The following is a 199,470-nucleotide window of genomic DNA, read 5'->3' as shown; positions in this document are numbered from 1 at the left end:
AGGGCGGGGCCTTTCCCGGTGCGGGCTCAGACGAGCGAGCGCAGCACGTACTGCAGGATCCCGCCGTTGCGGTAGTAGTCGGCCTCACCGGGCGTGTCGATGCGGACGTCGGCGTCGAACGAGATCGGCGCCTTGTCCGAGCCATCCGTCGGCGTGGCCACGACGTGCACGGTCTTGGGGATCGTGCCGTCGTTGAGCTGGGTGATCCCGGTGAACGCGAACGACTCGGTGCCGTCCAGGCCGAGGCTGTCGGCGCTCTGGCCGGCCGGGAACTGCAGCGGGATCACGCCCATGCCGATCAGGTTCGACCGGTGGATGCGCTCGAAGCTCTCGGCGATGACCGCGCGCACACCCAGCAGGGTCGTGCCCTTGGCCGCCCAGTCGCGGGACGAGCCCGACCCGTACTCCTTGCCGGCCAGCACGACCAGCGGGATGCCGGCGGCCTGGTAGTTCTCGGACGCGTCGTAGATGAACGCCTGCGGGCCGCCGTCCTGCGTGAAGTCGCGGGTGTACCCGCCCTCCACGCCGTCCAGCAGCTGGTTGCGCAAGCCGGATGTTCGCGAACGTGCCGCGGATCATCACCTCGTGATTGCCGCGGCGCGAGCCGTAGGAGTTGAAGTCCTTGCGGTCCACTCCGTGCGCGCTCAGGTACTGACCGGCCGGGCTGTCGGCCTTGATCGAACCGGCCGGCGAGATGTGGTCGGTGGTGACCGAGTCGCCGAGCTTGGCGAGCACCCGGGCGCCGCTGATGTCCTGCACCGGCTCGGGCTGGGCGGTCATCCCCTCGAAGTACGGGGGCTTGCGCACGTAGGTCGAGGAGTCCTCCCACTCGAACACGGCGCCGGTCGGCGTCGGCAGCGACCGCCAGCGGTCGTCGCCGTCGAAGACCGACGAGTACTCGCGGTCGAACATGTCGGTCGAGATCGACGAGTCGATCGTCGACTGCACCTCCGCGGCATCCGGCCAGATGTCCTTCAGGAACACGTCGTTGCCGTCCGTGTCGCTGCCCAGCGCGTCCACGTCGAAGTCGAAGTTCATCGACCCGGCCAGAGCGTACGCGATCACCAGGGGCGGCGAGGCGAGGTAGTTCATCTTCACGTCCGGGTTGATCCGGCCCTCGAAGTTGCGGTTGCCCGACAGCACTGCGGTCACCGCCAGATCGCTCTCGTTGACGGCGGCCGAGATCTCCTCGATCAGCGGCCCGGAGTTGCCGATGCAGGTGGTGCAAGCCGTAGCCGACCGTGTAGAACCCCAAGGTTTCGAGGTCTTCGGTCAGTCCGGACTTGTTGTAGTACTCGGTGACCACCTTCGATCCCGGGGCCAGCGTGGTCTTCACCCACGGCTTGACCTTCAGGCCGCGGCGGGCCGCGTTGCGGGCGAGCAGGCCGGCCGCGAGCATCACCGACGGGTTCGAGGTGTTCGTGCAGGACGTGATCGCCGCGATCGTGACCGCACCGTGGTCGATCGTGAACTCCTCGCCATCGGCCAGCGTCACCGGCGTGGGCTTGGATGCCGTGGCCGGGGCGTGCGAGTGGTGCGAGTGGTGATGGTGGCTGGATGCCGACTCCGGCGTGTTCGAGGGCGGGTCGGAGGCGGGGAACGACTCCGCCACCTCGAGGTCGACCAGATCGTGCTCGGCATCCGCGTAGTTGAGCAGGTCCTTCTCGAACCGCTGCTTGGACTCGCTGAGCAGGATCCGGTCCTGGGGCCGCTTCGGGCCGGCGATCGAGGGGACCACGGTCGACAGGTCCAGCTCGAGGTACTCGCTGAACACCGGCTCGACGGCCGGGTCGTGCCAGAGGGTCTGCTCCTTCGAGTACGCCTCGACGAGGGCGACCTGGTCGGCGCTTGCGGCCGGTCAGCCGCAGGTAGTCGAGGGTGACGTCGTCGATCGGGAAGATCGCGGCGGTCGAGCCGAACTCGGGGCTCATGTTGCCGATCGTGGCGCGGTTGGCCAGCGGCACGGAAGCCACGCCCTCGCCGTAGAACTCCACGAACTTGCCGACCACGCCGTGCTTGCGCAGCATGTCGGTGATCGTGAGCACGACGTCGGTGGCGGTCACGCCGGCCGGGATCTCGCCGCTGAGCTTGAAGCCGACCACGCGCGGGATGAGCATCGACACGGGCTGGCCCAGCATCGCCGCCTCGGCCTCGATGCCGCCGACGCCCCAGCCCAGCACACCCAGGCCGTTGACCATCGTGGTGTGCGAGTCGGTGCCGACGAGGGTGTCGGGGTAGGCGCGCAGGATGCCGTCGACCTCGCGCGTGAACGTCACGCGCGCCAAGTACTCGATGTTGACCTGGTGGACGATGCCGGTCCCCGGGGGCACGACCTTGAAGTCGTCGAATGCGGTCTGGCCCCAGCGCAGGAACTGGTAGCGCTCGCCGTTGCGCTGGTACTCGATCTCGACATTGCGCTCGAACGCGTCCGGCGTGCCGAACAGGTCGGCGATCACGGAGTGGTCGATGACCAGCTCGGCGGGCGAGAGCGGGTTGATCTTCGTGGGGTCTCCCCGAGATCGGCCATCGCCTCGCGCATCGTGGCGAGATCGACGATGCAGGGCACGCCGGTGAAGTCCTGCATCACCACGCGGGCGGGGGTGAACTGGATCTCGGTGCTCGGCTCGGCCGCGGCATCCCATGAGCCCAGGGCCTGGATCTGCTCCTTGGTGACGTTCGCGCCGTCCTCGGTGCGCAGAAGGTTCTCCAGGAGCACCTTGAGACTGAACGGGAGCTTCTCGACGCCGGGGACGGCATCGATGCGGAAGATCTCGTAGTCGGTGCTCCCGACCGTCAGGGTGCTCTTGGCACCGAAGCTGTCAACAGTGGACACGTCTCGTCTCCTTCGTCGGCGGCGGGTATGCGGACGATCGCCCGCGATCCCTTCTTCCTATTTATCTTGACGTCAAGATAAATGTATCACTCGTCGTGCGCGCCGCCGGCCTCGGACGCGCCGTCCGCCGGCTTCGGATACAGTCCGCGCACGGCCAGCCAGGTCACCGCCACCATGGGGGCGAACAGCGGCAGTCCCATGGCGATCTTCAGCGTGCCGAGGGCGGTCACCTGCTCGGTGAGGAACAGCGGCAGCTCGACGGCGAGTCGCGCGGCGAACAGCGCGGCCCACGCGATCGTGAGCCAGAAGAAGGCGCGGCGCTTGCGCCGGTCGGCACGCCAGCGGGTGCCGTCGTTCATGAGCCAGCCGACGGCCAGACCGATCAGCGGCCAGCCGACGAGCGCCGAGATGAGCATCGCGCTGCCGTACAGCCCGTTCGTGATCAGCCCGAACACGAAGTTGTCGGCGGCGCGGCCGGTCCACAGTGCCAGCGCCGCGGCCGCGGCCGTGGCGATCAGACCGCCCACCGCTGCGGACGCGCTCGATCGCGTGATCAGCCGCACGAGGGTGAACACGACGGCCAGGCCCACGGACAGTCCGGCGGCCAGCCACAGGTCGCCCTTCTGCGTCGCCTGGTCGACGGTGATCGTCCACACCACGACGAAGACGAGCGTGGGCAGCACCGACTCGAGGATGCCCCGCCATCCGCCGATCGCATGCCAGACCAGGTGTCCGGTGCTCGTCGACTGGTTCGGGTCCAGGCCGGCCCGGCGGGCGGCGCCGCCGAGGGCGGCACCGAGCAGGTCGGATGTCGCGGGCTGTTCGTCCTGCGGATCGGTCACGCCGCCCCCGGGGTGGAGGGCATCTTCAACGGGATGAGGTCGCGCGGGGGCATGGGCGAACCGCCGCGGACCACGACGATCGAGCGGAAGAGATCCTCGAGCTTGGCCGCGGCATCGATGTCGGCCGTCGCCGCGCCGCCGATCACACCGCGCAGGAACCATCGCGGGCCGTCCACGCCGATGAAGCGGGCCAGGCGCCGGCCGGCCGCACCGTCGGTGCCCACCACGGGCACCTCGGCCAGCAGCTCGGCCCCCAGGGGGCCCTCACGCTCCTCCACGCGGCCGCCCTGCTGGCGCACCTGCTGGCGGATCTGATCGCGCGTCTCGTCCCACAGACCGGTCGACCGGGGAGCCGCGAACGGCTGCACCTGCAGCGTCGAGTCGGCATAGTCCAGGCCCACCGCGACGATGCGCTGCGACTGCTCCTCGACCTCGAGTCGCAGGTTCAGCCCCTCACGCGGCAGGATCTTGATCCCGCCGAGATCGATGTAGGGGCGGACCGGGTTGGCCTCGGAGTCGTCGAACGGGCCGACCGCCGAGCGGTCGCCCGGGGCGGACTTGTGAGGACCCGCGTCGGGGGTCGCATCGGTCATCAGGAGTTCCTCGTCTCGTTCTGGTAGCCCGTGGAGCCGAATCCGCCTTCGCCGCGCACGCTGTCGGGCAGCGTGTCGACGGGGACGAACCGGGCGCGCGAGACCGGCATGACGATCAGCTTGCGCGATCCGGTCGCCCGCCGCGATGTCGTACGGCTCGCGCGCGTCGGTGTTCAGCAGCGTGACCTTCAGCTCGCCCCGGTAGCCGGCGTCCACCGTTCCCGGTGCGTTCACGATCGTGATGCCGTGCTTGGTGGCCAGTCCGCTGCGCGGCACCACGAAGGCCACATGTCCGTCGGGCAGCGCGATCCGCACCCCGGTGCCCACCAGCGCCCGCTCGCCGGGGCCGAGGCGGAGCGCCTCGGTCGATACCAGATCGGCGCCCGCATCGCCGGGATGTGCGTACGCTGGGAGCACGGGCGCGATAATGGGGACGTCCACGGTTTCGGTCACTCCACGAGGGTAATGCAGAAGACATCAGCCGGTATCACGCACGCTGCCGGGACGACGTACCGCGAGCGACTCACCCCTTCACTGTGGGTGATCGTGTCCGCCGCGGTCGCCGCGCCGATGGCGACGATGGTGTTCGTCCCGTTCGACCAGACGCTGGCGCTCGTGATCGGCATCCTGGTCGCGGTCGCGATCATCGCCGCCCTGCTGACGGCCGCGCCGGTCGTCGAGGTGCGGGACGGGCTGCTGCGCGCCGGACGCGCCCGCATCCCGGTCGAGATGCTCGGCGAGGTGACCTGGTTCACCGGACCCGAGGCGCGCGAACTGCGCGGACCCGGTCTGCCGCGCGGGGCGTGGCACCTGATTCGCGGCGGGATCGACGGAGCGATCCGGGTCGGCGTGATCGACCCCGACGATCCCACCCCGTCCTGGGTGGTGTCCTCGCGCACGCCCGACCGGCTGGCCGCCGCGGTCCGCCGCGCGCAGGCGCGCGCCGCCGACCGCGGCTGAGCAGCCGTCAGGCCGCGCAGTCGATGCAGATCGGCCCGGCGTTGTCCTCGTGGTCCAGCTGGGAGCGGTGCTTCACCAGGAAGCAGCTCATGCACGTGAACTCGTCCTCCTGCGGCGGCAGCACGACGACGTCCAGCTCGAGGTCGGACAAGTCCGCGCCCGGGAGTTCGAAGCCCGAGGGGTTGTCGGAATCCTCGACGTCGACCGATCCGGACAGCTTGTCCGGTACCCGCTCTTTCAGGGCCTCGATCGACTCGCTGTCGTCCTCGTTCTTGCGCGGTGCGTCGTAATCGGTGGCCATTCCCTCAGGTCTCTACTTTCCCCATTGTGTGGTGCCGCTGCCCGATCGGGGCGGCGACAGTTTGCACGACGTCGGCGCATTTCGCAAATGCGGGGTTGCGAGATCCGCTTCACACTCGTGATCGTGCCGTGAAACAGGCGGCGCGCCCGCGATATTCCCGCCGTGCGCGCCCGCGCATGCGAACATGGGCCCACACCCGCAGATGGAAAGGCGCGGTTCGCATGGAACAGCTGAGAGTCATCGGATCAGAAGACGACGCGCTCGTGCTCGCGACCGAATCCGGGCAGCGCTTCACGCTCGTCGTGGATGACGTTCTGCGCGCCGAGCTCAAGCGCTCCCACCGGCACAGCGAGCGCACCGAGCCGCGTGGCGCCCGCCCCAGTCCACGCGATATCCAGGCGCGCGTGCGCGCGGGGATGTCGGCGGCCGAGGTCGCCGAGGCGCTGGACGTCACCGTCGAGGATGTCGCCCGCTACGAGGCTCCGGTGCTCGCCGAGCGGGAGCACATGGTCGGCCAGGCGCTGGCGGTGCCGGTGCTGGTGGCCGGCGACCTCGACGACGCCACGCCGACGTTCGGCGGGGCCGTGCGGGCGAAGCTCGCCGAGGCGGACGCCACCGGTGAACGCTGGACCAGCTGGAAGGAGCTCACCGGCTGGGTGCTCAAGCTCGAGTTCACCGCCTCCGGGGTGGACCATGATGCCCGGTGGGGCTTCGACCCGCGGCGCAGCACGCTGTCGCCGCTGAACGCCGACGCCACCCAGCTCTCGCGTCAGGGCTCGCTGCCGGACGGCCTGATCCCGCGGCTGCGGGCGCTGGACACGCCCGAGCCGAAGGACGACTCCCGGTTCGACAGCGGCGCATTCGGCCCGCGTCGACTCCGGCCCGACACCGACGCGGCGGCGGGCGCCGAAAGTGCGGCCTCCCCCGCGGCCCAGGATGCCGCGATCAACCGCGCACCGGAGCAGTCGCAGACCTCCAGCGAGACCGCCGACCTGCTCGAAGCCCTGCGCCGGCGCCGCGGACAGCGGGCGCCCCTGCCCGTGGACGAGGACGACACGTCCTCTGCACCGGCGCCGACGCCGTCTCCGCAGCCGGTGGCGCTATTCGACGCCTTCGAAGCGGGCTACGACGGCAGTGAGGACTCCTCCGGCGAGGACGAGCCGACCGCCGGCGATCGCACTGAGGCATCCGTCGGCGACGGACGCCGCAAGGGCCGCCCCGCGATGCCGTCGTGGGACGAGATCGTGTTCGGCGCACGTACCGAGGACAGCTGATCCGGCATCACGAGCGGGCGAACGCGCCCAGTCGGACCAGCGGCACGGTGCGTTCCTGGTCGGTCATCGAGCCGTGCTGGCCGATCATCCGCTTGCGGCTTCTTGTCCGGCTCGCGGTCGTCGTAGTAGGCCACGCCAGCGCGGGCGGCCACGAGCACGTCGCCGATCCGCGGCCGGACGGCCGGGTCGACATCTCCGAACAGGCCGGCCGCGATCGCCTCGTCCCGGGTGAGCACCCAGGACCGCGCTCCTTCGGCCTCCTGCCACCGGTCCCGCACGGCCGTCGCACGCCCGGGCTCGGCGTGCAGGTGCAGCATCCGCGGCTCACCGGCCACGTGCCGGACGTCGTCGGCGAGATCGTCGCCGACCCCGAACAGCACCTGGCGATGACGCGGCACGTCGACCATGCCGTGATCGGCGGTGATCACCGCCCCCGCACCCGCCGGCAGGGCCGCGCCGAGGGCCCGGGCCGCGGCATCCACCTGCTCGAGCGCCGCCAACCACTCCTCGGACTCCCAGCCGTGCTTGTGCCCTGTCGCATCCAGACTCGACGTGTACACGTAGATCAGCGCACCGGGGTGGCGCCCGGCCAGGTCGGCGGCGAGCTGGACCCGCTCCAGTACGGTCGGCGCCGGGAACATCTGCCCTCCGCGCAGCGTGGCCTCGGTGAACCCCGAGCCGACGAACGCCGGCTTGGAGACGACGAAGCAGGGCCGGCCGGCGGCCGCCTCCCGCGCGAGGATGGGCTCGGCGCGCTGCCAGTGCAGCGGATCGATGTGGCCGTCCTCCCAGCCCTTGAGCTGGTTGACCACGCGGTCGTGCTCCGGGTCGTGGACGCGATACCCGACGATGCCGTGCTGCCCGGGTCGACGCCGGTCAGCAGACTGGTCAGGGCCGCCGCGGTGGTCGAGGGGAAGACGGTGCGGGCAACGTCACGGCGGGAGCGCACGGTGCTGAGGAAGCGGGCGTGGCCGGCCCGCGCCGACAGGTTGTGCGCGCCCAGCCCGTCCACGACGAACACGATCGCGCTGGAAGCCGGCGCGAACCACTCCGAGCGTCCGTCCAGTGCCGCCAGCAGCTCTGGCACGACGTCGGTGAGGCTCCGGGCACCCGGCGAGTCGGCCGGTAGGCTGATGGTCATCGGGGCCAGTCTCGCATACGGTGTGCGGCTGTGTCCGTCCCGCGAGACCCGGAAGAAGCATGCCTGCCAAGACCCCGCCGCCGACCCCTGCCGCCGAGCGCATCGAGGACGTCGACGTCTCAGCGGAGATGCAGGGGTCGTACCTCGAGTACGCCTACTCGGTGATCTACTCCCGCGCCCTGCCGGATGCGCGCGACGGCCTCAAGCCCGTGCAGCGGCGGATCCTGTTCCAGATGGCCGAGATGGGCCTGCGCCCCGACCGGGGGCACGTGAAGAGCGCCCGGGTCGTCGGCGAGGTGATGGGCAAGCTCCACCCGCACGGCGACACCGCGATCTACGACGCGCTGGTCCGGCTCGCCCAGCCGTTCACGCTGCGCGTGCCGCTGGTGGACGGACACGGCAACTTCGGCTCGCTCGATGACGGTCCGGCGGCCGCCCGATACACCGAGGCACGACTGGCGCCCCCGGCTCTGGCGCTGACGGAGAGCCTGGACGAGGACGTCGTCGACTTCATCCCCAACTACGACGGCCAGTTCCAGCAGCCCGAGGTGCTGCCTGCCGCGTTCCCGAACCTGCTCGTGAACGGGGCATCCGGCATCGCCGTGGGCATGGCCACCAACATGGCCCCGCACAACCTGATCGAGGTGATCTCGGCGGCCGTGCACCTGCTGGAGAACCCGGATGCCACGGTCGAGGAGCTGATGGAGTTCGTGCCCGGCCCGGACCTGCCCGGCGGCGGCATCATCACCGGCGTGGACGGCATCAAAGAGGCCTACCAGACCGGTCGCGGCAGCTTCCGCACCCGAGCGAAGGTCTCGGTCGAGTCGATCGGCCCGCGCAAGACCGGCCTGGTGGTCACCGAGCTGCCGTATCTGGTGGGTCCGGAGCGGGTGACCGAGAAGGTCAAGGATGCCGTCACCGCGAAGAAGCTGATGGGCATCGCGGACATCAACGACTACACCGATCGGCACCGCGGCCTGCAGCTGGTCATCACCGTGAAGACCGGGTTCGACCCGCACGCCGTACTGGAGCACCTGTACCGGCTCACGCCCCTGGAGGAGTCGTTCTCGATCAACAACGTCGCCCTGGTCGACGGGCAGCCGCAGACGCTCGGACTGCGCGAGATGCTCCGGGTGTACCTGGACCACCGCATCCGCGTCGTGACGCGGCGCAGCGAGTACCGGCTGGCACGGCGTCGCGATCGGCTGCACCTGGTTGAAGGCCTGCTGATCGCGATCCTCGACATCGACGAGGTCATCCAGGTGATCCGCGGATCCGACGACAGCGAGCAGGCCCGGACCCGGCTTGCGCTCGGTGTTCGACCTGTCCGAGCTGCAGGCGGAGTACATCCTCGAGCTTGCGTCTGCGTCGCCTGACGAAGTTCTCCCGGATCGAGCTGGAGGCCGAGCGCGATCAGCTCAACGCCGAGATCGAGGAGCTGGTCCGGCTGCTCGGCGACGAGGTGCTGCTGCGCCGACAGGTGGCCACCGAGCTGGATGCCGCCGCCGAGGCGTACGGCACGCCCCGGCGCACGCTGCTGCTGGATGGCGGTCCCATCCGCCCGCGCAGCGCCAAGCCGTCCACCGCCGACCTGCAGATCGCGGACACGCCGTGCCGTGTGTTCCTCTCCGCCACCGGGCGGATGGTGCGGGCGGACCTGTTCGAGGGCGCGGGCATCGTGACGCCCGCGCGCCGGTCGAAGCACGATGCGATCCGCGCGAGCGTGGACGTCACCACCCGTGGCGAGCTGGGAGCGGTCACCACCGCGGGACGGCTCGTCCGCTTCTCCCCGTGGATCTGCCGTCCGTCCCGGGCAACTCGGTGCAGCTGGCGGCCGGAACCCGCGTCGACCAGTACCTGGCCCTGGCCAAGGACGAGCACGTCGTCTCGATCGTCCCGCTCGTCGACGAGCCCGTGATCGCGCTGGGCACGGCCCTGGGCGTGGTCAAGCGGGTCGCCGCCGGCGAGATCGCGAACAAGCCCGAGGTCGACGTCATCGCGCTCAAGCCCGGCGATGCCGTCGTCGGCGCCGTTCCGGCCCCCGACGACGCCGAACTCGTGTTCGTGACGTCCGATGCGCAGCTGCTGCGGTTCTCCGCGGCATCCGTGCGTCCCCAGGGCCGCGGCGCGGGCGGCATGGCGGGGATGCGCGTCTCCGCCGGCGAGCGCGTCGTGTTCTTCGGCACGGTTCCGGCAGATGCCGGGGCGGCCGTGGTGGTGACCGTCGCCGGCTCGAGCCAGGCGCTGGCCGGCGCCGATCCCGGCTCGGCCAAGGTGTCGGACTTCGGCGAGATCCCGGCCAAGGGCCGCGGGACCGGGGGCGTGCGGGTGCACCGGTTCCTGAAGGGCGAGGACGGTCTGCGGCTGGCCTGGGTCGGCGAGTCGGCCCGTGCCGTCGGCACCGACGGCGGGGTGCGCCCGCTGCCCGCGGACGGCGCGAAGCGGGATGCCTCGGGTCAGCCGCTGGACGCGGTCATCGGCGCCCTCGGCACCGCGGTGCGCTGACGCCCACCGAACGCGGGTATGTGATCGAGCCGTGTGCGTGCTGCCCCTGCTCGCGGCCGGCGCGGCGATCATTCTGGCGGGCTCGGCGGCTACGCGTCGATCCGCTCGCGGACCAGGCGGTGGCTCGACTCCACGATGAATGACCGACGCGGCGCGACCTCGCTGCCCATCAGCATCTCGAAGACCGCGGAGGCCCCCTCGGCATCCTCCACCCCCACCCGGCGCAGCGTGCGCCCGCCGGGATCCATGGTGGTCGTGGCGAGCTGGTCGGCGTCCATCTCACCCAGGCCCTTGTAGCGCTTGCACCGGCTCCTGCCAGCGCCGTCCGGACTTGGTCAGTCGCGCGAGCAGCGTGTCCGAGCTCCTGCTCGCTATAGGTGTACATCGTCTCGTTCGGCTTGGACCCGGGGTTGATCGCGATGACCCGGTGCAGCGGCGGCACCGCGGCGAACACGCGCCCGTCCTCGATGAGGGGGCGCATGTAGCGGAAGAACAGCGTGAGCAGGCAGGGTGCGGATGTGCGCGCCGTCGACGTCGGCATCGCTCATCATGATGATCTTGCCGTAGCGGGCCGCGCTCAGGTCGAACGATCGTCCGGACCCCGCGCCCACCGACTGGATGATCGCGGCGCACTCGGCGTTCGAGAGCATGTCGCCGATCGACGCCTTCTGCACGTTGAGGATCTTGCCGCGGATCGGCAGCAGGGCCTGGTGCTCGCTGTTGCGGGCCAGCTTGGCCGTGCCCAGCGCCGAATCGCCCTCGACGATGAACAGCTCCGAGATCCCGACCTCGTTCGAGCGGCAGTCCACGAGCTTCACCGGAAGCGAGGAGGACTCCAGTGCGGTCTTGCGACGCTGGGTCTCTTTGTGCGCGCGCGCCGAGATGCGCGCCTTCATCTCCGCGACGATCTTGTCCAGGCAGCTGCCGAGGACTGCACCTTGTCGTCGCGCTTGGACGAGGTCAGCTGCGCGGTCAGCTGCGCGTTCACGACGTTGGAGACGATCTGGCGGACCGCCGGCGTGCCCAGCACCTCTTTCGTCTGCCCTTCGAACTGGGGCTCGGGCAACCGGACCGTCAGCACGACGGTGAGCCCGGCGAGCATGTCGTCCTTCTCGATCTTGTCGTTGCCGACCTTGAGCTTGCGGGAGTTCTGCTCGATCTGCGCGCGGATGGCCTTCATCAGGCCCTGTTCGAACCCCTGCTGGTGCGTGCCGCCCTTGGGCGTCGCGATGATGTTCACGAACGAGCGCAGCGTGGTGTCGTACCCGGTGCCCCAGCGCGCGGCGATGTCGACATCGCAGCGTCGCTCGACCTCGGTGGGCACCATCGCCCCGGTCGGCTCGAGCACCGGCACCGTCTCGGTGAACGTCCCGGAGCCGGTGAGCCGCCACGTGTCGGTGACCGGCGCGTCCGGCGCCAGGTACTCGGCGAACTCCGAGATGCCGCCGTCGAACCGGAACATCGATTCGATCGGCTCGAAGCCCTCGGCGGTCTCGCGCTCGTCCCGGATCACCATCTCCAGGCCCGGCACCAGGAACGCGGTCTGCCGCATCCGCTGCTCCAGCTCGGTGAAGCCGAACGTCGAGTCGCGCGTGAAGATCTGCGGATCCGCCCAGTAGCGGATGCGGGTGCCGGTCAGGCCCTTGGCGACCCGGCCGATCGAGCCCAGCTTGCTCGCTTTGTCGAACGGCGTGAACGGCGCGTCCGGACCGTCCCCGGCGAAGGTGCCCGGCTCGCCCCGCCGGAACGACATCGCCCAGGTCTTGCCCTCGCGGTCGACCTCGACATCCAGTCGCGCCGACAGGGCGTTCACGACCGACGCGCCCACGCCGTGCAGACCGCCCGACGCGGCGTACGAGCCGGTGCCGAACTTGCCGCCGGCGTGCAGCTTGGTGAACACCACCTCGACCCCGGACAACCCGGTCCGCGGCTCGATGTCGACTGGGATTCCGCGGGCGCGGTCGCGCACCTCGACGCTGCCGTCGGCATACAGGACGACCTCGATCCGGGTGCCGAAGCCGCCGAGCGCCTCGTCCACCGAGTTGTCGATGATCTCCCAGAGGCAGTGCATCAGACCGCGGGAGTCGGTCGATCCGACGTACATCCCGGGACGCTTGCGCACCGCTTCCAGGCCCTCGAGCACCTGCAGATGATGGGCGGAGTACTCAGCGGTCACAATCCTCAAGGTTATCCCGTGGGAGCGGCTCTCCCGCGAAGAGACACGGCCCGGCCCGCCTGCGCTACGCGCTGAGCGAAACCCGCCCGGTTCCGGGCATCGCCCCAGGCCGCCCGTGGTTGTATTTCATGAACGGACCGCGATCAGCACGAGGAGGCAGACCATGAGCACACTCACGACACCCGAAGAGCAGAGCCTCGTCGACTACCGTCTGACCGCGATGGATCGGTGCGACGCCTGCGGCGCCCAGGCCTACATCTCCGCGGAGGTCAACGGCAGCGAGCTGCTGTTCTGCGCCCACCACGGTCGCAAGTACGAGGCGAAGCTCGCGAGCGTCGCCACCTCGTGGCACGACGAGACGGCCCGTCTCGACGAGGGCTGATCCGACCTCAGTCGACCGACCGGTAGTGCCGGGGAAGTCGCGGCGACACCCGCAGGACGACCTCTTCGCCGATGGTGTCCAGCAGTTCGGCGATGTCGGTCGCCGAGCTCGGGCGCCGCCGCCGAACAGGGCGACGTCGTCGCCGACGGATGCCGCGTCCCAGCCGTCGACGGTGGATGACGTGGGTCCGATCTCGCGGAGCCGCCGACTCCCGGCGGGCGTCGCGACATCCAGCCGGTCCGCGAGCCGGGAGTCCAGACCGTCCAGGTATCCGATCCCGAGCGTCACGCTCTGCCGGTCCACCGCGATGACGGGCGCGATCAGGGTCGCGATCGGGCGGATGCCGAGATATGCGTCGTCGGGTCCGCCGGCGGGCCGGATGCCGTAGGCGAAGGCACCGATCCGCACCAGATCGAACCGGAACTCGGCGCGGGCGAACGCGGCCGCGCTGGCCGCGAGGTGCCGCAAGCGGGCGACCCCCGAACGCCGACGCCGCGTGCTCGAACGCCGCACGGGAGGCGTCGTCCTCGGCGTCCGACGCCTCGGCGATGTGGCTCCACACGCCTTCCACCCGGAGCAGGCCGCCGGCCTCGGCATCCCGTGCCGTTGCCACGGCGTCGGACCAGTCCTCCGGACGGATGCCGTTGCGGTGCAGTCCGGTGTCGGCCTTCAGATGCACGCGCACGGGTCGTCCCGCCGCGCGGCCGCCTGCGGCGGCCTGCCGCACCAGCTCTCGGTGCCCAGCCCCAGCTCGATGTCGGCACCGAGCGCGGCCTGGACATCCGCGTCGTCGTACACCGTCCAGGCGATGATGCGCGGGCCCGGGCCGGTCAGGCGTCGCACGTCGACCGCCGTGGCCACGTCGAATGTGCCGAACCAGCCGATCCCGGCATCCGCGGCCGCCTGCACGATCGGCGCGAGCCCATGCCCGTACGCGTCGTCCTTGACCACCAGGAGGTGCTCGGCCGGGGCGACGGTGCGCCGGATCGTGCGCAGATTCGCGACGAACGCCGCCAGGTCGATCTCGAGCCGGGCCGTCATCGCAGGTCCCGTCGCTGCGCGCGCGCCCCGACGAGGCTGACGATCTCAGCCGGGGTGAGGCCGGTCTCGTCCGTCCATTCCGCGAGGCTCGGCTCGTGGTCGGCGGGGTCGCCGAAGAACACGACCTCGTCCCCCGCGGAGGCATCGGTCTGATCCAGGGCGATCACGCACGCGTCCATGGCCACGCGCCCGATGATCCGTGCGAAGCCGTCGGCGACGCGCACGCGCGCATGGTTGCCGACCGCCCGTACGACGCCCTGCGCGTAGCCGCCGCAGACGAGCCCGATGATCATGTCGTCGTCGGCGCGGAAGGTGTAGCCGTACGACACGCCCTCCCCCGCTCGCAGCGCTTGGTGCTCAGCAGGCTGCCGCGCAGTGACATGACGGGCCGTGACATGACGGGCCGTGACATGACGGGCTGCGACATGACCGGCTGCGATGCGCCGGGCAGGCCCCACAGTGCGCGCGGGTCGGCGTCGGGCTCGGCGGTCGTGGTCACCAGCGCGTCCGGGAGGTCGGCGACCGCCGCCCGCTCCTCCTCGTCCACGCGCACGCGCAGGCCGGCCGCTGTCACCGTGACGGCGCAGGCGGCAAGGCCGTGGCCCCACGCATCGCGGCGCAGATCGGCGCACGATGCACCGGCCTCGCGCAGACCACGGGCGTTGCCATCCAGCGCCGGGTGCGAGATCACGGCGCGCACCGGAGCGGAGCGCGGTGCGGTCGGAGCGGTCATCGCGCTACCAGGTCATCACGGCTTCGTGCTCGGGACGAGATCCCGTGCGGATGCCGGTCGCGGTCACGCGCGTCTCATACAGCCCGGGGATCCAGTTGCCCTCGATCAGCAGCGGCCCGTCCGGACCGACCGCGACATCCCAGCCGACGTAGGGGACTTCCGGCACGACGCGGGCGGCCGCATCGATGAGCGCGACCACCTCGTCCCATCGCGGCACCCGGAAGTCGGGGATCGAGGCCCCGGAGTCGGGATGCACCGGGTAGAACGTGTTGCTCTTGCCCGAGTGGCCGATGCCCACCGCGCGGCCGTCGTGATCGAGCATGGTGAAGAAGCCGCCCCAGGTGAACTGATCGCTGACCGCACCGCGGCCGAACTTCTGCACGCGCGAGACGATGTGCACGTGGGTGCCGTCGAAGTACGACACCAGCCGGGTGGTGTTGACCGTTCCCGCGCAGTATGCCGCCAGGTACGGATGCTGGACGATGGCCTCTTCGACCAGGACCTGGCCCTTGGCCACCAGCTCGGCGTGGAACGACGGCCAGTCGGTGACATCCGCCGCCTGGTAGCGGAAGACGCCGTGGCCCTCGCGGCTGACCGGCTCCTTCGCGATGAGCACGGGATGCCGCGCGGCGAACTCGGCGAGCTGGTCCGGGCCGGCCTCTTCCAGATCGAGCCACTCCCGGCCGGTGAACTCCGCGAACCGCCGGTGGAATCGGCGCTTGTCGGCGAACACCTCGGCCGCCTCGGGATCGTTCAGGCGCTTCGCGATGTGGTGCTGGATCAGCGAGGTCATGAACGTCTTGCGCTCGCGCCTGTTCAGCGCTGCGAAGTCGGCCTCGTAGTAGTCGATGAACGCCGTGTCGTGGAATGCGGCGGCCCAGAGCATGTCGGCCGCGACCGCCGGAGTCCACTTGCCCTGCTCGCGTGCGATCTGACGGGCCAGCCCGGTCACGCGCGAGGGTTGGAACCGACGCACCCGGCCGAGGAGGTAGTTCACTCGTGCAGACAGGTCGATCTTCATCTGGTCGGGGGTCGCCTTCCGGTTCCGTGAGCACGCGGCCGGACGCGCTGGATGCCGGCTGCGGGATCCCGCCAGCATACCCGCCGGCCCCTGCGGGACTGCTGATCCGGAGCGCTCGGCGAACGCTCGAACACCCCGTGATACGTTCGAGCGCATGGGTCAACTCGCCATGCGTCTGCGCTATCTCGCCGACCGTGCCCGCCACCTGAGCCCCGCGAATCTGGCCGAGTTCACCGACCAGGTCAAGCGGGTCTCGAAGGCCCCGACCCCGGTCATCATCGCCGACATGCTGTGGTGCTCCGTGCGCTACGACATGGGCTTCCGCGACTATGCGGTGTGGGACATCCGACTGCTGAAGGCGCGTGAACGCAAGACCTGGATGACCCACCCCAAGTCATTCCGCATCACCAAGCTCCTGAACAGCCCGACGGCGAAGGAACTGGTCGAGGACAAGCCGCGGTTCTATCGCGACTTCGACGCGGACATCCGCCGCGAGTGGATCGACGTCGCGACCGCCGATCCGGACCGGATCAGCGCATTCCTCGGACGGCATGAATACGTCCTGGCCAAGCCCGTGGGCGGGTTCGGGGGCGCCGGCATCGACCGCATCGCGACCTCCGACATCGACGACGTCGACGCCTGGCGCACGCAGCAGGTGGCTCGGGGCCAGACGCTGCTGGAGGAGATCCTCCCCCAGCACGCCGACCTCGCCGCGGTCTATCCGGGCAGCGTGAACACGGTTCGGCTGGTGACCTTTCTGGATCCGGCCGGCGTATTCCATGTGATCGCCGCGGTGCTGCGCATCGGCAATGGCGGCGTGATCGACAACTTCGCCGGCGGCGGGATGTTCACGATGCTCGATGACGACGGCGTGGCCCTCTACCCGGGCGTGGACAAGCAGAGTCACGTGTACGAGCGCCATCCGGTCACGGGCGTCCAGATCGAGGGCCTGCGGGTGCCGATGTATGCCGAGGCGCTGCAGATGGTGGAGCGGCTCTCGCGCCGGCTTCCGCAGGTCCCGTACATGGGCTGGGACATCGCGATCACCCCAGACGGGCCGGCGGTCATCGAGGCCAACCACAACTCCAGCGTGTTCCAGATGAAGCCGACGGTCTCGGGCGTGCGCACCGGACTGCTCTCGCGCTATCGAGACGCCACCGGCCTCGACCTGTAGAGGCTGATCCCGACCCGGGACTCCGCCGGCGCCGCGTCAGAAGGGTGCAGGGTCGCGGGCGAGGGCGTGTCTGTGTCGTGGTTCGTCGGTGATCAGCGCGATGGGTTGGAATCTGACGGTGCCGGGTGGTCGGGTGTGGTGGACGCGTCCGGTGGGTGCGGTCCATTCCAGGATCCCGCCGGGCCGCTGGATGACGACCCAGTCGGTCTCGTGCTTGAGGGTGTGGTGGCGTTTGCACAGGTGTGCCAGGTTGCACAGACACGTCTGCCCGCCCTCGGCGTACGCGACAGTGTGGTCGATGTCGCATTTGTGGGCGGGGCGGCGGCAGCCGGGGAACCGGCAGTGCTCATCCCGCACCCGCAACAACAGCCGCTGTCGCTTCGAGGGCCGGTACCGGTCCACACTGGTCGGGACCCCGGTGCACGGGTCGGTGAACACCCGGGTCCACGCCCGGGCCGCCCCGGCCAGGTCCCGGGCGGTCTGGTCATCGATCGCCCCGAACCCGGTCACGGTCGCCCCGCCGGCGGTCTGCCCGGTCAGGGTGCCGGCCGGGATCGTGACCTGCACCGTCCCGGTGATCGCCCCGAGGTTCTCTTTGGCCTGCTCGGTGGTGCCGTGCCCGTCGGGGACGTTGGTCAGCAGCAGGTCAGTGAACACGTCCGCCATGATCTGCGACCGGGTCCGCTCATCAACCACCACCTCCCCAGACCCGGCCTCCTCAGACCCGGCCTCCTCAGACCCGGCCTCTTCAGACGGGGCATCATCGCTGCCGCCGTCCGCGACGCCGTCCGAGTCCGCGTCCGTGTCGGCGTCGGCTTTGGCACGGTCGCTGTTCGGGTCTGCATCCGCGTTCGCGTCGGCGTCGGCACGGTCGCCGTTCGGGTCTGACCCGGCGTTCGCATCCGCGTTCGCATCGGCGGCCGCAGCCGCGGCTTGGGCTTGGGCGCGGTCGGCGGCGTTCTGTTCGTACAGCTGATCGGCCATCTCCTGCAGCCGGTTCACGATCCCGACACCCTGGGTGGTGGGCAGGTCCGCGGTGATCCGGGCAAGCCCCGGCTCCAACTCCCGCACCGTCACTTTGCGGCGTGTGATCGCGTCCCGGACCCGCTGCTGGGTGCCTTCCGGGTCCAGCCGGGACACCAGCCCGGACAGCGCCGGCCGCAGTTGGGCCGGGGTCATCTCCCCCGCCATATCCACAGCGACCGCCTCGTACTGACGGCGCACCTGATCGTCCTCGATCACCGCACCGGTCTCCGCGATCAACGTCGCATGCTCCGGCCAGATCCGGCCGTCGCTGGCCTCGCACAACGTCTCGTAGAACCGGTGGGTCAGGCTCCACGCCTGCGACACCTTCCGCGCCACCTGCCACTCACTGAGCCGCAACGCGGCCGCGACCTCGGCATACACCTCCCGCATCCCCAACTGCGACGAGGCTGTGACCGCCCCGTCCCCGTCCCGGACCGCGCGTTCCCGCTCCCGTTCCTCGACCACCCCGGCGACCCGCTCGAAGAAGAACATCTCCGCCGCGAACGCGGATGCAGCCCGCTCCCGCGACCCGGCCAGATGATCGATGATCTCGTCCAACTCCGACAGCACCGCAGACCGGCCCGCAGACGATGATGACATCAGCGAAACCTCCGGTCTGTTCCTCGGTGAACTACCCTCAGTGTATCGAACGAAGCTTCGCCATGTCAATGGTCAATCACTGATTATCCCGTCAGATCGGTCGGTATCAGCATCCCCCATCCTTGCCTTCAGGTGTGACCCAGATACGAACAAAGCGGCGGCTCACCGCCCCGCGCCGACGCAAGCCCGCACGACCTTCATCTGTCCCCGATGCACGTGAAACGCCGGCTTCGCGTACATCAGCGACAGCTGAACGCAGAGGTCGCCATGCACAATCCGTCGCGCGGAGCGGCGCAGGGCGATCAGACCGCGCGGACGATGCCCAGCGGAGTCGACTCGTGGCCCTGACCGAGCGGGTTGTCCCTCAGGATCGCCCGCAGCCGGTGTTCGCCGGCCTTGTCCAGCGTGGAGCCGAGGATGTTCCCACCGAGGTCGTTGATGTCGACCACAGCCACATCGCAGACGCCGCCCAGCAGAGAGCGCAGCCGGGCCGACACCTCGCGCGGACGCTCGGGGCCCAGCACGACCGCCTCGTTGTACGGCGGGATCGTATGGGCGGTCGGGCCGTCGATGGCGCGCGCCCGGTCACCGGCCACGCGGTAGAAGTCGCCCTTGCGGCCGAACAGCTTGGTCACCGCCGAGACGCCGGCGGCGAAGAGGATGCGAATGGTGCCGCATTCGCGCAGCGCCATCTCCATCGTCTCGGGCATGCCCAGGCCGATGCCGTACGGCGTGCGGGTGACGTACTTCGACAGGAAGACCGCCAGCCGACGGGGCTGGATCTCGCTGACCGGGAAGGACCGTCCCTGGGTGATCGCGACGATCTTCTCGGTCACGAAGAGGATGTCACCGGAGCGGACCTGGTCGGCGGCGTGCTCCCGCACGAACACGTCGAGGTCATCACCAGGCATCACCACGCGCGTACGGATCGGGATCCGCGCGTACGACGCACCGTCGATCGTGACGGTGAGTGCCTTGCCGGTGTTGGCCTCGCCGCTCACTCGAGGTAATCCCGCAGCGACTGCGAACGGGACGGATGCCGCAGCTTGGCCATCGTCTTCGACTCGATCTGGCGAATCCGCTCACGCGTCACGCCGAACGTGTCTCCGATCTGGTCGAGGGTCTTCGGCTGGCCGTCGCCGAGGCCGAACCGCATGCGGATCACGCCCGCCTCGCGCTCGGACAGCGAGTCCAGGAGCGACTCCAGCTGGCGCTGCAGGCATCGTGAAGCCGACGGCATCCGCCGGCACGACCGCCTCGGTGTCCTCGATCAGGTCGCCGAACTCGCTGTCGCCGTCCTCGCCCAGCGGGGTGTGCAGCGAGATCGGCTCACGGCCGTACTTCTGCACCTCCACGACCTTCTCGGGCGTCATGTCCAGCTCGCGGCTGAGCTCCTCGGGTGTGGGCTCGCGGCCCAGGTCCTGCAGCATCTGGCGCTGCACGCGGGCGAGCTTGTTGATGACCTCGACCATGTGCACCGGGATGCGGATGGTGCGCGCCTGGTCGGCCATGGCCCGGGTGATCGCCTGACGGATCCACCAGGTGGCGTAGGTGGAGAACTTGAAACCCTTCGTGTAGTCGAACTTCTCGACCGCACGGATCAGACCCAGGTTCCCCTCCTGGATGAGGTCCAGGAACTGCATGCCGCGCCCGGTGTAGCGCTTGGCCAGGGAGACGACCAGACGCAGGTTGGCGCCCAGCAGGTGGCTCTTCGCACGCTGCCCGTCGCGGGCGACCCACTGCAGGTCCAGTCCCAGCTTGGCGGACTTCTCCGCCGCGGACATGTGCGACAGCTTCTCCTCTGCGAACAGGCCGGCCTCGATCCGCATGGCCAGCTCGACCTCTTCGGCCGCGTTCAGCAGCGGCACCTTGCCGATCTGCTTCAGGTAGTCCTTGACCGGGTCGGCGGTGGCGCCGGTGATCTGCGCCGAGTAGACCGGGACATCCTCTTCGTCCTTCGATGAGATGACGATCGCGCCGGAGGGCAGCGGCTCGGTGAATTCCTTCTTCTTCGCCTCGCCGTGCTCGTCCTCGTCATCGTCGTCGGGGGCGTCCGCGTCGGCGGTGCTCTTGTCCGTCGTGTTCTTGGCGTCGACGGCGCCATCGATCTCGTCCTCCTCGACGGTGTCGTCGTCGGAGGACTTCTTGGCCGTGCTCTTCTTCGCGGCCGGCTTCTTGGCCGCCGGCTTCTTGGCAGCGGGCTTCTTCGCCGCCGCAGTCTTGGCGGCGGGCTTGGCGGAGGACGCCTTCTTCGTGGGCTCTTCGGCCACGGCGACATCCGCCGAGACCTCTTCGACGTCGGTGTCCTTCGCGCGGGAACGGGTGGTGGTCTTCGTGCCTGCGGTCACGTTTCGCCTTTCACCGGGGGCCTGTCACGACTCCCCCGGTCGGTTTCGGACATTAGTGTCGGTTTCGGACACTAGTAAGACCCTTGTCAAGTCCGCTTCCGGAGGGATGCGGGTGCTGACAACGGGTCGGTGATCCATTGTCGCACATCCCAGGCGTGATCCTGGACGTGTGGATGGGGACCTCCAAGAGGGAAAACGTCCCGTCCATCCGCAATATTCCGTCGCTCGCGCCGGACGCCGAGGTCAGGACAGCGGACCGCCGCGGCCGTCATCTGCGGGCGGGCGGCTGGCGAGGAAGCGCTCCAGCTCGGCGGCGAGTTCGTCGGCGCTGGGCAGATCGCCGGTGTGGACCATCGGCGCCGCGTTCGTCGAGCCCGCCATGTAGGCGTCGTAGCGCTCCTCGAGCCCGCCCAGCATGCGGGTCAGGTCCTCGTTCTCCTGCACCTGCTCCTGCACCCGCTGCAGGAACTCGCGGTTGCGCGCGCGCAGATCGTCGCCGGCGAACACCAGTCCGGTCGCCGCGGTGATGCTGTCGAGTGCGGCCAGCGTCGCCGCCGGATACTCGGTGTCGCCCAGATAGTGCGGGACCAGCAGCACGAATCCGGCGACCGGCACCTCCGCCTCGGCGAACCGGTGCTCGAGCAGGTGGCCGATCGTCCCGGGCACCTGGGTGTGCGGGCGCCAGACGGAATGCGCCTCGGTGAGGGCGGCGCGCGTCCCGCTGACCGTGGTGCTGATCGGGCGGGTGTGCGGAACCGGCATCGGGATGGCATGCAGCCAGGTCACGGACGCCACCGCGTACTCGGCCGCCAGTGCCAGCACCGCGCGCGCGAACCCCTCCCAGACGAAGTCCGGCTCGTAGCCGGCCAGCAGCAGGAACGGCTGACCCAGCGCGTCGCGCACCAGGGACAGCTCGAGCTGGGACGGCCGGTACCCGGTGATCCGCTCGCCGTCGAAGGTGACCAGCGGACGCCGTGCGCGATAGTCGAGCAGCACGTCGTTGTCGAAGACGACGAGCGGGATGGGATCGAGGTCGTCGCGCATGAGGTCGATCAGCTGCGAGACGGCGCCGCCCGCATCGGTGAACCCGGTGAGGGCGATGACCAGCGGCAGTCCCCGCGGGACCGGCGGCGCGGACGCCGCACGATCGAACAGCGGCGCGTTCTGGGGCATGCCTCCACTCTAGAAGGCCGCCACCGCCCGGGTCCGGCATACCGCTCTCAGCGAACAGGCCCGTGCCGCGCCCGACTCCGGCGCCCGTCGGCCGATCCGGGCGCTCGTAGGATGGGGGCCATGCCGTTCCCGAAGCTGGCGTCCAGCAGCGCCGCCGTCCGTGAATCCGACGCAGATCTGGTGATCCTGGCGCTTCCGCCGTTGGAGCAGGCGGACCTGGACGACAGTCCCGGACTGGCCGGAGCGCTGGAGGCGGTCGGCTTCACCGGCGAGACCGGTGCGGTCCACCGCATCCCCCATCCCGCCGCCGAAGCGCAGCGGCTGGCCGTCGTCGGGACCGGCGCGGCACCCGGCCCGGACGACGTGCGCGATGCCGTGGGCGCGGCCGTGCGGACCCTGACCGGCTTCGAGAGCGTCGCGGTCAGCGTGCCCGGGGTCGACGCGGAGCGGCAGCGCGCCGCCGCCGAGGGTGCGGCCCTCGGCGGCTACTGGTTCGACGACTACAAGAGCGGCACGGACCGGCGGCGGCGCGCACGCCGCGTGACCGTCCACGCCTCCGAGCTGACCGACGCCGACATCGCCCGCATCGACGCCGCCGCATCGGCGGTCGCGCTGGTGAAGGACCTCACCTCCACGCCGGCGCAGTGGCTCGGGCCGGCCGACCTCGCCGACCGGGCACGGGACGCGGTCGCCGAGCTGCCGATCCGGGTGACCGTGCTTGATGAGCAGGAGCTCGCCGACCAAGGCTTCGGCGGCATCCTCGGCGTGGGCCAGGGCTCGACGCGCCCGCCCCGGCTGGTGCGGCTGGAGTATGCACCGGCGGGCGCGCACCGGCACGTGGCGCTGGTGGGCAAGGGCATCACGTTCGACACCGGCGGGCTGTCGCTGAAGCCGCCGGCCTCGATGGTCGGGATGAAGTCGGACATGTGCGGGGCGGCCACCGTCCTGGCGGTCACCCGGGCGGCGGCCGCGCTGGATCTGCCGGTCCGGATCACGGCGTGGATGTGCATCGCGGACAATATGCCGTCCGGCTCGGCGATCCGTCCAGGCGACGTGCTGCGCACGCTCGGCGGGACGAGCGTGGAAGTGCGCAACACGGATGCCGAGGGCCGCCTGGTGCTCGCCGACGGCCTGGTCGCCGCCAGCCGGGAGAAGCCCGACGTGATCGTCGATGTGGCGACCCTCACGGGAGCGATCGTGGTGGCGCTCGGCCACCGCCACACCGGGGTGATGGGCTCCGACGACGCGGTCGACCGGTTCCTGTCCGCCGCCGCGCGCACCGGCGAGCAGGCGTGGCCGCTGCCGCTGCCGGCGCACATGGAGAAGGAGCTGGACTCCCCCATCGCCGACCTGCAGAACGCGAAGATCGGCGACCGCTCGGGCGGATCGCTGTTCGCGGGGCTGTTCCTGCAGCGCTTCGTCGGCCGCGTGTCGGATGCCGACGACGCCCCCCGCATCCCCTGGATGCACCTCGACATCGCCGGATCCGGCGAGAACCCCGGCGCCCCGTACGGCTTCACGGACAAGGGCCCGACCGGCTCGACCGTGCGGGCGCTCATCTCATTCCTCGAAGAAGCGGAGCAGTGATGGCAGAGCACACCTACGACATCGTCGTCCTCGGCGGCGGGAGCGGCGGATACGCCGCGGCGCTGCGCGCGGCCGAACTCGGCAAGAGCGTCGCGCTGGTCGAGAAGGACAAGGTGGGCGGCACCTGCCTGCACCGCGGGTGCATCCCGACCAAGGCCCTGCTGCACGCGGCCGAGGTCGCCGACGCCGCGCGGGATTCGGCATCCTTCGGCGTCCGCGCCTCCCTGGACGGCATCGACGTGGCGGGGCTGCGTGCGTACCGCGAGGGGATCGTCGCGAAGAAGTACAAGGGCCTGCAGGGGCTGGTCTCAGCCCGCGGGATCACCGTCGTCGCCGGCATGGGGATGCTCGAGCCGGATCGGTCTGTGCGCGTGGGCGAGGACACCCTGCGCGGCACCGATGTCATCCTGGCCACCGGCTCGTACAGCCGCACGCTTCCGGGGCTGGAGATCGGCGGACGGGTCATCACCAGCGAGCAGGCACTGGGCCTGGACGAAGTGCCGGCGAAGGTCGCAGTGCTCGGCGGCGGCGTGATCGGGGTCGAGTTCGCCAGCGTGTGGCGCTCGTTCGGGGCCGAGGTCACGGTGATCGAGGCGCTGGACCATCTGCTCCCCAACGAGGACATCGCCCTGAGCAAGGGGCTCGAGCGAGCGTTCCGCAAGCGCGGCATCGCATACTCGCTCGGTGTGCGGTTCGCCTCGGCCACTCAGACGGATGACACGGTGACCGTGACGCTCGAGGACGGCAAGACGATCGAGGCGGATTACCTGCTGGTGGCCGTCGGGCGGGGCCCGGTGACCGCCGATCTCGGCTACGAGGAGGCGGGCGTCGTACTGGACCGGGGCTTCGTCACGACCGACGACCGGCTTGCGCACCGACGTTCCGCACGTGTGGGCGGTGGGAGACATCGTGCCCGGCCTGCAGTTGGCCCATCGCGGGTTCCAGCAGGGCATCTTCGTGGCCGAGCAGATCGCCGGGCTCGATCCGCTCCCCGTGCCGGAGACGCAGATCCCGAAGATCACCTACTGCAGCCCCGAGGTCGCCTCGGTCGGACTCACCGAGGCGCAGGCCGTCCAGGCCCACGGTGCGGACGCGATCCGCGCCTATGAATACAGCCTCGCCGGCAACGGCAAGAGCGAGATCATCGGCACGACCGGGCTGGTCAAGGTCGTCCGTCGCGTGGACGGGCCCATCCTCGGTGTGCACCTGCTCGGGGACCGCGTGGGCGAGCTGATCACCGAAGGCCAGCTCGCGGTCGGGTGGGAGGCGCACCCGGAGGACATCGCCCCGCTCATCCATGCGCACCCCACCCAGAGCGAGGCGCTCGGCGAGGCATTCCTCGCGCTGGCGGGAAAGCCGCTGCACGCGCTCTGACAGCGCGACCGTGGCCGCATCACTAAGCTAGATCCGACATCTGCTTTCTGAAGGAGACATACCCATGAGCACTTCCGTGGTCCTCCCCGCGCTCGGTGAGAGCGTCACCGAGGGAACGGTCACCCGCTGGCTCAAGAACGTCGGGGACACCGTCCAGGAGGACGAGGGCCTGCTCGAGATCTCCACGGACAAGGTGGACACCGAGATCCCGTCGCCGATCAGCGGCGTTCTCGAGGAGATCTTGGTCGCCGAGGACGAGACCGTCGAGGTCGGCGCGATCCTGGCGAAGATCGGCGATGGCTCCGGCAGCGCGGCGGAGCCCGCGACCGAGGCGGCCGAAGAGGCACCGGCAGAGTCCGCTCCGGCGGCCGAGGCAGCGCCCGGCAGAGCCCGCCCCGGCGGAGCCGGCACCGGCAGAGCCCGCACCCGCCGAGGCGGCGGCCCCGGCCGAGCCGGAGGCGTCCTCCGGCGAAGGCAAGGACGTGGTCCTGCCGGAACTCGGCGAGAGCGTCACCGAGGGCACGGTCACCCGCTGGCTCAAGCAGGTCGGCGACACGGTCGAGACCGACGAGGCCCTGCTGGAGATCTCCACCGACAAGGTGGACACCGAGATCCCGTCGCCGTTCGCCGGCGTCGTGCAGGAGATCTTCGTCGCCGAGGACGAGACCGTCGCCGTGGGCGCTCCCCTGGCGCGCATCGGCGCCGCCGGCTCCGCCCCCGCCGCGCCGACTCAGCAGGCTCCGAAGCAGGAAGCCCCGAAGCAGGAAGCGCCGAAGCAGGAAGCGCCGAAGCAGGAGGCCCCGGCATCCGCACCGCAGACCGCCCCGGCGCCGCCAGCCCAGACTTCCCCGGCTCCCGCCGCGCCCGCTCCCGCAGCGGCCGCCGCTGTCGGCGGCGATGACGAGATCACGTATGTGACTCCCCTGGTGCGTCGCCTCGCTCAGCAGCAGGGCGTGGACCTCAGCACGGTGAAGGGCACCGGGGTGGGCGGACGCATCCGCAAGGAGGATGTGCTCAAGGCCGCCCAGGCCGCGTCCGAGCCCGCCGCGACGGCGGCGCCCGCCGCGGCCGCTCCGGTCGAGGTCTCGCCGCTGCGCGGCACCACACAGCCGATGTCGCGACTGCGCAAGGTGCTGGCCGAGCGTGCGGTCGCCTCGATGCAGCAGACCGCGCAAGCTGACCACCGTCATCGAGGTGGACGTGACGCGTCTGGCGGTGCTGCGTGACCGGGTCAAGGCCGACTTCCTCGCCAAGACCGGCGACAAGCTGTCGTTCCTGCCGTTCTTCGCCGTTGCCGCCGCCGAGGCTCTGCAGGCCTACCCCGTGGTCAACGCGACGGTCGACACCGACAAGATCGTGTACCCGGCGGCGGAGAACCTGTCCATCGCGGTCGACACCGAGCGTGGCCTCCTCACGCCGGTGATCCGGGATGCCGGGGCGAAGAACATCGCCGAGATCGCGCACGAGATCGCCGACCTCGCCGCCCGCACCCGCGACAACAAGCTGAAGCCGGACGAGCTGGCCGGTGGCACATTCACGCTGACCAACACCGGTTCGCGCGGTGCGCTCTTCGACACCCCGGTGGTGTTCCTGCCACAGTCGGCGATCCTGGGCACCGGCGCCGTGGTGAAGCGGCCGGGAGTGGTCCAGGTCGACGGGAAGGACGCCATCGCGGTCCGCTCCTACGTGTACCTCGCGCTGTCCTACGATCACCGGATCGTCGACGGTGCCGACGCCGCCCGCTTCCTCAGCGCGATGAAGTCGCGCCTCGAGGCCGGCGCCTTCGAGGCGAACCTCGGCATCTGAACGCCCTCATCGCTGCTCCGCGACGGCGCGCACGTCGCGGAGCAGCCATTCTTCGTCCGTGCGCACCGCGACGATGAGCTGATCCGGCCCGGTGCCGTCCTTCGCGCGCACGCGCAGCACGGCCGCACCGCCGTAGTCATCCACCAGTGACACGGTGCGCTCGTCCGGCGCACGGGCGGCGGCACCGTCGGGGAAGACCGCGGCGGGATCCTCCTGGCTGCGAGCCCGACACGCGGCATCCGCGCACCCGGCCCGGGCATCCAGCAGCGCGGTCACGGCGGTCAGCGCATCCACCGGCGCCGCGGTCTTCTCTCTGGTGCTCGGCGCCGGCGTCGGCCGGGCGGCACCCCCTGACTCGGTGGCGTGCGCCGTGGCCGCGGTGGTCGTCCCCTCGGCGACCGCCGACGAGGGTCCGGGCTCGGGCCAGAGAAGTCCCACTGCCAGCACTCCTGCCGCGACGCCCGAGGCCAGAAGGACGGGATGCCGGCGCCTGCCCGGACGATCCGCGCGCAGGCGCCGCCACACCGACGTCGCCGCATCCGACACCATCTCGCCGATGCCCCGATCGACGTGCGCCAGCATCGGCTCCCACCAGCGGGTCGATGCGGCGCTCGGGACGGCAGGGGCGGGATCGGCGCGGCCGGCCGCCGCCCGACGCGCGCGCATCGGGGCGAACGCGGTCGTGGCCAGCGGCGCCGGGGCGGCCGCCGCGAAGAGCTGCCGTTCGACCTCGGGCACCCCGCGGTCCAGCGCCCTCGGCTCGGCCAGCAGCTCGGCGGCCCGGTCGATGGCCGCCCGCAGGCGGGAGTCGTCGGCATCCGGCCGCACCTCCCCCACCAGGGCGCTTGCCGCATCCAGAATCGGTGCTCGCATCCGCCTCACCGGATCCATCGGCGACCAGCAGCGGCCGCCCGTCGTCGGTCAGCCACCACACCCCCGCCCACACCCGGGTCCGCTCGCCGGGCGCGGCCGCGGCGATGGCCTCCGCCGTGCCCCGCAGCACGCTCACCACGAGGGTCACCAGCTCACCCGGCGACAGCGGCAGGTCGGCCTCGTGGCGGCGACGCAGGAACCCGTCGACCCGCTCGGTGCACAGCGGCATCACGACGTCGTGGCCGTCCCGGGTGCGCACCAGATCGATCGGCGCCGCGATGTGCCCGACGGCCGCCGCACGCCACGCCCACCCGGCCGCCAGCTCGCCGGCGGCGACAAGGAGCGCCGTCCGGCCGTCCCGGTCGTGGACGAGCGCGCCCGGCCACGGTGCCTGCGGCGGGGCGATCGCGCGGATCCGGCGCGGCCCGGTCGGCAGGGCCATCCGTCCGGATGGCATCTGTATGGTGCTGTCCTCGTCCATGACCCCAGTGTTCTCGCCCGCGCGCACGGTCGCGGATGGATTCACCGGATCTGTGGACGGTGCCCGGCTCCTCCCCGGCTGGGGAGGAGCCGGGGAGGAAAGGTAGGCTGGTGGGCATGGCCGCACGCAGTCCCCAGCCGGAGAAGAAGCCGAACTTCTTCTCGAGCTCAAGTCCCTCTTCACCTTCACCAGGGAAGTCTTCCCCTGGCTGCCCTGGGCCCTGATCGGCATCCTCATCGTCGGCATCTGGGTGGGCATCCTGGTCGGCTTCCTGCTTCCGCCGGTCGCCGTGTGGAGCATCATCCTGTGGGGGTTCACCGGCCTGCTGTTCGGCATCCTGGCCTCGCTGATGACGATGACGCGGCTGTCGACGAAGGCGATGTACCAGAAGATCGACGGCCGTCCCGGCGCGGTCGGCCACGTCGTCTCGACCTCGCTCGGACGCAAGCTGGTCGGCCAGTGACACCCCGGTCGGCGTGAACCCGAAGACGCAGGAGGCGGTCTATCGCGCCGTCGGCCGCGGCGGGATCGTGGTCATCGGCGAGGGATCGCGAGGTCGGCTCACCCGTCTCGTGAACGAGGAGCGCTCCAAGGCCAAGCGCGTCGCCAGCGGCGTTCCGATCACGGTGCTGTACGTGGGTCACGGACCCGAGGACGTCGCGATCGGCGATCTCGCCAAGACCGTGAAGAAGCTGCCCAAGGCGATCAACCGGGGAACGCAGGCTGCGGTCATCAAGCGCCTCGAGTCCGTGTCCCAGTCGCTGGCGTCGCTGCCGATCCCGAAGGGGATCGACCCGATGCGCGCCCGGGCACCGCGGCCGCGCTGACCGGCGCGAGTCGCGCTCAGACCCGGATCAGGACGGTGCCGGCCGCCTTGTCGTGCAGACCGCGGCGATCGGCGTCCCAGATCAAGGCCGGCACGATCAGGAACAGCAGCGCGGTGCGCACCAGCGGCCGCCACAGGCCCACCCAGCCGCCGTGCACCCGCATCAGCCGCAGTCCGACCAGGCGGTGTCCGGGGCTTCCGCCGATGGTCGGGATGAACACGATCTGCACGATCGCGAACACGATGTTCGTCGCCACCGGGTCGGCCACGATCACCCCCGTCACCGGGGCGGTGGAGTGGAAGAACGCATAGCCGATCAGGCCGGCCGTGGCCAGGTCGATCGCCAGCGCCGCGACCCGACGGCCGAACCGCGCCACGCTGGTCGGACCGTTCTCGGGCAGTCCCAATCGGGCGCCGGGATACGAGGGCGCAGTGGCATCGGGCACCGTTCCAGCCTAGACGTCCGTGTAACATGCCGGAAACATCCGGGATACGGCCGGGCAACGCTGCTTCGATAGGTTTGATCGTGTCCGCGCCCCGTGCGCGACCGACCCCATCCCACCCCTACAGGGAGAAATATGTTCACGGAGCCCGCCGAGGTCCTGAAGTACATCACCGACGAGGACGTCAAATTCCTCGACATCCGATTCACGGACCTTCCGGGTGTGCAGCAGCACTTCAACATCCCCGCGTCCACCGTCGACGAGGAGTTCTTCAGCGTCGGTCAGCTGTTCGACGGATCGTCGATCCGGGGCTTCGCGAACATCCACGAGTCCGACATGCAGCTGATCCCGGATGTCACGACCGCCTACGTCGATCCGTTCCGCGAGGCCAAGACGCTGATCATGCTCTTCGACATCTACAACCCGCGCACCGGCGAGATCTACGGCAAGGACCCGCGCCAGGTCGCCAAGAAGGCGGAGAAGTACCTCGCCTCGACCGGGATCGCCGACACCGCGTTCTTCGCCCCCGAGGCCGAGTTCTACATCTTCGACGACGTCCGCTACGAGGTGAAGGAGAACTCGAGCTTCTACTCGGTCGACTCCGAAGAGGGCGCCTGGAACACCGGGCGGGTGGAAGAGTCCGGCAACCTCGCCAACAAGACCCCGTTCAAGGGCGGCTACTTCCCGGTGGCCCCGGTCGACAAGACCGCGGATCTGCGCGACGACATCAGCCTGCGCCTGATCGAGTCGGGGCTGGAGCTGGAGCGGGCCCACCACGAGGTCGGCACCGGCGGGCAGCAGGAGATCAACTACCGCTTCGACACCATGGTGCACGCGGCCGACGACATCCTGAAGTTCAAGTACATCGTGAAGAACACCGCCGAGGAGTGGGGCAAGGTCGCGACCTTCATGCCCAAGCCCCTGTTCGGCGACAACGGGTCGGGCATGCACACGCACCAGTCGCTGTGGCTCGGCGGCGACCCGCTGTTCTACGACGAGAAGGGGTACGGCGGACTCAGCGACATCGCGCGCTGGTACATCGGCGGCCTGCTCAAGCACGCCGACGCGGTGCTCGCGTTCACCAACCCGACGCTGAACAGCTACCACCGGCTGGTCAAGGGCTTCGAGGCGCCGGTGAACCTCGTCTACTCGGCGGGCAACCGCTCGGCGGCCATCCGCATTCCGATCACCGGCTCGAACCCGAAAGCCAAGCGCATCGAATTCCGCGCACCGGATGCCTCGGGCAACCCGTACCTCGCGTTCGCCGCGCAAGCTGATGGCGGGCCTGGACGGGATCAAGAACCGCATCGAGCCGCACGAGCCCATCGACAAGGACCTGTACGAGCTGCCGCCCGAGGAGGCCAAGAACATCCCGCAGGTGCCGAACTCGCTGCAGGACTCGCTGGACGCCCTCGCCGCCGACCACGCGTTCCTGCTCGAGGGCGGCGTGTTCTCCGAAGAGCTCATCCAGACCTGGATCGAGTACAAGGTCGAGAACGAGATCAAGCCGCTCGCGCAGCGTCCGCACCCCTTCGAGTACGAGCTGTACTTCGGGGTCTGACGTCGGACACGGCGAAGGGGCCCGGACGGTGTCCGGGCCCCTTCGCCGTGGGTCGGATCAGCCGTAGAACAGCTTCTCGAACTCCCGCCGGGCGCGCCGGGACGCCCGCATCCAGGCCTCCTCGACGGCGGTGGCCGACCGGGGCGGGTACTCCAGGAGCCGGCCGATCCCGTCCAGCTGCCGACGGTCCGACGGCAGGACGTCGCTGGTCTGGCCGCCCAACAGCGTGTTGGCCGACCGCAGCCGGCCCGCGAGCCGCCAGGCTTCCGTGAACCGGCGGGCCGCGGCATCCGGCACGAAGCCGGCCGCGGTGGCGGCGCGCAGCGCGCCGAGAGTGGCCGTGGTGCGCAATTCGGGATGCGCGTGCCCGTGCTCGAGCTGGATCAGCTGGACCAGCCACTCGACATCGCTGAGCCCGCCCGGTCCGAGCTTGAGGTGCCGCTCGGGCGCCGCACCCTGCGGCAGCCGCTCCGCCTCGACCCGCGCCTTGATCCGCTTGATCTCCCGCAGGTCGCTCTCGCGCACCGCCGCGGGATAGCGCACCTGGTCGGCCAGCGCCATGAAGTCGGCTATCAGCTCCGGACTGCCGGCGACCCCGCGCGCCCGCAGCAGGGCCTGAGCCTCCCACGAGACCGACCAGCGGCGGTAGTACTCGCGGTACGCGTCCAGCGAGCGCACCATCGGGCCGTTCCTGCCCTCGGGGCGCAGGTCGGCGTCCAGGTCCAACGGCACCCGGTGGTCCTCCGCGTGCTCCCGCAGCCCGGCGACGAGCCGGCGGGCCAGGAGCGCCGCCCGCTCCGGCTCGACGTCGCCGGCGCGGAACACGAACAGCACGTCGGCGTCGGACCCGAAACCGAGCTCGGCCCCGCCGAACCGGCCCATCGCGATGATCGCGAACTCCAGCGACCGCTCGTCCTCCGGCACCACCTCCCGGTATACGGCGTCCAGCAGCGCCTGGATCGTGACCTCGGTGATGATCGTCAGTGCCTGCGCCAGCTCCTCCAGCGTGAGCGCTCCGAGGACGGTCGCCATCGCGGTGCGCAGCGCTCGCGGCGGCGCAGCGCGCGCACCGATCGCAGGGCCGGCCCGATGTCGCGGTGCCGCAGGCGGATCGCCCGGGCCTCCTGCTCCAGCGCCGCCGCCTCGCGCGGACGCAGCCGCGCAGCGTCGTCGAGCCAGGCGACGGACTCCGGGATCCACTCCATCAGCTCGCCGATGTACCGCGATCCGGACAGCACGCGGGTCAGGCTCTCGGCCGCGCCGGACGAATCGCGCAGGCATCCGCAGGAACCACGGCGTGTCGCCGAGCCGCTCGCTGATCCGCCGGAACGCGATCAGCCCGTAGTCCGGGTCGACGCCGTCGGCGAACCAGCGGATCATGATCGGCATCAGGTGCCGCTGGATCGTCGTCTTCCGGCTGATGCCGGTCGTCAGCGCCGCGATGTGCCGAAGCGCCCCCGCGGGATCGACGAATCCGATCGCCGCGAGCCGATCGTGCGCCTGACCGGTCGACAGGCTCCGCTCCTGCTCGGGCAGCGAGGCCACCGCCGACAGCAGCGGACGGTAGAACAGCCGGACGTGGATGTCGCGCACCTCGCGCTTGACCCTCTCCCACAGCGTCCAGACCGCCTCGCCGCTCTCGGCCAGGCCGCTGGCCCGGGCCAGGACCCGCCGATCCTCCGGCCGGGCGGGCATCAGATGCGTGCGCCGCAGCCCGCGCAACTGCACCCGGTGCTCGAGGACCCGCAGCGTCCGGTAGTCCCGGTCGAACGCGGCGGCGTCCGCCCGTCCGATGTAGCCCTCGCGCACCAGTGCGGCCAGGGCGTCCAGCGTCCCGCGCTGGCGGATGGCCGGGTCGGTCAGCCCGTGCACCAGCTCGGCAAGCCGCACGGTGAACTCCACATCCCGGATGCCGCCCGGGCCGAGCTTGAGCTGGTAGGCGACATCCTCGTCCGGGATGTTGTCGGTCACCCGCTCGCGCATCCGCTGGACGCTCTCGACGAAGTCGGTCCGAGCCGCGCTGTTCCAGACGCGCTCGTGCACCGCGCTCACGTACTCGTCGCCCAGAGCGAGGTCGCCGGCCACCGGGCGCGCCTTCAGCAGCGCCTGGAACTCCCAGCTGCGCGCCCAGCGGTCGTAATACGACAGGTGCGACTCGACGGTGCGCACCAGCGCCCCCTGCTTGCCCTCGGGGCGCAGGTTCGCATCCACCTCCCACAGCGGCGGCTCGATCTCCATTCCCGAGATGCCGCGCATGGTCTGAACCGCCAGTCGGGTGGCGATGTCGATCGTGCGGCTCTCGGACAGCTCCGCCGGGGCGTCCGCAGCGGCGCCGGCGACGAAGATGACGTCCACGTCGCTCACGTAGTTGAGCTCGCTCGCGCCGCACTTGCCCATCCCGATGATCGCCAGCCGCACCGCGGCGACCTGGTCGCGGGGGAACAGCGACAGCTCGCCGCCCTCGGCCACCCGCGTGCGGGCGATGCTCAGGGCGGCGTCCAGGGCGGCGCCGGCGGCGTCGGCGAGAGCCCGCGAAACCTCGGCCACCGCCTCGATCGCGTCGTCGCTGAGCAGGTCGAACACGGCGATGCGGGCCAGGAGGCGACGGTAGCGGATGCGCAAGCGCCACCCACGTCTGCTCGGTGCCCGCCGGCGTGAAGCCGTCCCGCGCGCCGACGGCATCCCTCAGCTCGGCGTAGAGCTCCTCCCGGGCGGGCAGCGTCGGGTGCGGCACGCACAGGTCCGCCAGGGCGTCGGGATGCCGGAGGTAGAAGTCGCCGAAGCCGTGCGAGGCGCCCACCAGCGCCCAGGCGGCCCGACTCCCCTGCGGGTCCGCCAGCGTCGCGGCGACGGCCGCGGCGTCCCGCCCCGCCACCCGCGCGAGCGCGTCCAGTGCCTCGTCCGGGTCCGCGGCGCCCCCGGCGGACCGCGCCAGCGCGTCGCGGGCGAGCCCGGTCGCTGTGCTCAACTCGTCCAGGCGCGCGTCGGCGGCGGCGAGTTGGGTGAACCCGAGGCGGGCGAGCGCGGTCAGCCCGGATGCGCGATCTGCCGACGCCATCGGGCTCCTAGAGCATCTCGAGGTTGCGTGCCAGCTCGAACGGGGTGACCTGTGCGCGGTATTCCTCCCACTCGCGCCGCTTGTTCAGCAGGACGTAGTTGAACACCTGCTCGCCGAGTGTCTCGGCCACCAGCTCCGAGTCCTGCATGTACTCCAGTGCGTGGTCCAGGCTCGCCGGCAGCGGGGCGAATCCGAGTGCCCGCCGCTCGGCGTCCGAGAGCGACCACACGTTGTCCTCGGCCTCGCCCGGCAGCTCGTAGCCCTCTTCGATGCCCTTCAGCCCGGCCGCCAGGAGCAGCGCGTAGGCCAGATACGGATTGGCCGCCGAGTCCAGCGCACGGTACTCGACCCGCGACGACTGGCCCTTGGTCGGCTTGTACATCGGCACCCGCACCAGGGCGGACCGGTTGTTGTGTCCCCAGCAGATGAAGCTCGGGGCCTCGTCGCCGCCCCACAGCCGCTTGTACGAGTTCACGAACTGGTTGGTCACCGCCGCGATCTCGTTCGCGTGCCGCAGGCCCTGCGATGAACTGGCGTCCGACCTGGGACAGCTGGTACTGGCCGCCCTCCTCGTAGAACGCGTTGACGTCGCCTTCGAACAGGGACATGTGCGTGTGCATGCCGCTGCCCGGCTGCCCGCCCAGCGGCTTCGGCATGAACGTCGCGTAGACGCCCTGCTCGATGGCCACCTCCTTGACGACCGTGCGGAACGTCATGATGTTGTCGGCCGTGGTCAGCGCGTCCGCATAACGCAGGTCGATCTCGTTCTGACCCGGACCGCCCTCGTGGTGGCTGTACTCCACCGAGATGCCCAGGTCCTCCAGCATCCGCACCGACCGGCGGCGGAAGTCGTGTGCCGTCCCGCCGGGGACGTTGTCGAAGTAGCCGGCCGAGTCGACCGGGACCGGGCCCTTGGGGCCGATCTTCGACGACTTCAGCAGATAGAACTCGATCTCGGGGTGGGTGTAGAACGTGAACCCGGCGTCTGCCGCCTTGGCCAGGGTGCGCTTGAGCACGTGTCGCGGGTCGGCGACCGCCGGCTGTCCGTCCGGGGTCGTCACGTCGCAGAACATCCGCGCCGTCGGGTCGATCTCACCCCGCCACGGCAGGATCTGGAACGTCGTGGGGTCGGGATTGGCCAGCAGGTCCGACTCGTACGAACGGGTCAGCCCCTCGATCGCCGATCCGTCGAAGCCGATCCCCTCGGTGAACGCCCCCTCCACCTCGGCTGGTGCGATCGCCACCGATTTGAGGGTGCCCACGACATCCGTGAACCACAGCCGCACGAACTTCACGCCGCGCTCTTCGATCGTGCGCAGCACGAAGTCTCGCTGCTTGTCCATAGATCTTCCCTCCCCGTGCGCGCCCTGCGGCGCGGTGGCGTTCAGCCTTCGTCGCCGGCTGCCGGTGCCGCCGGAACCCCAGTCGTCCTCACGACGCTCTTCCTCGGCCCACTTCCGCGAACGCTCCCGGATGACCTCGGGGGCGCGTGCCGCCTCCTCGGCGGTGTCGAACGGGCCGGCACGATCGGGGGCGGGGGCCTGCATGCCGCGCTCCACCTCGCCGGTGACGAGATTGAACCAGAACTTGTCGTCGTTCTCTGCCACGATGCCTCCTCGATGCCGCCGGATCCGGGACCGACCGCGGTGCCGGGTCGTGGTTCGATCCTACTGACCGCGCGTGCGCGAAACAGGGCGGAATCGGCTCGACGGTCTGGATAGGCTGGAGACATGGCAGCAGAGACGACCCGTGCGGTCGGAGTGGACATCGGCGGCACCGGCATCAAGGGCGGCATCGTCGACCTGCGCGAGGGCCGGCTGCTCAGCGAGCGGATCAAGGTCGCGACCCCGACGGGCGCCAAGCCGGCCGACGTGCTGGCCGCCGTCAAGGAGGTCCTGTCGACGCTGGACGTGGCCGAGGAGCGGATGCCGCTGGGCGTGGCCTTCCCCGCGATCGTGAAGAACGGGCGGACGCTGTCGGCGGCGAACGTGGCCGAGGACTGGGTCGGGTTCGAGGCGGAGAAGTTCTTCGAGGACGGCCTGGGCCGCGACATCCACTTCGCCAACGACGCGGACGTCGCCGGCATCGCCGAGGTGCGCTACGGCGCGGCACAGGGACGGGACGGCCTGGTGCTGCTGACGACCCTCGGCACGGGGATCGGAACGGCGATGATCCACAACGGGATCCTGGTGCCGAACACCGAGCTCGGGCACCTGCAGCGCGCCGGACACAAGCACGACGCCGAGCACTACACCGCCTACTCGGCGATGGAGCGCGAGAGCCTCAGCTGGAAGAAGTGGGCGGCTCGCCTGCAGTGGTACTACGAGCATCTGCAGTTCCTGTTCAGCCCGGACCTGTTCGTGGTCGGCGGCGGCGTCTCCAAGCACGCCGACGAGTTCCTGCCGCTGCTCGAGCTGGACACGCCGATCCTTCCCGCCGTGCATCGCAACAACGCCGGCATCATCGGCGCGGCCGCGCTCGCCGCGGACTGAGCGCACGCGCGGGCACAGACCCGACGGACGAGGCGAATGGGCCGGCCTGTACGCCGGGTTCTGTCCGGGGGCTCGCGCCCCGTGGATGGTCATCTCTCTCGGCGATGCGTTGCCGCACCGCTCCAGCGGCCTACCCGGGGACTCGGCGGGCCGCGTCAACATCCCCTGTATGGCCTTGCTCCGGGCGAGGTTTGCCGTGCGGGTCGCGTCACCGCGACCCCGGTGGTCTCTTACACCGCCCTTTCACCCTTACCGGGACGAACCCGGCGGTCTGCTCTCTGTGGCACTTTCTCGCGGATCACTCCGGGTGGGTGTTGCCCACCGCCCTGCCCTGTGGAGCCCGGACGTTCCTCGGCGCGAGGCGGCGAACCGCCCGCGACGCGACCATCCAGCCGACCCATTCGCGTGTCCGAGCCTAGCCGCTCGCATCCGGATCCGGCGCGTCGGCCCCTCGTCCCCGGAGACGTTGTGCGCTAGACTGCCGGTGCACCCCGACTGGGGAGGGTGCCGTCGGCCATGGGGATGGTCGATTTATTGCCTACTGGGGAGGCAGCGATGTTTCGCAAGACCGCAGCGGTTCCGAGCAGTGGCCGCGCTCATGATCCTCGGCGCCGGATCGGCCGCATTCGCAGCCGATGGCAGCGCCGACGATTCGGGAAGCTCCACGAGCACCGATTCGAACTACACGCCACGGACGCCGACCTCGCCCTCGCTGGCCGGATCCACCGCCTTGAGCGAGTGCGTGGGCGACGTGCCGCGCATCTCATTCAGCGTGGTCCTGACCGACCCGGATGACATCGCCACCGGGCACGAGGTCACGCTGGTGTTCTCGGACGGCACGCACACGCTCCCGCTCGACCTCGGTCCGCTGGTGAACAACAAGCTGTCCGGCACCGTGCTCTGGCCCGGAGCGACCACCGATGCCCAGGGGAACGGCCTGACCTGGCCCGGATGGGAGCTGGTGAACGGTCAGCAGACGCAGACCGGCGGCAACTTCGGCTGGACGCGGGGGAACATCACCGCGACCATCAAGGTGAACCCCGAGCTGTCCGTGCCGCTGTCGTACCCGCCTGCCACCTCGGCATGCGCTGCGCCGGGCGTGGCATCGGCCGCCTCGATCCTGCCGGTGACGGGTCTGAACGTCCCCGTCGTGCCGATCGCGATCGGCGGCGGGATCGTGCTCCTCGCGGGCGCCGGGCGCTGCTGGCGCGGCGGCTTGCGTCGCAGCTGACCGATGGCCAGCATGGTCCGGGGGCGGCGACGCTCCGCCCCCTGGTATGCGCTCGGCCTGGTCCTCGCACTGTGCATCCTCGCGGCAGCCGTCGTCTGGGTGGGCGTGCGCGCGGTCATGGTCAAGGGCGAGGTGGACGCGATCCAGTCGCTCACCTCGCGGATGAGCACCGCGATCGCGGACCGCGACCTGAACGAACTCGGCACCGTCAACGACGAACTGGCCGTGCACGCGCGGCGCGCGGTCGAGCTGACGGCCGATCCGCTGTGGACCACCGCCGAGCTCCTGCCGGTGGCCGGCCCGAACCTGGCCGCCGTCCGGGTCGCCGCGAACGCCGTCGACACGGTCAGCGCCGATGTGGTCTCGCCGATCCTGGACGTGGCCGCGTCCCTCGGCGATGCCCAGGGCCCGTCGAACCAGGCGCTGGATGCCGCGGTCGGCGCGGACGGCCCGCTCGACCACGCGGCATCCGCTCTGCACCGCGCCGCGACCCGGCTGGCCGGCATCCCGGCCACGGCGCTCATCACGCCCGTCGCCTCCGGCGTCGCCCAGCTCACCGACCTCGTCGGCAACGCGGACGCCGTGCTGCAGCCGCTGGCCTCGTCGGCCGGCGCCCTGCCGCTGCTCCTGGGCACCGATCAACCGCAGACGATCCTGCTGATGGTGCAGAACCCGGCCGAGCTTGCGCACGGGCGGCGGCATCACCGGCACCTTCGTCCAGATGCGGGCCGCCGACGGCCGCTTCACCATGCAGAAGATGACCGACTCGTCGGCGTTCCACTACCGCACCCGTCAGATCGCCCCCATCCCCGACGCGCTCACCGCGCTGTACGGGAACGTGATCGGGCGGTTCGTGCAGGACACCACGATCCCGGCCGACTTCTCGCTCACGGCCCGGCTGGCCTCGGCCTGGTGGACCGCGCACGGCGGGGCCGCGCCGGACGCGGTCATCTCGATCGACCCGATCGTGCTGGAGTCGCTGCTGGCGGTGACCGGACCGGTCACGCTGGGGGACGGCAGCACGCTCAGCGCCGACAACCTGGTCCAGCGCGTGCTCGTCGATCCCTACCTGACGATGACCTCCGAGCAGCAGGCGTCGTTCTTCGCGCAGTCCACCGCCTCGGTGTTCGCGCGCGTGTTCACGCACGGGATGTCGCCGGTGGAATGGGCCGAAGCGCTCGCCCAGCCCATCCAGGACGACCGCATCTCGGTGTGGAGCGCGGACGCCGACGCCCAGAAATCCATCGCCTCGGGCCCCCTCGGCGGTCCGCTGGTGCGTCAGCGGCTGGCCGGCGACTCCGCCTACGCGGTGTATTTCAACGACAACACCGGCGGCAAGATGGCCCCGTACATGACCACGGCGATCTCGGTGGCCCAGGGCACATGTCGTGCCGACGGCAAGCACACGGTGGCCGTGTCGGTCTCATTGACCAGCACCGCGCCGAAGGACGCCGGGACGATGCCGATCAGCATGACCGGCGGCGGACTGTGGGGCGTCGGCGCCGGCGACATCGGCATGAACGTCACGGTCGCCGCCCCCGCGGGCGCGTTCTTCGGCGGCGTGACGGTGGACGGCAAGGTCAACCCGTCGGCGAACGAGGATGCCGAGGGCCACCCCAGCAGCATCACGCACGTGAATCTGCAAGCCCGGTGAGACGAACGTGCTGACGTTCCGCTTCGTGGTGGACGACGACGCGCAGGCCCAGATCGTGCACACGCCGATGCTCACCGCACCGGAGGTGACCCGCACGCCGCTGCGCTGCGAGTGAGCGTCAATCCTTCTGCGCGGTCGGGGCGATCTTCAGGTCGAGCGGGAAGTCGATCGGGAACCCGCCGAACAGCAGCCGGCCGGCGGATGCCGCCGCTTCGCCGACGATCGCCGCGGCGGCATCCGCATACCGCTTGCGGCGTGTGCACGATCAGCTCGTCGTGCAGGAAGAACGCCAGGTGGGGCACGCGGGCCAGCGCAGCTCCCGATCGCGGGGCGGCCTCGGCATCCGGGACCGGAGGCAGCTGCGCGAGACGCGATCTGACCTCGCCCAGCCAGGCCAGCGCCCATTCGGCCGCGGTGCCCTGCACGACGAAGTTGCGCGTGAACCGGCCCCGATCCCCGGCGTCCCGACGTGCCCGATCGCGCTCGGCGGCCGTGCCGGTCTCGTCGGCGGCCAGCCGCTGCGTCTGCATCCACCGCGGTGACGCCGGCGGGCACGAGCGACCGAGCCAGGTCGACACGACGCCGCCGTCCGCTCCGACCCGGGCCGCGTCGTCGACCAGGCCCATCGCGCGCGGGTACGCCCGGCGCAAGCCGCGGCAGCAGCCGCCCGCTCTCGCCGGTGGTGGACCCGTACATCGCGCCCAGCATCGCCACCTTCGCCTCGGCGCGGGTGGCCACCGCCCCGCTGTCCACGATGCCGGCGTACAGATCGTGGCCATGCGCCGCGTCGGCGAGCCGGCGGTCGCTGGACATGCCCGCCAGCACCCGCGGCTCCAGCTGGGCGACATCGGCCACCACGAAGGTCCATCCCGCGTCGGCCCGCACCGCGGCCCGAAGACGGCGAGGGATCTGCAGTGCGCCGCCGCCGGAGGACGCCCACCGCCCGGTGACCACGCCGGCCGGCAGGTAGACCGGCCGGAACCGCCCGTCCTGCACCCACTCCGCCAGCCAAGCCCAGCCGTTCGCGCTCAGCAGTCGGCTCAGGCGCTTGTACTCCAGCAGGGGCTCGATCACGGGGTGGTCGAACTCCCGCAGCTCCCACTTCGCCGTGGTGCGGGCGGGCACGCCCACCCGATGCAGACTGCGCAGCAGCTTGGCCGGCGAGTCCAGGCTCGCCTGCGGATCCTCCAGCAGCAGGCGGATGTCGGCGCCGAGGGCGACCATCCGCTCCGGCACTCCCCCGGCGTGAGGGCGACGGCCGAGGATCTCCTCGAGCATCCGCTCGTGCGCGGGGACGTCCCACGGCAGTCCGCCGGCCCGCATCTCGGCGGCCACCAGGGCGCCGGCCGACTCGGCCGCGCACAGCAGATCGATCCGGCCCGGCTCCCGCGCCGAGCGCGTCGCCGCCCGCTGCCGCACGAACTCGCGCAGCGCGCCGTCCAGATCGTCGGGCGTCCCGGATGCCGCGGCCGAGTCCTCGCCGAGCGAGAACAGCGCCTGATCGGCCTCGTCCGACGGGCCGGGTGCGGCATCCCACTCGCGCGCATCGCGGATCGCGTCGGTCTCGGTGACGAGCTCGCTGTCCCGGAGGATCGCGTGGCACAGGCGCAGATCCCGGCAGCGGCGCACCCGGACCCCGGCCGCCAGCAGCGGCGGATAGCGCCGTGCCGTGTCGGACCAGACCCAGCGCGGCGGAGCGGGTCCGCTCTCGGCGTCGGAGACGAACCGAGGGAAGGCCGACGCATCCAGCCGCTGCCGGCGGTGCTCGACGCCATCCGCGTCCAGGTGTGCCAGCTCGACGTCTTCGCCGTCACGGCCGACGACGATGCACGCGTCCGCCGGGGCGCTCACCGGTCTCGCGCGGTGGTCACAGCCCCGACTCTTCGGTGCGCACCAGGATGCACCCGCACTCGGGGCAGTTCACCACGGCATCCTCGGCCGCCTGCCGCATGGCGGCCAGATCGGTGCCGGACAGGACCATGTTGCAAGCCCTCGCACGTCTGCGCGCGCAGAGCGGCGGCCCCGACGCTGCGCAGGGCTGCGCGGTCGTACGCGGCGATCAGCTCGCCCGGCAGCTCGGCGGCGATGGCGGCACGGTCGCGCGTGGCGGCCTCGAGCTGTGCGGTCGCCTCGGCGACCGCCGTCTTGCCCTCGGCGCTGAGGCGACTGCCCTCGTCGTTGACCTCGGCCACCAGCGCCGCCTGCGCGGCGACCGCGGACTCGGCCTCTTCGAGCCGTTCCATCAGCTCCAGCTGCATGTCCTCCAGGTCGCTCTTGCGCCGGGCGAGCGAGGCGAGCTCGCTCTCCAGCCCCTGGGCGTCCTTCACGCTCGAGACCGTGTTCAGTCGCTGCGCATCGCGTTCGCTGCGCGCGTCGACCACGGCGATGTCGGATTCGACCCGGCCCAGCTCGGCCTGCACCCCGTCACGACTGCCCTGCAGCGCGGTGAGCTCCTGCGTCAGCGTCTGCCGCTGGCTGACGAGTTCGCGCACGCGCGCGGCCTGGGCCGGACTGCTGCGGGCGTGTTCGGCCTGCCGGATACGGGTGTCGAGTTCGGCCACATCGAGGAGGCGGCGCTTGCGCGGGCTGTGCGTTCACGTGGGCCCTGCCGGGATCGAACCGACGACATCCACGGTGTAAACGTGGCGCTCTACCAGCTGAGCTAAAGGCCCGTGCCGCAAGTCTACGAGAGGGCGCGCCCATCCGGTGGCGCGGCGCCGGCGCCGCGGGACGTCGCAGCCGCCTCGAGTCGCTAGGCTGGTGCGCGGTGTGCCATCCGCGTCGACCCCGGCGGTGCACGCCCGAAGCCCGCAGCCGACGCAATCCGCCGGCCGAAGAAAGGTCACCCGTGACTGTCCACGATCAGGATCCGTACTCCCAGGGCCCCCTCGACAGCGACCCCGACGAGACCGGCGAGTGGCAGGAGTCGCTCCAGCAGCTGGTCCAGGCCAAGGGAGCCGGCCGCGGCCGCGAGATCATGCTGAGCCTGCTGAAGAGCTCGAAGGAGCTCCGGCTCGGCGTGCCGATGGTGCCGACCACCGACTACGTCAACACCATCGCCCCAGAGAACGAGGCCCCGTTCCCCGGCGACGAGGAGCTCGAGCGCCGCTACCGCTCCTGGATCCGCTGGAACGCCGCCATCACGGTGCACCGCGCCCAGCGCCCCGGCATCGGGGTGGGCGGCCACATCTCCACCTATGCGTCCTCCGCGTCGCTGTACGAAGTCGGCTTCAACCACTTCTTCCGCGGACAGGACCACCCCTCCGGCGGCGACCAGATCTTCTTCCAGGGGCACGCCTCGCCCGGCATGTACGCCCGCGCCTTCCTCGAGGGGCGCCTCAGCGAAGACCAGCTGGACGGATTCCGCCAGGAGAAGTCGCAGGCTCCCCACGGCATCCCGTCCTACCCGCACCCGCGGCTGATGCCGGAGTTCTGGCAGTTCCCGACGGTGTCGATGGGCCTCGGCCCGATCAATGCGATCTACCAGGCCATGGCCAACCGGTACCTGACCAACCGCGGGATCAAGGACGTGTCCGACGGTCGTGTGTGGGCGTTCCTCGGCGACGGCGAGCTCGATGAGGTGGAGAGCCGCGGCCAGCTGCAGGTCGCCGCCAACGAGGGCCTGGACAACCTGACGTTCGTGGTCAACTGCAACCTGCAGCGCCTGGACGGACCGGTGCGCGGCAACGGGAAGATCATCCAGGAGCTGGAGAGCTTCTTCCGCGGCGCCGGCTGGAACGTGATCAAGGTCATCTGGGGCCGGGAGTGGGACGACCTGCTGGCCCGCGACGTCGACGGCGCGCTGCTGAACCTGATGAATGTGACCCCCGACGGCGATTATCAGACCTACAAGGCCGAGAGCGGCGCCTACGTGCGCGAGCACTTCTTCGGCCGCGACGAGCGCGCCCGCGCCCTGGTCGAGGGCTTCACCGACGACCAGGTCTGGAACCTGCGCCGCGGCGGGCACGACTACCGCAAGGTCTATGCGGCGTTCCAGGCCGCCACCGAGCACAAGGGCCAGCCCACCGTCATCCTCGCCAAGACGATCAAGGGCTACGGCCTGGGCGCGCACTTCGAGGGGCGCAATGCGACGCACCAGATGAAGAAGATGACGCTGGAGGACCTCAAGCAGTTCCGCGACGCGATGCACATCCCGTTCACGGACGCGCAAGCTCGAGGAGAACCCGTACCTGCCGCCGTACTACAACCCCGGGGCCCAGGACGAGACGGTCCAGTACATGCTCGAGCGCCGTCGTGCGCTGGGCGGGTTCGTCCCCGAGCGGCGCACGACGCACGTGGACCTGGCCCTCCCGGATGATGCGGCGTACGCACTGCCGAAGAAGGGGTCGGGCACGCAGGAGATCGCCACCACGATGGCGTTCGTCCGGCTGCTGAAGGACCTGCTGCGGACGAAGGACTTCGGCCACCGGATCGTGCCGATCATCCCGGACGAGGCGCGCACCTTCGGCATCGACGCCTTCTTCCCGACCGCGAAGATCTACAACCCGAACGGCCAGCACTACACCTCGGTGGACCGCGAGCTGCTGCTGGCGTACAAGGAGAGCGCACAGGGGCAGATCCTGCACGTCGGCATCAACGAGGCCGGGGCGATGGCCGCCTTCACGGCGACCGGAACCTCGTATTCCACGCACGGCGAGCCACTGATCCCGGTCTACATCTTCTACTCGATGTTCGGCTTCCAGCGCACCGGCGACGCGAACTGGGCCGCCGGCGACCAGATGGCGCGCGGCTTCGTGATCGGCGCCACCGCCGGGCGCACCACGCTCACCGGCGAGGGCTGCAGCACGCCGACGGGCATTCGCCGCTGCTGGCCTCCACCAACCCGGCCACCGTGGCGTACGACCCGGCCTACGGCTACGAGATCGCGCACATCGTCCGCGCGGGCCTGGACCGGATGTACGGCGGGCAGCATCCCGACCCCAACGTCATGTACTACCTCACGGTCTACAACGAGCCGATGGTGCAGCCGGCCGAGCCCGAGGACGTGGACGTCGACGGCATCCTCCACGGCATCCATCGCATCGCCTCGGCCGACGGCGACGGCCCCCGCGCCCAGCTGATGGCGTCCGGCGTCGGCGTGGCCTGGGCGCTGGAGGCCCGGGCAAGCTGCTGCGCGAGGACTGGGGCGTGCAGGCGGATGTCTGGAGTGTGACCAGCTGGTCCGAGCTGCGCCGCGACGGCCTGGCCGCCGACGAGCACAACTTCCTGCATCCCGACCGGGAGCCGCGGACCGCGTACCTCACCCGCAAGCTGGAGGGCGCCGAGGGCCCGGTGGTCGCCGTCAGCGACTTCATGCACGCGGTGCAGGACCAGATCCGTCCGTGGGTGCCGAACCGCTTCGCCACCCTCGGCGCCGACGGGTTCGGCTTCAGCGACACGCGGGCCGCCGCGCGCCGATTCTTCAAGATCGACGGGCCGTCCATCGTGGTGCGCACGCTGCAGGCCCTCGCCGAGCAGGGCGCGGTCGACCGGAGCCTGTCGGTGCAGGCGATCGAGAAGTACCGTCTGCACGACGTCACCGCCGGCACCAGCGGCAACGCGGGCGGCGAGAGCTGATCCCGCGATGATCAGCGAGAGCGCCCCCACGGGAAAGGCGGAGACCCTCGTCTGGCTCCGTCGCCTTTCGGGCGACCTCGCCACGGCGACGATCAACCGCCTCGAGCAGTCCCTGCCGTGGTACGCCGAGATGCCGCCGGCGCGGCGCTCCGCGGTGGGGCTGGTGGCGCAGGCCGGGATCACCTCGTTCATCCAGTGGTACGAGGATCCGGACTCCACCCCATGGATCGCGGCGGACATCTTCGCGGCCGCGCCCCGCGAGCTGCCGCGAGCGTCAGTCTGACGCAGACGCTCGCAGCTGATCCGGGTCACCGTCGAGGTCACCGAGGAGAAGGTCGCCGGCCGCGGCGAGCATCTCCGCGAGGCGATCCTGCTGTACTCGCGCGAGGTCGCCTTCGCCGCCGCCGACGTCTACGCGCGGGCCGCCGAGGCCCGTGGACTGTGGGACGCGCGGCTCGAGGCCCTGGTCGTCGACTCCATCCTCACCGGGGGCGCCGACGAGGAGCTGCCCAGCCGCATCGCCGCCCTGGGCTGGCACGGCCACGGCGAGGTGGCGGTCCTGGTGGGCACCACTCCCCCGATGTTCGACGTCGACCAGCTTGCGCCGCACCGCCCGCAAGCTCGGGGTGGATGTGCTGATCGGCGTCCAAGGCTCCCGACTCGTGCTGGTGATCGGCCGGGCCGAGCTGCGCGGGCCGGACGACCCCGCGACCGAGCTGCCGTTCCTCCAGATCGCCGAGCACCTCGAGCCCGGATTCGGCACCGGCCACCTCGTGCTCGGGCCGACGGTGGCCGCGCTCGTGGACGCCGGGCAGAGCGCCCGCGCGGCCCTGGCCGGCTTCGCCGTCGCTCGCTCGTGGCGGCACGCGCCGCGCCCGGTCGAGGCGGACGACCTGCTCCCCGAGCGCGCGCTGGCCGGAGATCAGCTGGCGAAGAACACCCTGGTGGAGAAGATCTTCCGGCCGCTGCAGAACCACAGCACCGATCTGGTCACGACGCTGTGGAGCTATCTGGACAACGGCCGGTCGCTGGAGGCGACGGCCCGGGAGCTGTTCGTGCACCCGAACACGGTGCGCTACCGGCTCAAGCGCGTCTCCGAGGTGATCGGGTGGGATGCCACGGGTCCACGGGAGGCGCTGATCCTGCAGACCGCGCTCATCCTGGGCGCCATCGGCACCGACGCGACCCGTCGGAAGGCCCCCGCAGGGCCTCGCACCCGCTGAGCCCTGTGGAGCAGGCACAAACGTTCCTGACATTCTTGTGCGGTCTCTGCCAGTTGGACGTCCCAGGGTTTGGCAGGATGGGAAAGTGATCATCGCCGTCTTCCCCGGTCAGGGCGCGCAGTCCCCCGGCTTCCTCGCTCCCTGGCTCGAACTGGACGGCGCGCGCGAGCGCCTGCAGGAGTTCTCCGACCATGCGCGCGTCGACCTCGTGGCCGCGGGAACCGAGTGGGATGCCGAGCGCATCCGCGACACCAAGGTCGCCCAGCCGCTGATCGTGGCGGCGAGCCTGCTGTCCTACGCCGCCCTGACCGCCGATGCCCGCCCCGCCGGTGTCGCCGGACACTCGGTCGGAGAGCTGGCCGCGCTGGCCGCCGCCGGCGTCGTCGCCCCGGCGGACGCGCTGGAGCTGGTGGGCACCCGCGGGCGGGCGATGGCCGAAGCCGCCGCGGCGGCCCAGACCGGCATGAGCGCCATCGTCGGCGGCGACGAGGCCACCGTCCTGGCGGCGCTGCAGACGCATCGCCTCACCCCGGCCAACTACAACGGCGGCGGCCAGATCGTCGCCGCCGGAGCGCTGTCCGACCTCGCCGAGCTGGCCGCCGACGCCCCCCGGGGCGCCCGCGTGATCCCGCTGCAGGTCGCGGGCGCCTTCCACACCGGCTACATGGCGCCGGCCGTGGACACCCTGCGCGCCGCCGCCGCCGAGGTGACGGCATCCGATCCGGCCCTGACACTGTGGACCAACAGCGACGGCTCCGTCGTGGACTCCGGTGCCGCGGCCATCGACCTGATGGTGGCGCAGGTCGCCTCGCCCGTGCGGTGGGACCTGTGCATGGCGTCCTTCGCCGACCACGGAGTGACCGGGATCGTCGAACTCGCCCCCGCCGGCACCCTCGTCGGCCTCGCCAAGCGCGCCCTGCGCGGCGTGCCGAGCGTGGCGGTCAAGACGCCCGACGACCTCGCGGCCGCGACCGCACTGCTGACCGGAGAAGCCGCATGAGCATCAGCCTGACCCAGCCCACCGGGCCCGCCCACACCCGCATCTACGCGTACGGCGCGGCCCGCGGTGAGAACGTCGTCCCCAACGACGACCTGGTCGGTCCGATCGATTCCAGCGACGAGTGGATCCGGCAGCGCACCGGCATCATCACGCGCGTGCGCGCCGGCCACGACACGAGCGCCATCGAGCTGGGCACGGATGCGGCCCGCGAGGCGGTCGAGCGCTCCGGCATCCCGGCCGACAAGATCGACGCCGTCATCGTCGCCACCATCAGCAACCCGAAGCAGACACCGTCGGTCTCGGCCATCGTCGCCGACCGCATCGGCGCGAATCCCGCCGCCGCCTACGATCTGAACGCCGCCTGCGCGGGCTTCGCCTACGGCGTCGCGCAGGCGGACGCCCTCATCCGCGGGGGCATCGCGACCTACGCCGTGGTGGTCGGCGTCGAGAAGCTCAGCGACCTCGTCGACCCCACCGACCGCAGCATCTCGTTCCTGCTCGGCGACGGCGCCGGCGCGGCGGTGGTCGGGCCGAGCGAGACCCCCGGCATCGGTCCCACCGTCTGGGGCTCGGACGGCTCGAAGGCCGAGCTGGTCGGCATGAACGCCACCCTCACCGAGTTCCGCGACGGCACCGTGCCCTGGCCGACGCTGCGGCAGGAGGGGCCTTCGGTGTTCCGCTGGGCCGTGTGGGACATGGTCAAGGTGGCCCGGCGCGCGCTGGAGGCGGCCGGTGTCGAGGCCGCGGACCTGGCCGCGTTCATCCCACATCAGGCCAACCTGCGCATCATCGACGAGTTCGCCAAGCAGCTCAAGCTCCCGGACACCGTCACGATCGCCCACGACATCGAGACCACCGGCAACACATCGGCGGCATCCATCCCGCTGGCGACCCACCGGCTCGCTGCAGGAGCATCCGGAGCTGTCCGGCGGGCTCGCGCTGCAGATCGGGTTCGGCGCCGGGCTCGTCTTCGGCGCGCAGGTCGTCGTGCTCCCCTGACCGGAACGCACTCGACCATAGACTTGTCCACGGCCCGCCGGGCCTCGTCCCCTGAAGAATCCAGAACAAGGAGCAGAAATGGCATTCACCAACGATGAGGTCCTCGCCGGCCTTGCCGAGCTGATCACCGACGAGACGGGGATCTCCGCCGACGAGGTGGCGCTGGAGAAGTCGTTCACCGACGACCTGGACATCGACTCGATCTCGATGATGACGATCGTCGTCAACGCCGAGGAGAAGTTCGGCGTCACCATCCCCGACGACGAGGTGAAGAACCTCAAGACCGTCGGCGACGCCGTCACGTACATCAGCACGCACCAGGAGTGACCGCATCCGGTGGGGGCAGTCCGCCCCCACCGGCACCCCACATCACGAGGAACCCCACATGAGCACGTCCCGCATCGTCGTCACCGGCATCGGCGCTTCGACTCCCCTGGGAGGCACCGCGCCCGAAAGCTGGTCCGCCCTGCTGAACGGCGCAAGCGGCGCCCACACCCTCCCCTACGACTGGGTGGAGGAGTACCAGCTGCCGGTCACGTTCGCGGCCGAGGGCATCGTCCGTCCGGAGAGCGTTCTGGCCCGTCCCCTCGCCAAGCGTCTGGACCCGTCTTCGCAGTTCGCCATGGTCGCGGCGCTGGAAGCCTGGGCGGACGCCGGCGCTCCCGAGGTCGATCCGGAGCGGCTGGGCGTCGACTTCGCGACCGGCATCGGCGGACTGTGGACCCTGCTGGATGCGTGGGACACGCTGCGCGAGAAGGGCCCCCGCCGCGTGATGCCGATGACGGTCCCGATGCTGATGCCCAACGCCGCGGCCGGCAACATCTCCCTCCACTTCGGCGCACGCGCGTTCGCGCGCACGGTCGCCAGCGCCTGCGCCTCGAGCACCGAGTCGATCGCGAACGCCATCGAACACCTGCAGGACGGACTTGCCGACGTCGTGATCGCCGGCGGCACCGAATCGGCCATCCACCCGCTGACGATGGCGGCGTTCGCCTCGATGCAGGCCCTGTCCCGCCGCAACGACGACCCCGAGCACGCGTCGCGGCCGGGCAGCATCGACCGGGACGGCTTCGTGATGGGCGAAGGGTCGGCCGTGCTGATCCTGGAGACCGAGGAGCACGCCAAGGCCCGCGGCGCCAAGATCTACGCCTACGCGGCCGGCGGCGGGGTGACCGCCGACTCGTACCACATCACCGCGAACGACCCCGAGGGGCACGGCGCCGCGCGCGCGGTGCGGATGGCGCTCGAGGCGGCGGATGCCTCGCCCGACGACATCACGCACATCAACGCGCACGCCACCTCCACCCCGGTCGGCGACCCGAACGAGTACCAGGCGCTCAAGCAGGTCTTCGGCGACCGGATCGACGAGATCCCGGTGTCGGCCACCAAGGCGTCCACCGGACACCTGCTCGGCGGCACGGGTGCGCTCGAGGCGGTGTTCACCATCCTCGCGATCACGAACCGTCAGGCGCCTCCGACGATCAATCTGACTGAGCAGGACCCCGAGGTGCCCTTCCGGATCTCCGGCGACGTGCAGCCCCTCGGAGAGGGCCCGCAAGCTCGCGATCAGCAACTCGTTCGGCTTCGGCGGACACAACGCGGTGGTCGCGTTCGCGTCCTCCTGATCCGCAGAAACGCAGACTCCCCACGGCAGCAGTGCCGTGGGGAGTTGTTCTCAGCCGACCTTGTGCAGCCACACCACCGGCGCATCGTCGGATGCGTGCCGGAACGGCTCCAGTTCATCGTCCCAGGCCGACCCGAGGGCGATCTGCAGCTCGCGCTCCAGCTCGGCCACATCGCCGGCGGCCACGTCCATGGCGTAGCGCAGCCGGTCCTCGCCGATCACGACGTTGCCGGCGGAGTCGGTCTGCGCATAGTGGATGCCCAGCCCGGGGGTGTGCATCCAGCGTCCGCCGTCGCTGCGCGGTGTCGGGTCCTCGGTGACCTCGAAGCGCAGGTGCTCCCAGCCGCGGATCGCGGTCGCCAGGGCCGCCCCGGTGCCGGCCGGCCCCTCCCAGTAGAACTCCGCACGTCGGCTGCCGCCGAGCACCGGCTGGTCGGCCCAGTCGAAGCTCGTCGCACGCCCAAGAGCGCGTCCTACCGCCCACTCCAAGTGGGGGCACAATGCGCGTGGCGCGGAGTGGATCAGAATCACTCCACGCGATGGTGTCGCCGCCATGATCTCTCCGTTTCGTCAGGTACGTCTTCCCCTACGACCTGACCGGATGCGGCGGCGTGCTGTTCTGTTGTCTGCGCTCATTATCGCCCGCCGACACGGGAATCACAAGCCTGTGATTCCCGTGTCGGCGGGCCGGACGATCAGGCTTCGCTCATGGCCCGGACCTCGGCCTGCCCCTTGGCGGCGTAGTATGCCGCGCGCGCAGCATCCTTCCGCGCCTGCTCGGCGTAGCCGGCATCGAGGATCTCCTGGTCGACCGGGACGCTGTCGACCCGATTGCGGCCGTTGTACTTCTCGATGTATGCGTCCAGCTCGGGCCCGCTGGTCCACGAGGTGATGAGGTTGTACCGCGGCTCGGAGCCCAGGTGGGTCGTCGCGTGCCACAGTCGCTGGGTGTCGATGATCAGCTGCGCGCCGGCCGGCAGCGCGATGCGGACCTCGCCCTGCGGGTCGGTGCGGTTCTCGCGCAGCACGAAGAAGCTGTCCTTGTCGTCGGTCAGGTTGAAGAACCCGCGCACGACCCAGCCGGTCCCGTCCGGGTTCAGCCGGTTGTTGTCATCCTGGTGCAGGTTGTAGAGGCACTCCCCGTACGGGGTGGGCTCGAGCTCGATCACCCGGCAGCGCCCGACGTTGGCGCCCGGCTCCTGTGCGCGGCGGGTCAGGTTCGGCGCCTTCGCGACCTGCGACTCGATCCACACGCCGTCCTTGTCGGTGCGCGGCGGCTTGTGGTTCCAGAAGCCGTTGCACTCGATCTCACCGAACGCGCTGGCCAGCGGCGCGAAGCGGGTGTCGCCCGAGGACTTCCAGTCGACATACTCGATGTCGAGCCACTCCTTGGGGTCGAGCTCCTGGTTGTAGCTGTCCAGGACGACATAGCCGGTCTCCTCGAGAGCGGCGGACTTGATGTAACCCATGATGAGGATCATGACCTTTCGTAGAGGGCCAGCGAAGTTTTTACAGGCCCGACTTAGGCAAGCCTACATCGGGGCTGTTCCGCCTCTCGGGGCCGCCGCCGTGAATAACAGGGGCGTTCCCGCGGGCCGCCGGGCCCCATCCGGACCGCGCACTTAGAGTAGATCGGGTGCCTCGCGCCGTCCCCTCCCGCCCGCAGAAAGTGTGATGTCAGCCATGGGCAGTGCCACGAACGTCGACGCCACCGCGGTCAACACCATCGCCTGGCTCGCCCAGCCGCAGACCGCCATCGTCGTGCCGGTCTACCAGCGGCAGTATCGCTGGGACATCGGCGGGTGCGAGCAGGCTGCTGGCCGATGTGCGCCGGGTGGCCGACGCCGACGGACGGCACATGCACTTCATCGGCTCGATCCTGTCGGCCGCGGCATCCGGTGCCGACGACGACCTGCGCGACCTGATCCTGATCGACGGCCAGCAGCGGATCACCACGCTCATGCTGCTGGTGGCCGCACTTCATCACACCGTGCGGGACGCGGACCCCGAGCTGGCGCAAGAGCTGTCCCGGGTGCTCCTGCGCGCCGACGATGCGAGCCGCACCAAGCTGCGCCCCCACCGCGAGTGGGCGGAGCTGTTCGAGGATGTCGTGCTGGACCGACGCGGACCGGACGGCACCCGCCCCGAGTCGCGCTTCGACGACAACTACGCGTTCTTCCGCAGTCAGGTCGCCCTCGGCGAGGCGCGGCAGGTGTGGCGCGGGATCCAGAAGCTGGAGCATGTGTCGATCACGCTCGGGGCCGGGGCCAACGCGCAGCAGATCTTCGAGAGCCTGAACTCGACCGGCGAGCCGCTGCGCGATCACGAGCTGATCCACAACTACATCCTGATGGGTCTCACGCACGAGCAGCAGACCGCCGTCGAGGACGAGTTCTGGCTGCCGATCGAACGCGCCACGGGCGAGCAGATCGCGGGGTTCTGGCGGCACTACCTGATCATGACGACCGGGCGCGAGGTCACGGTGGCCGGGGAACGGGGTGTCTACGACGCGTTCCGCGCGCAGGTGCCGCGGGTCGACCTGGACGAGCTGCGGGTGCGGGCCGCCGACTGGCGCGCCTACGCCGAGGTGTACGCCGTGCTCCTGGATCCCACGCGGGAGAAGGATGCCGAGATCTCGCGCCAGCTCGCCTACGCGAACACCTTCGGCCGCGGCATGTACCCGCTGGTGATGCGCGCATACCGCGACCACGCACGCGGGCTGCTCGATCGCGCGGGCCTGATCACGCTGCTCGAGCACGTGCAGGCCCTGCGCTGCGCCGGCAGATCGTCGGCGTCGGCGGCGAGCGGCTCGTGGCGCGCCTGTGCCGCGCACGGGAAGAGGGCCCGCAGGCGCTGGACCACGCCATCTCGCGCATCACGCCGTCCGACGAGCGGGTGCGCGTGGCCCTGAAATACGGCGACCTCCCCCACGCCGCCTACGTACTCGGCCGGATCAGCGGCACGGCCAGCCTGGACGGGCTCGATCTGGAGCACATCCTCCCGCTTGCCCCGTCCGACGACTGGAGCGGCGACGGCGCCCGCCGCTGGAAGGACCTGTCCGACGACGAGCAGAACAGCCATCGCGCGCTCGCCCAGTCGCTGGGCAACATGACCCTCCTCGAGCAGCCGCTCGCCGAGCGCGTCTTCGGCGCGTCCTTCCCGGACAAGCGCGCCGCCTACGCGGCCAGCGACCTGGCGATCACACGCGCGATCGCCGGGCGGGATGCCTGGGGCACGGCCCAGATCGCCGCGCGCACGGCGGAGCTCACCGACGTCCTGCTGTCGATCTGGCGCCGTCCCGAGACCGTGCTGATCGACGACGACGGTCTCACCCCGGTGCTGGACGCGAAGCGGCGGCGCGGGTGGCCGCGCGGCTGGGAGCGCGAGTTCGAGTACGTCGAGTACCGCGGCGAGCACTGGGAGGTGCACGACGTGAAGTACCTGTTCAATCGCATCTTCCGTCGACTCTGGGCCGACTCCCGCGCGGACGTCGTCGCGTACAGCGCCCGGCGGGGCGGCCCGATCTTCCCGGCGCAGGCCTGGAACGGTCAGTGGGACGAGCTGGATGCGGAGCACTTCCTCTACATGGGGTGGGACTCGAGGTACATGCTCGCCGCCGTGCAGGGCGTGCTGGATGAAGCCGGCATCGCCGGCGAGGTGTTCATCAAGTACTCCTACATCGGTGCGGCGATGTAGGCGGCCAGGCGAGAATGGGATGGTGGAGCTCTCATTCCGGCAGCGGTACCTGAAGGCGCTGAACGCGACGCTGAACCGGCTCACCCGGCGGATGGCGCGTGCGGGCATCGGCCCGTTCAGCCTCGTGATCAACGTGGGCCGCAGGTCGGGGACCGTGTACGAGACCCCGGTGATCCTCGCGCGCGCCGATGACGCGTTCATCGCCGAGCTCACCTACGGCCCGGACGTCAACTGGTACCGCAACATCACCGCGGCCGGCCACTGCGAGGTCGTCGTGAAGGGACGACGCCATCGGATCGACCGGATCGGTCCGTGCCCGACCGCCGAGGGCCTGCGCGCGTTCGGCGGCGCGAAGGCGGTGCTCCTGCGGGCGCTGCACCGCACCGACTTCCGCACGCTGCACATCGCCGACGACGACTGAGCGCGGCCGCTCAGGACGCGGGCACCCCGGGGAAGACCGTCTCCCAGTCGTCGCGCACGCTCACGACGGTGAAGCCGTGTGCGGTCGCCGCCGACAGCGCCTCCTCGGCGCCGGCGTCGTACGGCTGGTCGCCACGCCCGGTGTCGTCGTCGTGACGCACGAGCAGCGCGAGGCTTCGGCGGCTGCCCTGGGCGAACCGGAGCATGTCGACGTCGCCGTTGGAGTTGCCCGCGGCCAGGATCGGCCGCCGGCCGATCCTGCTCCAGATCCGTATCGGCTTCTGCGGCCCGTCGTCGAAGAAGGACAGCTTCGGCGCATAGCGGACCAGATTCGCCTCGGCGTCGTATTCCAGGTCCATCGCCGTGCCCACGACACGCTGGGGAGGGATGCCGTAGTAGTCCTGAGCGACCGGACGCATGAAGTCGCGCTCGCCGCCGGAGACGATGTACGAGCGGAACTCGTTCGCATCCAGCAGCCGGATCAGCTCCACCATGGGCTGGAAGACCGTCAGCGCATACGAGCTCTTCAACGTCAGGTGACGCGCGTCGCGGAAGAACGCCGCGACGGATGCCTCGTACTCCTCGACACTCGCGCCGGCGGAGGCCGCCGCCACGGCCGCGATGAGAACGCCGAGGTCGCCGTCGTCACCGGCGTAGTGCTTGTCGATCGCCGCGCCCAGCCAGCCCAGATCGCCGCTGACGGCGGCCCGGTACGGCTGCGTGTCGGCGAGCGCCGGGTCGGCCTGGGCCGCGCGCTTCCACTGCTCCAGGAGGTAGTGCAGCTGCGTCGGCATCGGCTTCTCGGTCCACAGCGTGCCGTCGTTGTCGAAGACCGCGACCCGTCCCTCCACCGGCACGAAGTCGGGTCCGTCTTGATCGGTGACGGCATCGACGAAGGCGAGGATCGCCGATCGCGCGGCGCCGTCTCGCCAGGAATTCAGTGGTGCGGACATATCGACCTCCAACCGTCGGTGTGCGCTCACGATATCGCCCGGCGCACGCGCGGTGCCTCAGACATCCTCTTCCGGAGCGACCGCGGCCATCCCGTCCCGCACCGTGGCGTGCACCCGCCCCAGCGCCTGCAGGCGCCGATACCAGTCCACCCTCGCCGCGACCGCCGCCGCCGGCGGCGGGAGGGCCGCGAGATCGAGCACGACGTCGTGCGCGGCCAGGTCCGCCTCCAGCTCTTCCAGCGCGTCCAGCACCGTGACCGTGAGTGCGTCCTGTCGGGTGAGGTCGAGGATCAGCGCCGACACCGCGGGCCGACGGCGGACGGCCAGCGAGATCACCGCCCGAGAGATCGGGCGCGCATTCGCCGTGTAGAGGCCGCGGCCCACATGGACGGCCAGCGCGCTGCCGCGCTGGTCGAGGATGTCCAGGCGGGGCGTGTTCAGCTCGCGCAGGACGAGCAGGAGGGTCGCGGCCACGCCCACGCCCACCGCGACCAGGAGTCCCGCTGCGAGCGCGACGAGGGCGACCGTGAGGGCCACCCAGAAGTCCACCGGGCTCAGCCGCGCCCACCGGACCAGTTCGCGGACGTCGATCAGCCCGACGACGGCCACCAAGACCATCGCGGACAGCGTGGCCTGCGGCAGCAGGCTCAGCACCGGCCCCAGGAACAGCGCGACCAGGATGGCCAGCACCGCGGTCACCACCCCCGCCAGCTGGGTGCGGGCGCCGGCGCCGCGGTTCACCGCGCTCTGCGAGAAGCCGCCCGCGGCCGGCATGGCGGCCGAGAACGCGCCGAGCACGTTGGCGGCGCCCATCGCCAGCAGCTCGCGGTCGCTGTCGATCTGCGGCTGGGATCGCTCACGGATCGTGCGGGCGACGGCGGCGGACTCGAGGAAGGCCATCACGGCGATCGCCAAGGCCCCGGGAACCAGGTCGCCGGCCACCGACAGGTCGGGCAGGCCCAGGCGCGGCATCCCTGTCGGCACCGCGTCGATCAGGGCCACGCCGAGGGCGTCGAGATGACCGAGGCCGACCAGGAGGATTCCGCCGACCGCGACGATCAGCGCGCCGGGGACTTGCGGGGCGAAGCGCCTGAGCAGCAGGAGGACCGCCACGCTGCCGGCCGACAGCGCGACCGTGGGCACGCTCGCGGTGCCCACGCTGGCGATCGCGGCCGCGATCACGGCGAACAGGCCCTCGCCGCTGACGTCGAGGGTCTCCCCCAGCATCGTGGGCACCTGCCCGACGGCGACGATCGCGCCGACCCCGATCTGCACCCCGAGGACCGTCGCGCCGCTGATGTTCTCCACCAGGGAGCCCAGCCGCAGGAGCCGTGCCAGGAGGAGAATCGCGCCGACCAGCAGCGTGAGCGTCGTGAGCGCGCCGAGGCCGTCCGGGGCGGACGAGACGACCCCGGCCGTGACCAGGGTCGTCGCGGTCAGCGTCGCCACCGTCGACGTCGTCGACACGCTCATCGCCCGCGAGCCGCCCAGCAGCGCATAGACGAGCATGGGCAGGATGCAGGTGTACAGCCCCACCGCGACCGGAAGATCCGCGATCGTCGCATAGGCCATCGCCTGCGGAATGACGACGGCGCCGGCGGCCAGCCCCGCCATGACATCGCGCGGCAGCCACACGCGCCGGTAGCCGGCGAGGCTCGGCAGCAGCATGCGGTCGGGGGCGTCGACGGGGGCGTCACATCCCCGAACCTAGCCGCACATGCCCTCTGGCGCATGCGACGGCCGGTCGATAGCGTGGATGTGTCCGCGAGAGACCGAGCGACGGGAGCACCCCGATGGCCAAGGAATTCACCGGCAAGATCGCCCTGGATGTCCGAGACTCCGAACCGGATTGGGGCCCTGATCTGCTCCCCCAGCCGCCCGAGGGCGCGCCGAACGTCCTCGTCATCCTGTACGACGACACCGGGATGGCCTCGTGGTCGCCCTATGGCGGACGGATCAACATGCCGACGCTGGACCGCCTGGCCCAGAACGGCCTGACCTACACGCAGTGGCACACCACTGCGCTGTGCTCGCCGACCCGTTCGAGCTTCCTCACCGGACGCAACCACACGCGCAACAGCATCGCCTCGCTGATGGAGTCCACCAACGGATTCCCAGGCAACTCCGGCCGGATCCCGGACGACTGCGCCACCCTCGCGCACATCCTGCAGGACAACGGCTACAGCACCTTCTGGCTCGGCAAGGACCACAACGTCCCCGAGCAGGACAACTCCAGCGGCGGCAGCCGTCGGCAGTGGCCGCTGCAGATGGGCTTCGACCGCTTCTACGGCTTCCTCGGCGGCGAGACCAACCAGTGGTACCCCGATCTCGCCGAGGACAACCACTTCATCGAGCAGCCGTACACGCCCGAGGAGGGCTATCACCTCTCGAAGGACCTGGCCGATCAGGGAATCAAGATGCTCCGCGATCAGCAGGCCTCCAACCCCTCGAAGCCCTGGTACATGTGGTTCTGCCCGGGAGCCAATCACGCCCCGCACCATGCGCCCGACGACTACATCGCCAAGTACAAGGGCATGTTCGACGACGGCTACGACGCCTACCGCGGGTGGGTGCTGGCGCGGATGATCGAGAAGGGCATCATGCCCGAGGGCACCGAGCTCACCCCCTTCAACCCGCTCCCCGAGGACCAGGCGAATCCCGCAGACCACGTCAAGCCATGGGACGCGCTCAGCGACGATGAGAAGAGGCTGTTCGCCCGCATGGCCGAGGTGTTCGCCGGGTTCAGCGAGTACACCGACGCACAGATCGGCCGCATGGTCGACTATCTGGAGGCCAGCGGGCAACTCGAGAACACTGTGATCTTCTACTGCGCCGACAACGGCGCGTCGGGCGAGGGATCGCCGGACGGATCGGTGAACGAGAACAAGTTCTTCAACAACTACCCGGACGACCTGGCCGAGAACCTCGCCCGGCTCGACGAGCTGGGCAGCCCGGAGACGTACAACCACTACCCGACGGGCTGGGCGGCCGCGTTCTCGACGCCGTTCCAGATGTTCAAGCGGTACAGCCAGTATTCCGGCGGGACCTGCGACCCGCTGATCATCCACTGGCCGAAGGGGATCGCGGCCAAGGGCGAGATCCGGCACCAGTACCACCATGTGACCGACATCGTCCCCACCATCCTCGATCTCGCCGGTCTCGAGATGCCCGAGGTCTACCGCGGCGTGGAGCAGGCGCCGCTGCCCGGCGTCTCCATGCGCTACACCTTCGACCAGGCCGACGCGCCCACGCGGAAGAAGCGCCAGTACTACAACATGATCGGCACCCGCGGGCTCTGGCAGGACGGTTGGAAGGTCGCCGCGACACACGCGCCCATCACCGGCCACGGCCACTTCGACGAGGACGAGTGGGAGCTCTACCACGTGGACGAGGACCGGTCGGAGTCGAAGAACCTGGCGGACCGGCATCCGGAGAAGGTCATGGAGCTCGTCGCCGCGTGGTTCGAAGAGGCCGACGCCAACTATGGGCTGCCGATCGATGACCGGACGGCGATGGAGCAGCTGACGCTGGATCGTCCGACCTCCGAGCCCGCCCGCACCCGCTTCATCTACTACCCCGACAGCGGCGCGGTGCCCGAAGGCGTGGCGGTGAACGTGCGCGGGCGCTCGTTCAAGATCGCCGCCGATGTCGTGCTCGAGGGCGATGCCGAAGGCGTGCTGTTCGCGCACGGCTCCCGCTTCGGCGGACATGCCCTGTTCATCAAGGACGGGAAGCTGCACTACGTGTACAACTTCCTCGGCATCCCGCCCGAGCAGACCTTCGTCTCGAAGGAGCTCACCCCCGGACCGCACGTGCTGGGCATGGAGTTCGTCCGGGAGGGAGCCGGTGAGCACAAGGAGTCGGTCGGCACCTGCACGCTCTACGTGGATGACGAGGTGGTCGACCAGGGGCCGATGCGCGCGCAGGTGGGCAAGTTCACCCTGTGCGGCGACGGACTGTGCGTCGGCTTCGACAGCGCCGATACCGTCAGCCGGCAGTATGCCAACCCGTTCCCGTTCACCGGCGGAAGGCTGCTCGGCGTGGTCGTGGACGTGGGCGAAGAGCAGTACCGCGACCTGGAGCTGGAGGCCCTCGCCGCTCTCTCCCGCGAATAGGGACGACCGGATGCTCCGACCGGGAGGGGCGGATCGGTAGGGCGGGTGGGACTTGAACCCACGATCGTCGGGTTATGAGCCCGCTGCCTTCACCAGCTTGGCCACCGCCCCCTGCGCATCCGAGCCTATCGTCCCCGTCCGTCGCCGTCGCGCGATGATCGTGGCAGGGATGCCGTCAGCTGGGCCGCGATCGCGGAACGGCCGTCGGGCCTCAGCGGCGGGGCTTGCCCGGACCGCTCCCGTCGCTGCCGCGCCGGATCGGCAGCTCCTGGCTGTCGCTGATCACCTGCGGGTGGTTGCGCGCCAGCGAGAACACCCCGTAGATCGCTATCGCCCCGGCGATGCCGAAGCCGACGTAGGCCCACACGCCCGCGGTGGCGGCCTCCTTCAGCACGGTCAGTCCGATGAGCACGGCCACCATCGGGTCGACCACCGTCAGCCCCGCGATCACCAGGTCGGGCGGACCGACCGAGTACGCGGTCTGCACGAAGTAGGCACCGAGTCCGGCGGCCAGCAGCAGGCCGATGAGGCAGACGATGGTCATCGCGTCGATGTCCCACACCTGCACCCGCTTGATCACGATCTTCGCCAGGGTGGCCACGAATCCGTACAGGATGCCGGAGGCCACGATGTAGAACAGCGGGTGCGCGCGCTTGCGCGGCAGCACCCAGGCGGTGGCCAGCACGACCAGGACGACGGCGAGCATGATCAGCACGGTCAGCAGCTGACCGCTGGTCAGCGGGGTCTCGGTCGCGACGAAGGCGGCGATGGTGACGAACACGAAGATGCCGCCGACGCAGGCGATGATCGAGCGCACCGACCTCGTCGTGGGCTTGTGACCGGAGATGCGCGCGTTCAACAGGGTCGTGATCACGAGCGAGATGGCACCCACCGGCTGGACCAGGATCAGCGGCGCGAAGGCCAGCGCCGACAGCTGGCAGACGATCGCCAGGGCCAGCATGAGCGTCCCAGCCACCCAGGACGGCCGCCGCAGCAGGCTCGGCAAGCTGCCTGGCGCTCAGCCCCTCGCTGCCGCTGGTGCCGGTGAGACGCTCCACCTTGTTGACGCCGCGGTGCTGGTACTGCGCGCCGAAGGACATGAACACCGCGCCCAGGAGCGCCAGCGGGATGCCGATGAGGATCGCAGGGTCGCGGAAAACCCCGACCAGATGGTCGGTGACGTCGTTCAGCGGCAGGCCCGTCGCGATCACTCTTCGACATTACCTGCGAGGCGGGCTGGGTAGGCTGAAGACGTGGCCATTCTGCCGATCCTCATCCTGGGCGACCCGGTGCTGCGCTCCCCGCAAGCCGAGGTCGACGAGATCACCGACGACGTGCGCCGCCTCGTCGCAGACATGTACGAGACGATGGATGCCGCGCCCGGCGTCGGACTGGCGGCACCCCAGGTGGGGGTCCCGCTGCGGCTGTACGTGTACACCTATCAGGACGATGACGGCGCCCCGTGGCGCGGCGTGGTGATCAACCCGGTGCTGTGGATGAAGCCGACCGAGCCCGGAGCGCCCGACCCGGACGAGGAGAGCGAGGGGTGCCTGTCGTTCCCCGGTGAGCGGTTCCCGCTGCGGCGCTCCGATGACGTGCTGGTGACCGGCATCGATCTGGACGGCGCCCCCGTGCGGATCGAGGTCGACGGCTGGCGGGCGCGGATCATGCAGCACGAGTTCGACCACCTGGACGGGGTGCTCTACGTGGACCGGCTCGGCGACGGCGACTGGAAGACGGCGCAGAAGATCGCGCGCAAGCGCGGCTGGGGCCGCGCCGGACAGTCCTGGACACCCGGGGTCGACGACATCGACGCGTAGCGCGGCCGCGACCGCGGCGGCCCTGCGGGTCTGGACGCGGGACGGGCGGATCGTCGCCGTCGGCCTCCTGGACGGGCCGGACCTTCTGAGGCTGACGGTCGCACCGTCGTCCCGTCGGGACACGGCGCTGGCAGACCGGCTCGTCGCCGACCTGGCCGATCCGGCGCATGGTGTCCTCCCGACCGGCCGGTGGGCGGTCGAGACGCCGAACGGCACCCTGGTCCAGGCACGCCTGACGCAGTCGGGCTGGGGCACGGGCGAATCGTGGACCCCGCTGCGTCGCGACCTGACCGCGCCGGTCGACCGGCCTGCCCTCGGCGTCCTGCCGGAGCACCGCCGGCAGGGTCACGGTCGGGCGATCTGCGTCGCCGCGGCCGCCGTGCTGCAGGAGCTGGGCTCCTCCAGCGTTCTGGTCTGCACCGAGAGCACGCGGGTCGCGGCCATCGCCACCTACGAGTCGGCCGGCTTCGAGCGGCTCCCGCCCCGCCGGGACCGGATCCGCGCAGCCTAGCGGCCAGCCCCGTCCGCCGGACCGCGCTCGGTCATCGTCTGCGCGGCTTGTCCTGTGCCGAACGCGGCGGGTCGACGCCCACATCGATCGGCTCCTGGCCGTCCAGCGAGGACCACCGGCTCTGCGCGCCCTTCGCGCCGTGGGATGCCGCACGGACGGCGCGCTCGTCGGCCCAGCTGTTCAGCCGGTGGCCGGCGTGCCCCCGCACGTGCTCCAGGATCACGTCCGGCACGCCGTGCTCCCGACGCGCGTCGCGCTCGACGATGAGCTCCCGCAGGATCTCGACGTTCTTCGTCGGCGCGCCGGTGCTGGTCTTCCAGCCCCGGCGGGCATGGGCATCCATCCACGACGCGTACGTGTCGATCGCGTACTTCGAATCGGCCTGGACCGTCAGCAGCGCCACATCGCGGTGATCGCGGATGGCGTTGAGCAGAGCCAGCAATTCGCCGATGTTGTTCGTGCCCAGCGGCAGCGAACCCGCCGCCCACTGGCCGTCCGCCCCGACCCAGGCCCATCCGGTGGGGCCGGGATTGCCCGAGCAGGCACCATCCGTCGCGACTGTGTAACTCTCGATGATCGGCGTCCTTCCCCGGGCACAGCGCACGCCCGAGCAGAAAGCCTACCCGGGCATGCGTCGTGCTCCGGACGCCGGACTGCAGCGCCTATGCCCGACGGCCCGCGATCACGCGCAGCAGCCAGGCGATGACCGCGATCACCAGCAGGATCAGGCCGACCCACAGGCAGCCACTTCACGGCCGCGATGAACCCGCCCACGAAGAGCAGGACGATGGCGATCACCGCCAGGATGATGAGGAGGATGCTCATGCCCCCACCGTAGCGAGGAGGCGCCGCGGGCGATACACCCTTGCGGTGAACAGGAAAAAGGCCCCGGGGTGGAGCCCGAGGCCTTTTCGCTCCCCCACTTGGACTCGAACCAAGAACCTACCGGTTAACAGCCGATTGCTCTGCCAATTGAGCTATGGAGGAATATCCGCTCGCATTGCGGCGAGCGACCAGACAATCGTAGCAAACTTCCGCGGGCGGTCACGACGCGATCAGGCGTCTGTCCGCTCCCGCGCTGGGCGTCCACAGCACGTCGTCGACGTTGGCGCCGCACGCCACGACGTGGCCGGAGCGCAGGATCAGGACCTCCGCGCCGAGTGCGCGGATGCCGTCGCGATCGTTGCCGATCAGCAGGGTCGACATGCCGTAGCCGTCACAGCGCCGTCGGATGGCCTCCACCACCGCCGCGCGGGCCTGCACGTCCAGATTGGCGAACAGGTCATCGGCGACCAGCAGCTTCGGGTCGAGCATGAGGGCGCGGGCCAGCGCCACGCGCTGCCGCATTCCCGCGCTGAGCTCGTACGGGTACTTCACCGTCATCCCGAGTGGGAGCTTCAGCTCGTCCAGCAGCGCGGCCACACGCAGCGCGAGGGCGCGCTTGTTCACGCGCCGGTCGCGGCTGGTCACCGGTGACGAGATCACCTCTTCGACCGTCAGCCGAGCCGGCAGGCGCGTCCCCGCCCCCTGGCCCAGATATCCGACGAGGTAGGTGAGCGTGCGATGAGCCCGGCCGGGCCGGCGCACCGGGATGCCCTGCACCCGCGCGTCGCCGCCCACCACGGCCAACCCGGGCTCGTCAGTGCCGGCGAGCACCGCGCCGAGGCTGGACTTTCCGGCACCGGTGGGGCCCAGCACGGCCAGACTGCGTCCGTGTGCGAGTGTGAAGTCGACGCCGTCGACCACGCGCTCGGTCGCCGTTCCGCGCGCCGAGGCGCGGGTGATCGACAGGTCGCTGCAGCGGATGGCGACGTCGGCGTCGCGGTGGCGGGCCATCCCCTCATCCTGCCCTGTCCGCGGGCCGTCCGCCAGCTACGACTCGGCGCGGAGGCGCTGCCGGTCGGCATCCAGCTCGCGCAGCTGCAGGCGCACGGCACGGCCCTCCTCGGAGTCCGCGGGGACGCGCTGGACGGCGCCGAGCAGCTCGCGCTTGCGCGCGTCGATCGAGCGGGTGATCAGCCGCCGGGCCAGATCCTGCGCCGACACGGTGGCATGGTCGTCGTCGCGGGCGGGGAACTCGCCGGTCAGCAGCTCGGCGGCCAGCGACCGGTACGGCTCGCGGACCGCCGACACCGCCTCGACCGCCCAGCCGGGGCGCGAAAGGTCGGACGCGGCGGCCACGCTCTGCCGCACCGCGTCGAGGGCGGGATGCCGCAGCGGCAGCTGCACGGCGCGCTGCCACAGCTCCGGGTCGATCCGATGCCCGTACTGGAGGAAGCCCATCAGCGCGTCGCGTTCGAGCACGACATCGGCCGTGCGCGGCAGGCTCGCCACCGTCACGCGCAGGCTCCGGGGCGACCGCGGGAGCCGGCTCGGGCTCGGTGCGGCGGGCGGATGCGGCATCCCGGCTCTCGGTCTGGGACGCCCGCGTCACGGCGCCGTGCACCTCCCCGGTGTCCATGCCCAGGCGGCGCGCGAGCACGCGCTCGTACTCGCGGCGCATGATCGGGTCGCGCAGCTCGGCGACGATCGGCGCGGCCGCGCGCAGCGCGCCGATCCGCCCCTCGACCGACCCCAGCTCGTAGCCGGCGATCCGCTGATCGATGACGAACTCGAACATCGGCACCTTGGTGTCCATCAGCGACCGGACCGCGGCATCCCCCGCTGCAGTCGCAGGTCGCACGGGTCGAGCCCCTCGGGGGCGACGGCGACGAAGCTCTGCGCCGCCAGCCCCTTCGTCGAGGCGAACGCGCGCACCGCGGCCTTCTGGCCCGCCGCGTCGGGGTCGAATGTGAACACCACCTCAGCGGATCCGTCGTCGCCGACCACCCGCCGCAGGATGCCCATGTGGTCGGCCCCGAACGCCGTGCCACAGGTGGCCACCGCGGTCGTCACCCCGGCCAGGTGGCAGGCCATCACATCGGTGTAGCCCTCGACCACGACCACGCGTCGCGGGTCGCCGCGGGAGATGTCGCGCTTGGCCAGGTCCAGCCCGTACAGCACCTGTGTCTTCTTGTAGAGCACGGTCTCGGGCGTGTTCAGGTACTTCGGGCCCGTGTCGTCCTCGAGCAGCCGGCGTGCGCCGAACCCGACCGTCTGCCCGGTGATGGCGCGGATCGGCCAGATGAGGCGGCCACGGAAGCGGTCGTACACGCCGCGCTGCCCCTGCGAGACGAGACCGGCCGCCAGCAGCTCGTCCCGGGTGAACCCCTGCTTGGTCAGCGCGTCCAGCAGTCCGGACCACCCCTTCGGCGCGAATCCGACCCCGAAGTGGGCGGCCGCGCCCGCATCGAAGCCCCGCTCCCCGAGGAATCGGCGGCCGATGTCGGCCGCCGGCGTGACCAGCTGCGTCCGGAACCACTCGCCGGCGGCGGCGTTGGCCGCGTACAGGCGCGAGCGGCCGGATGTCTCCGGCGCCGCCCCGCCCTCTTCGTAGTGCAGGGTGAACCCGATGCGGGCGGCCATCCGCTCGACCGCCTCGGTGAACGTGAGATGGTCCATCTGCCGGAGGAACGTGTACACGTCGCCCGATTCGCCGCACCCGAAGCAGTGGTAGAAGCCGACCTGGGGCCGGACGTTGAAACTCGGGCTGCGTTCGTCGTGGAACGGGCACAGCCCCTTCAGCGAGCCGATCCCGGCGGGCTTGAGGGCGACCCGCTCTCCGATCACGTCGGCGATGTCGACCCGGGCCTTGACCTCGTCGATGTCGGCCTGCGCGATCCGGCCGGCCATCAGTGCCGTCCCGTCGTGCGCGCCGGTGCGGCCGGCCCGCGTTCCGGCAGGCGGGGCTCGGCCACCTGGAGCGTCGGGATCCAGACGCCGAGCGAGGGGCCGTCGACCGGACCGACCAGTCGGGCGTGCCAGGCGAGGGCGCGCTGGTCGGTCAGGCTGGCGACCTGGTCGACGATCACGCGACGGGCCGCGGCATCCGTCTGTGCGGCAGCGAAGTCGCCGGCGTACACCGCGTCCAGCTGCTCGGATGCTGCCACAGGGCGTCGGCGAGGCGCTTGAGCACGCGGCGCTGCTCCTTGTACAGCTCCTTGCGTCCTTCGATCGAGACCACGAACGCGCCGATCACGCCCTTGAGCACCGCCATCTCGACCTCGATCACCCGGGGCACCACCACGTGCGCGCGGTAGCGGGTGAGCACCGGGGTGTCGTAGGCCTCACGGGTCGCGGATGTCGCGGCACGGGCGAAGCGCCCGATCAGGTCGCTGGTCAGGTTCTTCAGCCGCGCCAGCGCCGCCCGCGAGCCGTCGAAGGCGGTCAGCCACTGGCCGAGCGCGGTGAGCCGGTGCAGCGCCTCGGCCAGCTCGTCCCGGTGGAAGTCGAAGCCGACCCAGGACTGGATGGCGTCCAGGAGGGCCTCGTGCTCGCTGGGAGCGGTCAGTCGGGCCGGGTCGAGATAGCCGTTGACCACGGCGTCCTCGAAGTCGTGCACCGAGTAGGCGATGTCGTCGGAGAGGTCCATCACCTCGGCTTCGATGCACCGCACCCGTCCGGGGGCGTCCGCGCGCATCCAGTGGAAGACGGCTTCGTCCTCGGCATACACGCCGAACTTCAGCCGTCCGCCGGCGTCCGGCAGGGGGCGATCGGCCGTCCACGGGTACTTGCAGGTCGCGTCCAGGCTGGCTCGCGTGAGGTTCAGGCCGTACGTGGTCCCGTCCGGACCCAGCACCTTGGGCTCGAGCCGGGTCACGATCCGCAGCGTCTGCGCGTTGCCCTCGAACCCGCCGATCCCCTCGGCCCAGTCGTTCATGGCGCGTTCGCCGTTGTGGCCGAACGGCGGGTGGCCCAGGTCATGGTTCAGACACGCCGTGTCGACCACGTCCGGCGACAGCCGCAGCGCGGTGGCCAGCTCGCGTCCGACCTGCGCGACCTCGAGCGAATGCGTCAGCCGGTTGCGCGCGAAGTCCGCCGGCGAGGCCGGGCTGAGCACCTGGGTCTTCGCGGCCAGGCGCCGCAGGGCCGCCGAGTGCAGCACGCGCGCGCGGTCGCGGGCGAAGTCGTCGCGCTGGGAGCGGTGCTGCTCCCCGTGGAAGCGCGCGGCGTCCGCATCGTCGTATCCGCTCGGCCGGCCCGGAGAGACGCCGACCGCGGACGCGCCCTCAGCCGCCACTCGTATCGGCCTCCGACTCGGTCAGCGATGCCGCGTGGGCGCCGATCTCGCGGGAGTCCAGCCACCGCTCGGGCAGCGCCGTGCGCTTGGGCGTGCCGGCGCGCCCGCGCTGGCCTTCGGCCGCCGCGCCCGGGTAGGGCAGGTCCTGATCGAGCTCGCCGAGCAGCGTGTCGATCTCGGCGAGCGTGGATGCCGTGGCCAGCCGTGCCCGCAGCTCGCCGCCGACCGGGTAGCCCTTGAAGTACCAGGCGACGTGCTTGCGGATGTCGCGGCAGCCGCGATCCTCATCCTCGAAGAACTCCACCAGCAGCTCGGCGTGGCGGCGGAACGCCCGGGCGACGAACCCGAGCGTCGCGTCCACGGGTGCGCCGGCGGCGGCGCCGTCGCGGCCCAGGGCCCGCGCGAGGTCGCCGAACAGCCAGGGGCGGCCGAGGCATCCGCGCCCGACGACCACGCCGTCGCACCCGGTCTCATCCATCATCCGCTTGCGCATCCTCGGCCGACCAGATGTCGCCGTTGCCGAGGACCGGGACGCCGGTCACGGCCTCCTTCAGCGCGGCGATGGCCGCCCAGTCGGCGTGGCCGGAGTAGAACTGCGACGCGGTGCGGGCGTGCAGGGCGATCGCCGCGACCCCGGCGTCCTCGGCGATGCGCGCCGCCTCGAGGTAGGTGAGGTGGTCGTCGTCGATGCCCTTGCGCATCTTGACCGTGACCGGGATCGGGCCGGCGGCGCGCACGGCCTCGGTCACGATGCCGCGGAACAGGTCCAGCTTCCAGGGCAGAGCTTGCTCCCCGCCCTTGCGGGTGACCTTGGGCACCGGGCAGCCGAAGTTCATGTCGATGTGGTCGGCGCGGTCCTCGGCCACCAGCATCCGCACCGCGTCGGCGACCGTCCGGGGATCGACCCCGTACAGCTGGATCGAGCGCAGCGACTCGGATTCGTGGTGGCGGATCAGCCGCATCGTGGTCTGGTTGCGCTCCACGAGGGCACGGGTGGTGATCATCTCGCTCACGTACAGCCCCGCGCCGTACTCACGGCAGAGCCGCCGGAATGCCGTGTTCGTGATGCCCGCCATCGGCGCCAGCACGACCGGCGCGTCGAGCTCGATGGGCCCGATGCGCAGGGTGCGGGCGGGAGCGGTCGCGACAGTCACCCGTCCATTCTCCCAGACCGGCGGCCGCCGTGGCTGCGCGCGCCTAGGCTGTGGATCATGACCGATCTGCACGACATCCCCTTCCAGACCGCCGACGGCGGCACCGCCACCCTCGGCGACTTCGACTCCCCGGTGCTGATGATCGTCAACGTCGCCTCGCGGTGCGGATTCACCCCGCAGTACGAGCAGTTGGAGAAGCTGCAGCAGACCTACGGCGACCGCGGATTCAGCGTGCTCGGCTTCCCCTGCAACCAGTTCAAGAACCAGGAGCCGGGAACGATCGACGAGATCGTGGACTACTGCACCACGACCTGGGGCGTGACCTTCCCGGTGTTGGACAAGGTCGAGGTCAACGGCAGCGGTGCGGCCCCGCTGTATCAGGCGCTGACGCAGACCGCGGATGCCGCCGGCACAGCCGGCCCGGTCGCCTGGAACTTCGAGAAATTCGTGCTCACGCCCACCGGGCAGGTCCACCGGTTCCGCTCCGCGACGGTGCCCGATGACCCCGCGGTCGTCGAGCTCATCGAGGCGAACCTGCCCGCGTAGCAGACATCATTCACCGGCAGCCGCTCACGGAGAGGATTCGGACTCGCCGGCGGTGGCGCCCGCTTCGGCCGTCTGACTGAGGTCATCGAGGAATCGGATGACGGTGTCCCGTTCCGCGGGGGACATCCCCACTGCGACCTCGAACCGCCGGGCATGGGTGCGACCGACCGTGTCACGCACCTGCTCATGGGTCTGCTGAGTGATGCGGATGGTCAGGGCGCGGCGATCGGTCGGGTGCGCGGCGCGCTCGATGTGCCCGGCCGCCGCGAGCCGATCCAGAAGCTTGGTCGTGGATGCCGATGAGATTCCCAGATATTCGGCCAGCGAGCCGGGCGTGACCAGTCGACCGTCGTTCTTGGCGACGACAAGGAAACGAAGCGCCTGCATGTCCGTCTCGTTCAGCTTCATCCGGTCACGCGATGACAGGCTCAGCCGCTGCTCGGCCTCCCGCCACCGGCGAATGCCGGTGAGCACGCGCACCACCTGAGCGATCTCGGCTTCGGTCAGAGAGCCGTACTCGACGAGCTCCTGCTCCGGGTCTATCACGCGCGGGTCGACCATGCGATCCGCCTGCTGCGGATCGCGCCTTCGGCGACTGGCCATATCTGCATTGTAGAGACGAAATCAATGCATGCTAAGCTACCTTCTAGCCTGGCGAGCGATTGGAGGCAGTCATGCGCAATGACGTCCAGGTGGTGCTGGATGACGCGGGACCCGTCCTCGGTCACGCGTGGCAGCCCAGCGTGCGCGGAGCGGACACCGTGTTTCACCTTGCCGGGGTCGATGAGCGGCTTGCAGCGATTCTTCGATGAGAAGGAGACGCTCGCAAGCGACCAGGGTGAGCACTTCGTGGCGTTGTGGGCCGCCCTGCGCAGAGCGAGCCTCGGGGGCAAGCGCATCCGCCCGGCACTCGTGCTGCACACCGCCCGTGAACTGGGCTCGACCGGCCACAGGCCGCCGATGCGGTCGCGGCCGCATTCGAACTGCTGCACACCGCTTTTCCGCTGCACGACGACGTCATCGATGGCGATACCCGGCGGCGCGGCAAGCCCAATCTGATCGGTGAGTTCTACGCGGGTGCGCGCTCGTGCGGTGTCGCGGAGCACGGGGCGCTGGCCTGGTCGAGCGCGGCGGGAATTCTGGCCGGCGATCTGCTGCGCACGCCGCACAGGCGCTGATCGCACGTCTGGACGTCGACGAGGGCAGGCGGCTGGGCCTGCTCGACCTGCTGGACCGGACGCTGTCGGTCACGGCAGCCGGCGAGCTGGGCGACGTGGCGCTCAGCGTCGGGACGGCGGCGCCCTCGCTCGCCGACGCGCTCACGGTCACCCGCGCCAAGACCGCCCACTACTCCTTCCAGGCGCCGCTGCAAGCGGGCGCGATCCTCGCCGGCGCCGGCAGCCGCGAGCAGGACGCACTGAGCGGCTTCGGCCACCGTGCGGGTATCGCGTTCCAGCTGCGCGATGACCTGCTCGGGGTGTTCGGTGATCCGGCGGTGACAGGCAAGAGCAATTCGGTGGACATCTGTCGTGCGAAGCTGACCCCTCTGGTCGCCTATGCACTCGGCACGGAGCACGGTCCCCGCCTGCGGCTCATCCTGGAAGCCGGCGCCCCGGGAGATGTCGACGTGGCCAGCGCCCGCGAGATCCTGATGGGCTCCGGCGCGTGCGAGTTTGTAGAAGGACTCATCGACGACCATGTCGCGGCCGCCGAGGCGGCCCTGCGCGAAGCGACCCTGCCAGGGCGCTGCACGAACGTCTGGTCTCCATCGCGCACGAAGCCGGGGCGCGATCATGGTGACCGGCACGACTGCTGCGACCGACCTCATTCAGTACACGCGATGTGCGCAAGCGCAGCGCGGCGGGCGTCATCGGCGAGTACTCGACATCGTTCGGGATGGCGACGTACCTGTTCGATCGGGTCACCCGCACGCACGTGCGGAACATCTATGCCCTCGTCCGGGTGGCCGATGAGGTCGTCGACGGCGCGGCGGCCGAAGCTGGCCTGGACCCGCGGGCACAGCGAATCCTGCTGGATGCCCTCGAGTCCGAGACCGCGCAGGCGGTCGCGGGCGGGTACAGTGCGAACCTCGTCGTGCACGCCTTCGCGCACACCGCACGCGAGGCAGGCATCGACGACACCGTGATCGCGCCGTTCTTCGCGTCGATGTGCAGGGATGTGACGTCCACCGAGTACACCGTCCCAGAGGTCGCCGAGTACATCCACGGCTCCGCCGAGGTCGTCGGCCTGATGTGCCTGCGCGCGTTCCTCATCCACGACGCCGTGGACGCCGCGACCCGGCGCCGGCTCGAGGAGGGCGCCCGTCGCCTGGGCGCCGCGTTCCAGAAGGTGAACTTCCTGCGCGACCTCTCCGCGGACTGGGAGGATCTGGGACGCAGCTACTTTCCCGGTATCCGTCCCGACGAGCTCTGCGAGGCCGACAAGCACCGCATCCTCGACGACATCGACGCCGACTTGAACGTCGCAGCGGCCGCCATCGCCGAGCTCCCGCCCAGCTGCCGCGCCGCCGTCACCGCCGCACACGCTCTATTCTCGGCGCTGTCGCGCCGGCTTGCGACGGACCGACGCGAACCGGCTGCTCTCCACCCGGGTGCGGGTGTCGAATCTCCACAAGCTCACCATCCTCGTGCGCGCGCGCCTGGGCGTGCGCCCGCGGAGGATGCCGTGACCGGCCGGCGGGTGGTGGTGATCGGCGGCGGGATCGCAGGACTGGCCACGGCCGCGCTGCTGGCGCGCGACGGCGACGACGTCACCCTGCTGGAGTCCCGCGATCAGCTGGGCGGGCGCGCCGGCCGCTGGGAGCAGGACGGGTTCCGGTTCGACACCGGACCCTCGTGGTATCTGATGCCCGAGGTCTTCGACCACTTCTTCCGCCTGCTGGGCACCAGCACCGACCAGGAACTGCACCTGAGTCGGCTGGATCCCGGATATCGGGTGCTGTTCGAGGGGGATGACCCGCCGCTGCAGATAAAACCCGGCCGGGCAACGAATGTCGACCTGTTCGAGCATGCTGAGCCAGGTGCCGGTCGCCGCCTGGAACGGTACCTCGACTCCGCGGCAGAGGCGTATCGGCTCGCAGTGGACCGTTTTCTCTACAGCACGTACGCGTCCTATCGGCCACTGATCTCGGCCGAACTGCTCGCGCGCGCCGGACGACTGGCGCGACTGCTGCTCCAGCCGCTGGACTCCTTCATCGCGCAGGCATTTCCGGGATCGGCGGTTGCGCCAGGTCCTGGGCTATCCCTCCGTCTTCTTGGGGGCATCGCCGAAGCTGGCCCCGAGCCTGTACCACCTGATGAGCCACCTCGACCTCGACGACGGAGTCTGGTATCCCCAGGGCGGTTTCGGGGTCGTGATCGACGCCATCGCCGATCTTGCCCGGCGTGCGGGTGCGGTCATCCGCACCCGGCAGCGGGTGGTCGGGATCGACACGACGGCAGCCGGCGGCCGCGCGCAGGTCACGGGCGTGACGGCGACAGGACCGGACGGGCACACCCACCACTTCGCGGCAGACGTGGTGGTCTCGACGGCCGATTTGCACCACACCGAGACGCAGCCTGCCGGCCGACCTGCGCACCTTTCCGGAGAAGTGGTGGCGAAAGCGCAATCCGGGTCCGGGCGCGGTCCTGGTGATGCTCGGCGTCCGGGGCGGTCTGCCCGAGCTCGCGCACCACACGCTGCTGTTCACCCGGGACTGGACGGCCAACTTCGAGGCCATCTTCACTCCCCCGACCACGATTCCCGCACCCGCATCGATCTATGTGTGCCGCCCCAGTGCGACCGATCCGGGCGCCGCACCGGAGGGTGACGAGAATCTCTTCATCCTCGTTCCGGTGCCTGCCGACCCCGGGATCGGCGCCGGCGGGATCGCCGGGGCGGGGGCCGGCGACGTCGAGGCCACGGCCGACCGTGCCATCCGGCAGATCGTCGAGTGGGCCGACATCCCCGACCTGGCCGAGCGCATCGTCGTGCGCCGCACCATCGGCCCGGCCGACTTCGCCGATGACCTGAATTCGTGGCGCGGTGGGGCGCTGGGCCTGGCGCACACCCTGCGCCAGAGCGCTTTCCTGCGCGGTCGGAACGCGTCTGCGCGGGTTGCGGGCTTGCTCTACGCCGGCTCGAGCACGCTGCCCGGAATCGGCCTGCCGATGTGCCTGATTAGCGCAGAGCTGGTGCTCAAGCGACTCCGCGGCGACACCTCGGCGGCGCGACTGGCGGAACCGCTGTGAGCCTGCTGTACCTGACCGTCCTGCTCATCTGCCTGGGCGGCAGCATCCTCATCGACCTGCGGTTCCACCTCGTGTTCGGTCGGAGCGCGCGCATGGCGGGGTCCGTGCTGGCCTGCGGAATCGTCTTCTTTCTGGCCTGGGACCTGTGCGGCATCGCGCTGGGGATCTTCGCCCGCGGCGAGAACGCGGTGATGACCGGCATCCTGCTCGCGCCGGAGCTGCCTCTGGAAGAGGGGTTCTTCCTGGCGTTCCTGTGCCACCTCACCCTGGTCCTGATCGCGGGCTCGCGGCGGATCACGCAGCGGCGCAGGAAGGAGCGGCCATGACCTACCTGATCCTCTGTCTGGTCTTTCTCGCCATCGCGGCCGCGGTGCTGGCGTTCGCGCTCGCGATGCAGTCCGATCGGCGCGCGCTCATCGTTCGCTGGTGCGTGCCGATCGCCGTAGCGACGGTGGCGCTGCTCGTACTGACGGCGATCTTCGACAACGTGATGATCGCCTCGGGACTGATGACCTATCAGAACGCGACCACCTCCGGGGTGCGCATCGGGCTGGCGCCGGTGGAGGACTTCGCCTACCCGCTGGCCGGAGTGATGCTGCTGCCAGCCCTGTGGCTGATCTTCGGACGGCAGCGCACCCGTGGCTGAACCTGTGCCGCTGCGCACGCGTGAAATCCTGGCCGTGTCACGGCCGGTGAGCTGGATCAACACGGCATACCCGTTCGGCGCGGCCTATCTGCTGACCTCCGGTAGCATCGATGCCGCCTTCGTCATCGGCGTCGTGTTCTTTCTCGTCCCGTACAACCTCGCGATGTACGGCATCAACGATGTGTTCGATTACGCCTCGGACCTTGCCAATCCGCGCAAGGGCGGGATGGAGGGCACCGTCCTGGACCGCGGCGCGCATCGCGATGTGCTGATCGCGGCCATCGCCTCGTGCGTGCCGTTCGTCGTCGCGCTGGTCGTCCTCGGCGATCCGGCGTCGTGGGCGGTGCTGGCGGTGAGCCTGTTCGCCGTGGCCGCCTACTCGGTGCCCGGCCTGCGCTTCAAGGAGCGCCCCTTCCTGGACTCGGTGACATCCAGCACGCATTTCGTCAGCCCCGCAGTGTACGGGTTCGTGCTGGCGGGGGCGCGGCCGACCGGCGCACTGATCGCACTGCTTGCGGCGTTCTTCCTGTGGGGAATCGCCAGTCATGCGTTCGGCGCGGTCCAAGACGTCGTCCCCGACCGCGCGGGCGGCATTCGGTCGATCGCCACAGGCATGGGCGCCCGCTGGACCGTGCGGTTCGCCTTGGCCTGCTGGACGACCGCCGGGGTCCTCATGCTGTTCACGGCATGGCCTGGCCCGCTGGCGGCGCTCGCCGCGATCCCGTACCTGTGGGCGGCGTTCCCGTTCCGCTCGATCACCGACGACCGCTCACCCGCGGCAAACCGAGGGTGGCGTCGGTTCATCTGGCTCAACTACGCGGTCGGTTTTTTCATCACGATGCTCCTGATCGCGTATGCGATCACGCGGGGCTGATCTCTGTTCGAGGAAGGATCGAGGAAGGATGCCGCACATGACATCGAGAAGAGACACCCGCACGAGTGACCGAACCAGGCAGATCGTCGTGGTCGTCTGCGCCGTCGTCGCGATCGTCGGCGCCGCGGTGGGCTCCGGAGCTTTCGGCGGAACCGCCATCCAGGACGCTGCCGGGGGCGCACTCCGCGCCGATGCGACCCTGCTGGCACCCGCGGTGCCGGCGTTCGGGATCTGGAGCGTCATCTACCTCGGCCTGATCGGCTACGCGATCTGGCAGGCACTTCCCGCCCAGGCCACCAGCTCACGGCAGCGCGCGCTGGGCTACCTCGTGGCCGCATCGCTGCTGCTGAACGCCGGATGGATCCTCAGCGTTCAGGCGGATCTGCTGGCGCTGAGCGTGGTGGTGATCGTGGCGCTGCTGGCGGTGCTGGCCGTCGCGTTCGCGCGCACCGTCCACTCGCCGGCCCGCCGCATCGGTGACATGATCCTCACCGACGGCGTGATCGGGCTCTACCTCGGCTGGGTGTCGGTGGCGACCGCGGCGGCCATCGCCGCCACGCTCGTGGCCGCGGGATTCACAGGCTGGGGACTGCCTGCCGAAGCCTGGTCGACTGGCATCCTGGTCATCACCGGAGCCATCGCGATCACGCTCGCGGTGGTCGGCCGTGGCCGCATCTCGCCCATGCTGTCGCTGAGCTGGGGGCTGGCGTGGATCGCGGTCGCGCGCCTGGACGGCTCACCGCACTCGATGATCACCGCTGTCGCCGCGATCGTCGTGGCGGCCGCCGTGATCATCGTCACGGCGCTCTGTCGCGTCCAGGCGCTGCGAAAGGTCCACTCATGAGCGCGGATCGACGGCGCTGGATCGGGCTGGTATCGATCAGCCTGGCGGTGGCCCTCATCATCGTCGACTCGACGATCGTCAATGTCGCGATCCCCTCGATCGTCGACGATCTGGGGATCACCTCGACCCAGGTGCAGTGGGTGCAAGAGAGCTACACCCTCGTTTTCGCGGCGCTGCCGCTGGTGTTCGGCACGCTCGCCGACCGGTGGGGGCGTCGACGCATGCTCGTCATCGGCGTCGGCGTGTTCACGGTCGCGTCAGTTCTGGCCGCACTGTCGCCGTCCGGCGATCTGCTGATCGCATCGCGTGTGCTGCAGGGCGTGGGTGGGGCCATGGTGCTGCCGACGACGCTCTCTCTGATCAATGCGACCTTCCGCGGCCGGGAGCGGGGAATCGCGTTCGCCGTCTGGGGTTCGACGATCGGCGGCATGGTGGCGGTCGGTCCGCTCCTGGGCGGATGGCTCACCACGGCGTTCTCGTGGCGATGGGCGTTCGGCATCAACATCCCGCTCGGGCTGATCATCGCCATCGGAATCATGCTGACCACGCGCGAATCGACGGACTCGCGCCGAGCTGGCATCGACATCGGTGGCGCGGTGCTGTCCATCATCGCCAGTGCCGCACTCGTCTTCGGGCTGATCGAGGGTCGGACCTACGGCTGGTGGCTCGCCGAACCCGCCCACATCCCCTCCGTACTGGGGCACGCCTGGCCGCTGCAGATCTCGCCGATCCCCTTCGTCTTCGTGCTGGCCATCGCAGCGACGGCAGCCCTCATCTGGCGCGGTCTGCGCCGCACCCGCGCCGGACGCACGTCGATGCTTCCCTTCGACCTGCTGTCGATCAGGTCATTCCGCAACGGGAACGTCGCCGCGATGATCGTCTCGCTCGGGGAGTTCGGCATCATCCTCACGCTGCCACTGTGGCTGCAGAACGTCCTCGGCTACAGCGCGCTGCAGACCGGCGTGGCGCTGCTGGCACTGGCGCTCGGCTCGTTCGCGGCCAGCGGGCTGTCGGCCGCCGTCATCAGCTCCACCCGTCCGGCGATCATCGTCCGTGCCGGCATCGCGGCCGAGATCGTTGGCGTGGTGGGACTCGGCCTGATCATCGGGCCGCACACAGCGTGGTGGGCGATCGTGCCGTTCCTGTTCGTCTACGGCATCGGCGTCGGCCTGGCAACGGCCCAGCTCACCGGCGTCGTGCTGCAGGACGTGCCCGTCGACAGCAGCGGCCAGGGCTCGGGGACGGCGAGCACGGCACGCCAGATCGGATCGGCACTGGGCATCGCGATCCTCGGCACCATCCTGTTCTCGTCGACAGGCGCGGTACTGAGCAGCTCGCTGGCGCAGACGTCGACGGCGCTGCCGAGACCGTGCGCAGCCAGATCGTCGACGCCGTGGTCACCAGCGCGGGCGGGGCGATTCCCGGGCTGATCGAGAAGGATGCCACGGTGGGCGGGGAGGCCCGTCAGGCCTTCAGCGACGGCACCCGCTTTGTGGCCTTCGCCGCGGCAGGCTTTCTCGCTCTGGGACTGGCGGCCTCATTCCGACTCTCGTCGCCTGCGCCGTCCGCGCCGACGACCCCTGTGGAGCAGACCGCGGCGCACGAGGCGGGCTCGGGTGACCCTCGTCGCCGTGATCTGCGCCAGGCAACGAGACGGTGCCAACTGCGGCCAAGAGCTTGAGCCGGTACAGCTAGCGGGCGGCGGCCTCGGCGCGCCGCTCGTCCCACACCTGGCGGGCGATCTGAGTGAACGCCTCGGGCGGCTGGGCGCCGCTGACGCCGTACTTGCCGTCGATCACGAAGAACGGCACGCCGCTGATGCCGTAGGCGGCGGCCTGCGCCTGGTCGGCGGCCACCGCGTCGAGGTACCGATCGGATTCCAGCGCGGCCCGGGCGGATGCGGCATCCAGCCCCGCCTCTTCGGCGAGGGCGACGAGCTCGTCGATCCGGCCCACATGCCGACCCTCGGTGAAGTAGGCGGCCATCAGCCGCTCCTCCATCTCGTGCTGGCGGCCCTGCTCCTTGGCGAAGTGCAGCAGCTCGTGCGCCTTCACGGTGTTGGTGTGCTTCAGGATGTCGAAGCGGTACTCCAGCCCGGCGTCGGCCGCGACCGCGGTGACCCGCTCGAGCATCTGCTGCACCTGCTCGCGGCCCATGCCCTTGTGCCCGGCCAGGAAGTCGTATTCGTCGCCGTCGAAGTCGACGGGCGTGTCGGGCGAGAGCTCGAAGGAGTGGAACACCACCTCGACCTCGGGCGCATCGGCGTCGGCCGATGCCGCCGCCAGCCCCTTCTCCAGGTTGCGCTTGCCGATGTAGCACCAGGGGCAGGCGATGTCGGACCAGACGTCGATCGAAATGGGTTCAGTCACATCGGGTGCAACCGACCGGCACGGCGCGTGTATTCCCGCGAATGCTCCTACAGGTCGGTGTCGGGCGCGTCCACCGCCCCACCGAACCGGCGTTCGCGCCCGAGGTACAGGTCGATGGCGCGCCAGAGGTGCTCGCGGGTGAAGTCGGGCCACAGCGTGTCGAGGAAGACGAACTCGGCGTAGGCCGACTCCCACAGCAGGAAGTTCGAGCTGCGCTGCTCGCCCGAGGAGCGCACGAACAGATCGACGTCCGGCATGTCGGGGATGTACAGCCGTCGGCGCACGAGCTTCTCGCTCACCGCGGACGGCCGGAGCCGTCCCGCAGCCACATCGTCGGCGATCGAGCGCATCGCGTCGACGAGCTCGACCCGTCCCCCGTAGTTCACGCACATCGTCAGGGTGAGGGTGTCATTGTCGGCAGTCAGCCGCTCGGCGCGCTGCAGCTCGTTGATCACCGACCCCCACAGCCGCGGCCGGCGTCCCGCCCAGCGGATGCGCACGCCCCATTCGTTGAGCTGGTCGCGGCGGCGGTGCAGCACCTCGCGGTTGAACCCCATGAGGAACCGCACCTCATCCGGCGAGCGGGCCCAGTTCTCGGTCGAGAACGCATACACCGAGAGGTGCTTCACGCCGGCCTGGATCGCCCCCGCCACCACGTCCAGGAGTGCCAGCTCACCGGTGCGGTGTCCTTCGATGCGCGGCAGTCCGCGGCGGTTGGCCCACCGGCCGTTGCCGTCCATGACGATCGCGACATGGGCGGGCACCGCCCCCTTCGGATACTCCGGCGGGTGCACGCCGGTCCAGTCCAGGGGACGGTACGGGACGGCATCCTTGTGCGTGTACGGCTTGGGGGTCACCGGCGCGATTCCTCCGCCGGCTCGTTCAGCACGTGCTCGAGCGCGCGGATGCCGCGCTCCAGATGCCATTGCGCGTAGGCCGCCACGAGACCCGACGAGGCGGCGGTCGCGGCCGGGGCCGCGGCATCCACCACGTCCCACTCGCCGGCGATCAGCGCCTGCAGCAGATCCGCGGTGGTGCCGTCCACGCGCACGGAGCCGACCGGTGCGCAGTCCCGGCACACCATGCCGCCCAGCTGCGCCACGAACGAGGAGTGCGGGCCGGGCAGACCGCATCGCGCGCAGTCGAACAGGCCGGGCGCCCACCCCGACATCGCCATCGCCCGCAGGAGGTACGAATCGAGGATGCTGCGCGCCGCGTGGTCGCCGCGCGCCAGGGCGCGCAGCCCGCCCACCAGCAGCAGGTACTGCTGCGGCGTGGCCTCGGCCTCGTTGAGCCGGTCGGCGGTCTCGACCATGGCGCTGGCGGCGGTGTATCGGTCGTAGTGCACGGCGATGTCGGCGCCGTACGCGCCGAGCGACTCGGCCTGCTGCACGATGTCGAGGTTCCGGCCCGCGTACAGCTTGCACGTCGGCGACCATGAACGGCTCGAGCCGCGCGCCGAACCGGGACGAGGTGCGCCGCACCCCCTTGGCCACCGCGCGGACCTTGCCGTGCCGTCGGCTGAGCAGCGTCAGGATGCGGTCCGCCTCACCCAGCTTGTGGGTGCGCAGGACCACGACCTCGTCGCGATAGGTGGGCACCCCTCGATTATCCCGCGGCATACGACAATGGATGGCGTGACCGACCCGATCTTCTTCATCCCATTGTGGGCCGACCTTCTCGCCGTCGCGCTCGGCGGTCTGCAGGGAGCCCTGTTCGCCGCCGGATTCCGCGGCCAGCGACGCCTCGACTTCCTCGGCGTGGCCATCATCGGGATCATGGTGGGCATGGGCGGCGGCCTCATCCGCGATCTGCTGCTGAATGTCACTCCGACGACGCTGCAGAGCAACTGGTACCTCCTCACGGCGACCGGCGCCTCCCTCGTGGGGATGCTCCTGGCCGCGCCGCTGGCAAAGCTGAACGGGGTGATCGTGGGCCTGGACGCCGTCGTGATCGCTCTGTTCGGCGCGTTCGGAACGAGCAAGGCCCTGTCGTTGGGGCTTCCGCTCGTGCCCGCCGTCTTCGTGGGGGTGTGCGCGGCCGTCGGCGGCGGCGTCCTGCGCGATGTCCTCGTGGGACTTCCCGTCGCGATCATGCACGTCGGGTCGCTGTACGCCGTCGCCGCCGGTGCCGGATGCCTCGCCCTGGCCGGCCTGCACGCGTTCGGCGTGGGGCTGGTCGCGGCGGCGGCCGTCGGGATCGCGGTGACCGCCGTCATCCGGCTGCTCGCGGTGATCTTCGACGTGTCCCTGCCCGAGCAGCGCGTGCTGCACCGGCGCAAGGTGGCGGTGGAGACCTCCGCGATCCCGATCGTGCGGCCCGAGACGGACTGAGACCTGCCCCGGACCGCGCCGCGACTCAGACGCCGGCGAGGGCCGGTGCCTGCTCGCGTGCGCGGATCGAGCGGTTCACGCTGGAGACGATCGCCTTCAGCGACGCGGTCGAGATGTCGCCGTCGACGCCGACGCCCCACAGGCGCTGATCGCCGATCTGCAGCTCCACATAGGCCGCCGCCTGGGCGTCGCCACTGGCGCTGAGCGTGTGCTCGACGTAGTCGTACAGGGTGACGTCCACGCCTTCGGCGCGCAGCACCTCGAGGAACGCCGCGACCGGGCCGTTGCCGACCCCGTGTGCCTCCACTTCGACATCGCCGTCGCGCAGCCGGACGTCCAGCGAGACGTCCCCGGTCATGTCGCTGGAGGTGCGCGTGCTCAGCAGCTCGAACCGCCCCCAGCGCGCGTCGGCGTCGTCCACCGGCAGGTACTCGTCCGTGAAGATCTGCCAGATCTCGTCGCTGGTGACCTCGCCGCCCTCGGCATCCGTCTTGGACTGCACCACTCCGGAGAACTCGATCTGGAGCTTGCGGGGCAGATCCAGCGAGTGGTCGGTCTTCAGCAGGTACGCGACACCGCCCTTGCCCGACTGCGAGTTGACCCGGATGACGGCCTCGTACGAACGACCCAGGTCCTTCGGATCCACCGGCAGGTACGGCACGGCCCAGTCGATGTCGTCGACGGTGACCCCGGCCGCCTCGGCACGGGCCTCCATGGCCTCGAAGCCCTTCTTGATGGCGTCCTGGTGCGAGCCGCTGAACGCGGTGAAGACCAGGTCGCCGCCCCACGGACTGCGTTCGGGGACCGGCAGCTGGTTGCAGTACTCGACCGTCCGCTTCACCTGGTCGATGTCGCCGAAATCGATCTGCGGGTCGATGCCCTGCGTGAACAGGTTGACCCCGAGCGTGACCAGGTCGACGTTGCCGGTGCGCTCGCCGTTGCCGAACAGGCATCCCTCGATGCGGTCCGCCCCGGCCATGTAGCCCAGCTCGGCGGCGGCCACCGCGGTGCCGCGGTCGTTGTGCGGATGCAGCGAGAGGATGACGTTCTCGCGGTGGTTCAGGTGTCGGTTCATCCACTCGATCGAGTCCGCGTACACGTTCGGCGTGGCCATCTCGACGGTGGCGGGCAGGTTGATGATGACCTTGCGGGAGGGCGTCGGCTCGAACACGTCGAGCACCTGGTTGCAGATGTCGGCGGCGAACTCCAGCTCGGTGCCGGTGTAGCTCTCCGGCGAATACTCGTAGTAGACCACGGTCTCGGGGACGCGCTTCTCGTACTCGCGGCACAGCCGGGCGCCCTCCAGCGCGATGTCGACGATGCCCTGCTGGTCGGTGCGGAACACGACCTCGCGCTGCACGATGCTGGTGGAGTTGTACAGGTGGACGATGGCCTGCTTCGCGCCGGCGATCGCCTCGTAGGTGCGCTCGATCAGGTGCTGGCGAGACTGGGTCAGCACCTGGATCGTCACATCGTCCGGGATCATGTCCTGCTCGATCAGCTGCCGGACGAAGTCGAAGTCGGTCTGGCTGGCCGAGGGGAACCCGACCTCGATCTCCTTGTAGCCCATCCGCACGAGCAGCTCGAACATGATCCGCTTGCGCTCGGGGCTCATCGGGTCGATGAGCGCCTGGTTGCCGTCGCGCAGGTCGACCGCGCACCAGCGCGGGGCGGCGGTGATGCGCTTGGTCGGCCAGGTGCGGTCGGGCAGCTCGACCCGGATCTGCTCATGGAACGGGCGATACCGGTGGATCGGCAGGCTCGAGGGCTTCTGATTGTTCTTCATGTGCGGCTCATTCTCTCGTCAGAATTGCGGGCCAACGACGAGCTCCGCGACGAGGAAGGCCCTAGAACGAGGACTCGCCGCGGCAGGCTGAAGGAGAAGCAGGAAGCCTGCACGCATGGCTTCACAATACACCTCCGCCGGCGCTCGGCGGGACCCACGGGCCGCACCGGAGCGGTCAGAAGCCGAGCCGGCCCAGCTGCTTCGGGTCGCGCTGCCATTCCTTGGCCACCCGCACGTGCAGCAACAGGAACACCCGGGTGCCCACCAGCGGTTCGATGCCGGCACGGGCGCGGGCGCCGACGTCGCGCAGTCGCGTCCCCTTGTGGCCGATGATGATCGCCTTCTGGCTGTCGCGTTCGACCACGATGTCGGCGAACACGTCGGTCAGGTCGCTGTCCTCGCGCGGCGCCATCTCCTGGATCATCACCGCGATCGAGTGCGGCAGCTCGTCGCGCACGCCCTCCAGCGCGGCCTCCCGGATGATCTCGGCGACGCGATCCTCCACGCTCTCGTCGGTGACGACGCCGTCGGGGTACAGTGCGGGCCCCGTCGGCATCAGCGCCAGCAGCTCGCCGGTCAGCACGCCCAGCTGGTCGCGGGTCAGGGCCGACAGCGGGATCACCGCGGCCCAGTCCTCCCGCAGCGCGTCCACCTCGACCAGCCGCTCGGCGATCTCGTCCCGGCTCGCGGAGTCGGTCTTGGTCACGAGTGCGATCTTCTTGGCGCGTGGGTAGCCGTCCAGGGATGCCGCGATCCGCCGGTCGCCGGGGCCGACCTTCTCGTCGGCCGGCACGCAGAACGCGATGACGTCCACGTCGCCGAGCACCTGCTCGACGAGGTCGTTCAGCCGCTGTCCGAGCAGGGTCCGGGGGCGGTGGATGCCGGGGGTGTCCACGATGATCAGCTGCCCGTCGGGGCGGTTGAGGATGCCGCGGATCGCGCGCCGCGTGGTCTGCGGCTTCTCGCTGGTGATCGCCACCTTCTCGCCCACGAGGGCGTTGGTCAGCGTCGACTTGCCGACGTTCGGGCGTCCCACGAACGTCACGAATCCGCACCGGATGTCGCTCATCTGTCCCTCGTCTCCTCGGGGGCGCGCGCCGCCGGCGCCGCCCGCTCCACGAACACCGTCGCGATCCCCCGGCCGCGGCCGCGCGAAGCGCCCCCGGTCAGCCGCAGTCCGTCGTACTCGGCCGTCGCCCCCGGCTCGCGGATGCGGCCCAGCGCCTTGCCGAGCAGACCCCCGATCGAATCGACGTCCTCGTCCTCGAGGTCCAGCCCGAACAGCTCGCCCACGTCGGCGACCGGCAGCCGCGAGCTGACCCGGTAGCGTCCCGGCTCGATCTCGACCAGCTCCGCCGTACGCGGGTCGTACTCGTCGGCGATCTCGCCGACGAGCTCCTCGATCAGATCCTCCAGGGTCACCAGCCCCGCGACCCCGCCGTACTCGTCCACGACCATGCACACGTGCACGGCATCGCGCTTCATCTGCTGCGAGCGTCTCGGCGCGCATCGACTCGGGAACGAACACCGGAGGTCGGGCGATCGTGCGGACCGGGGCATCCCCCACCCCGCCTCGTCGCGATAGCTGATCAGCACGAGGTCCTTCAGGTACAGCACGCCCACGACGTCGTCGGCCTCGTCGTCCACGATCGGGATGCGCGAGACGCCCCGCTCGAGGAAGACGCTCATCGCCTCGCGGGCGGTGGAGGAGGCATCCACCGTGACCATGTCGGTGCGCGGCACCATGACGGCGCGCACGAACGTGTCGGTGAAGTCGAACACCGAGTGGATGAGGTCGCGGTCGTCCTCCTCGATGAGATCCTGCGACGCGGCCTCGTCGACCATGCTCGGCAGGCTGCTCCTCGTTGGCGAAGGACGCCCCCCGCGCACCCCGGGCGTGACCCGGTTGCCGAGGGCGATCAGGCCGTGCACGATCGGGCCGAGGATGATGCGCAGGCCGCGGATGACCCGGGCGCTGCCCGCAGCAGTCCCCGCGCGTGCCGCCGGCCCACCGAGCGGGGACTGGCTCCGACCAGGACGAACGAGATGCCGGTCATCAGGAGCGCGGCCGCCAGCATCGCCCACCAGATGTTGGCGAACAGGATGGTGAACGCCACCGTCACCAGGACCGCCGCGGTCGTCTCGGCGAGCACGCGGATGAACACCACCGCCTGCAGGTGCGCGTCGGCGTCGTCGGCGATCCGGCGCAGCTGCGCCGAGCCGCGGCCGCCCTCGTCGGCGAGCTCGACCAGGTCCTGCCGGCCGGTCACGCTCATGGCGGCGTCCAGCGCCGCCATGAGCCCGCCGAAAGCCACCAGCAGCACCGCGGCCAGCAGCAGCAGGAGTGCGGTCATGGGCGCGGTCGCCGCCGTTCGGCGGTGTGGAAGCTCAGCAGCAGATCACGCTGCAGGCCGAACATCTCCCGTTCCTCGGCCGGCTCGGCGTGGTCGAACCCGAGCAGGTGCAGCGAGCCCGTGCGTGGTCAGCAGCAGCTCGTCCAGCGTGGAGTGCTTGGCCGCCTCGGCCTGCACCTCGGCCACCTGCGGGCACAGCACGATGTCGCCGAGCAGGCCGGGCGGGGTGGGAGCGTCCTCGGAGCCCGGGCGCAGCTCGTCCATCGGGAAGCTGAGCACGTCGGTGGGGCCCGGCTCGTCCATCCACTGCACGTGCAGCGCCTCCATCGCGCCCTCGTCGACGAGCAGCACGGCGACCTCGGCGTCCGGGCTCACGTGCAAGCTCGGCGAGATTGTGCTCCATCAGCCGCAGCAGGGCCGCCTCGTCGACGACGACCCCGGACTCGTTGGTGATCTCGATCGTCATGAGCGTCCTCGCTTCGGGATGTGGTCGCGCGGACCGCGCGACCGCGCCGCGCCGCGCCGTTCGGCGCGGTTGGCGAACTCCTCGGCCTCGTCGCGCTCGCGGCGCCCGGCGAGCCGCCGCTCGTCGTACTCGCTGTAGGCGTCCACGATCCGCCCCACCAGCGTGTGTCGCACCACATCCTTGCTGGTCAGGGTGGAGAAGTGGATGTCCTCGATCCCGTCCAGCACCCGGGTGACCAGGCGCAGTCCGGACGCGGACTGGGGCAGGTCGATCTGGGTGATGTCGCCGGTCACGACCATGCGGGTGCCGAACCCGAGCCGGGTCAGGAACATCTTCATCTGCTCCGGCGTCGTGTTCTGGGCTTCGTCGAGCACGACGAACGAGTCATTGAGCGTCCGGCCGCGCATATACGCCAGCGGGGCGACCTCGATGGTGCCGCTGGCCATCAGCTTGGGCACCAGCTCGGGGTCCATCATCTCGTTCAGCGCGTCGTACAGCGGGCGCAGGTACGGGTCGATCTTGTCGGTGAGGGTGCCGGGCAGGAATCCGAGCCGCTCCCCGCCTCGATGGCCGGGCGGCTGAGGATGATGCGGCTGACCTCCTTGCGCTGCAAGCGCCTGGACGGCCTTCGCCATCGCCAGGTAGGTCTTGCCGGTGCCGGCCGGTCCGATCCCGAACACGATGGTGTTCTCGTCGATCGCGTCGACGTACTCCTTCTGCCCGGCGGTCTTGGGGCGGATCACCTTCCCCCGGGATGTGAGGATCGCCTCGCCCAGCACCTCGGACGGGCGCGGGCCGTCGTCGGCCTGCAGCATTCGGTTCGAGGTCACGACATCCACCGGGTCCAGCCCGTGCCCGGAGCGGGTCATAGCCAGCAGCTCGTCGACCAGGCGGCGCGCCGCGGCCACCGGCTCGGGCGGACCGGTGAGGGTGATCTCGTTGCCGCGGACGTGCACGTCCACCTCGGGATGCTCGCGTTCGACGACCCGGCAGCCGATCCTGCGGACCGAGCAGCTGCACCATGGCGACACCGTCGGCGTAGATCCGCTCGACGGCGGGCGCGTCATCCGGCATTCATGCTCTTCTCGTCCAGTCCTCCGGCCAGCACGTGCGCGTGCACGTGGAACACCGTCTGCCCCGAACCGGCGCCGGTGTTGAAGATGAGGCGGAAGTCGCCGTCCGCGTGCGCGGCGGCCAGCTCCTTCGCCAGCGCGATCATCTCGACCAGCAGTCCGGGGTCCCCGGCGGCCAGCTCGGTGACGTCACGGTACTGCTCCGTCTTCGGGATCACCAGCAGGTGGACCGGGGCCTTCGGCGCGATGTCGCGGATCGCGAACAGCGTGTCGGTCTGGGCGATGATCTCAGACGGGATCTCGCCGTTCAGGATCCGGGTGAAGATCGAGGGCTCGCTCATGTCTCAAGTCTACTGAGCGCCCCTCCTGCGTTCATCTCGCAGGAAGATCGGGAGCGAACGTGTCAACACGCCGCGAATTCAGCGCGCCGGCGCAGACTATCCTGCGACATGAACGAGCCTCACCAGCGGCCGAGGATCGTGCTGACCACCGCGAGAGCGGCGGGGCCGGCGGTCGAGGTGCGCAGGACCGTGTCACCGAGAGCGGCGATGGTCGCGCCGGCATCGGCCAGCAGCGCCAGCTCGTCCGCGGCGATTCCGCCCTCCGGGCCGACCACGAGCACCACCTCGCCTTGTGCGGGATCGATCGCGACGGCGCTGAGCCGCACCTCGCCGGTCGGCTCCAGCACGATGACGTGGGATGCTGCCGCCCGCGCGGCGATCCGGGGTGTCGAGGTGATCTCGGCGACCTCGGGCACCCAGGCGCGGTGGGCCTGCTTGGCCGCCTCGCGGACGATCGCCTCCCAGCGTGCACGGCCCTTCACGGCCTTCGCATCGTTCCATCGCGACACGCTGCGGGCCGCCTGCCACGGGATCACCTCGTCCACACCGAGTTCGGTGGCCGCCTGCACGGCGAGCTCGTCGCGGTCCCCCTTGGCCAAGGCCTGGGCCAGCACGAGCCGGGGGCGCGGCGCGGGGACATCCGTGCGTGCGGTGACCTCGACCTCGACCCGCTTGGGGTCGACGGCTGTACAGCGTCCGTCCAGCCAGACGCCGCGCCCGTCGCCGAGGGTCACCTGCTCGCCCGCCCGCACCCGGCGCACGGCGGCGGCGTGATGCGCTTCGGCCCCGGTCAGGGTGAGCACGTCGCCGGCGGCCGCCGTCGCGGCATCCGTCGTGACGAAGTGCAGGGGCACGGATCAGCCGTTCCGGAACCGGTCGCGCAGCCGCGCGAACAGGCCCTGCTGGAACTCGGCCAGGTGCGGACCGGGCGCCTTGGTCTTCTTCTTGAAGTCCTCGATCAGCGCGCGCTCCTTCGCATCCAGCCGGGTGGGGGTGACCACATGCACGCCCACCCGCAGGTCGCCGCGCTGCGAGCCGCGCAACGGGGTGATGCCGCGCCCCTTGATGGTCAGCACGTCGCCGCCCTGCACGCCGGGCCGCACCTCGAGCTCGACCGGGCCGTCCAGCGACTCGATCGTGGTCGTCGTGCCCAGGACCGCGTCCGGCATCGACACCTCCAGCGTGGCCAGCAGGTCGTCGCCGTCGCGGCTGAACACGTCATGTGCGGCCACATGGACCTCGATGTACAGGTCGCCGTTGGGCCCGCCCGCCGGCCCCACCTCGCCCGAGCCGGGCAGCGCCAGTCGCAGCCCGACTCGACACCGGCGGGGATGTCGACCGAGACGGTGCGCCGCGAGCGGACGCGTCCCTGGCCCTGGCAGGTCGCGCAGGGGTACGGGATGGTGGTGCCGTACCCGTGGCAGACGGTGCACGGCACGGTGGTGACGACGTTGCCGAGGAGGCTGCGAACCGTGCGCTGCACGTTGCCGGTGCCGTGGCAGATCTCGCAGGTGACCGGCGAGGTGCCCGGCTGACAGCACGATCCGTCGCACGTCTCGCAGAGCACCGCGGTGTCGACCTCGATGTCGCGGTGCGTGCCGAACACGACATCGCCCAGGTCGAGCTCGACGCGCACCAGCGCGTCCTGTCCGCGCTCGCGCCGCGAGCGCGGACGGCCGCCTCGGCCGCCGCCGCCGGCCGCGCCGAAGAACGTCTCGAAGATGTCGCTGAACCCGCCGAAGCCGGCCTGCCCGCCGAACGGCGAATCGCCGCCCATGTCGTAGCGTCGGCGCTGCTCGGGATCGCTGAGCACGTCGTACGCGTGGGTGACGGTCTTGAACCGCTCCTCGGCGTCGGCGCCCGGATTCACGTCGGGGTGCAGTTCTCTGGCCAGCCGGCGGTACGCCTTCTTGATCTCGTCCGGGGTCGCGTCCCGCGACACGCCCAGTACTGCGTAATGGTCCTGGTCCGCCACAATCGCCTTCCTGCCCACGCCGCCGGCGCGGGATCGTCCTGTGTTCCGTGCGCTCAGCGCGACGATTCGTCGTCTTCGAGCAGTTGGCTCAGATAGTGCGCGACGGCGCGAACCGCCGCGAGGTTGGTGGGGTAGTCCATCCGGGTCGGACCCAGCACCCCGAGTCGCGCCCGCGCGCCGGTCGCGTCGTAATCGCCGGTGACGATGGATGCCTCGGCCAGGCCGAACGCCTCGTTCTCGCGCCCGATCGAGGCGGCCAGCCCCTCCCGGTCGGCGACCATCTCGCTCATCAGCCGGAGCAGGGTGACCTGCTCCTCGATGGCCTCCAGCAGCGGGTAGATGCTCCCGCGGAAATCGGCTTCGCTGCGGGCCAGGTTCGCGGCCCCGGCCATCAGCAGCCGGTCCTGGCGGAACTCCTCGAGCTCCTCGGCGACCACCCGCAGCACGGCCACGAGCACCGCGTCGGCGGGCGCCTGATGCAGCGGCAGGGCCGCGGCCACCGCCTGGGCGCCGTCGCGGACGCTCCTCCCGGTGACCAGCGCGGAGACCCGGGCGCGCACGTGTGCGACCTCGGCCGGCTCGGCGCCGTCCGGCAGCGAGACCACCCGCTGCGAGACGCGACCGGTGTCGGTGACCAGGATGACCAGCACCCGACCGCCGAGATCGACGATCTCCACGTGCGAGACATCCGCCCGGGCGAACGACGGATACTGCACGATCGCCACCTGCCCGGTCAGCCGGGTGAGGGCGCGGACCGTGCGCGAGAGCACGTCGTCGAGGTCGGTGGAGCCGTCCAGGAACACGCTGATCGCCGCGCGCTGAGCGGAGGTGAGCGGGCGCAGGCGAGCCAGGTGGTCGACGAAGACCCGATAGCCCTTGTCGGTCGGCACCCGACCGGACGAGGTGTGCGGAGCCTCGATCAGCTCCTCGTCCTCGAGCAGCGCCATGTCGTTGCGGATCGTCGCCGCCGAGACGCCGAACGCATGCCGGTCCACGATCCGCTTGCTGCCGACGGGCTCGCGGGTCTCGACGAAGTCCTGCACGATGGCCTGCAGGACCTGCAGTCCGCGCTCGCTGACCATTCGTGCTCCCTTCCGTCCGCGCTGCCGGCACTCGGGTTCTCCGAGTGCCAATTCTACCGAAGTTCGCTGATGGGCAGGTGCGGGACCGGCCGGTGTCCCCTCACTCGGTGAGCGCGCGCACCACGGCATCCGCCAGCAGCCGCCCGCGCCGGGTGAGCACGACGCGTCCGTGCAGCGCCTCGCCGCCGTCGATCAGTCCGTCGGCGATCAGCCCGGCCACCGCCGGACGCCGCGACGCCGGCAGCTCCGCGGTGGGCATGCCCTCGCGGATCCGGGTGCGCAGGAGCACCGCCTCGAGCCGTCGGGCGGCCGCATCCGGCCGCTCCCGGCCGGCGGCCGGCGACTGCCCGGCCGCCACCCGCTGCGCGTACGCCGCCGGATGCTTCACGTTCCACCACCGCAGCCCGGCGACGTGGCTGTGCGCGCCGGGGCCGAAGCCCCACCAGTCGTGCCCGCGCCAGTAGGCCAGGTTGTGGCGGGAGCGGTGCGCGGCGCCGCGTGCCCAGTTCGACACCTCGTACCAGTCGTACCCGGCGGTCTCCAGCATCCCGTCCGCCAGCTCGTACATATCGGCCTGCAGATCGTCGTCGGGGGCCGGCGCCTCGCCCCGGCGGATCTGCCGGGCCAGCTTCGTGCCCTGCTCGATGATGAGCGCGTACGCCGAGATGTGGTCGGGCTCGAGCCCGAGCGCCGTCTCGATCGAGCACCGCCAATCGTCCAGCGATTCGCCGGGCGCCCCGTAGATCAGGTCGACGCTGACATCGAGCCCCGCGCTGCGGGCGGCGGCGACCGCGGTGCGCACGTTGGCGGGGTCGTGCGTGCGGTCCAGCGCCTGCAGCACAGGCCCGACCGCGGACTGCATCCCCACCGACAGCCGCGTCACCCCGGCGGCGGCCAGTATGGCGGCCACCGCCTCCGTCACCGTGTCGGGGTTCGCCTCGACGGTGATCTCGGCGTCTTCGGTCAGTCCGAACTCCTCGCGCACCCCGTCGAGCATGCGCGCGAGGTCGCCCGGCGGCAGCAGGGTGGGCGTGCCGCCGCCGAAGAAGACGGTGGACGCCGGTCGCACGGGGCCGGCCTCGGAGAGGATGCCGCGGGCCAGGGTCACCTCGCGCAGCAGGGTGTCGGCGTACTGGTCCTGGCGGGCACCGCGCAGCTCGGTGGCGGTGTAGGTGTTGAAGTCGCAGTAGCCGCAGCGCACGCGGCAGAACGGGACGTGCAGGTACACGCTGAACGGGGTGTGCGCGTTCACCGGCAGATCGACCGGCAGGGCGCCGTCGCTCGGGGCGGGGTCGCCGTCGGGCAGGGCGGAGCCCATCAGGCCGACGTCGAGTACAGCGGCGAGATCGCCCGCAGGTACCGCTGGGACAGGGCCCGGCGGCGGCGCTTGACCAGCGTCGGCAGCATCCGGTAGAAGAACGAGCGCGGGGCGTCGAAGGCGCGCACCGTGAACCACACCTCGTCGTTGTCGAGCCAGTCGATCATGAATGACTCCTCGCCGCTGACGACGGAGTCGGCGACCGTGCCGAGGGCGAAGCCCACGCGGCGCGGCTCCTCGACCACGAAGATGACCCGCAGCTCGGCGTCGGCCTTCATGCCGTTCACGCGTCCGTGCAGGCGCAGGGTCGTCCCCGAGCCCACCCACGGCGTCCCGTCGGCGTCGAAGCGCTGATCGGCCTCCTGCCGGCTCGGGGCGATCGGATGCCCCTCATGGTCGAAGCTCACCCCGGTGTACATCGGCCCCGCGGCGGGCCGGACGTCGGTCACGGTGAGGCCGCCGTCACGCTGGGCGCGCCACGACAGCAGCGCCTCGGTGGCCGCCTCGAAGCGGGTCTGACCGCTGCCGATCCGCCACGTCTCGTGGGCGGGCACACTGCGCTCGGGCGGGTACTGCATCAGGTCCGGAGCCTGCGTGGCCCCGACCGCGGCGTAGTCCACCGTCTCGTCCCGGAAGGTCCCTCGGCGCATGCGTTTCAGCCTACTCAGGTCCGGCTGGGAGCACCGTGCACATCCCGGTCACGCGTCCGGTCGGCCGGGCTCGGCGATGGCGATCAGCACATCGCGCTTCCGGTCGGTGAGCTCGGTCGGCGCCATGCGGCGCCGGCGCGCGTCATGCCCACCCGCGCTTGCGGCATCGCGCGCGGCAGAGACCGGTCCGGCTACTTCTTGTCCTTGCCTTCGATGTCCCCCGAGAGCGCGGCGATGAACGCCTCTTGGGGGACTTCGACGCGGCCGACCATCTTCATCCGCTTCTTGCCCTCCTTCTGCTTCTCCAGGAGCTTGCGCTTGCGCGAGATGTCGCCGCCGTAGCACTTGGCCAGCACGTCCTTGCGGATCGCGCGGATGTTCTCCCGGGCGATGATGCGGGCGCCGATCGCGGCCTGGATCGGCACCTCGAACTGCTGACGCGGGATCAGCTTGCGCAGCCGCTCGGTCATCAGCGTGCCGTAGGCGTACGCCTTGTCCCGGTGCACGATCGAGCTGAAGGCATCCACCCGCTCACCCTGCAGCAGGATGTCGACCTTCACCAGATCGGCCTCCTGCGTGCCGTTGGGCTCGTAGTCCAGCGACGCGTACCCCTGCGTGCGGCTCTTGAGCTGGTCGAAGAAGTCGAACACGATCTCGCCGAGCGGGATGTTGTAGCGCAGCTCGACCCGCTCCTCGGAGAAGTAGTCCATTCCCAGCAGGCTGCCCGCCGGTTCTGGCACAGCTCCATGACGGCGCCGACATAGTCCTTCGGCAGGAGGATGGCGGCCGTGACCATCGGCTCGGCCACGGTGGCGACGCGCCCGTCCGGGTACTCGCTGGGGTTGGTGACGGTGACCTGTTCGCCGGTGTCGGTGGTCACCTCGTAGATCACACTCGGCGCGGTGGTGATCAGGTCGAGGTCGAACTCGCGCGAGAGCCGCTCGGTCACGATCTCGAGGTGCAGCGACCCCAGAAACCCGCAAGCGGAAGCCGAACCCGAGGGCGACCGAGGTCTCGGGCTCGTAGACCAGCGCCGCATCCGAGAGCTTCAGCTTGTCCAGCGCCTCGCGCAAGCTCGGAGTAGTCGCTGGCGTCGATCGGGTACAGTCCGCTGAACACCATCGGCTTGGGATCGGTGTAGCCCGGCAGCGCCTGCTGCGCGGGCTTGCGCGCGTCGGTGACCGTGTCGCCGACCTTCGACTGGCGCACGTCCTTCACTCCGGTGATCAGATACCCGACCTCGCCGACGCCGAGTCCGCGGGAGGGCACCGGCTCGGGGCTGGACACGCCGATCTCGAGCAGTTCATGCGTCGCGCGGGTGGACATCATCTGCACGCGCTGGCGCGGCGCCAGCGTGCCGTCGATCATCCGCACATAGGTGACGACGCCGCGGTAGGCGTCGTACACCGAGTCGAAGATCATGGCGCGGGCCGGCGCCTCGGCGTCGCCGGACGGCGCGGGGATCTCGGCCACGATGCGATCCAGCAGCTCTTCGACGCCCTGCCCGGTCTTGCCCGACACGCGCATCACGTCGTCCGGGCTTGCCGCCGATCAGGTTCGCCAGCTCGGCTGCGAACCGGTCCGGGTCGGCGGCGGGCAGGTCGATCTTGTTCAGCACGGGGATGATGTGCAGGTCGTTGTCCAGCGCCAGGTAGAGGTTCGCCAGCGTCTGCGCCTCGATCCCCTGCGCGGCATCCACCAGCAGGATCGCGCCCTCGCAGGCGGCCAGCGACCGGGACACCTCGTAGGTGAAGTCGACGTGCCCGGGGGTGTCGATCATGTTCAGCGCGTAGGTTCCGGTTGCCCCGGCCCACGGCATCCGCACCGCCTGGCTCTTGATCGTGATGCCGCGCTCGCGCTCGATGTCCATCCGGTCCAGGTACTGCGCGCGCATGTCGCGATCCGAGACCACGCCGGTGATCTGCAGCATCCGGTCGGCCAGCGTCGACTTGCCGTGGTCGATGTGCGCGATGATGCAGAAGTTGCGGATCTGCGCCGGCGGCGTCGCGGACGGCTCGAGCGAGGTGAGGGCGCGTGGTGACATGTCCTCTTGATTGTACGGGGGCGGCCGGATCCGGCGAATCGGCATCGACAGGTTCTAGCCTGGCTTCATGACGGTCCAGGCGGTGCTGGTGCACGGTATCCGCACCTCCGCGACCATGTGGCGCGCCCAGGTGGCGCATCTGGACTCGCACGGCATCCCGGTGACCGCGGTGGATCTGCCCGGGCACGGCACCCGGATGACCGAGCCGTTCACGCTGGACGAGGCGTTCGCCACGATCGATGCCGCGGTGACGGATGCCGCGGCTCGCGGACCAGTGCTCCTGGTCGGGCACTCCATGGGCGGTCTGCTGTGCACGGCGTACGTCGGGCAGCGGCAGCCGCCGCCGGTGGCGGCCTTCATCGCCGCATCGTGCACGGCGATCCCGCGCGGACTGGGCCTGTCGGCCTATCGGCTCCTGGCCCGCGGCATGAACGGGCTGCCGCACCAGGGACAGTGGCTGGCCGACCGGGTGCTGCAGCTGACGCTGCCGAAGAGACCCGTGCCGACTTCGGCGCGGGCGGCTATGCGTTCGCCGCGCAGGACGTGGCGCTGAAGAGCCTGTCCGTCCTGGATCTGCTGAAGGCGGTCGGCCGCATCCGGATCCCGCTGTGGTTCATCAACGGCGAGTTCGACCAGCTTGCGCCTGAACGAGCGGCTGTTCTGCACGCTCGCGCCGCACGCCGAGCTGATCGTCGTGCCGCGCACCACGCATCTGGTCACGGCCATGCGGCCGCGCGTGTTCAACGCACTGCTGGATCTGGCCGTGGCGACGATCGCAGCGAGCGATCCCGCGCGAATCCCGACATGATCGCGCCGGCCGCCGACAGCACCGTGCTGACCACGAGCAGCGCCAGAACCCGCCCACCGCGGCCACGAGCGCGGCGCCCACCAGCGGACCGACCAGCTGGCCGAGCGCGGCGGCGGTGTTGACCAGGCCCATGTCGCGGGCGTGGTCGTCGGCGTGCGGCAGGAGGTCGGTGGCGAACGCGAGCCCGACCGTCGAGAACGCGCCGTAGCCGACGCCGAGCAGGGCGGCGGCGATCATCGTGGTGGTGAACGACGGCGCGACGGCGATGATGACGGCGGCCGCGGCCTGGACGAGACCGGATGCCACGGTCAGCCCGCGGCGGCGGCCGGTGCGGTCGGACCACCATCCGGCCAGCACCGAGGCGGCCACCACGAAGATCGTGTAGACCACGATCACGAGCAGCAGGTTGTCCTGGGCCAGCGCGCTCGGCTGGCCGAGGCCGTACATCAGGAAGAACAGGAACAGCGTCGTCGGCAGCGCATTGCCGACGTTGGTGACGAACCGTCCCCACACCACCCAGCCGAAGTCGCGGTCCCGCAGCGATTCCCACGGCACGCCGCGACGCGTGCGCGGCGCCCGGGCCGGGACATCCGGGTCCGGCAGCGCGATCGCGGTGATCGTGCCGGCGACCGCGACGAATGCCGCCAGCACGACGTAGCCGGCCACGATGCTCAGCCCGAGCAGGACGACCGCGCCGACGCCGAGCACGATGCCCACGGCCTGCGAAGAGCTGGCCGCGGCGGAGGCCGCGCCCCGCTGGGAGTCGGGCAGCTGGTCGGCGATCAGGGCGGTGAAGGCCGCCGAGGCCACGGCGATGCCCACGGCGACGCCGGTCCAGGCGAGGCCGATCAGCACCGGACCCTGCGCCCACCCGGTCAGCAGCAGGCACAGGGCGGTCAGCCAGCTGCCGCCCAGCGCCCAGGGACGACGCCTCCCCCATCGCGTACGCGTCCGGTCCGACAGGGCGCCCGACCACGGGCCGGCGATGATGCCGGCCAGTCCGCCCACCCCGAGGACGACGCCGGACGACACGACGCCGCGCACCCAGGTGTCGGCTTCGCCCGGAGTGTCCAGCTGCGTGGGCAGCAAGCTGGACCGGAGTCAGCTGCACGGTCCAGATCGCCAGCCACGCCAGCGTGAACAGCAGCGACCAGCCCCGACCGACCTTCGGCCGTGCGGAGGAAGGGGAAGGCGTCATGGATGCTCCTCGGACGTCGTCGTGCGAGTGGGGGCCGGGTGTCGGGGTGTATCGATCATCGTGCACGCGCGCCCCTGGGCGCCAGTCCGCGGCCTCCCCGCTGCGGGCGCGCTCGCTCGGCTCGCGGTCGCGCTGCCGTTTCCGACATCCGCGCCCGAAAAGAACACCCGCGCGAGCGGACAACACGAGCGCAACCTGGGTGCGCCGCCGCGCCCGCGGTCGCGCTGCCGTTCCCGACATCCGCGCCCGAAAGAGGAACCCGCGCAAGCGGAAAACGGCAGCGCAACCTGGGGTGCGCTGGCGCGAGCGCCGGCAGCGCCAGCAGCGCCGGGGCTCGCGGGGACGTCGAGGGCGACGCGTGATTCCTGATAGACTCGACCATTGGCTTGCGTGTGGGTTTTTCCCGCACACGCCGCGGGGCGCCCCTCTCGTGCGCCGCGGCACTCATCCGATCACCCTGAACGAAAGAACGTCCACACGTGGCAAACATCAAGTCGCAGATCAAGCGCAACAAGACCAACGAGAAGGCCCGCGAGCGCAACAAGGCCGTCAAGAGCGAGCTGCGGACCGAGGTCCGCCGCACCCGCGAGGCCATCGCCGCCGGCGACAAGGCCGCCGCTGAGAAGGCTCTGAGCCGCGCCGGCCGCAAGCTCGACAAGGCTGTGAGCAAGGGTGTCATCCACAGCAACCAGGCCGCGAACCGCAAGTCGTCGATCGCCAAGCAGGTCGCCGCGCTCTGAGGCGCAAGCCTTTCCGACGAAAGCCCGTCCCGCACACGCGGGGCGGGCTTTCTCGTTGTTCGGGGGACTCAGCTTGTTCGGGGGACTCAGCCGCCGAACGGCGCCCGGGTGGCGATGACCGTGATCATCCGCTCGAGCGCGAACACCGGATCGCGTGAGGCGCCTTTGACCTCGGCATCCGCCCGTGCGGTGGCCTGGATGGCACGGCCCAGGCTCTGCTCGTTCCAGCCGGCCAGATCGCGACGGGCCCGATCGACCTGCCAGTCCTTCATCCCCGCCTCGGCGGCGATCGCCGCAGACGAACCGCGCTTGCCCGCCACCCGTGCCATCGTGCGCAGCTTCATCGCCACCGCGGCCACCAGCGGGACCGGATCCGCGCCGGACGCGAGCGCATGGCGCAGCGCGAGAAGCGCGTCGCCGTAGCGGCCGGCGATGGCGGTGTCGGCCACCGTGAACGCCGAGGTCTCCACCCGACCGCCGTAGTAGCGCTGCACCACCTCGGCCGTGACATCCCCGGGAACGTCCGCGATCAGCTGCTGGCAGGCGGCGGCCAGCTCGGTCAGGTCGTCCGAGAACGCGGAGACCAGCGCGCGCAGCGCGGTCGGGGCGATGTTCTTGCGTGCGGCACGGAACTCGCCTGCGGCGAAGTCGTGCTTGTCGCCGTCGCGCTTGACCGCCGGGCACGGGACTTCGACGCCCCCGCCGGAGCCGGCGCGGATCGCGTCCAGCAGCTTCTTGCCGCGCACCGTGGCGCCGGCGTGCCGCAGCACCACGGTCGCGCCGTCCTGCGGATGCTCGAGGTAGCCCAGCGCCTCGGTCAGGAACGCGTCACTCGCCTTCTCGACGCCGGTCACCCGGATCAGGCGCGGCTCACCGAACAGCGAAGGCGAGCTCAGCGCCAGCAGCGTGCCCGCCTCGTAGTCGTCGGCGCGGATGTCGGAGACCTCCAGGCTCGGATCCTCGGCCCTCAGATAGTCCCGCACGGCTCCGATGGCTCGTTCCGCACACACATCCTCGGGGCCGGACACCAGCACGATCGGCGCGGGCTTGCGGCGTCCGCCAGTCCAGCTGCGGGATGGCCGTGCGCAACGTCGAGGACCGTGCAGAGGGGCGGCGTGCGGGCATGCCCCCAGCCTAGCCAGCAGTCCCGACTCTGCCCGCCCAGACACCGGCCGCCGCGGGAGGGGCGCGTTCGCGCCACACCCGCACCCCGCCGTCGACGGATGTCACGGTCACGACGCCGTCCTGATCGGTGCGTGCGATCAGGCACCCGTCGGCCCGCAGGAACGCCAGCGTGGATGCCCGCGGATGACCGTAGTCGTTGTCCGCGCCCACGGAGATGAGCGCCACCGCCGCCCCCAGTGCGCGGTACAGCTCGGCGGACTGGTCGGCGCTCCCGTGGTGGGCGACCTTCACCACGGCGTAGGGCGGGCGGAGGGCGCCGCCGGCCAGCAGTGCCCGCTGGGCGACGGCATCCAGATCGCCGAGGAACACCGCCGCCGGCACGCCGCCTCCGCGGATGTCGAGCGTCACGCTGGCCTCGTTGCCCGACGGGAACGCCCGGTCACCCGCACGCGGCCACAGCACGGTCCAGGTGGCGGCGCCCAGGCGTCCGCTCATCCCCGCAGACGCATCGATCATCTCGGCCCCGCCCGCATCCAGTGTGTCGAGCGTGCGCCGGTCCCCGGCGCTGCCGGGCGGGCCATGCAGCGCACGCCCCACGCGGCCGACCACGGCGGCCACTCCCCCGATGTGATCCATGTCGTAGTGGGTGAGCACGAGCAGGTCGATGCGGCGGATCGCGAATCGGTCCAGACACGCCCGCAGCGGCTCGGGATCTGGTCCGGTGTCGATGAGCGCGACCGCCCCTGCCGACCGCACCAGCAGGCCGTCGCCCTGGCCCACGTCGCACGCGGCGATGCTCCAGTCGCCGGGCAGCGTCAACGGCCCGGCGACGGTGCGCAGAGCCGTCGTCCCCATGCCCACGCCCAGCACCGTCGCCAGGCCCGCCGCCGCGATCCGGCGCACGATTCGCGCCCGGCGCCCGGGCCGCGGCGGGAGGGCCAGCACGAGCACCGCCGCGCTCACGGCGGTCAGGGATGCCGCGCCCATCAGCCCCTCGGGCCAGGGCACCGCCGCCACCGGAAGATCGGCCGCGGTGAGCGCCGTCGCGCTGATCCACGCCGCCGGCAGCCAGGTCAGCGTGGCCAGGCCGGCGGCGAGCACCGGGATCGGCGCGGCGACACATGCGGCCAGGCCGAGCACGGTCGCGACCGGGGCCGCGGGCGCGGCCAGCAGATTCGCCACGACCCCGTAGAGCGGCACAGCCGGGTTGATCAGGATCAGCAGCGGGCCGCAGGCCAGCTGCGCGGCCAGCGGCACCGCGAGCCCGAGAGCCAGCGCCCGCGGCAGGTACCGCGCGAGTCCGTGGGCGAGCGGTCCGGCCAGTAGCAGCAGCGCCTGCCCGTGGCCACGACCGACAGTGCGAAGCCGATCGATCCGGACAGCCACGGGTCGCCCACCAGCGACGCCGCCACCGCCGAGCTCAGCAGCGCCATGCCGGCGCCGGCACGTCCCAGCAGGACGCCGAGCATCGCGATCGCGGCCATCGCGGCGGCCCGCACCACACTCGGCTCGGGCGTGACCAGGAGCACGAAGCCGGCCAGGGCGAGCATGCCGGCGAGCACCCGCACCCACCGGCGCGCCCCGCACAGCGCCGCCGCCCCGAACGCGAGTCCGACCACGATCGCGCAGTTCGCCCCCGAGACTGCGGTCAGGTGTGACAGGGAGCCCGCCTTCATCGCCGCGTCGAGCTCGGCGCTGACTCCACCGGTGTCGCCCACCGCCAGGCCCGGGATCAAGCCGGCGGCCGGCTCCGGCAGACCGTCGGTCGCGCGCGCCAGCGCGTGTCCCAGATCGGCGGCGACGGCGACCGCGCCGTGCGGCGGCGCGACGGTGCGCAGCGCGCGCGAGGCGCGCACGACCAGCACCGCCCGGCGGCCCGCATCCGCGCGCACCGCCGTGCCGGAGGCCACCACCTCGGCCCCGACATCCGGCCGGGCGTCGCCGCGGATCACGACCGGCACATCCACGGCGTGCCGGGTCGGGCCGATGTCGATCCGATGGGCGCGGGCATCGAACGCGATGTCCCCGCCCGCAGTGCGCTCGGCCTTGCCCACCACCGTCGCGTGCACCTCGATCGCCCGGCCGCCGTCCACGGCCAGCGTCACCGCGGCCTCACGCGCCGGCTTGCGCCAGGGCGGAGTGGGATGCCGCGGCCGCCGCCACGGCCACGCTCACCGCGGCGATCACCCAGACGATCCGCCCGCGCCGGGCACGCCAGACCATCGCCGCGAGGCCGACCGCGCCCAGCCAGAGTCCGGCGGCGACGAACCCGGCGGCGGCCGGGGCGAGCACGGCCACGGCCTGCCACGATCCAGACCGCCGCTGCGACCGGCACCAGACGCAGTCCGCGCGCCCGCACGTCACACCGTGACCAGGTCGCGCAGCGACGCCAGCATCTTCTCGCCGATGCCGGGCACGGCCAGGAGGTCCTCCACGCTGGTGAATCGGCCGTTGTCCTCGCGCCACTGGATGATCCGCTGCGCGATCGCGGGGCCGATCCGCGGCAGCGTGTCCAGCGCCGCCTCGTCGGCGGTGTTCAGGTTCACCTTGCCACCACCCGGGCCCGTGCCGCCGCCCGGGCCGGCGGCGGGCGCCGTCTCCTCGCCCTTCCGGGGAACGGCGATCTGCTCGCCGTCCGAGACCGTCCGCGCCAGGTTCACCGCATCGCGGGCGGCGTCCTTCGCGAACCCGCCGGCTGCGGCGACCGCGTCGACGAGTCGCGAACCGGCGGGCACGACGTACAAGCCCGGCTCGCGGACCGCGCCCGAGACGTGCACGTACAGCTCGGCCGCGTTCGGCGTTGCGACGGGAGTGCTCGTGACCGCCACCACATCGGCCGGCGCGCCCTGCCCGCGCAGGATGCCGATGCCCACCGTCACCGCGAGGGCGGCGAGGGCGACCACCACGACCGCCCCGAGCCCGAGACGACGTCGGGCCGGCAGCCGCTGTTCGGTCTCGGAGGGCGACACCGCACCACGCTAGGCCGCGCACCGCCGGCGCCGGAGACCGTCCGGCACATCGGTGGACAACGCGCCCGCCTCGCCCGGCTGGGGAGGAACCGCTACTTCGTGGTCAGGCTGACGACCTTCGGCGCCCGCACGACCGCCCGGACGACGTCCCGGCCGGCCAGCGACCGCTGCACCCGCTCATCGGCCCGCCCCAGTGCCTCCAGGGCGTCCGCGTCGATGCCGGCGGGCACCTCGATCGTCGCCCGCACCTTGCCGTCGATCTGCACGATCGCCGTCACCGTCTGCTCCACCAGCAGGGCCGGATCGGCGGCGGGCCACACGGCCAGCCCGACGAACGGCTCGTGTCCGAGCACCGCCCACATCTCCTCGGCGGTGTGCGGCGAGATCAGGTCGAGCACCTGCGCGATCGTCTCGGCGGCCTCACGGACGGCCGCGTCGGCACCGCCCGCGCCGGTGTCGATGGTCTTGCGGGTGGCGTTGACCAGCTCCATCAGCCGGGCGACCACGACGTTGAACTTCGTGTGCTCCACGAGGCCCGGCGCGTCCGCGAGCAGATGGTGGGTCACACGCCGGAGCGCCGCATCGCCGGTCGCGGCATCCGCCCCCACCGCTGAGGTGACGTCGTGGGCGACCCGCAGCGCACGGGCGAGGAACTTCGTCGCCCCGGTGGTGGACACATCGGACCAGTCCTTGTCGTCCTCGACCGGTCCGGCGAACGCGAGGCCGACGCGCAGCGCGTCGGCGCCGTGCGCGTCCAGCTCCTCCTGGAACAGCACGAGGTTGCCCTTGCTCTTGGACATCTTGGCGCCGTCGAGGATGACCATGCCCTGGTTGATCAGGCTCGAGAACGGCTCGTCGAAGTCCACCAGCCCCATGTCGTGCAGCACCTTGGTGATGAAGCGGGCATACAGCAGATGCAGGATCGCGTGCTCGACGCCGCCGATGTAGAAGTCGACCGGCGCCCAGCGGGCCGCCTGTGCGGGCGGGAACGCCTCGGTCGCCGATTGCGGGGCCAGGAAGCGCAGGAAGTACCACGAGCTGTCCACGAAGGTGTCCATCGTGTCAGGATCGCGACGCGCCGGCGCCCCGGTGGCGGGGTCGGTCGTGGTGACCCACTCGGTCGCCGCGCCCAGGGGCGAGGTGCCCTTGGGCTTCAGGTCGAGTCCGGCCACGTCCGGCAGCAGCACCGGCAGCTGGTCGGCGGGCACCGGCACGATCTGTCCGTCATCGGTGTGCACCATCGGGATCGGCGTGCCCCAGAAGCGCTGCCGCGAGATCAGCCAGTCGCGCAACCGGAACGTGGTGGCGGCGTGGCCGCCCTCGGTCGCCTCGAGCTTGCGCGATCATGCCGGCGATGGCATCCTGCTTGCCCAGGCCGTCCAGCGGACCGGAATTGATCATCCGCCCCTCGCCCGCCAGCGCCACGCCGGTGACGGCGGGATCGCGCTCCTGCAGGGACGGCTCGCCCTCGGCGCCGGTGGATGTGTCCACGACCACCTTCACCGGCAGGTCGAACGCGCGCGCGAAGTCCAGGTCGCGCTGATCGTGTGCGGGCACGGCCATCACCGCACCGTGGCCGTAGTCGGCCAGCACGTAGTCGGCCGCCCAGATCGGCAGGCGCTGCCCGTTCACCGGGTTGACGGCGTAGCGCTCCAGGAACACCCCGGTCTTCTCACGGTCGGTGCTCTGCCGCTGGATGTCGGTCTGCTTCTGCACCCGCTCGAGATATGCCTGGAAGCGCATACGCACCTCGGTCGGCGCCTCGGCGGCGAGTTCGGCGGCCAGGTCCGAGTCCGGGGCGACCACGAAGAACGTGGCGCCGTACAGCGTGTCGGGGCGGGTGGAGAACACGCTGACCTTCTCGGCGCGCCCCTCGATCTCGAAGTGGATGTCGGCACCCGTCGAGCGCCCGATCCAGTTGCGCTGCATCTGCAGCACCTTCTGCGGCCAGTGCCCCTCGAGCGTGTCCAGGTCGTCCAGCAGACGATCGGCGTAGTCGGTGATGCGGAAGTACCACTGGGTGAGCTTCTTCTTCACGACCTCCGCCCCACAGCGCTCGCAGTGCCCTTCCACCACCTGCTCGTTGGCGAGCACCGTCTGGTCGTTCGGGCACCAGTTGACCGCGCTCGACTTGCGGTACGCCAGCCCCCGCTCGTACAGCCGCTGGAACAGCCACTGGTTCCACCGGTAGTACTCCGGGTCGGAGGTGTGCAGCTCGCGGCTCCAGTCGAATGAGACGCCGTACTGGTGGAATCCGGCCTTCTGCTGCTCGATGTTCGCGTAGGTCCACTGACGCGGGTCGGCGCCGCGCAGGATGGCGGCGTTCTCGGCGGGCAGGCCGAACGAGTCCCAGCCGATCGGGTTGAGCACGTTGTACCCGCGGTGCCGCCAGTAGCGGGCGACGATGTCGGAGTACAGATGATCTCCGCATGCCCCATGTGCAGGTCGCCCGACGGGTAGGGGAACATCGCCAGCACGTACTTGCGCGGCCGCGTGTCGTCGTCCCCGCCGGCGCGGAACGGATCGCGCTGAGACCAGAGCCGCTGCCACTTCGTCTGGATGGCGTGCGGGTCGTAGCCGCCGTCGGACGCGGCAGCGGTCTCAGGAGAGGTGGTCTGTGACACGAAGGGAGCCAATCGGGAATTCGGGAGGACGCGCAAACGCGCACCTTTCAGGGTACCCGACCGGCGGTTTTCACCAGCCCTCGGGCACGTCGGCGCCCAGCGCCGCCAGCGGTGCCCGCGCCTTCAGGCCGACCTCGGCGACCTCGGCGGCGGCCACCGACCGCCAGGTGATGCCACCCCCGGCTCCGACATACGCGCCGCCGGGCCGGACCACGATGGATCGGATCACCATCGCCAGGTCGAGTCCGCCGTCCGCGCCGATCCAGCCGAAGCAGCCGGAATAGACCCCGCGAGGGGCCCGCTCGAGCTCGTGCAGGATCGTCATCGCCGACAGCTTCGGGGCACCGGTCATGCTGCCGGCGGGGAAGGCCGCCTCCAGCACATCGCCGACCGTCGCCGCGTCGGGCAGCCGCCCGGCGACCGTGCTCACCAGCTGGTGCACGGTGGGGTATGACTCCACCTCGAGCAGACGCTCCACGCTGACGGTCATCGGCCGGCACACCCGGGCGAGGTCGTTGCGCATCAGATCCACGATCATGACATTCTCGGCGCGCTCCTTCGGGTCGGCGGCAAGTTCGGCCGCCAGCGCGGCGTCGGCCGCGGCATCCTCGCCCCGCCTGCGGGTGCCCTTGATCGGGCGGGTGCGCAGCGTGTCGCCGGTGACCTGCAGGAAGCGCTCCGGGCTCGCACTGAGCAGGGCGGCGTCGCCGCTGCGGATGATGCCGCCGTAGGGGGCCGCGGCGGCGGCCCGCAGGGCGAGGTAGGCCGCGACCGGATCGATCTCGTCCTCCACCTCGAACCGGGTGGTCAGGCACAGCTGGTAGGCCGACCCGGCGCGGATCGCGTCCCGGCAGCGCTCGATGAGCGCGGTGTACTCGTGCGGCGTGTGGCGGGCGCGCGCGCGACGCGGCGGGGCGGTGAGCGACGGGGCCGGAGGGGCGGATGCCCCGGGGTCGATGTCTCCGCCGATGCTCATCCGACCGGTGGCATGGTCGAAGGCGACCAGTCCCCGCACGGCCAGCCACAGCTCCGCGGGAACCGCGGGATCCTCATCCGCTGCGGGTGCCCCGGCGGCGGCCGCGCCCGGCTCGTACCCGACCCAGCCGACCCATCCGCCCCGGAAGGGCGATCCCTCTGTCTCGCCGGCTCGCACCGCCCGCGCCGCCCGGACGGCGGCGGCATCCTCGGGCTCGCCCCAGCCCACCCAGCTCCACCCCGCATCGGCGGCGACACCGGCATCCAGCCAGAACACATGCGGGTGGCGCGCCGCCAGCGCGAGGAACGTCTCGGCGGGATCGCGCCACGGCGCCCGCTGCAGAGTGAAGGTCCGAAGCACCTTCCCAGGCTAGAAGGTCCCGGCCCGCCTATGCTCGTGCTGGTGAACGACCTGCTCACCGGACTGCTCGATGCCGTGCAGAGTGTCGACCCGGTGCTGCGGGTCATCCTCGCCGGTCTCGCCATGATGCTGGAGACCAGCGCCCTGGTCGGCCTGTTCGTGCCCGGCGACACGATCGTGATCATCGCCGCGACCGCGGTGGTCACGCCGTGGGAGGGCGTGCTGCTGGTGGCGGCGGTCCTGGTCGGCTCGCTCATCGGCGAGAGCATCGGGTTCTGGCTCGGGCGGATCCTCGGTCCGCGCATCCGGCACTCCCGTGTCGGCCGATGGGTGGGCGAGGCGCACTGGCAGCGCGCCGAGCGCTATCTGAACCGGCGCGGCGGCATCGCCGTGTTCGTCTCGCGCTTCCTGCCGGTGCTGCACTCGGTCGTCCCGTTGACGGTGGGGATGAGCGGCTTCCGCTACCGCCGCTTCCTCGCCTGGACCACGCCGGCATGCCTGGTCTGGGCCGGCGTGTATGTCGCGGTCGCCGGTGTCACCGCCAGCACGTACCGCGACCTGGCCGATCAGCTTGCACTTCGCCGGCTATGTGTTCGTCGGCGTCCTCCTCGCGTTCCTGCTGCTCATGCTGGTGGCCAAGAAGGTGCTCGAGCGCATCGAACGCCGGCATCTGGCCGAGGCAGAGGAGGTCGAACTCCCCGCCCGCCCGACACGATGTCGGCGGACGTGGGAGACTGAGTCGGATGCCGGATAACACTGCCGCGGCGCGGCGCGCCGATGTGCTGTGGCTGGCGCGGATGGAATACCGTCTGCACGCCTGGCGCGAGCGTCGCGCGCGACGGCGCGGACTGACCCCGACGGTTTCGGCCCTTCCGGGATACGGCGGCGAGGGCTGGGTGCGGGTGCTCGGCCGCGTGCTGATCACGCCGCCCGTGCGGCAGCGTGCGACCGGCGAGTACGGCAGCGTCCGCGGATGGCGCAGCTTCGCGTCGGTGCCGATCGGGTTCGCGCAGGTCCGCGTGCAGATCGAGGGGGTCGACCATGAGGTGGTCGCCGACCGCGGCGGCGTCGTCGACACCGTGCTGCCGGCGACCCTGTCCCCCGGCTGGCACACCGTCTCGATGTCTGTCGAGGACGGCGAGGCGGTCGACACCCGGGTGTTCGTGATCGGCGCCGGCGTGCGCTTCGGCGTCGTCTGCGACGTCGACGACACCGTGATGGTCACGGCGCTGCCGCGGCCGCTGGTGGCGGCGTGGAACTCCTTCGTCGTGGACGAGCACGCCCGTCAGCCCGTCCCGGGCATGTCGGTGCTGCTCGAGCGCCTGGTGCGCGAGAACCCCGGCGCCCCCGTCGTGTACCTGTCCACCGGCGCCTGGAACGTGGGGCCGACGCTCCTGCGGTTCCTCAGCCGGCACCTGTTCCCGCCGGGTGCGCTCGCTCACCGATTGGGGGCCGACGCACGATCGCTGGTTCCGCAGCGGCACCGCGCACAAGGAGTCGAACCTGGTACGCCTGGCCGACGAGTTCCCCGACGTGGCCTGGCTGCTGGTCGGCGATGACGGTCAGCACGACGACGCGATCTACACGACCTTCACCGGCACCCATCCGCAGAACGTGGCGGCGATCGCCATCCGGCGGCTGTCCTCGACCGAAGCGATGCTGGCCGGCGGGCGGACCACGGTCAACGACCACTCCGCCTCGGACGTCCCCTGGGTCACCGGCGAGGACGGCGCCGCCCTGCTCGATCGGCTGGAAGACGCCGGCATCATCCGCGAGGACCGTCCCGACTCCGCCTGAGCGGGCGTCGACCGAGTCCCGGTCGCCGTCGACCCATGTCGCGGTCGACGGATCGAGGGGCCGATACTGGCCGCTCAGGTGGTCGGGATAATGAGAATCGGTGGCGTCGTGGGCTTCCCGGTCGGTGAGCCGCCGGCATGCTCGATGGTCACGGCGATAGTGTCCCCGGGTTTCATGCCGGCCTCGAGAAGCGTCGATGTGCTGCTGCCGGTGGCCTCGAACGTGCCTGCCGACACCGGCGCCGTGCCGCGGACGTACCACAGCTCGAACGTCTGGTTCTCGGCCAGCGTCGGGAGCTCGCCGGTGACGAGCACGGCCCGGCCGACCCCCGACGACCAATGCAGGGTGGCCGTGCCGCCGCCAGTCACATCAGCCGTCGCCTGCTGCGCGTCGGGGGCGTGTTCGATGCGTTCGAGCGCGACGACGGATGTCGGCTCCGCTCCCTGCTGTATCGCGATCACCGCTCCGGTCCCGATGCCGGCCAGCAGGACGAGGGATGCCGCGAGGACGAACCACCGGCGCCGTGCATGACGAGCCCGTCGGGGGCCACGGCCTCGCGCGCCGGAATCGCCCTCCGTCGCCCACGGGGAGCCACTGGTCGGTGTGTCGCCGGCCGAGGATGCCTCGGTCGGAGCCTCATCGATGAGGGCCAAGATCCGGCCGCGCAACGCCGCCGGCGGCGTCACGGAGTCCACGAGCTCGGCGAGAGACGCCGCAGTCCGAGCGTCCTCGTCCACCGTCGCGACCCAGTCCGGGTGCGCGGCGAGCGCGGCGCGATAGGCGCGCAGGTCGTCGCCCCCGAGTGCGCCGAGCGCGGCGGCGGCCGAGAGCTGTGCGAATTCTTCCTCGGTCACGGTGCCACCCCCATTTCGACCCTCAGTCGGGTCAACCCGTCTCTCATCCGAGTCTTCACGGTGCCGAGCGGAGATCCAGTCAGGGCCGCGATCTCGCTCTGCGAGTAGCCACCGTAATACGCCAGCGTGATCGCTTCGCGCTGGGAATCGGACAGCCGGCGCAGCGCGTCCGCCACCCGCTCGGCTTCGATCCGCAGCTCGACCTGCTCGGCGACATCCGCGGGTGCCGTTGCGAGATCGCGGAACCCCGCGCGCACGTCGCGGTCGCTGCTCGCCTGCGACGAGCGCACGCGGTCGATGGCCCGCCTGTGCGCGATGGTCAGCAGCCAGGAACGGCCTTGGCCCTTGTGCGGAGCGAACCGATGCGCGGATTGCCAGACCTCGAGGAAGACCTCCTGCAGTACCTCTTCGCTCTGCGCGCGATCGATGAGAACGCGCAGGATGAGGCCGAACATGCGGGGCGAGAGCATGTCGTACAGCTTCGCGAAGGCGTCACGGTCGCCGAAGGCCGTCCGATGGATGAGGTTCCCGACGACGTCGACGGGATCGGTGCCGTCCTCGGGCACGTCGATTCCGTCGATGACCATATCGACCAGCATGCCGCAGACCTCCTCTGAATTCGGCACCGACTACCCGAAGGTGAACGAGTAGACCTCGACGCCGGTCGCCACCTGCAGGTCGAGCACGGCGTCGGCCCCGTCTGAGCCGGTGACGGCAGGGTACGATCGCGGCACCCCGGAGACATCGATGTCGCGCCATGCGCCGTCACCCTGCCGCACCCGCACGGTGCCGGTTCCGGCGAGCACCATGCGCACGGTGGTCGCATGGAAGCGCAACCGCACCCGCGCGCCGTCGGCGGACGGCGTCGCGAACTGGGACGAGACCGACCACTCACCGCCCAGGGCGAACGAATCGGCGGGCTGCGCATCGGGCAGAGTGAAGCTCGACGTCCCGTCGGGGTACGCGGATCCGGCGAAGTTGCGCTGCTTGGCGAATCCCAGGAACGTCTCGGGGGTTGTCGAACCCGCCGTCGGCGTGAGGTCGGCGAGATCGGTCGGGGCGGGGAGGACGACGTCGGGGTTCGCATCCTTCAGGCAACTGCCCGGATCATCTTCTCGGTCTGCGCGTAGTCGCCTTCGCCGAACCCGATGTGCCGCACGGTGCCAGTCGCGTCGACGAGGTAGTCGGCCGGCCAGTACCGGTTGCGGTAGTTCGTCCACGTCGCGAGGTTGTCGTCGAGGGCGACCGGATAGCTGATGCCGAATCCCTTCGCTCCGGCAGCGACGTTGCCGGCGTCCTTCTCGAACGCGTACTCGGGCGAGTGCACGCCGATGACATCGAGTCCCAGGTCGCGATATGCCTTGTCCCACGCGACGACGTGCGGGATGCTGCGCTGACAGTTGATGCAGGAGTAAGCCCAGAAGTCGACGAGCACGACCTTTCCGTGCTCGTCGGCGAGGTCGACCGCTTGCGCCTCCGGGCGTGTTCAGCCATCCCGTGATGCCCTTCAGCTGCGGCGCCGTGCCGCACGACTCGAGCTCGTCAGCGTTCGCCGTGCACTTGGACAGCTCCCTGTTCTCGTCGTTGACGAGCCCGCCGAGCTTGCAGTGCACGCTGCGCGTCGGGGTTGTCGGTCAGCGAGCGCTGGAGCTGGGCGGTGTAGTCGGGCACGAGCCGCTGCAGAGCCTGCGGGAGATTGAACGCGAGGCCTGCGGCGAGCGCGATCATCGCGATGCCGGCGGTGATACGCAGCCCGCGCTCGTGCGTTCGGAAGGCACGGATGCGCTCGACGAGCCCTCGACCGGCGAGGGCGAACACCAGCAGCGGCACCGAGACCCCGACCGCGAAGCAAGCGGTCAGCAGCACGGTGCCCCCGCCGATGCGTCCGGTGGAGCCGGCGACGATGATCGCGGCGAGGACCGGGCCGGCGCACGGAACGAACACTGCCCCCAGCGCAAGGCCGACGCCGTACCCGCGACCGGTGTTGGCGACCTCAGTGCGCCGCGCGATCCGCTGGAACGGTCGCTCGATGAGCTGCTCGACGCGCGGCACGATCAACCCGACACCGATCACCACGAGCACCGCGATCCCCACCCATCTGATGACGTCCTGCGGCAGGTGCAGCAGTCCGAGCAGCAGCGAACCCACGAGCGTGACGGCGGTGAAGCTTGTGACGAGACCGAGAATGACGAAGTACGGTCGCGAGCGTGGCGCCGGGGCCGCGGCCCCGTCGAACCTGGCGGACTGAGCGCCGCCGGTCAGGAAGATGACCGGCAGCACCGGCAGGATGCACGGCGAGATCCCGGTGATCAGGCCCCCGAGCAGTCCGATGATGATGAGTTCCATCTGCGCTCCTTCGTCCACAGCCTCTTCGGGGCCGAGCCGCTGACGGTTTGCCGCGAGGCGGTTCCAATCCATTCGACGATTCGCCGCGAACAGGTGGTGGATGCCGGGAGCAACACGCTCTCGGACGGACTCGAGGAGGACGAGATGTTCCGCAAGAAGATGTACCTGGCCGTTCCGCTGATCATCGGCGCAAGCCGTGGCCCTCAGCGGCTGCGCGATGGGCTCCGGCACCGACGCGGCGACCACGCCGGCCGCGGCGCAGCCGTCCGCATCTCAGCCGGCGGCGTCGCAGCCGGCCGCTATGGATCCGGCTGCCGATCTTGTCGGGCCGGGATGCGCCGGTTACGCATCGAAGGTCCCGGACGGCGCCGGGTCGATCCAGGGCATGTCGCAGGATCCGGTGGCGGTCGCGGCATCCAGCAACCCGCTTCTGACCACCCTGGTGGCGGCGGTCAGCGGAAAGCTGAACCCGAAGGTCGACCTCGTCGACACGCTCGACGGCTCCGAGTTCACGGTCTTCGCACCCGTCGACGACGCATTCGCGAAGATCCCCGCCTCGACCATCGACAGCCTCAAGAACGACGACGCCACGCTGACGAAGATCCTCACGTACCACGTCGTTCCCGGACAGCTTCCTCCCTCGAGTATCGACGGAACGCACAAGACCGTCGAAGGTCAGGATGTGACGGTCACCGGAACCGGCGACGACATGATGGTGAACGGCGCCAAGGTCATCTGCGGTGGTGTGCACACCGCCAACGCGACCGTCTACCTGATCGACTCGGTGCTGATGCCCCCGGCAAAGTAGCGCCGCTCAGGGGTGAGGCGGTCACCGGCGTGTCAGACGTCGGCGGCCGCCCGTCCCGGTGTCCCCGGCCGCACGTAGGCTGATGCCCATGTGCGGACGATTCGTGGTGGCAAACGTCGGATCCGAGCTGGTGGGCGTGCTGCGCGTCGACGTCGAAGGCGACCAGCTCCCGGCACCGAGCTTCAACATCGCCCCGACCGACAGCGCCGCGATCGTCCTGGACTCGGCCAAGACCGAGCCGCCCACGCGGCGGCTCGAATCCGCCCGCTGGGGGCTGGTCCCCGCGTGGGCCAAGGACCTGTCGATCGGCGCCCGTGCGTTCAACGCCCGGGCCGAAGAGGTCGAGGACAAGCCGATGTTCCGCAACGCCCTCATCAAGCACCGCGCCGTGATCCCGGCATCCGGCTACTACGAGTGGAAGACCGTCGACGGCGCGAAGACCCCGCATTACGTACACCCGGCCGACGACGGGCCGATGTTCTTCGCGGGCCTGTACGAGTGGTGGAAGAACCCGGCCCTCGCCGACGACGACCCGGCTCGCTGGGTGCTCAGCTTCACGATCCTGACCCGCGACTCGATCGGACGTCTGGGCTCCATCCACGATCGGATGCCGCTGTTCCTCGACCCCGATTTCGCCGATGCGTGGCTCGATCCGACGACCGAGAACGTCGGCGACATCCTCGACGCCGCCATCGATGCGGCGCCCGACGTGGCAGAGACGCTCGCCGATCACACCGTCGGCAGGGCCGTCGGCAACGTGCGCAACAACGGCCCCGAGCTGATCGAGCCGGTCGACGACGAGTGAGACGGTGCCGGGTCAGGCCGCCGGGTCCGGAGCGAAGAGCGGCTCTCCGGTCTCGAGCACCGTCTTGAGCCCGTCGATGACGGTCAGCCAGCCGATGCCGCCGACGCTTCGGGCGGTCTTCGGCGAGTTCTCGAGCCGATCGTGGACGGCGGTGAGCAGGCACACACCGCTCCCCTGCTCCTCGATCGTCCAGGTGACCCGGCTTGCGCGGTTCGGCGGCCATCTCGTCGTCGTAGAGCGAACGCCACGGCACCACCAGCTTGTGCGGCGGCTCGGCCTCCTCGATGATCTCGTCGCCCCACAGCGTGGTGCCGTCGGGAGCGTAGTACCGGAACGGGGTGCCGGTCTCACCCGTCGTCTCGACGAGAGCGCCGTGGAAGTACCGGCTCGTGAACTCCGGCGTGGTGATGGCGTCCCAGATCTGCTGGGCACTGGCCCGGATCAAGACCTGGTACACCTGGGTGGTCGTGCCTGTGGGCATGTCTGTGATGGTCATTGCTCGCCCTCCAACTTCTTCTTGAGTTCGGTGAGGGCGCTGACGCGCCGCTCGGTGTACTTGTTGATCCACCGGTCGTGGATCAATCGGATGGGCACCGGATTGAGAAAGTGCAAGCCGTTGCCGTCCGACCTTGCGGGAGGTGACCAGCCCGGCGTCCTGAAGCACCTTGAGGTGCTTCATCACACCGAAGCGCGTCATCTCCACGTCCGTGTCCAGTTCGCCGAGTGCACGGCCATCGCGCTCGAAGAGCTGGTCCAGCAGGTGGCGGCGGGTCGAGTCGGCCAGAGCCTTGAAGACCGGGTCGTCGTCATCCATCTCTGAATGTTAGGTGACCAATTAGTCACCTGTCAAGCGGTGCGGCGGAAGTCGGCGGCGCACGCCTACCCTGGAGGGATGACGCTCCTGGCCCCTCCTCCGACGGTGCTGCGCGGCACCGAGTGGCGTGCCCGGGAAGCCGCGCACCGCGCTCGCGCCGACGCCCTCACCGCCGGGCACCGCGAACGCGCGGCGCGGGGGCTGAAGCATCCCGTCGAGGACTTCCTGTTCACGTACTACTCGTACAAGCCGGCGGTGCTGCGTACGTGGCACCCCGGGGCCGGCGTCGAACTGGAGGACGCACAGGAGCGGGCACACAAGCGCTGGTACACCGCCGGGTCGAACCCCGGCAGCGCATGCGTGGACGCGACCTCGTTCCGGCAGGAGAAGACGCCGCTGATCGACGCGATCACCCGCATCCTGCGCGCCACCGTCGATCGCCCCGCGCGGTTCGGCTGCCTCGGCCTGCACGAGTGGGCGATGGTGTACCGGCAGCGCGAGCACCGGCATCCGATTCCGCTGCGGCTCGGACAGGGCGAGACCGACGCGGTGGTCGAGGCGCACGACCTGAAATGCACCCACTTCGACGCGTTCCGGTTCTTCACGCCGGATGCCGCACCCCGCAATGCCGTTCCGCTCTCGCGCGACGGCCAGGCCGGCAGCGAGCAGCCGGGCTGCCTGCACGCGAACATGGACCTGTACAAGTGGTCCGTGAAGCTCGGGCCGCTGGCGCCCGGCGACCTGTTGCTGGATGCCTTCGAGCTCGCCCGCGACATCCGCTCTCTGGACATGCAGGCCTCGCCGTACGAGCTGCGCGAATGGGTCGGAGAGCCGGTGCCGATCGAGACCGCCGACGGCAAAGCCGAGTACGTCCGCCGCCAGCGCGGCTTCGCCGACCGCGCGAACACGCTCCGGCACCGCCTGCTCGACTGCATCGCCGTCTGATCATGTACGCCTGATCATGCACGTCTGATCAGTCGACCGGCACACAGTCCGGGCAGGGAACCATGCCTCGTCCGTCCCCGGCGGTCTGCAAGCCGCAGCCGCATGACGCCCTCGGCGGCCTGCTCCAGCCGGTCGGGCGGCAGCGTGCCATCCCCCACCGCCGCGACGATGCCGTCCGTGATGCGGTCCGCCGACGTGGGGGTGGTGAACATCACCGAGAGCACCATGTCGTTGCCCGCCGCGATGGCGGCTACGGCGTTGGCCACCGGGTCGCGGTAGGCCGCCACCCCGGAGGCCTGCAGGCATCCCCAGATCGTCCGTGATCGCCACCCCGTCGAACCCCAGCTCGCTGCGTGCGATCTCGTGCCAGCGCGCGGACAGGGATGCCGGTGCCCGGTCCACCGCGGTGTAGGCGAGGTGTCCGAACATCAGCAGCGGCGCCCCGGCGTCGATCCCGGACCGGAAGGGCACGGCGTCCGTCTTCTCCCAGTCGGCCTTCGAGATCGCGGTGGCCGGGATCATCACGTGCGAATTGCCCTCGACGGCGCCGTGTCCGGGAAAGTGCTTCAGGGTGGTCAGCGCCTGGTCGCCCTCACCGCGCACGGCCGCGGCCGCATGGGCGGCGGCGTCGTTCGGCGAGGTGCCCAGCACCCGGTCGAAGATGAACGAGCGCCGGTCGGCGGTGACGTCCGCGATCACGCCGAAGTTCACCCCGATCCCCGCGCGCTGCACCAGCGCACCGCGGCCGGCGAACACCGCCTCCACCTCGGCGTCAGAGGCGCCCTGCAGTCCCTCGCCCGCCCGGAAGCGGTCCCAGGGCAGCCGGGTGACGTCGCCGCCCTCCTCATCGACCGCGATCAGCGGCGGGATGTCGGCGTCGATCGTCAGGGCGGAGGTCAGCGCGCGCAGCCGCGGCTCGTCCGCCGGGATGTTGGCGCCCATCAGGATGAACCCGCCGACGTGGGTGGAGGACATGTAGTCCGTGAGCGTGCCGGGATCGGTGGTCGGGATGTGGCCCATGATCACCGATGCGGCCTTCTCGCGCAGCGACATGGCCTGCACCCGGTCGAAGGCGGCCGCGTCGGTCTCATCCGCGGTCGCGGCCCGGACAGTGACCGAGGCGGCAGCCGACGCGGGCGCGGTGGGCGCGGGCGTCACCGCGTGCGCGGGAACGGATGCCGCGGCCAGCGCCAGCATCGTCGTTCCGCACAGCAGGGGGATTCGCGCACGCCTCACGCCGACAGCTTAGGACGGCCCGGCGCGCGCACGGCTGTGGGCAGGACGCCCCGACGCGATACGGTGAAGACACCCGCGCGAATGAGGAGACGACGCCGTGAGCACGAGCACCCCGCAGCCGCCCGCAGGCTGGTACCCCGACCCGAGCGGCTCCGGCGGTGAGCGCTGGTGGAACGGGACCGCGTGGTCGACCGAGACCCGGGCAGTGGCCGCACCCCCGGCAGCGCCGGCGACGCCCGTGGCTCCGGTGGCACCCGCGCATTACCCGGCCGGCGGCACACCGTACGGCAGCTACGCTCCCCCGCCCGTCGGGGTCTGGCGCTCACACGCCGACGACCGCCCCCTGGTCACCGGGATGGGCGGCGCGCTTGCGCACGGTCTTCGCCAAGTACGCCACCTTCGACGGCCGGGCGACGCGCCCCGAGTTCTGGTGGTGGACGCTGTTCAACGCGATCATCGTCGCCGCCTTCTACCTGCTGGTGATCGTCCTCAGCATCGGCACCGCGTTCGCCGGGTACAGCCGCTACCCCATGGGCCCGACGGCGTTCCTCGGCCTGATCTGGGTCGTCCTGGTGCTCTGGGGCGTCGCCGTCATCGTCCCCAACCTCGCCGTCACCGTCCGCCGCCTGCGCGACGCCGGATTCCACTGGGGATTCATCTTCCTCGCGCTGGTCCCGTTCGGCGGCATCGCCGTCCTCGTGATGTGCGCGCAGCCCAGCCGCTACCCCTGACCCGGGTCCGGCTCAGTGCCGCGCGACGATGGCCGCGGCATCCGTCCCGCGCGGCAGCGTGCCGTACTGCCAGGACCGATCTTCTCCCAGTCGGGCCCCGATGAACGCCTCCGCATCGGCTGTCGGCGCGAACCGCGCCATCACGCTGGCCTGAAGCGCCAGCGCCAGGGCCTCGGACAGGCGCCGCGCCTGCGCCTGCGCCGCGTCGACGTCGGCGCCGCCGACCTCGTGCAGCAGCGCCAGGGTGCGCCGGGTGTGGGCGTCCAGCAGCCGATGGGCGCCGTTCGCGGCCTCGAGCTCGTCGCGCAGCGCGGCCGCCGAGTCGGGGTCGCGCGACAGCGCCCGCAGCACATCCAATGCGATGACGTTGCCGGAACCCTCCCAGATCGCCATCACCGGCTGCTCCCGGTAGCGGCGGCCGAGCGGGAAGGATTCGATGTAGCCGTTGCCGCCGAGGCACTCCATCGCCTCGTAGGCGTGCTGCGGCCCCCGCTTGCACACCCAGTACTTCGTCACCGGGGTCGCCAGGCGGCGGAAGGCGAGGTCGGTGTCGGTGGCGTCCGCCTCGAACGCCTGCGCGAGGCGGAGGCCGACGAGCATGGCGGCCTCGGACTCGAGGGCGAGGTCGGCCAGCACGGCGGTCATCGCGGGCTGCTCCACCAGGAGTCGGCCGAACGCCCGCCGCTGCCGGGCGTGCCAGACGGCCTCGGCGACGCTCTGGCGCATTCCGGCCGCGGTGCCCAGCACGCAGTCCAGCCGGGTGCGCTGCACCATCTCGATGATGGTGCGAACGCCGCGGCCCGGCTCGCCCAGCAGGATCCCCACGGTGCCGTCGAACTCGATCTCGGCCGACGCGTTCGAGCGGTTGCCCACCTTGTCCTTCAGCCGCTCGATCCGGAACACGTTGCGCTCGCCGTGCGGCAGCGACACGCGGGACGAACAGGCACGACAGCCCCTCCTCCTGCGCGCCCCTTCGCGTCTGCGCCAGGACGAGGAACGCGTCGGACATCGGCGCGGAGCAGAACCATTTGTGCCCGGTGAGCTGGTAGCTGTGACCGCTGGTGTGCACGCCGGAGGTCCGGTTCGCACGGACGTCGGAGCCGCCCTGCTTCTCGGTCATCGCCATCCCCACCAGGGCGCTGGGCTTGTCCGGGGCCGGCAGCAGATGACGGTCGTAGGTGCGGGCGTACAGCCGCGGCATCCATTCGTCCGCCACCCACGGCGATTCGCGGATGGATGCCACGGCGGCGTGCGTCATCGAGATCGGGCACGCGTGCCCCGGCTCGACCTGCGCGAACAGCATGAACGCGGCCGCCCGGGCGACGGCCGCGCCCGGGCGCGGGTCGGCCCACGCCGAGGTGTGCGTGCCGTGGGCCACCGCCGCGCCGATGATCCGGTGGTAGGACTCGTCGTATTCGACCTCGTCCAGCCGGAAGCCCCAGCGGTCGAAGGTGTGGGCGACGGGCGGATGCTGGTGCGCGAGCTGGGCGTCGCGCTGGAAGGCGCGCTCCCCGACGAGACGGCCCGCCTCGTGCAGCTCGGCGTCGGCCCAGCTTCCGCCGAATGCGGCCACCGCCTCGCGCAGCGGCGCGTTCACCTCGTACTCGTCCAGATCGACCCGCCACTCCGGCTGGTTCTCGACCATATGCGTGCCACCGGGCTGCCTGCCGCGTCCGAGCGTCGTCATGTCGCCACGCTACCCCGCGGCCTCCTGCCGCACCGCGACCCGCAGCAGGTGGTCGTCGCCGGCACGCGGGCTGCCGCGGCCGTCGGTGTTGTTGGTGAGCACCCACAGGCTCTGGTCCGGTGCCACCACGACGTCCCGCAGGCGCCCGTGCCCCGACAGCAGTGCGACCGGTTCGCCGATCATCGTGTCGCCGGAGGTGCGCACCTGCCACAGGCGCTCGCCGCGCAGGCAGGCGAGGTAGAGCGTGTCGCCGAGGGCGGCCAGGCCGCTGGGGCTGGCCTGGCTGGTCGGCCACTGGGCGATCGGATCGCGGAACCGGTCGTCGCCGGCGATGCCCTCGACCACCGGCCAGCCGTAGTTCCCGCCGGGGACGATCACATTCAGCTCGTCCCACGTGTTCTGCCCGAATTCGCTGGCCCACATCGTCCCGTCCGCCGTCCAGGCGATGCCCTGGACGTTCCGATGGCCGTAGCTGTACACATCGTTGCCGAACGGGTTGCCCGGTGCCGGGTCGCCGGTGGGCGTGATGCGCAGGATCTTGCCGTTGCGGCTGCCCGTATCCTGCGCGTCGTTGGATTCGCCGGCGTCGCCGGTGGTGACGTACAGGTCTCCGTCCGGACCGAACGCGAGTCGGCCGCCGTTGTGGAAGGACGCCTTGCGGATGCCGCTCAGCACGGTCTCGGGCGCGCCCAGCCGATACGAGCCGGCATCGCCGACCATCGGCATCCGCACCACGCGGTTGTCGTGCGCGGCGGCGTGGTAGGCGTACAGCCACGTCCCGTCGCCGGTCCACAGCGCGATGCCGTTCAGGCCGCCCTCGCCGGAGGCGACCACGCCGGGCACGGTGCCGACCTCGCGGGTCCGTCCGGCGGCGGTCAGCTCGAGGATGCGGCCGTCGCCCCGCTGCGAGATCAACGCCCCGCCGTCTGCGAGGGGGACGACCGACCAGGGTGCGTCCAGGTCCTCGGCCAGGGTCGTCGGTGCGGCCAGGGTCTGCACCGCTGATCCGGATGAGGTCGACCCGGTCGGGGCGGGGCGGGACGCCGTGGGTGCGGATGCCGTGGGCTGGACGGTCGGCGCGCAGCCCATCAGCGCGACCGTCAGCATCGCCGCCAGCGCGACGGCTCCTGTGATCGCTCCGGCGCGTCTCGCGCTCATGGCCCCTCCTCGGTCCTCCCAGCGTGCTCCGTCGTCGCTGCGGATGCAACCACGCCGGATGCGGCCCGCTGTGGGCTGCGTGGTGCCAGGATGGGGGCATCCGATCGCCCTGACGGCCGCGCCACCGAGGAGGCCCCGTGTCCGCTCCGACCGACGAGTCCCTGCCCGCTTCGACCCTGATCGAGCGCACGGGGATCGAGATCATCCCCGAGTCGCAGCGAACGGCCAAGCCGCGCGACCTGTTCTGGCCCTGGTTCGCCGCGAACGTCTCGGTGTTCGGCATGTCGTACGGGTCGTTCGTTCTCGGCTTCGGGATCTCGTTCTGGCAGGCCACCCTCGTATCGGTGATCGGGATCGTCGTCTCGTTCTTCCTCTGCGGGCTGATCGCGATCGCCGGCAAGCGGGGCTCGGCGCCGACGATGGTGCTGTCGCGCTCGGCGTTCGGCGTGCACGGGCAGAAGGTGCCCGGCATCGTCTCGTGGCTCACCTCGATCGGGTGGGAGACGTTCCTGGCGATCATGGCGGTGCTGGCCACCGCCACGATCATCACCCAGCTCGGCGGCGACGGCGGGGTGGCGGTCAAGCTGATCGCGCTCGTCGTGGTCGCCGCGCTGATCGTGACGGCATCCGTCCTCGGCTACCACACGATCATGAAGCTGCAGTCGGTGCTCACCTGGATCACCGGCCTCGTCACGATCCTGTACATCATCCTGGCGATCCCGCACATCGACCTGGGCGCCGTGATGACCCTTCCGAACGGCAGCATCGGCCAGGTCATCGGCGCGCTGGTCATGGTGATGACCGGCTTCGGGCTGGGGTGGATCAACATCGCCGCCGACTGGTCGCGCTATCAGAAGCGCACGGCGTCGGACGGCGCCATCATCGGGTGGAACACGTTCGGCGGGTCGATCGCCCCGGTGATCCTCGTGGTGTTCGGCCTGCTGCTGGGCGGATCGGATGCCGATCTGGCCACCGCGATCGGCAACGACCCGATCGGTGCGCTCGCGCAGATCCTTCCGGTCTGGGTGCTCGTCCCCTTCCTGATCACCGCGATCCTGGCGCTGGTCTCGGGGGCGGTGCTGGGCATCTACTCGTCCGGCCTGACCCTGCTGAGCCTGGGCATCCGCATCCCCCGCCCCTCGGCGGCGGCCATCGACGGCGTGATCCTGACTCTGGGCACCATCTGGGTGGTGTTCTTCGCGCAGGGCTTCCTCGGCCCGTTCCAGAGCTTCCTGATCACGCTCGGCGTGCCGCTCGCGTCGTGGGCGGGCATTCTGATCGCCGACATCCTGCGTCGTCGCAAGGACTATGACGAGGAGGCGCTGTTCGATCCGAAGGGTCGCTACGGCTCGTGGAACTGGACCGCGATCATCACGATGGTCGTGGCATCCGTCATCGGCTGGGGCTTCGTGGTGAACAACTTCGCCGACGAGGCCGCCTGGAACAACTGGCAGGGCTACTTCCTGTTCCTGATCGGCGGGCGCGGCGGCGACTGGGCCTACGCCAACCTCGGCGTCTTCTTCGCGCTGGTGCTCTCGTTCCTGGTCACCTGGTTCGCCTCGGCGCGTCGGATCCGGGCACAGGAGGCCGTATGACCGCGGATGCCGCCTGGCTCGTGGTGATCGATCCACAGGAGATCTTCGCCTCGACGCAATCGCCCTGGGGCTCGCCGTTCTTCCCGGCCGCGATGGAGCGCATTCGGCAGCTGGCCGCCGCGCACGGCGATCGGGTGATCGTCACCCGCTGGGTGCCCACGGCAGATCGGGCGACGAGCTGGGGCGCGTACTTCGCCGCGTGGCCGTTCGCCGACCAGGCCGAGAACGACCCGCTCTATGCGCTGGTGCCGGCCGCACGCTCGCTCACGGCACGACCGACGGTGGACCGGCCGACCTTCGGCAAGTGGGGCCCCGAGCTGACCGCCATCACCGGTCCGGCGCCGCGGCTCGTCCTGTGCGGGGTCTCGACCGACTGCTGTGTGATCTCCACCGCGCTGGCGGCGGCGGATGCCGGCGCCTACGTCACCGTCGTCACCGACGCCTGCGCCGGCTCGACCGCCGAGAACCACGATGCGGCCGTGCACGTGATGGGACTGTATCCGCCGCAGATCACGCTGACCGAGACGGCCGCACTGCTGACGAGCGGCTGACGGCCGGGGCCGACATCCCACGACACGGTCACCCCGCGCCGGGACCGACTGCGAGGTCGTGCACGCCGAGGAGAGCAGACCTCCGCGCTCAAAGCGCGGAGGCCCGTCGCGTCATCGTCGCGACCGTGGTGGGGTCCTTCGTCCCGATGCCGCTGCGATGACCTTCGTGGCGCAGATCCGGTCGTAGGGTGTCCGCCCGCTGCCGAGGAACAGCGAGACGATGTAGGCGATCGGCAGGACATACGCGGCCGCCGTCAGCACTGCGATGGGCGCGGGCACGGAGTCGGATGCGCTCGACGCGGAGAGTCCGATCACTGCGGCGTGTCCGAGCGTCCATGGGAGCGCGATCTTGAGCGCGGTGCGCCCGAGGGCACGAGGGAATCGGACGGGTGCGTCGCCTCCCGCACGGACCACGACGAGCCCCATGACTCGCTTTCCGAGGGAGGCGTGTCCAGCGGTGGACTCCAACGCCGCCAGGGCGATCGTGACCGGGACGACCATCACGGCTCCCGCGATCACATTCAACGCGAACGGGGACACCGGCCCGATCGCGCCCGTCAGGTATAGCGGAATCCCCACCGCTGCCGTCACCGCCACCCAGGCGAGGATGCACACCCAGTCGATCAGCAGGGCCAGAAACCGTGCCCACGGGTGCCGCACGCTCACCGGCTCCCCCGGGACCGGCCCACCGGCTCGCCACGCCCGCCGCTTGCTGTGAGATCGCCCGACAAGGGCGATACACCGTATCGCCCTTGTGGTACCGTAAGTCGTCGCATGCGATACACCGTATCGCACGACCCTCGGCAAGGGAACATCATGGCTGTCGCTTCAACCGGGCGCGCGGACGACACGCGCCTCACGCCCACCCTGATCAAGCTGGCCATCGCGGTCATCGTCGGCACCTTCGCGGTTCAGATGGATGCCACGATGGTCAACGTCGCCCTGGAATCGATGCGCTCCGCGTTCGACGCGTCCGTGTCTGCCGTCTTGTTCCTTCGTGCTGGCGCCACTCGCAGAGCACGGGCGCCCATGCCCCTTGACGAGCGCACCGATTGATGGCCGGGAAGATGGTGGATACGCTGTATCGTGAGGCCATGACGTCCGATCACAGCGTGGAGCGGGCACCGCTCAGCCTCGAATCCATCGTCGCTGCGTCCGTGCACATCGCCGACCACGACGGGTTGGAATCCGTGTCCATCCGCAGCGTCGCCGCAGCGCTGCGCGCCCGCCCGATGAGCCTCTATTCCTTCATCACGAGCAAAGACGATCTCATCTCCCGGATGCTCGACAACGTCATGAGTGAAATCGTCCTCGAGGACATTCCGGACAACTGGCGAGAGGCGTTGTTCGCGATCGCACGGCGAACGATTCAGATCGGCACGAGACATCCCTGGATCGTCGCGGCGAGCCTGCAGTCGGACACGCCCGGCCCCAACATGCTCACGCACACGAACCAAACCCTCGCCGTGCTGTCGGGCGCGGGCGTGGAGGGCCGACGGGCAGAGACCCTCGCCACCGCCATCGACGTCTATGTCATCGGATTCGCGACCCTCTGGAAGAACGGATCGGATGCGCCCGCCGACGACCGTCTGTTCACCGACGGACTGAACTGGCTCCTCGACGGCTTCGAACACCAGCGGTCACGCTGACGGCCCGACCGACGACGTGGCAGCCCGACGGTAGCGGATGTGGGTGGCCAGCGGCGAATGCAGCACCTCGACGGGCTCGAAACCGAACGAGGTGATGCCGTCGAAGATGCGCTCACCGGAGCCGAGCAGGACGGGGGCGACGTCGAGCGTCAGCTCGTCCACGACACCGGCGGCGAGCGCCTGGCGCACGGTGGAGGCGCCACCCGCGATGTCCACACCGTCGTCGCCCGCCGCCTCCTGCGCGCGCGCATAAGCGGCATCGAAGCCGTCGGTGACGAAGAAGAAGGTCGTTCCGCCGTCCATCTCGATCGGATCGTGCGCATGATGTGTGAGGACGAAGACCGGTGCGTGGTAGGGCGGCTCCGGTCCCCACCAACCGCGCCAGTCCTCGTCCCACTCCTCGCGGATCGGGCCGAACATGTTGCGGCCCATCACGTACGCGCCCCGCGGGCGCATCAGCCATCCGCCCGCGCTGTCATCCGCGTCGTTGGCGCGCTCGTCGCCGAGATGCCAGCGGTGCAGTTCCTGTCCACGCCGGCCGAGCGGATGCTCGCGGCTCTGGCTCGGACCGGCGACGAAGCCGTCGAGCGAGATGGACATATGGCAGGTGGTGTCCGGCATTCTGACCCTCTGATCTGCGGCGCGATGAGATGACAACTCTCGGTCCGCTGCGTGCGCGGCCGGCTCGTTCATGATGGCGTCCGACCTGTCTGCAGGTCAACCGCGGCCGCTGTTCTCGCGTTCCGGTCGGCGGCCTGCCATGATCAGCGTGTGGTCATCCTCGTGAACACCGACAACTTCACCCGCGCCGAGACGGATCGGATGTTTCACGACCTGCAGCAGAGTGCAGGCGGCGTGAACCTGTTCGTGCACAACCGAGCGCCCGCCGCGATCGACGATCAGGCCGTGATCCGGCTCAACAGAGACACGCTCTACAGCTTCGCCGTCGTCGACGTGAGCTCCGGCGCGAAGCTCACCCTTCCCGAACAAGATGACCGCTATCTGTCGGCGATGGTCGTCAACCAGGACCACTTCGTCCGGGCGATCTTCCACGAACCGGGCGCCTACGACCTCACTGCGGACGAACTCGGCAGCGACCACGTCGTCGTCGCGGTGCGTACCCTCGTGGATCCCGTCGATCCGGCGGACGTCACCGCGGTTGCGGCGATCCAGGATGAGATCGGGCTGACGGGCGAATCCGCCGCGGCCTTCGAGTATCCCGACTATGACAAGACATCCCTGGATGAGACGCGGGATGCTCTGCTGGCGCTGGCCCGCAACCTCACCGGCTTCGATCGCATGTTCGGGACCGAAGACGAGGTCGAGCCGGTACGGCATCTCATCGGCACCGCCGCCGGCTGGGGTGGGCTTCCCACCTCGGAGGCCTCCTACATCGGCGTCGACCCTCGCCTGCCCCTCGGACGCTACGAGCTCACCGTCGGCGATGTCCCGGTGGACGGCTTCTGGTCCATCTCGGTCTACAACGCTCAGGGATTCTTCGAGGCCAATCCCCGCGACGCCTACACCGTCAACAGCGTGACCGGTGTCAAGGACGCCGACGGCTCCACGACAGTGCGGTTCGGCGACTATCCGCCGGACGTCCCCAACGCCATCCCCATCACCGACGGATGGAACTACCTCGTGCGCCTGTACCGGCCGCGCCCGGAGATCCTCGACGGCACCTGGTCATTCCCCCGCATCACGGGTTAGAGCACCCTCGACGGCCAGGGCGGCCGGCGGCGACCGGAGCTGCGAGATCGGAGCGCCAACGGGACCGGCAAATCCGCGAACAGCCGGTCGCAGTCACCCCACGGTCAGTCGCTGTGCGCCTCGATGAAGGCGACGGTGCGCTCGAGAGCGGTGCGGGCTTGCGGCAGGCTCGACAAGAACTGGTATTCGTGCTTCAGTCCACCGTCCTTCCAGAACAGCACGTCGGTCACGACGCCTCGAGAGCGCAAGCTCACGGGCGAGCTCCTTCGACTGGGACTCGAACGGATCCGCGTCGCCGACCGTCAGGAACGTCGGCGGATACGCCGCGCTGGCCTGCACCGTCGTCGACAGCTGAGCGATGAAGGGCGCGCGCTCCCAGTCGTCGTACCCGGTGTACGAGGACATGTAGCGCTGCAGGTGCGGGAAGCGGGTGGCTGCGACGGTGCTCATGTCGAACAGACCGCAGTAGAGGATGACTCCCCGCAGGCTCGCGCTGTGGAGCGACGGCTCGAGCGCGAGGACGCCGGCGAACACGGGGTTCGTGACGACGACGGCCAGTTCACTCGCGATCTGCGCACCGGCGGAGTCGCCGCCGACGAAGACGCGCTGCGGGTCGCCACCATACTCGGCGATGTGGTCACGGATGAACCCGAGGGCGGCATTCGCCTGCCGAACGGGAACCGGATGCCGCGACTCGGGCGCGAGCGAATAGTCGAGGCTCGCCACGATGTAGCCCTGGCCGGCGAGCCGGCGAGTGAACGGCGCGAGTCTCGCCGCCGACCCGGAGACGTACCCCCCGCCGTGGATCCACAGCACCACCGGCTTGGGCGAATTCTCGCGCTCCCCGAAGATCAGCAGGTGTGCGTCGGACGCATCCGGAGTCGGGATCGTGACGGTCGGCCACTCGGTGACGGCATCGGCAACGGCCGCGTCGGCCTGCGGGGCGCCGACGGCGACCTGTGCCACGGGGGGCTCCGGCTGCACTGACACGTGATACCAGCCCGCCGTCACGGTGGCGACCGCGACGAGTGACGCGGCGACGCGGATCAATCGCCGCTGCCACAGGCTCGGGCGCCCGGGCTCTCGCATGCCGTTCGTGATCGTTCTCCCCAGATTCGTCGCCGTATCGGGTACACGCGCGACAGAGGCGCGTCGCACTCGCGCGCGGCGCCTGCTCAGCGTAATCCAGGACGACGGCGATGAACAGCCGCGGCTCCGCAACCTGGTCTGGCGTGCGTGTGCTGTGTCGATGACGATGGCACCAGGCGGCCTGTTGGCCATGGCACGGGCGTCTGCGATCGACGTTGCGATTCCTTCTCTACGCTTGAGGTGTGGCGAGTTCCGGGGGGCGTGTGTGGACGGGGGTGTTTCGGATCGTCCCTTCCCGCGGCGATCACCGGGTTGCGTTGCGGGCGGCCGTGAGCGTCGGCGTGCCCTTACTGATTCTGTGGGCGGTCGGGCGGCTCGACCTCAGCATCTATGCGAGCTTCGGAGCGTTCGCCGCTCTGTACGGCCGCAACGACGGTTTCGCGGACCGCGTGCGCATGCAGGCAAGCGCCGGTGGTGTTCTGCTCGGCGCGATGCTCGCGGGCACCGGGCTCTCCGTCGTCGGGGCACCGGCACTGGTGTCGGTGGTCGCGGTGTCCGCAGTCGCGTCACTGATCACCCTGGTCGCCTACGCGATGCGGTGGCATCCGCCCGGATCGCTTTTCGTGGTGTTCGCGACCGGCGCGACGGCCAGCATCCCCGCATCCGCCATGAGTTTCCTCAACGTCATCATCGTCGGAGGAGCGAGCGTCATGTTCGCACTGCTGGTGACCGTCGTCGCCGCCGCGCGCTCCATACCGACGGCAACACCGGGCATATCGCCCCGGCGGGTGGGAAACATCGCGTGGGAGATGGCGGTCACCGTTGGGGCCGCCGCGATGCTCGCGGGTGTGATCGGGTTCGCGCTGCTGGACTCCCACTGGTACTGGGCAATGGTCGGTGCAGTGGCGGCGGTCAGTGGCGCTCGTGTGAATGCACGACTGATCCGCGGACTGCAACGCCTTGTCGGAACGCTGCTGGGAGTGCTGGTGGCTGCCGGCATCCTCGCTCTGCACCTTCCGCCCGTGGCCGTCATCGCCGTCGCCGTCGTGTGTCAGGTCGGCGCAGAGATGTTCGTCGGGCGCAACTACGGCATCGCGATGATCTTCGTCACGCCACTCGCGCTGCTCATGGTGGAACTCGCGGCGCCGACGCCCGCGGACGTGCTACTTCGCGACCGGGCGCTCGAGACCGTGATCGGCGTTGCCGCGGGTACGCTGATCGCCGTCATCTCTGCCGCACTCCGGAAGACTGACCAGTCGTCTGCGGCCTAGACGATCTGCCCACCAGGTGAGTGCAACAGCGTCTGTGCGGTGCAGGTGATCTCTACCGACTCAGTAGCTCCGATGGGCACGAACCTGACGATGCGTTCGCCGTGCTCCGCGGCAAGCGCATCCGATCGAATCTCATGGGAGATGGCTCAGCTCGATCAGAACTTCGATTTGTGGGGCGGGAGGTCAATATTCAACGACGAAAAGGCGTCAATCTTCGACCGACGTTGACACCTGGTCCCTCAGTTCACGGTGACGGCGTTCTTCTTCGCCCGGCTGCGATTGCGGAGGGTGACGATCAGCACGACAATCGCCACTCCGATCGTCATGATCCCAAGGTTGACGAGGCCGTAGGCCCAGAACTCTCCTTCATCGAACTTCAGCGGGAAGCCTGTGGGGGCGGGCCCGAAAGCGCCTTGTTCAGTGGCTCCGCCGAAACCGCCTTCTCCTGCCATCCAGCCCAGGAGCACGGCGAGCGTCTGGAACGTGAAGAGGATCGCCTCGATCACGAGATAGAGCAGCGTCGCGATCAGCCGTGACCGGACGAAGAGTCCGATGAGAACGACCAGTACGGGGGTGACCAAGAGGTTCATGAGTATCTCCAATCTGATGCGGTAGGTGGGGTTTCCATAGCTGGTGTCCCGACGTTGACCGCGCCGAGACCACCGCTACGCGAGCGTTGCCAGGATGCAGACGGTGAGCATGGTGAACCATCCGAGGGCTCCGATGATCGCGTGGAGCGCGGGAAGAGGGCGCCTGAATCCGAGTACGTCTTTCACTACCGCACCGTAACTGCCGGCCTTGGCGATGCGGTGCCGCGCGCGGTAGCTCGCGAACATGAGGAGGTCGCCGAAGACCTGACCTGCCGTGATGACGGCAAACGCGGCCCAGGCGATCCACGGCTGCATCGTTACGAGGAAGACGATCCAGAGCACGATGCTCATGCCCTGCAACGTGACGTGGGCTGTGACCTTCTTCGTGGGAAAGTCCGCAGTGCGGTGACGCCGCCAGGCCGCGAGGGATGCCACGCCGAGGATGGCCGTGGTCGCGAGGAAGACGAGTACGAGTCCTGCCAGGAGCGCGATGGGTGACATGGACCCATAATACTACGGCCATAGTGTTTCGTCACTGCGGTCATAGTAGAGTAGTTCCATGACGAGTCATCGAGACCGCGCGATCTCCGCAGCGATCGATCTGCTGGCCAGCGGCGGCATCCGCGCGCTGACCCATCTGCGCGTGGACGAACGCGCCGGGTTCCCGCGGGGGTCCACCTCGAACGTCTTCCGCACGCGTGAAGCGCTCCTGCTCGGTGTCTGCGAGTACATGGTCGCGAGCGAACTGCCCGAGATCGCCACCGGCTTCGCAGCGAGCACCCCCGATGAGTTCGCCGAGTCACTGACGGCGCTCTTCCGCTACCTGGTCGGCCCGTCGCGCACGATGACGACCGCGCGGCTCGCGCTGATCGTCGAAGGGGGCCATGACGCGGCAGTGCGGTCCGCGCTCGCTGCGGGCAGGGTCGGCATCGAGCGCTCGATCCTGCCCGCCCTCGTGGCACTCGGCGCGCCGGATCCGCTGCTCGGCGTGCAGTTGATCGCGACCTGCTTCGAGGGCCTGTTCCTGCATGTGATCGGGCGGCACGCGCACATCGACGCGGAGGCGGTCATCGCGGCTACGGTGCGCACCATCTTCGCCCCCGTCGACACCGCGCGCTGACGCCCCCGGGCATGTCCGGGAGCGCCGTATGTCGACAGGCGGTAGATCGACGCCCGGCTCTGATGAAGTGGTCACCAACCTGATGTGAGGCGATCATGTCGGCGGCGTGGCATGTACGGTCTCGGTGAGAGTCGATCGACTCCTGACCTCAGCCGGAGCGGCACGCAAGCTCGGAAACGTCAAACGGGAACCCGTCACATCTTCCGATGTCGCGTGTTCCCGTAAGATACTTTTGGTGGACCTGAGGGGACTCGAACCCCTGACCCCCTGCATGCCATGCAGGTGCGCTACCAGCTTGCGCCACAGGCCCGAACTCGGCCCCGGAACCGCCGGGGCAACCCGTTCAGATTACTACATCCGGCAGACGGAGAGAAATCGACCCGGTCACTCCGCGCGGGCAGGCTCCGCCTGCTCGATCGGCACCGTGGGGCAGTCCTTCCAGAGCCGCTCCAGTCCGTAGTACACCCGCTCCTGCTCGTGGAAGACGTGCACGACGAGGTCGCCGAAGTCGATGAGCACCCATCGTGCTTCGTGCCGGCCTTCGCGCCGCAGGCGCTTGTGACCGGCCTCCAGCAGCTGGTCCTCCACGGCATCCGCGATCGCCGCGACATTGCGCTCGCTGCGACCCGAGACCACCAGGAAGATGTCGACCAGCGGCAGCGGCTCGGACACGTCCAGCGCGACCAGGTCCTCGCCGCCGGTGTCCTGCGCGGCGCGTGCGGCGATGGCCAGCATCTCTCGCGCCTGATCGGTCGCGGTCACGAGATGACCCCCGACGCCAGCGCGTACACGAGCACTCCCACCAGAGCCAGGGCGAGCACCCCGGCCGTGATCGCCAGTGTCAGCATCAGCCTGCCGCTCTTCTCCGGCGTGGGCGGCTGGATGATGTCCTGGCTCGTCTTGATCGTGCTGACCGCGGCGCTGGCCGCGATCGGCGTGGGCGAGGAGTGCGCGGGCAGCTCGCCGTCGACCAGTACGGCGTCGATCTCGCGGCCGTCGGCGGTCCCGAGCGCGTGGCCGGTCGAGCCGAGGCCCTCGGGCAGCGCGAATGTGCCGGTGACCAGCACCTCGCCGGTCCCGCCGATCGGTCCGACCAGCGGGGCGGCCGACGCGTGCGACATGATCAGCGCGCTGGGCGCGGACACGGATCCGGTGGTGTCGACATCCCGGCCCAGCAGCTGTTCGAACGACGACGCCGACTCGGCCTTGTCGGCCTTGCCGGCCAGCAGCCCGGCCCCGAACATCGGATTCAGAACCGCCCGCTCCTCGGCGATGGGCTCAGGCGCCTGCTCCGCCGCCGCCGCGGGCGACTCGTCCGGCCGGACATCCTCGTCGGGCTCGGCGTTCAGCTCGCGCAAGCGCGTCGGTCGCGGCATCCGTCGCCGGCGCCGCGTCCTCGACAGGTGCAGCCTGTCCGGCGACCTCCGGCTCGGCGGCGGGGTCGTTCGCCTCGGGCGCCGTCTTCTCGTCCGGCGTCGCCGGCGACGGGTCGATCACCGTGACGGCGCTCGGCACCGATGCCGCCGAGGCGGACACATCAGGCGTGATGACCGGCACGGATGCCGTGCGGATGCGCTCCTGCTGGCGCGCCTGGCGCCGGGTCAGCGGCGAGGCGCCGAGGTCGACGGCGGCATCCGGGACGGGCGCCGTGTGCACGTCGACCGGAACGGCGGCACGCGGCAGAGGCGCCGGTGCGACCGGTGTCTCCGGCGTCGCCGCTGGGGCCGACTGCGGCTCGGCCGCCTCGGGGTCGCCGTTGGGTACGACCACCGGGGTCGCGCCGGTGTTCCGCAGGCTCACGCAGCCTTTCGAGTCAGCGGCGGGGTGCTCGGCTGATCGGGTGTGCTCATGCCTTGCTCCGATAAAGATGATACTTCGCAATGTACTGGACGACCCCGTCGGGCACGAGGTACCACACGGGATGGCCCTCGCGCACGCGCTCTCGACAGTCCGTCGATGAGATCGCCAACGCGGGGATCTCCAATTGGCTCACGCCGCTGCTCGGGAGGCCGTCCGTGTTCAGGACATGTCCAGGCCTTGAGACCGCGACGAAATGGGCGAGATCCCACAACTCATCATGGTCCCTCCAACTGAGAATTTGCGCTACGGCGTCGGCGCCCGAGATGAAGAACAGCTCGGCACCGGGGCGCTGCGTCTGCAGCTCCCGCAGGGTGTCGATCGTGTACGTCGGACCGCTGCGGTCGATGTCGACCCGGCTCACGGTGAACTGCGGGTTGGATGCCGTGGCGATCACGGTCATCAGGTACCGGTGCTCGCTCGGGCTGACCTCGTGCTTCTGCCAGGGGCGGCCGGTGGGCACGAACACGACCTCGTCCAGCCCGAACGACTCGGCGACCTCGGATGCCGCGACCAGGTGTCCGTTGTGGATCGGGTCGAAAGTGCCGCCCATCACCCCGATGCGGAGCGCTCGCGTCGCCGACATGCGTGGGCCTAGTGGCCGTGTCCTGTCTGCTGCAGGTCTGCCGCGTGCTCCTCGGCGTAGGCCGCCGCCTTGTGCGCGTGCCGGTTGGACACGTTCTTGTACGACAGGGTGACCAGGCCGAGGAAGGCGAACACCACGAGCGCCACGATCGGGTACCAGACGGTCTCGAGCATGACGTTGCCGGAATGCTCGGCCTCTTCGGCAGCGAGGGCGATCAACGAGGCGAAGGTCATCGGGACTCCGTTCACGGGGTGGGCAGCATCCACACGGTCAGCAGGGTGCACAGCCACGGCGGCGCGCGCACCGCACCCCAGTCTAGGCGCTCAGCCGCGGACCTGCCCGGCACCGCGCGCGAGCCACTTGGTGCTGGTCAGCTCCGCCAGTCCCATCGGCCCGCGGGCATGCAGCTTCTGCGTCGAGATGCCGACCTCGGCGCCGAACCCGAACTCGCCGCCGTCGGTGAACCGGGTCGAGGCGTTCGCCATCACCACCGCCGAATCGACCTCGGCGAGGAAGCGCTCGGCGTTCGCGTCGTCCATGGTGATGATCGACTCGGTGTGGTGTGTCGAGTACCGGCGGATGTGCGCGAGCGCGGCATCCAGATCGTCGACCACCCGCATCGACAGGTCCAGGCTCAGGTGCTCCTGAGCCCAATCGGCCTCATCGGCCGGCACGACATCGGATGCGAGGGCCGCGACGTCCGCGTCGCCGTGCACGGTGACACCGGATTCCTGCAGCGCGGTCACGACCGGGCCGACCAGTCGCGGTGCGGCGGCCCGATGCACGAGCACCGTCTCGACGGCGTTGCACACGCTCGGCCGCTGCACCTTGGCGTTCACGACGATGTCGCGCGCCCAGTCCAGCGGTGCGGTCTCGTCCAGGACGATGTGCACGACGCCGGCCCCGGTCTCGATCACCGGGACGGATGACTCGGTCACGACCGTCTCGATCAGCTCCGCGCTGCCGCGGGCACCAGCACGTCCACGATCCCGCGCGCCTGCATCAGCTCGCGCGCCCCGTCCCGCCCGAAGTCGTCGACGGTCTGCACGGCCTCGGGATCCACTCCCGCGGCATCCAGCGCGTCGCGGATGGTCGCCACGAGTGCGGCGTTCGTGCGCAAGCGCCGCGGTGCCGCCGCGGAGGACCACCGCGTTGCCCGAGCGCAAGCGCGAGCGCGGCGATGTCTACCGTCACGTTCGGCCGCGCTTCGTAGATCGCACCGACCACCCCGAACGGCACCGACACCTTCTGCAAGCCGGACTCCGCCCGGCAGCGTCCGCTCGTCCAGCACGCGACCGACCGGATCCGGGAGCACGGCGACCTCGCGCACGGCCGCCGCCAGCGCGGCGACCCGAGCCGCGTCCAGCCGCAGGCGGTCCTGGAGTGCATCGGAGAGGCCGCCGGCCGCACCGGCGGCGAGATCCTCGCGGTTGGCGGCCACGATCTGGTCCGCCGCCGCCTCGACGGCGTCCGCCACGGCCAGCAGCGCATCCCGCTTCCCAGCGTCATCCAGCAGCCCCACCGAGCGGGACGCGGCCTGGGCGCGCAGCATCCGCTCGCGGGCGGTGGCAGCAGGCGGGGTCATCGGCTCAGTCTATCCAGCGGGCGATGCGCCGGCCCCGGCCGCGGCCGTTTGTGACGCCAGGTGCAGGGCGCCGGTGAGCGTCGATTCCACGGGCGCGGGATTGGGGTCGAACCAGGTGCCCACCGCCTCGCCGGACAGCGCCTGTGCCACCAGATCGGCGCTGGTGACCAGCGTCCCGATCCCGAATGACGCGGCCAGCCGGGCCGCCGAGACCTTGGTGGCCGCTCCCCCGGTGCCGACGCTGTTGACCACGACCGAGCCGAACTCGAAGGCGCCCAGATCCTCGCCGAACGCGACCCGCTCGATCGGCCGCGCCGAGGGCTGTTCCGGGGGCGCCGTGTACAGGCAGTCGATGTCACTGAGCAGCACGAGCGCGTCGGCGCGGATCAGCCGGGCCACCAGGGCCGCGAGCCGATCGTTGTCGCCGAAGCGGATCTCGTGCGTGGCCACAGTGTCGTTCTCGTTCACGATGGGCAGGATGCGCAAGCGCGAGCAGGCGCTCCATCGCACGCCGGGCGTTCGACCGGTGCACGCGGTTCTCCAGGTCGCCGGCGGTCAGCAGCACCTGGCCGGCCACGATGCCGAACTCGCGCAGCGCGGCCTGGTAGCGGTAGATCAGCACATTCTGCCCGACCGCCGCCGCCGCCTGCTGGGTCGCCAGGTCGGACGGGCGGGTCTCCAGCTCGCAGGTACGGCATCCCGATGGCGATCGCGCCGGATGAGACGAGCACGACCTCGGTGCCGCGGGCGTGCGCGGCCGCGAGGGCGGACACCAGCGGGGGATGCTGCCGGCCCGGTCACCGCTCACCGATGACGAGCCGACCTTCACGACGAGGCGCCGCACACCCGGCAGCGCCTTCCGATCCACCGCTGTCATCGGTCGTCCCCGTCCTCCTCGTCCCCGGTACGGGACAGGCGCTGTGCCTCCAGCTCGGCGCGGGCAGCCGCCTTGGCGTCCATCCGCTCGTGGTAATGCTCACGCCGCTGCGCGGTGGTCCGGCGCGAGCTCGGGTCGACACGCGGATCGGAGCCGCGCGGAGCCGTCATCAGCTCGGCGGTCGACGACAGGGACGGCTCCCAGTCGAAGACCACACCGTCGCCCTTGCCGATCACCACGGCCGCGCCCGGGACGGCGCCGGCACGGTACAGCGCGTCCTCGACGCCCAGCTTGTCGAGTCGGTCGGCGAGGAATCCCACCGCCTCCTCGTTCTGGAAGTCGGTCTGCGCGACCCAGCGCTCGGGCTTGGCGCCCAGCACCCGGTACAGCGGCCCGTAGGTGCCGCCTTCGACGCGCACCTCGAACTCGCGCTCGGACCCCTGCGGGCGGATCACCACGCGCGGGGGCGCCGGCTGCGAGGCCGCCTCGGCGCGATGGGCGGCGATGATCTCGCCGAGTGCGAAGCTGAGCTGGCGCAGGCCTTCGTGGCTCACGGTGGAGATCTCGAACACGCGGTAACCGCCCGCCTCGAGCTCGGGGCGGACGAGCTCGGCCAGGTCCTTGGCGTCGGGAACGTCGATCTTGTTCAGCACGACCACCTGCGGCCGGTCCAGGCAGCGGCACCTGCCCCTCCGGGACGGGATAGGCGGCAAGTTCGGCGCGGATGACCTCGAGGTCGGTGAGCGGGTCGCGCCCGGCCTCCAGGGTCGCGCAGTCCAGCACGTGCACCAGTGCGGTGCACCGCTCGACGTGGCGGAGGAACTCCAGCCCGAGCCCCTTGCCCTCGCTCGCACCCTCGATCAGTCCCGGCACGTCCGCGATCGTGAAGCGGATGTCACCGGCCTGCACGACTCCGAGGTTCGGGTGGAGGGTGGTGAACGGGTAGTCGGCGATCTTCGGCCGTGCGGCCGAGACCGCGGCGATGAGACTGGACTTGCCCGCCGAGGGGAAGCCCACGAGCGCCACGTCGGCCACGGTCTTCAGCTCGAGGACGACCTGGCCCTCCCAGCCGGGCGTGCCCAGCAGCGCGAATCCGGGCGCCTTGCGCTTGGCGGTGGCCAGCGCCGCGTTGCCGAGGCCGCCGCGCCCGCCCGGAGCGGCCACGAAGCGCATCCCCGGCTCGATCATGTCGACCAGGACCTCGCCGTCCTCGTCACGGACCACGGTGCCCACCGGAACGGGGAGTTCGACCGATTCGCCCAGCGCGCCGGACCGGTCATCGCCCATGCCGAACCCGCCGTTGCCGCCGGAGCGGTGCGGCGAGTGGTGGTACGACAGCAGCGTCGTCACCTGGGGGTCGGCGACCAGGACGACATCCCCGCCGTTGCCGCCGTTGCCGCCGTCCGGACCGGCCAGCGGCTTGAACTTCTCACGGCGGACCGAGACGCACCCGTTCCCGCCGCTGCCTGCGCGCAGGAACAGCGTCACTCGATCGACGAAGGTGACCATGACGCTCCTGAAGTGTCGGGGATATGCGACGAGGGGCGAGCCGAAGCCCGCCCCTCGTCATGATGCCGCATGCGGCCGGGATCACTCCGCGGCAGCGACGATGTTGACGACCTTGCGGCCGCCCTTGGTGCCGAACTGGACGGCGCCGGCCGACAGCGCGAACAGCGTGTCGTCACCGCCGCGGCCGACGTTCACGCCGGGGTGGAAATGGGTGCCGCGCTGGCGGACGATGATCTCGCCGGCGCCCACGGCCTGACCGCCGAAGCGCTTCACGCCGAGGCGCTGGGCGTTGGAGTCGCGGCCGTTGCGGGTGGAGCTTGCGCCCTTCTTGTGTGCCATCTGTGCGTCTCCTCTGGCCTTACTTGATTCCGGTGACCTTGACGCGCGTGAGGTCCTGACGGTGCCCCTGGCGCTTCTTGTAGCCGGTCTTGTTCTTGAACTTCTGGATCACGATCTTCGGGCCGCGCTCCTCGCCGAGCACCTCAGCGGTCACGGTCACCTTCGCGAGCTTCGCGGTGTCGCTGGTGACGGCGTCGCCGTCGACCAGGAGCACGGCGGGCAGTTCGAGGGTCTCGCCGATCTTGGCCTTCTGGCGGTCGAGGACGACGATGGTGCCGACCTCGACCTTCTCCTGCCGGCCACCGGCGCGCACAACTGCGTAAACCACTTCACACCTGTTTCGTCTGGGAGCGCACGGCTCCGGTTGTCTTTCGAGACTCTGCTCTTTTCGAGACTCTGCTCTCTTGCGAGCAGCGCTCTTGGGAAAGATGAAGTCACGGTGCTTCACGGCCGGCCGACGGCCGCGCCGGTCGACGCACGCCTTGACGGCGGCACGACGGGGCGCACCAAGGATCTACTTTACCGGATGCCGCGCCCCCTGGCAAAAGCACCCCGCGGGCGGCGCCCGTAGGATCGATCGGGTGACGATCCTGATCGACGACCCGCGCTGGCCCGCGCACGGACGACTGTGGTCGCACCTGGTCAGCGACCGCTCGCTGGACGAGCTGCACGCGTTCGCCCAGGCCAACGGCATCCCTCGTCGCGCGTTCGATCTGGACCATTACGACGTCCCGGAGGAGTCGCACGCGCGGCTGGTCCAGGCGGGCGCCCGGCCCGTGGACGGCCACGAACTGGTGCGCCGCCTGATCGCCTCGGGACTGCGGGTGCGGGCGCGCGACCGGTACTGACCTACTCCTGAGTGGAGATGGGCGTTCCGGTGAGCGCCGCCGTCGTCACCCGGCGCCGGGAACGGCCCTGCCCGGGGGCCTTCGGCTCCGGGAGCGCTTCGAGCACCGAGTCCAGCAGCAGGTCGCGCTCGGTCTTGGGCTCGTGCGCGCCCTTGCCGTCCTTCTCCTTGCGCTTCTTCCGCTTCTTGGGACGCTCCGGCGCCACGGGTTCGGAGGCGGCCGCCTCGTCCGCGAGCGGCTCTTCGCCCTCGCCGTGGTGGATCGTGGATGCCGCGATCTGCGCCAGCGCGGATTTCGCGCTCTCGGTGATCACATGCGTGCCGCCGGCCGGCGTCGTGGTCGGCACGCTGCTCGGGCGCGATCGCCGCGAACCGCCGCCGTTGGAGGACGAGCGGTGCTTGACCACCGGGTCGTGGTGGATGATGATCCCCCGCCCCGCGCAGACCTCGCACGGCTCGCTGAAGGTCTCCACCAGGCCCAGCCCGATCTTCTTCCGCGTCATCTGGACGAGCCCGAGCGAGGTGACCTCGGCCACCTGGTGCTTCGTGCGATCACGGCTCAGACACTCGATCAGGCGCCGCAGCACCAGGTCGCGGTTGGACTCGAGCACCATGTCGATGAAGTCGACCACGATGATGCCGCCGATGTCGCGCAAGCCGCAGCTGACGGACGATCTCCTCAGCGGCCTCGAGGTTGTTCTTGGTGACGGTCTCCTCCAGGTTGCCGCCGGTGCCGACGAACTTCCCGGTGTTCACGTCGATCACCGTCATCGCCTCGGTGCGGTCGATGACCAGCGAGCCGCCCGAGGGCAGCCACACCTTGCGGTCCAGGGCCTTCTCGATCTGCTCGGTGATGCGGAACTCGTCGAACGGGTCGCCGTCCCCCTCGTGCCGCTCCACCCGCTCCACCAGGTCGGGGGCGACAGCCTCCAGGTAGCCGAAGATGGTGCGCTGCGCCTCTTCGCCCTGGATCAGCATCTTGGAGAAGTCCTCGTTGAACACGTCCCGCACGATCTTGACGAGCAGATCGGGCTCGGAGTGCAGCAGCGTCGGCGCCTGCGTCGTCTCGAGCACCTTGTTGATGTGCTCCCACTGCGCGGTCAGCCGCTGCACGTCGCGGGTCAGCTGCTCCTCGGTGGCGCCTTCCGCGGCGGTGCGCACGATGACGCCGGACGACTCGGGCAGCACCTCCTTGAGGATGCGCTTGAGCCGCGCGCGCTCGGTGTCGGGAAGCTTGCGCGAGATCCCGTTCATCGCGCCGCCCGGCACGTACACCAGGTAGCGCCCGGGCAGCGAGATCTGGCTGGTCAGCCGGGCGCCCTTGTGGCCGACCGGATCCTTCGTGACCTGCACGAGGACGCGGTCGCCGGACTTCAGCGCGAGCTCGATGCGCCGCGGCTGGTTGCCCGTCTCGACGGCATCCCAGTCCACCTCGCCGGAGTACAGCACGGCGTTGCGACCGCGGCCGATGTCCACGAACGCGGCCTCCATGCTGGGCAGCACGTTCTGCACCCGGCCGAGGTACACGTTTCCGATCAGCGACGCGTCCTGGCTGCGGGCGACGTAATGCTCCGCGAGCACCTTGTCTTCGAGCACGCCGATCTGGATGCGGCCGTTCTTGGAGCGGACGATCATCTCGCGGTCGACCGACTCGCGCCGGGCCAGGAACTCGGCCTCGGTCACGACCGGACGCCGGCGCCCCGCCTCACGTCCGTCGCGGCGGCGCTGCTTCTTGGCCTCCAGGCGCGTGGAGCCCTTGATCCGCTGCGGCTCGGTGATCGCCTCGACGGTGCGCTCCCGCGGGTTCGGCTGGTCGTCGCCGTCCCGCGGCTCACCGCGGCGCCGGTTGCGGCGACGCGAACCGCTGGGCTCCTGCGCCGGCTGCGGCTCCGGCGGCAGCGGCGGCAGCGTGATCTCGGGGGCGTAGAAGTTGAGCTCGGTCGAGACCGCCGATACGAACGTCTCGGCAGCGAGCCGAGACTGATCGCCGTGGGGATCGCGGGCTTCTCCGGCGCGGATGCCTCGGCCGGCGCGTCCGGCTCTGCGGTCGCCGCAGGCTCGTCCTGCGTCACCGACAGCGCCTCCGGCGCGTCTGCGGTCGCCGCGGGCGCGTCATCCACTGCCGCCGGCGTTTCATCCACTGCCGCGGCCTCCTCCGCCGCAGCCACCTCGGCAGCCACGTCGGGCTCCGGCAGCCACGTCGGGCTCCACAGCCACCTCCGGCTCCACGGCCGTGTCCGGTTCCCCCGTCGCTTCCGCCGCGACGCTCAGCTCGGGAGCCGTCTCCGGATCCGTCTGGCTGTCATGGGCTTCGTTGTTCTCATCGACCGTCACCGGCGTACTCCCTGCGGGTGACACCGCGCGTCACCCGACGAAATCTCGTGCGGCGCCGCCTGTGCCCTTCCGGTACGGGGCGGGGCCGCGAACTCACTCGGTCTGCAGCAGGCTCTCGGCTCTGACTGCGAAGGGCGTTCATCGCCCGAAGTCTTCGCGATGCGGCTCACGGCGCGGCCGTGATGTGCATCTGGACCCATTATCGCACTACGGGCGGCGAATGTGCCAAAGCGCGCCCGGACGGGGTTTGTCCCGGCCTGTCCCGTGCGCGGCCCATAGCGGCTGATGCCATAATCCGAGCCATGCCCCAGACGCAGACGCACACCCACCCGAAGGGCCTGGCCATCTGGCTCATCACCGCCGGCGTGATCGGGTGGTGGGCGGCTTTCCAGCTCACCGTCGAGAAGTTCCTGCTCCTGGAGAACCCCGGTTCCAAGGCCGCGTGCGACTTCAGCGTCCTGGTCCAGTGCGGCGCGAATCTCGACTCGCCGCAGGGCAGCGTGTTCGGGTTCCCGAACCCGATCATCGGCCTGGCCTGCTGGGTGGCGCCCATCGTCGTCGGGATGGCGATCCTGGCCGGCGCGCGCTTCGCGAACTGGTTCTGGTGGCTGTTCTGGGTGGGATTCGTGTTCGCGATCTCATTCGTGGCCTGGCTCATCGGCCAGAGCATCTTCGCGGCGAACCTGCACACCCTGTGCCCGTGGTGCATGGTGACCTGGGCGGTGACGATCCCGTCGTTCTTCGCCGTCACGGTGCACATCCTGCGCTCGGGCGTGGTGCCCCTGCCGGCCGGTGGCCGCCGGGTCGCGGGACGACTGATGACCTGGGTGCCGCTGATGACGATCGTCGGCTACGGAATCGTGATCATCCTCGCCCAGATCGAACTGGATGCCGTGCCCAACATCTGGCGCACGATCCAGATCGGCCTCGGCTGGGCCTGAATCTCAGCCGAACCAGATCGACAGTTCGCGGGCGGCCGATTCCGGGGCATCCGATCCATGCACGAGGTTCTGCTGCGACCGGCAGCCCCAATCACGGCCGAGGTCGCCGCGGATCGTGCCGGGGGCGGCGGTGGTCGGGTCGGTGGTGCCCGCGATCGAACGGAAGCCCTCGATGACGCGCTCCCCCGCGACCCGGATCGCCACCGACGGGCCCGACATCATGAACTCCAGCAGCGGCTCGTAGAACGGCTTTCCGGCGTGCTCGGCATAATGCCGCTCGAGGCGCTGCCGGTCCGGCTCGACCAGCCGCAGGTCGACCAGCGAATAGCCCTTCGCCTCGATCCGGGCGAGGATCTCGCCGGTCAGGCCGCGCGCGACGCCATCGGGCTTGACCAGGACGAGAGTCTCTTCGGTGGCCATGTCATTCTCCATTCGCAGATTCCGCTTGTGCCTGAAGTCGCGCGTTGCGCCGGTCCAGGGATGCCCCCTTGATCGTGGCATACGCCCACATCGCGCCGAAAATCACGGCGACCAGTCCGATCGCGGGCACCAGGAACGCGGCGAGGGCGACCAGGACCTGCAGCGCCCATCCGAGCACGATGCCCCACCGGTGCCGGAGCAGGCCGCTGACCACCAGCATCGCCACCGCGACCACCGCACCGCCCACGATCCCCCACCAGTCCGGGACGGCATCCGGCAGCGCCTTCAGTCCGAACACCGCCAGCCCGGCCAGGAACACGATGATCGACTCGAACACCAGCACGATCTGACCGAGCGACTCGGCCGCGCCGCGCCGCCGCCGCACGCGTGGGGCCTTCTGCTCGCTCACGCGCTCCATCCTGCCTTCCAATCCTGGGCGTCGGCCAGGGTGAGGGCCGCACCGGCCAGGACGATCGAGCCGGCGATCACCACGGCACGCCGGTCGGATGCCGCAAGCCCATTCGCGCGCGGCTTCCACGGCGTCGTCCAGGTCGTGGTGGACGGTCACCGGGATCTCGGCCGCCTCGGCGAGGTCGGCCACGGCGTCGGCGTCCAGCGCGCGCTCCGACTCGGGGCTGGTGGCGAACACGTGCGCCGCGATCGGGGCGAGCTCGGCCATGATCCCGACGGCGTCCTTGTCGGCGAACACGCCGAAGACCACACCCCACTCGTCGAAGTCGAACGACTCCCGCAGGGCGGCGACCAGCGCGTGCGCCCCGTGCGGGTTGTGTGCGGCATCCACCAGCACCGTGGGCGCCGCGCCCACCAGCTCGAGCCGCCCGGGCGAGGTGGACTCGGCCAGCCCCTCGGCCACGATCGGGCCGGGGATCGGCTGGGTCCCGCCGCCGATGAGCGACTCGACCGCCGCGATGGCCAGCGCCGCGTTGCGCCCCTGATGGGCGCCGTACAGCGGCAGGTACTCGCCGTCGTACCGGCCGGCCAGGCCCTGCACGGTGATCTGCTGCCCGCCGACGGCCAGCCGCTGCTCCTCGAGCGCGAAGCCCTCGCCCTCGAACGCGATCGTCGCGTTCTTCGCGGCCGCGGCCGCGCGCAGCACCCGCGCGGCCTCCGGGCGCTGGCGCGCCGAGACCACGGCGGCGCCTTCCTTGATGATCCCGGACTTGACCGTCGCGATCTCCTCGATCGTGTCGCCGAGCCGGTCGGCGTGGTCCATGTCGATCGGCGCGAACACCGCGACATCCCCGTCCGCCGTGTTCGTGGAGTCCCACGAACCGCCCATGCCCACCTCGAGCACCAGCACATCGACCGGGGCGTCGGCGGCCACCACGAACGCGAGGACCGTGAGGATCTCGAAGAACGTCAGCGCGGCGTCCCCCGCGGCCTCCAGCTCGGCGTCCACGATGCCCAGGAACGGCGCGATCTCGTCCCAGGCATCCGCCACCGCGCCGTCGTCGCACGGTGCGCCGTCGATCATGATCCGCTCGGTGAACCGCTCCAGATGCGGACTCGTGAACAGTCCGGTGCGCAAGCCCGTGCGCGCGCACCAGGCTCTCGATCATGCGGGCGGTCGAGGTCTTGCCGTTCGTGCCGGTGATGTGCACCACCCGGTACGTGCGCTGCGGGTGATCCAGCAGCTCCAGAACGCGGCGGGTGCGCTCCACGCGGGGCTGCACCCACCGCTCTCCCTGGCGCGTGAGCAGCTCGGCGTAGACCGCGTCGGCGCGTGCCCGATCGTTCATGCGGATGTCTCGACCTTCGTGACGGCGACCCAGAACGGGCCGGTGTTGGCGAACGCGCGGGCCGCGAACGGCGCCACGTGCTGCGGCGTGCGCTCGAACGCGACACCGGCCAGTGTCTCGGCCGACCAGCTGTCGGGCCGTTCGGCCAGCTCTTCGGAGATCTGCACGTCCCGGCCGAGCACCTTCAGCTCGTGCTCGACCGCGAGCGTCTCGGCCGCGACATCCGCCGTCTCGAAGGCGCCGGCGACGGCGGTGCCGTCCTGCGCGTCCGCGAACACCAGCTCCAGCCGGATGCGGTCGCTGACCTCGAATCCGGAGGCCTTGCGCGTGTCCTGCACGGCCCGGATGACGTCACGGGCCAGACCCTCCGCCTCCAGCTCGGGGGTGGTTGCGGTCTGCAGCGGCACGAACCCTCCGCGCGGCAGGAGCGCCAGCGCCTCGCCCTCGGGCCGGCCCGTGGTCTCCAGCACCAGCTCGTATTCGCCGGCGGCCAGCGCCACGCCGCCCGCGACGACCACGCCGTCCTGTTCGGCCCAGTCGCCGTCCTTCGCAGCGCGGATCACCTGCTGCACCTGCGCGCCCAGCCGCGGCCCGGCCGCACGCGCGTTCACGCTGAGCCGATGGGTGATCCCGTACTCCGCCGCAGTCGAGGCCGCGAGCTCGATCAGCTCGACCGCCTTCACATTGAGCTCGTCGCGCACGATCTCCTCGTACGGGGCCAGCGAGGCGGCATCCGGGGTGACCACCGAGAGGCGCGCGAGCGGCAGGCGCACGCGCTTGCCCTCCTTCTTGCGCAGGGCGTTGGCGACGCTGGAGACCTCGCGGACCGCGTCCATGGCCTGCCGGATCCCGGCTGCCGGGGCGAAGGCCGGGGCGTCGGGCCAGTCGGTCAGATGCACGCTGCGCCCGCCGGTCAGGCCCTGCCACACGCGCTCGGTCACCAGCGGGAGCAGCGGCGCGGCGACGCGGGACACCGTCTCCAGCACCGTGTAGAGCGTGTCGAAGGCCTCGGTCGACCGCGGGTCGGCGGCATCCACGCCCGCCCAGAACCGGTCGCGGGAGCGCCGGATGTACCAGTTCGTGAGCGCCTCGGCGAAGTCGCGCAAGCCGTTCGGCGGCCGTCGTCGAGTCCAGTCCGTCCAGGTCGGAAGCGACATCGGCCACCAGCTGGCCGGTCAGCGACAGGATATAGCGGTCCAGCACGTCGGTCGAGTCGGTGCGCCAGGTGGCGGTGTAGCCGGTCGGAATCGCGGCGTTCGCGTAGGTGGCGAAGAAGTACCAGGCGTTCCACAGCGGGAGCATGAACTCGCGGACCCCGGCGCGGATGCCCTCTTCGGTGACGACGAGGTTGCCGCCGCGCAGCACCGAGCTGGACATCAGGAACCAGCGCATGGCGTCCGAGCCGTCGCGGTCGAAGACCTCGCTCACGTCGGGATAGTTGCGCAGCGACTTGGACATCTTCTGGCCATCGCTGCCCAGCACGATGCCGTGGAGCTCACCCCGGTGAACGCCGGCCGGTCGAACAGCGCCGTGGACAGCACGTGCATCAGGTAGAACCAGCCGCGGGTCTGCCCGATGTACTCCACGATGAAGTCGGCCGGCGAGTGGGAGTCGAACCACTCCTGATTCTCGAACGGGTAGTGCACCTGCGCGTACGGCATAGACCCCGAGTCGAACCAGACGTCGAACACGTCCTCGATCCGGCGCATGGTGCTCTTGCCGGTCGGGTCGTCGGGGTTCGGACGGGTCAGCTCATCGATGTACGGGCGGTGCAGGTCGACCTCGCCCTCGGTGTTGCGCGGCAGGGCGCCGAAGTCGCGCTCCAGGTCGGCGAGCGAGCCGTACACGTCGACGCGGGGGTGCGCCGGGTCGGAGCTGCGCCACACCGGGATGGGCGAGCCCCAGTACCGGTTGCGGCTGATCGACCAGTCCCGGGCGCCTTCGAGCCACTTGCCGAACTGCCCGTCCTTCACGTTCTCGGGCACCCAGGTGATCTCCTGGTTGTTGGCCAGCATCCGGTCCTTGAAGTCGGTGACCCGGACGAACCAGCTCGAGACGGCCCGGTAGATGAGCGGGTTGCGGCACCGCCAGCAGTGCGGGTACGAGTGCTCGTAGCTGGCCTCGCGCAGCAGCCGCCCGCGCTGCCGAGCAGGCGGATGATCGGCCGGTTCGCGTCCATCCACAGCTGGCCCGCGACATCCTCCACCTGCGGCAGGAACCGGCCCCCGTCATCCAGGCTGACCACGACCGGGATGCCGGCGGCCGCCGTCACCCGCTGGTCGTCCTCGCCGTAGGCCGGGGCCTGGTGCACGATCCCCGTGCCGTCGCTGGTGGTCACATAGTCGTCCACCAGGATCCGCCAGGCGTCCTGCGTGCCGTAGACGTCGGCGTCGGCGTAGTAGTCGAAGAGGCGCAGATAGGCGACATCGGCCAGCTCGGCGCCGGTCACTGTCGCCTGGATCGCCTGGCGCGCGGCATCCGGCGACGCATACCCGAGGTCGGTCGCATGATTGCCCAGCAGCTCGTCGGCCAGCAGGTAGCGGTGGTCGCCGCCGTCGCGGGCGCCGGCCGGTCCGGCGGGAACCACCACGTAACGGATGTCGGGGCCGACCGCCAGCGCGAGGTTCGTGGGCAGCGTCCACGGCGTGGTGGTCCAGGCCAGTGCGCGCACGTCCTCGAGGCCGAGCGCGGCCGCCTTCGGCCCGACGAGCGGGAACGTGACGGTGACCGACGGGTCCTGCCGCATCTTGTAGACGTCGTCGTCCATGCGCAGCTCGTGGTTGGACAGCGGCGTCTCGTCCCGCCAGCAGTACGGGAGGACGCGGTATCCCTCGTACGCGAGACCCTTGTCGTAGAGCGTCTTGAACGCCCACAGCACCGACTCCATGTACGAGGTGTCGAGGGTCTTGTAGCCGCGCTCGAAGTCGACCCAGCGCGCCTGGCGGGTGACGTAGTCCTGCCATTCGTGGGTGTACTCGAGCACCGAGGAGCGCGCCTTCGCGTTGAAGGTGGCGATCCCCATCCGCTCGATCTCGTCCTTCTCGGTGATGCCGAGCTGCTTCATCGCCTCGAGCTCGGCCGGCAGCCGTGCGTGTCCCACCCGAACACCCGGTCGACCTTCTTGCCGCGCATGGTCTGGAACCGCGGGAACAGGTCCTTCGCGTACCCGGTGAGCAGGTGGCCGTAGTGCGGCAGCCCGTTCGCGAACGGCGGGCCGTCGTAGAAGACCCATTCCTCGGCGCCCTCGCGCTGCGCGATGGAGGCGCGGAACGTGTCGTCGCGCTCCCAGAAGTCGAGGGTGTCGCGCTCGATCGAGGGAAAGCGCGGGCTCGGGGTGACCGAGTCGGCGGCGGGGCCGAAGGCGGATTCGCGGGGGTAGGTCATGTTCGCTCGCAGGGTGCTCGATTGCTCTGCGCCGGGACGACCGGTGTCTGAGACGCTCGGCCGCGGTACCACCCTGCGTGAGCGGTCGCCCGCTCCCCTCTCACTGCGGCTGTGACGGGCCTGACCCGCTCGGTTCTACTGAGCTCGCGCTGTTCTTCCGAGGACTCCCCGGTGATGGCCGGATCGACGCCTGTGCTCCCATCCTACGCGGCGCGGCGGCGGGATGCCGCATCCGCGCGCCCGCCCTGGGTCGGCTCCTCGGCCGAGCCGAGGAGATCTGCCCGGGCGAGGACAGAATCCGCCAGAATCCCCCTCTCCTCGGCATTTCTCCTCGGCCCGGCCGCGGAGCGTCGAGTCGAGGACGTCCCGGGCGATCACGCGGCCAGGTGCAGGCCTTGCGCAACAGCGGCGAGGATCCGATCCTGCACCTCGGGCCAGTGATTGATGATCTCGTCGTAGCCGACGCGGATCACGAAGTAGCCGCGCAGCATCAGCTCGGCGTCGTGCGCGAGATCCGCGGCACGTTGTGCGCCGATGTGGTGGCCGCCGTCGATCTGCAGCACCAGTCGCTGCCCGATGAGGAAGTCCACACGGTGCCCATACAGCCAGGACTGCGCATGGATCGGCACTTTCAGCCATCGCAGGCGCGGGTAGATGAAGGTCTCGAGTCCGGAGTCGTGGAACGGGACAACCGCCTTCACCAGCTCGCGCGCCTGCCCTCGGAACGCGAGCCGCTCGAGCTTCTTCCTGTCGACGAGGCTCTTGTTCATCGCGCTGTCCCACACGGCGAGCGCCGCCTCGTATGGCTGGCACAGCGCGACGGCCTGCAGCACGTTCTCGATCGGGTCGGCGAGGGCATCCGGGTCACGGGGCACGAGTGGAGCGAATCTGTGCACGACAGCACCCACCGCGGCGACCATTCCCGCGTGCGCGCCACAGGCGGCATGCACCTTGGATGCTTCCAAGACCCACAGTCCCAGCCGCTTGGCCTGCGTTACGCACGACAGAACGGCGCCGGCGCGCGCCGCGAAGCGCAAGCTCGGGGTCAGCGTCGGGCAGCGCGACCCACACGCGTCGTTCGCGCACGAGAAGCCTGGACCGGACCGCAACCTCGATGTCCCGTTTGCTCACACCCCCGCGCAGGAGTGTTTGACTTCGGGCGATCCCGCCTCGATGGCGCACCTCCTGGACCACGGCATCCATTCGCTTCTGCATGAGCTCGAGACTGCCGCGCCCGCACGCGAACATGGGGCGATCCCCGATATCTGTGGAAAGCTGCGGCCTGTGGAGGAAGGGATGCCGCGGCCCAGCATCCCCACCCCGGAGGACAAGTCCTCGGCCGAGCCGAGGAGATATGCCCGGGCGAGGACAGAATCGGCCGGAACGACCCTCTTCTCGGCACTTCTCCTCGGCCCGGCCGCGGAGGGCTGACACGACACATTGATGGATTGCGTCCAGGTATGTCTGCGCGGTGGCAGGATGGATGCCTGTGACCACAGCGCCTGCACAGCCCCCGGCATCCACCCCCACCCGTCGCGTCGCCTGGGCCTCGATGGTCGGCACGTCCCTGGAGTCCTTCGACTTCTACGTGTTCGCCTATTTCTCGGCCTACTTCATCGGCCCGCTGTTCTTCGACCCGCTCGGCCCGTTCGGCTCCACCCTGGCCGCCTTCTCGACGGTGGCCGTGGCGTTCGTCGTCCGCCCGATCGGCGCCGTGATCTTCGGGCACATGGGCGACCGCCTCGGCCGGCGTGCCACGCTGCTGTGGACGGTCGGCATCATGGGCATCGCCACCGGCCTCATCGGCCTGCTGCCTCCCTACGCGCAGAGCGGGTGGCTGGGTGCCGTGCTGCTGGTGCTGCCTGCGCGTCGTGCAGGGTCTGTCGCTCGGCGGCGAATGGGGCGGCTCGATCCTGCTGGCCACCGAGCACTCCGGCCGGGTCTCGCGCGCGTTCTACGCGGCCATCCCGCAGCTGGGCTCGCCGGTGGGCTCGACCCTGTCGGCGGCGGTGTTCCTCGTCATGGCCGCGACGATGCCGGCCGAGGCGCTCGCGACGTGGGGGTGGCGCATCCCGTTCCTGCTCGCCATCCCGCTGCTGGCCGTGTCGCTGTACCTGCGCCTGTCGATCGACGAAACCCCGGTGTTCACCCGCGTCGTGCGTCAGGGACGACGAGACCGGATGCCGGTGGCCACGATGTTCGCGCAGCGTCCGGCCGCGCTGCTGATCGCGACCGGCGCCGCGCTGCTGGGCATCGGCTCGTACTCGCTGATGAACACCTACACGGTCAACTACGGGGTCGAGCACCTCGGATTCGACTTCCAGGACCTTCTGGTGGCCACCACGATCGGCGCGCTGCTACAGTTCGTGACGATCCCGCTGTTCGGAGCGTGGGCGAAGAGAGTGGGGTCCGCCCGCATCGTGCTGTGGGGTGCGGTGGGCACGCTGGTGATCACCTTCCCGATGTACTGGATGCTGCAGTTCGCGACGTTCCCGATCCTGGTGGCCACGATGGTCATCGGCGGGATCCTGCCGACCATGTCGTGGGCGGCACTCGGCGGGCTGATGAGCGACCTGTTCCCGGACCACTTCCGCTACTCGGCGCTGTCGGTGGCGTACGCGGTGGCGGCGACCATCAGCGGCTTCGTGCCGCTGGTCACCCTCGCCCTGGGTGACGCGACCGGCTATGCCTGGTGGCATCCCGGCGTGGTGCTGGCCGTGATGTCGGCGGTCACGCTGGTCGCATCGTGGGTCGCTCACCGCAGAATCGCGCGGAACGGGCATGATGAGAGCGAACCGGGCGTTCCCCTCCCGGCATCCGCCCCCGCCGGATAAGGATCCCGATGACCGCAACGGCCGCCCGCCCCCGTGTCCCCCGCCGCGCCGCCGTTCTGGTCGCCGGCATCGTCGCGACGACGCTCGTCGTGCTCGGCGTCTCCACGCCGGCCTTCGCGGCCGGCAGCGGCACGATCGCGTCGATGGTCAACAGCGACCGCGCCGCGCACGGGTTGAGGCCGCTGGTGCGCAGCGGGCATTGGATGCCGTGGCCGCCCGCTGGGCGCAGCACATGGTCGACGCGGGCACCATCTCGCACAATCCGAACCTGGCCGCGCAGGCGCCGGGTGGGTGGCTTCGGCTCGGGGAGAACGTCGCGATGGGCTACGGGCCGGAGGCGATGGAGCGGGCCTGGATGGCATCGCCCGACCACCGCGCGAACATCCTCGGGGACTACACCGCCTTCGGTGTCGCCTACCTGATCGTGGGCTCGAGCACCTGGGGCGTGCAGGTGTTCGCGAAGTACGCGACCACGACGAAGTCGCAAGCCGGCGCCCGCACCGGTGAAGGCCGCACCGGCGCCCGCGAAGCCGGCTCCTGCCAAGCCGGCGCCCGCGAAGCCCGCACCGGCTCCCGCGAAGCCGGCGCCCCAGCCCGCGCCGGCCGAGCAGCGGCCGGTCGAGGCCGCACCGGCCAAGACCGCGGCCCCGAAGCCGACCGCGACCAGACCGGCATCGGCGACGCCTCTGCCGGCCACGGCGACCCCCACCCCGACGACCGCGGGCGTGAGCCCCACAGCGACTCCCCGAGCCACAGCATCCCCGACCGCCGCGGCAGGCAGAGCCCGCGTCCGCCTCGGTGGCGCTCCCCCTCGGCCTCGCGGTGGGAATCCTCGCACTGGCTCCGACCGCGTTCGCGGTGATCCGGCGGCGCCGCATCTGACCGCCGCACCGACCCGACCCGGGACTCATCCTCATCAGATGAGGAGATCTCACCGGATGAGGACCAGATCGGGCCGATTGCTCCTCATCCCGTGAGATCTCCGCAGCCCGTGGGCAGCGCCTGGCTCGCAGCGGATGCCGGAGCCGGCCCCTGTAGAATGGCCCGACATCCCACACTCAGGCACGCTCACACAGTGCCGCCTATATCGTTCAAGGAGACCTCCATGGCCGACGCATCCATCCCCGACAAGCCCGTCCTCGAGGGTCTCGAAGCCAAGTGGGATGCCGCATGGAGCCAGCAGGGCACGTACCTGTTCGACCGGCCCGCGGCGAAGGCCTCAGGCAGGGCGGGCGTCTACTCGGTCGACACTCCCCCGCCGACAGCGTCGGGGAGCCTGCACATCGGCCACGTGTTCAGCTACACGCACACCGACATCAAGGTGCGCTACGAGCGCATGCGCGGCAAGACAGTGTTCTACCCGCTCGGCTGGGACGACAACGGCCTGCCCACCGAGCGTCGCGTGCAGAACTACTACGGCGTGCGCTTGCGACCCGTCGCTGCCCTACGACGCCGCGTTCACCCCACCGTTCCACGGTGACGCGAAGAGCCTGAAGCCGGCCGACCAGGTGCCGATCAGCCGCCGCAACTTCATCGAGCTGTGCGAGACCCTCACCGAAGAGGACGAGAAGCAGTTCGAGGACCTCTTCCGCCAGCTCGGCCTGTCGGTCGACTGGACGCAGACCTACCGCACGATCTCGAACGACACGATCCGGACCAGCCAGCTCGCGTTCCTGCGGAATCTCGAGCGCGGCGAGGCCTATCAGGCTCTGGCCCCCACGCTGTGGGACATCGACTTCCGCTCGGCGATCGCCCAGGCCGAGCTCGAGGATCGCGAGCAGCAGGCCGCGTTCCACCGAGTCGCGTTCCACCCCACCGACGGCGGCGACGACGTGTTCATCGAGACCACCCGGCCCGAGCCTTGCCTGCCTGTGTGGCGCTGGTGGCCAACCCGGCCGACGAGCGCTATCAGCCGCTGTTCGGCACGACCGTGCGCACGCCGCTGTTCGACGTGGAGGTGCCGGTGCTGGCCCATCCTCTCGCGCAGCAGGACAAGGGCTCGGGCATCGCGATGATCTGCACCTTCGGCGACGTGACCGACATCGTCTGGTGGCGCGAGCTCGACCTGCCCAACCGCACGATCCTCGGCAAGGACGGCCGCGTGCTCGCCGACGCCCCCGACGTGCTGGTGACGGATGCCGCGAAGGCGGCGTATGCCGAATTGGCGGGCAAGACGGTGTTCAGCGCCCGCAAGCAGATCGTCGAGCAGCTGGAGGCGTCCGGCGACCTGAAGGGCGTGTCCAAGCCGTTCAGCCACGCGGTGAAGTTCTTCGAGAAGGGCGATCGGCCGCTCGAGATCGTCTCGACCCGCCAGTGGTATCTGCGCAACGGCGGCCGCGACGAGACGGTGCGGGCAAAGCTCATCTCGCTCGGCAAGAGCATGAACTGGCACCCGGACTTCATGCGCGTGCGGTTCGAGAACTGGACGAACGGCCTCACCGGCGACTGGCTCGTCTCGCGCCAGCGCTTCTTCGGCGTGCCGATCCCCATCTGGTACGGGCTCGATGCGAACGGAGAGCGTGACCACGACCGGGTGATCACACCCGACCCGGCGCGGCTGCCGGTCGACCCGACGACCGACGTGCCGGACGGGTACACCGAGGATCAGCGCGGGGCGCCGGGCGGATTCGAGGCCGAGCAGGACATCTTCGACACCTGGGCGACGTCCTCGCTCACGCCGCAGCTGGCCGGCGGCTGGCAGCGGGACGACGAGCTGTGGAATCTGGTGGCGCCGTTCGACCTGCGACCGCAGGGGCAGGACATCATCCGCACCTGGCTGTTCTCGACGATGGTCCGCAGCGCGCTCGAGGACGGCCGGGCCCCCTGGACGGATGCGGCGATCTCGGGCTTCATCGTCGACCCCGACCGCAAGAAGATGTCCAAGTCCAAGGGCAACGTGGTCACGCCGGCCGACATCCTCGCCGCGCACGGCACCGACGCGGTGCGGTACTGGTCGGCCTCGAGCCGGCTCGGCGCGGACGCGGCGTTCGACCCGCAGAACCCGACGCAGGTGAAGATCGGACGGCGACTGGCCATCAAGGTGCTGAACGCCGCGAAGTTCGTGCTGTCGTTCCCGGTTCCCGAAGGAGCCGAGATCACGCACGCGCTGGATGCCGCCATGCTGGCCGGGCTGGACGGGGTCATCCGCGACGCGACGAAGGCGTTCGACGCCTACGATCACGCACGGGCACTGGAGGTCACCGAGGCGTTCTTCTGGACGTTCTGCGACGACTACCTCGAGCTCGTGAAGGAGCGCGCCTACGACCGTTCCGATGTCGGCCAGGCATCCGCCGCCCTGGCCCTGCACCTCGCGCTGTCGACGCTGCCGGCTGCTGGCGCCCGTGCTCGCGTTCGCGACCGAGGAGGCGTGGTCGTGGTTCGAGGAGGGCTCGATCCATCGCGCCGAATGGCCGGTGCCGTTGGAGATCGCCGGCGATACGGCGGTGCTGTCGGCCGTGAGCGCGGCGCTCGTGGGCATCCGCCGCGCCAAGACCGAGGCGAAGGCCTCGCAGAAGACGCCGGTCGCGCACGTGACGATCGCCGGTCCGGCCGACGTCGTCGCCGCGATCCGGCTCGCCGAGGGCGATCTGAAGGCCGTGGGACGGATCGACGAGATCGCCTACGCCGAGGCGGACGTCCTCGCCGTGACCGACATCCAGCTGACCGCTCAGGAGGCGTGACATGCAGGTGGGAACCCGATGGAACGCCGGCGGCGAGCCGCCCGCACGGCTGACCCCGGAATTCGTGGCGCAGCTGCGCGCCGTCGAGGCCGACCTCCCGCCGGACGAGCAGGGCGTCGCACGATGGACCCTCACATTCCTTGAGGGTCGGCCGGTCGCCGAGCTCGACACCGGCGTCATCGTGACGCTGGATGCCGCGGGCAGCGTCGTCGTGCGCCACGATGACGAGGACGAGTTCGGCTAGACCGCGGAATCCGCTCAGATGATGAGCAGGATGCCGATGATCGACAGGATCAGACCCGCGATCGCCAGGCCCTTGCCGGCGTTCGGACGCGTCATTCCGACGATCGAGAGGACGAGCCCGGCCGCGCCCGCGGCCAGGCCGAACAGGATCGGCAGGAACACCGAGACGAGTCCGATGACGAATCCTGCGATCCCGGCGCCGTTGGTCGGTCGCGGTGCGACCGTGCCGGGCGGCACGGTCGGCGTCATCATTCCGGGGTTCGCATAGCCGTACGGCACCATCTGCTGCCCGGCTGCCGGGCGGCCGCACCCCGGGGTGCGGCGGATACGGCTGCGCGGTCAGCGGCTGCGGGGCGTGGGATGCTGCGCAGGTGCCGCCGGCTGTCGCGCCGCCGTGTGCGGCGTCCACCCGGTACCGTCCCAGTACCTGATCGCGCCCGCTCCGTCGTTGTACCATCCGGCCGGAATCGACATGCACCATCCCCCAGTCGCCGTCCCCAGTGCGTTCCCGTACTGTAGCGCGATCCCGAGCCCGCAACCAGGGTCGCCGGCGAGATCCCTCAGACGGCCGCTGCGACCTCTGCCCCGGCCTGTCGGGTTCCCACCGTGACCAGCCGCCACCAGATGATCGTCGCCATCGCCATGACGGCCCCGGCGAGCAGGAACGGCAGACGCAGATCGATGCGGGCGACGAATCCGCCGGCAAGCGTTGCGACCGGGAACAGCCCCCACGTCAGGGTGCGGTTGATGCCGAGCACGCGACCGAAGAGCGGACGCGGCACGATCTGCTGACGCAGCGCGCCCCATGGCACGTTCCAGACCGAGACGCCGAACGCCATGACCGCGTATGCGGCCACCGCTGTGACCACGCCGGGCGCCAGTCCGACCAGCACGCAGAAGATGCCGACCGACAGGTTGGCCACGGCCATCACGATCCCGCGTCCGAAGCGCGCCACGATGCGCGAGGCGATCAGCGATCCCGCCAGAGCAGGCGGTCACGCGGTGCCACACTGCTCACCGGTACAGCGAGGACCGAGCCGCGTCGGCGCCGTAGGCGCGCCGCTGTGCGACGGGGTCGAAACCCTGCGCGATCCGCTCGGCTGATTGCTGGCGGCGTGCCATCCGGCGGTGCGCGGATGCCTCGAGCAGGTGTGCGCCGGACAGCAGCATCCTCTCCACAACCGTCGGCGGTGCCAGGTACGGGCGGGCGGGAACGGCTCGGGTGGTCATGCCGGTCATGTCAGTGCCCCTCCTCGGGAAGCGGGAAGACGTCGGCGCGGATCGTGACCGTGCGCACGTCGTCTCCCTTCTGGTCTCGGTACTTCTCGACGAATTCGTCGATGACGCTCATCATGCGGTGGGCAAGTTCGCCCATCTGCTCGGGCGTGAGATGCGCGGTCGCGGTGTTGATGCTGGCATCCGGCTCATCCCGCTCGGGGTTCGCGATGCCCTCGGCGATGTATGTCATGAGCTGCTCGTGGCGCCGGTTGAAGAACTCGGTCATGACGACTTGAGTGGCCGCGCGCCCGGACGGCGTCTTCAGTCCCTCGGGGCTGCCGAACGACACTGCGCCGCGCGGCCGTTCCCACCAGCGCTCGCGAGCGTTTCCGCGACCCTCGGCCTCTTGAATCAGCCCGTGCTTGGCCAGAGCCCTCAGGTGGTAGCTCGTGGCGCCGCTGGACTCGCCCATCATCTGCGCGAGGCTCGACGCTGTCTGCGGACCGTACTGCGACACGATGTCGTAGATGCGCACGCGCAGCGGATGCGCGAGAGCGCGCAGTGCGCTCCCCTCGATGACGCGCGGGTCGTCACGTCCCTGCATCTTGTTCTCGCTCACGACTGCAAAGATACCTTTGCGAACGCTTCTTTGCAACCATTTCTTTGCAATCGGATCTTTGCGTTCGGAGACTAGGCTGGATCTCATGACGGATGCCTCGGCCAACCCCCTTCTGCTCCCCAGCCGCCTTCCCTACCAGCTGCCCGATTACGCACACATCCGGCCCGAGCACTATCTGCCCGCGTTCGAGCTCGCCTTCGACGAACACCTGCAGGAGATCGCCGCCGTGACGCGGGTCCGATCCATGCCCACGTTCGAGAACACGATGGTGCCGTTGGAGACCAGTGGCCAGCTTCTGGGCGATGTCGCTCGAGCGTTCTACACGGTGTCATCGGCCGACGCCACCGACGCGATCCAAGAGATCGAAGAGAAGCTTGCGCCGCTCATGGCGGCCCATGAAGACGCGATCCAGCTGGACTCAGCGCTGTACGGGCGCATCAAGACGCTGCACGACGGGCTCGACACGCTCGAGCTCGACGACGAGCAGCGCTATCTCGTGCAGCGCTGGTATCGCGAGATGACGCACGCGGGGGCGGGCCTGGACGACGGTGCGAAGAAGCGCCTGACCGAGCTGAACACGCAGCTGTCGACTCTGACGACGGCCTTCGACAAGAACCTGCTGGCCGACACGAACGAGCTGGCCGTCGTCTTCGACGACGCGGCGGAGCTGGCGGGGCTCAGCGACGGCGAGCTGTCCGCCGCGTCGCAGGCAGCGACCGATCGCGGCCTGGAGGGGAAGTACCTCGTCACCCTCGTGCTCCCGACGGGGCATCCGTACCTGTCGTCGCTGATCGGTGGCAGCGCGCGCGAGCGCATAATGACGGCATCCCGCGCCCGCGCATCTCGCGGCAACGACCACGACAATCGCGCGACGCTGCGGCAGATCGTGCGCCTGCGGGCGGAGCGGGCCGAACTGCTCGGCTACGCCTCGCACGCCGCCTATGTCACCGCCGACGAGACCGCCGGCACGCCCGAGGCGGTGCACGACCTGCTTCGTCGCCTGGCTGTTCCGGCCGCGCACAACGCGCGTCGCGAGCAGGAGGCTTTGGAATCCTCGGCCGGCTCCGAGATCTCGGCCGCCGACTGGGCGTTCTACACCGAGAAGGTGCGGCAGGCCGAGTACGCCATCGACACCGCCGCGCTTGCGGCCGTGGTTCGAGGCCGAGCGCGTGCTGCGCGACGGCGTGTTCTTCGCCGCGACGAAGCTGTACGGCGTGACGTTCACCGAGCGGGACGATCTTCAGGCGTACCACCCCGACGCGCGTGTTCGAGGTGCGCAATGAAGACGGGTCGCCGCAGGGTCTGTACATCCTGGATCTGTACACGCGCGACACCAAGCGCGGCGGGGCCTGGATGAATGCGATCGTCGACCAGTCCGCGCTTGCGCGGCACCCAGGCCGTCGTGGTGAACAACCTCAACGTGTCCAAGCCGGCGTCCGGTCCCACCCTGCTCAGCCTGGACGAGGTGAACACCCTGTTCCACGAGTTCGGGCACGCCCTGCACGGCCTGTTCGCCACCGTCACCTTCCCGCACTTCGCCGGCACCGACGTGTTCCGCGACTTCGTCGAGTTCCCCAGCCAGGTCAACGAGATGTGGATGCTGTGGCCCGAGGTGCTGGCCAACTACGCCCGGCACCTCGAGACGGGCGAGCCGCTGCCGGCCGAGGTCGTGGAGAAGCTGCACGCGTCCGAGGCGTTCAACCAGGGATTCGCCACCAGCGAGTACCTCGCCGCGGCCTGGCTCGATCAGGCCTGGCACTCGCTCTCGCGGGATGCCGCGGCCGCAGACCTGGATGTCGCCGGGTTCGAGGCATCCGCCCTCGCCGACATCGGGCTCGACAACCCGGCCGTTCCCACCCGCTACTCGTCGACGTACTTCCAGCACGTCTTCTCGGGCGGCTACAGCGCGGGCTACTACTCCTATATCTGGAGCGAGGTGCTCGACGCCGATGCGGTCGAGTGGTTCAAAGAGAACGGCGGACTCACCCGGGCGAACGGCGATCGCTTCCGCGAGAAGCTGCTGGGTGTGGGCGGGTCGAAGGACCCACTCGAGGCGTATCGCGACTTCCGCGGCCGGGACGCCGAGATCGCGCCGCTGCTGAAGCGGCGCGGGCTGGACGGATAGCGGGTCCGCCATGAGCGCGTCCCCCGACAGCCGCGTCGCCGCGATCCGCGATGCGTTCGACGCCCGCGCGGCGGACTACGACGAGAACGCGATGCACCGCGCGCTGGCCGCATCGGTCGCGCGATTCGCCCGCGTGACGGAGGACGGTTCGGCGCTGGATGTCGCGACCGGCACCGGACTGGCCGCCCGTGCGCTGGCCGCGCTGCACCCCGGCCTGTCGATCACGGGTGTCGACGTCTCCCCCGGCATGCTGGCGGTCGCGCGCACCGCGCTTCCGTCCGCCCGGTGGGTGGAGGCCGATGCCGCGGCGCTGCCGGCCGCCGAGGCATCCGCCGATCTCATCACGTGCGTCACGGCCCTGCACCTGTTCGCCGCCCCGCAGCGGGCGATCGCGGAGTGGGCGCGGGTGCTGCGCCCGGGCGGCCGCGCGGTCACGGCGACGTTCGTCAGCGGCGGCCACCACGGCCCGCACACGGCGGAGCACCATCCGGTCGACGTGCCCTATCCGCGGGACCACGACTCGTTCGCCACGCCCGAGCGGCTAGAGGAGTTCTACCGTCCGGCCGGCCTGCGCATCGCGCGTATCGCGACCTGGGTGCGCACCGACGACCGGATGCTGATCGCGGAGGCCGTTCGCGCCTGAGCTCAGGCGCTCTTCTTGCGCTTCTCCCGCAGCACGAGCGTCGGTGCGGCGCCCTCGTCGACGGCGGCACGGGTTACGACGACCTTGTCGACATCCTCGGTGGAGGGGATCTCGAACATGATCGGGCCGAGCACGTCCTCGAGGATCGCGCGCAATCCGCGGGCACCCGTCTTGCGCTTGCACCGCGAGATCGGCAATCGCCTCGAGCGCGTCGCGCTCGAACTCCAGCTCGACGTCGTCCAGCTGGAACATCCGCTGGTACTGCTTGACCAGGGCGTTCTTCGGGGTGGTCAGGATCTCCATCAGCGCATCGCGATCCAGCGGCGACACCGAGGCGACCACGGGCAGACGGCCGATGAACTCGGGGATCAGCCCGAACTTGTGCAGGTCTTCGGGCTGGACCTCGCCGAACAGGCTCAGGTCCTCGTCCTTGCGGTGCAACGCTTGCGCCGAAGCCGACACCGTGCTTGCCGACGCGGGCCGAGATGATGTCTTCAAGACCGGCGAACGCGCCCGCGACGATGAACAGGACATTGGTCGTGTCGATCTGGATGAACTCCTGGTGCGGGTGCTTGCGCCCGCCCTGGGGCGGCACAGAGGCGACCGTCCCCTCGAGGATCTTCAGCAGCGCCTGCTCGCACGCCCTCGCCGGAGACATCGCGGGTGATCGACGGGTTCTCGGCCTTGCGGGCGATCTTGTCGACCTCGTCGATGTAGATGATGCCGGTCTCGGCGCGCTTCGTGTCGAAGTCGGCGGCCTGCAGCAGCTTCAGGAGGATGTTCTCGACGTCCTCGCCGACGTACCCCGCCTCGGTCAGCGCGGTGGCATCCGCCACGGCGAACGGCACGTTCAGGCGCTTGGCGAGGGTCTGGGCCAGGTAGGTCTTGCCGCAAGCCGGTCGGTCCGAGCAGCAGGATGTTGCTCTTGGCCAGCTCGATCTCTTCGGCGCGCTGCTCGGCCGACTGGATCGTCGAGTGCGCGCGCACGCGCTTGTAGTGGTTGTAGACGGCCACGGCCAGGGCGCGCTTCGCGTCGTCCTGCCCGACGACGTACTCCTCGAGGAACGCGAAGATCTCCCGCGGCTTGGGCAGATCGAACTCGGACACGGTGCCGTCGCCGGACTCGGCCATCCGCTCTTCGATGATCTCGTTGCACAGCTCGACGCACTCGTCGCAGATGTACACGCCGGGGCCGGCGATGAGCTGCTGTACCTGCTTCTGGCTCTTTCCGCAGAAGGAACACTTGAACAGGTCCGCGCTTTCGCCGATACGTGCCATGTGCCAGGCCCCTCCTCGTCTGCTGCGGCTGCCTGCCACCCGCGTGTTCCGAGCCTAATCGCAGGCGGCGACATCCGTCCGCATTGCGGCACGATCGGCGCCCGATCCGCCCACAGCAGAGGCCCCGCCACCCGGTGCGGGAGGCGGGGCCCGTGCAGCGATGCCGACTACGCGCCGATCGCGCTCTGCCCGCGCTTGCGGGTGGTGAGCACCTGGTCGACGAGCCCGTACTCGACGGCCTCGGTGGCCGACAGGATGTTGTCGCGGTCGATGTCCTTGTTGACCTGCTCCTGCGTGCGGTTGGTGTGCTTGGCCAGGGTCTCCTCCAGCCAGGTGCGCATCCGCAGGATCTCGCGTGCCTGGATCTCGATGTCCGACGCCTGCCCCTGACCGGCCTCGCCGACGGCGGGCTGGTGGATGAGGATGCGGGCGTTCGGCAGGGCCAGTCGCTTGCCGGGCGCGCCGGCGGCCAGCAGCACCGCCGCCGCGGAGGCGGCCTGGCCGAGCACGACCGTCTGGATCTGCGGCGACACGTACTGCATGGTGTCGTAGATCGCCGTCATGGCAGTGAACGAGCCGCCGGGCGAGTTGATGTACATGATGATGTCGCGGTCGGGGTCCTGGCTCTCCAGGACCAGCAGCTGCGCCATCACGTCGTCGGCCGACGCGTCGTCGACCTGCACGCCGAGGAAGATCACGCGGTCCTCGAACAGCTTGTTGTACGGGTCCTGGCGCTTGTAGCCGTAGGCGGTGCGCTCCTCGAACTGCGGGAGGACGTACCGGCTGCCGGGCATCTGCAGGCCGCGCGGCGCGGCGGGAAGACCGAAAGAGGGGGTGGTCATGCGAATGTCTCCTTCGTCTCTCACTTGGTCGTTCCGCCGCCGCCGTGCACGTCTTCGGCGTGCTCGCGCATGTGGTCGACGAAGCCGTACTCGAGCGCCTCGTCGGCGGTGAACCAGCGGTCGCGGTCGCCGTCGATGTTGATCTGCTCGACCGTCTTGCCGGTCTGCTGGGCGGTGATCTCGGCCAGGCGCTTCTTCATGTCCAGGATGAGCTGGGCCTGCGTCTGGATGTCGCTGGAGGTGCCGCCGAAGCCGCCGTGCGGCTGGTGCAGCGAGCACACGCGCGTTCGGCGTGATGTAGCGCTTGCCCTTGGTGCCGCTGGTCAGCAGCAGCTGGCCCATCGAGGCGGCCATGCCGATGCCCACGGTCACGATGTCGTTCGGGACGAACTGCATCGTGTCGTAGATCGCCATTCCCGCGGTGATGGAGCCGCCGGGCGAGTTGATGTAGAGGTAGATGTCCTTCTGCGAGTCCTCGGCCGCGAGAAGGAGGATCTTCGCGCAGATCTCATTGGCGTTGTCGTCGCGCACCTCTGATCCCAGCCAGATGATGCGGTCCTTCAGCAGTCTGTCGAAGACACTCGTCGCGACAAGGGGTTCAGCCATTCCTGCTCCTGATTCGGTTGCGTGAGTTCGAATCTACCGGCGCGCGCTGCCCGACCAGGCCCTGTTCGCCCTCGGCAGAGCGAGCGGCGGCCTCGGGCATCGTCGCCGAGCGCGGCATCCTGCCAGACGGCATCCACCCGTCGCTGCCACTCGTGGAGACCGATCGCCATGGCTCGTGCCTCCCCGGACGACGAAGGGCGGACGACCGCAGTCGTCCGCCCCGATGCCGTCGTCTACTCGGCGTCCTTCTTGGGCGCTGCCTTCTTGGCGGCGGGCTTTTCGCAGCCGGCTTTTTCGCGGCCGGCTCGTCCGCGGTCGCCTTCTCGGCGGCGGGCTTCTTGGCCGCCGCCTTCTTGGCCGGTGCCTTCTTCGCGGGAGCGTCAGCAGCCGGGCGTCGGCCTCCGGGGCGTCGGCCCCGGCGGCGTCGTCGGCCGCGGCATCCACGCCCTCGTCCTCGGTGGCGATGAACCCGGTCAGGTCGACCGGCTTGCCCGTGGTGTCGACGACGTTGACCTTGCCGAGCACGACCGCGAGGGCCTTGTTGCGGGCGACCTCGCCGACCAGCACCGGCAGCTGGTTGTTCTGCTGCAGGACCTCGACGAACTCCTGCGGCGCCATGCCGTACTGCGCGGCCGACTGCACGATGTACTGGGTGAGCTCATCCTGCGAGACCTGCACGTCGTTCTGCTCGACGATCTTGTCCAGCAGCATCTGGGTGCGGAACTGCTTCTGGCTGGCCTCGGTCACCTCGGCGCGGTGCTCGTCGTCCTCCAGCCGTCCTTCCTGCTCGAGGTGTTCGCGCACCTGGTCTTCGACGAGCTGGTCCGGCACGGGGATCTCGACCTTGGTCAGCAGCTCCTCGACGAGCTTGTCGCGCGCCGCCGAGCCCTGCTCGAACACGGCCTGCTGGCCCACTCGCTCGGCCAGCGACTCGCGCAGTTCGGCGATGGTGTCGAACTCGCTGGCGATCTGGGCGAAGTCGTCGTCGGCCTCGGGCAGCTCGCGCTCCTTGACGCCCTTGATCGTGACGGCCACCTCGGCCTCTTCGCCGGCGTGGTCGCCGCCGATGAGCTTCGAGCGGAACGTGGTGTCCTCCCCCGCCGTGAGCGACTCGATCGCCTCGTCGATGCCCTCGAGCAGCTCGCCCGAGCCCACCTCGTACGACACGCTCTCGGCGCGGTCGATCTCGGCATCGTCGATCGTGGCCACCAGGTCGAGCTCGACGAAGTCACCGGTCTTGGCCGGACGGTCGACCGTGATCAGCGTGCCGAAGCGGCCGCGCAGCCGGTCCAGCTCAGCATCCACTGCCGCCTCGTCGGTCTCGACCGCGTCGACCGTGACGGTCGTGCCGGCGTAGTCCGGCAGGTCGAACTCGGGGCGGACATCCACCTCGATCTCGACCTTGAGGTCGCCGGAGAAGTCCTTCTCGTTGGGCCACTCGATGATCTCGGCGTTCGGGCGGCCGACGGTCTTGACCTCGTGCGCGGTCACGGCCTCGCGATAGAACCCGTCGAGCCCCTCGTTGACGGCGTGCTCGATGACGGCGCCACGGCCGATGCGCTGGTCGATGATCGGCGCGGGGACCTTGCCCTTGCGGAAGCCCGGGACCTGAACGTCCTGAGCGATGTGCTCGTACGCGTGCTTCACACTCGGCTTCAACTCGTCAGGCGTGACGCTGATGTGGAGCTTGACGCGCGTCGCGCTGAGCTTCTCGACGGTGCTCGTGACCATGCCTTATTCGTTCTCCTCTGGTTTCCGCACGCGAACGTGGCGGCTGAAGGTCGGGGTCTGTGGGGCCGTGACGTCGGGGCGACAGGATTTGAACCTGCGGCCTCCCGCTCCCAAAGCGGGCGCTCTACCAAGCTGAGCTACGCCCCGGGGCGCGTGGCGCTGAAACGGCCTGAAGGAGTCTACCGGACGCGCCTGTGACCGCGTGCGCGGAGAGGATGCGCGGTATCAAGTACACTTTCCGAGGTGCGTTCGCGCGCCCTCGGGGATGTAGCTCAATGGTAGAGCCTCAGTCTTCCAAACTGATCACGCGGGTTCGATTCCCGTCATCCCCTCCACTGCCTCTCGATTGCTTCGCCGCCTCGCCGATGTGCGTATGTCCCGCTGCGCGTGCGGGCACTGCCGCCGCGGTCGGTCGCCGCGCCGCCCGCTGGCCTCGCCCGCCGCCCCGCCCGCCGCACTCGCCCGCCGGCCTCCGCCGCACTCGCCCGCCGGCCTCGCCCGCCGGCCTCGCCCGCCGCACTCAGCCGCCCTCCAACCCGCCGAATGAACATCAAACTCGCGACTCCACATCAAAACGGGCCGAAATTCATGTGCACTCGGCCAGATCGTACGATCCCGGCGAGGAGGAGAGGGCGCAGGGGAAGGACGCGCGGAGACGGCGCGACGCGGGTCAGGCAGGGCGCGCATCGCGATGCGCGGCCGAGTGCTCGCGATAGATCAGCGCGTTCCGGGTCAGGCCATCGCGCTCCTCGTCGGTCAGCTCGCGCCGCACCTTGGCCGGGACGCCGGCGACGAGCGAACCGGCCGGGATGTCGGAGTTCTCCAGCACCACGGCTCCCCCGGCCACCAGGCATCCTTCGCCGATCCGGGCGCCGTTCAGGACGACCGCGCCCATCCCGATCAGCGAGCCGTCGCCGATCGTGCAGCCGTGCACCACCGCATTGTGGCCGACCGAGACATCCCGCCCGATCACCACGGGCGATCCGGCATCCACGTGCACCGAGACGTTGTCCTGCAGGTTGCTGCCCGCGCCGATCGTGATGGTGTCGCCGTCGGCGCGCAGCACGGCGTTGTACCAGACGCTCGCGCCCTCTTCGAGCCGCACGGCGCCGACGATGCGTGCGCCGGCCGCCACGAACGCGGACTCGTCGATCTGGGTCTGCGCCTGGCCGACGGACAGGACGGATGCTGCGGAATCGATCATGCTTCGACCCTATTGCGTCATCCGGCCTGGCCGAGGGCCTCCTTGACGGCGGCGGTGTACCACGGCTGAAGCGTGTTCACCCACGTCACCGTCAGGTGGTCCTGGTCGCGGTACAGGTTCGCCCCGCCCACCACCGGGAAGCACGTCGTGTCATCGCAGTAGGCATCGGTGAAGTCGAGCAGGGTAACTCCCGGCACGCCCTCTGCTGCGGCCTTCACCGGGTCATCCGCGACCAGGCCGCTGCTGCGCGGTTCGGTGCAGTCGGACTGCGCGCGGATGCGCAGGCACTTGTTCGGGTCGGTCTCCCACACCGGGTTGTCCACGACCGTGATGATCTTCGCACCGCGATCAAGCTCGGGCTTCCACGCGGCGCGGTAGCCGGCGACCGCGGCGTCGTGCGCCGAGGGGTATCCGGCGGACGAGTACGGGGTGGTGGCCAGGGATGCCGTGAAGATGACATCCGCCTTCAGCTTCGCCAGACGTTCGTCCACGGCGGTCCGCCACTGGGTGCACGCGTCGCCGAACGCCCCCGGCGTCGACAGCGGCGTCGTGTTCCACGGGCAGGCGCCCTTGAAGAACGTGATCAGGCGCCAGCCGTTGCTCTCGGCCATCCGCTGGAACGTCGGCAGCAGCTGGTAGGCGTGGCTGTCGCCGATCAGCACGACCTGGGGCGCGCCCTCCTTCTCCGAGCCGAACGTGCATTCCTCCGGCCGCGCGTTGTTGAGCTTGCACGAAGCACCGGTCGCTGTGCGGCGTGTCGGCGCCGGCGAAGCCGGGAGCGGGAAGGATCGTCGAACCGAAGTCGGTGCCGGCGCACGACGGGTCCAGCACCACGGCCGCACCGAAGCAGTCCGGCGGGTTGTCGCGCACCTGCTCGATCGCCTGCACTCCCGCCCGGTAGGCCGGGGCGTTCACGGCCCAGGCGGCACCCGCCGTGCCGGCCACCAGCACCATGGCCGCCAGCGACGCCAGCAGCGACACGCGGGCGCGACGGCTGGTCAGCGCCTTCCACCGGCGCACCGGGTCCTCGACGAACCGCTTGGTCAGCCAGGCCACGACGAAGCAGATCACCAGCAGCGCGACGCGGTGGTAGATCGTCAGCCCCCAGAACGGGACGGACGGCGCGATGATGATCAGCGGCCAGTGCCACAGATACAGCGAGTACGAGATGTCGCCGGTGAACTGCGCCGGCTTCCAGGAGAGCACCCGCGTCGGGTACCACCAGCGGTCGGTGTTGGATGCCGCGATGATGGCCGCCGCACCGAGGGCCGGCAGCGCCGCCGCATAGCCGGGGAAGACCGTCTGCCCGTCGAAGCGGAACGCCGTGTACAGCAGGGCGAGGATCCCGCCCCAGCCGAGGACGAAGCTCAGCCACTTGTTGCGCACGTGCAGGGCGGGCACGAGCGCGACGATGCCGCCGAGCCCGAACTCCCACATCCGGCCGAACGTCACGAAGTAGGCGGGTGCCGGGTTGGTGATCGTGAACACGACGCAGAAGATGAAGGATGCCACGGACACGACGGCCAGGGTCGCCACGACGGTCGCCCGCAGACGGCCCTTCACCCAGCGCACCACGAGCCATGCCGCCAGCAGCATGAGCAGCGGCCACATCACGTAGAACTGCTCCTCCAGCGACAGCGACCAGTAGTGCTGGACGGTGGTCGGACTGCCCGAGTGGCCGAGATAGTCGGCCGAGTTCAGCGCCAGATACCAGTTCTCCACGTAGGATGTGGAGGCGGTGATCTCCTTCACCTCGTTCTGCAAGGCCGAGGTCGGCATGATGTACGGGGACATCACCGCCACCGCACAGAACAGCAGCACGAGCAGGGATGCCGGCAGCAGGCGCCGCGCGCGGCGCGCCCAGAACTGTCCCAGGCGCACGCCGCCGGTCAGGGTCAGCTCGCGCCACAGGTGGGCCGTGATCAGATAGCCGGAGATGACGAAGAAGACGTCCACGCCGACGTAGCCGCCGGGCAGCCGTCCCGGCCAGAAGTGGTAGAGCACGACCAGGAGCACCGCGATCGCGCGCAAGCCCTGCACATGCGGGATGAACCGCGACGGCTCGGAGTGTTCCGGGGAGCGGTCGCGGCGCAGGCGGGCACGCGGTCGCGCGGGCGCTTCGAGGTCCTGCGGTCCGAGGTCGTGGTCAGCGGATGGCACCCCTCGACGGTAGTCGCTCGGAGCCGTCATCCCCGCATCATCCGGACCGCGCGTCGGGCCGGTAAGCACAGCCTGCGCTTGCTTGCGGAATGTCCAGGCCTCGGTAGCGTTGACCCTGATGAGTTCGTCTTATCGAGATGGAGGCCACGAGATGACCAGCACGAAGACCACACCGACCGCCGCAGTCGACCCGACCGTCGCGGCCGGCTCCGCCCAGTTCCTCACCCCGGTCGCGCTGGGGCTGCAGGCTCTGGCCGTGAACGGCAAGCAGGCGCATTGGAACGTGCGCGGGGCGAACTTCATCGCGATCCACGAACTGCTCGACTCGGTCGTGACGCACGCGCAGGGCTGGGCCGACGAGGCCGCCGAGCGCGTGGTCGCCCTCGGTCTGCCCATCGATGCCCGACTGACCACCGTCGCCGAGAAGGTCGCCGCCACAGAGGTGGGCGCCGGATTCACCCCCTGGGACGACATGGTGCGCAGCGTCATCGCCGACATGGACCTCGTCATCGCCGACCTGCAGGCCGCGATCGACGGGCTCGACGAGATCGACCTGACCAGCCAGGACATCGTCATCGGCATCAAGGCCGGCATCGAGAAGGACCGCTGGTTCCTCGTCGCACACCTCGCGGCGTAGACACCGCCGCTTCAACGAAGGACGCCCCCGACTCGGGGGTGTCTTTCGTTGAAGCCCCGGTGCGGCGTTCAGAAGGGCGCAGGGTCGCGGGCGAGGGCGTGCCTGTGTCGTGGCTCGTCGGCGATCAGCGCGATGGGTTCGAATCTGACGGTGCCGGGTGGTCGGGTGTGGTGGATGCGTCCGGTGGGGGCGGTCCATTCCAGGATCCCGCCCGGCAGCTGGATGACGACCCAGTCGGTCTCGTGCTTCAGGGTGTGGTGGCGTTTGCACAGGTGTGCCAGATTGCACAGGCACGTGGTCCCGCCGTCCGCGTACGCGAGGGTGTGGTCCACATCGCATTTGTGGGCGGGGCGGCGGCAGCCGGGGAACCGGCAGTGCTCATCCCGCACCCGCAGCAACAGCCGCTGTCGCTTCGAGGGCCGGTACCGGGCCACACTGGTCGGGACCCCGGTGCACGGGTCGGTGAACACCCGGGTCCACGCCCGCGCCGCCCCGGCCAGGTCCCGGGCGACCTCGTCATCGATCGCCCCGAACCCGACCACCTCACTGCCGCCGACGGTTTCGCCGGTCAGCGTGCTGGCCGGGATGGTGACCTGCACGGTCCCGACGATCGCCCCGAGGTTCTCTCTGGCCTGTTCGGTGGCACCGTGCCCATCGGGCACGTTGGTCAGCAGCAGATCACTGAACACGTCCGCCATGATCTGCGACCGCGTCCGCTCATCAACCACCACCTCCCCAGACCCGTCACCGTCGCCGGCACCGGCAGGAGCGGCTGCTTCGGATTCTGCGCGGTCGGTCTGGTTCTGTGTGAACAGTTGGTCGGCGATCTCGGTGATCCGAGTCACGATTCCCACACCCTGGGTGGTGGGCACGTCCGCGGTGACCCGGGCAAGCCCCGGCTCCAACTCCCGCACCGTCACTTTCCGCCGTTTCACGGCGTCCCGCACCCGCCGCTGGGTGCCTTCCGGGTCCAACCGTGACACCAGCCCGGACAACGCCGGCCGCAACTGTGCCGGGGTCAACTCCCCCGCCATGTCCAGGGCGACCGCCTCGTACTCCCGACGCACCTGATCGTCTTCGATCACCGCACCGGTCTCACCGATCAGGGTCGCATGCTCCGGAGAGATCCGGCCCTCGCTTGCCTGACACAGGGTCTCGAAGAACCGGTGCACCAGGGTCCATCCCATCGACACCTTACGGGCCACCTGCCACTCACTCAGATGCAGCGCCGCGGCCAGTTCAGCGAACAGCTCCCGCATCCCCCACTGCGACGACGAGGTGACAGCCCCGTCCCCCGCCTGGGCGGCGCGTTCCTGCTCTCGCCGCACCACCAGCCCGGCCGCACGCTCGAAGAAGAACATCTCCGCCGCAAACGCCCGCGCCCCCAGCATCCGCGACTCCGTCAGATCCTCGACCAGATCATCCACCTCACACAGCACCGGAGACAGACCCGCAGATGATGCCGACATGAGCGAAACCTCCGGTCCGATCCTCGAGTGAACTCCTCCCAGTGTATCGAACACAGCTACTATGCGTCAAGGGATATAACGGCACTATTTCGCGGAAGCTGTCCGGAGTTACGCCGCGTCCAACTCGTCACCAGCTCCGCCCAGAGGCGAACAAAGAGTCGGGTGAGATGACCCGCTCCCCCGCATCCCGCCGTGGGCGAGATCCGCCGAGTGCCCGAACCGGCTACCCGCGATTCCGGGTCAGGGCGTCGTGGGCGCGGCGCATCTCGCCTGCCAGCGCGGGCTGGGCGTACGCGCCGTCACCGGACAGCTCGGCGATGATGGTCTCCACGACCTCCGCCGGCTTGTTCTGACTGAGCTTGCGCTTGCCCACCACACGGGTCGGGGTCAGCCGGAAGCCGACCGTCCCCCGCGCGAGGCGCTCGATGTACTCGGTGTCGTTCGGCGGCTCCCACATCAGCCGCGGCTGCCGGCAGCCGTGTCTCGAAGTGCCGGACCAGCCGGTCCAGCACCCGGCCGTTCTCCTCCGCGCTGAGGATCTCGGGCACGCCGGACAGATGCGCGGAGACGAAGTTCCAGGTCGGCACCGCGGTGCCGCCGCCGTACCATCCGGGAGAGACGTAGCCGTGCGGGCCCTGCACCACGACCAGCAGTTCGCGCTGGCCCAGCCCGTGGATCAGATCGTCCGGGCGGCCGACATGGCCGACGATCGTGAGGTCGTCGCGGTCCTCGTCCAGCAGCACCGCGTAGTGCGAAGCCACCAACCCGTCGTCGGTCTGACTGACCAGGGTGGTCCACGGGTTGCGCTCGATCAGCCGACGGATCTCGGCGACGTCGGTCATGGCGAAGCTCGGGTTCTGGCGCATGTGGCCAGCCTAGGCGCGCGTCAGGCCTGGCAGCGCGGGCACCAGTACAGCTTGCGCGCAGCGGCCTCTTCCACCACGATCGCGGTGCCGCACACCCGGCACGGCAGCCCCGCGCGGTGGTACACCCAGTGTCGGTCGTCGCGGCTGGCCATCGCCTTGCGGTACTCGTCCGGGTCCAGGTCATCCATGGTCATCATCTGACCGGTCTCGACCCCGATCGACAGCAACCGGACCCAGTCGCGCCACAGGCCCCGGACGATCTGTTCGGGCACATCGCGACCGGGCGTGTGCGGATTCTGCCGCGCGCGGAACAGCAGCTCGGCACGGTACACGTTGCCGATGCCGCTGACCACGCTCTGATCCATCAGCAGCAGCCCGATCGGCGTCGGCTTGCGGCGCACGACCGCGGTGAAGCGCTCTTCCCCCTCGGCGGGGTCGCCGGCCAGCGGGTCGGGTCCGAGCCCTGCGATCGTGGCGAGCATCTCGTCCGGGGTCTGCAGCCGGCACGCGGTCGGTCCCCGCAGATCGGCGCACGTCAGGTCGGTCAGCAGGCGCAACCGCACCTGTCCGACCACCGGCGGCGGCCATTGGGCGCCCTCGTCACGGAGCCCCCGGGTCTGCTCCGACATCCGCACGTGCACCCGTGCGCGGCGCGGCGCCCCGATGGAGGTCATCGAGTTCTCACCCGCGGCATCCAACACCGGTTCGTCCGGCAGGACGGTGCCGCGCTGATTCGTCTGACCCATCCGGCCGTTCGCCGAGGCGATCGTGGGGTCCACGACGATCTCGCCGGCGAAATCCCACGCGCCGTACATCCCGAGATGCACCCGCAGCCACAGCTCCTCGTCGAATTCGAGGAACATCTGCTTGCCGACGGCCTTGACCTCGGTGGCGGTGCGCCCCGAGATCAGCGTCGCGCCCTCGACGAAACGACCCTGCGGGCTGGATGCCTCGACCTGCTGTCCGACGAAGTTGCGGTCGAACTGTCGCGCGATGCGGTGGACCGAATGCCCCTCGGGCATCAGACCGAGCCGGCCGCGCGCGGATCAGGCTGCAACGCGCCGTCCTGCTCGAATGCCCGCAGCTGCGCGATGCGGCGGGCGTGGCGCTCCTCGCCCGAGAACGGCGTCGCGATGAAGCGGTCGATGAAGGAGGCCGCCTCCTCGAACGTGTGCTGGCGTGCGCCGATCGCGATCACATTGGCGTCATTGTGCTCGCGCGCGAGCTCTGCGGTCGCGATGCTCCACACCAGGGCCGCGCGGATGCCGGTGACCTTGTTCGCCGAGATCTGCTCGCCGTTTCCCGAGCCGCCGAACACCACACCGAGCGTGGAGATCCCCGCCTCCTGGTCGCGCACGACCGCCTGAGCGGCGCGGATGCAGAACGCCGGATAGTCGTCGAGCGCGTCGTACTCGATCGGCCCGTGGTCGATGACCTCGTGGCCCTGGTCACCCAGGTGATGCCTGCAGGCGGGTGGAGAACTCGAGGCCGGCATGGTCGGTCGCGATGTGGATGCGCATGCCTCAATCCTACGGATGCCCGCCATCCTGGTCGTGCCCGCCATCCTGGTCGTGAACGCGCCGTCCGCGCTCGCGGCGAAACCGACCGGATGAGAGGGCGCCGTCGCCGGAGGCCGTGTGATCGGCCCGCTCCGGGCCCCGGGGCTGGATCCGTCCGGGGTCGAGAGTCCGCGTGACGTCCTCGGCGTCCACGACGCCCAGCTCGGACGTGGCCGATGTGTACCACTCGGTCAGCTGCGGATCCCCAGTGTCCAGCCAGGCGCCGGCACCCTCCCCCTCGGCGACGTGCATCGAGTCGAACGCGAAGTCGTCACCGTGCTCCGCGATCCCGGCCCGCACGCCCTGCGCGATGGCGGCCCGGGCGAACTTGGCCCGGAGCACGTAGGGGTCCACGCGCAGCTCCTTGGCCCAGGCGATCATCACGCCGATGACGATGAACGCGAACGGCAGGGCCGAGACCACCATCAGCGACTGCAGGCCGTTCAGCGCCTGCGAACCGCCGAGCACCATGAGCGTCCCGGCCACCGCGCCCATCAGCACACCCCAGGTGAGCGTCACCCACCGGTCCGGCTCGGGTTTGCCGCGCTGGCTCATCGAGCCCATCACAAGCGAGGCCGAGTCTGCCGACGTCACGAAGTACACGACGATCGAGACCATCGCCACGACCGCGGTCACCGCGCCCGCGGGCAGGTTGTGCAGCACTTCGAACAGAATGTCCTCCGGATGCGAGGCCTGCGAGACCTTCAGCCCGCGCTTGCTCCATGTCCATCGACGTGCCGCCGAGGATCGTGAACCAGAGGAAGCACACCGAGGCCGGGATGAACACGACGGCGGTCACGAACTCCCGCAGTGTGCGACCGCGCGAGATCTTCGCGATGAAGATGCCCACGAACGGCGACCACGAGATCCACCACGCCCAGTAGTAGGTCGTCCACGACGCCATGAATTGAGAGGAGGCGTCGCTCTGCAGCGCATTGCGCGAGGCCATGGTCCACAGCTCTCCGAAGAACTCGGCTTGCGCCCGAGGGGATCAGGGTGAGCAGCAGAAGCGTCGGACCGACCAGGAACACGAACACCGCCAACGCGCCGGCGATGAACATGTTGAGGTTGGAGAGAGCGCGGATTCCCCGTTTGACCCCGGACACGGCCGAGATCACGAACAATCCGGTCAGCACCGCGAGGATCGCCACCAGAACGCCATTGCCGAGCGCGCCGGCCCCGGTGACCAGCTTGCAGTCCGCGGCCGATCTGCAGCGTGCCGATGCCGAGCGAGACGGCCGTGCCGAACAGGGTGACGATGATCGCGAAGATGTCGATGACCGCCCCCAGCCAGCCCTCCACCCTCTTGCCGAACATGGGCGCGAAGATGGCCGACATGAGCGGTGCTCGACCGCGGCGATAGGCCCCATACGCAATCGCTCCCCCGACGAGCGCGTAGAAGCCCCAGGCGAGCGGCCCCCAGTGGAACATCGTCTGGGCCAGTGAGACCTGCATCGCCCGAGTGGAGTCGGGCTGGACGGCGATCCCCGGCGGCGGCGAGGTGAAGAATGTCAGCGGCTCGTACGGGCCGTAGAACAGCAGTCCTATCCCCATGCCGGCCGAGAACAGCATGGCGATCCACGACATGGTCGAGAACTCGGGCTTCTCGTCATCCGCCCCGAGGCGAACGCCGCCGGTGCGACCGTAGGCGAGCACGAGCATGTAGACGAGCACGACCAGCACGAGGCCCGAGAAGAGCCAGCCGAAATTGTCGGTCTCCCATCGCAGCGCAGTGGCGCCCACATCCCGGAGCACCTCGGGGGCCACGAACGACCAGACGACCACAATCAGGACCAGTCCGCCCGCGATGCCGAACACCGTCCAGTTCGTCCCGAATCGGCGTCCCGTCTCCTCGACTCCGATCCCCGGGATCAGCGCCGGGTGGATGCTCTCGGTCATTCCCGACGGATGCAGTGGCGTCGTGAGCATCCCGCGCCCGCGTGCACGCGCCGATCGTCTGCCAGCATCCATCTGTGCCACACCTCCGGTCCCGCGGCGTCTGCGCGAGCTCGTGCTGATCACGGTACTGACTCGGGCCCCGCGCCGACAGGGGAACGTGCGCAGGCGGATCAGATCACGCGCCGAACGCTTAGGCTGGGTGGGTTGTCGCCGGTGCCATCAGCGCCGGCCGCGGCATCCATCGACCCCTACCACGGGAGCAACGCAGTGCCTGGAGAGAACCTCACCCGTATCGAGGCGCAGCGAGCGCCGCGCTGTCGTCGACACGCAGGAGTATGACGTCGTCCTCGATCTGACGAAGGGGGCCGAAGTCTTCTCGTCGACCTCGACCGTCCGCTTCACCTCGACGGAGGGGGCGTCGACCTTCATCGATCTGATCGCCCGCGAGGTCCACTCGATCACCCTGAACGGCCGGGCGATCGACCCCCAGGTCGCCTTCGCCGACTCGCGGATCGCGCTGGACGGACTGACGGCGCAGAACGAGCTGATCGTGGTCGCCGACTGCCTGTACACGAACACGGGCGAGGGTCTGCACCGCTTCGTCGACCCGGTCGATGGCGAGGTCTACCTCTACTCGCAGTTCGAAGTGCCCGACTCGCGCCGCATGTTCGCCGTGTTCGAGCAGCCGGATCTGAAGGCGGGCTTCCGGTTCACGGTGACCGCGCCGGCCGAGTGGACGGTCGTCTCCAACGCCCCGACCCCCGCACCGGTCCCGGCCGAGGACGGCGCGGCGACCTGGTCGTTCGAGCGTACCCACCGCATCTCGTCCTACATCACGGCGCTGATCGCCGGCCCCTACGAGGTCACCCGCTCCGAGCTGACCAGCGCCTCGGGTCGCGTCATCCCGCTCGGCGTCTATGCGCGCAAGAGCCTGTGGGAGTACATCGACGCCGACTACATCTTCGAGAAGACCCGCGAGGGCTTCGCGTACTACGAGTCCAAGTTCGACTTCCCCTACCCGTTCACCAAGTACGACCAGCTGTTCGTGCCCGAGTTCAACGCAGGCGCGATGGAGAACGCGGGAGCGGTCACCTTCACCGAGTCGTACGTGTTCCGCAGCAAGGTGACGGATGCCGTCAAGGAGCGCCGGGTCGTCACGATCCTGCACGAGCTGGCCCACATGTGGTTCGGCGACCTGGTCACCATGAAGTGGTGGAACGACCTGTGGCTGAACGAGTCGTTCGCCGAGTGGGCCTCGACGATCGCCACCGCCGAAGCGACCGAGTGGTCCCGGGCGTGGACGACGTTCAACGCGATGGAGAAGAGCTGGGCCTACCGGCAGGACCAGCTGCCCTCGACCCATCCTGTGGTCGCCGAGATCAACGACCTGGAGGACGTACAGGTCAACTTCGACGGCATCACGTACGCCAAGGGCGGCTCGGTGCTCAAGCAGCTGACCGCCTGGGTCGGCATCGACGAGTTCTTCGCCGGCGTGGCCGCCTACTTCCAGAAGAACCAGTGGGGCAACACCGAGCTGGTCGACCTGCTCACCGAGCTGGAGACCACCAGCGGCCGCGACCTGGGCGCGTGGTCGCAGAAGTGGCTCGAGACGGCCGGCGTCAACACGCTCTCGCCGCTGATCGAGGACAACGCGGACGGCGTGATCACCCGGTTCGGCGTGGTGCAGACCGCCCCCGCCGACTACCCCACCATCCGCCCGCACCGCCTCGGGATCGGCTTCTACAACCTGGACGGCGACGCCCTGATCCGCGTGCATCACATCGAGCTGGACGTGGACGGCGACCGCACGGACGTGCCCGAGCTGAAGGGCCACAAACGGCCCGACCTGGTGCTGCTCAACGACGACGACCTCGCCTACGCGAAGATCCGCCTGGACGACCGGTCCCTGGCCACCGCGATCGCACACCTCGACAAGATCTCGGACCCCCTGGCGCGCTCTCTGGTGTGGGGCGCGGCGTGGGATCAGACGCGTGACGCCGAGTCGTCCCCGAGCGACTACATCGACCTCGTGCTCGGCAACATCGGCGCCGAGACCGAGTCCACGACGCTTGCGCACGACTCTCGGCCAGCTCCTGCTGACGGCCAACAGCTACGTGGCGCCCGCGCACCGCGACGAGTCCCGCACCCGGGTGGCCGACGGCCTCTGGCAGCTCGCGCAGGCCGCCGAGGCCGGCAGCGACAGCCAGCTCGAAGCTGGTGACGGCATTCGCCTCGGCGGCCGCCACACCGGCGCAGTGGGAGGATGTGCGGCGCCTGCGCGACGGGGAGGCCGACCTGGACGGCCTGCAGATCGACACCGACCTGTCCTGGCAGCTTGCTGGTCTCGCTCGCCGCCGGCGGCAAGGTCACCGCCGCCGACATCGATGCGGCACTGGCCGCCGACAACACCGCCAAGGGCGGGGAGTTCGCCGCCCAGGCCCAGGCCGCACTGTCCACCCCGGCCGCGAAGCAGGCCGCGTGGGACCGGCTGGTCGTGGGCGACGATCTGCCGAACACCGTCGTCCGTGCGGCGGCCGCCGGCTTCGTGCACCCCGCCGGCGCGGCGCTGCTGGAGCCGTTCACAGCCCAGTACTTCGACATGCGCTGCCGATCTGGAACGCGCGCACCTACCAGATCGCCAACTACCTGATCGGGGGGCTCTACCCGGCGCCGTTGGCCGACGTCGCGCTCCGCGACGCCACCCGGGCCTGGCTGGCCGAGCACGCCGACGCCCCGGCTTGCGCTGCGGCGCCTCGTCGCCGAGAACCTGGCCGGCGTCGAGCGGGCTCTGACCGTGCAGGCCCGCGATCAGCAGGACTGACCGCCCCGCGGCATCCGTGTCAGGCACCCTGCCGGCGACGTGCGTCGTCCCGCGGTGCCGGTCCCATCCGGGAAGACGGCACCCCGGGCCGATGCGGGTCGCCGGTGACGGCCGCTAGCGTTCAGACATGATCACAGCAGAGCACCTCACGAAGAGATTCGGGGCGAAGACCGCGGTCGACGACGTGTCGTTCACCGTGCAGCCCGGAAAGGTCACCGGGTTCCTCGGGCCGAACGGCGCCGGCAAGTCCACCACGATGCGCATGATCGTGGGCCTGGACCGGCCGACCGCGGGCGCCGTCACCGTCAACGGCTCGCGGTATGCGGCCATGCGCGCCCCGCTCCGCGAGGTGGGGGTGCTGCTGGATGCGAAGGCCGTGCACACCGGGCGCACGGCGCGCAATCATCTGCGTGCGATGGCGGCCACCCACGGCATCCCGTCCCGCCGCGTGGACGAGGTCATCGAGCTGGCGGGCATCGCCTCGGTGGCCCGCAAGCGCGCCGGGAAGTTCTCGCTCGGCATGGGCCAGCGCCTCGGGATCGCTGCCGCCCTGCTCGGCGACCCGCAGACCCTCATCCTGGACGAGCCGGTCAACGGGCTCGACCCGGAGGGCGTGCGGTGGGTCCGGCAGTTCGTGCGGCGCGCCGCCGGAGAGGGCCGGACCGTGCTGCTGTCCAGCCATCTGATGAGCGAGATGTCGCAGACCGCCGATCGGGTCATCGTGCTCGGCCGGGGCAAGGTGCTCGCCGACGCGCCGCTGGACGAACTCGTCCGCTCCTGGACCGTGGCCACCACCCGGGTGCGCAGCCCGCGTGTGGCCGAGGTGGTGTCGCTGGTGGCCGGGTCATCGGTCACCGTCACCGCCACCGCCCCGGACACCGTGGAGATCAGCGGGGTCCCGGCCGCACGCGTCGGCGATCTGGCCGCCGAACACGGCATCCCGCTGCACGAGCTCACCCCGACCACCGGGTCGCTCGAGGACGCCTATCTGGCTCTGACCGAGCAGTCCGTCGAGTACGCGAGCGCCGACTACCCGACAGGAGACATCTCATGACCACCGTCACCGCTCCCGCCCCGGCACGTGTCCGCGCCGTCGACGACGTGCGACTGAGCTTTCCGCGCATGCTGAACAGCGAGACGATCAAGCTGCTCACGCTGCGGTCCACGTGGTGGTCGATCGCCGTCGTGGCCGTGCTGTCGGTCGGCCTCGCGGCGATCGTGGCCGCCTCCATGCGCGCCTCCTTCGCCTCGGCCCCCGCGGAGGCCCTCGACCTGCCGCGCATGCTCGCCTCGGCGGTGATCTCGCCGATCCAGTTCACGATGCTGCTGGCCGGCGCGCTGGGCGCGATCGCCATCACCGGCGAGTACTCGACGGGGATGATCCGCTCGACCCTGGCCGCCGAGCCCCGACGCGGGGCCGTCGTCGGCGCCAAGGCCATCGTCGTCACGGCCCTGATGGGGCTGGTGAGCCTGGCCGTGTTCGCGATCTCGACCATCCCGGTCGCCGCGATCCTCGGCACGTCGCCGATCGACATCGGCGACCCGGGCATCACGCTCCTGCCGATCCTCTACGGCGCGCTGGCCATGGCGGTGTTCGCCGCGATCGGGCTGTCGTTCGGGTTCGTGCTTGCGAGCGGCGCCGGCGCCATCGCCGCCACGGTCGGGCTGCTGTTCGTGCTGCCGATCGTGGGCAGCATCTTCCCCGCGGAGGGAGCGTGGAGCTGGCTCCACGACGCGGCGCAGTATCTGCCGATGTTCGCGGCGATGGTGGTCACCACTCCTCCGGGCGCCGAGGGGACGATGAGCGTCCCCGTGGCGCTGATCACGCTGGGCTGCTGGGTCGCCGCCGGGCTCCTGGGATCCTGGGCGGTCCTGCGATCCCGCGACGCGTAGCCGGATGTCCCCGGCATGACGAAGGCTGGTGAGCCGGAGGTCCGCATCCTCGAGGATGCGGACCTCCGGCTGCCGCGTCCGCCGGGCGTGATCCGACGGTTCTGGGCGCGGCATCCGCTGTTCACCGACATCCTGATCGCTCTCGCCTGCCTGCTGCTCGCCATCCCCGGCGCCACGAATGCGCGCCGCGTCGACTCCGCGGGTGCGGGCCCGGGCGCGGAAGCACCGTGGTGGGGATTCTCGCTGGTCATCGTCCTCCTGATCCTGGCCACCAGTGCCGCGCTCCTCGTGCGCCGGCGGGTGCCTCTGCTGCCGTTCGCGCTCGCGACGGCACTGCAGCTGACCACCATCGCCGCACCGCACGGTGCGGCCGTGCCGGCGCTGGTCGTCGCCACCTACGCGTTGGCCGTCTACGGCTCCAACCGCATCTGCGTGATCGCCGCCCTGGCCTGCACGGTGCTCGTGACGCTCGCCACCGCCGCCGCCCTCGCCGTGACCGACCCGGCGCTCGCGCTGATGTCGGCGCTGAACACGTTCTTCAACACCGGATTCTCGGTGCTGGTCGGCGCCCTGGTGGGCGTGAACATCGGGAACCGTCGCCGATGGATCGCCGCGATCCTGGACCGCTCCCGGCAGCTGGTGATCGAGCGCGACCAGCAGGCAGAGCTGGCGGCGGCGGCCGAGCGCGAGCGCATCGCGCGCGAGATGCACGACATCGTCTCGCACTCCCTCACCGTGATCGTCGCACTGACCGAGGGCGCCGGGGCGACCGCTGATCGCGACCGCGCCCGAGACGCGACGGATGCCGCGGCCGCTACCGCGCGGCAGGCGCTGAACGAGATGCGCACGATGCTCGGCGTGCTCCGCACCGACGGCGTCGCCTCGCCGCTGGCGCCGCTGGCCCCCGTGCCGCCGCAGGAGAGCGTCGCCGTCGCACAGCGTGCCGGATTCCCGGTGTCGCTGAGCACCACAGGTGAAGACCACGTCCCGGCGCCGATCGCGTACGCCGTCGGACGGATCGTGCAGGAGGGCGTGACGAACGCGATCCGGCACGCGCCGAACGCGTCGAGGATCACGGTGCGCGTCGCCTACGCGACCGACGACGTGACGGTCCGGATCGACAACGACGGCGTCCGGCCGGCATCGACGCCGCCGGGCTTCGGCCTGCGCGGGCTGGCCGAGCGCGCGGCCCTCCTCGGCGGCGAGCTCCGGTCCGAGGGCCGCGACGGCACCTGGCGCCTGCGCGCCCGCATTCCCATCCCGCATCCGGTCCAGGGGGACGCATGACCGCACCCATCCGCGTCGTGATCGTCGACGACCAGCAGCTCATCCGGGTCGGCTTCCGCCTGATCCTCGAGTCCGAGCCCGACATCGAGGTGATCGGCGAGGCCGGTGACGGCGCCGAGGCGATCGAGGTCTCGGCCCGAGACGCGCCGGACGTCGTGCTGATGGACATCCGGATGCCGCGCCTGGACGGCATCGAGGCGACCCGGCGGATCGTCGCCGCGCATCCCGCGACCCGCGTGCTGGTGCTGACCACGTTCGACCTCGACGAGTACGCGTTCGGCGCGCTGCAGGCCGGCGCCAGCGGATTCCTGCTCAAGGACGTCCCCCGCCACGACCTGGTCGCCGCAGTGCGCGCCGTGCACCGGGGGGACGCGATCCTCGCTCCGCGCGCGACCCGCCTGCTGATCGAGAGGTACGCCGCCGCCCCGGTGCCCGCCGACCCCCGACCGCGCTCACCGAGCGCGAGCGGGACGTGTTCACCGCCATCGGACGGGGCCTGACGAACGCCGAGATCGCGGCGGAGCTGTTCCTGAGCGAATCGACGGTGAAGACGCACGTCGGCCGCATCCTCGCCAAGCTCGACGCCCGCGACCGCGTGCACCTGGTGATCCTGGCCCATCGGATGGGACTGGCGCGCTGAGTGTCCAGGCGGCCCCGAGGCATCCGTCGTTCAGGATCGAGACGATGTCCGCCGTACTCGCCTCGCTGACCGCCTTCGCCGCGGACGCACCTGCGCTGCCCGCCTGGATCACCGGCGCCGTGGACGTGCTCGTGGAGGCCGGATGGCGAGTCCTCTCGGCCCTGTGCATCGTAGTGGGCGCCGTCGTCGTGGCCTGGCTGCTGCGCATCCTCATCCGCCGGGTCGTGAACCGCATCGTCAATGGGGCCAAGAACAAGGCGCAGGTCGCCGACACCCAGGCCCTGGAGCGCTCGCCGCTGGCCTCGGTGCGGCTGGTCCAGCGCACCCGCACCCTCGGCACGATCCTCAGCAACATCGTGAATGTGCTGGTGGGCGTGATCGCCATCATCCTGATCGTCAACGTGCTGTTCCCCGGCATCCTCGGCTCGTTCGCGCTGCTGACCGCCGCGCTGGGCGCGGGCCTCGGCTTCGGCGCCCAGAACATCGTCAAGGACGTCCTGAACGGGATCTTCATCGTCGCCGAGGATCAGATCGGCATCGGCGACGTCGTCGATCTGGGCCTGGCCACCGGCATCGTGGAGTACGTGAGCGTGCGCGTCACGCACGTGCGCGACGTCAACGGCACGCTCTGGTACGTGCGCAACGGCGAGGTCACCCGGATCGGCAACATGTCCAAGGGCTGGTCGCGCGTCATCGTCGACGTATCGGTGCCCGTCGACGCGGATGTCGCGGCGGTGGAGGACGACCTGATGGATGCCGCGACCGGCCTGACGAAGGACCCGAAGTGGCGCAGCCGCATCACCGGGTTCCCCGAGGTGTGGGGCCTGCAGTCCGTGGCCGGCGAGAGCCTGCTGCTGCGGATCGTGCTCAAGACCCGGGCGCACGCGAAGGACGACGTGGCCAGCGAGGCTGCGGTTGCGGCTGAAGGCGGCGCTGGACACCGCGGGTGTGACGGTGGCCGAGTTGGGATCGGTCGTGCTCACCGGTGCCGAGGGCGCCCAGCGGGTGCGCGGCGCGAATCCGCCCAAGACCAAGCCCAACCCGATCCCGGACGACGTGGTGTGGAAGCCGAAGAAGGGCAAGGGCCGCGGCCCCGGTGCCGATCCGAAGGGAACCCCATGAGCCAGAGCGCTCCCCTCTCGTTCTACGACGAGATCGGCGGGCACGACGTGTTCGTCCGGCTGGTCCACCTGTTCTATCAGGGGGTGGCCGCCGACGAGATCCTGCATCCGATGTACCCGGAGCACGACATGGACGGGGCCGAGGAGCGGCTGCGGATGTTCCTGGAGCAATACTGGGGCGGCCCGAGCACGTACAGCCAGCAGCGCGGCCACCCTCGGCTGCGGATGCGGCACGTCGCGTTCCACGTCAACCCCGAGGCGCGCGACCGCTGGCTCGGCCACATGCGCGACGCCATGGACCAGCTCGAGCTGGCCCCGCTGCATGACGCGACCCTGTGGGACTATCTGCAGCGCGCCGCCCACTCGATGGTGAACACGTTCGAACCGACCCCGCCGCCCGCGCCGAAGGAGACGCCATGACCACCGAGGCCGCACACAGCACCGACCTGCTCGTCATCGGGTGGGGGCTGGCCGGCCTCGTCGCCGCGGCCGAGGCCGCCGAGGCCGGCAAGCGGGTCGTCATCGTCGACCAGGAGCCGCGCACCAACCTCGGCGGACAGGCGTGGTGGTCCTTCGGCGGGCTGCTGTTCATCGACTCGCCGGAACAGCGCCGGTTCGGCATCCGAGACTCTCCCGAGCTGGCGCGGCAGGACTGGTTCGCCACCGCCGGCTTCGACCGGGACGAGGATGCCTGGCCCCGGCGCTGGGCAGAGGCCTACCTGGAGTTCGCGCACCACGAGAAGCGCGCCTGGCTGCGCGAGAAGGGCGTCGGCTTCTTCCCGGTGGTCGGCTGGGCCGAGCGCGGCGGGTACACCGCCACCGGTCCGGGCAACTCCGTCCCGCGGTTCCACATCACCTGGGGCACCGGGCCGGGCGTGGTCGCGCCGTTCCAGGCCGCGGTCGAGCGTGCCGAGGCCGACGGACGGATCACGATCCTTCCGCGGCACCGCGTCACCACGCTGCGCACCGACGACGGGACCGTGACCGGCGCCGCCGGCGACATCCTCGCGCCGTCCGGCGCCGCCCGCGGCATGGCGACCTCGCGCGAAGTCGTCGGCTCGTTCACCGTCTCGGCGGCCGCCACCGTGGTCTCGGCCGGCGGCATCGGCGGCAACCACGAGCTGGTGCGGCGCAATTGGCCCGAGCGGCTGGGGACGCCGCCGCAGACCATGGTCACCGGGGTGCCGGCCTACGTCGACGGATCGCTGCGAGCAGGTCAGCGCCGACGCCGGGGCGCGGCTGATCAACACCGACCGGATGTGGCACTACGTCGAGGGCATCCAGAACTGGGATCCGGTCTGGCCGGGCCACGGCATCCGGATCCTCCCCGGACCGTCCTCGGTGTGGCTGGACGCCACCGGGCGCCGCCTGCCGGTGCCGCTGTTCCCCGGATTCGACACGCTGGGCACGCTGGAGCACCTGCGCGCCACCGGCCACGACCACTCCTGGTTCGTCCTTTCGCAGCGGATCGTGGAGAAGGAGTTCACGCTCTCCGGCAGCGAGCAGAACCCGGACCTGACCGGGAAGGACGTCCCGCTGCTGGTCAAGTCGCGGCTGGGCAAGGGTGCGGCCGGCCCGGTGCAGGCGTTCCTGGACCACGGCGCCGACTTCGTCGTGCGCGAGCGGCTGGACGACCTCATCGACGGGATGCGCGCGCTGCCTGGCGGCGACGTGCTGGACCCCGAGCGGGTGCGGATGGAGGTGGAGGCGCGCGACCGCGAGATGGACAACGACTTCACCAAGGACGCGCAGATCGCGATGCTCCGCTCGGCCCGTGCGTACCGCGGCGACCGGCTCATCCGGACCGCCGCGCCGCACCGCATCCTCGACCCCGCCGCCGGCCCGCTGATCGCGGTCAGAGCTGCACGTGCTGACCCGCAAGTCGCTCGGCGGCATCCAGACCGACCTGTCTTCGCGTGCGCTCGGCGCCGACGGCCGCCCGATCCCGGGCCTGTACGCGGCCGGCGAGGCGGCCGGCTTCGGCGGCGGCGGCGTGCACGGGTACCGGGCGCTGGAGGGCACGTTCCTGGGCGGGTGCCTGTTCTCCGGCCGGGTGGCCGGGCGCGCGGCGGCCGCCGCGCTCTGACGCGTCAGGTGCGGCTCTGACGTCTCAGCCCAGGGATGCCCCGGTGGCGCGCACGCCGGTCATGCCGGTGTGCGCCGGACCCCGCCACAGCACGTGGCCGCGGCGGAACGACAGACGGGTCCACCGCCCGCACCCGCGCACCGGGACCCGCTCGGGCTGATCGCCGAGGAACCCCATCGTGACCGCGACGAACGCGACGCCCCGCGGCATCCCCGCCACCTCGTCGTCGGGCTCGCTCCAGATCCGGCCCCGGACGGTGCGGACCACCTGCTCCCCCGGATCGAACGGCAGGGCGTGGGCGACAGCCGACATCCCCCAGGCCGCGCGCGCCCGCAGCGCATCCGCCGGCAGCTCGCCGAGGTCCTCCCAGCCGGTGCGCGGCAGCGGCGCGGACGACCACAGCGTCGGCGCGACCGCCGTGTCCGGCAGCACGACCGCGCACGGATCGTCGGACGCCGACTGCAGCGTGACCGCCTCGACCACCAGATCGCACTCGAGCTCGGGATCGGCCGGAAGCACCCGCATCCCGAGGATGGTCGGCGTCGCGTCCAGCAGCCCCTGCCGCACGAGCGGGGCCGCGGTGGTGCGCAGCATCCCACCCGTCGCCTGCAAATGGACGGCGCCGTCACCGGTACGCGCGGCACGACCGGCGAAGGTGAGCAGGTCGGCGGCGGCGTACGGATCCGGGAACACGAGTCGCTGCGCCATCGGTCCTAAGCTTAGGCACGTGACCGACGCCACCGCCTCCGCCGATCCGATCACGGCCCTGCTGCAGGTGCTCGACCTGGCCGAGTCCGATGCCCGCACCACCGAGGACATCTTCGTCGGCCTCTCACAGCCGATGCCGCAGGGCCGGGTGTACGGCGGGCAGGTCCTGGCCCAGTCGATCGTGGCCGCGCAGCGGACCGTCGAGGTCGGGCGCACCGCGCACTCCATGCACGGCTACTTCCTGCGGCCCGGCGACGCATCGGCGAGCATCACGTTCTCGGTGGACCGCATCCACGACGGCCGGTCCTTCTCGACCCGGCGCACGCAGGCGTTCCAGGCCGGAGTGCCGATCTTCTCCATGATCGCGTCGTTCGAGGACGAGACGCCCGGGCTCGAGCACCAGGCGCCGATGCCCGACTTCCCTGGACCGGACGACGTCCCGGGCGACGCCGCCGCCCTGCGCACCCACCCGCTGTCGCACCGGTTCTTCGCCGAGAGCCCGCTGGATGTCCGGCACATCCCGTCACCGATCTACCTGTCGGTCGACGGCTCGCCGCAAGCCGCATCAGGCGGTCTGGATGCGCACGCGCAAGCGGCTCGCCGACGACCCGGCGCTGCATCGGGCCATTCTCGGCTACCTGTCGGACATGACGATCCAGGAGTCCATCCTGCGCGCTCACGGGGTGTCCTGGAGCACCCCCGGCCTGAAGCTGGCCAGCCTCGACCACGCCATGTGGTGGCATCGCGACGGGCGGGTGGACGAGTGGATGCTGTACGTCCAGGAGTCGCCGAGCGCCCAGGCCGGGCGGGGCCTCGCGCAGGGCCGGATCTACACCGAGGACGGCGTGCTGCTGGCCTCGGTCGCACAGGAGGTCATGGTGCGGCTTCCCGCGCCGCGGTGAACATGCCGGCCGAGTCGGCGGCGATCAGCGCCGGTGCGCGTAGACGATCGGGTCGCCGAGATAGGGCTCCCAGGCCGCGCGCTCGATCTCGCTGAGCCGCATCGGTCGTCCGCTGACGGCATCCACCTTCACCACGATCGCGGTCGACCGGGCGTACACCCGCTGACCGTCGGCACCGGCGGTCTGGGTCGGCGAGCACACTTCGTAGCAGACCTCGAGGCTGCTGCCGCCGAGGCTGCCGAACCACATCTGCACGTCGAGCGGATGTCGCTGGTACGGCACCGGCGCGAGGTACTCGATCTCCTGTCGGGCAATCAGCGTGAGCACGCCGCTGTCCAGTCCGGTGCTCAGGACCGCGGTGTCCGGGGCGTCCTCCCCGGCTTCGGCCGCCAGAACGCGCGCACCCGCGCCTCTTCGAGGAGCTTGAGCATCGCGGTGTTGTTGACGTGGTTGTAGGCGTCCAGATCGCCCCATCGCAGGGGCATCGGGACGTGGAGCCTCCGGCCCGCGCGCTCAGTCACGCGTCAGCTTGCGGTAGGTCGAGCGGTGCGGGGTCGCGGCGTCCGGTCCGAGGCGTTCGATCTTGTTCCGCTCGTACGCCTCGAAGTTGCCCTCGAACCAGTGCCACTTGTCGGGCTGCTCCTCGGTGCCCTCGTACGCGAGGATGTGCGTGGCGATCCGGTCCAGGAACCAGCGGTCGTGAGTGATCACCACGGCGCAAGCCGGGAAACTCGAGCAGCGCGTTCTCCAGCGACTGCAGCGTCTCCACGTCCAGGTCGTTGGTCGGCTCGTCCAGCAGGCAGGTTTCCGCCCTGCTTGAGCGTGAGCGCGAGGTTCAGCCGGTTCCGCTCACCACCGGACAGGACGCCGGCCTTCTTCTGCTGGTCCGGCCCCTTGAACCCGAACTTCGACACGTACGCCCGTGAAGGGATCTCGATCTTGCCGACCGTGATGATGTCCAGCCCGTCGGAGACGACCTCCCACAGGCTCTTGTCCGGATCGATCCCCGCACGCGTCTGGTCGACGTAGCTGATCTGGACCGTCTCGCCGATCTTCAGGTCGCCGCCGTCCAGCGGCTCCAGGCCCACGATCGTCTTGAACAGCGTCGTCTTGCCGACGCCGTTGGGCCCGATGACCCCGACGATGCCGTTCGGCGGCAGGCTGAAGCTGAGTCCGTCGATCAGCGAGCGGCCGTCGAAGCCCTTCTCCAGCTTCTTCGCCTCGATCACGATGCTGCCCAGGCGCGGGCCCGGCGGGATCTGGATCTCGTCGAAGTCGAGCTTGCGGGTGCGCTCGGCCTCGGCCGCCATCTCCTCGTAACGGGCCAGACGCGCCTTCGACTTTGCCTGACGGCCCTTCGCGTTCGACCGCACCCAGTCCAGCTCTTCGGAGAGCCGCTTGGCGAGCTTCGCGTCCTTCTTGCCCTGAACCTGCAGGCGCTCGGACTTCTTCTCCAGGTACGTCGAGTAGTTGCCCTCGTAGCCGATCAGCCGGCCACGATCGACCTCGGCGATCCACTCGGCCAGGTTGTCCAGGAAGTATCGGTCGTGCGTGACGGCGATGACGGCCCCCGGGTACTTCTGCAGGTGCTGCTCGAGCCACTGCACGCTCTCGGCGTCCAAGTGGTTGGTCGGCTCGTCCAGCAGGAGCAGATCGGGCTTCTGCAGCAGCAGTCGGGTCAGGGCCACGCGGCGCTTCTCACCACCCGACAGGGTCGCGACGGCGGCGTCGCCGGGCGGGGTGCGCAAGCGCATCCATCGCCTGCTCGAGCTGCGAGTCGAGGTCCCATGCGTCGGCCGCATCGATCTCCTCCTGCAGCGTGCCCATCTCGGCCAGCAGCGTGTCGAAGTCGGCGTCGGGGTCGCTCATGAGCGCGGAGATCTCGTTGAAGCGGTCGAGCTTGCCCTTGATCGCGACGCCCTCCTGGATGTTCTCCAGGACGGTCTTGGACTCGTCGAGCTCGGGCTCCTGCATCAGGATGCCGACCGTGTAACCGGGCGAGAGCATGGCCTCGCCGTTGGACGGATGGTCCAGCCCGGCCATGATCTTCAGGATCGTCGACTTGCCCGCGCCGTTGGGTCCGACCATGCCGATCTTCGCGCCCGGCAGGAACGCCATGGTCACGTCGTCGAGGATCAGCTTGTCGCCCACGGTCTTGCGGGCTCGCACCATCTGATAGATATATTCAGCCATTCGAAAACGCTCTCCCTGCATGACGACGTCAACGTCCCAGCCTAGCGGTCGGCGACCGTCCACCCTGCGCGCGCACTGACCGGCACAACGCGGGTCACCAGTCGATGTCGCGGGTCGTGCCCAGAAGGCACCGGCCATCGGCCAGCCCCGGCATCACGGTGGTCACCGGGTCACCGGTCTCGGGACCGACCTGACCCATCAGGCACTGTCCGTCCTTCCACCGGACCGAGAACTGGATCGTCTCGGCGGGGTTGCCCACCGTGGTCAGGTCCTCGGTGACCTGCATCGCCTTCTTGCGGAAGCCCGCCTTCACCAGGGCGTCGATGTACGCCCGACCGTGGACCCGGTCCGCGCCCGCCCACACGGCGTGCGTGACCTCGCGGAACAGCGCCAGGTTCTGCTGCGCCGTGCCGTCCGGCACGAGCGCGGGAGCCGTGCGGCCAGGCGTCGGGCTCGGGGGGGCTGAGGAGTTCGCAGGCGTCGGGGACGCGGACGCCGGCGAGGCAGATGTCGTCGGCCCGGCGAGGCCCTCTCCGGAGCATCCGGCCAGCAGTGCAGCCGTGACCCCGATCGCGCACACGACCGCGGCGGCGCGGGCGCGGACGGGACGGACAGGACGCGGGCGCACAGGCCGAGTCTAGGCGGTGGGCGCACACGCTCCCGGTGCACGAGCGCCGCCCGGCCCGGTGCGCGTGCACCACGAGGTCCGGGCGGCGCCGTGCCGCCGTCAGAACGGCGCATCGGCGAGCTCGCGCTCCGTCCCGGTCGGCGTGGCGGGCAGCGGAGGCGGTGATGGCACGTCGGCACCCGGCGCCCCCCAGTCGGGGGACGATGCCCCGGGGGTCGGTCCCCCGGTGGCGGAGGCGTCCAGGGCCGCCGCGCGGCCCTCGCCCGGCTGAGCGGTCGCCCACTCGGTCTGCCCCTCCGTCGTCGGCCCGGCCGCGGCATCCGCCCCGGGAACGTTCCACTGGTCGGCTGCTCCCGCCCTCGTGTACCGGGTGGTGCCCCACAGCAGGTCGTGGCCGATGGCCTCGGCGTCGATCTCGACGCTCATCCCCTTGCCCTTCTCGTTCTCCCACCGGCGCACCTTGAGTCTGCCGGTGACGATGACCCGCTCACCGCGGTGCAGGGACGCGAAAGCGTGCGCGCCGAGTCCGCGGAAGGCGGACACCTGATACCAGTTCGGCTCGGTCTCCACCCAGTTCCCGCTGTCCTTGTCCCGATGTCGCTGACTGCTCGCCACCCGGAAGCTGGTCACCGTCGTCCCGTTGCCGATCAAGCGCTGCTCGGGGTCGGCGGCGAGGTTGCCGGTGATCGTGATCGTGTCGCTCATCTCGTTCTCCTTTCCGACACTGCCGGGCAGCGGTCGGGCTGCTCCGGTGCCCCGTGCCCGATCGGGCACCGGAGCAGTCACCACTCTGCCCGCGTGCCGCCGGGCGCCGCAGGCCGATCCGGCGAACTGGGGATGAATGGGCCGAATCGGCGCACGAGGCCGAATTGGGGAGGAGTCGGCGGCCGCCGGCTGCTTCGCCCGGCCCGGAAGCCGACGCGCGGGACGGGATGTCGGAGGCCGCACATATCTTCGGAACCAGGAGGACCTCATGACCGCGATGCTCACATCCCGCACCACGACGACTCCGCCCGTCCGGCGGACCACCGGGCTGCGACTCAGCCCGATCGGAGCAGGCCGATGGCGGGTGCTGGATGCCGCCGGACTGATCGTCGGACACATCGACACCCGCGACGACCCGCGCGGCATCCGCTATCGCGCCCGCCGGTACCATCCGGGGGCGCGATCATTCATCGACCTCGGCGAATTCTGGTCGGCCGACGACGCCCTGGACTGCCTGCGCTTCACCCGCTGACGGCAGCGCCCGCGTCAGTGCCTGCTCGAACCGGGGCCAGTCGCTGCCGGCCGGCATCGCCGAGTACAGGGCCGACTTCGCGACCTCCATCGTCGGGTAGACCCCGAGAGAGGCGTCCGCACCCGCCATCGTGACGACGTACCCGTCGTCGGACTCGCGGATGCCTGCCGGTCACCCCCGTCGCACCGTATGCCACCCACACGGCGTGCTTCGCCTCTGTCTGCGCCATGATCGAGCTCCTTCCGCTGCATTCCCGACCGTACGCCGCCCCGTCCGGACACGCCAGACCCGTTTCCCGGGGCGGCGCGATCCAGGTAGCCTGGTCTCACCCATCCCTCCGTAGCTCAGGGGACAGAGCGAGCGGTTTCTACCCGCAAGGTCGGGGGTTCGAATCCTCCCGGAGGGGCTTTTGCTCATCCGGCGTCCGCGCCGCACGCGCGGGCCTGTCCCACGCCGTCATTAGGATGATCACATGGTGGGATCATCCGAGAACGACCGGCTCGTGTGGATCGACTGCGAGATGACGGGCCTCGACCTCGCGGTCGACGAACTCGTCGAGATCGCCGTCATCGTGACCGACTTCGAGCTCAACGCCCTGGATCCGGGCCTGCAGATCGTCATCAGACCGGGCGCTCCGGCCCTGGCGCATATGAACGAGTTCGTCACGAAGATGCACACCACCTCGGGTCTGATCGAGGAGATGCCCCAGGGTGTGGGCCTGGCCGACGCGCAGGCGCAGACGCTCGCATACATCCGGCGCTTCGTGCCGGTGGCCGGCAAGGCCCCGCTGGCGGGGAACACGATCGGCACGGATCGGATGTTCCTGGCGAAGTACATGCCGGACGTCGACCACTGGTTGCACTACCGCAACGTCGACGTGTCCAGCATCAAGGAGCTCGCCCGGCGCTGGTACCCCCGCGCGTACATGCACGCGCCGGCCAAAGACGGCGGGCACCGGGCGCTCGCTGACATCCGGGAATCGATCCGCGAACTCGCCTATTACCGCCAGGCGGTGTTCGTCTCGGCCCCCGGCCCGACCAGTGATGACGCCAAAGCCGTGGCCGCCGCCACCGTGTCGTCGTTCGCTGCGAAGGTGTGAGAGAATCGTCTGGTTGCCCCGTCTCGACGGGGCCACGGTGGGTATAGCTCAGTTGGTAGAGCGCGGCCTTGTGGTGGCCGATGTCGCGGGTTCGAGCCCCGTTACTCACCCCACGGGACCGGCACCGGCAGGCGGGTCCGACTCGGTCCCCGTTGCGACGTGCAGGAGCTGAGCGCCCGATGCTGCAGATGGATGCCGACGTGTTCGAGGCGCTCGTGATCGACGAGCTCGACCGGCTGCCCGACGACATGGTCGACGGCCTGGAGAACGTCGTGTTCGTGGTGGAGGACCGCCCCGAGGACGGCAGCCTCGACCTGTTCGGGCTGTACGAGGGCTGGGCGCTCACCGAGCGCGATCGGTACGGCGTGGGCGAGCTTCCCGACCGGATCATCGTCTACCGCGCGCCGCATCTGCACGCCTGCGCGGACGAGGACGAGCTTCGTGACGAGGTGCACACGACGCTGGTGCACGAGATCGCGCACTTCTACGGCATCGACGACGCCCGGTTGCACGAGCTGGGGTGGGCATGAGCGCTCTGGCCTCCCCCGACATCGACGAGGACATCGACCTCATGCGCACGGTCGATCCGGATCGACCGTGGCAGACGGTCGTCTGGAACGACCCGGTGAATCTGATGACCTACGTCGTCCGCGTGCTGCGGGAGTACTTCGGCTACTCCCGCGAGGTCGCCACCCGACTCATGCTCGCCGTGCACAACGAGGGCCACGCCGTCGTGTCCGAAGGGCCGCGTGAGCAGATGGAGCTGCACGCCCAGGCGATGCACGACTACGGCTTGTGGGCCACGATCCGGAAGGCCCCCGAATGACCCCGCGCGCCGTCGTCCTGGAGATCACGCGCCTGGAGGCCGTGCATCTCGCCGACCTGGTCGAGCAGTTCCGCGCGCTGCGCATGACGGGCCGACCGACGGCGCCGCGACGGACCCGGCCCTGGCGCGTCTGGTCCCCGATGCCTATGCGGATGATCCGGATGCCTCGCGTCAGTTCCGCGCGCTCACCTCCGACGACCTGCTCAGCCGGCGGGATCAGGATGCGCAGCAAGTGCTGTCCGACCTGGGCGCTCCGCTGCCGGCGCCGGAGTCGGAGGAGGCGGCGCTGCGCACGGATTCGGTGACGCTGGGGCCGGACCAGCTGGAGGCGTGGCTGCGGACCCTCACAGCGCTCCGCCTGGTGCTGGCATCCCGCCTCGGCATCCGCACCGAAGCCGACCACGACGAGGAGGATCCCCGATTCGGGATCTACGAGTGGCTCGGCTACCGGTTGGAGGGCTGCTGCGCGCTGCGGATCCGGACGCCTGACGCCCGTTCACGGCAGCACGACCGTGTGCGTGGCGTGATCCATCGGGCGATCGCGAGCGAGGTGTCGCTGCTCCTGCGCCGCCCACCGCTCCCAGTGCGGACGGTAGAGGTCCCCGTCCCGTCTCAGTGCACGGTCCTTGCGCGACCGGTCGGGGGCCTCCAGCCAGACACGCACCTCACTCAACGGCGCCGTCGCCGCGGTGAGCATCCCCGATCCCTCGACGATCAGCGGGAGCGCGGGGTCGACGATGTGCTCCTCGGCCGGGACCCCGGCTTCCCAGTCCCACCGACGCCACACACCGAGCTGTCCGCGACGGTGCGGCAGGAGGATGTCGTCCCGTGCCCGGTCGACGCCGCCCTCCAGCCCGTCCCAGCCGGGATACAGCCAATCCAGCGCGACCAGCTGGGCGTGCGCCGACGTCGGCCACTGCGCGACGAGCAGCCGCGCGAGGCTGGACTTTCCCGCACCGCTGCGCCCGTCGATCAGCACCACCGGCGCGGAGGCATCGGAAACGGAGATGCCGCGCAGGATGTCGGACGCGGCCGTCTGCAAGCGCTGCCGCGAGGATGTCGCTATCGCTTGAGGGCGCGGATGACACGGCTGAGCGCACGGCCGCAGACCCAGACGAACGGGATCGCGACCGCCAGGAAGGACACGACGTTCGGCTCGAAGCGCAAGCTCGTCGCCGCGGCGCACATACGCGCCGATCGGGATCGCGTATCCCCCGCCTCCTCCGCCGCCGTTGCCGGACTCATCCGAGCCGCCGCCGTACCCGGACCAGCTGATCGCGACCGGGATGACGCGGATGCCGTCGACATCCTGCTGCTCACCGTAGGCGCTGCTCACGCCGAAGGATGCGGCGTTCTTGCCGAGTTCGAGTGCGATGTTGGGCATATCTCCACGCTAGCCGCCCGAGCGCCCGCAGGACAGCCCCGCGCCCTATCGGCTCTCGCGGCGGCGCGGCGGATGATGCGTGACGCCGCCGACGTCGCGGGACGGTCCGAGGAACGCCGCGCGGGTCACGGCGCCGGCGCCGAACCGGGACGCCGCGTCGTCGAGCGCCCCCTCGACCTGGCGCCATTCCTCGTCGTCGTCCCACAGCGCGAGCCCGCCGCTGCCGGCCGCGCGCAGCTTCTCGGTCCGCACGCCCACCAGCCGCACCGGCAGGGGCCGGTCCAGCGCATCGAACAGCTCGAGCGCCGCCTCGCCGATCCGCTGACCGACGGCGGTCGGCTCGGGCAGCGTCTGGGCGCGGGTGAGGGTGGTGAAATCCGCGTACCGGATCTTGATCGAGACGGTGCCCGCCTCCCACCCCGCTTGCCGCAGCCGCGCTCCGACGCGATCCGCAAGGCGGCGCAGCTCGGCGCGCAGGACGCGGGAGTCGGCGATGTCGGTGCGGAAGGTCTCTTCGTGGCCGACGCTCTTCTCGATCCGCTCCGGTTCGACCTCACGCGCGTCCTCGCCGCGCGCCAGCCGGGCGATCCGATCCGCGCCGACCGGGCCGAGCACGCGCACGAGCACCGGCGGGGGCGTGTCGAGGATGTCCTGCACCGTGCGGATGGCCCGCGCCTCGAGCGCCTCGGCCGTCTTCGGCCCGATCCCCCAGATCGTGCGGACGCTCAGCGGCGCCAGGAACGCCTCGGTGTCCGGTTCGGCGACGATCAGCAGCCCGTCCGGCTTGCTCATCGTCGACGCGATCTTGGCGACATGCTTCGTGGCGGCGGCACCCACGCTGCAGGTGAGACCGGTCCGCTCGTGCACGCGGGTGCGCAGCATCCCGGCGATGCGCGCGGGTGGGCCCCACAGCCGACGGGCACCGCGGACGTCCAGGAACGCCTCGTCGATGGACAGCGGCTCGACCAGCGGCGTGATCTCGTGGAAGATGTCCATCACCTGACCGGACAGGTCGAGGTACCGCTCGAAGTGCGGCGGCACGACCGTGGCCGTCGGGCACAGTCGGAGCGCCTGTCCCACCGGCATGGCCGAGCGCACCCCGTAGCGGCGCGCCTCGTACGACGCGCTGGAGACGACTCCCCGCCCCTCCATGCCGCCGACGATCAGCGGCTTGCCCCGCAGCGACGGGTCGTCGAGGACCTCCACGGACGCATAGAACGCGTCCATGTCCACGTGCAGGATGCCGGCGCCGGTGTCGTCGGCTCCCTCGGGCGAGACGCGTCTGCCCGATCCGTCCCCGCGTCCCATCCGTCCATTCTCGCCGACGCCTCCGACATCCGCGCCCGCGAACGCACCGGCCCTTCGTCTCGTCGCTGCGCTCCTCGCTCAGGGACCTCGAAGGCGACACCGGCCCTTCGTCTCGTCGCTGCGCTCCTCGCTCAGGGACCTCGGGGCGCATCCCAGGTCCCTGAGCGAGCGCAGCGAGACGAAGGGCCGGAGGCCGCGGACGACCGGGCCTGGGAGGAAGTACCGGCCCTTCGTCTCGTCGCTGCGCTCCTCGCTCAGGGACCTGGCGTGATGCCTACCCGGCGGCGCGCTCCAGGATCAGTTCGCGCACGCGGGCGGCGTCGGCCTGGCCGCGCATCGCCTTCATGACCGCGCCGATGATGGCGCCGGCGGCCTGCACCTTGCCGTCGCGGATCTTCGCCAGCACGTCCGGCTGGGCCGCCAGCGCCTCATCGATCGCGGCGATGAGAGAACCGTCGTCCGAGACGACCGCCAGGCCCCGGGCATCCACGATCTCCTGCGGAGTCCCCTCGCCGGCGACCATGCCCTCCAGCACCTGGCGGGCGAGCTTGTCTGTGAGCGTCCCCGCGTCGACGAGCTTCTGCAGCTCGGCCACCGCGGCCGGCTCCACGAGTTCGCTCGTCTCGCGACCCGTGTCGTTGGCGAGCCGGGCGAGCTCGCCTGTCCACCACTTGCGGGCCGCCGCCGGCGTCGCACCGGCCGCGACGGTCTGCTCGATCTCGACGAGCACCCCGCCGTTGGCGGCATCCTGGAATTCGAGGTCGGTGAAGCCCCACTCGGTCTTCAGCCGACGGCGGCGCACGGCGGGGGGCTCGGGCAGCGCGGCGCGCAGCTGCTCGACGAGCTCACGCGAGGGCACCACGGGCAGCAGGTCGGGTTCCGGGAAGTACCGGTAGTCATCGGCATCCGACTTCGGGCGCCCGGGCGAGGTGACCCCCGTGTCCTCGTGCCAGTGGCGGGTCTCCTGCGTGATCGTCCCGCCCGCGGCCAGGATCGCCGCCTGGCGCTGGATCTCGTACCGCACCGCGCGCTCGACCGACCTCATCGAGTTGACGTTCTTCGTCTCGGTGCGCGTGCCGAGCTTGGTCTGGCCGCGCGGGCGCAAGCGACACGTTGGCGTCGCAGCGCAGGTTGCCGCGCTCCATCCGGGCGTCCGAGATGCCCAGCGACAGCACGATGTCGCGGATCGTCCGGACGTAGGTCGCCCCCAGCTCGGGGGCGCGATGCTCGGCGCCGATGATCGGCTTGGTCACGATCTCGACCAGCGGCACGCCCGCGCGGTTGTAGTCCACGAGGGAGTATGCGGCGCCCTGGATGCGGCCGTCCGAGCCGCCGACGTGCGTCAGCTTTCCGGCATCCTCCTCCATGTGCGCGCGCTCGATCGGGACCTGGACCAGCGTGCCGTCCTCGAGCTCGACCTCGACCTGCCCCTCGAAGGCGATCGGCTCGTCGTACTGCGAGATCTGGTAGTTCTTGCCCATGTCCGGGTAGAAGTAGTTCTTCCGGGCGAAGCGGCACGATTCCGCGATCTCGAGCCCAGGGCCAGGCCCAGGCTGATCGAGAAGCGCACCGCCTGCTCGTTGACCACCGGCATCGAACCGGGCAGGCCCAGGTCCACCGGTGCGAGGTCGGTGTTCGGGTCGCGCCCGAACGTGTTCGGCGCCGGCGAGAACATCTTCGTCTTGGTGTTCAGCTCGACGTGCACCTCGAAGCCGAGCACCGGCTCGAACAGCTCGAGGGCCGCGTCGAAGTCCATCAGCTTGCGCCATCAGCGCACCCCTCCCAGAACGGGGGCGCGATCCAGCAGCGGGCCGCCCCATCTCTCGACGAGCGCGGCCTCCAGGGCCGCACCCACCCGGTACAGCCGGGCGTCTTCGCGCGCGGGCGCCAGGAACTGGATGCCGACCGGCAGCGAGTCGTCGTCGGCCAGGCCGGACGGGATCGAGATCCCCGGCACACCGGCGAGGTTCGCCGGGATCGTGGTCAGATCGTTCAGGTACATCTGCAGTGGATCGTCGATCTTCTCGCCGATCTTGAACGCCGTGGTCGGCGCCGACGGCGTCGCGATCACGTCGACCTCGGCGAACGCCGCATCGAAGTCGCGCTGGATCAGTGTGCGCACCTTCTGCGCCGAGCCGTAGTAGGCGTCATAGTAGCCCGCCGACAGGGCGTAGGTGCCGAGGATGATGCGGCGCTTGACCTCGTCGCCGAAGCCGGCGTCGCGGGTGGCGGCCATGACGTCCTCGACGGTCCCGCCCGGTACCTCGACCCGCATCCCGAACCGCACCGAGTCGAACTTCGCAAGGTTGCTGGATGCCTCGGCCGGCAGGATCAGGTAGTAGGCGGCGACGCCGTACTCGAAGTGCGGGGCGCTGATCTCGACGATCTCGGCGCCATGCGCCTGCAGCACGTCCAGCGATGACCGGAACGATGCCGCGACCCCGGACTGGAAGCCGCTGTCGGGAAGTTCCTTCACGACGCCGACCTTCAGCCCCTTGAGCACTCCGCCGGTCGCGCCTTCGCGCGCGGCGTCGGCGAACGACGGCCAGGCGTCGGTCAGCGACGTGGAATCGTGCGGGTCGTGCCCGCCGATGACATCGTGCAGCAGACCGGCGTCCAGCACGGTGCGCGTGACCGGGCCGACCTGGTCCAGCGACGACGCGAGGGCGATGGCGCCGTACCGGCTCACGCCGCCGTAGGTCGGCTTCATCCCGACGGTGCCGGTGACGTGTGCGGGCTGACGGATCGAGCCGCCGGTGTCCGAGCCGAGCGCGAGCGGCGCCTCGAACGCGGCGACGGCTCCGGCCGAACCGCCGCCGGAGCCGCCGGGGATCCGCTCGAGGTCCCACGGGTTGTGCGTGGGACCGTAGGCGGAGTGCTCGGTGGACGAGCCCATCGCGAACTCGTCCATGTTGGTCTTGCCCAGCGGCACCAGACCGGCGGCACGCGCCCGGGCGACGACGGTGGCGTCGAACGGGGACATGTAGCCCTGCAGGATCTTCGACCCGCTCGTGGAGGGCATGTCGGTCGTGACCAGCACGTCCTTGATCGCCAGCGGGACCCCGGCGAGGGGGCCGAGCTGTTCGCCGGCTGCGCGGCGGCGGTCGATGTCGGCCGCGGCATCCAGCGCCTTCTCGTTCACGTGCAGGAACGCGTGGATGTCGCCGTCGACGGCGGCGATGCGGTCGAGGTGGGCCTGCGTGGCCTCGACCGACGAGATCTCGCCCGCGGCGAGCCGGTCGGCGAGCGCGGCGGCGGTCAGGCGGGTGATGTCGGTCACTGCTCTTCCCCCAGGATCGCCGTCACGCGGAAGCGGCCGTCCGCGGCATCCGGCGCATTCTGCAGCGCCTGCGCGCGGGTGAGCGTGTCGCCGACCTCGTCGGGCCGGAAGACGTTCTGCAGCGCGACGGGGTGGCTCGTGGCCGGCACGTCGGGAGTGGCGACCTGCGACACCTTGGCGATGTTGTCGACGATGACGTCGAGCTGGCCGGTGAGCCGCTCGATCTCCTCGTCGCTCAGCTGGATCCGCGCGAGCACACCGAGGTGGCGCACGAGTTCGGGGGTGATTTCAGACACCCCTCCAGTCTATGGGCGGCGGGATGCCTCCCCCGGCGGGTGCCGTCGCGCTGCCGTTTTCGCCACGCGCTCCCGAAAATCGTATGCGCGAATGCGGATTTCGATAGCGCGAGCCGATCGAGATGGTCGTCGCGCAGCGAATACGGCATGCTGGTCAACGATGCGATGAACGAACGGGCAGCCGGCTGTGACGACAGGTCTGTGAAACCGGTTTGGGTGCCGAGGTCGCGGGTCTGCGCCGCGATCGAGACGAGCGCGGCAGCATCATCGACAGACCAGGCGCGCAGCACGACATCACTCACACCCACCATGATGCCCGAGACCGCCGGCGCGTAGGCTGGTCCGATGACGTCGTACGATCCGCCGCGCCCGTGGACCGCCAGCTATCCGCCCGGCGTCCCGGAGGATCTCGAGCCGGTGAGCGGCTCGCTCGTCGACATCGTCGCGGCATCCGCGCGCGACTACCCGGATGCCCCGGCGCTGCAGTTCTTCGGCCGCGAGACCACGTACCGCGAGCTGGAGGAGCAGATCGACCGCGCCGCGGCCGGTCTGAAGGCACGCGGCGTCGGCGCCGGCGACAGCGTCGCGATAGTGCTGCCGAACTGCCCGCAGCACATCGTGGCGTTCTACGCGATCCTGCGCCTGGGCGCCGTGGCGATCGAGCACAACCCGCTGTACACGCCGCGCGAGCTGCGCAAGCAGTTCGAGGATCACGGCGCGAAGACCGCGATCGTGTGGACGAAGGTCGTCGAAACCGTGCAGGAGTTCCCCGCGGACCTCGCCGTGACGAACCTCATCTCCGTCGACGTGGTCACCGCGATGCCGCTGGCCACCCGCCTCGCGCTGAAGCTGCCGATCGCCAAGGCACGCGAATCGCGCGAGGCCCTGTACAGCCGCGTCTCCGGCACGATCCCATGGAAGCAGATCGTCGCTGCGGATCCCCTGCCGCCGACCCACCCGCAGCCGTCGACGGACGACCTCGCCATCATCCAGTACACCAGCGGCACCACCGGCACGCCGAAGGGCGCATCGCTCACCCACCGCAACCTGCTCGCCAACGCCGCACAGGCCCGCGCGTGGGTGCCGCAGATCGTGCGCGGGAACGGATGCGTCGTCTACGCCGTGCTGCCGATGTTCCACGCCTACGGCCTCACCCTGTGCCTGACGTTCGCGATGTCGATGGGCGCGCGGCTGGTGCTGTTCCCGAAGTTCGACCCCGACATGGTGCTGGATGTCACGAAGAAGCATCCCGCGACGTTCCTGCCGCTGGTCCCGCCGATCGCCGAGCGCCTCCTGAATGCCGCGCACGAGAAGGGCATCTCGCTGAAGGGCACCGAGATCGCGATCTCGGGCGCGATGGCGCTGCCGCATGAACTGGTCGTGCCGTTCGAGAAGGCCTCTGGCGGGTACCTCGTCGAGGGCTACGGTCTTTCCGAATGCTCTCCCGTGCTGATGGCGAACCCCGTCGCCGACACCCGCGTCCCGGGGACGGTCGGCCTGCCGCTGCCGGGCACCGAGTGCCGCGTCGTCGACCCGGGCGAGCCGACAACGGATGTCGCGCCCGGCGCGCCGGGAGAACTGGTCGTCCGCGGCCCGCAGGTGTTCGGCGGCTACTACGGCAAACCCGAAGCGACCGAGGAGGCGTTCGTCGACGGCTGGTACCGCACCGGCGACATCGTCACGATCGACGAGACGGGCTTCGTGCGCATCGTCGACCGGATCAAGGAACTCATCATCACCGGCGGCTTCAACGTCGCCCCCACCGAGGTGGAGAACGCCCTGCGTCAGCATCCCGACGTCGACGACGTCGCCGTCGTGGGCCTGCCCAGCGAGCACTCCGGCGAAGAGGTGGTGGCCGCGGTCGTGCTGGCCCCCGATGTGACCGAGCCAGACGTCGAGGCGATCCGCGACTTCGCCCGCGGCATCCTCACCCCCTACAAGGTGCCGCGACGCGTGTTCGTCGTCGACGAGCTGCCCACATCGCTGATCGGCAAGGTGCTGCGCCGCCAGGTGCGCGAGAAGCTGCTCGACCTGACAGGAGCCGGATCATGACCGATGCCACACCGACGACCGATACCACACCGACGACCGATGCCACACCGACGACGGAGGCCGAGCCCATCGCACCCGGTTTCGAGGAGCTCGGGGTCACAGGCCCGGTGCTCGCCGCCGTCCGCGACCTCGGCTACGAGACGCCCTCGGCGATCCAGGCTGCAACCATCCCGCTGCTGCTGAGCGGCCGGGACGTGCTCGGCACCGCACAGACCGGGACCGGCAAGACCGCGGCATTCGCCCTGCCCGTGCTGGAGCGCCTGGACCTCTCCCAGAAGACCCCTCAGGCGCTCGTGCTCGCACCGACCCGCGAGCTCGCCCTGCAGGTGTGCGAGGCGTTCGAATCGTACGCCGGTCACATGAAGGGCGTGCATGTCCTCCCCGTCTACGGCGGGCAGGCCTATGGCGTGCAGCTGTCGGCGCTGCGCCGCGGGGTGCACATCGTGGTGGGCACGCCGGGACGCATCATGGACCACCAGGCCAAGGGAACTCTCGATCTCACCGAACTGAAGTACCTCGTGCTGGACGAGGCCGACGAGATGCTGAAGATGGGCTTCGCCGAGGATGTCGAGCAGATCCTCGCGCAGACGCCCGAGGACAAGCAGGTCGCCCTGTTCTCAGCCACGATGCCCGCCGCGATCCGCCGGCTGGCGCAGAAGTACCTGCGCGATCCCGAAGAGGTCGCGATCAAGACGAAGACGACCACGAATCAGAACATCACCCAGCGCTACCTCGTGGTCTCGTACGCGCAGAAGGTGGATGCCCTCACCCGCATCCTCGAAGTGGAGAACTTCGACGGGGTCATCGTCTTCGTGCGCACGAAGAACGAGACCGAGACGCTCGCCGAGCGGCTGCGCGCCCGCGGCTATTCCGCGACGGCGATCAGCGGAGACGTGCCGCAGGCGCAGCGGGAGAGGTCGGTGAACCAGCTGAAGGACGGCAAGCTCGACATCCTCGTGGCGACCGACGTCGCCGCCCGCGGGCTGGACGTCGAGCGCATCAGCCACGTGATCAACTTCGACATCCCCACCGACACCGAGTCGTACGTGCACCGCATCGGCCGCACCGGTCGGGCGGGACGCACCGGCGACGCGATCAGCTTCATCACCCCGCGCGAGCGCTACCTTCTCAAGCACATCGAGAAGGCGACGCGCCAGCAGCCGGCGCAGATGACGCTCCCACGACCGAGGACGTCAACACGACCCGCCTGGCCCGCTTCGACGACGCCATCACCGCGGCTCTGGAGGCCACCGGCCGGATCGAGGCGTTCCGCGACATCATCGACCACTACGTGCGACACCATGACGTGCCCGAGTCGGATGTCGCAGCCGCCCTCGCGATCGTCGCTCAGGGCGAGACGCCGCTGCCTGCTGGACCCCGAACACGACCCGCTCACCGCATCCGTCGACGCGGTGAACCGTCCGCCGAAGGAGCGCGGCGCTCGCGCCGAGCGCGAACCGCGCGAGCCGCGACGCGGCCGCGGCGACTACGCCCCCTACCGGATCGAGGTGGGCAGACGGCACCGCGTCGAGCCGCGCCAGATCGTGGGCGCCCTCGCCAACGAAGGCGGCCTGCGCCGCGACGACTTCGGCGCGATCGCGATCAAGCCCGACTTCTCCATCGTCGAGCTGCCGGCGAACCTCGACCCGGCAGTGCTCGAACGACTCCGCGACACCCGGATCTCCGGGCGCCTGATCGAGATCACGCTCGACCGCGGGGCGCCGGGGCGGCGGCGCTCCGCGCCGGGAGACCGCGACGATCGTCCGCCGCGTCGCGATCGCGGGGACCGGCCGCCGCGCAAACCGCGCCACAAGGGCTGAACGGCGCTGCGCGCGTGGACGTCTGGCGATCCTCGCCGGCTCACGCGCGGAACTCCCCCGGACGAGGCTGCACCCAGGCGGGACGGGCGTATCCGACTTCCCCGGGGAACCGCCCGTCCTGATCGTCGAGGGTCAGCTGGTACACCGGCACCGACGCTTCGCTCGGCCGCTGGTAGAACCGATTCGCCGCGAACACGATCTCCCCCGGGTTCGGCACCGGCTCGACCAGTGCCCGGTGACCCCAGCCGTCGAACGTCACGACCTCGCCCGCCACGAGGTCGGCTCCGGCACGCACACGCGCGGCGATGTCATTCAGGATGTGGCACGCCGTCGCCTGGCCGACGCCGAACACGAGCAGCTCGGGATGCCCCAGCCCGAACAGCCCGACGCTGTAGGCGAAGGACGGCGACTCCTCGTCGGGATCGCCGATGACGTACTCGTTGTACGTACCGTACTTGCGGATGATCTGAGCCGTGCGCTGGTCTTCCTGGTCGAGCCACGCCTGCGTCGCGGGATCCATCTCGAATGTCATATCCATTCCCTTCTCGAAGTGGTGGCCACTGTAGAACGTGGTTGCGACATCGACCCATGCATCTCGGAGATGCCCGCGCGGATTCTCGGTGACTGCCGACTTTGAATCGCCTCCCGAGCATGAGACGGTTCTCACCTGATGCGGTTGCAGTGTAGAAGCTCTGTGCTACGCTGGATGAAGTAGCAAGCCTCGACACGCACCAGTTTCCGGCCAAGATCATCACGCTTCAGACGTCGAGGGCACGTCCTCTTGTCGTCGACGTCCGTCTGGAGCTTTCTCGTGTCAGCTGTACCGCAGTCGCCGGGTTCGATGCCCGATCCTGTTTCAGGGTCTGAGTCCGCGTCGGCGCCGGGTGCGGTCCCCGCATCTCCGTCGCACTCCATGGCGATTCCAGAAGAGTCGACGCCCGCCGTCCGGCCGGCGCGGCGAGAGGTGGACCCGGCAGCAGAGGCAGATCGTGCCGCCCGCGACCGGGAGGTGTTCGAAGATGGCCGACTGCCGTCGCCGCGGGGCGTCTGGGGCACCCTTGATGCGATCGTCACCGATCTGGTCGACACCCGCAGGCAGATCGCGATCCTCCAGGCGCGCGAGGCCGGGTTGCTCTCTGATGCGGTGGATGTGGTCATCGAGCGCGAACGCGATCGGTTCCGCCGCGATCTGCCGGTCTCGCACAAGCTCCCGTTGCGGGAGATCTCGGCGGAACTGGGCGCGGCGACGCGTCTGTCGGACCGGTCGGTGCAGACCCGCATGGGAACGGCAGCGCTGCTGGTGGGCAAGTTCCCCGCCACCTATGCCGCGCTGGGTCGTGGCGAGATCGATTGCGCCCACGCATCCACGATCGTCGATGAGGGGGCGTTCATCACCGACCCCGGCAGGCGCGCCGAATATGAGGGGCGGGCGTTGGCCGCCGCCGCCGGCGAGACGCCGTACCGTCTCTCGCAGATCGCGAAGATCCTCGCCGCGCGGATCGATCCGGATGCCGCCGCGCAGCATGTCGAGGAAGCCAGGCAGGATCGTTTCGTGCGGTACGTCGATCTCGGCCACGGGCGTGGGCAGGTCCTGTTCGAAGGCCCTGCAGTTCTCGCCCGCGCCGTGTATGACCGCATCACGAGCCAGGCGTACCAGGTCAAGAAGTGCAGGCGTCGCAACGACGAGCAGCGGCCGGACGAGTCGCTCTCCGGCGCAGATGCCACAGACGTCAACGGCCCGGCGGAGGGCTCGCCCGTCGACGGTGAAGAGCCGTTCACGCTGATCACCGGCCCGAGTGGCGGTGCCGACGGTGACGACGCGGAGGACGATGGCGACCCGCGCACCATGGACCAGCTCCGCGCCGATCTGTTCACCGACATCCTGCTCACCGGCACTCCGACCGGGCACGGTGACGGGCTCGAGCGCATCGACGCGAAGGTGCAGATCACCGTCCCGGCGCTCACCCTGCTGGGGCACGGCAGACAGCCTCCGATCCTGGCCGGGCACGGACCCATCGACCTCGCGACCGCCAAACGACTCGCCGCGAACGCGCCGGGTTGGGATCGGGTGCTCACCCACCCCACCAGTGGGGAACCCGTCGCCGTGGACCGGTACCGACCCTCTGCGGAACTGCGCCGCTTCCTCGACGTGCGTGATGAGCATTGCCGGTTCCCCGGCTCGCACCCGCCCACCCTGGCACTGTGACAACGACCACACCCTCGACGCCGCACTGGGCGGTCCCACCAGCGACGACAATCTCGCCGACGAATGCCGGCCGCACCACGTCGTCAAGCACAACACCCTCTGGCGGGTGGAGCAGATCGGACACGGCAAGCTGCGATGGACCAGCCCGACCGGGCGCGAGTACATCGACATCCCGATCGGCACCGTCACCTTCGTCCCCGAACCGCTCCCCAATGACCCACCGCCGTTCTGAACGGCGAGCTTCCCCGGGGACGTTCAGGACATCAGGCGATCGGTCGGTCAGGCATCCAGCGCGTCCGGCCCCTGCTCGACCAGGACCTTGAACTGCGCCGCGTCGATGATCCGCACGCCCAGCTCTTCGGCCTTGCCCAGCTTCGACCCCGCCCCGGGCCCGGCCGCGACGAAGTCGGTCTTCTTCGAGACGGATGACGCGGCCTTTCCGCCGGCGGCGATGATGGCCTCCTGCGCCCCTTCGCGGCTGTAGCCCTCGAGCGAGCCCGTCGCCACCACCGTGATCCCCTCCAGCACCCCGCCGGCGGACGCCGCACCCGGACCGGGATGACCGGGGATCTGCCACCGAACCCCGCCATCCGTCCACCGCCGCACGATCTCGCGGTGCCAGTCGACCTCGAACCAGTCCAGGAGAGCGTCGGCGATGATCCCGCCCACGCCCTCGACGGCCGCGAGCTCGTCGCGCGAGGCTGCGCGGATGGCATCCAGCGACCCGAACCACTGCGCCAGCGCACGCGCGGCCACCGGACCGACGTGCCGGATGTTCAGTGCGACCAGCAGCCGCCACAGCTCCTTCGTCTTCGCCTTCTCGAGCTCGGCGAGCAGGCTTGGTCGCGGCCGCCGACGGCTTGCGGTCGGTCGTCGCCGGCCTTGCGCTCCTGGGCGGTGGGATTGCGGCGGAACGGAGATCGTCGCTTGACGGAGCCGTCCTCGCCCTCCTTCGGCAGTCCGGTCTCGGCGTCGCGCACGATCACCGAGATCGGCACGAGCTCGTCCAGCGACAGGTCGAACAGCCCCGCCTCGGTGTCGAGCGGGGCGACGGCCGGAGGCTCAGCCTGCGTGAGTGCGGCGGCGGTCACCTCGCCGAGCACCTCGATGTCCAGCGCGCCGCGCGAGCCGATGTGCTCGACGCGACCGCGCACCTGCGCGGGGCACGACCGGGCGTTGGGGCACCGCAGATCGATGTCGCCCTCCTTGGCCGGGCGCAGCGGCGAACCGCACTCCGGGCAGAACTCCGGCATGACGAACGCGCGCTCACTGCCGTCGCGCAAGCTCGACGACGGGACCGAGCACCTCGGGGATGACGTCTCCCGCCTTGCGCAGCACGACCGTGTCGCCGATGAGCACACCCTTGGCCTTGACGACGTCCTGGTTGTGCAGCGTGGCCTGGCG

The 199,470-nt window shown here is 70.3% G+C and carries 144 protein-coding genes, 8 tRNA genes, 1 other RNA gene and 64 pseudogenes (1 of these 217 only partly in view); 87 read left to right on the top strand and 130 right to left on the bottom strand.

Going from position 1 to position 199,470, the window contains the following annotated elements; translation table 11 throughout:
- Nucleotides 1–26: 26 nt before the first annotated feature.
- The 4 genes and pseudogenes from acnA to dut form a co-directional block, all read right to left on the bottom strand.
- Nucleotides 27–2,833: pseudogene (gene acnA, locus L2X98_RS19410) on the bottom strand (aconitate hydratase AcnA).
- Nucleotides 2,834–2,919: 86 nt separating this feature from the next.
- On the bottom strand, nt 2,920–3,675 hold the full coding sequence (locus L2X98_RS19405; protein WP_259611951.1) for a DUF3159 domain-containing protein: 756 nt from the start codon (nt 3,673–3,675) through the stop codon (nt 2,920–2,922).
- Nucleotides 3,672–4,268 carry a DUF3710 domain-containing protein gene (locus tag L2X98_RS19400; RefSeq protein WP_259611950.1) on the bottom strand — a complete coding sequence of 199 codons (597 nt, stop codon included), beginning with the start codon at nt 4,266–4,268 and terminating at the stop codon, nt 3,672–3,674. Before L2X98_RS19400 ends, L2X98_RS19405 begins: the two co-directional genes overlap by 4 nt.
- Nucleotides 4,268–4,721: pseudogene (dut, locus tag L2X98_RS19395) on the bottom strand (dUTP diphosphatase). Before dut ends, L2X98_RS19400 begins: the two are co-directional and overlap by 1 nt.
- Nucleotides 4,722–4,733: 12 nt before the next feature.
- Here dut and L2X98_RS19390 point away from each other — a divergent pair.
- Nucleotides 4,734–5,228, top strand: coding sequence for a DUF3093 domain-containing protein (locus L2X98_RS19390; protein ID WP_259611949.1), 495 nt, complete (start codon nt 4,734–4,736; stop codon nt 5,226–5,228).
- Nucleotides 5,229–5,235: 7 nt separating this feature from the next.
- Here L2X98_RS19390 and L2X98_RS19385 read toward each other — a convergent pair whose 3' ends face one another.
- On the bottom strand, nt 5,236–5,529 hold the full coding sequence (locus L2X98_RS19385; RefSeq protein ID WP_259611948.1) for a DUF4193 domain-containing protein: 294 nt from the start codon (nt 5,527–5,529) through the stop codon (nt 5,236–5,238).
- A 221-nt stretch (nt 5,530–5,750) separates the two neighbouring features.
- Here L2X98_RS19385 and sepH point away from each other — a divergent pair, with 221 nt between their 5' ends.
- Complete coding sequence (sepH, locus tag L2X98_RS19380) at nt 5,751–6,803, top strand: septation protein SepH (protein WP_259611947.1); 1,053 nt, start codon at nt 5,751–5,753, stop codon at nt 6,801–6,803.
- A gap of 158 nt (nt 6,804–6,961) precedes the next feature.
- Here the strand turns inward: sepH and L2X98_RS19375 are convergent.
- Nucleotides 6,962–7,944: pseudogene (locus L2X98_RS19375) on the bottom strand (alkaline phosphatase family protein); the annotation flags it as partial.
- Nucleotides 7,945–8,003: 59 nt separating this feature from the next.
- On the opposite strand from L2X98_RS19375, the pseudogene L2X98_RS19370 reads away from it, so the two are divergent.
- Nucleotides 8,004–10,449: pseudogene (locus L2X98_RS19370) on the top strand (DNA gyrase/topoisomerase IV subunit A).
- 89 nt (nt 10,450–10,538) lie between these two features.
- On the opposite strand, the pseudogene L2X98_RS19365 reads toward L2X98_RS19370, so the two are convergent.
- Nucleotides 10,539–12,625: pseudogene (locus L2X98_RS19365) on the bottom strand (DNA gyrase/topoisomerase IV subunit B).
- A gap of 163 nt (nt 12,626–12,788) precedes the next feature.
- Here L2X98_RS19365 and L2X98_RS19360 point away from each other — a divergent pair.
- Nucleotides 12,789–13,007, top strand: coding sequence for a DUF7455 domain-containing protein (locus L2X98_RS19360; protein WP_259611946.1), 219 nt, complete (start codon nt 12,789–12,791; stop codon nt 13,005–13,007).
- A 7-nt stretch (nt 13,008–13,014) separates the two neighbouring features.
- Here L2X98_RS19360 and L2X98_RS19355 read toward each other — a convergent pair.
- From L2X98_RS19355 to L2X98_RS19340, 4 genes and pseudogenes are all read right to left on the bottom strand, one after another.
- Nucleotides 13,015–14,048 (bottom strand): annotated as a pseudogene (locus L2X98_RS19355) (alanine racemase).
- Nucleotides 14,045–14,377: an alanine racemase C-terminal domain-containing protein gene (locus L2X98_RS19350; RefSeq protein WP_259611945.1), complete on the bottom strand. Its 333-nt coding sequence runs from the start codon at nt 14,375–14,377 to the stop codon at nt 14,045–14,047. Before L2X98_RS19350 ends, L2X98_RS19355 begins: the two are co-directional and overlap by 4 nt.
- The gene (locus tag L2X98_RS19345; RefSeq protein ID WP_259611944.1) at nt 14,338–14,781 is read right to left on the bottom strand and encodes a hypothetical protein; all 444 of its coding nucleotides are present in this window, start codon (nt 14,779–14,781) and stop codon (nt 14,338–14,340) included. The genes L2X98_RS19350 and L2X98_RS19345 overlap by 40 nt, the downstream gene beginning before the upstream one ends.
- Nucleotides 14,782–14,785: 4 nt before the next feature.
- Nucleotides 14,786–15,802, bottom strand: coding sequence for a sugar-transfer associated ATP-grasp domain-containing protein (locus L2X98_RS19340; RefSeq protein ID WP_259611943.1), 1,017 nt, complete (start codon nt 15,800–15,802; stop codon nt 14,786–14,788).
- Between the two features lie 154 nt (nt 15,803–15,956).
- Here L2X98_RS19340 and L2X98_RS19335 point away from each other — a divergent pair, with 154 nt between their 5' ends.
- Complete coding sequence (locus L2X98_RS19335) at nt 15,957–16,976, top strand: sugar-transfer associated ATP-grasp domain-containing protein (RefSeq protein WP_259611942.1); 1,020 nt, start codon at nt 15,957–15,959, stop codon at nt 16,974–16,976.
- 36 nt (nt 16,977–17,012) lie between these two features.
- Here L2X98_RS19335 and L2X98_RS19330 read toward each other — a convergent pair whose 3' ends face one another.
- The 4 genes and pseudogenes from L2X98_RS19330 to L2X98_RS19315 all read right to left on the bottom strand — a co-directional run bounded on the left by L2X98_RS19330 (nt 17,013) and on the right by L2X98_RS19315 (nt 22,123).
- Nucleotides 17,013–18,602 carry an HNH endonuclease signature motif containing protein gene (locus tag L2X98_RS19330; protein WP_259611941.1) on the bottom strand — a complete coding sequence of 530 codons (1,590 nt, stop codon included), beginning with the start codon at nt 18,600–18,602 and terminating at the stop codon, nt 17,013–17,015.
- Nucleotides 18,603–18,904: 302 nt separating this feature from the next.
- Nucleotides 18,905–19,603 carry a coenzyme F420-0:L-glutamate ligase gene (locus L2X98_RS19325; protein ID WP_259611940.1) on the bottom strand — a complete coding sequence of 233 codons (699 nt, stop codon included), beginning with the start codon at nt 19,601–19,603 and terminating at the stop codon, nt 18,905–18,907.
- Nucleotides 19,600–20,950, bottom strand: a pseudogene (locus tag L2X98_RS19320) (RNA polymerase sigma factor). The gene L2X98_RS19325 and the pseudogene L2X98_RS19320 overlap by 4 nt, the downstream one beginning before the upstream one ends.
- A gap of 243 nt (nt 20,951–21,193) precedes the next feature.
- Nucleotides 21,194–22,123, bottom strand: coding sequence for a proteasome assembly chaperone family protein (locus tag L2X98_RS19315; protein WP_259611939.1), 930 nt, complete (start codon nt 22,121–22,123; stop codon nt 21,194–21,196).
- Nucleotides 22,124–22,243: 120 nt separating this feature from the next.
- Between L2X98_RS19315 and L2X98_RS19310 the strand changes: the two genes are divergently transcribed.
- From L2X98_RS19310 to sucB, 3 genes and pseudogenes are all read left to right on the top strand, one after another.
- Entirely contained in the window at nt 22,244–23,710 is a 1,467-nt protein-coding gene (locus tag L2X98_RS19310; protein ID WP_259611938.1) for a leucyl aminopeptidase, read from the top strand.
- Nucleotides 23,710–25,084: pseudogene (lpdA, locus tag L2X98_RS19305) on the top strand (dihydrolipoyl dehydrogenase). Before L2X98_RS19310 ends, lpdA begins: the two are co-directional and overlap by 1 nt.
- A 64-nt stretch (nt 25,085–25,148) precedes the next feature.
- A pseudogene (sucB, locus tag L2X98_RS19300) lies at nt 25,149–26,890 on the top strand (2-oxoglutarate dehydrogenase, E2 component, dihydrolipoamide succinyltransferase).
- A gap of 6 nt (nt 26,891–26,896) precedes the next feature.
- Here the strand turns inward: sucB and L2X98_RS19295 are convergent.
- Nucleotides 26,897–27,763 carry a hypothetical protein gene (locus L2X98_RS19295; RefSeq protein WP_259611937.1) on the bottom strand — a complete coding sequence of 289 codons (867 nt, stop codon included), beginning with the start codon at nt 27,761–27,763 and terminating at the stop codon, nt 26,897–26,899.
- Nucleotides 27,764–28,452: 689 nt separating this feature from the next.
- Here L2X98_RS19295 and L2X98_RS19290 point away from each other — a divergent pair.
- Nucleotides 28,453–28,707: a DUF4191 family protein gene (locus tag L2X98_RS19290; protein WP_259613394.1), complete on the top strand. Its 255-nt coding sequence runs from the start codon at nt 28,453–28,455 to the stop codon at nt 28,705–28,707.
- A gap of 13 nt (nt 28,708–28,720) precedes the next feature.
- Nucleotides 28,721–29,071, top strand: a complete 351-nt coding sequence (locus L2X98_RS19285; RefSeq protein WP_259611936.1) for a DUF4191 domain-containing protein — start codon at nt 28,721–28,723, stop codon at nt 29,069–29,071.
- A gap of 16 nt (nt 29,072–29,087) precedes the next feature.
- Here L2X98_RS19285 and L2X98_RS19280 read toward each other — a convergent pair whose 3' ends face one another.
- Nucleotides 29,088–29,516, bottom strand: coding sequence for an RDD family protein (locus L2X98_RS19280; protein WP_259611935.1), 429 nt, complete (start codon nt 29,514–29,516; stop codon nt 29,088–29,090).
- 132 nt (nt 29,517–29,648) lie between these two features.
- On the opposite strand from L2X98_RS19280, the pseudogene glnA (L2X98_RS19275) reads away from it, so the two are divergent.
- A pseudogene (gene glnA, locus L2X98_RS19275) lies at nt 29,649–31,074 on the top strand (type I glutamate--ammonia ligase).
- A gap of 57 nt (nt 31,075–31,131) precedes the next feature.
- Here glnA (L2X98_RS19275) and L2X98_RS19270 read toward each other — a convergent pair.
- Together L2X98_RS19270 and glnA (L2X98_RS19265) are read right to left on the bottom strand one after the other, a co-directional pair.
- Nucleotides 31,132–34,132, bottom strand: a pseudogene (locus L2X98_RS19270) (bifunctional [glutamine synthetase] adenylyltransferase/[glutamine synthetase]-adenylyl-L-tyrosine phosphorylase).
- Between the two features lie 7 nt (nt 34,133–34,139).
- Nucleotides 34,140–35,475 (bottom strand): annotated as a pseudogene (gene glnA, locus L2X98_RS19265) (type I glutamate--ammonia ligase).
- Nucleotides 35,476–35,862: 387 nt separating this feature from the next.
- Here glnA (L2X98_RS19265) and ppgK point away from each other — a divergent pair.
- On the top strand, nt 35,863–36,624 hold the full coding sequence (gene ppgK, locus L2X98_RS19260; protein ID WP_259611934.1) for a polyphosphate--glucose phosphotransferase: 762 nt from the start codon (nt 35,863–35,865) through the stop codon (nt 36,622–36,624).
- A gap of 33 nt (nt 36,625–36,657) precedes the next feature.
- Here the strand turns inward: ppgK and rnpB are convergent.
- Nucleotides 36,658–37,024, bottom strand: an RNA gene (rnpB, locus tag L2X98_RS19255) — RNase P RNA component class A.
- Nucleotides 37,025–37,210: 186 nt separating this feature from the next.
- Here rnpB and L2X98_RS19250 point away from each other — a divergent pair.
- Together L2X98_RS19250 and L2X98_RS19245 are read left to right on the top strand one after the other, a co-directional pair.
- Nucleotides 37,211–37,855: a cell wall protein gene (locus tag L2X98_RS19250; RefSeq protein WP_259611933.1), complete on the top strand. Its 645-nt coding sequence runs from the start codon at nt 37,211–37,213 to the stop codon at nt 37,853–37,855.
- 682 nt (nt 37,856–38,537) lie between these two features.
- Nucleotides 38,538–39,509: a DUF4012 domain-containing protein gene (locus tag L2X98_RS19245; RefSeq protein ID WP_259611932.1), complete on the top strand. Its 972-nt coding sequence runs from the start codon at nt 38,538–38,540 to the stop codon at nt 39,507–39,509.
- Nucleotides 39,510–39,656: 147 nt separating this feature from the next.
- Here the strand turns inward: L2X98_RS19245 and L2X98_RS19240 are convergent, their stop codons facing one another.
- The 3 genes from L2X98_RS19240 to L2X98_RS19230 form a co-directional block, all read right to left on the bottom strand.
- Nucleotides 39,657–41,360 (bottom strand): bifunctional 3'-5' exonuclease/DNA polymerase, encoded by a 1,704-nt coding sequence (locus L2X98_RS19240; RefSeq protein WP_259611931.1) that lies wholly within the window; start codon nt 41,358–41,360, stop codon nt 39,657–39,659.
- Entirely contained in the window at nt 41,357–42,070 is a 714-nt protein-coding gene (locus tag L2X98_RS22575) for a zinc ribbon domain-containing protein (RefSeq protein WP_435526228.1), read from the bottom strand. Before L2X98_RS22575 ends, L2X98_RS19240 begins: the two co-directional genes overlap by 4 nt.
- Nucleotides 42,071–42,108: 38 nt before the next feature.
- Nucleotides 42,109–42,181: transfer RNA gene (locus tag L2X98_RS19230), tRNA-Val, on the bottom strand.
- Nucleotides 42,182–42,357: 176 nt separating this feature from the next.
- On the opposite strand from L2X98_RS19230, the gene L2X98_RS21990 reads away from it, so the two are divergent.
- The 8 genes and pseudogenes from L2X98_RS21990 (at nt 42,358) to L2X98_RS19200 (ending at nt 49,933) form a co-directional block, all read left to right on the top strand.
- Nucleotides 42,358–43,827 carry a thiamine pyrophosphate-binding protein gene (locus L2X98_RS21990; RefSeq protein ID WP_354002855.1) on the top strand — a complete coding sequence of 490 codons (1,470 nt, stop codon included), beginning with the start codon at nt 42,358–42,360 and terminating at the stop codon, nt 43,825–43,827.
- Nucleotides 43,748–44,682 (top strand): annotated as a pseudogene (locus L2X98_RS21985) (hypothetical protein). Before L2X98_RS21990 ends, L2X98_RS21985 begins: the two are co-directional and overlap by 80 nt.
- Nucleotides 44,658–45,086 (top strand): transketolase-like TK C-terminal-containing protein, encoded by a 429-nt coding sequence (locus L2X98_RS21980; RefSeq protein WP_354002854.1) that lies wholly within the window; start codon nt 44,658–44,660, stop codon nt 45,084–45,086. Before L2X98_RS21985 ends, L2X98_RS21980 begins: the two are co-directional and overlap by 25 nt.
- Nucleotides 45,087–45,093: 7 nt before the next feature.
- Nucleotides 45,094–46,309, top strand: a pseudogene (locus L2X98_RS19220) (PucR family transcriptional regulator).
- Nucleotides 46,310–46,394: 85 nt separating this feature from the next.
- Complete coding sequence (locus L2X98_RS19215; RefSeq protein WP_259611930.1) at nt 46,395–47,309, top strand: ACP S-malonyltransferase; 915 nt, start codon at nt 46,395–46,397, stop codon at nt 47,307–47,309.
- A pseudogene (locus L2X98_RS19210) lies at nt 47,306–48,308 on the top strand (beta-ketoacyl-ACP synthase III). The gene L2X98_RS19215 and the pseudogene L2X98_RS19210 overlap by 4 nt, the downstream one beginning before the upstream one ends.
- Nucleotides 48,309–48,386: 78 nt before the next feature.
- Nucleotides 48,387–48,635 (top strand): acyl carrier protein, encoded by a 249-nt coding sequence (locus L2X98_RS19205; protein ID WP_259611929.1) that lies wholly within the window; start codon nt 48,387–48,389, stop codon nt 48,633–48,635.
- A 58-nt stretch (nt 48,636–48,693) separates the two neighbouring features.
- Nucleotides 48,694–49,933 (top strand): annotated as a pseudogene (locus tag L2X98_RS19200) (beta-ketoacyl-[acyl-carrier-protein] synthase family protein).
- Between the two features lie 50 nt (nt 49,934–49,983).
- Here L2X98_RS19200 and L2X98_RS19195 read toward each other — a convergent pair.
- Both L2X98_RS19195 and L2X98_RS19190 read right to left on the bottom strand, forming a co-directional pair.
- The gene (locus L2X98_RS19195; RefSeq protein WP_259611928.1) at nt 49,984–50,487 is read right to left on the bottom strand and encodes a DUF3145 domain-containing protein; all 504 of its coding nucleotides are present in this window, start codon (nt 50,485–50,487) and stop codon (nt 49,984–49,986) included.
- Nucleotides 50,488–50,627: 140 nt separating this feature from the next.
- A complete protein-coding gene (locus L2X98_RS19190; RefSeq protein ID WP_354003086.1) occupies nt 50,628–51,401 on the bottom strand; it encodes a hypothetical protein in 774 nt (257 codons plus the stop codon).
- Between the two features lie 356 nt (nt 51,402–51,757).
- Here L2X98_RS19190 and L2X98_RS19185 point away from each other — a divergent pair, with 356 nt between their 5' ends.
- The 3 genes from L2X98_RS19185 to L2X98_RS19175 are packed head-to-tail and all read left to right on the top strand — an operon-like array spanning nt 51,758 to nt 54,049.
- Nucleotides 51,758–52,843 (top strand): DUF262 domain-containing protein, encoded by a 1,086-nt coding sequence (locus L2X98_RS19185; RefSeq protein WP_259611926.1) that lies wholly within the window; start codon nt 51,758–51,760, stop codon nt 52,841–52,843.
- A complete protein-coding gene (locus tag L2X98_RS19180; protein WP_259611925.1) occupies nt 52,828–53,628 on the top strand; it encodes an HNH endonuclease family protein in 801 nt (266 codons plus the stop codon). Before L2X98_RS19185 ends, L2X98_RS19180 begins: the two co-directional genes overlap by 16 nt.
- 19 nt (nt 53,629–53,647) lie before the next feature.
- Nucleotides 53,648–54,049, top strand: a complete 402-nt coding sequence (locus tag L2X98_RS19175; protein WP_259611924.1) for a nitroreductase/quinone reductase family protein — start codon at nt 53,648–53,650, stop codon at nt 54,047–54,049.
- A 10-nt stretch (nt 54,050–54,059) separates the two neighbouring features.
- Here L2X98_RS19175 and L2X98_RS19170 read toward each other — a convergent pair whose 3' ends face one another.
- Both L2X98_RS19170 and L2X98_RS19165 read right to left on the bottom strand, forming a co-directional pair.
- Entirely contained in the window at nt 54,060–55,001 is a 942-nt protein-coding gene (locus L2X98_RS19170) for a haloacid dehalogenase-like hydrolase (RefSeq protein WP_259611923.1), read from the bottom strand.
- A gap of 57 nt (nt 55,002–55,058) precedes the next feature.
- Nucleotides 55,059–56,669, bottom strand: a complete 1,611-nt coding sequence (locus tag L2X98_RS19165) for a SulP family inorganic anion transporter (RefSeq protein ID WP_259611922.1) — start codon at nt 56,667–56,669, stop codon at nt 55,059–55,061.
- Nucleotides 56,670–56,794: 125 nt separating this feature from the next.
- Here L2X98_RS19165 and L2X98_RS19160 point away from each other — a divergent pair, with 125 nt between their 5' ends.
- The gene (locus L2X98_RS19160; RefSeq protein ID WP_259611921.1) at nt 56,795–59,116 is read left to right on the top strand and encodes an arylsulfatase; all 2,322 of its coding nucleotides are present in this window, start codon (nt 56,795–56,797) and stop codon (nt 59,114–59,116) included.
- Nucleotides 59,117–59,153: 37 nt separating this feature from the next.
- Here L2X98_RS19160 and L2X98_RS19155 read toward each other — a convergent pair.
- A tRNA-Ile gene (locus L2X98_RS19155) sits at nt 59,154–59,227 on the bottom strand.
- A 100-nt stretch (nt 59,228–59,327) separates the two neighbouring features.
- Nucleotides 59,328–60,327 (bottom strand): annotated as a pseudogene (locus L2X98_RS19150) (DMT family transporter).
- Nucleotides 60,328–60,369: 42 nt separating this feature from the next.
- Between L2X98_RS19150 and def the strand changes: the two are divergent.
- Complete coding sequence (gene def, locus L2X98_RS19145; protein ID WP_259611920.1) at nt 60,370–60,936, top strand: peptide deformylase; 567 nt, start codon at nt 60,370–60,372, stop codon at nt 60,934–60,936.
- A gap of 22 nt (nt 60,937–60,958) precedes the next feature.
- A complete protein-coding gene (locus tag L2X98_RS21975; protein ID WP_354003085.1) occupies nt 60,959–61,447 on the top strand; it encodes a GNAT family N-acetyltransferase in 489 nt (162 codons plus the stop codon).
- Between the two features lie 31 nt (nt 61,448–61,478).
- Here L2X98_RS21975 and L2X98_RS19135 read toward each other — a convergent pair whose 3' ends face one another.
- The 8 genes and pseudogenes from L2X98_RS19135 to dusB form a co-directional block, all read right to left on the bottom strand.
- A complete protein-coding gene (locus tag L2X98_RS19135; RefSeq protein ID WP_259611919.1) occupies nt 61,479–62,051 on the bottom strand; it encodes a ribonuclease H family protein in 573 nt (190 codons plus the stop codon).
- A 310-nt stretch (nt 62,052–62,361) separates the two neighbouring features.
- A tRNA-Asn gene (locus tag L2X98_RS19130) sits at nt 62,362–62,434 on the bottom strand.
- A 57-nt stretch (nt 62,435–62,491) separates the two neighbouring features.
- On the bottom strand, nt 62,492–63,283 hold the full coding sequence (locus L2X98_RS19125; protein WP_259611918.1) for an ATP-binding cassette domain-containing protein: 792 nt from the start codon (nt 63,281–63,283) through the stop codon (nt 62,492–62,494).
- A gap of 36 nt (nt 63,284–63,319) precedes the next feature.
- Nucleotides 63,320–63,787, bottom strand: a complete 468-nt coding sequence (locus L2X98_RS22570) for a hypothetical protein (protein ID WP_435526293.1) — start codon at nt 63,785–63,787, stop codon at nt 63,320–63,322.
- A gap of 175 nt (nt 63,788–63,962) precedes the next feature.
- Nucleotides 63,963–64,067 (bottom strand): annotated as a pseudogene (locus L2X98_RS22565) (hypothetical protein); the annotation flags it as partial.
- A 17-nt stretch (nt 64,068–64,084) separates the two neighbouring features.
- Entirely contained in the window at nt 64,085–65,179 is a 1,095-nt protein-coding gene (gene dnaG, locus L2X98_RS22560) for a DNA primase (RefSeq protein ID WP_435526227.1), read from the bottom strand.
- Nucleotides 65,179–66,566: pseudogene (locus L2X98_RS19115) on the bottom strand (deoxyguanosinetriphosphate triphosphohydrolase). The gene dnaG and the pseudogene L2X98_RS19115 overlap by 1 nt, the downstream one beginning before the upstream one ends.
- Nucleotides 66,556–67,720: pseudogene (dusB, locus tag L2X98_RS19110) on the bottom strand (tRNA dihydrouridine synthase DusB). The pseudogenes L2X98_RS19115 and dusB overlap by 11 nt, the downstream one beginning before the upstream one ends.
- A gap of 57 nt (nt 67,721–67,777) precedes the next feature.
- Between dusB and L2X98_RS19105 the strand changes: the two are divergent.
- Nucleotides 67,778–68,266 carry a glutathione peroxidase gene (locus L2X98_RS19105; protein WP_259611917.1) on the top strand — a complete coding sequence of 163 codons (489 nt, stop codon included), beginning with the start codon at nt 67,778–67,780 and terminating at the stop codon, nt 68,264–68,266.
- A gap of 24 nt (nt 68,267–68,290) precedes the next feature.
- Here the strand turns inward: L2X98_RS19105 and L2X98_RS19100 are convergent, their stop codons facing one another.
- On the bottom strand, nt 68,291–68,827 hold the full coding sequence (locus tag L2X98_RS19100) for a MarR family winged helix-turn-helix transcriptional regulator (RefSeq protein ID WP_259611916.1): 537 nt from the start codon (nt 68,825–68,827) through the stop codon (nt 68,291–68,293).
- A gap of 113 nt (nt 68,828–68,940) precedes the next feature.
- On the opposite strand from L2X98_RS19100, the gene L2X98_RS19510 reads away from it, so the two are divergent.
- From L2X98_RS19510 to L2X98_RS19055, 10 genes and pseudogenes are all read left to right on the top strand, one after another.
- A complete protein-coding gene (locus tag L2X98_RS19510; RefSeq protein WP_290427311.1) occupies nt 68,941–69,078 on the top strand; it encodes a hypothetical protein in 138 nt (45 codons plus the stop codon).
- A 150-nt stretch (nt 69,079–69,228) separates the two neighbouring features.
- Nucleotides 69,229–69,444, top strand: a pseudogene (locus tag L2X98_RS21970) (polyprenyl synthetase family protein); the annotation flags it as partial.
- Nucleotides 69,354–69,818 (top strand): annotated as a pseudogene (locus L2X98_RS21965) (polyprenyl synthetase family protein); the annotation flags it as partial. The pseudogenes L2X98_RS21970 and L2X98_RS21965, both read left to right, overlap by 91 nt.
- 344 nt (nt 69,819–70,162) lie before the next feature.
- A pseudogene (locus L2X98_RS21960) lies at nt 70,163–71,200 on the top strand (phytoene/squalene synthase family protein); the annotation flags it as partial.
- Nucleotides 71,201–71,507: 307 nt separating this feature from the next.
- A complete protein-coding gene (locus L2X98_RS21955; RefSeq protein ID WP_354003084.1) occupies nt 71,508–72,095 on the top strand; it encodes an FAD-dependent oxidoreductase in 588 nt (195 codons plus the stop codon).
- A gap of 417 nt (nt 72,096–72,512) precedes the next feature.
- On the top strand, nt 72,513–72,842 hold the full coding sequence (locus L2X98_RS19075; protein ID WP_259611914.1) for a lycopene cyclase domain-containing protein: 330 nt from the start codon (nt 72,513–72,515) through the stop codon (nt 72,840–72,842).
- The gene (locus L2X98_RS19070) at nt 72,839–73,162 is read left to right on the top strand and encodes a lycopene cyclase domain-containing protein (protein ID WP_259611913.1); all 324 of its coding nucleotides are present in this window, start codon (nt 72,839–72,841) and stop codon (nt 73,160–73,162) included. Before L2X98_RS19075 ends, L2X98_RS19070 begins: the two co-directional genes overlap by 4 nt.
- 4 nt (nt 73,163–73,166) lie before the next feature.
- Nucleotides 73,167–74,036, top strand: coding sequence for a prenyltransferase (locus L2X98_RS19065; RefSeq protein ID WP_259611912.1), 870 nt, complete (start codon nt 73,167–73,169; stop codon nt 74,034–74,036).
- Nucleotides 74,037–74,073: 37 nt separating this feature from the next.
- Entirely contained in the window at nt 74,074–74,880 is an 807-nt protein-coding gene (locus tag L2X98_RS19060) for a TspO-related membrane protein (RefSeq protein WP_259611911.1), read from the top strand.
- Entirely contained in the window at nt 74,877–76,310 is a 1,434-nt protein-coding gene (locus tag L2X98_RS19055) for an MFS transporter (protein WP_354002853.1), read from the top strand. The genes L2X98_RS19060 and L2X98_RS19055 overlap by 4 nt, the downstream gene beginning before the upstream one ends.
- A 261-nt stretch (nt 76,311–76,571) precedes the next feature.
- Here the strand turns inward: L2X98_RS19055 and L2X98_RS19050 are convergent, their stop codons facing one another.
- The 3 genes and pseudogenes from L2X98_RS19050 to recO all read right to left on the bottom strand — a co-directional run bounded on the left by L2X98_RS19050 (nt 76,572) and on the right by recO (nt 78,850).
- A complete protein-coding gene (locus L2X98_RS19050; RefSeq protein WP_259611910.1) occupies nt 76,572–77,249 on the bottom strand; it encodes a DsbA family oxidoreductase in 678 nt (225 codons plus the stop codon).
- Between the two features lie 47 nt (nt 77,250–77,296).
- Nucleotides 77,297–78,106, bottom strand: a complete 810-nt coding sequence (locus tag L2X98_RS19045; RefSeq protein WP_259611909.1) for an isoprenyl transferase — start codon at nt 78,104–78,106, stop codon at nt 77,297–77,299.
- Nucleotides 78,103–78,850, bottom strand: a pseudogene (gene recO, locus L2X98_RS19040) (DNA repair protein RecO). Before recO ends, L2X98_RS19045 begins: the two are co-directional and overlap by 4 nt.
- 27 nt (nt 78,851–78,877) lie before the next feature.
- On the opposite strand from recO, the gene L2X98_RS19035 reads away from it, so the two are divergent.
- On the top strand, nt 78,878–79,582 hold the full coding sequence (locus L2X98_RS19035) for a trimeric intracellular cation channel family protein (RefSeq protein ID WP_435526226.1): 705 nt from the start codon (nt 78,878–78,880) through the stop codon (nt 79,580–79,582).
- Between the two features lie 25 nt (nt 79,583–79,607).
- Here the strand turns inward: L2X98_RS19035 and leuA are convergent, their stop codons facing one another.
- The 13 genes and pseudogenes from leuA to lepA all read right to left on the bottom strand — a co-directional run bounded on the left by leuA (nt 79,608) and on the right by lepA (nt 92,671).
- Nucleotides 79,608–81,368: a 2-isopropylmalate synthase gene (leuA, locus tag L2X98_RS19030; protein WP_259611907.1), complete on the bottom strand. Its 1,761-nt coding sequence runs from the start codon at nt 81,366–81,368 to the stop codon at nt 79,608–79,610.
- A gap of 175 nt (nt 81,369–81,543) precedes the next feature.
- Nucleotides 81,544–82,437, bottom strand: a complete 894-nt coding sequence (gene era, locus L2X98_RS19025; protein ID WP_259611906.1) for a GTPase Era — start codon at nt 82,435–82,437, stop codon at nt 81,544–81,546.
- Nucleotides 82,434–83,300: a hemolysin family protein gene (locus L2X98_RS19020; RefSeq protein ID WP_259611905.1), complete on the bottom strand. Its 867-nt coding sequence runs from the start codon at nt 83,298–83,300 to the stop codon at nt 82,434–82,436. The genes era and L2X98_RS19020 overlap by 4 nt, the downstream gene beginning before the upstream one ends.
- Nucleotides 83,288–83,722 carry a DUF21 domain-containing protein gene (locus L2X98_RS19015; protein WP_259611904.1) on the bottom strand — a complete coding sequence of 145 codons (435 nt, stop codon included), beginning with the start codon at nt 83,720–83,722 and terminating at the stop codon, nt 83,288–83,290. The genes L2X98_RS19020 and L2X98_RS19015 overlap by 13 nt, the downstream gene beginning before the upstream one ends.
- Nucleotides 83,719–84,188, bottom strand: a pseudogene (gene ybeY / locus L2X98_RS19010) (rRNA maturation RNase YbeY). The gene L2X98_RS19015 and the pseudogene ybeY overlap by 4 nt, the downstream one beginning before the upstream one ends.
- The gene (locus L2X98_RS19005; RefSeq protein ID WP_259611903.1) at nt 84,185–85,150 is read right to left on the bottom strand and encodes a PhoH family protein; all 966 of its coding nucleotides are present in this window, start codon (nt 85,148–85,150) and stop codon (nt 84,185–84,187) included. The pseudogene ybeY and the gene L2X98_RS19005 overlap by 4 nt, the downstream one beginning before the upstream one ends.
- A 101-nt stretch (nt 85,151–85,251) precedes the next feature.
- The gene (locus tag L2X98_RS19000) at nt 85,252–85,602 is read right to left on the bottom strand and encodes an HIT domain-containing protein (protein WP_259611902.1); all 351 of its coding nucleotides are present in this window, start codon (nt 85,600–85,602) and stop codon (nt 85,252–85,254) included.
- Nucleotides 85,603–85,721: 119 nt separating this feature from the next.
- Nucleotides 85,722–86,456 carry a 16S rRNA (uracil(1498)-N(3))-methyltransferase gene (locus L2X98_RS18995; RefSeq protein ID WP_259611901.1) on the bottom strand — a complete coding sequence of 245 codons (735 nt, stop codon included), beginning with the start codon at nt 86,454–86,456 and terminating at the stop codon, nt 85,722–85,724.
- A 3-nt stretch (nt 86,457–86,459) separates the two neighbouring features.
- Nucleotides 86,460–87,577 (bottom strand): annotated as a pseudogene (gene dnaJ / locus L2X98_RS18990) (molecular chaperone DnaJ).
- A 53-nt stretch (nt 87,578–87,630) separates the two neighbouring features.
- Entirely contained in the window at nt 87,631–88,659 is a 1,029-nt protein-coding gene (hrcA, locus tag L2X98_RS18985) for a heat-inducible transcriptional repressor HrcA (protein ID WP_259611900.1), read from the bottom strand.
- A 100-nt stretch (nt 88,660–88,759) separates the two neighbouring features.
- Nucleotides 88,760–89,977, bottom strand: coding sequence for a radical SAM family heme chaperone HemW (gene hemW / locus L2X98_RS18980; protein ID WP_259611899.1), 1,218 nt, complete (start codon nt 89,975–89,977; stop codon nt 88,760–88,762).
- Nucleotides 89,977–90,627, bottom strand: coding sequence for a DUF1990 domain-containing protein (locus L2X98_RS18975; protein WP_259611898.1), 651 nt, complete (start codon nt 90,625–90,627; stop codon nt 89,977–89,979). The genes hemW and L2X98_RS18975 overlap by 1 nt, the downstream gene beginning before the upstream one ends.
- Nucleotides 90,628–90,818: 191 nt before the next feature.
- Nucleotides 90,819–92,671, bottom strand: a pseudogene (gene lepA, locus L2X98_RS18970) (translation elongation factor 4).
- A 67-nt stretch (nt 92,672–92,738) separates the two neighbouring features.
- On the opposite strand from lepA, the pseudogene L2X98_RS18965 reads away from it, so the two are divergent.
- A pseudogene (locus L2X98_RS18965) lies at nt 92,739–93,479 on the top strand (alpha/beta fold hydrolase).
- A gap of 96 nt (nt 93,480–93,575) precedes the next feature.
- Here L2X98_RS18965 and L2X98_RS18960 read toward each other — a convergent pair.
- Nucleotides 93,576–94,487: pseudogene (locus tag L2X98_RS18960) on the bottom strand (MFS transporter); the annotation flags it as partial.
- Between the two features lie 669 nt (nt 94,488–95,156).
- Here L2X98_RS18960 and rpsT point away from each other — a divergent pair.
- On the top strand, nt 95,157–95,417 hold the full coding sequence (gene rpsT, locus L2X98_RS18955) for a 30S ribosomal protein S20 (RefSeq protein WP_259611897.1): 261 nt from the start codon (nt 95,157–95,159) through the stop codon (nt 95,415–95,417).
- Nucleotides 95,418–95,503: 86 nt separating this feature from the next.
- Here the strand turns inward: rpsT and holA are convergent.
- The 7 genes and pseudogenes from holA to pabB all read right to left on the bottom strand — a co-directional run bounded on the left by holA (nt 95,504) and on the right by pabB (nt 103,471).
- Nucleotides 95,504–96,542: pseudogene (gene holA / locus L2X98_RS18950) on the bottom strand (DNA polymerase III subunit delta).
- Between the two features lie 9 nt (nt 96,543–96,551).
- Entirely contained in the window at nt 96,552–97,817 is a 1,266-nt protein-coding gene (locus tag L2X98_RS18945) for a ComEC/Rec2 family competence protein (protein WP_259613391.1), read from the bottom strand.
- Entirely contained in the window at nt 97,760–98,647 is an 888-nt protein-coding gene (locus L2X98_RS18940; RefSeq protein WP_259611896.1) for a ComEC/Rec2 family competence protein, read from the bottom strand. The genes L2X98_RS18945 and L2X98_RS18940 overlap by 58 nt, the downstream gene beginning before the upstream one ends.
- A 7-nt stretch (nt 98,648–98,654) precedes the next feature.
- Nucleotides 98,655–98,840 carry a hypothetical protein gene (locus tag L2X98_RS18935; protein WP_259611895.1) on the bottom strand — a complete coding sequence of 62 codons (186 nt, stop codon included), beginning with the start codon at nt 98,838–98,840 and terminating at the stop codon, nt 98,655–98,657.
- A 62-nt stretch (nt 98,841–98,902) separates the two neighbouring features.
- Nucleotides 98,903–99,511 (bottom strand): helix-hairpin-helix domain-containing protein, encoded by a 609-nt coding sequence (locus tag L2X98_RS18930; RefSeq protein ID WP_259611894.1) that lies wholly within the window; start codon nt 99,509–99,511, stop codon nt 98,903–98,905.
- 92 nt (nt 99,512–99,603) lie between these two features.
- A pseudogene (gene leuS / locus L2X98_RS18925) lies at nt 99,604–102,135 on the bottom strand (leucine--tRNA ligase).
- 70 nt (nt 102,136–102,205) lie between these two features.
- The gene (gene pabB, locus L2X98_RS18920; protein ID WP_259611893.1) at nt 102,206–103,471 is read right to left on the bottom strand and encodes an aminodeoxychorismate synthase component I; all 1,266 of its coding nucleotides are present in this window, start codon (nt 103,469–103,471) and stop codon (nt 102,206–102,208) included.
- A 42-nt stretch (nt 103,472–103,513) separates the two neighbouring features.
- Between pabB and L2X98_RS18915 the strand changes: the two are divergent.
- Together L2X98_RS18915 and L2X98_RS18910 are read left to right on the top strand one after the other, a co-directional pair.
- Nucleotides 103,514–104,225 (top strand): annotated as a pseudogene (locus L2X98_RS18915) (DedA family protein).
- Nucleotides 104,215–105,268: pseudogene (locus L2X98_RS18910) on the top strand (App1 family protein phosphatidate phosphatase). The pseudogenes L2X98_RS18915 and L2X98_RS18910 overlap by 11 nt, the downstream one beginning before the upstream one ends.
- Nucleotides 105,269–105,342: 74 nt before the next feature.
- On the opposite strand, the gene L2X98_RS18905 reads toward L2X98_RS18910, so the two are convergent.
- From L2X98_RS18905 to L2X98_RS18885, 5 genes are all read right to left on the bottom strand, one after another.
- Entirely contained in the window at nt 105,343–106,122 is a 780-nt protein-coding gene (locus L2X98_RS18905; protein ID WP_259611892.1) for an anti-sigma factor, read from the bottom strand.
- A complete protein-coding gene (gene sigK / locus L2X98_RS18900; protein WP_259611891.1) occupies nt 106,119–106,721 on the bottom strand; it encodes an ECF RNA polymerase sigma factor SigK in 603 nt (200 codons plus the stop codon). Before sigK ends, L2X98_RS18905 begins: the two co-directional genes overlap by 4 nt.
- Nucleotides 106,722–106,751: 30 nt before the next feature.
- The gene (locus L2X98_RS18895; protein WP_259613390.1) at nt 106,752–107,123 is read right to left on the bottom strand and encodes a hypothetical protein; all 372 of its coding nucleotides are present in this window, start codon (nt 107,121–107,123) and stop codon (nt 106,752–106,754) included.
- Nucleotides 107,124–107,212: 89 nt separating this feature from the next.
- The gene (locus L2X98_RS18890; RefSeq protein ID WP_259611890.1) at nt 107,213–107,557 is read right to left on the bottom strand and encodes a redoxin domain-containing protein; all 345 of its coding nucleotides are present in this window, start codon (nt 107,555–107,557) and stop codon (nt 107,213–107,215) included.
- Between the two features lie 107 nt (nt 107,558–107,664).
- Nucleotides 107,665–108,468, bottom strand: a complete 804-nt coding sequence (locus tag L2X98_RS18885) for a cytochrome c biogenesis CcdA family protein (protein ID WP_259611889.1) — start codon at nt 108,466–108,468, stop codon at nt 107,665–107,667.
- A 196-nt stretch (nt 108,469–108,664) separates the two neighbouring features.
- On the opposite strand from L2X98_RS18885, the gene L2X98_RS18880 reads away from it, so the two are divergent.
- Nucleotides 108,665–109,276 (top strand): fasciclin domain-containing protein, encoded by a 612-nt coding sequence (locus tag L2X98_RS18880; RefSeq protein ID WP_259611888.1) that lies wholly within the window; start codon nt 108,665–108,667, stop codon nt 109,274–109,276.
- A gap of 88 nt (nt 109,277–109,364) precedes the next feature.
- Complete coding sequence (locus L2X98_RS18875) at nt 109,365–110,081, top strand: SOS response-associated peptidase (protein WP_259611887.1); 717 nt, start codon at nt 109,365–109,367, stop codon at nt 110,079–110,081.
- Between the two features lie 12 nt (nt 110,082–110,093).
- On the opposite strand, the gene L2X98_RS18870 is transcribed toward L2X98_RS18875, so the two are convergent.
- Entirely contained in the window at nt 110,094–110,246 is a 153-nt protein-coding gene (locus L2X98_RS18870) for an SRPBCC family protein (protein ID WP_259613430.1), read from the bottom strand.
- Between the two features lie 130 nt (nt 110,247–110,376).
- Nucleotides 110,377–110,895 (bottom strand): annotated as a pseudogene (locus L2X98_RS18865) (ArsR/SmtB family transcription factor); the annotation flags it as partial.
- A gap of 78 nt (nt 110,896–110,973) precedes the next feature.
- On the opposite strand from L2X98_RS18865, the gene L2X98_RS18860 reads away from it, so the two are divergent.
- Nucleotides 110,974–111,840, top strand: a complete 867-nt coding sequence (locus L2X98_RS18860) for a 3-methyladenine DNA glycosylase (RefSeq protein ID WP_259611886.1) — start codon at nt 110,974–110,976, stop codon at nt 111,838–111,840.
- Here L2X98_RS18860 and L2X98_RS18855 read toward each other — a convergent pair whose 3' ends face one another.
- Nucleotides 111,841–113,037 (bottom strand): glycoside hydrolase family 3 N-terminal domain-containing protein, encoded by a 1,197-nt coding sequence (locus tag L2X98_RS18855; protein ID WP_259611885.1) that lies wholly within the window; start codon nt 113,035–113,037, stop codon nt 111,841–111,843. It abuts the gene before it with no gap.
- A gap of 136 nt (nt 113,038–113,173) precedes the next feature.
- Between L2X98_RS18855 and L2X98_RS21950 the strand changes: the two are divergent.
- Nucleotides 113,174–113,290: pseudogene (locus L2X98_RS21950) on the top strand (DUF2510 domain-containing protein); the annotation flags it as partial.
- Nucleotides 113,291–113,444: 154 nt separating this feature from the next.
- Nucleotides 113,445–113,807: a DUF805 domain-containing protein gene (locus L2X98_RS18850; protein ID WP_259611884.1), complete on the top strand. Its 363-nt coding sequence runs from the start codon at nt 113,445–113,447 to the stop codon at nt 113,805–113,807.
- 12 nt (nt 113,808–113,819) lie between these two features.
- On the opposite strand, the gene L2X98_RS18845 is transcribed toward L2X98_RS18850, so the two are convergent.
- The 3 genes and pseudogenes from L2X98_RS18845 to L2X98_RS18835 all read right to left on the bottom strand — a co-directional run bounded on the left by L2X98_RS18845 (nt 113,820) and on the right by L2X98_RS18835 (nt 116,652).
- Nucleotides 113,820–114,737 (bottom strand): acyl-CoA dehydrogenase family protein, encoded by a 918-nt coding sequence (locus tag L2X98_RS18845; RefSeq protein WP_259611883.1) that lies wholly within the window; start codon nt 114,735–114,737, stop codon nt 113,820–113,822.
- Nucleotides 114,738–114,765: 28 nt separating this feature from the next.
- Nucleotides 114,766–115,452, bottom strand: a pseudogene (locus L2X98_RS18840) (acyl-CoA dehydrogenase family protein); the annotation flags it as partial.
- 51 nt (nt 115,453–115,503) lie between these two features.
- On the bottom strand, nt 115,504–116,652 hold the full coding sequence (locus L2X98_RS18835) for a PQQ-dependent sugar dehydrogenase (protein ID WP_259611882.1): 1,149 nt from the start codon (nt 116,650–116,652) through the stop codon (nt 115,504–115,506).
- A 137-nt stretch (nt 116,653–116,789) separates the two neighbouring features.
- Between L2X98_RS18835 and L2X98_RS18830 the strand changes: the two genes are divergently transcribed.
- Together L2X98_RS18830 and L2X98_RS18825 are read left to right on the top strand one after the other, a co-directional pair.
- Complete coding sequence (locus L2X98_RS18830) at nt 116,790–118,247, top strand: purine-cytosine permease family protein (protein ID WP_259611881.1); 1,458 nt, start codon at nt 116,790–116,792, stop codon at nt 118,245–118,247.
- The gene (locus L2X98_RS18825; RefSeq protein ID WP_259611880.1) at nt 118,244–118,798 is read left to right on the top strand and encodes a cysteine hydrolase family protein; all 555 of its coding nucleotides are present in this window, start codon (nt 118,244–118,246) and stop codon (nt 118,796–118,798) included. The genes L2X98_RS18830 and L2X98_RS18825 overlap by 4 nt, the downstream gene beginning before the upstream one ends.
- Before the next feature lie 111 nt (nt 118,799–118,909).
- Here the strand turns inward: L2X98_RS18825 and L2X98_RS18820 are convergent, their stop codons facing one another.
- On the bottom strand, nt 118,910–119,464 hold the full coding sequence (locus tag L2X98_RS18820; protein WP_259611879.1) for an RDD family protein: 555 nt from the start codon (nt 119,462–119,464) through the stop codon (nt 118,910–118,912).
- A gap of 150 nt (nt 119,465–119,614) precedes the next feature.
- On the opposite strand from L2X98_RS18820, the gene L2X98_RS18815 reads away from it, so the two are divergent.
- Nucleotides 119,615–119,854: a hypothetical protein gene (locus L2X98_RS18815; RefSeq protein WP_259611878.1), complete on the top strand. Its 240-nt coding sequence runs from the start codon at nt 119,615–119,617 to the stop codon at nt 119,852–119,854.
- Between the two features lie 11 nt (nt 119,855–119,865).
- A complete protein-coding gene (locus tag L2X98_RS18810; RefSeq protein ID WP_259611877.1) occupies nt 119,866–120,447 on the top strand; it encodes a TetR/AcrR family transcriptional regulator in 582 nt (193 codons plus the stop codon).
- On the opposite strand, the gene L2X98_RS18805 is transcribed toward L2X98_RS18810, so the two are convergent.
- The gene (locus L2X98_RS18805) at nt 120,439–121,068 is read right to left on the bottom strand and encodes a dihydrofolate reductase family protein (protein WP_259611876.1); all 630 of its coding nucleotides are present in this window, start codon (nt 121,066–121,068) and stop codon (nt 120,439–120,441) included. The two genes, L2X98_RS18810 and L2X98_RS18805, sit on opposite strands and share 9 nt — an antisense overlap.
- A gap of 150 nt (nt 121,069–121,218) precedes the next feature.
- On the opposite strand from L2X98_RS18805, the gene L2X98_RS18800 reads away from it, so the two are divergent.
- Nucleotides 121,219–122,157: a DUF1214 domain-containing protein gene (locus L2X98_RS18800; protein ID WP_259611875.1), complete on the top strand. Its 939-nt coding sequence runs from the start codon at nt 121,219–121,221 to the stop codon at nt 122,155–122,157.
- Nucleotides 122,158–122,250: 93 nt separating this feature from the next.
- Here L2X98_RS18800 and L2X98_RS18795 read toward each other — a convergent pair whose 3' ends face one another.
- Nucleotides 122,251–123,123 (bottom strand): alpha/beta hydrolase, encoded by an 873-nt coding sequence (locus tag L2X98_RS18795; protein WP_259611874.1) that lies wholly within the window; start codon nt 123,121–123,123, stop codon nt 122,251–122,253.
- A gap of 452 nt (nt 123,124–123,575) precedes the next feature.
- Here L2X98_RS18795 and L2X98_RS18790 point away from each other — a divergent pair, with 452 nt between their 5' ends.
- On the top strand, nt 123,576–124,517 hold the full coding sequence (locus L2X98_RS18790; RefSeq protein ID WP_259611873.1) for an FUSC family protein: 942 nt from the start codon (nt 123,576–123,578) through the stop codon (nt 124,515–124,517).
- Between the two features lie 239 nt (nt 124,518–124,756).
- On the opposite strand, the gene L2X98_RS18785 is transcribed toward L2X98_RS18790, so the two are convergent.
- Both L2X98_RS18785 and L2X98_RS18780 read right to left on the bottom strand, forming a co-directional pair.
- Nucleotides 124,757–125,107 (bottom strand): hypothetical protein, encoded by a 351-nt coding sequence (locus tag L2X98_RS18785; RefSeq protein ID WP_259611872.1) that lies wholly within the window; start codon nt 125,105–125,107, stop codon nt 124,757–124,759.
- A 75-nt stretch (nt 125,108–125,182) separates the two neighbouring features.
- The gene (locus L2X98_RS18780; RefSeq protein ID WP_259611871.1) at nt 125,183–125,608 is read right to left on the bottom strand and encodes a hypothetical protein; all 426 of its coding nucleotides are present in this window, start codon (nt 125,606–125,608) and stop codon (nt 125,183–125,185) included.
- Between the two features lie 58 nt (nt 125,609–125,666).
- Between L2X98_RS18780 and L2X98_RS18775 the strand changes: the two genes are divergently transcribed.
- Nucleotides 125,667–126,227, top strand: coding sequence for a TetR/AcrR family transcriptional regulator (locus tag L2X98_RS18775; protein WP_259611870.1), 561 nt, complete (start codon nt 125,667–125,669; stop codon nt 126,225–126,227).
- A 233-nt stretch (nt 126,228–126,460) separates the two neighbouring features.
- Here the strand turns inward: L2X98_RS18775 and L2X98_RS18770 are convergent.
- The 11 genes and pseudogenes from L2X98_RS18770 to rplU form a co-directional block, all read right to left on the bottom strand.
- Nucleotides 126,461–126,537 (bottom strand) — tRNA-Ala (locus L2X98_RS18770).
- A gap of 74 nt (nt 126,538–126,611) precedes the next feature.
- A complete protein-coding gene (gene rsfS, locus L2X98_RS18765) occupies nt 126,612–126,989 on the bottom strand; it encodes a ribosome silencing factor (RefSeq protein ID WP_259611869.1) in 378 nt (125 codons plus the stop codon).
- A complete protein-coding gene (locus tag L2X98_RS18760; protein ID WP_259611868.1) occupies nt 126,986–127,585 on the bottom strand; it encodes a hypothetical protein in 600 nt (199 codons plus the stop codon). Before L2X98_RS18760 ends, rsfS begins: the two co-directional genes overlap by 4 nt.
- A complete protein-coding gene (locus tag L2X98_RS18755) occupies nt 127,506–128,027 on the bottom strand; it encodes a hypothetical protein (protein WP_259611867.1) in 522 nt (173 codons plus the stop codon). The genes L2X98_RS18760 and L2X98_RS18755 overlap by 80 nt, the downstream gene beginning before the upstream one ends.
- Nucleotides 128,028–128,073: 46 nt before the next feature.
- Nucleotides 128,074–128,670 (bottom strand): nicotinate-nucleotide adenylyltransferase, encoded by a 597-nt coding sequence (gene nadD / locus L2X98_RS18750; RefSeq protein WP_259611866.1) that lies wholly within the window; start codon nt 128,668–128,670, stop codon nt 128,074–128,076.
- An 8-nt stretch (nt 128,671–128,678) separates the two neighbouring features.
- Entirely contained in the window at nt 128,679–128,903 is a 225-nt protein-coding gene (locus L2X98_RS18745; protein ID WP_259611865.1) for a hypothetical protein, read from the bottom strand.
- 90 nt (nt 128,904–128,993) lie between these two features.
- Nucleotides 128,994–130,255 (bottom strand): annotated as a pseudogene (locus L2X98_RS18740) (glutamate-5-semialdehyde dehydrogenase).
- Nucleotides 130,256–130,264: 9 nt separating this feature from the next.
- Nucleotides 130,265–131,132, bottom strand: a pseudogene (gene proB, locus L2X98_RS18735) (glutamate 5-kinase).
- Nucleotides 131,129–132,641, bottom strand: a pseudogene (obgE, locus tag L2X98_RS18730) (GTPase ObgE). The pseudogenes proB and obgE overlap by 4 nt, the downstream one beginning before the upstream one ends.
- Before the next feature lie 81 nt (nt 132,642–132,722).
- Complete coding sequence (gene rpmA / locus L2X98_RS18725; RefSeq protein ID WP_259611864.1) at nt 132,723–132,980, bottom strand: 50S ribosomal protein L27; 258 nt, start codon at nt 132,978–132,980, stop codon at nt 132,723–132,725.
- Nucleotides 132,981–132,999: 19 nt separating this feature from the next.
- A complete protein-coding gene (rplU, locus tag L2X98_RS18720) occupies nt 133,000–133,308 on the bottom strand; it encodes a 50S ribosomal protein L21 (protein ID WP_259611863.1) in 309 nt (102 codons plus the stop codon).
- 253 nt (nt 133,309–133,561) lie between these two features.
- Here rplU and L2X98_RS18715 point away from each other — a divergent pair, with 253 nt between their 5' ends.
- On the top strand, nt 133,562–133,828 hold the full coding sequence (locus L2X98_RS18715; RefSeq protein WP_259611862.1) for a DUF4031 domain-containing protein: 267 nt from the start codon (nt 133,562–133,564) through the stop codon (nt 133,826–133,828).
- A 10-nt stretch (nt 133,829–133,838) separates the two neighbouring features.
- Here the strand turns inward: L2X98_RS18715 and L2X98_RS18710 are convergent.
- Nucleotides 133,839–136,098 (bottom strand): annotated as a pseudogene (locus L2X98_RS18710) (Rne/Rng family ribonuclease); the annotation flags it as partial.
- Nucleotides 136,099–136,463: 365 nt separating this feature from the next.
- Here L2X98_RS18710 and L2X98_RS18705 point away from each other — a divergent pair.
- On the top strand, nt 136,464–137,102 hold the full coding sequence (locus L2X98_RS18705) for a vitamin K epoxide reductase family protein (RefSeq protein ID WP_259611861.1): 639 nt from the start codon (nt 136,464–136,466) through the stop codon (nt 137,100–137,102).
- A 3-nt stretch (nt 137,103–137,105) separates the two neighbouring features.
- Here L2X98_RS18705 and ndk read toward each other — a convergent pair whose 3' ends face one another.
- From ndk to L2X98_RS18680, 5 genes and pseudogenes are all read right to left on the bottom strand, one after another.
- Nucleotides 137,106–137,522 (bottom strand): nucleoside-diphosphate kinase, encoded by a 417-nt coding sequence (gene ndk / locus L2X98_RS18700; protein ID WP_259613389.1) that lies wholly within the window; start codon nt 137,520–137,522, stop codon nt 137,106–137,108.
- A 1-nt stretch (nt 137,523) separates the two neighbouring features.
- The gene (locus L2X98_RS18695) at nt 137,524–137,940 is read right to left on the bottom strand and encodes a DUF4233 domain-containing protein (RefSeq protein ID WP_259611860.1); all 417 of its coding nucleotides are present in this window, start codon (nt 137,938–137,940) and stop codon (nt 137,524–137,526) included.
- Nucleotides 137,928–139,282: pseudogene (locus L2X98_RS18690) on the bottom strand (bifunctional folylpolyglutamate synthase/dihydrofolate synthase). The gene L2X98_RS18695 and the pseudogene L2X98_RS18690 overlap by 13 nt, the downstream one beginning before the upstream one ends.
- Nucleotides 139,279–142,666: pseudogene (ileS, locus tag L2X98_RS18685) on the bottom strand (isoleucine--tRNA ligase). Before ileS ends, L2X98_RS18690 begins: the two co-directional pseudogenes overlap by 4 nt.
- A gap of 374 nt (nt 142,667–143,040) precedes the next feature.
- Nucleotides 143,041–143,631, bottom strand: coding sequence for an endonuclease domain-containing protein (locus tag L2X98_RS18680; protein ID WP_259611859.1), 591 nt, complete (start codon nt 143,629–143,631; stop codon nt 143,041–143,043).
- Between L2X98_RS18680 and L2X98_RS18675 the strand changes: the two genes are divergently transcribed.
- The 5 genes and pseudogenes from L2X98_RS18675 to L2X98_RS18655 all read left to right on the top strand — a co-directional run bounded on the left by L2X98_RS18675 (nt 143,618) and on the right by L2X98_RS18655 (nt 149,424).
- A complete protein-coding gene (locus L2X98_RS18675; RefSeq protein ID WP_259611858.1) occupies nt 143,618–144,097 on the top strand; it encodes a hypothetical protein in 480 nt (159 codons plus the stop codon). The genes L2X98_RS18680 and L2X98_RS18675 overlap by 14 nt on opposite strands.
- Before the next feature lie 410 nt (nt 144,098–144,507).
- Nucleotides 144,508–145,500: an MFS transporter gene (locus L2X98_RS18670; protein WP_259611857.1), complete on the top strand. Its 993-nt coding sequence runs from the start codon at nt 144,508–144,510 to the stop codon at nt 145,498–145,500.
- Complete coding sequence (locus L2X98_RS19500; RefSeq protein WP_354002852.1) at nt 145,448–146,362, top strand: CAP domain-containing protein; 915 nt, start codon at nt 145,448–145,450, stop codon at nt 146,360–146,362. The genes L2X98_RS18670 and L2X98_RS19500 overlap by 53 nt, the downstream gene beginning before the upstream one ends.
- 243 nt (nt 146,363–146,605) lie before the next feature.
- A pseudogene (gene valS / locus L2X98_RS18660) lies at nt 146,606–149,180 on the top strand (valine--tRNA ligase).
- 1 nt (nt 149,181) lies between these two features.
- Nucleotides 149,182–149,424 carry a hypothetical protein gene (locus L2X98_RS18655; protein WP_259611856.1) on the top strand — a complete coding sequence of 81 codons (243 nt, stop codon included), beginning with the start codon at nt 149,182–149,184 and terminating at the stop codon, nt 149,422–149,424.
- Between the two features lie 14 nt (nt 149,425–149,438).
- Here L2X98_RS18655 and L2X98_RS18650 read toward each other — a convergent pair whose 3' ends face one another.
- The 5 genes from L2X98_RS18650 to L2X98_RS18630 all read right to left on the bottom strand — a co-directional run bounded on the left by L2X98_RS18650 (nt 149,439) and on the right by L2X98_RS18630 (nt 151,365).
- On the bottom strand, nt 149,439–149,705 hold the full coding sequence (locus L2X98_RS18650; RefSeq protein WP_259611855.1) for a hypothetical protein: 267 nt from the start codon (nt 149,703–149,705) through the stop codon (nt 149,439–149,441).
- A 57-nt stretch (nt 149,706–149,762) separates the two neighbouring features.
- Entirely contained in the window at nt 149,763–149,897 is a 135-nt protein-coding gene (locus L2X98_RS18645) for a DUF2510 domain-containing protein (protein WP_259611854.1), read from the bottom strand.
- An 86-nt stretch (nt 149,898–149,983) separates the two neighbouring features.
- Nucleotides 149,984–150,379, bottom strand: a complete 396-nt coding sequence (locus L2X98_RS18640; RefSeq protein ID WP_259611853.1) for an MFS transporter — start codon at nt 150,377–150,379, stop codon at nt 149,984–149,986.
- Between the two features lie 58 nt (nt 150,380–150,437).
- Nucleotides 150,438–150,662: a hypothetical protein gene (locus tag L2X98_RS18635; protein ID WP_259611852.1), complete on the bottom strand. Its 225-nt coding sequence runs from the start codon at nt 150,660–150,662 to the stop codon at nt 150,438–150,440.
- A 1-nt stretch (nt 150,663) separates the two neighbouring features.
- A complete protein-coding gene (locus L2X98_RS18630) occupies nt 150,664–151,365 on the bottom strand; it encodes a winged helix-turn-helix domain-containing protein (protein ID WP_259611851.1) in 702 nt (233 codons plus the stop codon).
- Here L2X98_RS18630 and L2X98_RS18625 point away from each other — a divergent pair.
- A pseudogene (locus L2X98_RS18625) lies at nt 151,346–153,385 on the top strand (M3 family metallopeptidase). The gene L2X98_RS18630 and the pseudogene L2X98_RS18625 sit on opposite strands and share 20 nt — an antisense overlap.
- A gap of 10 nt (nt 153,386–153,395) precedes the next feature.
- Nucleotides 153,396–154,028, top strand: coding sequence for a class I SAM-dependent methyltransferase (locus L2X98_RS18620; protein ID WP_259611850.1), 633 nt, complete (start codon nt 153,396–153,398; stop codon nt 154,026–154,028).
- Between the two features lie 2 nt (nt 154,029–154,030).
- Here the strand turns inward: L2X98_RS18620 and clpX are convergent.
- The 5 genes and pseudogenes from clpX to L2X98_RS18595 form a co-directional block, all read right to left on the bottom strand.
- Nucleotides 154,031–155,306, bottom strand: a pseudogene (clpX, locus tag L2X98_RS18615) (ATP-dependent Clp protease ATP-binding subunit ClpX).
- 167 nt (nt 155,307–155,473) lie between these two features.
- Complete coding sequence (locus tag L2X98_RS18610) at nt 155,474–156,148, bottom strand: ATP-dependent Clp protease proteolytic subunit (protein ID WP_259611849.1); 675 nt, start codon at nt 156,146–156,148, stop codon at nt 155,474–155,476.
- Nucleotides 156,149–156,168: 20 nt separating this feature from the next.
- A pseudogene (locus L2X98_RS18605) lies at nt 156,169–156,754 on the bottom strand (ATP-dependent Clp protease proteolytic subunit).
- A gap of 304 nt (nt 156,755–157,058) precedes the next feature.
- Nucleotides 157,059–158,485: pseudogene (gene tig / locus L2X98_RS18600) on the bottom strand (trigger factor); the annotation flags it as partial.
- Nucleotides 158,486–158,558: 73 nt separating this feature from the next.
- Nucleotides 158,559–158,632 (bottom strand) — tRNA-Pro (locus L2X98_RS18595).
- A 114-nt stretch (nt 158,633–158,746) separates the two neighbouring features.
- On the opposite strand from L2X98_RS18595, the gene L2X98_RS18590 reads away from it, so the two are divergent.
- Nucleotides 158,747–158,820: transfer RNA gene (locus L2X98_RS18590), tRNA-Gly, on the top strand.
- Between the two features lie 335 nt (nt 158,821–159,155).
- Here L2X98_RS18590 and L2X98_RS18585 read toward each other — a convergent pair.
- The 3 genes and pseudogenes from L2X98_RS18585 to L2X98_RS18575 form a co-directional block, all read right to left on the bottom strand.
- Nucleotides 159,156–159,689 carry a gamma carbonic anhydrase family protein gene (locus L2X98_RS18585; RefSeq protein ID WP_259611848.1) on the bottom strand — a complete coding sequence of 178 codons (534 nt, stop codon included), beginning with the start codon at nt 159,687–159,689 and terminating at the stop codon, nt 159,156–159,158.
- A gap of 17 nt (nt 159,690–159,706) precedes the next feature.
- Nucleotides 159,707–160,351, bottom strand: a complete 645-nt coding sequence (locus L2X98_RS18580) for an SGNH hydrolase domain-containing protein (protein WP_259611847.1) — start codon at nt 160,349–160,351, stop codon at nt 159,707–159,709.
- Nucleotides 160,352–160,790: 439 nt separating this feature from the next.
- A pseudogene (locus tag L2X98_RS18575) lies at nt 160,791–161,879 on the bottom strand (acyltransferase family protein); the annotation flags it as partial.
- A gap of 121 nt (nt 161,880–162,000) precedes the next feature.
- Between L2X98_RS18575 and L2X98_RS18570 the strand changes: the two are divergent.
- Complete coding sequence (locus L2X98_RS18570) at nt 162,001–162,486, top strand: Dps family protein (protein ID WP_259611846.1); 486 nt, start codon at nt 162,001–162,003, stop codon at nt 162,484–162,486.
- A 68-nt stretch (nt 162,487–162,554) separates the two neighbouring features.
- Here the strand turns inward: L2X98_RS18570 and L2X98_RS18565 are convergent, their stop codons facing one another.
- The 7 genes and pseudogenes from L2X98_RS18565 to L2X98_RS18535 all read right to left on the bottom strand — a co-directional run.
- Nucleotides 162,555–163,913, bottom strand: coding sequence for an HNH endonuclease signature motif containing protein (locus L2X98_RS18565; RefSeq protein WP_259611845.1), 1,359 nt, complete (start codon nt 163,911–163,913; stop codon nt 162,555–162,557).
- A 265-nt stretch (nt 163,914–164,178) separates the two neighbouring features.
- Nucleotides 164,179–164,821, bottom strand: a pseudogene (locus L2X98_RS18560) (FMN-binding negative transcriptional regulator).
- A gap of 20 nt (nt 164,822–164,841) precedes the next feature.
- Entirely contained in the window at nt 164,842–165,843 is a 1,002-nt protein-coding gene (locus L2X98_RS18555; RefSeq protein WP_259611844.1) for an Fpg/Nei family DNA glycosylase, read from the bottom strand.
- Nucleotides 165,843–166,341 (bottom strand): annotated as a pseudogene (locus tag L2X98_RS18550) (ribose-5-phosphate isomerase). The gene L2X98_RS18555 and the pseudogene L2X98_RS18550 overlap by 1 nt, the downstream one beginning before the upstream one ends.
- Nucleotides 166,342–166,350: 9 nt before the next feature.
- Nucleotides 166,351–167,329: pseudogene (locus tag L2X98_RS18545) on the bottom strand (BCCT family transporter).
- Nucleotides 167,330–167,411: 82 nt separating this feature from the next.
- A pseudogene (locus L2X98_RS22555) lies at nt 167,412–167,750 on the bottom strand (BCCT family transporter); the annotation flags it as partial.
- Nucleotides 167,632–168,279: pseudogene (locus L2X98_RS18535) on the bottom strand (BCCT family transporter); the annotation flags it as partial. The pseudogenes L2X98_RS22555 and L2X98_RS18535, both read right to left, overlap by 119 nt.
- A gap of 267 nt (nt 168,280–168,546) precedes the next feature.
- Between L2X98_RS18535 and pepN the strand changes: the two are divergent.
- The 8 genes and pseudogenes from pepN (at nt 168,547) to L2X98_RS18495 (ending at nt 178,127) form a co-directional block, all read left to right on the top strand.
- Nucleotides 168,547–171,100, top strand: a pseudogene (gene pepN, locus L2X98_RS18530) (aminopeptidase N).
- Between the two features lie 127 nt (nt 171,101–171,227).
- Nucleotides 171,228–172,154, top strand: coding sequence for an ABC transporter ATP-binding protein (locus L2X98_RS18525; RefSeq protein WP_259611843.1), 927 nt, complete (start codon nt 171,228–171,230; stop codon nt 172,152–172,154).
- A complete protein-coding gene (locus L2X98_RS18520) occupies nt 172,151–172,993 on the top strand; it encodes an ABC transporter permease (protein WP_259611842.1) in 843 nt (280 codons plus the stop codon). The genes L2X98_RS18525 and L2X98_RS18520 overlap by 4 nt, the downstream gene beginning before the upstream one ends.
- A gap of 15 nt (nt 172,994–173,008) precedes the next feature.
- Nucleotides 173,009–174,280 (top strand): sensor histidine kinase, encoded by a 1,272-nt coding sequence (locus L2X98_RS18515; RefSeq protein ID WP_259611841.1) that lies wholly within the window; start codon nt 173,009–173,011, stop codon nt 174,278–174,280.
- Nucleotides 174,277–174,920: pseudogene (locus L2X98_RS18510) on the top strand (response regulator transcription factor). The gene L2X98_RS18515 and the pseudogene L2X98_RS18510 overlap by 4 nt, the downstream one beginning before the upstream one ends.
- A gap of 44 nt (nt 174,921–174,964) precedes the next feature.
- Nucleotides 174,965–175,534: pseudogene (locus L2X98_RS22550) on the top strand (mechanosensitive ion channel family protein); the annotation flags it as partial.
- Nucleotides 175,535–176,038: 504 nt separating this feature from the next.
- Nucleotides 176,039–176,461, top strand: a complete 423-nt coding sequence (locus L2X98_RS18500; protein ID WP_259611840.1) for a globin — start codon at nt 176,039–176,041, stop codon at nt 176,459–176,461.
- A pseudogene (locus L2X98_RS18495) lies at nt 176,458–178,127 on the top strand (FAD-binding dehydrogenase). The gene L2X98_RS18500 and the pseudogene L2X98_RS18495 overlap by 4 nt, the downstream one beginning before the upstream one ends.
- 24 nt (nt 178,128–178,151) lie before the next feature.
- Here the strand turns inward: L2X98_RS18495 and L2X98_RS18490 are convergent.
- Nucleotides 178,152–178,835, bottom strand: coding sequence for a DUF8185 domain-containing protein (locus L2X98_RS18490; protein ID WP_259611839.1), 684 nt, complete (start codon nt 178,833–178,835; stop codon nt 178,152–178,154).
- Nucleotides 178,836–178,884: 49 nt separating this feature from the next.
- Between L2X98_RS18490 and L2X98_RS21945 the strand changes: the two are divergent.
- Nucleotides 178,885–179,737: pseudogene (locus L2X98_RS21945) on the top strand (acyl-CoA thioesterase).
- A gap of 24 nt (nt 179,738–179,761) precedes the next feature.
- On the opposite strand, the pseudogene L2X98_RS18475 reads toward L2X98_RS21945, so the two are convergent.
- From L2X98_RS18475 to L2X98_RS18460, 4 genes and pseudogenes are all read right to left on the bottom strand, one after another.
- A pseudogene (locus L2X98_RS18475) lies at nt 179,762–180,222 on the bottom strand (acyl-CoA thioesterase).
- A 28-nt stretch (nt 180,223–180,250) separates the two neighbouring features.
- Nucleotides 180,251–181,930 (bottom strand): annotated as a pseudogene (ettA, locus tag L2X98_RS18470) (energy-dependent translational throttle protein EttA).
- Between the two features lie 94 nt (nt 181,931–182,024).
- Nucleotides 182,025–182,351 (bottom strand): DUF6993 domain-containing protein, encoded by a 327-nt coding sequence (locus tag L2X98_RS18465; protein WP_259611838.1) that lies wholly within the window; start codon nt 182,349–182,351, stop codon nt 182,025–182,027.
- A gap of 306 nt (nt 182,352–182,657) precedes the next feature.
- On the bottom strand, nt 182,658–183,263 hold the full coding sequence (locus tag L2X98_RS18460; RefSeq protein ID WP_259611837.1) for a single-stranded DNA-binding protein: 606 nt from the start codon (nt 183,261–183,263) through the stop codon (nt 182,658–182,660).
- A gap of 268 nt (nt 183,264–183,531) precedes the next feature.
- Here L2X98_RS18460 and L2X98_RS18455 point away from each other — a divergent pair, with 268 nt between their 5' ends.
- From L2X98_RS18455 to L2X98_RS18425, 7 genes and pseudogenes are all read left to right on the top strand, one after another.
- The gene (locus L2X98_RS18455; protein WP_259611836.1) at nt 183,532–183,795 is read left to right on the top strand and encodes a hypothetical protein; all 264 of its coding nucleotides are present in this window, start codon (nt 183,532–183,534) and stop codon (nt 183,793–183,795) included.
- 333 nt (nt 183,796–184,128) lie between these two features.
- Nucleotides 184,129–184,201: transfer RNA gene (locus L2X98_RS18450), tRNA-Arg, on the top strand.
- A gap of 66 nt (nt 184,202–184,267) precedes the next feature.
- Entirely contained in the window at nt 184,268–184,894 is a 627-nt protein-coding gene (gene orn, locus L2X98_RS18445) for an oligoribonuclease (RefSeq protein ID WP_259611835.1), read from the top strand.
- A gap of 37 nt (nt 184,895–184,931) precedes the next feature.
- Nucleotides 184,932–185,007 (top strand) — tRNA-His (locus L2X98_RS18440).
- Nucleotides 185,008–185,073: 66 nt separating this feature from the next.
- Complete coding sequence (locus L2X98_RS18435; protein ID WP_259611834.1) at nt 185,074–185,424, top strand: metallopeptidase family protein; 351 nt, start codon at nt 185,074–185,076, stop codon at nt 185,422–185,424.
- Nucleotides 185,421–185,720, top strand: coding sequence for an ATP-dependent Clp protease adapter ClpS (gene clpS, locus L2X98_RS18430; RefSeq protein ID WP_259611833.1), 300 nt, complete (start codon nt 185,421–185,423; stop codon nt 185,718–185,720). The genes L2X98_RS18435 and clpS overlap by 4 nt, the downstream gene beginning before the upstream one ends.
- Nucleotides 185,644–186,120, top strand: a pseudogene (locus L2X98_RS18425) (DUF2017 family protein); the annotation flags it as partial. The gene clpS and the pseudogene L2X98_RS18425, both read left to right, overlap by 77 nt.
- A gap of 96 nt (nt 186,121–186,216) precedes the next feature.
- On the opposite strand, the gene L2X98_RS18420 reads toward L2X98_RS18425, so the two are convergent.
- The 6 genes and pseudogenes from L2X98_RS18420 to gatC all read right to left on the bottom strand — a co-directional run bounded on the left by L2X98_RS18420 (nt 186,217) and on the right by gatC (nt 191,988).
- A complete protein-coding gene (locus tag L2X98_RS18420; protein WP_259613387.1) occupies nt 186,217–186,699 on the bottom strand; it encodes a nucleoside/nucleotide kinase family protein in 483 nt (160 codons plus the stop codon).
- A gap of 83 nt (nt 186,700–186,782) precedes the next feature.
- Nucleotides 186,783–187,104 (bottom strand): annotated as a pseudogene (locus L2X98_RS18415) (hypothetical protein).
- A gap of 45 nt (nt 187,105–187,149) precedes the next feature.
- Nucleotides 187,150–188,412 carry a DNA polymerase IV gene (dinB, locus tag L2X98_RS18410; RefSeq protein ID WP_259611832.1) on the bottom strand — a complete coding sequence of 421 codons (1,263 nt, stop codon included), beginning with the start codon at nt 188,410–188,412 and terminating at the stop codon, nt 187,150–187,152.
- A 274-nt stretch (nt 188,413–188,686) separates the two neighbouring features.
- A pseudogene (gene gatB / locus L2X98_RS18405) lies at nt 188,687–190,168 on the bottom strand (Asp-tRNA(Asn)/Glu-tRNA(Gln) amidotransferase subunit GatB).
- Nucleotides 190,169–190,180: 12 nt separating this feature from the next.
- Nucleotides 190,181–191,692, bottom strand: a complete 1,512-nt coding sequence (gatA, locus tag L2X98_RS18400; RefSeq protein ID WP_259611831.1) for an Asp-tRNA(Asn)/Glu-tRNA(Gln) amidotransferase subunit GatA — start codon at nt 191,690–191,692, stop codon at nt 190,181–190,183.
- Complete coding sequence (gene gatC, locus L2X98_RS18395; protein ID WP_259611830.1) at nt 191,689–191,988, bottom strand: Asp-tRNA(Asn)/Glu-tRNA(Gln) amidotransferase subunit GatC; 300 nt, start codon at nt 191,986–191,988, stop codon at nt 191,689–191,691. Before gatC ends, gatA begins: the two co-directional genes overlap by 4 nt.
- Nucleotides 191,989–192,333: 345 nt before the next feature.
- Here gatC and L2X98_RS18390 point away from each other — a divergent pair, with 345 nt between their 5' ends.
- Both L2X98_RS18390 and L2X98_RS18385 read left to right on the top strand, forming a co-directional pair.
- Complete coding sequence (locus L2X98_RS18390; protein WP_259611829.1) at nt 192,334–194,040, top strand: long-chain-fatty-acid--CoA ligase; 1,707 nt, start codon at nt 192,334–192,336, stop codon at nt 194,038–194,040.
- Nucleotides 194,037–195,860, top strand: a pseudogene (locus L2X98_RS18385) (DEAD/DEAH box helicase). Before L2X98_RS18390 ends, L2X98_RS18385 begins: the two are co-directional and overlap by 4 nt.
- 40 nt (nt 195,861–195,900) lie before the next feature.
- On the opposite strand, the gene L2X98_RS18380 reads toward L2X98_RS18385, so the two are convergent.
- Nucleotides 195,901–196,392: a DUF4262 domain-containing protein gene (locus L2X98_RS18380; protein WP_259611828.1), complete on the bottom strand. Its 492-nt coding sequence runs from the start codon at nt 196,390–196,392 to the stop codon at nt 195,901–195,903.
- 381 nt (nt 196,393–196,773) lie between these two features.
- Here L2X98_RS18380 and L2X98_RS18375 point away from each other — a divergent pair, with 381 nt between their 5' ends.
- The gene (locus L2X98_RS18375) at nt 196,774–198,066 is read left to right on the top strand and encodes a 13E12 repeat family protein (RefSeq protein ID WP_259611827.1); all 1,293 of its coding nucleotides are present in this window, start codon (nt 196,774–196,776) and stop codon (nt 198,064–198,066) included.
- Nucleotides 198,017–198,298: a hypothetical protein gene (locus tag L2X98_RS18370; RefSeq protein ID WP_259611826.1), complete on the top strand. Its 282-nt coding sequence runs from the start codon at nt 198,017–198,019 to the stop codon at nt 198,296–198,298. The genes L2X98_RS18375 and L2X98_RS18370 overlap by 50 nt, the downstream gene beginning before the upstream one ends.
- A gap of 47 nt (nt 198,299–198,345) precedes the next feature.
- Here the strand turns inward: L2X98_RS18370 and L2X98_RS22545 are convergent, their stop codons facing one another.
- The 3 genes in view from L2X98_RS22545 to L2X98_RS22535 are tightly spaced (at most 20 nt apart) and all read right to left on the bottom strand, a layout consistent with a single transcriptional unit that may run on beyond the window.
- On the bottom strand, nt 198,346–198,822 hold the full coding sequence (locus tag L2X98_RS22545) for a helix-hairpin-helix domain-containing protein (RefSeq protein ID WP_435526225.1): 477 nt from the start codon (nt 198,820–198,822) through the stop codon (nt 198,346–198,348).
- A 20-nt stretch (nt 198,823–198,842) separates the two neighbouring features.
- The gene (locus L2X98_RS22540) at nt 198,843–199,349 is read right to left on the bottom strand and encodes a hypothetical protein (protein WP_435526224.1); all 507 of its coding nucleotides are present in this window, start codon (nt 199,347–199,349) and stop codon (nt 198,843–198,845) included.
- On the bottom strand, nt 199,333–199,470 hold the final stretch of the coding sequence (locus L2X98_RS22535; protein WP_435526223.1) for a DNA ligase LigA-related protein. The gene runs 1,194 nt beyond the window's last position; 138 of the gene's 1,332 nt are visible here — the last part of the coding sequence; its start codon lies beyond the right edge, outside the window — the gene reads right to left on this strand; the stop codon is at nt 199,333–199,335. The genes L2X98_RS22540 and L2X98_RS22535 overlap by 17 nt, the downstream gene beginning before the upstream one ends.

Source organism: Microbacterium elymi (assembly GCF_021582895.2).
Classification (GTDB): domain Bacteria; phylum Actinomycetota; class Actinomycetes; order Actinomycetales; family Microbacteriaceae; genus Microbacterium; species Microbacterium humicola.
The sequence above is the reverse complement of the archived record's forward strand: the minus strand, read 5'-3'. Positions and strand labels throughout refer to the sequence as shown.

Coding starts and splice junctions, on each gene's coding strand:
- L2X98_RS18775 (WP_259611870.1), top strand. CDS start 125,667: ATGACGAGTCATCGAGACCGCGCGATCTCCGCAGCGATCGATCTGCTG.
- L2X98_RS19035 (WP_435526226.1), top strand. CDS start 78,878: ATGGATGGCGTGACCGACCCGATCTTCTTCATCCCATTGTGGGCCGAC.
- L2X98_RS18975 (WP_259611898.1), bottom strand. CDS start 90,627: ATGCGCCGAGGGACCTTCCGGGACGAGACGGTGGACTACGCCGCGGTC.
- L2X98_RS18835 (WP_259611882.1), bottom strand. CDS start 116,652: ATGAGCGCGAGACGCGCCGGAGCGATCACAGGAGCCGTCGCGCTGGCG.
- L2X98_RS19170 (WP_259611923.1), bottom strand. CDS start 55,001: ATGTCCGCACCACTGAATTCCTGGCGAGACGGCGCCGCGCGATCGGCG.
- L2X98_RS18570 (WP_259611846.1), top strand. CDS start 162,001: ATGACCAGCACGAAGACCACACCGACCGCCGCAGTCGACCCGACCGTC.
- L2X98_RS18585 (WP_259611848.1), bottom strand. CDS start 159,689: ATGATCGATTCCGCAGCATCCGTCCTGTCCGTCGGCCAGGCGCAGACC.
- L2X98_RS19125 (WP_259611918.1), bottom strand. CDS start 63,283: ATGGCCCGCCACCGCGACGCCGACGTCGCCATCCGCTGCAGCGACCTG.
- L2X98_RS19315 (WP_259611939.1), bottom strand. CDS start 22,123: ATGCCCCAGAACGCGCCGCTGTTCGATCGTGCGGCGTCCGCGCCGCCG.
- L2X98_RS18875 (WP_259611887.1), top strand. CDS start 109,365: ATGTGCGGACGATTCGTGGTGGCAAACGTCGGATCCGAGCTGGTGGGC.
- clpS (WP_259611833.1), top strand. CDS start 185,421: ATGAGCGCTCTGGCCTCCCCCGACATCGACGAGGACATCGACCTCATG.
- L2X98_RS18455 (WP_259611836.1), top strand. CDS start 183,532: ATGACCGCGATGCTCACATCCCGCACCACGACGACTCCGCCCGTCCGG.
- L2X98_RS19175 (WP_259611924.1), top strand. CDS start 53,648: ATGGTGGAGCTCTCATTCCGGCAGCGGTACCTGAAGGCGCTGAACGCG.
- L2X98_RS19105 (WP_259611917.1), top strand. CDS start 67,778: ATGACCGATCTGCACGACATCCCCTTCCAGACCGCCGACGGCGGCACC.
- L2X98_RS19310 (WP_259611938.1), top strand. CDS start 22,244: ATGCCGTTCCCGAAGCTGGCGTCCAGCAGCGCCGCCGTCCGTGAATCC.
- L2X98_RS19055 (WP_354002853.1), top strand. CDS start 74,877: ATGAGCGCGGATCGACGGCGCTGGATCGGGCTGGTATCGATCAGCCTG.
- L2X98_RS18885 (WP_259611889.1), bottom strand. CDS start 108,468: ATGGAACTCATCATCATCGGACTGCTCGGGGGCCTGATCACCGGGATC.
- leuA (WP_259611907.1), bottom strand. CDS start 81,368: ATGAAGAACAATCAGAAGCCCTCGAGCCTGCCGATCCACCGGTATCGC.
- L2X98_RS19335 (WP_259611942.1), top strand. CDS start 15,957: ATGGGTCAACTCGCCATGCGTCTGCGCTATCTCGCCGACCGTGCCCGC.
- L2X98_RS18370 (WP_259611826.1), top strand. CDS start 198,017: ATGAGCATTGCCGGTTCCCCGGCTCGCACCCGCCCACCCTGGCACTGT.
- hrcA (WP_259611900.1), bottom strand. CDS start 88,659: ATGGTCAGCGAGCGCGGACTGCAGGTCCTGCAGGCCATCGTGCAGGAC.
- L2X98_RS18655 (WP_259611856.1), top strand. CDS start 149,182: ATGCAGGTGGGAACCCGATGGAACGCCGGCGGCGAGCCGCCCGCACGG.
- L2X98_RS18635 (WP_259611852.1), bottom strand. CDS start 150,662: ATGACCGGCATGACCACCCGAGCCGTTCCCGCCCGCCCGTACCTGGCA.
- sigK (WP_259611891.1), bottom strand. CDS start 106,721: ATGCTGGTCGATATGGTCATCGACGGAATCGACGTGCCCGAGGACGGC.
- L2X98_RS19160 (WP_259611921.1), top strand. CDS start 56,795: ATGGCCAAGGAATTCACCGGCAAGATCGCCCTGGATGTCCGAGACTCC.
- dnaG (WP_435526227.1), bottom strand. CDS start 65,179: ATGGCCGGCCGGATCGCGCAGGCCGACATCGACGAGGTCAAGGCCCGG.
- L2X98_RS19000 (WP_259611902.1), bottom strand. CDS start 85,602: ATGAGCGAGCCCTCGATCTTCACCCGGATCCTGAACGGCGAGATCCCG.
- L2X98_RS18695 (WP_259611860.1), bottom strand. CDS start 137,940: ATGGAGCGCGTGAGCGAGCAGAAGGCCCCACGCGTGCGGCGGCGGCGC.
- L2X98_RS19165 (WP_259611922.1), bottom strand. CDS start 56,669: ATGCTGCTGCCGAGCCTCGCCGGCTACCGGCGCGTGTGGCTGCCGCGC.
- L2X98_RS19100 (WP_259611916.1), bottom strand. CDS start 68,827: ATGGTCGACCCGCGCGTGATAGACCCGGAGCAGGAGCTCGTCGAGTAC.
- L2X98_RS18490 (WP_259611839.1), bottom strand. CDS start 178,835: ATGGCGCAGCGACTCGTGTTCCCGGATCCGTACGCCGCCGCCGACCTG.
- L2X98_RS19400 (WP_259611950.1), bottom strand. CDS start 4,268: ATGACCGATGCGACCCCCGACGCGGGTCCTCACAAGTCCGCCCCGGGC.
- L2X98_RS19195 (WP_259611928.1), bottom strand. CDS start 50,487: ATGGCGGCGACACCATCGCGTGGAGTGATTCTGATCCACTCCGCGCCA.
- L2X98_RS18390 (WP_259611829.1), top strand. CDS start 192,334: ATGACGTCGTACGATCCGCCGCGCCCGTGGACCGCCAGCTATCCGCCC.
- L2X98_RS19015 (WP_259611904.1), bottom strand. CDS start 83,722: ATGACCGCACTCCTGCTGCTGCTGGCCGCGGTGCTGCTGGTGGCTTTC.
- L2X98_RS19340 (WP_259611943.1), bottom strand. CDS start 15,802: ATGAAGATCGACCTGTCTGCACGAGTGAACTACCTCCTCGGCCGGGTG.
- L2X98_RS18810 (WP_259611877.1), top strand. CDS start 119,866: ATGGTGGATACGCTGTATCGTGAGGCCATGACGTCCGATCACAGCGTG.
- L2X98_RS19205 (WP_259611929.1), top strand. CDS start 48,387: ATGGCATTCACCAACGATGAGGTCCTCGCCGGCCTTGCCGAGCTGATC.
- orn (WP_259611835.1), top strand. CDS start 184,268: ATGGTGGGATCATCCGAGAACGACCGGCTCGTGTGGATCGACTGCGAG.
- L2X98_RS18780 (WP_259611871.1), bottom strand. CDS start 125,608: ATGTCACCCATCGCGCTCCTGGCAGGACTCGTACTCGTCTTCCTCGCG.
- ndk (WP_259613389.1), bottom strand. CDS start 137,522: ATGGCCACCGAAGAGACTCTCGTCCTGGTCAAGCCCGATGGCGTCGCG.
- L2X98_RS18555 (WP_259611844.1), bottom strand. CDS start 165,843: ATGCCCGAGGGGCATTCGGTCCACCGCATCGCGCGACAGTTCGACCGC.
- L2X98_RS19060 (WP_259611911.1), top strand. CDS start 74,074: ATGACATCGAGAAGAGACACCCGCACGAGTGACCGAACCAGGCAGATC.
- L2X98_RS19500 (WP_354002852.1), top strand. CDS start 145,448: ATGATGAGAGCGAACCGGGCGTTCCCCTCCCGGCATCCGCCCCCGCCG.
- L2X98_RS18650 (WP_259611855.1), bottom strand. CDS start 149,705: ATGGTGCCGTACGGCTATGCGAACCCCGGAATGATGACGCCGACCGTG.
- L2X98_RS19510 (WP_290427311.1), top strand. CDS start 68,941: ATGCGCAATGACGTCCAGGTGGTGCTGGATGACGCGGGACCCGTCCTC.
- L2X98_RS18825 (WP_259611880.1), top strand. CDS start 118,244: ATGACCGCGGATGCCGCCTGGCTCGTGGTGATCGATCCACAGGAGATC.
- L2X98_RS18855 (WP_259611885.1), bottom strand. CDS start 113,037: ATGCTGGCGCTGGCCGCGGCATCCGTTCCCGCGCACGCGGTGACGCCC.
- L2X98_RS18380 (WP_259611828.1), bottom strand. CDS start 196,392: ATGACATTCGAGATGGATCCCGCGACGCAGGCGTGGCTCGACCAGGAA.
- L2X98_RS18645 (WP_259611854.1), bottom strand. CDS start 149,897: ATGTCGATTCCGGCCGGATGGTACAACGACGGAGCGGGCGCGATCAGG.
- nadD (WP_259611866.1), bottom strand. CDS start 128,670: ATGTCGGCGACGCGAGCGCTCCGCATCGGGGTGATGGGCGGCACTTTC.
- L2X98_RS19360 (WP_259611946.1), top strand. CDS start 12,789: ATGAGCACACTCACGACACCCGAAGAGCAGAGCCTCGTCGACTACCGT.
- L2X98_RS18860 (WP_259611886.1), top strand. CDS start 110,974: ATGACGCTCCTGGCCCCTCCTCCGACGGTGCTGCGCGGCACCGAGTGG.
- L2X98_RS18785 (WP_259611872.1), bottom strand. CDS start 125,107: ATGAACCTCTTGGTCACCCCCGTACTGGTCGTTCTCATCGGACTCTTC.
- L2X98_RS19070 (WP_259611913.1), top strand. CDS start 72,839: ATGACCTACCTGATCCTCTGTCTGGTCTTTCTCGCCATCGCGGCCGCG.
- L2X98_RS18460 (WP_259611837.1), bottom strand. CDS start 183,263: ATGAGCGACACGATCACGATCACCGGCAACCTCGCCGCCGACCCCGAG.
- L2X98_RS18610 (WP_259611849.1), bottom strand. CDS start 156,148: ATGACCACCCCCTCTTTCGGTCTTCCCGCCGCGCCGCGCGGCCTGCAG.
- hemW (WP_259611899.1), bottom strand. CDS start 89,977: ATGGGCTCCGCCCTGCCCGACGGCGACCCCGCCCCGAGCGACGGCGCC.
- L2X98_RS18525 (WP_259611843.1), top strand. CDS start 171,228: ATGATCACAGCAGAGCACCTCACGAAGAGATTCGGGGCGAAGACCGCG.
- sepH (WP_259611947.1), top strand. CDS start 5,751: ATGGAACAGCTGAGAGTCATCGGATCAGAAGACGACGCGCTCGTGCTC.
- L2X98_RS18745 (WP_259611865.1), bottom strand. CDS start 128,903: ATGACCTTCGCCTCGTTGATCGCCCTCGCTGCCGAAGAGGCCGAGCAT.
- ppgK (WP_259611934.1), top strand. CDS start 35,863: ATGGCAGCAGAGACGACCCGTGCGGTCGGAGTGGACATCGGCGGCACC.
- L2X98_RS18815 (WP_259611878.1), top strand. CDS start 119,615: ATGGCTGTCGCTTCAACCGGGCGCGCGGACGACACGCGCCTCACGCCC.
- L2X98_RS18805 (WP_259611876.1), bottom strand. CDS start 121,068: ATGCCGGACACCACCTGCCATATGTCCATCTCGCTCGACGGCTTCGTC.
- dinB (WP_259611832.1), bottom strand. CDS start 188,412: ATGGGACGCGGGGACGGATCGGGCAGACGCGTCTCGCCCGAGGGAGCC.
- L2X98_RS18500 (WP_259611840.1), top strand. CDS start 176,039: ATGAGCCAGAGCGCTCCCCTCTCGTTCTACGACGAGATCGGCGGGCAC.
- L2X98_RS18375 (WP_259611827.1), top strand. CDS start 196,774: ATGGCGATTCCAGAAGAGTCGACGCCCGCCGTCCGGCCGGCGCGGCGA.
- L2X98_RS18435 (WP_259611834.1), top strand. CDS start 185,074: ATGCTGCAGATGGATGCCGACGTGTTCGAGGCGCTCGTGATCGACGAG.
- L2X98_RS19190 (WP_354003086.1), bottom strand. CDS start 51,401: ATGGGTTACATCAAGTCCGCCGCTCTCGAGGAGACCGGCTATGTCGTC.
- L2X98_RS19295 (WP_259611937.1), bottom strand. CDS start 27,763: ATGCGAGCACCGATTCTGGATGCGGCAAGCGCCCTGGTGGGGGAGGTG.
- L2X98_RS18620 (WP_259611850.1), top strand. CDS start 153,396: ATGAGCGCGTCCCCCGACAGCCGCGTCGCCGCGATCCGCGATGCGTTC.
- L2X98_RS18705 (WP_259611861.1), top strand. CDS start 136,464: ATGCCCCAGACGCAGACGCACACCCACCCGAAGGGCCTGGCCATCTGG.
- L2X98_RS18520 (WP_259611842.1), top strand. CDS start 172,151: ATGACCACCGTCACCGCTCCCGCCCCGGCACGTGTCCGCGCCGTCGAC.
- L2X98_RS19330 (WP_259611941.1), bottom strand. CDS start 18,602: ATGTCATCATCGTCTGCGGGCCGGTCTGCGGTGCTGTCGGAGTTGGAC.
- L2X98_RS19345 (WP_259611944.1), bottom strand. CDS start 14,781: ATGACCGCTCCGACCGCACCGCGCTCCGCTCCGGTGCGCGCCGTGATC.
- L2X98_RS19390 (WP_259611949.1), top strand. CDS start 4,734: ATGCAGAAGACATCAGCCGGTATCACGCACGCTGCCGGGACGACGTAC.
- L2X98_RS19385 (WP_259611948.1), bottom strand. CDS start 5,529: ATGGCCACCGATTACGACGCACCGCGCAAGAACGAGGACGACAGCGAG.
- rpmA (WP_259611864.1), bottom strand. CDS start 132,980: ATGGCACACAAGAAGGGCGCAAGCTCCACCCGCAACGGCCGCGACTCC.
- L2X98_RS18515 (WP_259611841.1), top strand. CDS start 173,009: ATGACGAAGGCTGGTGAGCCGGAGGTCCGCATCCTCGAGGATGCGGAC.
- era (WP_259611906.1), bottom strand. CDS start 82,437: ATGAGCGACATCCGGTGCGGATTCGTGACGTTCGTGGGACGCCCGAAC.